Source organism: Micromonospora sp. SH-82 (genome assembly GCF_051132485.1).
Classification (GTDB): domain Bacteria; phylum Actinomycetota; class Actinomycetes; order Mycobacteriales; family Micromonosporaceae; genus Micromonospora.
Genome location: NZ_CP148049.1, coordinates 4,588,019 through 4,818,704, shown reverse-complemented (window position 1 = coordinate 4,818,704; position 230,686 = coordinate 4,588,019). Strand labels below are relative to the sequence as shown.

The following is a 230,686-nucleotide window of genomic DNA, read 5'->3' as shown; positions in this document are numbered from 1 at the left end:
ACAACCTCGATGTGGCGGTATTCATGAGGGGGGATGCGGTTCGGTGTGGACGCTGCCGGACGACGCACCCGGCCACCCCGGCGCTTGCGATGATCCGAGCCTCCGCCGGGGTGGCCACCCCGCTTCGCCGTCGCCCTGCGACGACCTCGACACGCCCGGACCCGACATGTTGGGTGTGACAATGCTGCGCTCCCTATATATGGTGTCGAGCGCAGCTGGTTCGGCCGCTCATCCCGAGCGGACGAGGCAAGAGGGAACCCGGTGGGAATCCGGGACTGCCCCGCAGCGGTGAGTGGGAACGACCGCCGTCATCAGCACTGGGCCGACACCGGCCTGGGAAGCGACGGCCAGTAGGAGACCGGTGATCCCGGTCAGGCCCGCGAGTCCGAAGACCTGCCAGCGCGCCGCGTACCCCGCAGTGGGTGGGCGGCGGTCCGAGGCCGCGTGGGACGGCCGACGCCCTCGCGAGCCCGCGTCGACACCGGCGTGCGTCCGCCGGTGTCCGTCCCGCGCTGCTGTCGGACCCTCCGGTCTCGAACTCGCGAGGAGTCAGTGGTGACAGTCACCGAGATGTTCCCGGCCGCCGCCGTCGGTGAGTCCGACCCGTCCGGGCCACGACGGGTCCGGGTCCGCACCCGTGACGGCGCCGTCGACCTGGTCGACGCCGACCAGATCGCCCACTCGGTACGCCGGTGGGCCGCCGACCTGACCGACGTCGACCCGATGCGGGTGGCCACCCGTACCGTCGAGGGCCTCTACGACGGCGCGAGCAGCGACGAGGTCGACCGCCTCGTGGTGCAGACCGCGGCCGAGCTGATCGGCGCCGAGCCGCAGTACTCCCGACTCGCCGCCCGGCTGCTGGCCGCCGAGGTCGGCACGGAGGTCCGGGGGCAGGGACTGGCCACCTTCAGCCAGGCCGTCGCCCACGGCCACACCCTCGGCCTGATCGGCGACGACACGGCGCGGTTCGTCGCCACCCACGCCGACGTCCTCGACGCGGCCGTCGACGACGCCGGGGACCTGCGCTTCGAGTACTTCGGACTGCGCACCGTGTACGACCGCTACCTGCTCCGCCACCCGACCGGCCGGCAGGTGCTGGAGACCCCGCAGTACTGGCTGCTGCGGGTGGCCTGCGGGCTGTCCCAGGAGCCCGGGGAGGCCGTCGAGTTCTACCGGCTCATGTCGAGCCTGGCCTACCTGCCCAGCTCGCCGACGCTGTTCAACTCCGGCACCGCGCACACCCAGATGTCCTCCTGCTACCTGGTCGACTCCCCGCGTGACGAACTCGACTCCATCTACCAGCGCTACGCCCAGGTCGCGAACCTGTCGAAGTTCGCCGGTGGCATCGGCATCGGATTCTCCCGGGTCCGCTCCCGGGGCGCGCTGATCCGGGGCACCAACGGCCGCTCCAACGGGATCGTGCCGTGGCTGCGCACCCTGGACGCCAGCGTCGCGGCGGTCAACCAGGGCGGCCGGCGCAAGGGCGCGGCCTGCGTCTACCTGGAGCCGTGGCACCCCGACATCGAGGAGTTCCTGCAGCTGCGGGACAACACCGGCGAGGACGCCCGCCGGACCCACAACCTGAACCTGGCCAACTGGATCCCGGACGAGTTCATGCGCCGGGTCGAGGACGACGGGATCTGGTCGCTGTTCGACCCGGACGAGGTCCCCGGTCTGTCCGACCTGTGGGGGGCGGAGTTCGAGGCCGCGTACCGGGCCGCCGAGGCCGAGGGTCGCTACGTGCGTCAGCTGCCCGCCCGGGAGCTGTACGGCAAGATGATGCGGACCCTGGCCCAGACCGGCAACGGCTGGATGACGTTCAAGGACGCCTCGAACCGGCTGTGCAACCAGACCGCCGAGCCCGGCAACGTCGTGCACCTGTCCAACCTGTGCACCGAGATCATCGAGGTGTCCAGCGACTCCGAGACCGCCGTCTGCAACCTCGGCTCGGTCAACCTCGCCGCCCACCTCGCCGACGGGGACCTGGACTGGGCGAAGCTGCGCGCCACGGTGCGGACCGCCGTCACCTTCCTCGACCGGGTCATCGACATCAACTACTACCCGACCCCCCAGGCGGCGGCGAGCAACCCCCGCTGGCGTCCGGTGGGGCTGGGCATGATGGGCCTGCAGGACGTCTTCTTCGCCCTGCGGCTGCCCTTCGACTCGCCGGAGGCCAAGGAACTGTCCACCCGGATCGGTGAGGAGCTGTACCTCACCGCCCTGGAGACCTCGGCCGGGCTGGCCGAGCGCTTCGGCCCGCACCCGGCCTTCGCCGAGACCCGGGCCGCCCGGGGACAGCTGCAACCGGACCTGTGGGGGGTCACCGGCGTGCAGACCGACAGGTGGTCGGCGCTGCGCGAGCGGGTCGCCGCGTCCGGGCTGCGCAACTCGCTGCTGGTGGCGATCGCCCCGACGGCCACCATCGCCGCCATCGCCGGGTGCTACGAGTGCATCGAGCCGCAGGTGTCCAACCTGTTCAAGCGGGAGACCCTGTCCGGTGAGTTCCTCCAGATCAACACCGCCCTGGTCCGGGAGCTGAAGGCACGGGGGTTGTGGACCGACCGGATCCGTACCGAGATCCGCCGGGCCGACGGGTCGGTCCAGGGGGTGTCGGAGCTGCCGGCGGACGTACGGGAGCTGTTCCGGACCGCCTGGGAGCTGCCGCAACGGGCGCTGATCGACCTGGCCGCCGCCCGGTCGCCCTTCATCGACCAGTCGCAGTCGCTGAACCTCTTCCTGGCCGCACCCACCATCGGCAAGCTCTCCTCGATGTACCGGTACGCCTGGAAGTCCGGCCTGAAGACCACCTACTACCTGCGGTCGCGTCCGGCCACCCGGATCCAGCAGGCCACCGTCGCCGCCGGTTCGACAGCCGTCGCGCCCGCCGCCCTGGCCGGTTCGGCCGCGGCTGCCGCCTCCGCGTCCCTGGTCGCGGTGCTGCCCAGCACCGCCGAGGCGGAGGCCCTGGCCTGCTCCCTGGAGAACCCGGAGTCCTGCGAGGCGTGCCAGTGACGGTCTCCGCGACACCCTCCGCCGTGCCACGCGACCCCGACGCCACGAGGACTACGCACATGCTGCTCGACCCCGGGATGAACCTCACCCTCCGGCCCATGCGCTACCCGCACTTCTTCGACAGGTACCGCGACGCGATCAAGAACACCTGGACGGTGGAGGAGGTGGACCTGCACGCAGACCTCACCGACCTCGACCGGCTCAGCCCGGCCGAACGGCACCTGGTCAGTCGGCTCGTCGCGTTCTTCGCCACCGGGGACACCATCGTCGCCAACAACCTGGTGCTCAACCTCTACCAGCACGTCAACTCGCCCGAGGGGCGGCTCTACCTGTCCCGTCAACTGTTCGAGGAGGCCGTCCACGTCCAGTTCTACCTGAACCTGCTCGACACGTACGTCCCCGACGAGCAGGAGCGGGCCGAAGCGTTCGCCGCGATCGAGAACATCCCGTCGATCCGCCGCAAGGCGGAGTTCTGCTTCCGGTGGATCGACTCCATCGACGAGCTGCGCGAGCTGCGTACCCGCGAGGACCGGCGGGCCTTCCTGCTCAACCTGATCTGCTTCGCCGCCTGCATCGAGGGGCTGTTCTTCTACGGCGCCTTCGCCTACGTCTACTTCCTGCGGTCCCGGGGCCTGCTGCACGGCCTCGCCTCCGGCACGAACTGGGTCTTCCGCGACGAGTCGATGCACATGGCGTTCGCCTTCGACGTGGTCGACACCGTACGCCGGGAGGAGCCGGACCTCTTCGACGACGACCTCGCCCGGCAGGTCGGTGACATGGTCGCCGAGGCGGTCGAGTGCGAGGTCCAGTTCGCCGAGGACCTGCTCGGCCAGGGGGTGCCCGGTCTGACCCTGACCGACATGCGGGAGTACCTCCAGTACGTCGCGGACCGTCGACTGGCGCAGCTCGGCATCGCCCCCCGGTACGGCTCGGCCAACCCGTTCGGGTTCATGGAGTTGCAGGACGTCCAGGAACTGTCCAACTTCTTCGAACGTCGGGTCTCCGCGTACCAGGTGGGCGTGACCGGAACCGTCGCCTTCGACGACGACTTCTGACCCGTACGCCGCCGCCGGAGTGGTTCGTCGGTGCGGGGATGACCTCCCCGCGCCGGTGAACCACTGACTGTCGGATCTCGTAGGGCAGGTCTCCACCGGTCTCGATTGAGGAGATTCCTGTGAGCGACAAACCCTATGTCATCGACCCGCTGGAGGCGCAGCTGTGGCAGGACGAGGATCTGGCGGTTCAGGAACTGCGAGCGCAGCTGCTGCCGCAGACCCTGTCCCAGTACAACGAGCTGTCGGCGAACCAGCGGGTTCTTGTCGCCCGTCACCCGGAGACGGAGCAGAGGATGGCCACTGTCCGGGAGCGCTCGGAGGCCATGAGCGCCGTGAGGGTGAGGTACCCGAACATCTACCTCCCCCATGCCCACCGGGCGACCGTCAATGCCCAGGAGAGGCTGGTGAATGCCGTGACCTACCTGAACATCGTGGTCGAACGCGAGATCGGTAAGCGGTCCACCTCAGTGGCGGATACTGCGGCAGCCGCCCGCCTCGGTGCCGTCGGGGACCTGTCGTCGTCGGCAACCCGCCCGGCCGTGGAGCACGGGCGGGGTGGGGCGACGAGGGGGCAGCTCCGCGACCGGACGTAGGTCACGCCACGTCGACCGACCGAGCGGGTCGGCCTTCCCCGGACTGGCCTTGGCCTGGGTGCTCCCAGGCCAAGGCGGTTCGTCACCGCGTCGCGGCGTCGTTACCCGGTGGTGTCCGACTCGGCGTCGGCCTTGTCGTCGGAGTCGGTCTCGGCGGTCGGCTCGGTGGTGGCCTCGGCCGGCTTCGCCTTGGTCCAGGAGAACTCGATCTCGACGGAGAGCTCGTCGCCGTCCTCCTCGATCTCCAGTTCGCACTCGACCTCGTCGGCGACGACGACCGCCCCGCCGGCACCGTAGAAGATCTTGCCGGTCTCCTCCAACTGGCTGGCCAGCTGGCGCAGCCACGCGGCCAGGTCCGCCCGCGACACGGTCCGCTCGTCCTCGTAGATATCCATGCCCGACATGATGTCATCCCACCCCGGCGGAGCTGATCATGGGGAGGGGGCGGCGGACCGGGTTCACCGGTGCAGCCTCCGATAGATCGGGGCGAGGCGTCTGTGCAGGTCACGGTAGATGTCGAAGGTCTCGTCGTAGACGGCCCGGTGCGCCGCTGTCGGCTCGAAGACCCGGTCGGTGCGGACCAGGTCGGGCAGGTCGGCGAAGGTGACCTGCCCGGTCCCGACCGCCCCGATCCACCCGGCTCCCCGGGCGTTGACGGCCAGCGGCCGGGCGTCGCGTCGGATCTCGACGTCGAGGACGTCGGCGAAGATCTGGCACCACGACTCCGAGGACGCGCCCCCACCGGTGATCGCCATCGAGGTGACCGGCGCGCCGAGGAACCGGTCGACGGCCCGCATCAACCACCGGGTGTTGAACGCGACCCCCTCGAAGACCGCGCGCAGCAGGTCCGACCGGTTGGTGTCCAGGGAGATGTTGACGAACCCGGCGCGCAGGTGCGGATCGTCGACCGGGGCGCGTTCGCCGTACAACCAGGGGGTGTAGAGGACGCCGTTGGCCCCGGCCGGGACGGTGGGCAGGATCGCGTCGAACGCGTCGAAGATCGACCCCTCGTCCCGGGTGACGTGGCCCGCCCCGACCAGGGGGTCGTCGAACTCCACCACCTTGTCCCGCAGCCAGGTCAGGTTCGCCCCGGCGGTGGCCTGCAGGGCGGTCATCAGGTAGCGGTCCGGCAGGGCGCACGGCACCGCCGCGATCCCGGCGGCCACGTCGGTCTTCTTGCGGGGTACGTGCGCCGCGACCCAGGACGAGGTGCCCAGGTAGAGGTGCGGGTCGTGGTCGCCGGTGGTGCCGGCCCCGACGGCGGCGGCCGTGTTGTCGACGGCCCCGGCGACCACCCGTACCGACTCCGGCAGGCCGAGGTGGGCGGCGGCGGCCGGGGTGAGGGTGCCGATCACCTCGGTGCAGGCCACGATCGGCGGCAGCTTGTCGGCGTCGATGCCGCAGTCGGCGACCAGGGCGGGGGAGTACCGGATGTCACCGGGGCGCCGGTTGTCGGTCACCCAGGAGGTGAGGATCGAGTCCACGGTGGCGACGGTCCGCCCGGTCAACTTCAGGTTGATCCAGTCGAGGACGTTGAGGAAGGCCGCGGTCCGGGCGTACACCTGCGGCATCTCGTCGCGGACCAGGAGCATGTGGGCGGCCGGGTCCTTCCCGGTCGCCGAGGGCATCCCACCGGTGAGCCGCAGCCACCGGGCGATCCGCCGCACCGACATCCCCTGGTACGCGGGGAACCCGCCGAACTGTCGGCGCAGGTTGGCCGCCCCGCGCATGTCCAACCAGCTGATGCAGGCGGTCAAGGGCTCCCCGGCGGCGTCCACCGCGATGGTCCCCTCGCCCTGGGTGGAGGCGCAGACCACCCCGACCGCCGCAAGGTGCTCGGGGTGGGACCGTCCCAGGTCGGCGGTGACCTCGCCGAGCGCCGACCACCAGGCGCGCGGGTCCTGCTCGGCGCCCCCACCGGGCAGGACGTGCAGCGGCACCGCCCGCTCCGCCCAGCCGGTGACGGTGCCGTCGGCGGCGACCAGGGCGGCCTTCATCCCCGAGGTGCCCAGGTCGATCGCGAGCACCTGCGGGGCCGGTGCCGCCATTCGCGTCAGACCCCTTCGACCAGGGCGAAGACCTGGTCGAACCGGGTCAGGGCGTCGTCGATCACCTCGTCGGTGTCGGCCATCGAGGTGTACATCCGGGACCCGGCGAGGGTGATGACACCGTGGGCGGCGTACGCGGCACCCATCTGTTCCATCAGCCGTTTGCGGGCCTTGTTCTCCTTGAGCAGCTTGACGGGGTTGCGCATGTCCAGCAGCATCACGCCGCTGCACTCCAGGTGCACGATCGACCCCTGGTTGTAGGCGACGTACGGCAGACCGTAGCGGTCGATGAGGCGTTGCAGTCCCCGGGTGAGCCGGTCACCGGCCCGCCCGGCGATCACCGGGGCGTTGGTCCGGGCCATCTCCTCGATGGCGAAGTAGCCGGCCGCGCAGGACAGCGGGTTGGCCGACAGGGTGCCCCCCACCTGGATGTGTGCGCCGCTCTTGCCGTCCAGCCCGGACCCGAACACCGCCATCACGTCGGCCCGTCCACCGACCCCACCGGCCATCGGGTACCCGCCGGAGACCGCCTTGCCCAGCACCGTCAGGTCGGGGGTGACCCCGAAGTAGCCGGCCGCCCCGCCCAGGCCGAGGCGGAACCCGGTGACGACCTCGTCGAAGATCAGCAGCGCGCCGAACTCGTCGCAGAGGCGTCGGACCCCGGCGTTGAAGTCGCGGGGGGCCGGGCGGGTGCCGGACTCCGGGCCGACCGGCTCGACGATCACCGCCGCCGTACCGCCCCGGACCCGGTTCTCCACCAGCTTGCGGCGCAGCTGCCCGAGGTCGTGCGGGAAGGACTCACGGGTCCGGCTGGTCGCCCCGAACGGGATCCCCTTGGCGTTCATCCGGTACGTCCCCGGCACCCGCAGCCCGTAGACGACGGTGTCGGACCAGCCGTGGTACGCCCCACCGACCTTGATCACCATCTTCTTGCCGGTGAAGGCGCGGGCACCGCGTACGGCCGCCATCACCGCCTCGGTGCCGGACCCCAGCGCCCGGTACATCTCGACGTGCGGCAGGTAGCGGTGGATGATCTCGGCGAGTTTGAGTTCGTATTCGTGGAACAGGCCGGTCACCGGCCCGGACTCGCGGACCACCTCGGCGACCTTCTCGTTGACCGGGGCGTAGTTGCTGCCCAGGATCGTCGGTCCACCGGCCTGGAGGAAGTCGATGTAGACGTTGCCGTCCCGGTCGACCAGGTGGGCGCCCTCGGCCTTCTCGACCGCCAACGGGAAGGGGTAGTTGAAGGCCAGGTTGTGCTGCACCCCGCCGGGGATCCGTCGCTTGGCCCGGTCGGTGATCTCCCGGCTGGCCCGGCACTTGGTGTCGAAGTAGCCGAGGACGTCCAGCAGGGCGTCGTGGCGCAGTCCCCGGACCGGTTGGGCGGTGAGCGCCTTGAGCCGCCGCATCACGTCGTCGACGTCGGGGTACTCACTGATCGCGTACCCCAGTCGGGCGGCCTCGTCGTCGGCGGCCAGGGCGTCGGACGCGGACCCGGCGGTGATCTCGGCGGCGTGGGCGTCGGCGCTGGGCAGCTCCTCGTCGGCGGGGACCCGACGCGGCTCGACGGCCTTGGTGATCTGCGCGGCGATCCGTTTCTCGTCGGCGCGCAGCTTGCCGAAGGCGATCTCCCGGATCGCCGTCGGGACGGTGTAGACCCGGCCCGACTCGGTGGTCAACGCCAGCAGGTACGCGATGGAGACCTTCTCCAGCAGGGCCATGTTGAACACCGCCCGGTCCGGGTCGGTGCCCAACGCGACGATCCCGTGGTTGGCGAGGATGAAGGCGTTGTCCCCGGAGGCCACCTTCTTCTGCACGTTGCGGGCGAGGAACCCGGTGCCCGACGGGGCGTAGTCGACGATCGCCACCTCCCGCCCCAGGAACCGGACCTGCTCGTCGGAGAGGGCCGGGATCGGCTTGCGGAGCACCGCCAGGGCCGAGGCGTACGGCTGGTGGGTGTGCACTATCGCGTTGACGTCGGGCCGTTCCCGGTAGATGTTGGCGTGCATCCCGCACTCGATGGAGGGGGCCAACCCGGCACCGGAGTCGTCGGGCACGTGCCTGCCGTCGAAGTCGACGATGCAGACGTCCTCGACCCGCATCCGGTCGTAGTCGTAGTTGCTCGGGGTGACCGCGTACAGCCGGTGACCGGGGATCCGGACCGACACGTTGCCCTCGGTCGCCTTGAGGTAGCCCCGTTCGAGCATCGTGGCGCACATGTCGACGACATGTCGGCGGGACAGGCGGTGCTCCACGGGATCCTCCTCGCTCGTCGTTCCCGACCATCCTCGCCCGGCGGGTCCGACGGATCACCGTCTCCCGGGCAGCGAGAAAACCGGCCCGATCTGTCACCGCGTGACAAAATCCGGTGGTGATCCCGTCGGTGACCCCGTGGCGGCACCTTCCGGTCGACCTGGCGACCGCGATGCGTCCGCAGCTCGGCACGACGGTCGGGGCGGTGGCGGGGGCGGTCACCGAGGCGACCCCGGCCTTCGCCGGCATCTCCGACGCCAAGTTCGACAGGGACGTCCACACCGCCGTCGAGGTGGCGTTGGAACGTTTCGTCGACCTGGTCGGCACCGACGAACCGGCGCTGCCACCCCGGTTCCGGGCGGTCTTCGTGGCGTTGGGGGCCGCCGAGGCCCGGGAGGACCGGGGGCCGGAGGTGCTGTTGGCGGCGCTGCGCACGGCGGCGCGGCTGCTGCTGCGGACGGCGTCGGAGTCCCTGGCCGGGCTGCGTCCCGTCGACACCCGGGAGCTGATCGACCTCGCCGACGCGGTCAGCGCGTACGTCGACGAACTGACGGCGGCCAGCACCGACGGGTACGCCCAGCAACTGCGCGAACAGGCCGGGGAGGGGGACCGCCGTCGCCGGCACCTGGCCGAGTTGCTGCTGCGCGGCGACGGCCTGGCCGAGGCGGTCGAGACGGCGGCGACCCGGGTCGGCTGGTCCGACCTCGGCGCTGTGGTGCCGGTGCTGCTGCCGCAGGACGAGGCCCGCGACGCCCGGTTCCGTTACGGGTCCGACGCCCTGGTCGCCGAACGTGGACGGGACGCGGTCCTCCTGCTGCGGGCGGGTGCCCGGACGACCCGTACCCGGCTGGTGGAGGTGTTGGCCGGGCGGTCGGCGGTGGTCGGCCCGGCCCTGGACTGGTCCCGGGTGCCGGCGGCGGTACGGCTTGCCGAACTCACCGCCGAGACGGCCGGTGCCGGTCCGGGGCCGGTCTTCGTCGACGACCGGCTGACCGCGCTGACCCTGCGCGGGGAGACCGGGGCGCTGGCGGTGCTCACCGACCGTCGTCTCGCCCCGCTGGCCCGGTTACGCCCGGGGCAGCGGGACAGTCTGATGTCGACCCTGTACGCCTGGCTGCGGCACTGGGGTTCGCGCACGGAGGTGGCCGCCGAGCTGTTCGTCCACCCGCAGACCGTCAGCTACCGGCTGGGCCGCCTCCGTGAGCTGTACGGCGACGCGTTGGACGACCCGGCCGCCCGGTTCGAGCTGCTCCTGGTGCTGGCCCGTCGACTGGACCACCCGGTGACCCCACCCCCTAGCCGGGACCCGACGTCGTGAGTGGGGTTCCCCGCCGTCGACAAGGGCTTCCCTGCGTCTCAGGCGGAGCCCGCCCCGGCGGCGAAGTCGCTGAGGGCGATCCGGTTCGGTAGGCCGGTCTTGGTGATCAGACTGGAGACGTGACGCTCCACCGTCCTGGGTGACAGGTGCAGCCGCTCGGCGATCTCCCGGTTGCTCAACCGGCCGGTCAGCAGGCGCAACACCTCGAACTCACGGACGGTGACTCCGGCCGACCGCAACGCCGACGGGATCTCGCCGGTACCCTGACGCCGCTGGCCGACCCGGGCGCCCGCCTGGCGCAGCAACGCCCGGCAGGCCCCCGCCACCGGGGCGATCTCGGCCCGGTGGAAGTAGTCCTCGGCGGTACGCAGCCACTCCACCGGGGTCCCCCACCCGTCGGCGAGCGCCGCCTCGGCGACCAGCCGCAGGGCCAGGTGGCGGCCCATGGCGTACCGGGCGCCGACCTGGAGCGCCTCGGCCACCGTCTCGGTCGCCGCCTCGTCGCGTCCGGCCCGGCCCAGCAGGACCGCCCGGGCGAAGAGCGCGAACTGCCTGTCCCACCGCAGTCGGCTGGCCGGGTCGGTGGTGAGCTTGTCGTACGTCGCCCAGTCGAGGTCGTCGACGACGGCCCTGAGCAGCATGTCCAGGCCGAGTCGTCCGCCCAGGTGGAACACGGTGGGGTTGGTCTCCTCGGCCCGTACGGCCACCGCCGACTCGGTCAGCGCGGTGGGTCGGTCCTCCTCCAGCAGGGCGCAGAAGGTGCCGGCGAGCCCGTGGACCCGTTGCGCGTGCAGGCTCTCGTCGCCCTCCCAGCGGCGGAACTCGGCGAGCGACGACTCCATCTCGGCCCGGCGGCCCTGGTGCGCGGCGAGGACCGCCCCGAGCAGCAGGACGTACTGGGTGGTCTCGATCAGCTTGAGCCGGGTGGTGGCGGTCAGCACCTGGTCTATCAGGTCCCGGGCGGTCGGATAGTCACCCCGCATGATCAGGTGCAGGGCGATGCTGGCCTCGGCGTGCTGGCGGGCGGTGACCGCGCCGGTGCGTCGGGCCCGTTCCCGGGCCTCCTCCAGCCGGTCGAGGGTGCCGTCGCGCAGGGCGTCGTCGTTGCCCAGTCGGATCAGGGCGTGGATCTCCCAGATCGGCAGGTCGTGGTCGGCCGCGATGGACCGGGCCCGTTCCAGGCACCGGGTCGCCTCGGCCGGGTCGCGGTGCCGGACGAGGGCGCCGAGCAGTTGCCAGGCCTGACAGGCCACCACCGGCAGGGGGACCGCCGCGCCGACGGTGGCCGCCCGTCGGGCCAGCGCCTCGGCGACCTCCATCCGGTCCTGGCCGGGGGTGTCCAGTGCCAGGTGGGCGGCGACGACGTCGATCGGTGCGGTGTCCTCGGCGGCGGCGTCCGGGCCGAGCAGCTCTCTGGCGATCTCGACCTGGGCCAGGGCGTCGGGCAGGTGACCGGCGACCACAGCGGTCCAGGCCAGCCTGGTGTGCAGGGTCGAACGGCGGCGCGGGTCGAGCCGGGCCACCTGGTCGGGGCTGTTGACCAGCTCCAGGGCCCGCTTGACCTGGCCGGTCTCGCCGAGGGCCTGCAACAGGCTCTCCAGGGTGTCCGCCCGGGTCTGCGGCGCGTCGTCGGCCTGCAGGGTCCACGCCTGGTCGAGCAGGGTGAGCGCGGAGGTGGGGGCGCCCTGGGCGAGGGCCCGCCGGCCCGCCTCGGCGAAGAGCCGGCCGGCCTCCCGGGTGTGTCCGGCGTCGAGGTGCAGGGTCGCGGCGATCTGACACCACTCCCCGGGCAGGTCGGGGTGGACCTTCATGACGGCCTCGGCGACCGTCCGGGCCAACTCCACCCGACTGTCCGGTTCGACGAGGGCGAGCAGCGACTCCCGGGTGATCCGGTGCCGGAAGGCGTACCAGTCGCTGAGCTGGTCGTCCGGGGCGACCAGCTGCGACACCAGGTCGTTGTGCAGGTGGTTGAGCAGGTCCCGTTCGGTCAACCCGGTCGCCGTCTGCACCACCGCCACCGCGAACCGTTGTCCGATCAGGGCACCGACGCTGAGCAGTTCCCGGGCCTGTGGGCTGAGCCGCTCGATCCGGTGGGCCATGCTCCGGGTGAAGGCCGCCGGCAGGGTGGCCGGTGGTCGGGGGGCCAGCCGCCACCCCGCCCCGTCGGGCAGGAGCAGCCCCTCCTCCACCATGGCCGCCACGATCTCCTCGATCAGGAACGGGTTGCCGCCGCTGCTGCCCCACACCAGGTCGGTGGCGGCGGTGGGCACCTCGTCGCCGGGCACGCCCAGGCACGCCCCGGTCATGGTGCGCAGTTCCTGCGGGCCGAGCCGGTCCAACTCGACGAGAGTGCACTGTCCGCGCCGCGCCGCCGCCTCGACCACCTGGAGGGCCGGGGTGTCGTCGGCCCGGATGGCACCGACGAGCAGGGTCGGCTGCCCGGCGAGGTTGTCGATCAGGTATTCGACCACCATCAGGGTCTCGGCGTCGGCGTCCTGGAGGTCGTCGAGGACCATCAGGCATCCCCGGCCCTGTCCGGCCAGGCTGGTCAGGCGCAGGACGGCCTCGGCGAGGATCACCACCGAGCCGCTCTCCTGACCCGCGAGGGGCGGACCCCAGTCGGGTACGAGTCGGCCGAGCACCGGACCGTACGGGCCGAGGGCGGCGACGTCCACAGTGGTGGATCGCAGGAGGGAGAGGACGGCCTCGGTCAGCGGTCGCAGCGGCACAGCGGTGCCGAGGGCGCTGCCCCGCCCGCGCAGGAGGGTCATCTCGGCGGTGTAGCCGAACTCGATCGCCGCCCCGGCCAGCCGGGACTTGCCGATGCCCGGTTCGCCGACGAGGAAGACGGCGCCGCCGTGCCCGGACCGGGCCGCGTCGATGCGCTCCCGTAGGGTGCCCAGCTCCACGTCTCGCCCCACGATGATCCGGGATCGGCTGTGCACGTGAGAAACGATAGCGATGCAATTCCCGCAAGACCAGGGTTCGCCGGTGACGGTCCCCATCGATGGGATTTGAGGACCGTCACCGGCCGCCGGCAGTGGTGGTCCCGACCGCTGCCGACGGATTCCCGACCTGCCCGGTGACGCCCGGACGGCCGGGAACGTCACATGGGGACGGTCGGGCAGCAGGTCGTCAGCGGGGAGGCGACGGCGTCCCCGGCGTCCCCGGCGACCAGTCGTCCGACCAGCAGACCGACCGGGACCACCAGACCGGCGAGCGCCGCCGTCCGCAGCCCGAAGGCCAGCAACGAGCTGGTCTGCGACTCGCCGACCGCCTCGACGTCGACGGACACCTCGTCGTGCGGAGTCGCCTCGTGGTGGGTCTCGTCGTGCGGGAGCCGAGCGTCCATGTGTGACATTCGCCTTCTCCTTCTAATCCATCGGGGTGGTGGTGCCGGGGGGCGGCGGCCGACCGGGTTCGATCGGCCGCGAAGTCGGTTCGAGCAGCAGGGCCGACGGCACCTGCTCGGCCAGGCCACTGCGGAGCAGGCCGTAGCCGATGCCGGCCAGGCCGGTGAGCAGCCCGGGGGTGGGCACCCCGCCGGGTGTGCCGCAGACCCGGCCAGGCCACCCGAGGGCGTCCAGGACGAGGGCGGCCCGGCGGCGACGGGCCCGACCCGCCGCCGCCCCTGCGGGGCCGGCGGTCAGGACGGTCAGCGCCTCCACGACCCCCGACTCGCCGTGGCACAGGCTGAGGTCGTCGGTGAAGGGCCGCTCGGCGAGCCGCCGGACGAGGCCGTCCAGGTCGGTGGGGTGCCCCCCGCCGGACACGTCCGGTGTCGTCGAGGCGGGGTCGAGGGTCGACGTGGCCACCGCGAGGGCGAGGCCGGCCGCTCCGCCGCACCACCCCGAGGAGGCGGGTGCGGTCCCGGCCGCCCGGGTCAGGGCGGCCCGGGCGGCTGCGGCGTGCCGGTCGGTCCCGGCCCCCGAGGCGACGTACCGGTGCAGCGCGAAGGCGACGCCCGCCGCGCCGTCGGCGAAACCCGTGGCGGCCGGTGCCCCGGTGTCGGTGACCGTCCGGTCGGCCAGCTGGTCGGCGCAGGCCCGGGCGACCGATCCGGCCCGGTCCAGCCCCAGCTCGGCGTCGACCGAGGTCATGGCGGCCAGGCAGCCGGCCCGACCGGTCGCCCAGTCCACCCCGTCGTCGACCGGGGTGACGACGGTGGCGGCCAGCTCGACAGCGGTCCCCGTCCACTCGCGCAGCTGCCCGTCGTCGAGCAGCGTCGACAGTCGGGCCAGGCCGTACGCCACCCCGCCGAGGCCGTGCAGGGCGCCGCAGCCGACCGCCCTGACCAGCTCCGGCCGCTGCGCCAGCAGGTCCAACAGCGGGCCGGTGGCACCGGCCGCCCGCCGGGCCACCTCCGCGTAGCGGGGGACCCCGCTGACCCGGGCGAGTTCACCGAGGAACAGGGCCACCCCGAGGTACCCGTTGGCCAGGCCCGCCCCCATGGGCAGCAGCAGCCACTGCCTGTCGTCGACGAGCTCCAGGCCGAGCCAGTTCACCCGGCCCCGACCGGGTACGCCCCGGGCGACGAGCTGGTCGGCGACGGCGCAGGCCGCAGCGAGGAGTCGTGACGGCGGAGCCGCCGTGCCGGGTGGCGGTCCCGAGGAGACGACGGCGTCGTGGTGCCCCCCGACCGGCCGACGGGTGGCCAGGCAGGCGGAGATCACCCACTCCTGGTCCTGCCGGTCCGACTCCCCGAACCCGGCGATCCGGTCCAGCGACTCGTCCACCCCCCGACGCCGCAGCCGCAGGCCGGTCCGCTCCCCGTCCTGGCCGGTCAACCACAGCCCGCCGACCGAGGCGGTGAAGTACGGGACGTCGCCCCGCCACAGCGCGGTGACCTCGTGCCGGGCGAACACCGGGTCACCGTGGCCGCCCGTACGGCCCCACAGCACCCCGTACGCCCGGTCGGTGTCCAGGCCGTCCCGGAGCAGGTCCGGGTGGGTGGCCTCGTCCAGCAGGGTCCGGTACGACCAGGTGGGCCTGACGACGAGCCGGACGGTCGCCGACGCCGACTCCTCGACGAGCCTGCCGAACGTGTCCCGGTCGGCCTCGACCGCGGCGTAGCCGAGCCGGAACCCGTGCAGGAAGTCCGCCTCGTGCTCCTCCGGACGGATCACCCGGTCGCCGACGCGGGGCTGGTTGAGCGCGCCGTCGAAGGTGCCCGCCCGACGGACCAGGCGCATCCGGTCGGTGCCGGGGTCGGCCCACTCCACCCGGCTGGTGGGACTCTGCCGCCCCCGGTCCCCGCCGACCCCGGACAGATCCATGATCCCCTGGTCGCCGACCACGATCATCGGCAGCAGGGCGGTCCGGTACACCGAGGCGGCCAGCAGGTCGGCGGCCGGGTCGCCGCTGTCGACCGGGTCCCCCCACCCGGGGTGGAACAGGGTCTCCGCGTCGACGAGCACCGGGTCCTCGCCACTGGCGATCAGGTTCTCGTAGTGCAGGTCGGTGGTGTTCAGGGCGTGGGCGAGCGCGAGCAGGAGGCCCTGACGTCGGTAGAACCGTCCGGCGGCGTCGGAGTCGGCGAGCGGGGCCGCCGACACGTACTCGGTCCAGCCGTAGCCGGTGCGGGGCAGGCAGTCGGCGGTCCGCAGGCCGACGGCGGGCACCGCCGCGTTCAACCAGTCGACGAAGACCCGCAACCGGACGTCGGGGGTCAGGTCGCGGGGCTTGTAGACCAATCGGCGGCCGTCGGCGAACCGGACGACGGAGGTGCTGCGCCCACCCCGGTGCGAGTCGCCCCGGCGGTCCTCGACGGCGACCAGCGGACCCGGGTCGACGCCGCCGAGCAGCGTCCCGACCAGGTCGGGACGATCGGCGGCGTACCGGGTCACCAGCTCCCGCAGGGCGTCGGCGGCCTGCATCGCCGCCTGCCCCCACCACCGGGCCAGCACCGGGTACCGGGTGACCAGGTCGGCCAGGCCGGTCGGGGTGCACGAGCGGCGGACGAAGTCGCCGAACCGGGCCCGGCCGTCGTCGCCGACGAGGAGCCCGGCGGCCCGCTGCCGGTGCAGTTCGGCGACGAGGATACGGGCGCTCACACCGGCCAGTCGGCGACCCAGCCGGTCGGCGAGGGTCTCGGTCAGCGTGGCCGTGTCGACGGCGTCACCGCCGGGGGCACCGGCCCGGAGCCTCGCTGTCGCCTGGTCGAGGAGGGGACGCAGCGGCAGGGCGAAGGCGGCCCGCCAGTCCGCCGGGACGTCGGCGTCGGGGTGCAGCGGTTCGGCGGCGCGGACCGCGGACTCCACCACGTCCACCCAGTCCGGTCGGCGGACCCGGGCGGCGAGGGTCGACCTCGGCTCGGCCAGGATCGCCACCAACCGGTCCTCGTCGAGACCCAACTCGCGCAGACGCGGGGCGAGCCGGGGACCGTGGTCGGTCCGCCACCTCCCCAGCCGCTGCCGGGCGACGGCGAGCCGGTCTGCGTCGACGTCCGGGGCACCCCACTGACCGGTCTGCGGGTCGACCCGCTCGTGCAACGCGAGGGCCCCCGCCCACCAGTCGGCCGCCGGCAGCTGCGGCCCGTACGGGGCGCGGCTGCGGGTGGTGTCGGCGGTGGTGGGGCTCACCGGAACGAGGGTGCCAACGACGGCCCTCGAACTCATGCGTAGGAACCACCCAAATTCTGTCCGTCGCCGCTGCTCGCCGGGGCTTCCGGGACCAACCGCAGGTCAGGGCAGGTGCGACAGACCGTGCCGGAACCCCGGCCGTACGCATCGGTCGTAATCGCTCATCATTGCCCCGGCCGCACCGGCCGCTACGCAGAAATTACGTACCCCGTACACATGCGTCGGCGGCTGATGTTGGTGAGTCTCCGACAGTCGGATGAACCGACCCGATCGGAGCGACAGTGGAGTTTCGCGTACTGGGGCCGGTGAGCGCCTGGCAGGACGACGGCGAGGTCCCGTTGGACGGCGCCAAGCAACGGACGGTGCTGGCGGCGCTGCTGTTGGCCCGGGGGCGGACGGTGCCCGACACCCGCCTGTGTGAGCTGCTGTGGGGCGAGAGACCGCCGGCGACGTTCGCCGCCCAGCTCTACAACTACGTCTCCCGCCTCCGCAAGTACCTCGGTGACGGGGTGGAGATCGTCAGACAGTGGTCCGGCTACCTGATCCGGATCGGGGCGGGCCGGTTGGACCTCGACGAGTTCGAACGGTTGGCGGGTCTCGGCCGTCGGGCGTTGCGCACCGGGGAGCACCGGGAGGCGGCCCGACTGCTGCACGCCGCCCTGGCGCTGTGGCGGGGGACCACCCTGGCCAACGTGACCGACCAGCTCGTCGAGGCCGAGGCGCACCGGATGACGGAGCTGCGGATGGCGGTGCTGGAGCACCGCATCGACGCCGACCTGCTGCTGGGTCGGCAGGTCGAGCTGGTGCTGGAGCTGACCGACCTGGTGACCACCTATCCGCTGCACGAGCGGGTACGCAGTCAGCTGATGACCGCGCTGGCCCGCTGCGACCGGCAGGCCGACGCGTTGGCCGTCTACCACGAGGGGCGGCGGGTCCTCGCCGAGGAACTGGGGGTGGACCCGGGGCCGGCGTTGGTCGAGGCGTACCAGGCGGTGCTGGCCGGGACCCCGGTGCCCGCCGTCGAGGCCCCGGAGGTCACCGACCGGGGTCGGCGTCCGGTGCATCCGGCGATGCTCCCGCCGGCCGCCGACGACTTCTGCGGCCGGGCCGAGGAGTTGCGGCGGCTGACCGGGCTGCTGGCGGGCCCGGCGTCGGCCGCGCCGCCGACGGCGTTGCTCACCGGGATGGCCGGGATCGGAAAGACCGCCCTGGCGCTGCGGGCCGCGCACCTGTGCCGCCCGGACTTCCCCGACGGACAGCTCTACGCCGACCTGGGCGGCACCCGGGGCAACGCCCCCGACCCCCACGACGTGCTCGGCTGGTTCCTGCGCAGCCTGGGCAACTCCGAGGCGCAGATCCCGACCCGACTCGACGAGCGGGAGCGCCTCTACCGCAGCCAGTTGGCCGGCCGCCGGGTCCTGGTGCTGCTCGACAACGCCGCCGACGACGCCCAGGTCCGTCCGCTGCTGCCGGGTGACCCGTCCTGTCGGGTGCTGCTGACCTGCCGGGGGCGCCTGTCGGAGCTGCCCGGGGTCACCCGGATGGAGGTGGGGATCCTCGGCCCGGTGCAGGCCCTGGCCCTGTTCGCGGCGATCGTCGGTCCGCAGCGGGTCTCCGCCGAGCCCGCCGCCGCCCGGCGGATCGTGCAGATGTGCGGGCGACTGTCGATCGGGATCCGGGTCGCCGCGGCCCGGCTCATCGCCCGTCCGCACTGGTCTCTGGGGTACCTCGCCCAGCGGCTCGCCCACGAGAGGTTCCGCCTCGACGAGCTGCGGCTGGGCACCCTGGACGTCCGGGCCCGGATCGAGGGCAGCTACCAGGCGCTCGGCGAGGACAGCCAGGTCGCGCTGCGTCGCCTGGCCCTGCTCCGGACGGCCGAGCACCCGATCGGGGCCACCGCCCGGGTGCTGGGGGTGTCCCGCCGGGTCGGCGAGGAGGTGGCCGAGACGCTCGTGGACGCCCGCCTGCTGGAGGTCGCCGGGTCCGACGGGGGACGGCGGCAGCGGCACCGGTTCCACAACCTGGTCCGGGTCTTCGCCCGGGAGAAGGCCGACCGGGCCGACCGGCGGATCATGGCCGGTGGGCGGGAGGGTGGCGCGCGGCCCGCCGTCGGGGTGCGGCATAGAGAAGATATAGCCGCCCTCGGGACGGTCGGGTGGTGACCACCGTCATCCCGCCCGAGTGCGCGACCACCGCGCGGATCGAACTGACCGCCGCCACCCCCGACGAGATCGTCGCCCGGGTACGCCCCGACCGTGACGACCCGGCGTTCGCCGGACACTACCCGGGTTTCCCGCTGCTGCCCGGGGTGTACCTCTTCGACTACGTGCACCGCACCGTGCTGGCCGCCGACCCGGAGCTGGTCCTGACCGAGCTGGTGTCGTGCCGGTTCCTGCGCACCGTCGACCTGGACGACGAGCTGACCGTCACCGTCCAGGGCACCGGGAGCCGCCGCAGCGGGACCGTCACCGTCGACGGCGTCCCGGTCGCCGAGGTGGTGCTGCACTACCAGGACGGCGAGGAGTGACAGTGGAGATCGACGAGATCCGCCGGATCATCCCGCACCGCCCACCCCTGCTGCTCGTCGACCGGGTCCACGAACTGGTGCCCCGCCGTCGGCTGGTGGGGAGCCTGACGGTGACCGGTGACCGCCTGCTGCCCGCCGCGCTGCTGTTGGAGTCGTGGGGGCAGGCCGCGCTGGTGCTGATCCGACACGACCGGCCGATGCCGGACGTCCTCACCGACGGGGTGCCGGTGGCCGGTGTCTTCGAGCAGATCCGGTTCGGCCGCCCGGTGCACCCCGGCGAGACCGTCGAACACCGGGTGGAGCTGATCCGGCTCATCGCCGACACGGCGTTCGTCCGGGGCGAGAGCGTCGTCGGGTCCGAGGTGGTCCTGCGGGTCGGTCGCCTGGTCGGCGCGATGCGCCCGGCCACCTCGCTGCGTCCCACCGCCCGGGTGCGGGCGACCGAACCGAAGGAGTCGACATGAGTGCAGTCCGGCGGCCGGTGGCCCTGGTCAGCGGCGGATCCCGGGGTATCGGGCGGGCGGTGGTCAGACAGCTCGCCGAGGACGGGTACGACGTCGCCTTCTGTTTCCAGAGCAGCGAGGAGGCGGCGGAGAAGAGCGCCGCGGCGGCGGGGGAGGCCGGTGCCCGGGTCCTGGCCCGCCGGGTGGACGTGGCCGACCCGGCCCGGGTACGCGACTTCGTCACCGAGGTCGAGCGGGACCTGGGGGAGGTGGACGCGGTGGTGACCGTCGCCGGGATCATCAGGGACCGGCCGGTGGCGATGATGGCCGACGAGGACTGGACCCGCGTGCTCGACGTCAACCTCGGCGGGGTCTACCACGTGTGCCGGGCGACGATCCGCCGGATGATGCGCCGCCGTCGGGGTGCGATCGTGACGGTCTCCTCGGTCGCCGGGATCACCGGAAGCCCGGGACAGACCAACTACTCGGCGTCCAAGGCCGGCATCATCGGCTTCACGAAGGCCCTCGCCAAGGAGGTCGGCCCGTACGGGATCCGGGTCAACTCGGTGGCACCGGGGTTCGTCGAGACCGACATGTTGTCCGGCCTGCCCGCCGGGCTGACCGAGGGCATCGGGCAGCGCGCCGCCCTCGGTCGGATCGGCCAGGTGGAGGAGATCTCCCCGGTGGTGACGTTCCTGCTGTCGGAGCGGGCCTCCTACCTGACCGGCCAGGTGGTCACTGTGGACGGGGGTCTGACCTTCTGACCCGCTGCGCGGCGAGCCGGGCCCGCATCGCGTCGGTACGGGCCCGGTCCGCCTCCCGTCGGGCCCGGCGGGCGGTCAGCCGGGGATAGGCCGACCCGAGCAGCCGCGACAGCAGGTCGACCCGGCGGGCGTCCGCCCCGACGAGGATCTTCGGCCGGTTGGCCAGGACACCGCGCAGGATGGTCCGGGCGGCCTGTTCGGGGCTGGTCCGCGCCTCCTCGGCGAACCGTTCCCGCAGTCCCTGGTAGCCGAGTCCCCGACCGACGCGGGCGTGCCGGAGGATGCCGGTGCGGACCTGGCCCGGGTACACGCAGCTGACCCCGACCGGCAGCCGACCGACCCGCATCTCCTGCAACACCGACTCGGTGAAGCCGCGTACCGCGAACTTCGCCGCGTTGTACGCGCTCTGCGCCGGGGCGGGCACCATCCCGTACATGCTGGAGACGTTGACCAGGTGACCCCCGGAGGCGACGAGCATCGGCAGGAACGCCCGGGTGCCGTGGACCACCCCCCAGAAGTCGACGTCCATCACCCACCGGATGTCCTCCCAGGTGGCCTCGGTGATGGAGGCGAGCAGGGTCACCCCGGCGTTGTTGACGACCAGGTCCGCGCCGCCGAAGTCCTGGCGGACCTGGCGGGCGTGCGCCAGCACCGCCGACCGGTCGGCGACGTCCAGGTGGTACGTCCGGACCTCGGCGCCCCGCTCGACGCAGGCCGCCGCGGTGCCGGTCAGGCCCTCGGTCGAGAAGTCGGAGAGCGCCAGCCGGGCACCCCGGGTGGCCAGTTCGACGGCGAGCGCCCGGCCGATGCCCGATCCCGCGCCGGTGACCACCGCGACCCTGCCTCGGAAATCCCTCATGCCTGCTCCCTCGTCGGTGCGCGGTGGACGTCGGGGGAGCACCCGACCCGGCACACCCCACCGGGCACGCTCACCGGACGGGCTATCTCTTTTCCATAGGGCGGCGATGTAGAGAAGTTATGAGAGCTGCTCCCGACACTGCCTCCGGGCGGTGCCAGCAGGCTGCCGACCCGCGGTGTGGGGAGGAGCGATGCCACAGATGACTGGCGCGGCGATAACCGGACTCGGTGCGTACCGCCCGAGTCGACTGATCACCAACGAGGACATAGCCGCCGAGACCGGGGTGACGCCGGAGTGGATCGAGGAGCGGACCGGGATCCGGTCCCGCTACCGGTCGGGGCCGGACGAGACGGTCACCATGATGGCCGCCGAGGCCGGCGCGAAGGCGCTCGCCATGGCCACCGTCGACCCCGCCGAGGTGGACCTGGTCATCCTCGCCTCGGCGACGAAGAAGGACCGGATCCCGGGCGGGGCGCCCGAGGTGGCGAGCCGGATCGGCATCCCCGCCACCGGGGCCTTCGACCTGAACGCCGCCTGCGCCGGGTTCGCGTACTCGATAGGCATCGCCGCCAACGAGATCCGGATGGGTGGTGCCCGTCACGTCCTGGTCGTCGGCGCGGAGGAGCTGAGCCGCTTCATCGACCCGAAGGACCCGGCGACGTACGTCATCTTCGGCGACGGCGCGGGCGCGGCGGTGGTCTCCCCGTCGGAGCAGGACGGCATCGGCCCGACGGTGTGGGGCAGCGACGGGACGCGAGCGGGCATCCTCGGCACCAAGTGGGACGCCGACGGACGTGAGTTCGCCAAGATGGACGGCCCGCTCGTCTACCGGTGGTCGACGAAGAACGTGCCGAGGGTGGCCCGGAAGGTGTGCGCCCTGTCCGACGTCGAGCTGTCCGACATCGACTGGTTCGTGCCGCACCAGGCGAACCTGCGCATCGTCGACCAACTGGCCGAACTGCTCGGCATCCCCGACGACAAGGTCGCCCGCGACATCGTCGACACCGGTAACACCTCTGCCGCCTCCGTACCGCTGGCCCTGAGCCGGCTGTACGAGAGCGGCCGGACCTCCCCGGGTGACCGGGTGCTGCTGCTCGGCTTCGGGGCGGGACTCGCCTACGCCGGCCAGCTCATCCGGATGCCCTGACCCCCACAGTGCCAGCCCAACCGGAAAGGACCACCAGCATGACCGTGACCATCGACCAGGTCGGCCCGGACGTCGCCGCCCTGACCCGCAAGCTGATGACCGACGACGTCGACCGGGACATCAACCCCGGCGACACCTTCGTCGAGCTGGGCCTGGACAGCCTCAAGCTGGTCGACCTGCTGGCCGCGGCGGAGTCGCACTTCGACATCGAGGTCCCCGACGAGGAGGTCGGGAACTTCACCACCGTCCAGGACCTCGTCGACTTCGTCGTGGCCAACCGGCCGACGGTGTGACCGCCGACGCCCGGGAGCTGTCGGTCGGGCAGCGGGCCCTGTGGCTGGTGTACCGGATCGCTCCGGAGAACCCCGGCAGCAACGTGGTGCACGGGCTGTACCTCACACCCGGCCTCGACCTCGACACGCTGCGCCGGGCGGTGCCGTTGGTCCGTCAGCGGCACGACGTGCTCCGGTCCCGCTTCGTCCAGACCGAGGCGGGACCGGTCCGGGTGGTCGACCCCGACCTGCCCTGCGAGGTGGCCGTCGAGGACGTCGACCACCTCGACGACGACGGCCTGCTCACCCGGTGCCGGGAGGTCGGTGACCAGCCGATGCGGCTGGCCGAGGAGGGGCCGCTGCGGGTGGTGCTGCTGCGCCGGCGGACCGACTGCGTCCTGGTGGTGGTCGTCCACCACATCGCCACCGACTTCCACTCCCAGCGGATCATCTGGCATGACCTGACCGAGGCGTACGGTGCCCTGCACGACGGGCGGCCGATCGACCTGCCCCCGCTCACCGGCAGCTACGACGACTTCGTGGCCCGGGAACGGTCGGCGTTGACCGGGCCGCGCGCCGAACGGTTGAGCGCCTACTGGGAGCAGGTGTGCGCCGGTGCCACGGCGGCGACCCTGCCCACCGACCGGCCCCGCCCGCCGGTGCGTTCCTTCCGGGGGGCGGCGTTCGGTCGGGACCTCGACGGTGACCTGGCCGGGCTGCTTCGGGACGCGGCAGCCGCCGCCGGGGTCACCCCGTACAGCGTGGTGCTGGCGGCGTTCACCGCGACGCTGTACCGCTACACCGGGCTGACCGAGTTCACTGTCGGCTGCCCGGCCTCGCTGCGGCGCGGCCAGGCCCTCCGGAAGGTGGTCGGTCTGCTGGTGAACACGATCGCGTTGCGCGCGTCGTGGGATCCGGAGACCACCTTCGCCGAGGCGGTCGCGGGGGCGAGTCGGCAACTGGCCGGTGGCCTGGCCCACGCCGCGTACCCGTTCGCACTGGTCCGGTCGGATCGGCGGGACCGGGACCCGGTGGTCCGGGCCACCGTCAGCCTGCTGGTGCACCAGCACGACGACGACTACACCGATGACCGGCACGGTTTCACCGGGCATCGGATCCGGTTGCTGGACATCGCCTACGACGAGGGACAGTTCGACCTCTCGGTCACCCTCACCCAGTACCAGGACGGGCGGGTCCAGGCCGAGTTCGGCTACGACACCGACCTGTTCGACGAGGAGACGGTGCAGCGGTTCGCCGGGCACTTCCTCCGGATGCTGCGGCTGGCGTGCGCCGCCCCCGACACCGTGGTGTCCCGCGCCGCGATGGTCGACGAGGCGGAACTCCGCGACCTGTTGACGCTCGGCACGTAGCGACGGCCGGCCCGGCGCACCCGGTGTCGTCGGGTCGGCCACCCGTCCATATCGGCCCCACCCGCCGGTATGGCGGCGATATAGCCCCGGCCGCCAGCCTCGACGGTGTCGGTCACATCGAAGGTGGAGGGAGGTACGCAGGTGCGCGAGGGCATCCTCTCGGCGGTCGGGAACACCCCACTGGTCCAACTGGTCCGACTGTTTCCGCAGTTCCCCTCCCAGGTCTTCGTCAAGCTCGAACGGTTCAACCCCGGCGGCAGCATCAAGGACCGGACCGCACTGACGATGCTCCGGGACCGGGTCCGCTCCGGTGAGCTGGTCCCCGGACGGTCGGTGGTGATCGAGTCCAGCTCCGGCAATCTCGCCATCGGCCTGGCCCAGGTCTGCGCCTACTACGGGATCCGGTTCGTCTGCGTGGTCGACCCCCGCACCACCCGGCAGAACCTGGCCATCCTCACCGCGTACCGGGCCGAGATCGAGGTGGTCGAGCACCCCGACCCGGCCACCGGCGAGTACCTTCCGGCCCGGCTGAGCCGGGTACGGGAGCTGTGCGAGCGCATCCCGTACGCCTACCGTCCCGACCAGTACGCCAACCCGCTCAACGCCGCCGCCCAGCGCGAGACGATGGCGGAGATCGTGTCCGCCCTGGACGGTCGGATCGACTACCTGTTCTGCTCCACCGGCACCTGTGGCACCCTGGTCGGCTGCGCCGGATACCTGCGCGACGCCGGACTGTCCACCCGGGTGGTGGCGGTCGACGCGGTCGGCAGCGCCATCTTCGGCGGTGTTCCGGCGCCCCGGCTGATCCCCGGTCACGGGGCGTCGGTCGTGCCGCCGCTGGCCGCCGGTGCGAGCCCCGACGAGGTCGTCCACGTCTCCGACCTCGACTGCGTGGTCGGCTGTCGGCTGCTGCTGACCCGGGAGGCGATCCTGGCCGGCGGTTCGTCCGGGGCCACCGTCGCCGCCCTGCGTCGGCTGATCGCCGACATCCCGGCGGGTGCCACGTCGGTGCTGATCCTGCCCGACAACGGGGACCGCTACCTCGACACCGTCTACTCCGACGACTGGGTCACCCGGCACTTCGGGGAGATCACCCACCTGTGGAAGGACGAGCGGAGCTGACCCGTTCGACTTCCTCCCCTGTCGGTGACGACAGGGGTGTCCACGAAAGGAATCCGATGACCGACGACCGCAGCTACCGGGTGGTGCTCAACGACGAGGAGCAGTACTCGGTCTGGTGGACCGACCGTGACCTGCCCGCCGGGTGGCGGGCCGAGGGGACCGAGGGCACCCGTGACGAGTGCCTGGCCCACATCGACGAGATCTGGACCGACATGCGTCCGCTGAGCCTGCGTCGGCGGATGGACACCCAGACCGCCGCCTGACCGGGTCCCGCGTCCCCGGCCGGGGTCCCCCCGGCTGCTGGTCCACCCGCCGTCGTCCGGCCGGGCCGTGTCCCGGTCCGGACCCGGCCCGCCCCTGCCCGTCCGCGTCCGCTCCAGGAGCCTCGATGAGCATCGTTTCCCCTGCGGCACCCGCCGCCGCAGCCTCCGCCCGGGCCACGGCGACCCTGTCCGAGCTCGTCGCCCGGCAGGCCGCACTGACGCCGACGGCGACCGCCGTGCAGGACGCGGTCGGGGGCACCCTCGACTACGCCGCCCTGGACGCCGCCGCGAACCGGTTCGGCGGGTACCTGGCGGGGTTCGGGGTGGGACCGGAGTCCCTTGTCGCCGTCGACCTGGACCGGGGGATCGACCTGGTCGTGGCGTTGTTGGGCGTCTGGCGGGCCGGGGCGGCGTACCTGCCGTTGGACCCCACCCATCCGGCGGATCGGCGGCGGTGGATCCTCACCGACAGCGGGGCGTCGGTGCTGGTCACCGGTGCCGGTCGGGCAGGCGGGGAGGCCCCCGACCGGTGCCGGGTCATCAGGCTGGACCCCGACGGGCGGGACCGGATCGCCGCCCTGCCCGCCGTCGCCCCGGTCCCGGCCCCCGACCCGGACGGCACCGCGTACGCCGTCTACACCTCCGGCTCCACCGGCCGCCCCAAGGGGGTGCTGGTCACCCATGCGGGCATCGCCAACCGGGTCACCTGGACGGTGCGGGAACACCGGATCGGCCCGGGGGACCGGGTCCTGCAGAAGACGTCGTTGAGCTTCGACGCGGCGGGGTGGGAGTTCTTCGCCCCGCTGGTCGGCGGCGCGACGGTGGTCCTGGCCCCGGACGGCGCGCACCGGGACCCGGCGGCCCTGGTCGCCGCCGTCGCCACCGGTGGGATCACCGTCCTCCAGGGGGTGCCCTCGGTGCTGGGGCTGCTGGTGGAGGAGCCGGGATGGGCCGACTGCGGGTCGCTGCGGCTGGTCTTCTCCGCCGGGGAACCGCTCCACGCCGAGCTCTGCCGACGACTGGCGACCACCCCGCAGGTCCGGATCTGGAACACCTACGGCCCGACCGAGTGCGCCATCGACGTCACCGCCCACCCCGTCGACCCGACGCAGACCACCGGGCCGATCCCGATCGGACGACCGCTGCCCGACGTCCGGGTCCAGGTCCTCGACGCCGACCGCCGGCCCGTCCCCGTCGGTGTGGTCGGCGAGCTGTACCTGGGCGGGGTCAACCTGGGTCGGGGCTACCTCGGTCGCCCGGACCTGACCGCCGACCGGTTCGTCCCCGACGAGTACGGCCCGCCGGGCAGTCGCCTCTACCGCACCGGTGACCAGGTCCGGTGGCGTGCCGACCGGACCCTGGAGTTCGTCGGCCGGGTCGACCACCAACTGAAGGTCAACGGCGTACGCGTCGAACCGGCCGAGGTGGAGGCAGCCCTCGCCACCCACCCGGACGTCCGGGCGGCGGTGGTGGTCGGGCGGACCGGCCCCGACGGGCGTACCCGGCTCGTCGGCTACCTGGCCACCCGTCGGCTGGTGACCGCCGCCGCGCTGCGGGCCCACCTCACCGGACGGCTCCCCGAGGCGCTGATCCCCGGCGTGTTCCAGCCTGTCGACGAGTTCCCCCGCACCGTCAGCGGGAAGATCGACCGCAACGCCCTGCCCGAGGTCGACGCGGCGGACCGGCCTGCGCTGCGCCCCCCGGTCACCGACAACGAACTGGTGGTGGCGGCGATCTGGCGGGACCTGCTCGACGTCGACGAGGTGGGGCTCGACGACGACTTCTACCGGCTCGGCGGTTCGTCGCTGGTGACCCTGCGGCTGGAGAGCCGGCTCGGCGCCGCCGTCGGCGGGCGGGTGGACCTGCGTGACCTGCTCACCGCGACCACCCTCGCCGCGCAGGCCCGGCTGCTGGACCGGGCGGCGGTGACCTCCGTCGGGGTGACCCCGGTGACCCCGGTGGGCCGGGACCGGCCGCTGCCGCTCTCCGCCGCCCAACACCGACTCTGGATGCTCGACCGGCTGCACCCCGCAGGCCGGGAGTGGGTCGTGCCGATCTACCTGACGGTCCCCGCCGTGACCCGCCCCGAGCACGTCCGGGCGGCGCTGCGCGACCTGGTGGCCCGACACGAACCGCTGCGCACCCGGTACCTGCTCGTCGACGGGGTCGCCCGGCAGACCGTCGCCCCGCCCGGGGAGGTCGCCCTGACGGTCCGGGACGTCACCGACGGTGGGCTGGCCGACCTGGTCGGCGAGCAGCTCGGGACGGGCTTCGACCTCGCCGTCGGACCGCTGTGCCGGGCCGCCCTGGCCACCGCCACCGGTCGGGACCACCTCCTGGTCGTCGCCGTGCACCACATCGCCTCCGACGCGGGCACCGCCCTCGTCCTCGAACGGGACCTGCGGGAACTGTGCCGGGCCCGGGCGGCCGATCAGGCCCCCGACCTGCCGGACCTGCCCGTCCAGTACGCCGACTACGCGCACTGGCAGCACCGGCAGCTCACCGACGAGGTCGTCGAACGGGAGCTGGGTTTCTGGCGGGCGGAGCTGGCCGACCTGCCCGAACTGGCCCTCCCCACCGACCGGCCCCGCCCCGCCGAACGGGACCCGAACGGGGCGATGCACGGGTTCGTCGTACCGGCCGAGGTGGCGGGGGTGCTGACGGAGCTGGGGCGCCGGTGCGGGGCGACTCCCTTCACCACCGTGCTCACCGGGTTCGCCACTCTCCTGGCCCGCTACACCGGACAGTGGGACGTCCCGGTCGGCACCCCCACCTCAGGGCACCGGCCCCCCGAGCTCGACCAGGCCGCCGGGATCTTCCTCAACCCGGTGGTGGTGCGCTGCACCCTCGACCCGGCCGCCACCGTCGCCGAAGCACTGCGGCGGGTACGCGACAGTACCGCCTCCGCCCTGGCCCACCAGGACCTGCCCTTCGACCGGGTGGTCGAGGAGCTGGTAGGGGTGCGTGACCTGTCCCGTACCCCGCTCTACCAGGCGATGCTCAACTACCAGGAGGGCGGGATCACCGGCCGGGTCGCCGACGACGCCGACGCCGTGGAGGCGCTGCGGCGGGCGTCCACGGTGGCCAAGACCGACCTGACGGTGCACCTGTGGCCCCAGCCGGACGGCTCCCTGGCCGGTGCCGTGGAGTACGCGACGGCCCTGTTCGACGAGGCCACGGCGGCCCGGTTCGCCGACCACCTCGTCCGGCTGCTGCGCGCCGCCGCCGCAGACCCCGACGCCCGCCTCGACGAACTCGACCTCCTCGGAACCGAGGAACGCCGCCGACTCCTCGACGCCGGGACCGGCCCGGAGGTCGCCCGCCCGACGACCACCGTGGTGGACCTGTTCGAGGCCCGCCGTCGGGAGACCCCGCACGCCCCCGCGCTGCGGCTCGCCCCGACGACGCCCGACCCGGCCCCGCATGCCCCGACGACGTCCGACCCGGCCCGTTCCGGGGCGGCCCCGGTGACGACGAGCTTCGCCGAACTCGACGACCGGGCCAACCGGTTCGCCCACCACCTGCGGCGTGCCGGCACCGCCCCCGGGGACACCGTCGCCGTCCTCCTGGACCGAGGGCCGGACCTGGTGGCGGCGATCCTGGGGTGCTGGAAGGCGAGCGCCGTCTGCCTGCCGCTGGACCCCTCCTACCCGGCCCAGCGGGTCGCCCACATGCTCGACACCGCCGGGGTCGGGCTGGCCGTAACCGTCGCCGGGTACGCCGACCGGTTCGCCGTACCCACGTTGCAGGTGGACACCCACCGGCTGATGCTCGGCGCCGAACCGGTCACCCCCTGCGACCGTCGGCTCGACCCGGCGGCCGGGGCGTACGTGCTGTTCACCTCCGGGTCGACGGGCCGCCCGAAGGGGGTGGTGCTCTCCCACGCCGCGGTGACGAACTTCCTGGCCTGCGCCGAGGAGACCGAGGCCCTCGGCGACCGGGGCGACCGTCCGGCAGGCGGCGGGGCGCCGCTGTTCTCCACCGTCGCCTTCGACCTGTCGATCGCCAACCTGTGGGGGCCGTTGACCGTCGGGCAGCCGGTGACGCTCCTGCCGCCCGAGTTCGACCTCGCCGACCTGGGGGCGCTGCTGCTGGCCGGCGGGCCGTACGACAGGTTCATCATGACCCCGCCCCACCTGGAACTCCTCGCCGACCAGGTCGACGCCGCGCAGGCCCACCGGCTGGCCGGTCAGCTCTGGGTGGCCGGTGGGGTGCTGCGGGGATCTGTCGCCACCCGGTGGCTGGAACTGCTCGGCCCCGGCGGGCTGATCAACTCGTACGGCCCCACCGAGACCACGGTGATCATGTCCGCGTACCCGGTGGTGGACCCGGAGACCGACGAGATCGTCTCGATCGGTCGGCCGATGGCCAACACCGTGGTCCGGATCCTCGACGAGGCGATGCGGTTGCTCCCGGTGGGGGCCGTCGGGGAGCTGTACATCGGCGGCGAATGCCTGGCCACCGGGTACGCCGGACGTCCCGACCTGACCGCCGACAGGTTCGTCCCCGACCCGTACGGGCCGCCCGGCGCCCGCCTCTACCGCAGCGGTGACCTGGGCCGGTGGCGACCCGACGGCACGATGGCCTTCGTCGGGCGCACCGACGACCAGGTGAAGGTACGCGGCTACCGGATCGAACCCGGGGAGGTCGCCGCCGTCGTCACCCAACACCCCGACGTCGGCGACTGCGTCGTCCTCGCCCACCAGGACCGGCTGGTGGCCTTCCACACCGGGGAGCCCACCGACCTGCTCGCCCACTGCGCCCGGCAGCTGCCCGGGTTCATGCTGCCCGGCCTGTTCGTGCCGGTGCCGCAGCTCCCCCTCAACGCCAACGGCAAGGTCGACCGGGCCGCGCTGCGCGCCCGGCTGGACACCGCCCTGGCCGACGGGACCGCCGACGACACCGAGTTCGTCGCCCCGGCCACCGTCGTGGAGAAGCGGATCGCCGCCGTCTGGGCCGACCTGCTGGACGCCCGGATCGCTGCCACCCACAACTTCTTCCTCCTCGGTGGGCACTCCGTGCTCGCCGCCCGGCTGATCGCCGAGCTGTCCGAGGAGTTCGACCTGGACCTACCGATCCGCCTGGTGTTCGAGCACCCCACCGTGCGCGCCCAGGCCGTCGCCGTGGAAGACCTCATCCGGGCCGAGGTCGACGCGCTCGACGCCGCCGACCTGACCCACGACCTGTCGCTGACCGAGGAGCACCGGGGATGACCAGCACCGCCAACGAGCCGAACCTGCGTGAAGAACTCGTCAAGCGTCGGCTGGCCGGACGCCGTACCGGCCGTCGGGACCGGATCACCGTCGTGGACCGGTCGGCCGAGCTGCCCCTGTCCTTCGGTCAGCAGCAGATGTGGTTCCACAACCGGATGGACCCGACCAGCGCCGAGTTCCTCGTCTCCACGGCGCTGCGGCTGCGGGGTCGGCTCGACGTCGCCGCCCTGCGCCGTGCCTGGTCGGCGCTGCTGGCCCGACACGAGATCCTGCGCACCCGGTACGCCCTGGTCGGCGCGGAACCGGTGCAGGTGATCGACCCGGCGGTCGCCGTCGACCTGCCGGTGACCGACCTGACCGACCGGCCCGCCGCCGACCGGGAGACCGCCGCCGCCGACCTGGTCGCCCGGGGCGCGTCGACCGGGTTCGACCTGGAACGGGAGCAGCCGGTCCGGGCGGGGCTGGTCCGGCTCGCCGACGACGACCACGTCCTCGCCCTGGTGCTGCACCACATCGCCTGCGACGCCCCCTCCGTCGCGGTGCTGACCGGGGAACTCGCCGAGCTGTACCGTGCCGCCTCCACCGGTACGGAGTCCCGCCTGCCGGACCCGACCGTCCAGTTCGCCGACTTCGCCGCCTGGCAGCGCACCCGCCTCGACGACGACAGGTCGGCCGCCTCGCTGGCCCACTGGCGGGACCGGCTGGCCGGGGTGACCCCGGTGGAGCTGCCCACCGACCGGACCCGACCGCTGTCGCGTGACTGGCGAGGCTCGTCGGTGCCGTTCGAGTGGAGCGCCGACCTCTCCGCCGCCCTGCACGACCTGGCCCGCCGCAGCGGCACCACCACCTTCGTGGCGGTCCTCGCCGCCTTCGGGGCGCTGCTGTCGCGCTACACCGGCCGCACCGACCTCACCATCGGCACCGTCTCCTCCCTGCGGACCCGGGCCGAGCTACGTGACCTGGTCGGGTACGGCATCGACAACCTGGTGGTCCGCGCCCGGTGGGAGGGCGACCCGTCGTTCGACACCCTCCTGGCCCGGACCCGCGCCACGGTGCTGGACGCCTTCGACCACGCCGAGGTGCCGTTCGCCCGCCTGGTCGACGAGCTGGAACCCGAGCGGGACCTCGCCCGGACCCCGCTCTACCAGGTCGCCTGCACCCTCCAGGACGAACCGCCGGTGATCGGCTGGGCCGGCGGGTTGACCGTCACCCCGATGGAACTGCCCCTGCGCACCGCCAAGACCGACCTCACCCTGCACCTGGTCCAGGACGCCGGTGGGCGGTTGCGCGGCCGGTTGGAGTACGCCACCGCCCTGTTCGACAGGGCCACCGTCGAGCGGACCGTCGGACACCTGACCCGGCTGGTCGGACACGTCACCGCCGACCCCTGCGCCCGGATCTCCGACCTGACGATCCTCGACGACGCCGAACTGGCCGAGGCCACCCGGGGTGCGGTGCGTCCCACCCCTGTCGACGGCACCCTGCACGGCCGGTTCGCCGCCACCGTCGCCGCCGCCCCGCACGCCCCGGCCCTCACCGGCGACGGCACCACCGTCGACTACGCCGGGCTGGACGCCGCCGCCAACCGACTCGCGCACCTGCTGGGACGCCACGGCGCCGCCGCGGAACGGCTCGTCGCCGTGCACCTCGACACCGGCCCCGACCTGGTCCCGACGCTGCTCGGGGTGCTCAAGTCCGGTGCCGCCTACCTTCCGCTGGACCCGACCTCGCCGCAGGACCGCCTCGACTTCATGCTCGCCGACGCGGGCGCCCGGATCGTGGTGACCAGCTCCGACAAGCGGGACCGGTTCGCCGACTTCGACGGCACCGTCGTCCTGCTCGACGACCCGGACCTGGTCGCGGAACTGGCCGCCCAGCCGGCCACCGACCCCGACGTCCCGGCCGACGTCGACAACCTCTGCTACGTCATCTACACCTCCGGCTCCACCGGCCGTCCCAAGGGCGTCGCCGTCGCCCACCGTCAGGTCCTGCGGCTGTTCGACGTCACCGCCGACGACTTCGGGTTCGGCCCGGACGACGTGTGGAGCTGCACCCACTCGTACGCCTTCGACATGTCGGTGTGGGAGATCTGGGGTGCCCTGCTGACCGGTGGTCGGCTGGTGGTGGTGCCCCGGTCGGTGGCCCGTACCCCGGAGGAACTCCTCGACCTGCTCGTCGCCGAGCGGGTGACGGTGCTCAACCAGACCCCGTCGGCGTTCCCCGGTCTGATCCGGTTCGCCGCCGACGGCGACCCCCGGGTGGACCGGCTCGCCCTGCGGGTGGTGACCTTCGGCGGGGAGAAGCTCGACTTCGTCGGGCTCGCCCCCTGGGTCGCCCGGCGCGACCTGGAGACCACCCGACTGGTCAACCTGTACGGGATCACCGAGACCACCGTGCACACCACGTACCACCCGGTCGCCGACGTGGAGGTGGGCGGTACGGCCAGCCCGGTCGGCGTACCGCTGGGTGACCTGACCGTGCACCTGCTCGACCCGTACGGCCGTCCGGTGCCGGTCGGGGTGCCCGGTGAGATCCACGTGGGCGGTCCCGGGGTCGCCCGGGGATACCTCGGCCGCCCGGGGCTGACCGCCCAGCGGTTCGTCCCCGACCCGTGGGGGCCGCCCGGGTCCCGGCTGTACCGCAGCGGTGACCTGGCCCGCCGTCGACCCGGCGGGGGAATGGAGTTCCTCGGCCGGATCGACCACCAGGTCAAGATCCGGGGCTACCGGGTGGAGTTGGGCGAGATCGAGGCGGCGCTGACCGCCCTGCCCGGGGTCCGGGACGCGGTGGTGGTGCTGCGTGAGGACACCCCGGGGGACCGGCGGCTGACCGCGTACCTGGTGGCCGGGGACGACCCGCTGCTGCTGCGGCCGTCCCGGGTACGCGCGGAGCTGACCCGGACCCTGCCCGACTACATGGTGCCGACGGCGTTCGTGCCGCTGACCCGGATCCCGCTCACCGTCAACGGCAAGCTCGACCGGGCCGCCCTGCCCACCCCGGACCGTTCCGTGGCGGCGGTCGAACGGCCCTACGTGGCCCCTCGGACCACAGTCGAGCAGCAGCTCGCCGACGTCTGGGCGGCCACCCTCGGCCTGGAACGGGTCGGTGTCCTGGACGGCTTCTTCGACCTGGGCGGCGACTCGATCCGGGCCGTCGCGCTGGCCGGGGCGCTGCGGGACGCGCACTTCGACGTCGAGGTCCGGGACCTGTTCGAGCGGCGGACCGTCGCCGAGCTGGCCGAGCTGATCACCGCCCGGCCCGCCGCCGAGCCGGAACCCGCCGTCGCCCCCTTCGCGCTCGTCGACGACGCCGACCGGGCGGCGCTGCCGGCCGGGGTGGTCGACGCGTACCCGTGCACCCAGGGGCAGCTCGGGATGCTCGTCGAACTCCTCGCCGACACCGAGCGCAACCACTACCACAACGTCACCAGCTACCGGGTGCGCGACGAGGGGGAGTTCTCCCTCGACGCCCTGCGGGCCGCCGCGGCGCTGCTGGTCGCGCGGCACGAGGTGCTGCGGACCTCGTTCGACCTGACCGGCTACGCGGTGCCGATGCAGCTGGTGCACGCCACCGCCGAGCTGGCCGTCACCGCCGACGCCGCCCGGGCCACCGAACGGGACGACCTGGAGCGGGAACTGCGTGACTTCATCGCGGTGGAGCGGTCCCGGCTGTTCGACCTGGACCGCCCCGGACTGCTGCGGTTGCACGCCCGGACCTGCCCCGACGGCAGCTGGTGGCTGACCCTGACCGAGTGCCACCCGATCCTCGACGGGTGGAGCTACCACTCGTTGATCATGGAGGTGGTCCGCGAGTACCGCCGCATCCGGGCCGGTCTCCCGGCTCCGTCCCACCCGACCCCCACCGTACGGTTCGCCGACGCTGTCGCCGCCGAGCGCCGGTCGGTGGCCGCCGGGACCGACGGGGAGTTCTGGCGTCGTACGCTGACCGGCCGGTCCCGCCACGACCTGCCCACCGGGTGGGGTGACCCGGACGCCCCCGAGGGGGTCAAGTACGAACGCTGGGTGCCGTTGCAGGATCTCGAACCCCAGCTGCGGAGCATGGCCCGCACCCTCGGGGTGCCGTTCAAGTCGGTGATGCTCGCCGCCCACCTGAAGGTGATGAGCCAGCTCACCGGGGCCGGTCGGTTCTACACCGGCCTGGTCTGCAACATCAGGCCCGAGGCGGCCGGGGCCGACCGGGTGTACGGCATGCACCTCAACACCGTGCCCGTCGGATACGACGGTGCCGCGGCGACCTGGGCGGAACTGGTCCGCCGGACCTTCACCGCCGAGCTGGAGCTGTGGCCGCACCGCCGGTACCCGCTGTCCACCCTGCAACGGGAGGTCGGCGAGGACACCCGCCTGCTCGACGTGCGGTTCAGCTACCACGACTTCCACCAGATCGACGCCACCGACATCGACTACGCCGAGTCCATCGACGACAGCCCGACCGAGTTCCCCCTCGGGGTGTTCAGCCGGCTCGGGTTCGTGACCCTCCAGGCCGACCGCCGGCACATCGGCGTCGACGCCCTGCGCCGCCTCGGTGGGATGTACCGGGCGGTGTTGGAGGCGATGGTGGCCGATCCGGGTGGGGATGCCCGGGTGGTGTGTCTGCCGGTGGGTGAGGTGTCGGTGGTGGCGGGTGACGACGCGTCGGTGGTGGAGCCGGTGTCGTCGTCGGTGTCGGGGTGGTTCTCCGAGCAGGTGGTGCGGGTGCCGTCGGCGGAGGCTGTCAACGGTGTGTCCTTCGCCGACCTGGACGCGCGGGCCGGTGTCCTCGCGGCGTGGCTGGTGTCGCGGGGTGTCGGCCGGGGCGACGTGGTCGGGGTTCTCGCCGACCGTGGCCCCGACCTGGTGGCGGCGATGCTGGGGGTGTGGAAGGCGGGTGCGGCGTACGTTCCGGTGGACCCGTCGTACCCGCAGGGCCGGATCGAGGCGATCCTCGCCGACGCGGGCGCGGTACGGGTCCTGACCTCGGGGCGGTACGCCGACAGGTTCCCCGTCGGGGTGGACGTCCTCGTCGTCGAGGAGGCCCCGGTCGGGTTGCCCCCGGTGCCGACGCCGGAGGTGGACCTCGACGACCTGGCGTATGTGATCTTCACGTCGGGGTCGACGGGTCGGCCGAAGGGTGTGCAGGTCACGCAGCGGGGTCTGGCGAACCATGTCCGGTGGGCGGCCGAGGTCCTGGCGGGTGCGGGTTCTGGTGGTTCGGCGGTGTTCTCGTCGGTGGCGTTCGACCTTCAGGTGCCGAATCTGTGGGCGCCGTTGGTGGTGGGTCAGCGGGTGTTCATGGTGGACCAGGACCTGGACCTGGCGGAGCTGGGTCGGACCCTGGTGGCGGCGGGGCCGTTCAGTTTCCTGAAGTTGACGCCGAGCCACCTGGAGATCCTGGGTGGACAGGTGTCCGACGCGGAGGCGTCCACGCTGGCGTCCGTGGTGGTGGCCGCCGGTGAGGCGTTGCCCGCCGCCCTGGCCGACCGGTGGCTGGGACTGCTCGGCCCGGGGAAGCTCATCAACGAGTACGGGCCGACCGAGGTCACCGTCGGCACCTGCATCCACCCCGTCGACGGGGACCAGACCCTGCCGGTGGTCCCGATCGGCCGGGCCCTGCCGGGCCTGCGGATGTTCGTCCTCACTTCCGAACTCGACCTGGCCCCGATCGGGGTGACCGGTGAGCTGTACGTCGGTGGTGTCGGGGTGGCCCGGGGGTACGCCGGTCAGCCCGGTTTGACGGCGGGTCGGTTCGTGCCGGATCCGTACGGTCCGGCGGGGTCCCGGTTGTACCGGACGGGGGACCTGACCCGTCGGTTGGCCGACGGGGTGGTGGAGTTCGTCGGTCGGGTGGACGACCAGGTGAAGATCCGTGGTTACCGGATCGAACTCGGCGAGATCGAGACCGTCATCGCCGGGGTGCCCGGGGTCCGGGACGCCGTCGCCCTGGTCCTCACCCCGGAGGCCGGGGAGCCCCGACTCGTCGGCTGCTACCTCCCGGAGGGTCCCGACGCGGAACTCGTCGAGCGGGTACGGCAGGAGTGCACCAGGCACCTGCCCGACTATCTGATCCCCGCCGACCTGGTCGCCGTGGACGCGATCCCGCTCAACGCCAACGGCAAGGTCGACCGGGTGGCCCTGGCCGCCTCGGTCGTCCCCGAGGCCAGGGAGCAGGTGGCACCCCGCACCGACCTGGAGCGGCAACTCGCCGATATCTGGGCCGAGGTGCTCTCCCTGGACACCGTCGGGGTCACCGACAGCTTCTTCGACCTCGGCGGCCACTCGATCAGCGCCATCGCCCTGGTCGGGGCGCTGCGGACGGCCGGGTTCCCGGCAGGCGTCCGGGACGTGTTCGTGCACCGGACCGTCGCCGCCCTCGCCGCCCACCTGAGCGCCGCCCAGGCCCCCGCCGCCCCGCAGTTCCAGCCGGTCGCCCCGTTCACCCAGCTCGACCCCGCCGACCGGGCCGCCCTCCCGGACGGGCTCGCCGACGCGTACCCGATCGGTCAGGTGCAGCTCGGGATGCTCGTCAAGATCCTCACCGACACCGACAGGCACACGTACCACAACGTGTCGGCCTTCCCGATCCACGACGGAGCGGCCCTCGCCCCCGACGCCCTGCGTCGGGCCGTCCGGACCGTCGTCGACAGGCACGAGATCCTGCGGACGTCGTTCCGCCTGGACGGGTACTCCACGCCCCTGCAACTCGTCCACGCCGACGTGCCCTTCGAGGTGCGCATTCTCGACCTGCGGGGCACCGACGTCGAGGCGGGGCTGCGCGGCTACCTGGCCGCCGAACGGGCCGCCCCGTTCGCGCCGGAGGAGGTCCCGCAGATCCGGGTGGCCGGGGTGATCGGGGAGGGGACCGACTGGTGGTTCGTCCTGACCATGTCGCACGGCATCCTCGAAGGCTGGAGCCACCACGGGCTCCTCATGGAGATCCTCGACGAGTACCGGCAGGTACGCGACACCGGTAGCCCCCTGGACTTCGCCCCCCTGCCGGTCCGGTACGCCGACTTCGTCGCCGCCGAACTCGCCGCCCTGCGCTCCGAGGACGACGAGGCGTACTGGCGGGGCGTGGTGGAGCAGCCCCGGTTCGCCCTGCCCAGCGGATGGGGTGCCCCCGACTCCGAACCCGAGTTCCAGTGCGGCACCAGGGTCGCGCTGCACGACCTGCTCGACGGGTTGAAGGAGGTCGCCAGCCGGACCGACACCTCCCTCAAGAGCGTGCTGCTCGCCGCCCACCTGAAGGTCCTCAGCCAGCTCACCGGTGACGCCGTCTTCACCAGCGGACTGGTCTGCCACGGCCGACCCGAGGTGACCGGTGCCGACCGGGTGTACGGCATGCACCTGAACACCCTGCCGTTCCTGCACCGGGGTTCGGGGCGTACCTGGGCGGACCTGATCCGGGAGACCTTCGAGTCCGAGTTGGAGCTGTGGCCGCACCGGCACTACCCGCTGCCCGCCCTGCAACGGTTCACCGGCGGTGAACGACCGCTGGCGACCCTGTTCAACTACCTCGACTTCGAGCAGGTCGACACCGACCGGGTCGGGTTCGACGACGCCATCTACGAGGCGTCCAGCGAGTTCGACCTGCACGTCTCCACCCTCGACGGGACGTTGAGCATCCTCAGCCGCCCCCACGTCGTCAGCTACCCCAACGTCCTGCGCCTCGGTGGGATGTACCGGGCGGTGTTGGAGGCGATGGTGGCCGATCCGGGTGGGGATGCCCGGGTGGTGTGTCTGCCGGTGGGTGAGGTGTCGGTGGTGGCGGGTGACGACGCGTCGGTGGTGGAGCCGGTGTCGTCGTCGGTGTCGGGGTGGTTCTCCGAGCAGGTGTCGCGGGTGCCGTCGGCGGAGGCTGTCAACGGTGTGTCCTTCGCCGACCTGGACGCCTCCGCGACCGGGATCGCCGGGTGGCTGGTGTCGCGGGGCGTCGGCCGGGGCGACGTGGTCGGGGTCCTCGCCGACCGTGGCCCCGACCTGGTGGCGGCGATGCTCGGGGTGTGGAAGGCGGGCGGCGCGTACGTGCCGGTGGACCCGTCGTACCCGGCCGGTCGGATCGAGGCGATCCTCGCCGACGCCGGAGCCACCCGGGTCCTCGCCGGGTCCCGGTACGCCGACAGGTTCCCCGCCGACGTCGACGTCCTTGTCGTCGAGGAGGCCCCGGCACCCGACCCGTCCATCAGTCTGCCCGGCGTGGTCGACCTCGACGACCTGGCGTATGTGATCTTCACGTCGGGTTCGACGGGTCGGCCGAAGGGTGTGCAGGTCACGCAGCGGGGTCTGGCGAACCATGTCCGGTGGGCGGCCGAGGTCCTGGCGGGTGCGGGTTCTGGTGGTTCGGCGGTGTTCTCGTCGGTGGCGTTCGACCTTCAGGTGCCGAATCTGTGGGCGCCGTTGGTGGTGGGTCAGCGGGTGTTCATGGTGGACCAGGACCTGGACCTGGCGGAGCTGGGTCGGACCCTGGTGGCGGCGGGGCCGTTCAGTTTCCTGAAGTTGACGCCGAGCCACCTGGAGATCCTGGGTGGACAGGTGTCCGACGCGGAGGCCTCCGGACTGGCGTCAGTGGTGGTGGCCGCCGGCGAAGGTCTGTCGGCGGCGGTGGCCAACCGGTGGCTGGGACTGCTCGGCCCCGGCCGGTTGATCAACGAGTACGGGCCGACCGAGGTCAGCATCGGCACCTGCACCTACCCGGTCCGGGTGGAGCAGACCCTTCCCGTCGTCCCCATCGGCCGGGCCCTACCCGGCCTGCGGATGTACGTCCTCGACGCGCACCTCAACCTCGCCCCGATCGGGGTGACCGGTGAGCTGTACGTCGGTGGTGTCGGGGTGGCCCGGGGGTACGCCGGTCAGCCCGGTTTGACGGCGGGTCGGTTCGTGCCGGATCCGTACGGTCCGGCGGGTTCCCGGTTGTACCGGACGGGGGATCTGACCCGCCGGTTGGCCGACGGGGTGGTGGAGTTCGTCGGTCGGGTGGACGACCAGGTGAAGATCCGTGGCTACCGGATCGAACTCGGCGAGATCGAGACCGTCATCGCCGCTGTCGACGGGGTCGCCGACGCGGTGGCCGCCGTCGGCACCGCCACCGGAGAACCCCGCCTGCTCGCCTTCTACCTGCCGGAACGCCCCGACGCGGGGCTCGTCGAGCGGGTACGGCAGGAGTGTGTCAGGCACCTGCCGGAGTACCTGGTCCCCGCCGACCTGGTCGCCGTGGACGCGATCCCGCTCAACGCCAACGGCAAGGTCGACCGGGTGGCCCTCGCCGCCTCCGTCGTTCCGGAGACCAGGGAGCAGGTGGCACCCCGCACCGACCTGGAGCGGCAGCTCGCCGACATCTGGACCGAGGTGCTCTCCCTGGACACCGTCGGGGTCACCGACAGCTTCTTCGACCTCGGCGGTGACTCTCTGCGGGCCGTCGCGCTGGTCGGGGCACTGCGCCTCGCCGGGCACCCGGTCGGGGTACGCGACGTCTTCGTGCACCGGACCGTCGCCGCCCTCGCCGCCCACCTGAGCGCCGCCCAGGCCCCCGCCGCCCCGCAGTTCCAGCCGGTCGCCCCGTTCACCCAGCTCACCCCCGCCGACCGGGCCGCCCTTCCGGACGGGCTCGCCGACGCGTACCCGATCACCCAGGCCCAGCTCGGGATGCTCGCGGAGATGCAGAAGGACCCGGACCGCTCCCTCTACCACATCGTCCGCTGCTTCCGGGTGCACAGCCGCCAGCCGTTCACCCGGGACGCCCTCACCACCGCCGTCGAGGAGGTGGTCGCCCGGCACGAGACCCTCCGTACCTCGTTCGACCTGGGCGGCCGTGCCACCCCACTGCAACTCGTCCACGCCGGGGCGTCGCCCGACGTCCGGGTGGTCCCGCTCGACGAGGAACGGGCCGAGGCCCAACTGCGGGAGTACGTCGACGCCGAGCGGTCCCGGCCGTTCGACCCCGAACAGCCCCCGCCCCTGCTGCGGGTCGGCGCCCACGTCGCCGCCGACGGCGGATGGTGGCTGACCGTGTCCGTCAGCCACCTGGTCACCGGCGGATGGGACCTCAACAGCCTCCTCGCCGAGCTGCTCTCCTGCTACGAGCGGCACTGCGTGGGGATGCCCCCCGAGTCGCCGGAACCGGTCGCCGTCCGGTACGCCGACTTCGTCGCCGCCGAACGCGCCGCCCTCGACTCCGAGGCCGACCAGGCGTACTGGCGGGAGATCACCTCCGGGTACGCCAAGCTCACCCCACCGGCCGGATGGGGTACGCCCACCGCCGAGCCCGGGGTGGCCCTGCGACACCGGATCAGCTACCAGGACCTCGACCAGCGGCTGCGCGACCTGGCCTCCGCCCTGGAGGTGTCGCCGAAGGCGGTGTTGCACGCGGCTCATCTGAAGGTGATGAGTCAGTTGACTGACGAGGTGGCGTTCTCGTCGGGGTTGGTGTGTGATGCGCGGCCCGAGGTGCGGGGTGCGGAGCGGGTGCACGGGATGTACATCAATGTGTTGCCGTTCGGGTTCGTGCGGGGTGTGGGGTCGTGGCGGGAGTTGGTGCGGTCGGTGTTCGACGGTGAGGTGGGGTTGTGGCCGCATCGTCGGTATCCGTTGGCGGCGTTGCGCCGGTTGACGGGTTCGGACGTGTCCCCCGTCGACGTCGTCTTCGACTACACCGAGTTCCGGCGGACCAACACCGACAGTGAGGAGTCCGTCGGGTTCGAGGCGGTGGCCGGCGAGGGCGGCACCGAGTTCGCCCTCCAGGTCACCGCCGCCAGTGGCTTCCTCGACCTGGTCAGCGACGCGCGGGCGTTCGACGCGGCGGGTCTGGTGCGGTTGGCGGGGATGTTCCGGGTGGTGTTGGAGTCGATGTTGGCCGATGTGGACGGGGATGCGTGGGTGGCGTGTCTGCCGTCGGGGGAGCGGGAGTGGTTGTCCCGGGCGGGTGCCGGTCCGGTGGTGCCGAGGTCGGGGGTGGCGCATTCGGCGTTCGAGGGTGTGGTGGTGGGTCGTCCGGGTGCGGTGGCGGTGTCGGTGGATGGGGTGTCGGTGTCGTATGGGGAGGTGAATGGTCGGGCGAACGGGTTGGCGTGGTGGTTGCGGTCGGTGGGTGTGGGGCCGGAGGTGTTGGTGGGGGTGTGTCTGGATCGGTCGGTGGATCTGGTGGTGGCGATGGTGGCGGTGCACAAGGCGGGTGGGGTGTATGTGCCGTTGGATCCGTCGTATCCGGCGGGGCGGTTGGGGTTGATGGTGGGGGATGCTGCGGTGTCGGTGGTGGTGACGTCGGAGGTGTTGCGGTCGGTGTTGCCGGAGGTGTCGGCGACGGTCCTGACCGTCGACGAGATCCCCGCCGACCTTCCCACCGAGAACCCACCGGTCCGGGTGGACCCGGACAACGCCGCCTACGTGATCTTCACGTCCGGCTCCACCGGTCGCCCGAAGGGCGCGATCCTCACCCATGCGGGCCTGGTCAACCGGACCAGCCACGTGGCCCCCACCGTCAACCGCCTCGACGGGTCCGGGGTGGTGCTCCAAAAGACGGAGATCGGGTTCGACGTGTCGCCGGCGGAGACGTACGCGGCGCTGTCGGCGGGGGCGCGGCTGGTGGTGGCCCGCCCGGGTGGGCACCGCGATCCGGCGTACCTGCGGGACCTGATCGTCGCCGAGGGCGTCACTGCCGTGGAACTGGTCCCCAGCCTCCTCGCCGCCCTCCTCGCCGAGGGGATCACCGGGTGCACCTCGCTGCGCTCGGTGGCCGTCGGCGGGGAGGAGCTTCCCGTCGACCTGGCCCGGGCGTTCCTGACCGCCCTCCCGGGGGTGGAGCTGCACAACACGTACGGCCCCGCCGAGACAACCGTGGACGTCACCAGCTGGGCCTGCACCGAGGAGCTGACCGGGCTCGCCCGGGTCCCGCTCGGACGGCCGTTCCCCAACCTCACCCTCCGGGTCCTCGACGACGCCTTCGAGCCGGTGCCGGTGGGTGCGCCGGGTGAGTTGTTCGTGGGTGGGGTGGCCGTGGGTCGGGGTTACCTGGGTGCCGGTGGCTTGACGGCGGGTCGGTTCGTGCCGGATCCGTTCGGTGCTGCGGGGTCGCGGTTGTATCGGACCGGGGATGCGGTGGCGTGGCGGGTGGACGGGACCCTGGAGTTCCTGGGTCGGATCGATGCGCAGGTGAAGGTGCACGGGGTCCGGATCGAGCTGGGTGAGGTGGAGTCGGCGTTGCGGGCCTGCCCGGGCGTCCGGGACGCTGTCGCCGCAGTCGTCGACGTCGACGGCCGACCGGTCCTCACCGGCTACCTGCTTCCCGAACCCCCCACCGCCCCCGACCCGCAGACGGTCCGGGACCACCTCCGCGACCTGCTGCCGGAGGCCCTGGTCCCCACGGCGTACCTGTCGATCGACGCGGTCCCGGTCGACCCGAACGGCAAGATCGACCGTCGACAGCTGCCCGCCCCGACCCCCGCCGACCAGCCGACCGGCACCTACGTGGCCCCCGCCAACCCGGTGGAGGCCGCCGTCGCGCAGGTCTGGGCGCAGGTCCTCGGTGTCGACGTGGTCGGGGTGACGGAGAGTTTCTTCGACCTCGGTGGTGACTCGATGCTGGCTGTGACCCTGGTCGGGGCGTTGCGTGCGGCGGGTCATCCGACGTCGGTGCGGGACGTGTTCGCCCACCGGACGGTCCGGGACCTGGTCGCCTCGTTCGACGGCGGGCAGGTCGAGGTGTTCACCCCGGTCGAGCCGTTCACCCTGCTCGACCCGACCGACCGGGCGGCACTGCCGGACGGGCTCGCCGACGCCTACCCGGCCACCCAGGCCCAGATCGGGATGGCGGTGGAGGCCGCCAAGGACCAGACCGGTACGCCGTACCACATCGTGCACACCATGCGGGTCCCCGACGACCTGCCGTTCGCCGTCGAGCCCCTGCGGGACACCCTGGCGGACCTGGTCGCCCGGCACGACACCCTGCGTACCTCCGTCGACCTGACCGGCTGGTCGGTGCCCCTGCAACTGGTGCACGCCACCGCCGACGTCCCGGTGACCGTGCACCCCGACGCCGCCGGACACCCCGGGTACGTCGCCGCCGAGCGGGACCGCCCCTTCGACCCGGCCCAACCCCCGCCGCTGCTGCGGGTGGCCGTGCACCAGGCCGACGACCAGGCGTGGTGGCTCACCGTGTCGGTCAGCCACCTGGTCACCGGCGGGTGGGACTTCAACCTCCTCCTCGCCGACCTGATCGACGGCTACCACCGTCGTCGGCGCGGCGCGGCACCCGCACCCGTCGACACGCCCCCACTGCGGTACGCCGACTTCGTCGCCGCCGAACGCGCCGCCCTCGACTCGGCCGACGACGTCGCCTACTGGCGTACGGTCCTGGCCGGTCGACCCCCGCTCACCCTCCCCGGAACCGGCGGACCCGGGCGGGACTCCCGGCAGGTGCACCGCCACACCGTGGACCTCACCGACCTGACCGACGCACTGCGGGCGACCGCCGCGACTGTCGGCGTACCGGTGAAGGCGGTGTTGCACGCGGCTCATCTGAAGGTGATGAGTCAGTTGACTGACGAGGTGGCGTTCTCGTCGGGGTTGGTGTGTGATGCGCGGCCCGAGGTGCGGGGTGCGGAGCGGGTGCACGGGATGTACATCAATGTGTTGCCGTTCGGGTTCGTGCGGGGTGTGGGGTCGTGGCGGGAGTTGGTGCGGTCGGTGTTCGACGGTGAGGTGGGGTTGTGGCCGCATCGTCGGTATCCGTTGGCGGCGTTGCGCCGGTTGACGGGTTCGGACGTGTCCCCCGTCGACGTCGTCTTCGGCTACACCGAACCCCGCCCCGGAGCCGCCCCCGAGGCGGACGTCCCGGTGCCCGCGGCGGGAGCCGCCACCGAGTTCGCCCTCTCCGTCGGCGCCGGAGCCACCGGCCTGCGGCTCGTCGCCGACGCGCGGGCGTTCGACGCGGCGGGTCTGGTGCGGTTGGCGGGGATGTTCCGGGTGGTGTTGGAGTCGATGCTCGCCGATGTGGACGGGGATGCGTGGGTGGCGTGTCTGCCGTCGGGGGAGCGGGAGTGGTTGTCCCGGGCGGGTGCCGGTCCGGTGGTGCCGAGGTCGGGGGTGGCGCATTCGGCGTTCGAGGGTGTGGTGGTGGGTCGTCCGGGTGCGGTGGCGGTGTCGGTGGATGGGGTGTCGGTGTCGTATGGGGAGGTGAATGGTCGGGCGAACGGGTTGGCGTGGTGGTTGCGGTCGGTGGGTGTGGGGCCGGAGGTGTTGGTGGGGGTGTGTCTGGATCGGTCGGTGGATCTGGTGGTGGCGATGGTGGCGGTGCACAAGGCGGGTGGGGTGTATGTGCCGTTGGATCCGTCGTATCCGGCGGGGCGGTTGGGGTTGATGGTGGGGGATGCTGCGGTGTCGGTGGTGGTGACGTCGGAGGTGTTGCGGTCGGTGTTGCCGGAGGTGTCGGCGACGGTCCTGACCGTCGACGAGATCCCCGCCGACCAGCCGACCCACGACCTCCCCACCACCGTCGGACCCGACAACGCCGCCTACGTCATCTACACCTCCGGCTCCACCGGCCGCCCCAAGGGGGCAGTGGTCACCCACGCCGGACTGGTCAACCGCACCCGGCACGTCCTGCCCGAGGTGTACCGCCTCGACGAGTCCGGGGTGGTGCTCCAGAAGACCGAGATCGGGTTCGACGTGTCCCCGGCGGAGACGTACGCGGCGCTGTCGGCGGGGGCGCGGCTGGTGGTGGCCCGCCCGGGTGGGCACCGCGATCCGGCGTACCTGCGTGACCTGATCGTCGCCGAAGGCGTCACCGCGGTGCACCTCGTACCGGCGATGCTCGGGGCGCTGCTCGCCGAGGGGATCACCGGGTGCACCTCGCTGCGCTCGGTCGGCGTCGGCGGGGAGGAGCTTCCCGTCGACCTGGCCCGGGCGTTCCTGGCCGCCCTCCCCGGGGTGGAGCTGCACAACACGTACGGCCCCGCCGAGACGGCCGTCGACGTCACCGGGTGGCGCTGCGACCCGGACACCCTCGCCGGGGCGACCCGGGTCCCGCTCGGCGGCCCCCACCCGAACCTACGGCTGTACGTCCTCGACGACGCCTTCGAGCCGGTGCCGGTGGGCGCGCCGGGTGAGTTGTTCGTCGGTGGGGTGGCCGTGGGTCGGGGTTACCTGGGTGCCGGTGGCTTGACGGCGGGTCGGTTCGTGCCGGATCCCTTCGGTCCTGCCGGGTCGCGGTTGTACCGGACCGGGGATGCGGTGGCGTGGCGTGTCGACGGGACCCTGGAGTTCCTGGGTCGGATCGATGCGCAGGTGAAGGTGCACGGGGTCCGGATCGAGCTGGGTGAGGTGGAGTCGGCGTTGCGGGCCTGCCCTGGCGTCCGGGACGCTGTCGCCGCAGTCGTCGACGTCGACGGGCGACGCACCCTGGTCGGCTACCTCGTCGCCCAGCCCGGCGTGACGCCCGAGCTGGGATACGTGCGGCAACGACTCCGCGACGACCTCCCGTCGGCGCTCGTCCCCTCCTCGTACGTCCTGGTCGACGCGGTGCCGCTGGACCCCAACGGCAAGGTCGACCGTCGCCGGCTGCCCGCCCCCGGGACCGCCGAACGCCCCACCGACGGCAGGGTCGGCCCCGCCGACGACCGGGAGGCCGCGGTGGCCCGGGTCTGGGCGCAGGTCCTCGGTGTCGACGTGGTCGGGGTGACGGAGAGTTTCTTCGACCTCGGTGGTGACTCGATGCTGGCTGTGACCCTGGTCGGGGCGTTGCGTGCGGCGGGTCATCCGACGTCGGTGCGGGACGTGTTCGCCCACCGGACGGTCCGGGACCTGGTCGCCTCGTTCGACGGCGGGCAGGTCGAGGTGTTCACCCCGGTCGAGCCGTTCACCCTGCTCGACCCGACCGACCGGGCGGCACTGCCGGACGGGCTCGCCGACGCCTACCCGGCCACCCGGACCCAGCTCGGAATGCTCGCCGAGCTGGACACCAGCGCAGACCGGGGCGCCTACCACAGCGTCATCTCCCACCACGTCCGCGACGGCCGGCCCCTCGACGCCGAGGCGTTGCGCGCGGCCGTCGCCCTGGTCGTCGACAGGCACGAGATCCTGCGTACGTCGTTCGCGGTGACCGGATACTCCGTACCCCTGCAACTGGTCCACGCGGCGGTCACCCCGCCGGTGCGGATCGTGGACGGCCGGGACGTGCCGGCCCGGCAGCAGGCCGGGCTCTTCGAGGAGTTCGTGGCCGCCGAACGGGCCGACCGGTTCGACCTGGCCACCGCCCCCCTGCTGCGGGTCGCCGCACACCGGGACACCGACGACAGCTGGTGGTTGACCTTCACCATCTGCCACGCGGTCACCGAGGGGTGGAGCACCGCACAGCTCCTCGCCGAACTCCTCGCCGCCTACGCCGACCTGGCCGACGGCCGGACCCCCGAGTCGACCGACAGGCCCGGCGTCCGGTACGCCGACTTCGTCGCCGCCGAACTGGCCTCCCTGCACGACGGACCGGACCGGGACTACTGGCGGACGGTGGTGGACGGGCACAACCGGTTCACCCTGCCGACCGGGTGGGGCGAGCCCGGCGACCCGGCACCCGTCTCGGCGACCGTCGACCTCACCGACCTGACCGGTCCCGTCGAACGGTTCGCCGCCGAGACCGGGGTGTCGGTGAAGGCGGTCCTGCACGCCGTGCACCTGAAGGTGCTCAGCCAGCTCACCACCGAGGACCGGTTCCATTCCGGACTGGTCTGCGACGCCCGCCCGGAGGTCCTCGGCGCGGACCGGGTGCACGGGATGTACCTCAACACCGTGCCGTTCGGCTACGACCGCACCGCCCGGACCTGGCGGGACCTGGTCACCGCGGTCTTCGACACCGAGGTCGAACTCTGGCCGCACCGGCGGTTCCCCCTCGCCGAGATCCAACGCGACACCGGACCCCGGCTCCTGCAGGTCCTCTTCAACTACCAGGACTTCACCCGCGCCGCGACCCAGGCCACCGGGACCACCCCGCAGCCGGTGGTGGTGGGCTCCGCCGGGGACGGCGCAACCGAGTTCGCACTGTCGGTCTTCGCCCACCGGGGCAGCTACCAGCTCTCCAGCCGGACGGCGATGCTCAGCCGGGCCAACCTGGACCGGCTCGCCGGAATGTACCGGGCGGTCCTCACCGCGATGCTCGCCGACCCGACCGGCGACGCGCAGGTCGTCTGCCTGCCCCACGGCGAGCGGGAACGGCTGCTCGGCGCGGTCGAGGGGGGCGCCGACGAGCCGGTCACCGGCACCGTCGCGCAGCGGTTCGAGGCCCTGGCCGCCGAGACGCCCGACGCCCTCGCCGTCGTCGCCGGGACCGACCGGGCGACGTACGGGCAGGTCAACGCCCGCGCCAACCAGATCGCCGGGCACCTGCGGACGGTCGGGGTGGGCCGGGGCGACGTGGTCGGGGTCTGCCTCGACCGGGGTCCGGACCTGGTCCCCGTCCTGCTCGGGGTCCTCAAGGCCGGTGCCGCGTACCTGCCGCTGGACCCGGCGCAGCCGGCCGACCGGATCGCCCACCTGCTCACCGACGCCCGCGCCCGGACCGTCGTCACCACCGCCGACCTGGCCCCCTCGGTGGCCGGGTCCACCGGGGAACTGGTGGTGCTCGACGACACCGACCTGACCGGGTACCCGACCGTCGACCCGACGCCGGTGACCGACGCCGACGACCCCGTCTACGTGATCTACACGTCCGGGTCGACGGGACGGCCGAAGGGGGTCTGCGTCAGCCACGCCAACGTGCTGCGGCTGCTCGACAGCGCCCAGGAGCACTACGCCACCGACGCCACCGACGCCGTCGCCCTGTTCCACTCGTACGCCTTCGACGTGTCGGTGTGGGAGCTGTGGGGTGCCCTGCTGCACGGGGCCCGGCTCGTGGTGGTCCCCCGGGAGACGGCCCGGGACCCGGGTGACCTGCTCGACCTGCTGGTCGACGAGGAGGTCACACTGCTCGCCCAGACCCCGACGGCGTTCCGGGCGCTGGTCCGGCTGGCCGCCGACGGTGACGCGAGACTGCGTCGGCTGGCCCTGCGGGCGGTGGTCCTCGCCGGGGAACGGCTGGACTTCGCCGAGCTGCGGCCCTGGGTCGACCGGCTCGGGCTGGCCCGGATCGCCCTGGTCAACATGTACGGCATCACCGAGACCTCGGTCTACTCCACCTACCACCGGCTGACCCGCGCCGACCTCGCCCCCGGAGTGGGTTCCCGGATCGGCAGGCCCCTGGCCGGGCTGCGGATGTACGTCCTCGACCAGCACGGCCACCCGGCGCCGTTGGGCGTACCCGGGGAGATCCACCTCGCCGGGCACGGGGTGGCCCACGGCTACCTGCACCAGCCGGCGCTGACCGCCGCCCGGTTCGGCCCCGACCCGTACGGCCCGCCCGGATCCCGGATGTACCAGACCGGTGACCTGGGTGTCCGGCTGCCCGACGGGAGTGTGGAGTTCCTCGGTCGCCTCGACGACCAGGTGAAGCTGCGCGGCTACCGGATCGAGCTGGCGGAGGTGTCGGCAGCCCTGTCGGCGCTGCCCGGGGTCGCCGAGGCGGTGGTGGTGCTCCGTGAGGACACCCCGGGCGACCCCCGGCTGGTCGGCTACCTCGTCACCGACGCCGACACCCTCGACGGGGTGCGGGCCGCGCTGTCCCGGACCCTCCCGGAGTACATGATCCCGTCGGCGTTCGTGGCCCTGGACCGGGTGCCCCGCAACAACAGCGGCAAACTGGACCGGCGGGCGTTGCCGGCCCCCCACGACGGCGGTGACCCCAGGCGGCCTGTCGTCGGTCCGAGGACCGACGTCGAGGCGCGGATCGCCGAGGTCTGGGCGACGGTCCTGGGTCTGTCGACAGTCGACGTCGACGAGGGCTTCTACGACCTCGGCGGACACTCGATCAAGGCGTTGGTGCTGGCCGGTGCGCTGCGGGAGGCCGGACTCGACGTCACCGTCGCCGACGTCGTGGACCGGCAGACGGTGGCCGGACTCGCGGAGGCCCTCGCCGAGCGGAACGCACCGGCCGTCGACGACCGGCTGGTGCAGCCGTACGACCTGGTGTCGGCGGCGGACCGGGCGGCGCTCCCGGACGGCCTGGTCGACGCGTACCCGCTGTCCCAGGTGCAGCTCGGGATGCTCGTGGAGATGCTCGCCGACACCGGCGGGCACCACTACCACAACGTCACCTCGTTCCTGGTCGGCGACGACGCACCGGTGGACCTGCCGACCCTGCGGGCGGCGGTGCACCGGGTGGTCAACCGGCACGAGGTGCTGCGGACCAGCGTCGACCTGACCGGCTACTCGGTGCCGATGCAGCTGGTCCACCCCGAGGTCCAGGTCCCCGTCGACCTGCGTGACCTGCGCGGACTCGCCCCGGAGGGCCGTGACGCCGCACTGCGTCGACTGGTCGCCACCGAGTACGACGCCCCGTTCGACGTCGAACGGGCGCCGCTGCTGCGGTTCACCGCCGTGGCCGAGACCGACCGGACCTGGCGGCTGATGCTGACCATCTGCCACGTGGTCGTCGAGGGGTGGAGCCTGCACGCCCTGGTCGTGGAGGTCCTCGACGCCTACCGGGCGCTGCACGGCGGCACCGAGCCCACGCCGACCCCGCTGCCCGACGTCCGGTTCGCCGACTTCGTCGCCGCGGAGCGGCGCGCCCTGGCCGACCCGGACCAGCGCAGGTACTGGCAGGACGTCGTCGACAGGCACCCCACGTTCACGATGCCCGCCGCCTGGCGGCCGACCCCGCTACCCACCCGGACCGGGCACACCGCCCGGGTGCCGTACCGGGACGTGGAGCCCCGCCTGCGGGCGGTGGCCTCACAGTCCCGGGTGTCGATGAAGGCGGTCCTGCACGCGGTGCACCTGAGTGTCCTGGGCAGGCTCACCGACGAACCCACCTTCTCCAGTGGACTGGTCTGCCACACCCGCCCCGACGTGACCGGCAGCGAACTGGTCCACGCCATGTCGCTGAACACCCTGCCGTTCCCGTACGACCGCACCGCCTCCACCTGGACCGACCTGGTCGGGCAGGTGCACGCCCGGGAGGTCGGGATGTGGTCCTACCGGCGGTACCCGGCCCCGGCGATCCGACCGACCGCCACCGGAACCCGACTGGTCGAGGTCTACTTCAGCTACCTCGACTTCGACGAGGTGGTCGCCGACCGGGTGGACACCGGCCCCCGGTACGCCGCCGCCAGCTCCGAGTTCGCCCTCGCCGTCTCGGCTGTCGGCGGGCACCTGGAGTTGAGCACCGACAGCGACCACCTGGACCGGGCCGACCTGGACCGGTTGGCCGCCCTGTACCGGTGTGCCCTGACCGACCTGGCCGCCGACCCCGAGGGCGACCCGCGCACCTTCGCACTGCCCGACGGGGAACGCCACGACGTCCTCCACACCTGGCCGGTGTCGCCCGACGAGGACCCGCCGGCCCTGGTCCCCGACCTGATCCGGGCGCGGGCCGCCGAGGCCGGCCACGCCCCGGCGGTGGGATCGCTGAGCTACGCCGACCTGGAGTCGGCGGCCAACCGGCTCGCCCGGCACCTCACCGAACGGGGAGTCGGCCCGGACGACGTGGTCGCCGTGCTCCTGGACCGGGGCGAGGACCTGGTCGTCACGCTCCTGGCGGTCTGGAAGGCCGGTGGGGCGTACCTGCCCGTCGACCCGGCCCACCCGGCCGCGCGGGTCACCGCGATGCTCGCCGACGCCCACGCCACGGTCCTGGTCACCACCACCGGGTACGCCGACAGGTGCCCCGACGTGCCCCGGGTGCTGGTGGACGCCGACGCCGACGCGATCGCCGCCCACCCGGACACCGCCCCCGACCGGCGCACCGACCCGGACCGGCTCGCGTACGTGGTGTTCACCTCCGGATCGACCGGGCGACCCAACGGGGTGCAGGTCAGCCACGGCAGCCTCGCCGGGTACCTGCGCTGGGCGGTCCGGGAGCTGATCGCCGACCGTCCCGGCGGCGCGGCCCTGTTCTCCTCCGTCGCCTTCGACATGGTGGTCACCACGATCTGGGCGCCGCTGGTCGCCGGGGAACGGCTGTGGCTGCTGCCCGCCGACGCCGGGCTGGACGAGCTCGGTCCCCGGCTGGCCGAGGCCGGACCGTTCAGCTTCGTCAAGCTCACCCCCAGCCACCTGGACCTGCTCGCCGGGCAACTCGACGCCTCGCAGGCGGCGGCGCTGACCCCGATGCTGGTCCTCGGCGGGGAGCCGCTGACCGCCCGGACCTGCCGCCGCTGGCAGGCCCTCGCCCCGGACACGGTCCTGCTCAACGAGTACGGCCCGACCGAGGCGACGGTGGCGGTCAGCAGGTTCCCGGTCACCGGGGACCTGCCCGGAGCGGTGGCCCCTGTCGGTCGACCCCTCGGCGGGATGCGGACGTACGTGCTCGACGCGTCGCTGAACCCGGTGCCCGTCGGTGTCGTCGGCGAGGTGTACCTCGGCGGACCCGGCCTGGCCCGGGGGTACGCCGACCGTCCCGCGCTGACCGCCGACCGGTTCGTCCCCGACCCGTACGGCCCGGACGGGTCCCGCCTCTACCGCACCGGCGACCGGGGACGGTGGCTGCCCTCGGGGCAGCTGGACCTGCTGGGCCGGGTCGACGACCAGGTGAAGATCCGGGGCCACCGGATCGAACCCGGCGAGATCCGGGCGGTCCTGCTCGAACACCCGCAGATCCGGGACGCGGCGGTGACGGTCCGGCCCGGCCCCGGCGGCGACCAACTCGTCGCCCACCACGTCGGCGACGCCGACGACCTGGCCGAACACTGTGCCCGGCGGCTGCCGTCAGCCCTGGTCCCGGCCGTGTTCGTGCCGGTCGACGCCATCCCGCTCAACGCCAACGGCAAGGTGGACCTGCGGGCCCTGCCGGCGGTCCGGTCCGACGCCGGTGACACCCACGAGCCACCGAGAGCCGGAACCGAGCGGACCCTCGCCGACATCTGGGCCGACGTCCTCGGCGTCGACCAGGTCGGTCGACACGACAGGTTCTTCGCCCTCGGCGGGCACTCGCTGCTGGTGGTGCCGGTGGTCACCGCCGCCCGCCAGGCGGGTCTGTCGGTGACGCTGCACCACGCGATGCTCGACCCCACCCTCGCCGACCTCGCCGCGACCGTCACCACCGGCGGGGCGACCACCGCCGCCCGGCCGCTGCCCGCCTCCCTGGCGCCGACGTTGACAGCCCACCGGGTGCCGGGCGCGACGCTGGTCCGGGTCGCCGACGGGGAGATCATCGAGGAGCGGGCGTACGGACGCCGTACCCCCGGTGGGGATGCGGTGACCCCGCAGACCGTGTTCCAGGTCGGCTCGATCAGCAAGCACGTCACCACCGTCGGGGTGCTGGCCCTCGTCGGCCGGGGTCGCCTCGACCTGGACACCGACGTCAACCGGTACCTGACGTCCTGGCAGGTGCCCGGCGACCGGCCGGTGACCCTGCGGCACCTGCTCGGGCACACCGCCGGACTGAGCCGTACCGGCAGCAGCGGTCACCCGCGCGGCGGGCCGCTGCCCACCGTCCTGGACCTGCTCACCGGCGGGACCGGGGCGACCTACCCGGCGGTCCGGCCGATCCGGGAACCGGGCGGGGTCGCCGAGGAACGCAACAGCCACTACGTGGTGGTGCAGCAGCTGCTCACCGACGTCACCGGCACCCCCTTCGCCGACCTGATGGCCGAACTGGTCCTCGGTCCGGTGGGGATGGACGACAGCGGCTTCGACCAGGACCACCCCCAGGCGGTCGGTCGGGCGGTGGCCCTCGGCCACGACCGCGACGGCCGACCCCTCGACGGCGGCTGGCAGGTCCGGGCCGACCCGGCGGCGGCGGGACTCTGGTCCACCGCTGCCGACCTGGCCCGCCTGCACGGGGAACTGCACCGCGCCCACCGGGGGGAGTCCGCCCTGCTCGGCAGGGACCTCGTCGGCGAGATGCTCACCCCCGGCGGGGGTGGCGTGTGGGGGCTGGGCTGCGCCGTCGACCGGGTCGACGCCGACGAGACGGAGTACACCCACCGGGGCACCACCGCCGGGTACCGGGCGATCACCGTCGGCCGGGTCGTCGCCGGGACCGGCGTGGTGCTGCTGACCAACGGCGACGCCGGTGACGAGGTGATCGCCCGACTCGCCGACGCCGAGCGAAGCGAGGGAGCGGCATGAGCGAGCGGGGCGAGCGAATCGTCGTCGTCGTTCCCCGCACCGACGCCGAGCGTAGCGAGGTGACGGTGTGGGTGCGTTGACCGTGCCGATCGACGTCGACCGGGTCGTTGCGGCCACCGGCCGCCGATGTCGGCACCTTGTGTCGATGAGCGACCTGACCGACGGGGACCTGTACTCCATCGTGGCCCGGGGGGCGACCTTCGCCGCCGGGGAGCACGGCCTCCCGCTGGCCGGTCGGACCGTCGGGGTCTACTTCCGCACCACCTCCACCCGGACCCGGACGGCCTTCACCACCGCGGCGCTGCGCCTGGGCGCGGGGGTCGTCCAGTACGCCCCCGGTGACCTGGGATCCGACACCGAAGAGAGCAGCGCCGACACCGGTCGGGTGCTGGCGGGCATGCTCGACGTCCTGGTGGCCCGGACCGCCGGAGACCCGGCCGAGCTGCGGGCCTGGACCGGCGGGGGCCGGATGTCGGTGGTCAACGCGATGAGCGCCGAGGAACATCCCACCCAGGCGTTGACCGACCTGACCACGCTGCTGCGGCAGTTCGGTCGGATCGAACGGCTCCGGCTGCTCTACGTCGGGGAGGGCAACAACACGGCCACCGCCCTGGTCCTGGCCGTCACCAGGTTCGCGGGGGTGGAGCTGGAACTGCGCACCCCACCCGGGTACGGACTGCCCGCCCGGGTGCTGGCCACCGCCGTCCGGCAGGCGCAGGTGTACGGGGCAACGATCGTCGAACGGCACCACATGGACCGGCTGCCGGGGGACTTCGACGCCATCTACACCACCCGGTGGCGGACCACCGGCACCGGCGGACCGGACCCGCACCGGCGGCGCGTCTTCGCCCCGTTCCGGGTCGGTCAGGAGCTGTGGCGGGCCAGCCCGCACGCGGTCTTCCTGCACGACCTGCCCGCCCGCCGGGGCGAGGAGGTGACCGCCGAAGTGCTCGACGGGCCCGCCAGCATCGCTTTCCAACAGGCGGAGAACAAGCTCTACAGCGCCATGGCGGTGCTCGACTGGTGCCGTTCGGCGCAGGACGGGGTCCTGTCGTGAGACCACTCGAACAGACGGTCGGTCCGGCCGCCGTACCGCCGCTGCGGGGCAACCGGAACTTCCTGCTGCTCTGGGTCGGGTCGGGCGTCGCCGCGCTCGGCTCCCGGGCCACCTCGATCGGCTACACCCTGCTGGTCTACTGGTCCACCGGCTCGGCCACCGCCGCCAGCCTGGTCACCTTCGCCGCCCTCCTGCCCAGCCTGGTCGTCCAGCTTCCGGCGGGTGCGTTCGTCGACAGGTGGAACCGGCGTACGACGATGCTGGTCTGCGCCGCCGGTCGGGTGGTCGGGGTGGGCAGCGTGGCGGTGGCGGTCCTGCTCGACCGGGTGTGGCTGCCGCACCTGATGACCGTGGCGTTCGTCGAGGCGACCCTCGGCATCTGCTACGCCCTCTCCGAGCGGGCGGCGGTCTGCCAGGTGGTGCCCGCCGGGCAGCTCGGCGCGGCGATGGCTGCCAACGAGTCACGGGCCAACGCGGCGAGCATCCTCGGCCAGCCCACCGGCACCGTCCTCTACGGCGTGGCCCGGTTCGCGCCGTTCGCCGTCGCCGCCGTGGCGCACGTGGTCTGTCTTGTCACCCTGCTGTTCGTCCGCCGGGACCTGCGGGCGCCCCGGGTCGACCCGGGGCGGACCACCAGCCTGGTCGCCCAGATCCGGGAGGGCTTCGACTTCGTCTGGGGGCGGGTCTACCTGCGCCGGGCGCTGAGTCTCTTCGCCGCCAGCAACCTCCTGTTCCAGATCCTCGGGCTCGGCCTGGTGGTCCTGGTCGCCGAACGGGGCGGCTCACCCGCGACGGTCGGGCTGCTGCTGGTGGTCAACAGCGTCTTCGGGATGGCCGGGGCGATGACCAGCAACCTCTACCTGCGACGGTGGGGCATCCGCCGCATGATGATCGGCATCAACGTGTCGTGGGCGGTGCTGATGCCGCTGCTGGCGGTCGCCCCCGGCCTGGTGGCGGTGAGCGTGATCCTCGCCCTGGTCAACTACGGTGCCGGGATCGGCAACGTGGCCGGGATGCTCTACCTGTTCAAGGCGGCCCCGGACGAGCTTCGGGGCCGGGCCGGTTCGATCGCCACCCTGCTCGCCTCCGGGGCCAACTCCGCAGGTGCCCTGCTCGCCGGGTTCCTGCTCGACGCGGTGAGCATGCGTACCGCCCTGACCGTCGTCGGGGTGACGATGGTGGTGATCGCGGTCTGCGCCGTCCTCGCCTTCGGCAGCCGGGCCGCCGCCGAGGCCGAGCGCGCCGAGGTAGCCGCCGAGCGCGCCGCCGAAGCGGCCCTGGCCGAGCGCACCGAGGTCGATCCGGTTGCCGAGGTCGAACGCGCCGAGGCCGATCCGGCTGCCGACCGATCTGCGGGCGGGCGCACCGAGGCCGATCCGGTGGCTACGTCCGCCCGGTGAGTCGGGGATATCGAGGAAATATGGCTGCCGCCGGGAGGCTGCCACGTGACGCACCGCCCTGCCGACGCGAGGAGAGACGCCGATGGACGAGCACGGCCGCTGGCAGCCGTACGTGATCACCCCGGAACGGGCCGGATGCCCCCCGACGGCAGACGGGCTCGCCGGTCACCTGCGTGAGGTGGACGTCGCGGCGCTGCTGACCGTACACGGGGCTCTGGTCTTCAGGGGTTTCGGTGTGGAACCCGGCACCCTCGACCCGGTGATGGACCTGCTGCTGCCCAACCGGCTCGCCTACGTGCACGGCAACACCCCCCGGACCAAGGTGGGGGACAACGTCTACACCTCGACCGAGTACCCGGCGAAGTACACCATCTCGATGCACAACGAGCTGTCGTACGCCGCCCACTGGCCGTCCCGGCTGTTGTTCTACTGCCAGATCGCCGCCGCGACCGGCGGGGCCACCCCGGTCCTGGACGCCCGGCTCTGGCTGGAGCTGCTCGACCCCGAGATCCGGGAGGCCTTCGCCGGAGGGGTCTGCTACCAGCAGAACCTGCACGACGGGATGGGGTTGGGCAAGAGCTGGCAGCAGACCTTCGAGACCGAGGACCGGGCCGAGGTCGAGGGGTTCCTCGCCGGCACCGGGGCGACGTGGAAGTGGACCTCCGACGGGCTGCGGATCAGTCAGGTCCGCCCCGCCACCACCCGACACCCGGTCACCGGCGTGGAGGTCTGGTTCAACCAGACCGACCAGTGGCACCCGGCGGGGCTGGAGGACGACGTGGCCCGGGTGATGATGCAGGTGATGACCCCGGACGAGCTGCCCCAGTCGGTCACCTTCGCCGACGGTGCCCCGATCCCCGAGGAGTACGTCCGCCAGATCCGCGACCGGGGGCTGGACGCCGCCGTCGACATCGACTGGCGGGTCGGCGACCTCATGGTGATCGACAACATCCTGGTCGCCCACGGCCGGCGCCCCTACACGGGGGACCGCCGGATCCTGGTCGCCATGTCCGACTGACCGGTGCTGCTGCGACTGGCCGGTGCCGCCGACGGACCGGTGCCGCTGCGACGGGCTGCGAGAGGGGACGACACCATGGACGAAGCGGTCGGGCGGGCGCGCTGGCTACGGATCTTCCGCCGTGCACAGCGGAGCGACCTGCGGCTGATCTGCTTCCCGCACGCCGGGGGCAACGCCAACGTGTTCCAGCCCTGGGGGCGGCTGCTCGCCGAGGGCACCGACCTGATGGCGATCTGCTACCCGGGGCGGCAGGACCGACTGTTGGAGCCCTGCGTCGAGCAGATGGACGCGCTCGCCGACCGGATCGTGGAGGTGCTCCTGCCGTACCTGGACCGGCCGGTGGCGTTGTTCGGGCACAGCATGGGCGCGTCGGTGGCGTACGAGGTGACCTGGCGGTTGGAGACCCGGTACGGTTTCGCCCCGACCGCCCTCCTGGTCTCCGGGCACGGTGCCCCCCACGTGTCCCGGGTCGAGTTGGACCCGGACACCGCCGACGACGAACACCTGCTCGGCCGGATCGGTGCCCTCGGCGAGGTGGACCCGCTGGTGCTGCGCTCGCCCAAACTCCGGGAGCTGATCATGCCGGCCCTCCGGGCCGACCTGCGGATGCTCTACCGCTATTTGCCCAGGGAGCCGGAGAAGCTGCGTACCCCCATCTCCGGCTACCTGGGCACCGAGGACCCCACCTGCACCGCCGAGTCCGTGCAGGCCTGGGCCGAGCTGACCACCGGCGGGTTCGATCTGACCACCTTCGACGGGGACCACTTCTATCTCACCCCGCAGCAGGAGCCCCTGCTCGCCGCCCTGAACACCCGCCTGACCTGACCGTTGCCGCCCGACCGGGTCCCGCCCGAGCGCCAGCCGGGCCCCGGTGGGGACCCGGCTGGCGCGGGTGGCCGTCAGTGCGGTGGCGGCCGGTGCGGTGGCCGCCGCCGAAGTCAGAGCGTGACGTAACCCAGGTGGATGCGGCCCTGCGGGCCTCGAACGAGGAGGGAACCGTCCTCGTTCGAAGCCGGGGCGGAGGTGGCCTGCGGCGCCCCGGACAGCGGACCCCACCCCGACCAGGTGTCGGACATCAGTTCGTACCGGATCGTCCGAAGCTGGTCGGAGGTGCTGCGTACCACCACCCACAGGTAGCCGTAGGCCACGGAGGTCGCCGGGGTGGACTTCCCGTCGGCCGACCCCGGCACGATGCTCCACCCCGACCAGGTTCCGTCGTAGTTGTCGTACCGGGCGGTCCGGAGTGCCCCGCTCGGATCGTGGTGGAACACCCAGAGCCATCCGCCGTACCTGGCGGTCCCGACCGGGCCGGTCACCGACGTGGAGCCGGGCACCGTGTTCCACCCGGACCAGGAATCGGTGGTCAGGGTGTACCTGATGGTGCCCAACCGGCCGTTCGGGACGGCGAAGAACAGGTTGATGTCGCCGCCGTACATCTGGGCGGTGGGTGCGGAGGTCCCGGTCGGGACACCCGGGACCGTCGACCACCCGGACCAGGAGTCGGTCGTCAGGGTGTACCGGACGAACCGGAGTGCACCGGTCGCGTCCCGGACGAACAGGCGGATGTCACCGCCGTAGACCAATGCGGCAGGTCCCGATATCGCGGCGGGGAACCCTCCCGGCACCACCGTCCAGCCACTCCATTGCTGCGAGTGGAAGTCCTGCCGGTTCATCATGACGGCACCCGCCGCGACGGTCGTGAAGACCCATGTGTAGCCGGCGTACCGGACGGATGCGGGGGCGGACCCGGGCACGACCGGCCCGGGCACCGGAGTCCAGTCGGTGGCCGCCGACGCCCCGACCTCCGCCTCGACCCCGACCTGAGCCGACGCCCCGACCTCAGCCGGAGTCTCGACCTGCGCCGACGTCCCGACCGGCGCCGGGGCGGCACCGGCCGGACCGGCTCCCGCCCCGACGACACCCATCAGAAGTACGGGCACCAGCAGTCGACTCACGACGCCGGCCGGACGATGGAGGCGCATCAGAAGCTCCCCTGTGGAGTACGAAACGGCACGAGCGTCGTCAGGCTCTCACGTTCCCCACCGTTGCGGGTGCCCGTTCCCGGTGCACCCTGCGCTCGGGTCGTCATAGCTCTCCTCTGGCCCGGAGCCAGTCGAAGATCAGTCTGTCCACCGGGGAGGACTGCTCCCGGCCGGAGTAGTCGAGCCACCGCACCTCTTCGATCTCGGCACCCGGCTTCATGTCACCCAGATACTCGGCGCGGTAGCAGGTCATCCGGACGGTGACGCCTTCGGCCTTACCGTGCGCCTGGGCTTCGAAGACCTCGGCCAACTCGATGGTGTCGTCGACCAGTTCGACGCAGAGCTCTTCCTGGATCTCCCGCTTCAATGCCTCGTGGTCGGATTCCTGGCCCTCCCGTTTGCCACCCGGTATGTAGTAGACGTCTTTCCCATAGGACCGGGTGCTGAGAATTCTTCCATTCTCTACTCTCAACCAGGCGAGCTTGTCGATGAACTTCATAGTCAACTCCCGGTGGTCCGACGATGAGCGCGGACGATGTGATCGCGGTGGGCGTAGCATCGGTCAAGAAGTTCGGACCGGTCAAGTCGGCTCGCCATGTCACCTTCCTGGTCAATCTTGACCCGCCGGTGCAGATCGATCAGCGCCGGGCGGACGGAGAAAGCCGCCACCAGCCGAGTCCAGTATTCGCGTAGCTCGCCCAGGTGTTCGCCGGGCGAGAAACCCCGCAGGCCGCCGTCATAGATCACGCATCGTTCCAACCCCGAGACGGGGTCGAGACGAGACGCCAGCGTGAACTCGGGAGTGATCAGTCCACCACGCCGGACAAAGTCCGTCTGGTCCAGATGAAGCGCAAGACCGTATGTCTGATCGTAGATCCCGAACAGACCCTCCAGCGCGATCACGGTGACCTCGGGGACCGACCGGTCAGCCTGCCCCAGCCGCCGGACGAAATGATCGATCCGCTCCACGGCCCGCATCGTCCCGATCGTGACCAGGACGATTCGTGGTGGTAGCGCCTCGGGCTCCAGGACGTCCGCGAGGACGGTGAGCGCGTTCGTGACCGTCCGGCCGGTGGCCGTGATGTCGCCGATGAACAGGACGGCCGAGCCGGCCAGGTCGATTCTTCGGTACTCGTCCGAGGTCACCACGGCGTCACCGGCGCGGATGGCCCGCCGGCTGCTCAGGAAGCTGACCCGGCAGGGGCGGCCGGTGACCTGCTCGACGACGCCGGGTAGGTCGAAGTTCAGACCACCACGCAGGATGGTGAGCACATCCGGTGTCGTCGCGGCCAGTGCGTCCGCCAGGCCCGGGTCGACCAGCGCCAGGTCGGTCACGGCCTGCCTGCAGGCCTGCCGTAGCTCGGCCCGGAAGGCGTCACCGACCGACGTCGAGTCGCAGAGCAGTCGGCGACCGGACGGGGAGGTGGAGACGAAGACCCGCGCCGGAGTTAGCGGCACCCGGTAGAGGCCGCCACGGCCGGTCGGCTCCAGCGTCGTCACTGCCGTGGCCGTCCCGGCTCAGATCTTCGTCGCAGCCGGTGGGATCCGAACGCCCCAACGGGCGGCGAGCATCCGGCGGAAGTCGTAGACCGCCTCCCGCCCGTTGGCCGACCAGGCCGGTGGCGGCATGGGTGTGTCGTCGTGCACCACGAGGCGCAGCACCCCGACGGAGGTCGCCGCAGCCAGCGCGGCGGCGACCTCATCGGTCCGGTCGGCAGTGCCGTACCCGAGTCCGAACGCTCCGGCCAGTGCGGCCCAGTCCAGTGGGAAGCGCCGGGACGCGACGTCGCCGCCGGACTCGTAGCGGCCGTTGTCGACGACCACGGCGGTGAAGGGTGCGACCCGCTCGCGCATGGTGGCCAAGGTGGCGAGCCCCGCCATGCCGAAGAGCAGCGAGCCGTCCCCTTCGATGGAGAGGGTCCGGGCTGCCGGTGGCAATGCGGCAGCGACCCCGAGCGCAACCGGAAGGACGTCGCCCAGGGCGTCGAGCGGGAGGGTACGACCGGGCCAGTGGCGCAGGGTGGCGTAGGTGGCCCGGCCGACCCCGGAGACGACGACCACGTCCTCTCCCAGCAGGGCACGCAGGGCACCGATCGCCTCAGTCGAGTTCACGGTGTAGTTCCCGGAGCAGACCTGCGGTGGCGACGACGAGGGCGGAGCGCATCCGGGTGCCGGTCAGGGCGATCCCGGCGCGCAGCGCCTCGGTCAGTTCGGCGGTGCTGCTCGCCGCCCGGGTGGGTATTCCGAAGAGGGTGGCCAGGCCGGACATGTGATGCGAGTGGTCCTGTGCCCACCAGTTCGGATCACCGAACTCCCCTCGGTGGGCCGTCAGGGCGAGGACGGGAATCTGGTGCAGCACCGTGAGCCGGGCGATGGTCTCGGCGGCGGCTCGCAGTCCGGAGTTCTCCATGCAGATCAGTGCCTGCTGTCCGGCCAGCCCCATCCCGGCGGCGACCGCGACCGCCTGCGACTCGTGCACCACCTGGACGTACTCCAATGTGGAGGTGGCGACGACCCGGGCGACGACCGGGCCGAGCAGGGAGTCCGGTACGGCGACGACGACCTGGATGCCGGCCGGCAGCAGTTCGGCCCAGCGGGTCGTCATCGCGGTCCTCCCGGTGGTCCGAGGGCCGACTCCGGTGGTAGGTGCCGCCAGGCGTTCAGGCTGCCCCGGGCATATGTGGTGGTGTTCCACGCACCCGGCTTGTTCGGGCCACGGCCGCAGACACAGAGGTGCTGGGCGGAGGTCTGCACGAAGGCACCCCTGGCCTGGGCGCCGTCCATGAGGTCGTCGCAGAGGTCGCGGGCGATGAACTCCTGGATCTGGAACCGACGGGTACGCATCTCGACCAGGCGCGGCATCTTGCCGATGCCGATGATGAGCCCGCCAGGCTCGTAGACCATCCGTACGTGGCCGAAGAAAGGGAGGAAGTGGTGTGCGCAGAGCGAGACGAACGGGATGTCGTGCGCGCCGACCAGGCCGGTGTACTCACGGGTGGGGTCCAGGTGGGCTGTCACCTTGATGAGGTCGTCGCGTTCGGTCCGATAGCCGGAGAGCAACTCCCGGTAGGCGTTCGAGATCCGATCCGGTGCCTCCTGTAGCGAGGCGCTGATCGCCTCGGCGGCCTCGGGAACGTCTGGATGGAGCGACGCTATCCACTCGACGAACGCCTGTTGTGGACGGCGGCTGCTCATCGCGAGCCCAGGAACTCGATGACCACGTTCTGGTAGGGACCGTCACCGAGGTTGACCAGCCGATGGGATTCGTCCGGCTGCCGGTAGGAGGTGTCACCGACCTGGTCGTTCTGCGGCTCCAACCGGCCGTCGCGGTACTCGGTGGCGACCGGGCCGGTTTTGGTGACCACGAAGCGGTACCCGCAGTGGTGCTCGTGCCATTCGGAGGCGCCGTGCGGCGGCAGATCGAGTATCCATACCCGTACGTGGTCGTCCTGGTAGATGACCGTCGTGCCGACCTGTTCCACGTGAGCGTCCACGGGCACACACCCCTACCTGTGATCGACTCGCACCGGGCGCGACCGATTTGACCTCGGGAGGGTCAGCTGTCGGACCCCTCGTCGGCCTCGGACACCTTTCCTACATCGATAGTCGGCAATCGGTCAAGGGCGCGGTGGATTCGTCGGACCTCGGTCGAGTCGAGATGGGGGGCGGCGACTCGGAGGTACCACACGAGAGCGTTCGCGGCATCGTCGGATCTGGTGACACCGGGCCGCTGATCGACGTTCGACACCATCCACAGGTAGAGGATCGTGAATGGGTACACGGTGTCGGGGATCGCGAACCTGAGGGGGATCAGCGCCTTCGTCGACTCCGGCAACGAGAACGTCTCGTCGGCGACCACACTGGCGTCGAAACGGCGAAACAATTCCGGAAGTGGCACCGGCTCGGTCGCCTGCACCTGCCACCTCAGGCTGCGTTCGATCGAAAGATCCGCACCCGCCTGGATGATGAGGCGGCAGGAGGTGGCACCGATTTCTGCGGGGAGGAGTCTCATCGGCCTACCTCCGGCTGTCGTAGGGCGCGTTCCAGGTGCATCAGCAGCAGGTACGGGCGTACCTCCTTGGCGATCTTCCGCCAGGTGAACGCCTTCACGCCGTACTTCAGCACGATGCTCGGCGGCAGGGTGGCCCCGAGCACGTCCCAGACGATCTCCCCGCCCACCTGGGGGCCGAGGCGCGGCAGGGCGTACTCGGTGGAGATCGCCCGGTATCGGGTCATCAGCTCCCGGGCCGTGTTCTCCGGGCTGATCACCGGGTCGAGCCCACGGGCGACCGCCACCACGGATTCGTCGAGCAGAGTACGGAAGTCGGCGCTGAATCGACGGCACGTCTCCACCTGTTCGGCGGTGAGGTTCACCAGGGAACCCAACTGGAGTTGGCCGATCACCTCGCGGACCACCGCCGCCTGGAACCCCTCACCCGGCCGCGCCCGGAAGGTCGAGGTCAGCGCGGTGCGTACCGCCGGGTTGGTCAGCATGCCGTCCTGGTTCAACTCGGCCGAGATGACCAGCGACGCGAGATGGTTACGGAGTCCGACGATCTCCGCTGTGCCCTGCCGCAGGGGTGACCTCTCACCAGGCTCCCGGCCGTATGCCGACTCCCGGATCGACCGCATCACCTCGTCCATCTCGCCGAGACTCACTCCGAGTGTCGACGCGGGGACCACGAGATCGGCCGGACGGCGGACGGCGTCCCCGTCGGTGGGATTGCCTGCCCGGCCGGCGTCGTCCACCTCGTACTCGTGGGCCCACAGCTTGACGAACCCCTGTTCGCGCAGTTCGTCGATCCGTCGTTCGATGAGTCTGGCGTCTGCCCGGTCGACGGCAGCCACCTCGTACGACGAACGGATCGCGATCGAGTCGGCGAAGAAGATCACTGCCTGGAGGAGCCGGTCGATGGTCCGGTGGCCGACCAGCCCGCTGTCGAGCATCGTGAGTGACCGTTGCATCATCGCCTCGTCAGATAGCTGAGCAGGTCGACTTCGTATATGTGGGCGCTCCAGCACTGATAGGAGACCGTCGAGCGCCGCATGCCCAACTCCTGCGACAGGTCGGAGGCGAGCTGCGCGAAGGCGAGCAGTTCCGGCACGAACCCCACCCACACGTCGACGCTGCGCGCGGTCACGAACAGGTGCAGCGTGTCGGCCACCACCCGGACCGCTCCGCCCACCGGTGAGACGGGGAAGGGCGCATTCAGGTCGGACGGGGGTGACCAGGTGGAGAACACGGCCGACCGGGAGGTCGGATCACGTCGCAGCAGGTCGACGATCCGCCCAATCTGATCGAACGCCTCGCCCTCGTCGCCGCCCCATCGGCGCATCCGCTGGAACAGCAGTGACCTGCCCCGCTGGTTGCCGAAGAGCCGGTCCCGATAGTCCTTGATCAGCTCGGGGTAGGGGTACCCCTCCGGTGCGCTCAGATCGCTCGGATTGGTGAGTCGAACGGTGAGGCCGGGAAGGTCGAACGAGATCCCGTGACGGGTGGCGATCCGGACCGCCTGCCCGCCCTGGAAGAGATCCAACGCCTGCTGCCAGCCGGTCCGTACCGTCTCGATCGTCAGCTCCAAACTGACACCTCTCCCGATGGGGCTGTGGAGGATCCGCCGAGGTGTCAGAGTACGGCCCGGGACCACACCGTGTGGTCCCGTGGCGCACCCAGCGTGGCGCGACTGTCGTCGGTCCGCCGGCAGGTGCGACGCTCACTTCGTGCCGTCGCCGGTGATCCGGAGTCGGGTGAGGATCTCGGCGATCTCCCGGGTCTCCTCGTGGCCCGGCCCGTACAGGAGTGCGAGATCCTGGTGCAGGGGCACGAGTTCGGCTGCCGCTTGGTCGAGGTCGCCTTCGGAGAGCAGCAGCCGGCAGATGTCGCGGCGAAGTTCCAGGGCGTCGGTGGAGAGGTCCCCGTCGGTGGCCTGCACGTGGGTCAGCACCTGTCGGAACTGGCGCAGTGCGAGGGTCGCCTCACCCAGCTCCGCCCGGCAGTGGGCGGCTTGGCGCAGGCAGGCCAGCGCGTCGTGGTCGGCTGGGCCACCGGTGCGGGCGAAAGCCGCGTGCAGTGCGTCGAACTCCGGGAGTGCCCTGCGGACGTCGCCGCCGATGACCAGGGTCGCAGCCCGTCGCTGGCGGAGGGCGAGGACCCGGGGGTGGTCGACGCCGAGGGCGGCTGCGGCGGGTTCGATGACCTGCCACAGTGCTTCCGCAGCCTGCGTGTAGCGGCCCTGGACGAGCAGGTCGCCGGAGTGCGCCACCGCGTCGTCGATGGCGGCGCGCAGGGCGGTGGCGGGGTCTCCGGAACCCGGGCGGTGGGCTACCGGGTACGCCCAGGGTGGGGTGGGCGTCCGCGATCGGGGTGCGTTGGGTCTGCGGTACATCAGTGTGGGGTCGGGCACCCCGGCCGGGAGGTGTCCCCGTTGCGGGGGTGCCGATCCGGGCGCCGGGAGCAGGGGGAGTAGCTGCTCGTAGACGTCGTACGCGTCGCGGGGCCGTTGTTCGGGCACCTTGGCGGTGAGCGCCAGGACCGCCCGCTCCAGTGCTTCGGGAACGTCCGGGCGGAGTCGGCGCAGCGGCGGTGGTGGTTCGTCGACGTGCTGGCGCATGAGCTGGAACTCGTTCGCCCCGTCGAAGAGGGTCCGGCCGGAGAGCAGTTCGTGCAGCACACACCCGAGGGCGTACAGGTCGCTCTGCGGGGTGATCGGGCCACCCTGGATCTGCTCCGGGGACATGTAGTGGTGGGTGCCGATCATGTGTCCGGTGCCGGTGAGCCGGGTGACGTCGGTGCCGAGGATCGCGGCGATGCCGAAGTCGAGCACCTTGACCGCGCCGGTGTCGGAGACCAGGACGTTGTCGGGTTTGAGGTCCCGGTGGACGACGGGGATGGCGTGGGCGTGGGACAGGACGGTGCAGATCTGTGCCGCGATGGCGGCGGCCCAGCCGACCGGCAGCGGCCGCGCCGGGTCGACGTAGGCCCGCAGGGGGGTGCCGCGGACGTACTCCATGACCAGGTAGACCCGGTCGTAGGTGGTGTCGAGGACGGCGTCGTACACCTGGGGGACGCCGTGGTGCCGGATCCGGGCGGTGATCCGGGCCTCGCGGCGGAACCGTCTGGCGAACTCCTCGGCCCGTGCGGCGGAGTAGACGACGTCGGGCCGGATCAGTTTGACGGCGACCTCGCGGTCCAGGACCGCGTCGTAGCCGCGCCAGACCTGGCCCATGCCACCGGAGCGGATCTCGTCGACCAGTTCGTACCGCCCGGCGATCGGGTCTGCCCGCACGTCATCCCCCAGCTGATACCCGTCGTCGTCGAGTGTGGACGGTATCCGGATCAGGCGGCGTCGTCGACGACCCCCTCCTGGTCGCGGATCATCCGCCAGGCGGCGCTGCGCGCGCTGCGGTTGAGCGAGCTGCGGAAGTCCTGCTGCTGGTCGAAGTACCTGCGGCCCATCTCGGCGGTGGTGTCGAAGTGGTCCATCATCTTGTCCTCGAAGACCGGGTCGAAGACGTGGCCGAAGTTCTCCACGTCGTTGGCGACGGCCGCCAGGCGGACCTTCGGGTCGGCGAGGGCCTCGTGGAACGGTTTGATGACGTCCTGGTCGGTGAACTCGGTGCCGTACCTGTCGTTGAACCGGGCGATGAGCTCCGAGAGCAGTGACTTCTCCGGGTCCTTGGCGTCGGCGGAGCCGTCGCCGAGCCCGTGGAGGTCGGTCGTCCCCTCCGGGACGAGGCTGACGTCGTGCTCTCCGGTCCGTTCGACCCGCAGGTGGCTGAGGTCGACCTCGCCGATGTCGACACCGCCGTCGTCGCGGCGGGGCAGCCGGTTGAGCAGGTGCCGTCCGTAGAGGTAGAGCCGCTCCAACTCAGGATCCTGGTAGGGGACGATCCGGGAGAGGAACCCGTACTTGCGGACGTAGTCGTTGAGGTCGCCCCGGAAGGTCTCGGCGGTGGCCTGGTCGTCGGGGTCCTCGCCGTTGAGCAGGGCGTCGAACCGGCCGACCGCCGGGTCCAGGTGCCGGTACAGCTCGGCGTGCAGCTTCGCCCACTTCGCGGTGTTCCCGGCGGCCTGGGTGTCGGCGGCGAACCAGGCGGCGGCGAAGGCCTGCATCTCGTCACCGACCAGGATCGGCGCGGACATCACCCGGCTCTGCCCGCTGTAGAGCAGGTTGGGGTCCGAGGGGAGGGTGGCCGCCTCCTCGAAGTACGGTCGGAACGCCTCCCGGATGTCCTCGGCCTCGTTGCAGAAGTCGAGGACCGCCAGGTCCGCCTGGTTCTTGCGGTCGGCGGTCCGGTTGAGCCGGGAGAGGGTCTGCACGGCGGCGATCCCGGTCAGCTTCTTCACCACGTACATCGTGGTGAGCAGGGGCTGGTCGAACCCGGTCTGGTACTTCTCCGCCACCACCAGGATCCGGTACTCGGGTTGCCCTGCGCCGCCGGTCCGGTCGTCGGCGCGGGCGTACCCGAACGCCTTGGGCAGGGCCTTCTCCGGCAGGCCGCCGTTCTCCTTCGCCTCGGTGATCTCCTCCCCGTCGTAGGTGAGGGTGCCGGAGAAGGCCACCAGGACGCCGGGATCGGGAAGGCCACGGTCGCCGAGGTGCTTACGGATCGACCGGGCCATCTGCACGGCACTCTGCCGGGAGGCGGTGACCACCATCGCCTTCGCCCGGCCACCGAGCCGCCCGGCGGTGTGGGCGAAGAAGTGCTCGACGATCACCTGTGCGTGCTGGGCGACCGTCGAGTCGTGGGTGAGGGCGTACCGGGCGAGCAGGGGGTTCGCCTTGGCCCGGTCGACCTTCCGCTCGTCAGGGTTGCCGTTGACCAGCTTCCAGTACGTGTCGTACGTGACGTAGCTGCGCAGCGGGTCGAGGATGAACCCCTCCTCGATGGCCTGCCGCATCGAGTACGTGTGGAACGGGTGGTACTTCCCGTCCTCGCCCCGGGTGCCGAACTCCTTGAGGGTCTTGTCCTTGGGAGTGGCGGTGAACGTGAAGTAGGAGAGGTTGGCGGCCCGCTGCCGGTTGCGTGCCCGGCGCTTGAGCCGCGCGTCGACGTCGGGTTCGGCGGGTGTGCTGGTGGCACCGGGGTCACCGGACTCGGCGTCCAGACCGAGGTCGCGCAGGACCTCCCGGACCGCTCCGGCGGCCTCACCGGCCTGGGAGGAGTGCGCCTCGTCGACGACGATCGCGAACCGTCGGCCATGGATCTCGGTGGGGTTGCGCTTGAGGTACTCCACCAGGGCGGGGAAGGTCTGCAGGGTCACCGTGACGATCTTCCCGGTGGCCTTGGAGAGCGCCTTGGCGAGCTGCTCGGACTTCGCCCCCTGGTCCTCGTCGATCTTCACGACGAGACCGGCTGTCTGCTCGAAGCTCCCGATCGTCTCGCGCAGTTGCGAGTCGAGGTTGCGTCGGTCGGTGATGATGACGACCTTGTCGAAGACGGGGATGCCGGGTTTCAACCCGGCTTCCACGGCCGTCGGGTCGAGGTCGGCCACGTCCACCGGTGTGTGCAGGGACGACAGCCGGTGGCTGAGCCAGGCGATGGTGTTCGACTTTCCCGACCCCGCCGAGGCCATCACCAGGTAGTGCTGCCCGGCCCCGTGCCGGGCCGCGTGGGTCGTCAACTGCTTCACCGCGTGCCACTGGTGATAGCGGGGGAAGATCAAAGACTTCCGGGTACGTCCGTCCGCGCCCTTCTCCCGGTGCAGGTGGACGAAGCGTTCCAGCAGGTCCAGCCAGTTGTCCCGCTGCCACACCTCCTCCCACAGGTAGGAGGTGGCGTACCGGCCGTACCCGGTGGCAGGCGGGTTGCCCTGGCCGCCCGGTCGTCCCGGCCCCGCCGACCCGGTGTTGAACGGCAGGAACCTGGTCGCCTTCCCGCGCAGCCCGGTGGTGACGAAGACCAGGTCGGGGTCGACGGCGAAGTTGGCGACCACCCGCCGGGCGAAGATCAGCTCGGTGGGGTCCCGGTCGGTGCGGTACTGCTCCTTGGCGTGCTCCACCCCCGACCCGGTGAGCGGGTTCTTCAACTCGGCGGTGGCCACCGGGATCCCGTTGAGGAACAGGGCCAGGTCCAGCCGGTTGCCCCGGTCGGCCTGCTTCGTCGCGTACGCCAACTCCCGGACCACTGTCAGCCGGTTGCGCCGGTAGTCGTCGAGGATCGCGTCGGACTCCACCAGCGACGGCTTGAAGTACGCCACCCGGATCCGGACGCTGTTGTCCCGCACGCCGTCGCGGAGCACGGCGAGGAGTCCGTCGTCGGCGATCGCCCGGTCGAGCCGCTTGACGAACCCCCGCTGGGCGGCCATCTGGTCACCGCCGTAGAAGGTGACCAGCTCCGCCCACTCATCGGCCTGCGTGGCGCCGACGAACGTGAAGAGCTGCCCGGTGTCGAACCCGAGGTCGGGCCGGTAGTCGGCAGCCTGGCCATCCTCCCACCCATTGGCGAGCAACGACGCCACGATCGCGTCCCCGAAGGCCTTCTCGTGATGAACAGCCATGCCGCCTCCCCAGGCCGGACCCGGCTGTCACGGCCGGCTTGACCATCGGAAGCTTACTGATCGTGCCGGTTGCGGCACAGTCGTCCCCTTGCCGCGCGCGTCGAAACCGTGTTCGCTTTTTTCGAATAGTGGTAGGGTCGGGGCATGGCTCAGGCGCTCCGTGAACGCACTCTCCTTCCGCCGAAGGACAGCTCCGACCTGGCACGATTCGCCCGGGGCCTCGCGGCTGCACAGCCGTCCGCGCGGGCGAGACTGGTCGGGCCGGACGGTTCTCACCTTGACATCCCGGACGAGCTGTACGGGGTCCTCCGCGATGTGGTGACCGCCCTGTCCGAGGGCATGGCGATCTCGATCGCCCCCCACAACACGATGCTCACCACCCAGGAAGCTGCCGATCTGCTCAACATCTCGCGACCGACGGTCGTGCGGTTGTTGACTGACGGGCAGATTCCACACACCATGCGAGGGCGGCACCGCCGGGTCATGCTTCGTGATGTCCTCGACTATCGGGAACGCACCCGTCGCGAACGCCGGCAGACTCTCGACCAGATGGCGGCCGACGCTGAGGAAGACGACCTCTACGACGTGACCGCCACGCCCAAGCGAACCCGGTGAGGTAAGACGCGTCGTGGCCTTTCCCGCGCTGCTGGACACGTGCGTGCTCTACCCTGCCTACCTCTGCGACACCCTGCTCCGGCTGGCCGAGGATGAGGCGTATCGACCCTTGTGGTCGGCCGACATTCTTGAGGAGTTGAGGCGTAACGTCGTCGAAGCAGGGGTCCCGGCTGACCGAGTCGACCGGCGCATCGCCCAGATGACCCGCTCGTTCCCGGACGCGGCGGTCACCGGCTACGAGACGCTCGTTGACGGCATGCTCAACGACCCGAAGGATCGGCACGTCCTTGCCGCGGCCGTTCGCGCGAACGCCGAAGTCATCGTCACCTTCAACACTCGGGATTTCCCCGAGCACACGCTGAAGCCGTACGACATCCTCGCTGTTCACCCGGATGAGTTCCTACTCGACCAACTCGACTTGTACCCGGGCCTGACGATCGGTGTGCTTGAGGATCAGGCTGCCTCCTACCGACGCCAACCCACCACCATCGCAGGTCTCCTTCCCATACTCGAACGCACTGGTCTGCCTCGCTTCACCGCCGAGGTGCGCCGACACGTTCGTTGAGACCGGAAGCTCGCGGATCGCGCCAGCCTCGGCAGAGAAGCGATCGGGCACCACACGGCCTCCGTGGCGTATAGCGGGTATGTTTCACATTCCACGCCCGCTGCTCTTCGACCCGTACGAGGTGTCGCATGTCTACTGTCGAGGAGGTCACCGGGGAGCTTCGTACTCTGCTCACCGGTGTGGAGCGGGCGCAGAGCCTGGCCTCCGCCGCCGACAACCAGGCCCAGGGAATCGCCACCCGGGCTGCCGGTGCCGGGTTCGTCGCCGTCGCCGCCGGTCTCGCCCGGGTACGCTCCGCCATCGCCAGCATCCAGGGCGGCCTCGCCACCCTCGCCACCACCGGCGGTGAGGCGGCCAGGGCGACGGCGGCGGTGTCCCGCGAGGCCACCCCGCAGGAGTCCATCGCCGCCCTCGGCCCGGTGCAACAGGGCGTCACCGCCGCCCGGGAGTCCTGCACCGCCACGATCGGGCACGTCGACACTGCCAGGCAGCTCGTCACCGCCGTCCTGCAGGGCGGAGAGCCCGGCCCTCTCCTGCAGGCTCTCGACAGCATCAAGCAGACCCTGGTGCTGGTGGTGCAACGCACCCACAGCGCCCAACAGGCGGTCGAGGCGACCGTGAACCACGCCCGCCGCCTCGGCGCCCAGGGAAACTGACCGGGGCTGGCGGCGACACTCCGCCGGCCAGCCCAATCCGCTCCGAGGACCCCGCGAAGTCCTCGGTCACCCACACGACGAACGACCCCGCGCCCCTGCCACCCTGGTCCAGGAAGCCGACGGGTGTCCGGGGCGGCCGTCCGACCGGTCCCCGCACGGTCATCAGACCGAAGGAGGACGACGACGTACGACGGTCTCTGCAACGGGAGAACGACTGTGCCGTCAGGGTCGCTGCCGAGGGCTACCAGGTCCAGCAGAACCCCACGAGGCCAGAGGTCACAGCTGCGCGCGAGGCAACCGGCGACACCGGGAATCTGAAGAAGACGCCGGACTATCTTGTCGAAGGGCATGTCTTCGACTGTTACGCTCCCAGCCCGTCGAAGTCGTTACGGGGAGTCTGGGACGAGGTAGGGCAGAAGGTCAAGAAGCGGCAGACCCAGCGGGTGGTGCTTCACCTGGGGGACTGGCGCGGCGACCCGCAGGCGTTGAAGAAGCAGTTCGACGACTGGCCGGTGCCAAACCTCAAGGAGTTGGTGGCCGTGAAACGCGACGGTGGGATCATTCAGATCGTCGACGGCACTGAGAAGGGCGGTTGAGGTGGGGATTGAGTTCCGACTGATCCTGGCTGGTGACATCTCGATCCGTCGAGTGGCTGAGCTTGTCGCACCCGACGCGGTCGAGGACCAGACCGCCTCGGGTGACCTCATGCTCAGCTCAGGAATCGACGACACGCTTGGGTACGGCATCGACATTCTCTCCGGGCAGCGGGGCTACTTCGACGCGGAGGACGATGACGGGTCGGTGTGGGTGTGGGAGCCTGACTCCTTCCTTCAGGTCGACTACGTGATGCGCAAGGACGTCATCGCCGAGCGAGGTGTCCCGGCTATGCTCCGCAGTGTGTCGGAGCTTCTCGACCGTCAGCCGGAGGACGCGGCTCTGGTGCTGAACGCGAACTATCTGTTGTTGACCAGGGTCGACGGCGTGCTGCGCAGACACCGCCCCTCGTGGTGGCAGCATCATCAACAGAACCAGTGACGTGTCTGTCGACTACCGACTGACCCTCGCCGGGGATCTCACTCTCGAAGAGGTAGCCGCCCTGGCCGCCCCTGGGGCGACGGAGGGTCGGTCCCCCGCCGGCAACAGGGTGCTGAGTGCCAGCCTAAACAAGGAGAGCGGGTACGTCGTCAGCATCGTCGCGACTGTCGACGGCTACTACGAGGCCGAGAGTGACGGCGGCGAGATGTGGCAGTGGGAGCCTGCCCGGAGTGTCGACATCACCTTCCACATGGACAAGGAGGTGCTCGCCGAGAAGGGACGCCCGCACATGCTTCGCACGGTCGATCAGGTCCTCCGAAGTCGGCCGGAGGATGCCGCGCTGATCCTCAACGGTGGCTGGCTGATGCTGACCCGGGTAAACGGGCAGGTGCTGCTACACAACGCCGCCGAATGGCACGACCCGAACTACGACATCGATGGCATGCGAACGGCAGAATGAGATGGGGATCAACTTTCGACTGATCCTGGCTGGCGACATCCCGCCGAGCCGCGTTGCCCGGGTGGTCGCTCCACACGCGGTCGATGCCCGAACCACCTCGGGCCGCCCGATGCTGCGGTCTGGTCTCGACGACACGCTCGGGTACGGCATCGACATCCTCTCCGGGCAGCGGGGCTACTTCGACGCGGAGGACGAGGACGGGTCGGTGTGGGTGTGGGAGCCTGACGCCTACCTCCAAGTCGACTACGTTATGCGCAAGGACGTCATCGCCGAGCGAGGTGTCCCGGCCATGCTCCGTAGCGTGTCGGAGCTTCTCGAACGTCAGCCGGAGGACGCGGCTCTGGTGCTGAACGCGAATTGGCTGCTACTGACCAGGGTCGACGGCGTGCTGCGCAGACACCGCCCCTCGTGGTGGCAGCATCACGGCGAGGGGGTCTGACGATGGGGGTCGAGTACCGGTTGACGCTCGCCGGTGGGTTGTCGCTGGACGAAGTAGCGGCGCTTGTCGCACCACACGCGAAGGAGACGACGACGTCGGGCGGTGACCGGCTGCTGAGCACGCCGACCGAGGACGAGCCGGGCTACGGCGTCAGCATCATCGAGGACCGTGAGGGTTGGCACGAGGCTGAGAGCGACGACGGTCAGTTGTGGCGGTGGGAGCCCGGCAGGTGTGTCGACGTCACCTTCTACATGGACAAGTTCGCCGACCGTGAGGGGGCTCGGGGCCACATGCTCCGTACCGTCGCCACCGTGCTCGCGCACCGGACCGAGGATGCGGCGCTGACCCTCAACGGGGACTGGCTGATGCTGACCCGGGTCAACGGGAAGGTGCTGCTGCACAACGCCGCCGACTGGTACGACCCCAGCCACAGCCCGTTCTGATCGCCTCAGCTGTCGACGGCAGTGGACGGAACCGACGAGCTACCCGCCAGTCTCCGCCCGACCCGCAGGTTGACGGCACGATCTCGTTCGACCCCGACCACGGGGATGTGGCAGGGTCGCCTGGTGTCTGCATCCCGCCTTGACCTGCTGCGTTGGCAGTTCGACCTGACCTGGTCGCTGTTCGAGTACCACCTGGAACGGCTGGAGCCGGCGGACTTCCTCTGGGAGCCCGCCCCGCACTGCTGGACGATGCGCCAGGGTGCCGACGGTGGGTGGGTGCCGGACTGGGCGGACGTCGAGCCCGATCCGATCCCCGTCCCGACGATCGGGTGGATCACCTGGCATATCGGCTGGTGGTGGACGGTGACAGTCGACCACGCCGAGGGGCGCACGCCACGGGAGCGTACCGAGGTCGGGTGGCCCGGGGACGGCGAGCAGACGGTGGCGTGGCTGCGTGATCTGCGTACCGCGTGGTTGTCGGTTCTCGATCAGCTCGGCGACGCGGACCTCGACGCTACCGCGCCCTTTCCCTGGCAGGACGACCCCGCGCACACCGTCGCGCACATGATCGCCTGGGTGAACGCCGAGCTGATGAAGAACGCCACCGAGATCGGCCAACTCCGGCTCCTGCGCCACGCGCGCGGCTAGCCCTACCGTCACCGGCACTCGATGATGCGGTCGGCCAGGGTGGCGGCCTCTGTCAGGATGGCGTTCAGCTCTTTCGACGAAACGGCCCCGTCGCCGAGGGCGTACAGGATGGTGAGGCCCTGGATCCGGCCGGTCGACGTGGGCTCGACGTCGGTGGGGAGGCTCGGGTCGAGGGCGCCGCTGACCAGCATTTCCGCGCTGCTGGCGTCGGTCTCGGGTCCGCCGGTCGTGGTGCTTCGCATGTCGGCGACGAATCGGATGATCTCGCCAGTGTCGGCCCCTCGTTGAAAGCGGCGGTTCACCGCGAGGTAGAAGACCGCCCCGAGGAGCACGTCGAACCCGTCCCAGCCGTCGCGGTCGAGCCGGGCCTCGATCTCGTCGTTCGCCGCGTGGTCGCCCTCCACCATGGTCAGGATGTAGGAAATCTGGTCCGGTGTGATCGGCATGATGCCGCTACCGGTGTTCTTCGGCGAGCTCTTCGGCCTCGGCCATGAACTCGTCCAGCTCGGTGGGGGTCAGGGGCGTGGTGAGCAGGAGGTGTCCGAGGATGAACAGTTCGGCACCGAGGGCGGTCTCGGCGGGGATGTTGTCGACGAGGTCGTACTCACCGAGGGCGGCTCGGATGAGCCCTTCCAGTTCGAGGCGCGGAAGGCTCTCGTGGTCGGGGTAGAGGTCCCGAGCTCCGGCGACGAAGGCGGAGACGTCGGTGGGGGTGGCGTCGGGGCCGAAGTGCCGGTGGACGGCGACGGCGAACGCGGCCCCGACGAGTCGGAGGCCGTCTGCCACCCCGAGCTGACCGACCTCCACCGCCAGCGCGTCGACGGTGTCCAGGTCGCGTCGGGCCAAGGCCCGGATCATGTCGCTGAGCGGGGTGCGGCTCATCGGGTCAGCCCGACTGCGGTGGCCAGTCGCGCCACGTCGGCACCGGCGGGTCCGCTGCGGGCGATCTCGGCGATGACGGTACGGGCGTACGGGCGGAACCGGACCTCGGTGGGGGCGAGGGTGTCGGCGGTGAGGACCTTCTGTGCGGCGGTGGTGTGGTCCCCGGTCTGGGCGTAGGCGTGGGCGGCGTCGAGGAGGTGGGCGGCCCGGAGTTCGGCGGGTAGGCGTGTCCAGTCGTCGTGGCGGACTGCTTTCTCGTGGAGGTAGACGGCTTCGGTGGTGTCGCCGAGGCGGAGTGCGGCGAGGACCCGGGCGAGTCTGACGGTGAGCGGGCCGAAGTGGGTGTGGTGAGGGTCGTGTCCGGGCGTACCCCGGTTGGTGAGGTCGTCGGCGTGGTCGATGAGGTCGTCGGTGTTGCGGCGGTCGCCGGTCCCGGCGGCGGCGAGCCCGGCCTGAAGGAGCAGGGTTCCCTGCACACCCTTGTCGGTGACGGTGTCGGCCGCAGTGAGGGCGGCGGTCATGGCCAGGCGGTCCCGGTCGAGGGCGCGGAGGGCCTGGGCGACGACGATGGTGGCGGTCCCGCGCAGCGTCGTGTGGTCGGCGGCGGCGGTGACGGCCCGGTCGGCGGCGAGCCAGGCGAGGTCGGGTTCACCGAGTTTGACCAGTACGGCGGCGGTGATCCGGTAGCTGGGCACGAGCAGCGCCGGGGTGGTGTGGGTGGCGTCGAGGAGGGCGGGCAGGCTCCGCAGGAGTTGGGCGTAGTGGGCGTGGTGGTAGGTCAGCCAGGCGTGGGCGACGTGTCGGTGCAGCTGGTCGACGGGGGGTGTGGCGGTGGGCCGGTGCTGGTAGCGGGCGAGGGCGGCGCGGACCGCCTCGACCCCGTCCAGGCCGACGGCCGCCGTCCGGGGCACCCGGTGTGAGCCGAGGAGGGTGCTCGGGTCGACGTGGAGGACTTCGGCGATCTCCTGGATGACCGAGTACCTGTCGAGGGCGCGTACCCCGCGTTCGACCTTGTCGACCCAGCTCTTGGACTTGCCGAGCCGGTCGGCGAGCATCTGCTGGGTCATCCGGCGGCGGACCCGCCACCGGGCCATCCGTCGACCGATCGGCAGCTCGTCGCCGCCGCGCAGCCCCGGCCCGCTCATCGGTGCTGTCCCGTCTGCGGGGGCATGGCGTCGGTGGACTCCCCGCACCGTGGACACCACCGCGACTTCACCCGGAACGCGAAAAGCCCGAGCAGAAACCCCGGCACCAATCCCCCGAACACGATCGACACGACAATGGACATCACGAACCCCCTCACCTCCTGTGTCGCAGGCCTCACCTAAAGTGAAAAGGTTCGTTGCGGCATCGGGTAGCCAGCCGGCCTGGCGGGCATGTGGAACGCGTTGAACGCATCTCTCGGGGAGGTCAGTGGATGGCGCGGACGCCGAGGCGGCGCAACGAGAAGCTACTAGAAATGATCAAAGAGTGCCGATGGTCGTACGAGGCGTGTGCCGCAGCGGTTCGGGCGGTCGCTCGCGAGAACCGCGACGCGCTGCCCTCCTGTGACCGTTCGCATGTAGGGCACTGGGTCAGTGGTGTCAAGCCCAGTGGCAGCACGTCTCGATACCTGGCCGAGGCGATCTCCCGAAGGCTCGGTCGGGTGATGAATCCGATCGATCTCGGAATCGTCGAAGGCAGTAACCTGGAGCCTGACCTTCGTGGCCTGGACTGGTGGGGACATGCCCCGGCCATCGATCTGCTGACCGTCGGGAGGGCCGACTTGGAGCGACGAGAGTTCGGGCTCAACGCCCTGTACTCGTTGGCAGCGCTCGTTGTTCCGCTCGACTCGTGGCAGGAAGTCGCGGACCGGGGACGACGTGCGCAGGGTGGGGACGCCGCAGTGGGCCGCAGCGAGATCGACGCCGTACGAGACATGCTGGATGTGTTCAGCAAGGCCGATGAACGGTTCGGAGGGGGACATGCGCGCTTGGCCGTCGTCCAGTACCTCACCTCGGACGTGGCTGGCTACCTCCAAGGGCGCTTCTCCTCCGACAGCGACCGCAGGGACATGTTCAGCGTCGCGGCCGAGATGACCTATCTCGCAGGCTGGAAGGCCTTCGATTCGTCCCTGCACGGGTTGGCTCAGCGCTACTACGTGCAAGCTCTGCGGCTAGCCAACGAAGCCGACGATCGCCCGCTTGCCGGCTTCACACTGCGAGCGATGGCACATCAGGCCGTCGATCTCGGCCACGGATCGGAAGCCCTGCAACTCGCCACATCGGCGCTGGAATGGTCAAAGGGACGTGCTACCCCGGCCGCGACCGCGCTTTTCACCGTTCTGACCGCTCGTGGCCATGCCGCGTCGAGCGACCCCCTCCGCACCTCGACAGCACTTCTCACGGCCGAGGCTCAACTCGCGAGTGCGTCCGTCGATGACGAGCCAACATGGATCCGGACCAGCGGATTCACCGAGGCTTCCCTTGCCAGCCAGGCGGGCCAGGCCCTTCGCGACCTCGGTGACCTTGCCGGGGCAGAAGCTCAACTACGTCGGTCGATAGCGACCCGGAACGCCGGGCCGTACCGACGCATCCACACGCTGACCCTGGCCAACCTCGCCGACGTCCAGTGCAGCCAAGGACGCCTTCGTGAAGCCGTCGGTAACTGGAACCACACCATGGACACGATGGAAGGTGTCAAGTCCGGCCGGGCCTCGGCCGCCGTAAGAAATATCCGAACCCGCCTCAGTAACTTTGGTCCCCGCCTCCCCGCCTTTGCGAAGCAGCTTGACCAACGGGCCACGGCCCACCTCCGTCAAGGCAACTCGCCCTCATCCAGATGACCAATTGAGGCAACATGACGTCCGAGGGGCACTCAGGCCGGGGTTGAAGACGGTGGATCGGTGCATCAGCCGAGGGGGTGTTCCATTGTGCAGGCGGCCACGTTGTTGGGTGAGGATGTGGGAGTGCTGTGGCCTGAGATCGTTCGACGTGCCGTGAAGGTCGGATCGGATCGTGAAGTGGTCGGCGTCTACCCGCGCCGTGCCGACCTTCCGCGTGCCGTGTTCCGTGGAGCGATTGAGCGTGCCGGATCTCGGCTGTGGTTCGGCGGGTACACGAGCTACTTCCTCTGGTTGGAAGTACCGGGTGTCGCTGCGGCCCTCGCTGCCAAGGCCAAGACCGGAGCTGACGCACGCTTTCTGCTCGGCGACCCGGACAGTCCGGTCACCGCCGAGCGTGAACGGCTTGAGGCCACTCCGTTGACTCTCGCGACGCGAATCGCGATGACACGCTCGGAGATCAGCAAGGTCGACGCCGAGATTCCGGTACGGCTCTCTGACCGCCACATCGCCATGTCCGTGTGGGTCTTCGACGATGAAGCCGTAGTGGCCACGCACATCGGTGTCGGGCTCGGACAGGACTCCGTGACGCTGCATCTTCGGCGCGCGCAGCACGGGGGAGTCTTCGACAGGTACGTCGAGCACTTCGAGTCGCTGTGGGCCGACGGTCGCCCTGCCGGCCAGTAGAACTGCCGCCCCCGTCTGCGCTGGCAGTACCTGCTCCGACGGGGTATCAACGCCACCTACCCGCACCACGCAGCCCAGCCAGGCACGGGACCGTCGGGGATGGGGACGAACAGTTCCTCTACCCCCGGCCGGATCGTTACACCCGTAGTGCCCCTTTAGCGGCGGCTGCCGCCCTGTATGGGAGGTCGCCATGCACTTGCGACGCCGCATCGCGCTGCTGGCGCTCGCGTTGCCGCTCCTCGCCCTACCCACCGTTGGCACCCACGCTACGGCGGGCGGGCGGCAACCACCCGCCGCTACGCAAGAGGACCTAGGCGCCGCCGCCTCCCTGGTTGACGCCACCGGGGCGGCACGCTGGTCGGACGCGTACGCCGGCGTTGCCCTGGACGTCCCCGCAGGCGTGCTGATCGTGCACCGCATCCCCACGTCCCGGCTCGACGCCGAGCTAAGCGCCCTCGTGCCCGTGCCCGTACGGTTCGTCGACGCCATGCACCCCGCCCGCACCCTCGACGCGTGGCAGGCGCAGGTGTTCGGTGACCGCGACCGCTGGGAGGCCCGGGGAGTACTCATCCACTCGATATGGGTTGATTTCGGTCAGTGTGTTATTCTTGAGATAGGCGATCCGCAGCGAGACGCGGCCCGGCTCACCGCCGCCTATCCCGACATGACGCTGTGCGTCCGGCAAGGTTGGCCACCCGAGCCGCCCCTAGCCATCAGCTAGCCCTCGGAGATCTGGGGCACGTCGAGGTCACCACGCGTTGGCGGCGCGAGCGCGTGGCATGGCTCGCAGCCCGGAGCGAGGAGCAATGCTCGATCCATCTGCCCCGATCGGCTGTGGCGGCAACGGTCTCAGCCGGACAGACGAGGATTGGTGCGGGAGGCCACCTACCCGGTCGCCACCATCACCCTGACCGCTCACGTCGACGTCGACAGCCTGTGGAAGCCGGATGGGAGCCTCGTTGTGGGGAAATGCTGGACTGGGCAGGCGGTCGGGCGTATGACGCCGGGCTGACCTACTTGCGTCTGGATGCCTGAACCACAAACGACCGTTTGCACGCTTACTACCGTCGACAGGGATTCCGGCACGTCCACACCGTAGAGTCCCGTGTCCCGGGAGCGAGCTTCCAGCGGCCGCCCCAGTCCTACCGGGACGGGCGACTCAAGACCGAGACGACCTGACACCGCACAGTCGGTCGATCCGGCGCTCGCACGAGTGGACTGAGAGGTGACTCGGTCTACATGTATTCGGCCGCGATTTCGTTCGCCTCTGCGACGAATTCCTCGATCTCTGAAGGGGTCAGCGGGTTCTCGATGAAGAGTTGACCAAGAATGAAGATCTCGACCGCGATCAGGGTCTCAACGGGGATGTTCTCGATCAGCTCGGGTTCGCCGAGGGCCGCGCGGATGAGACCTTCCATCTCCAAGGTCGGCAGAGCATCACCGCCCTGGTACTTGTCGCGGGCGGCGGCGACCCAGGCGGCGACCTCGTTGGGGGTGGCGTCGGGGTCGAAGTAGCGGTGGACCGCGAGCGTGTACGCCGCTCCGATCACTTGGACGCCGCCGACCCAACCGCCACGGCCGATCTCCACGACCAAGGCGTTGGCCTCGTCCCAGTCGGCTCGTGCCAGTGCCCAGATCAGTTCACTGAGCGGTTGCTCTGCCACGTGGCTCTCCGAGTTCAGGAGGCGAGCAGGCTGTCTGCAAGGGTGACGGACTCGCGGAGGATGCCGTCGAGTTCGGTATCGCTCACCCTTCCGCCGCCGAGGGTATGCAGGATCGTCAGGCCCTGGATCCGACCGGCCAGCCTCGGTTCGACGTCCGTGTCGAGGCTCGGGTCGAGGGCGGCGCTGACCAGCTTTTCGGCGCTGCTCGCGTCGGTCTCGGGTCCACCGATTGTGGTGCTACGCATTTCGCCGACGAACTGGATGATCTCATTTTGGGTGGCCCCGGTGGGGAAGTGGCGGTTAACCGCGAAGTAGAAGACCGCGCCGAGTAACGTGCTGAAGCCGTCCCAGCCATCGTTGTCGAGGCGGGCCTGAACCTCGTCGTTGGCAACATGCTCACCCTTCGCCATGGTCCGGATATAGGCAACCATGTCAGGACTGATCGCCATGACGCCTCCTCTTGTGATTCTTCTTGGCGAGGTTCCACAACCCCTTGACCCCGACCAGGACTGCTCCGGCGGTCATGATGACGGAGGTGACCGGATGATCCAACTGTGGTCGCTCAGTCGGCGTGGCGGGTGTGGGTTGTGCTGTCGATGTCGTCGTACTGCCGGGACCGCTCTTAGCCTGATCGATGAGATCGCGCAGCCCGGCGGTCACCGCCTTCTCGGCCTTCTGAAGGCTCTCCTCGGTGCTGTCCGCTTTCTTGACGTGTCGCCGCAGGAAGGCTTCGGCTTTGCTGCCCCGGCTCGCCGACTCCGACACCACGATCTCTCCCGAGGGCATCGCATGGTCACTCGGCGCACCAATCGATCCGGGCGCGATCTCGCGGGCGTACTCGCCAAGGTGGCCTGCGGCAGCGGCCACCAGCCGGCTTACCGTGCGGGTCTTGTCGACAGCGGCTCTGCTCTGGCCGATCGCCGCGCGGAGGGCTGGGTGCGAACTGCCGGAGCCGACGCCTGCACACCGGTCGTGGCCTTGGGCGATGTCCTCCGCCGCATGGTTAGCGCGCACCGCCAACCCGTCTAGTTGATCAACGGCGAATTTGAGCTGCGCCACGACTTGGGCGAGCAGACTGCTCATCCCAGTTCCCGGAGGTAGGCGGAGGTGTTCTCGGTAGCAGCGCTGATCATGCTCAATGCAAGATCGGCTTCACGGACGGCGTCAGCCAGGGCCAGGCGGGCGTTCCCCGCCTCGGCATGCTGAGTGTCGTGCAGGGTGGCCAGGGTGAGGCTGGTAACCTCGATAAGAGATACGTCGATCCCTTCGATCGTCGCCCTGCCCTGGTCGAGCAGGCGTTTCGATTCTCCGAGGGCTGCCTTGACTTCACCGATGCTCATCGTCAGCCGAGGATGCTGATGTACTGCCGAGCGGCCTCGGTGCTCCCCTGAAGGGTTGTGGCCGCTTCGACCAACTGCTGCTTGCTCTGCTCGGCGCGGCCTATGGCCTGCATGACGGCGGGGTGACCGGTTCCGGCCGCCACTGCCCGCAGGCGGGAGAGCATCTGCTCGGTGCCCTCGACGGCGGCCCGGATCTGGGCGGTCGTCGCATTGCCCTGCTCGGCTGCCTGGGCAAGCTCGGCCTTGACTTGCTCGATGCTGGCCATGCCATCCTTCCGGCTCAGTGCGCGGCGGGATCTGGGTGTGCACGTCGTAGTGACGCAGACACTACTCAACATGAATCCCTTTTCGCAGCCCCGTCTCGTGGGCAGGCTGCGGGCACGTACCTGGACGGCGGCCGAGGGTCAGTTCTCGATGCCCCGCCTACTTGCGGTGGAGGCATCGATCTGACCGGTCACGGCAGCGGTGATTAACGCTTGGCGGCGCTCTGCGAGGAGTGCGATCTGACGATCTAGCTTCTGTTTCATTCGTTTGATGGCGTCGAGCTTGGTATGAACACTACGTGTCAGTTCGCGTTGGTGTCGCACGGAGGGTAGCGGGATGGGGAAGCTGAGAATCTTGCTGCTGTTTGTCGAGGCGAGATTCGTTGTTTTGGAACCAGTGCTTTCGAAATAGCAACGTCCGTGAATCGTCTGAGTCATGAGGGCGAGATATTCGCCGTCGAGTCGGTCCCGATCAGGGCGAAGAGCAAAGACATGGTTTTGGTGGAGGCAATCAGCCAACTCTCCATTCCATACCGTGCCACGGCCGAGTTTGTCCAGGTCTCCTCCCTCGGTCATCAGGACGTCCCCGGTGCGTAACGTGCAGCGGTTGGCTACTTCACGCGGTACGGTGACCGCGGCTACGGTGCTCAGGTCTATATAGCCAGCCTGTACATTCGCGACGCGCAGATAGGGTCGGGTCACGGGTTCTCCACTGACATCGCGTTTGCTGTCGATGGTCAAGCCGTTCTGCAAGCGGCAGACGTAGCCGAGGCGCACCAATGGCCCCTTGCCAGGGTGATCGCGCAGCCAGGGCCATGATGACTTGGCTGTGGTCTGAGGGGAGGGGGCTGATAGCAGAACGTCAGAAATTTCGGCGTAAGCACGGTCCGCCAGGGCCGCGCGCTGCTTGAGTCGCTTCTGCATCAAGCTGGCAATATGGGTGGTGTTGACGTCGAGAAAATTAGCGATCAGGAATTGTTCGGCGCGTCGGGGGATGGAAACGTTGATACTTCCTATGTCGCCTGCATTAATTGCTGGATAGCTGACGCCCGTTGATCGCGCCACGACGTCATCAATGAAGGTGTTCGACTGGCAGAGGTAGCTCAGGAACCTGGCGTCAATATCTTTGGCTGCCTCAAGGACGGCGAAACCCGTTGAGAATACCAATGGCTTGTCGGTCTCGGGAACAGCAGCGACTGCGCGCAGGTAAGTTCGGACCGTCGAAACAATCACCGATCCTGGTGGTGCAAGGCGTCGAGCCCGTGACGGACTTGTGGCAAAAATCGTCCGCTCTTCCGGGATTGTAATCTGCCCATGGCCGCTGATTGAGCTAATGTCGATGTAGTAGAAAGCATGGTCAGGGTCGGTGCTTTCGGGCAGGACCCGCATGTTGATCCCTGCCACGTCCTTGATCCTGCATTGCCTCACGACGTGACCTCGCCGAGGAGTGCCTGGATCTCGGCTTCCAGCGCCTTGAGCTCGGCGTCGATCTCGGCGAGGGGCCTTGGGGGTTTGTAGACGTAGAAGTGGCGGGTGAAGGGGATCTCGTACCCGGTCTTGGTCTTGTCGTGGTCGATCCAGGCGTCGGGTACGTGGGGGAGGACCTCGCGGTGGAGGTACTCGTCGATGTTCTCGTGCAGGGGGACGTTCTCGTAGTCGCGCAGGTCGGGGTCGGGTTCGGGGGAGCCCTTGACGAGTTGGATCTCGCCGTCGGGGTCCCGGACGCCGATGACGTCCCGCATCGCCTTCTGGAAGGGTGCGCCGGTCGGCCAGGGTGCGCCGGCCTCGGCCATCGTGGCTCGCAGGGCGTCCCAGGCGGCCCGCTTCGTCGGCCACACCCGCCCGACCAGGGGCTTGAGCGCGGTGACGAGCGTTTCCGGGTCGGTTGCCCGCTGGATCGGCTTCGAGGCGGCCAGGGCGGTCAGGGTGTCGTCGGTGACCTCGAAGCGGAGCTTCAGGGGGCGTTCCACCGTGATCCGGCGGTACCCGAAGTCCTCGTTGGCGAAGACCTTCACCTTGGCGTGCTGGGGGTGGTCGGGGTCGGCGGCGACGTCCAGTGCCTCCGCGTACAGGTTCGTGATCGCGGTGATCTGGTCGGCGGTGACGTACTTGCGCTTGTCGCCGAGGGACTTGCGCATCTTGGTGAACTGGTCGCGGGCGTCCAGGAGGACGACCTTGCCCTCGTTGCCCCTGGCCTTGCGGTTGGTGAGGATCCAGAAGTAGGTCGAGATCCCGGTGTTGTAGAAGAGTTGGTCGGGGAGGGCGACGATGCCCTCCAGCCAGTCGTTGTCCAGGATCCACTGCCGGATTTTCGACTCGCCCGACTCGGCCGCCCCGGTGAACAGGGGAGAGCCGTTGAAGACGATGGCGATCCGGCTTCCGCCCTTCCCGTCGGCGGTGACCGGCTTCATCTTCGAGATCATGTGCTGGAGGAAGAGCAGCGACCCGTCGTTGATCCGGGGCAGCCCGGCACCGAACCGGCCGCTGTCGCCGAGGGTGTCGTACTCCCGCTCGACCTCGTCCTTGACCTTCTTCCACTCCACCCCGAACGGCGGGTTGGCGAGGAGGTAGTCGAAGTGCTGGCCACGGTGGCCGTCGTCGCTGAACGAGTTGCCGAACTTGATGTTGTCCGGCTTCTGGCCCTTGATCATCATGTCGGACCGGCAGATCGCCCAGGACTCCGGGTTGAGTTCCTGGCCGAAGACCGTGACCGTCGCCGACGGGTTGAGCTTCGTGATGTGCTCCTCGGCAGCCGAGAGCATCCCGCCGGTCCCGCAGGCCGGGTCGAACACCGTCCGGGAGGTCCCCGGCACGCTCAACGCGTCGTCGTCCGGGGCGACCAGCAGGTTCACCATCAGCTCGATGACCTCGCGGGGGGTGAAGTGCTCACCGGCGGTCTCGTTGGAGCTTTCCGCGAACCGGCGGATCAGCTCCTCGAAGACGTACCCCATCTGGTGGTTGGAGACCCGCGCAGGGTGCAGGTCGAGGTCGGCGAACCGGCCGACGACCTGGTAGAGGAGCTTGGCCGAGTCGAGCTTGCGGACCTGCTGGGCGAACTCGTAACGCTCCATCACCTCCTGGGCGTTGGGGGAGAACGCCCCGAGGTAGGTGAGCAGGTGCTTCGCGGCCTGGCCGGAGTCGTCGGCGATCGCCCGCAGGGTGTAGCCGCTGACGTTGTAGAAGCTGTGCCCGGCCGCCTTGCCCAGGAACCGGGACAGGTCCACGTTCTGGTCCTTGCGGCGGTCGTACTCCGCCCGGACCCGGTCCCGGGTCGGCTCCAGGACACACTCCAGCCGCCGCAGCACCGTGAACGGCAGGATCACCTTGCCGTAGTCGGCCTGCTTGTAGTCACCGCGCAGGAGATCGGCGACCGACCAGGCGTGGTTCGCCAACTCGGTGTGGGTGCTGCTGTTCAACGGGGTCCTTCCGGGGGGAGCAGTGCGCCGCCGGTGAGGCCGGCGGCCAGGACACGGGCGGTCTCGTCGGCGAGTCGGTCGGCCAGGTCCGCCGCCACCCGCAGGGCGTGGAGGTGACGGAACGCCTGACCGTACCGTTGCTGTTCGGGTAGGGGTAGTAGCGGGACCCGCAGTCGGCGCGGGTCGACCCGGACCACCGACGTGCCGGACGACGCGGCGTTCAGATTGTCCTCGGCGGCCAGGAACCCGGCCAGGAACCACGGATCCAGGCGGGTCGGGTCGGGTCGGAGCAGGTGCAGGTGCCGACCGAGGCGGTGACCGGCGTCCCGGGCGTCGACGACCCGGGCGACTCCCACCCCCTCGTGCAGCATCTCCGGTAGGACGACGTCGCCCACCTCGACTGTGACGCCGCCGTCGGAGGGCTCCTCCTCGGCCTCACCGGAAGCCGGTCGGCGGGTCACCACGTCCCGGGCGGTCAGGGTGGCGGGCAGGTCGCCGCCGGTGCGGGCCGGCCCCGAGGTGCGGACCGTCGTCGGAGCCCGCAGCAGGGTGAGGGCGTCGCCCCGCAGGAGGTCGGCGACGCTGGCGGTCCGCCACGACCGGGACTCGGCCCCGGCAGGGGGCCAGACCCCACCGCCGGTCAGGGTGACCAGCCCCGTCGCCGCCCGTCGCAGTCGACCCCGCACCTGGTACGCCGTCTCGGCCAGCTCGTCGGGCTCCGCCGCGACCGGGACGGCCCGGACGTGGCGGGCCGGACTGAGATCCACCGCCTCGTCCAGCAGGTCGATCACGGCAACGGCCTGCGCCACCCCCTGGACCGGATCGAAGGCCTCCGGGTGCCGGTCGAAGTCACGCCACGCCCCGACCACCAACTCCCGGACCGTCGACCACCCCGTCGACGAGTGTCGACCGTCGGTCTCGTCGCCGGTGCGGGACTCCGGCCCGGCGGCGTCCACCATCAGGACGGTCGACGGGAGGGCAGCCTGCGGGTGCTGTCGTTCGAGGATCCACAGGTGCAGACCGATGTGCAGGGGAACGGCCACCCCGGGAGGCAGCCCGACCACCGCGCGCAGCGCCCCCCGGCGGACCATCTCGGCCCGGATCCGCCGCCCCGACGGCCGCAGCGCCGCACCCGGTGGCATGAGCAGGACCGCCCGTCCCCCCTCGGTCAGGTGCCCGAGGCAGTGCTGCACCCACGCCAGCTCCGACTCGCCCTTCGGCGGCAGCCCGAACACCCACCGGGAGTCGTACGCCAGGTCCTCGTGCCCCCACTCGCGGTGGCCGTACGGCGGCGCGCAGAGCACCGCGTCCGCGACCGACGTCGCGAAGGCGTCGTCGCGCAGACTGTCTCCGACCCGGACCTGCACGACCGTCCCGGCGTCGGCATCTGTGCCTGCGTGCGCGGCGGAACCGGCGTCCGCGTGCGGGTCGGCGGGGCGGGCGGCGACGGCGAGGCGGGCGGCGGCGTGGGCGGCGAGCGTCTCCACCACGTCCTGACCGGACACCTCCCGCGAACCCTGGCCGAGCGCGGCCAGCAACAGGCCACCCATCCCACAGGCAGGATCGAAGACCCGACCCGGGTACGCCTCCCCGGCACCTCTGAGCAGCGCAGCCATCAGTTCGGCGACCGGCGGCGGTGTCCGGTACGCCCCACCGGCGCGGCTGTCCCCGCCGTCGCCCTCGGCCAGCACCTCCAGCGTCTGCGCGGCACCCTCCTCGACGAGGCACTGCAGCAGGACGCGAAGGAGCCCGGCATCGTCGGGGGAGTAGGTCACTTTCCAGGCCCCGGGCATGTCCATGAGGTACGAGCGGCTGGTTCGCCCTGCCCAGTCGGACAGCTGTTCGTCGCCGGAGTCGGCGGCTTTGACCACATCGGTGTCGGGAAGGCGACTGGCCTCGACCGCGAGCGGCAGCAGTCTGCTTCGGTGGGCGAGTTCCGGTGCGTCGCTGCGCAGGGCGTTGCGCAGGTCGTCGGCGGGGGAGCCGTCCGGCAGCTGTCCCCGCCCGGCGAGCCAGGCCCGGACGGCGCTCAGGTCGTAGGCGGGGCTGGTCTCCGTCCCGCCCGACGGGGCGGGGAAGTCGGGATGCCGCCGACGCCAGTTGCTCACGGTGGCGCGGGTGACCCCGGCCAGCCGGGAGATCTCGGCGGCGGTCACCTGGGCGGGCTGCGGCATCGGGGTCCTGTCGGGGGGTCTGTCGTTCGTCGGTGACCATACACCAGCCGAACCGTGATTGCTGTTTGACGTAGCTTTCAGTCGTGCTAGGTTTCCTCCGCCGGAGCGCATCTCTCCATGTGGGACAGTGCGCGATCCGTCAATGACGCGCACTTGGGACAACGGAGGGGTTCGTGAAGTTCTTCACCGCCAGCAAGAGTCGCGCGTGGGGCCGGGAGGTTTGGTCGGTCGTCTTCCGGCACCCCGCCAGGCTCATTCTCGGCACAGATCAGCTCGGCCGTACGGTCTGTCACGGGCTCGGCACCACCGACGAGGCCGAGGCGGACCTCCTGGTCAAACAACTCAACGAGATCCTCCGAACTCCGGCCCTCTGGGAGCCGAGTGCCCGGGCGAGCGCCGAAGCTCGCTTCGACTCTCAGATCGTGGAGATGTTCTACGGGAGCGAGCGGGTCGCGCACCACGACTTCGCAGGGGTGCGCGAGAAGCTACTTCCGCTGCCCACAGCAGCCGACGGCTACCGCACCGTGATGATGCTCGGCACGACCGGTGCCGGCAAGACGACGGTGGTCCGCCAACTACTCGGCACCGATCCCGCGACCGAGCGCTTCCCCTCCACTTCGACGGCGAAGACGACCGTCGCCGACACCGAGCTGATCATCAGTACGGACCAGACGTACCAGGCGGCGGTAACCTTCACACCTCGTGCCGAGGTGATCGACTACCTGGCCGACAACGTGTCGGCGGCTGCCCTGGCGGCCTTCGCCGGCAGAGGTGACACCGAGGTCGTCCGACAGCTCCTCGACCACGTCAACCAGCGCTTCCGGTTCAGCTACGTGCTGGGTCGGGCCGTCGCACCGAGCGTCGAAGACCTGGTCGATGACGACGACGATGCTGACGAGGACATTGACCCAGCCGAGTACGGCCGAGTCGACATGGAACTGACCCGGCAGGTGGTGTTCCGGGCGGTTCGCTCGGTCCGGGTGCTCGTCGCACGCCATGTTGGCGCGATCCGTGACGAGTTCGATCCCGGTGAGGAGGACGAACGGGCCGTCACCGAATACATCGAAGAGAACCTCGACACCGAGCTGCGGCAATCCGACGAGTTCGACGACATCGTCGACTCGCTGATCGACGAGATCGAGAAGCGTTTCTCGACGCTGGACGTCGGCACCCTTCGCCGAAACCATCAGGGTTGGCCGGTCAGCTGGTCTTGGAGCACCGACGACCGGGCGGCGTTCGTCAAGAACGTCACCAGGTTCTCCAGCAACTATGCGCCGCTGTTCGGCCGTCTGCTCACGCCGCTCGTCAACGGAATCCGGGTCAGTGGGCCCTTCGTGCCCGAGTGGGCCGAACAGCCGGCCCGGCTTGTCCTGGTCGACGGAGAGGGTCTTGGCCACACCCCGAAATCGGTTGCCACCCTCTCGACCCATGTCGCCACGCAGCTTGAGAAGGTCGATGCCGTCCTGCTGGTCGACAACGCCACCCAGCCGATGCAGGCGGCACCGGTGGCGGCGCTCAAAGGCATCGCCGTCTCGGGCAACGCCGCGAAGCTTCACTTCCTCTTTACCCACTTCGACCAGGTCAAGGGGGACAATCTGCCGACCTTCTCGGCCCGGGAGGAGCACGTCCTGGCCTCGGTCGAGAACGTCCTGAGCGCGATCGGCAGCGATTTAGGGCCAGCGGCGGAACGAGTCCTGCGTCAACGCCTCGACCGAGCGCGGTTCTTCGTCGGCGGCATTCACGAGCCGCTTAAGGCGAGCAAGAAGTTGGGCGGACGTTCCATCCAGGAGTTGCAACGTCTGGTCGACGTCCTTGCTGCTCCGGACAAGGCGACCGATGTCGGGGAGAGCCGGCCCGTCTACAGCCGGATAGCCCTCTCCCACGTGGTGGTCGATGCCGCCGCAAACTTTCACCTTCGCTGGGGTGGTCTGCTTGGGACGCAGCGGCACCCGGCCGCGCCCCTCAAGGAGCACTGGGCCCGCGTCAAAGCGTTGAGTCGCCGGCTGGCGGAGGGCTGGACGGACGAGTACGACAATCTACGGCCGGTAGCCGACCTCCGCTCCGCGTTGCAGGACCAGTTGTATCGCATGGCGCAGCAGCCGGTGCGGTGGACTCACGGCGAGCCCAGTGACGACGAGAAGCAGTTCGTCATTGACGAACTCTGCAACGCCGTCACCAAGAAGCTGTTCGATCTGACCCGGCGCAGGATCCAGGACGACCCACAGGCGGCCTGGCGGGCGGCGTTCAGGCTGAGCGGGAAGGGATCCACCTTCGAGCGGGCCCGAATCATCGCCACTGATGTGTACGGCAGGGGGGCTCCGACTCCGGCCGCCAGCGCGTGGGCCGACCGGGATCGCTTCCTACAGGATGTCGAGGACATCTTCTCGGAGGTGGCAGAGGAACTCGACATCAGGTTGGAGTGACCGCAATCGAGGGCGGCGCCGCCGGAGCGCTGCTGCCAGCCCCAGCAACCTGTTCGGCAACCTGAATCCGTATCGGCTTGCGCCATCCGTCCGCGACGTGAGGTCCGTACGTCGTCTAAAGATTGGTCGCTAGGTCGAGATCCGTCACTTCGTCAAGCGCGTACCGTCGTCCTCGGCATGATCGACGGGGACGGCGTGCGCATCGGCGCTGCTGGTTTCCAATGATCAGCCACTTGCTTTCGGAGCGTTCAGGTGCGACCGAAGTCCTTGAGGAGTCCGGGTATGGGAAGCCGCCTGCGAAACCTGGTGCGACGGAGTCTTCTCGTGGAGGATCCCGGCGGCGTGTGCGTCGAGGGCCAAGGATCCGCGAACCAGGCCACGCAGAGCATGGAAGCGCTTCTGCTGGACTACGAGATGGCCCGAGAGGACGAGCGCACCTATATCAATGTGCAAGCCAGTCTCTACGGTGTGGCCATTGCGCTGATCGCGTTGATTCTGGGGGCGCTGACGCAGGAGTGCGGGCTCGGCATGAAGCAGCCTCCCGAGTGTACTGATGCACCCGATGCCATCCTCGCGGCCGCACCGATCCTGCCCCTCGGGCTGATCGCATTCATCCAGAGCCTGGGTTCGGTCGCCAGCATCCGCAGTTACTACATGCGAGGGCTTGAGGTCGAACTGGGGCGCTACGCAAGTCAGCCGATGGCGGCATTGGGTGAGCTGCGGCCCGTCAGCTACATCGGACTGACGACAGAGCTGATCAGCCTACGTCGCGGGTTTCTGTCGTACCGGATCCTCTTCAACACCATCCTGCTGGGGATCCTCGTCGTCTTCGGTGGCATGACGGTCTACATCGGGTTGGCAGTGGCGCGTCCCTACCAGGTGGCCATGATCGTGCTGTACGGCACCGTGGTCGTGATTCTGCTGGCTCAGACCTTCGCCGCGACCGTCCAGGGCTCCCAGCTGTTCCGGTCGGTGGCGCGGCGGTTCGTCCAGGGTCCGCGCTACAGTCACCTGCCGCAGGTGCGGGCAGCCGGGAGCCCTGGGTCGACCACACCGACCGATGCGTCATCGCAGCGAAGCCTCGGGTCGTATCTGCTTCTGCCCCGCCCCGAAGACCTGGTGAAGTGGCTCATCGCGCCGCTGACGTACGTTGTCTTCGCCCTGGCCTTCGGTGGGTGGACGAACTGGCATCGCCTCCTCGTGCTGTGGTTGATCCTCGAGTACCTCGTGTACATGGCCCGGTACCAGTGGAACGACGTCCGAGAGGTCGCCGACGACTGGGAGCACAGCGAGAGCGCCGCCCGAGGTCGGCTGCCGATCGGACGTGACCTCGCCGAGTCCAGCTCGAACGTATCGATCAGCGTGTCCGTGGCGATGCTCCGACTGGCGTTGGCAGTGCTGGTCGCCTGGTCGGCCGGGCTCACAGTCCAAGCCGTTTCGATCATCGTCGCGGTTTTCGGCGTGGCGGTGCCGTACGAGCTGCTCCGTTCGCGGGCCATGGCCCGTCGCCGGGGCGTCGCGGTGGCAATCTGGCTGCTCGTCGGTTCCGGGTACGCCATTCGGGGTGCCCTGGGTATCGTCGCCGCAGGCATCCAGTTGTGGTCTCCTCCCGGGCTGGCCGGGGTCGGATTCCTCTTCTCTTTCGGCATCATGTTCGTTCTGCTCACCTGGGTGCTCGACGCCAGCTCGTACGGGCGGATCGCGCCGGATGGAGGTTGGTCGTTTCGGCCGGCCCTGCTGCGCAAGCCGCACCTGCTCGGACTGCTGCCTTACACCTCGGTCGGGCGTCCCGTGATGGCCGACCGGGACGACGAGGCAGAGTCGAACCGCGAGTACGGCGGGGATCGGCGTCTTTTGCTCCAGAGCCGGCCCCGCCCGTGGGCACCGTGGAACCTCGCGCAGGTGGCGGTCGCAGCGTCAGCTGCGGCGCTCGGGCTGGAACTGGCAGACCCGGCAAGTCGGCAACCGGCTGTCTATATGACGGCGCTGGCGTGCGGCGTGGTGATCGCCTTGTTGATCCAACAGATCCGGAACATGCGGGGAAACGTGCTGACGATCGGTGTCGGGGTGGGGCTGCTGGGCGTCGTCGCCCTCGCCGGGGACGCCGCATTCCCGCCGCTGGCTCCGCTGCCGTGGCTTGTGATGGCTGTCACCTATCTCAACTTTCGAGGATCCTCGTACCGAGACCTCAAGGACTTCGGTCCGAAGCTTGTCGACGGCCTGCGGAGAATCCCCACGCTGCTGCTACGAGGTGTCGTCGGCTCGGTCACCTGGGATCGTCTGGTGAAACCAGGGGGCCGGCCGGGTGGGGTCGGTTAACTCGCTTGACCCCGCCCCTACGTCATGGTTCTGACTGTGGGGCATGAGGCTCGTTCCCGTCGCCTACCTGGCGTCCTACCTGCTGTCCGTGCTCGGCAACTCGATCGCCGGGGTGGCGCTGCCGCTGATCGTCCTGCAGGTCACCGGCAGTGTCCTCGGCACGGGGATCGTCGCCGGGGCGACAGCGATCCCCGCCGTGTTCGCGGGTCTGTTGATGGGGGTGGTGATCGACCGGATCAACAGGCGTACGTCGTCGGTGGTGACCGATCTCGTGTCGGCGGGGGCGATCGCCGCGCTGCCGTTGATCGACATGGTCTCGGGGTTGAGCCTGGGCTGGTTCGTCCTGTTCGGGATCGTCGGGTCGCTCGGTGACGTGCCCGGGTTGACCGCCAGGGATGCCCTGCTTCCCGCCGTCGTGCCGCACTCGGGGGTCGCCTCGGAGCGGCTGATGGGTGTCCGGGAGGCCCTGGGCGCGGTCGGGCTGCTGCTCGGCCCGGCGGCTGCCGGGGCGCTGATGGTGTTGTTCGACGGGTCCACCGTCCTGTGGATCACTGCGGCGACGTCGCTGGCGGCGGCCCTGCTGACGCTGCTGATCCCGGGGCGGGTCGGGGCGGTGGTCACTGCGGGCGGGGTGGTGGCGGAGGTGACCGGGAGCGGCTGGGGGCAGCTTCGTGACGGCTGGCGGGTGCTGCTGCGGAGTCGGTTCCTGGTCGTCACGACGGTGCTCAGCTTCACGTCGGTGATCGTCCTGGCCGCCCTGCAGGGGCTGATCCTGCCCGTCTACTTCACCCTCGCCGAGCGGCCGGGCCTGCTCGGTTTCGTCCTCACCGCCCTCGCCGCCGGGATGCTGGTCGGCGGTTCGCTCTTCGCGGTCGCCGGCACCCGTGGGCGACGACGCACGTGGTTCCTCGTCGGGCTGGTCGGCAACGCGTTCGGGTTCGGCCTGGTCGCCTCGCTCTCCTCGGTGTGGCTGGTCTTCGGGGGCGCGTTCGTCGTCGGACTCTCCAGCGGGGTGTTCGGGAGCCTGATCGGGGTGCTGATGATCGAGCGCATCCCGGAACAGATGCGGGGACGGATCATGGGTACGCAGAACGCGTTCGTGACCGCCGCCCCGGCGATCGGGATCGTCGCCGCAGCGGTCCTCACCGAGTACGCGGGCGTCAACGTCGCCGCTGTCGCGCTCACCGGCGTGTGGCTCGTCGCGCTGGCCCTCGGTCTGTTCGCGCCGTCTCTGCGTACCCTCGAACCGGAGCCGGCGGAGGTCGGCGAGGCGGGGAGGGTGGTGGTGGGGCGTGCGTAGCGGGGAGCTGGCGCGACTCGCCGGGGTCACCGTCCGGGCGTTGCGCCACTACCACCAGGTGGGGGTCCTCTCCGAGCCCGACCGTGGCAGCAACGGTTACCGCAGCTACGACGTGCACGACCTGATCAGGGTCGTCCGGATCAAGCGCCTGGCGTCGGTGGGGATACCGCTGGAGCGGATGCCGGACCTGCTCGACGACGCGGCGGTGGACGGGGGAGGGCTCCTGGACGAGCTGGCCGACGAGCTGACGGAGCAGATCGACAGGCTCACCGCACAACGTGACCTGATCATGCGGCTCCGGGCTCACGACGCGGCACCGGACCTTCCCCCGGAGCTTGCACCGTTCCTCGCCGTCTTCGCGGCCACCGGGCTGTCGCCGCAGCTGACCAGGCTCGACCGGGACCAGTCGGTGCTGCTGGCGCACCTCGTCGGGGACGAGGGCATGCCGCACCTCGCGCGCGTCTACGAACGGATCAGCACCTCCGCCCTCGCGCCGGCGGTGGTCGAGCTCGCGACCCGGTTCGACAGGCTCGGACCGGCCACCACCGAGGAGGAGATCGAGGAACTGGTCGACGCCTTCGTGGCGGCCTTCGGGCCGGTCCTCGACGGTCTCTTCGAAGAATCGGCACCCCCCGGCCTCAGCAGGTCCGGGAGCCTGCTCACCGAGTACACGACGGACGTCCTCAACGAGCAGCAGCGGCACACCCTGACCCGGCTCGCGGCGGCACTCGACAAGGAGTGACGCGGGTGAGCCCGGACGTCACGCTCGCTCTCGGGGCACCCGGTGCAGGGTGACGGCGTCGAGCCGACCGTCGGTCAGGTCAGCGGTGAGGTACGTCGCGTGGGGCTGACGGCGACGGTCGGTCGGCGAACCCGGGTTGAGCAGTCGCAGGCCGCCGGGCGCCTCGCTGTCCCACGGGATGTGGGAGTGCCCGAAGACGAGCAGGTCGCAGTCGGGGAACCGGGCCGCGCACCGCCGCTCCCGGCCGGCGGCCGGGCCGGTCTCGTGCACCACGGCGAGGCGCAGTCCGGCCAGGTCCGCGCGGGCGATCTCCGGCAGTCGGGTACGCAGCTCCGGGCCGTCGTTGTTGCCGTGGACGCCGATCAGTCGGGCGCTGCGCCGCTCCAGGTCGTCGAGCAGCGCCGAGTCGACCCAGTCACCGGCGTGGACGACCACGTCGGCGGCGTCGACGGCGGCCCACAGCTCGGACGGCAGGTCGCGGGCGCGTTTCGGCAGGTGGGTGTCCGCCATGATGACCAACCGCACCCGGTCAGGGTAACCGCGCCGCCGCCGCGATCGGGTGCAGGAACGACATCCGGGGCCAGTCGCCACCGCGGAGATAGGCGAAGGTCACCGCGTGGCAGGCGGCGGACGGTCCGGCGAGCATCAGGGGCTCGACGTCGGTGAAGCTGAGGAGGCAGGCCGAGCCCTGGAGGTGGTATTCCATGACGGCGGCGTGGTCGAAGGCCAGCCACCGGCCGTCGACGCAACACCAGGTCGTGGATCGGGTGACGACCACCCGGACGGTGCGGTGCTCCCGCCACTGGGTACGCGACATGCCGGCGGCGCGGGCGCGGCCGATGCTGTTGCCGATCATGTCGCCGACGACTGCACCGGCCACGAAGGCCGGTGAGCCGAAGGCGAAGGTCCTGCCGGGCGCGAAGCTGACGTCCATGCCGTAGTAGCGCGAGTAGGTGAAGGGTGCATCCAGATAGACCGGCTCGGTGGTGAGGAATCCCGGTGCCAGCACGGAGGGAGGGGGATGCCCGGTGACGAGGCTGGTGTAGAGGCGTACGGCGGTTTCCCATCCGTGCCGGTACGTGAGGTCGACCGGGCGTTCGCGTCGGCGTGGCGTGGGCAGTAGTCGTCCGGCGAGGTAGCCGACCGCGTAGGCGAGCATTGTCGCCGGACCGGTGACGGTGACGATGAGCGCACTGACCCATCGACCGTGGGCGAATCGCACGCGGAGCCGTCCGTCACCGAGCCCGAGCAGAATCCCTACGAGGATGGAACTCGCCATCGCGACCAACACCAGGAGCGCGACTGTCCCGAGGGTGAGGTTGCGCCCGCAGGGCCCGGAGAATCCCTGCTCGTCAGCCCCGGGATGAGCGGCGGTGCAGGTCATCCACTGTTCGTTGCTGACAGCCATCAGCCACCAGGCGAGGGGGCCCAGTGGCATGACCGTCGCGGCGAACACCCAGTGTCGTCCCGGCTTACGCGGCTTTCTTCTGGTGTTCGCCTCCGGTGTCACGGACATCATTCTGTCGTAGGGTGGCCGATCGGTGGGGCCCGCGAACGTGGCCCCGGCCGGTGACGAACACCCGTCCGGATGTCCGGGACAGGTCGCCGGCTTTCGCTACCCTGCGCGTCTGAGGTCTCACCGGTCAGCCGCTGCGGTGGTCGGCTCGGTCTCGCGTACTGGTTCGTGACAGCCTCTACCGGTGGGAGGTCAGCGCTGATGAAGTGGTCGGGCAGCATGGCGCCGGACGGCGAGACACCGCCGGCGCAGGTACGGCGGGTCACGTCGGTGCCGGAGGCGGGTGAGCTGGCGCGTCGGTTGCAGGTGTCCGGGCGGCGGTGGCCGGTGGTGGTGGTGACCAGCCCGGCGGGGTACGACGATCCCTTCGGCGACCCCGACGAGATCAAGAACGCCGTCGGTGATCTCGCAGAGGTGGCGTTGATGCCCACCGGCGAGGTCTCCTGGGCGTTCTCACGGGAGATGCCCCCGGCGACCCAGGTGTACGGGGGCGCGGGGCGGGTCTACCCGGTCGACATGGGGTGGGTGAACTTCCCCGAGCGGAGTCGACTCCGGTTCGCCTACTCGCCGCAGGACCGTCGACGGATCACCGACCAGTTGATCAGCGACGCGTTGCAGGCGGCGTTGGCGGCCGGGCTCGTGGAGCAGCGCCCCACCCGTGCCGCAGTCGCCCAGCGGTCGGGCCGGGTGCAGGGGACGATCGGAGGTTCGCGGGCGTTCGTCACCCTCGACGACTCGTCGTTGGCGATGGTGTGGGAGGAGCTGACGGTTCCCGGGGTCGCCCTGGACCGGATCCTGGTCAAGGGACAGTCGGTCACGGGTGGGTTCGACCCGGCGTCGCGGCGGCTCGACCTCCGTGGCGGTCTGCGGTTCGTCGACCCCGCCGACGCGGTGGCCGGGGTGGGGGAGGCGTACCAGGTCGGTGACGTGGTCCTGGCCGAGGTGACGACCCTGCACGACGACCGGGTCACGGTCCGGCTCCTCCCGGGCCTGGCCGTCGACGTGCCCCGGGATGCGGTGACCAGCAACCCGAACGACCAGCTGCGCAACCTGTTCAGTGTCGGGGAGGTCGTGACCTGCCGTCTCGTCGAGGTGGAGCCGGTCCGGCTGCGTCTGGACGACGTCGACGACGAGGAGGTGCCGGCCGCCGCGCCGAGCCTGCTGCCGGGCGGTCCGCCCTGGCTGCGGCCACCGGACCCGGAGGCCGCGCTCGCCCCTCAGGTCCGTCCCCGACCTGGCGCGGCGGCCCCATCCACCCCGCCGACCCAAGGACCGGCTGCCACCCCGGGAGCCCCGGCCACCTCCGGTGGCGTCCCGAGGGGCGCGTCGCCGCGTCCCATGCCACCGCCGGGACGGCGGGCGGCGCCCGTCGCCCAGCCCGCACCGGTCGTGGCCCCCCGCCAGCCGACCCCTCTCGACGTCCGGATGTACACGGCGGCCCAGCAGGCCGCGACGATGCGCCCCGCCCCGACCGAGTCCGCCGACCCGGTGTCGGGGACCACCCGGGTCCCGGCCGCCGACCAGGCGAGGTTCGCCCAGCTGATCAGGCAGTTGGCAGCTGAGAAGGCGGCTCTCGGGCAGGTCAGGAAGGAGTTGGACGCCGAACGGTCGACCCGTCGGGCGCTCGGCGACGACCTGACGGGCCTGCGGACCCGGGCGGCGGAACTGGAGGAGGAGATGGCCTCGGCGCGTGTGACCATCGAGAGCCTGCAGACCCGCTACCGCAAAGCCGACCAGGCCCGGCAGAAGTTGACCAAGGAGCTGAAGAGTCTCCAGAGCCGCACCGAACAGGCGTCGGCGGACGGTCCGCTCTTCCTCGACCCGCAGGAGCAGTTCCGGCACGAGGTGCTGGTGGAGTGGGCGCAGCGGATCCCGGCGGCGGACAAGGCGGCCAGGCCGCTCGCCCCGTACGAGGTGGGCAGCCGGTTCCTGGACTCCATCGAGAAGGTGGGGGGTGTCAGCCGGGCGAAGGTGGTGGCGGTCGTGGTGGAGGTGCTGACCGGCCAGGCCCAGAACCTCGACGGGCGGGATCTGCACCGGCTGCGGACCGGCAGCGCGGGCAGCCCGTACGTTCGCCGGGACGACGACGCGATCTGCTGGCGGGTGGCGTTGCAGCGGGAGTCGGCCGCCGCCCGCCGGTTGCACTACTGGCAGATCGGCGACCGGTACGAACTGTCCCGGGTCGTGCTCCACGACGACTACCAGCCCTGACCGGGAGGTCGGAGGCGGGCGGGACGACGGGACGGGCGTGGCGCTACAGGCGCGCCAGGATCTCGGCCTTCTTGACGGCGAACTCCTGTTCGGTGAGGACGCCCGCCTCCCGGAGCTGACCGAGAAGGCGCAGTTGCTCCAGGGGGTCGGGTGCGGCCGCCGACGTCGGGGGCGCGGACGTGTCGGTTCCGGTGTGGAACGGGGACGTCGAGGGGGAGAGGTTCTCGTAGACCCGGGTCTGCGAGCGCTTCTGGGCGAGCAACCGGGCATCGTGTACGGCCCTGTTCAGGATGGACAGGGCCTGCTGCGGTTCGGGGACGTCCTCCAGGACCGCCCATTCGATGCCGTGCGGGCGCTGCACCTGCACGAGGATGTTCCCGACCCCACGGCTCTTCTGCACGATGGACTGCCGCAGGTCGATGTCGACCACGTCGGCGACCGGCACCTGCTGTCCCCGGGTGGACAGCATGCCCTTCTCCACGAACAGGAGGGTCGCCGTCAGGCTGTAGCGACCGCCGCCGAAGCCGGTGACCGGGTTCCCCTTCGCCGCCCAGAGGACGCCCGGGTCGGGCGTCGGGGCGGGCTGCGGTGCCGGACCGGGGTGGTTGTTCGGCGTCACCGCGACGACCGGGGGGTGCGGTGCCGTCACTGTGGTGGGTGGCCGTACCGCAGGCAGGTTCGCCGGGCCGGGAGCGGCCGCCGGTGCCGGGGCGTCGTCGACGAAGAGTCGCCATCCGGGTGGGGGCGGCGGCCAGGAGGGGTCGGGCTGCCACCCGGCCGGTGGTAGCCAGCCCTCCGGCGCGTCGGGCCAGCCCGGAGGGGTGTTGAAGCGTGTCGCCATGAGCCTGTCGTGCCTCCGCGTCGGTGATCGCCTCGCAGAGCTTAGTCACCGGGGTGCGGGGCGCGGTTCCGCCGAATGACCCATCCGATCCGGTGGGGCGGCTGGTCCGGGGCGTCAACGGTCGCCGAGGGTGGCGCGTAGGCGGCGTCTGACGCCGCTGGTGGCTCGGTGGCGCAGCTGGGAGAGGAGGTCGTCTCGGCCGTCGGTGCGTCGGCTGAGGGCGTCGGCGTGGCCGAGCATCCCGACGATGGTCTCGATGGCGGCCTGGAGGACCTGTCCCTCGTCGAGGTCGTCGGGGGAGCGGGTGTCGCGGACGGCTGTCGGCCGCAGGTCGTCGAGGTCGCCGACCACCTGGCAGGGGTAGTCCCGGAGTTCGGTGATCTGCGCTTCGGCGAGGTCCGTCACCCAGTCGGCCCGGTCCAGGCCGACGCCGAACCGGACGTCGTTGCGGCGGTGCTTGAGCACCGCGTTGACCAGGTGCCGCTGGACCACCCTCTGGTACGGCGTCCGGTGCGGGTACCTGTCGCCGAGGGCCTGGTTGACCCGGCGTAGGACCTCGATCTCGGCCGCCCCGAGGGAGGTGTTCGAGGTGGGGGCGTCGAGGGTGCAGATCCCGTCCGGGATGCCCAGGACGGCGGCGAACCTGTTCCACAGGACCTCGTGCGGGGTGCCCGAGGGGGGAACGGTGACCAGGTGGCGTCGGGTGGCGGGGACCAGGTCGCCCCAGCGCCGCAGCATCCGGGTGGGGGTGTGGTGTTCCCAGAAGCTGTCGAACCTGCCGTCCTGCACCGCCCGGAGGAAGGACTCGAACCGCCAGGTGCTGCGGGCGCGTACGCTCTGCTGCCACATCGACGGCAGGGTCCGCCACAGGTCCCGTCCGGCGACCACGACGTGCACCTGTGCGGGTTGGAGGCTGGCCACCGCGCGGGCGGCCTGCTCGGCGGTGGCCGCCCCCAACCCCTCGTTGCTGACGATCACGTCACCGGGCCACCGGGCGGCCCGGTCCACCAGCCGGTCCCAGGTCCAGCCGCCTGCGGGGTCCCGCCAGGTGACCTCCCGGAGGTCGGTCATGGCCTGGTCGTGGGCGGCGGCGGTGCCGGGCAGGAGGATCCCGGCGCGTTTGAGTGCGGCGCGGTTGCCCCAGAGCACGTCCTGCACGTAGGTGCTGCCGGTCTTGGGTGCTCCGACGTGCAGAAAGACGCGTCTGGCCATGGTGCCTCCCCGGGTCGGTCACGCCCATGGGCGTGACCGGGTGGCACACGGGCGTCGGCCGAGTGGCCGATCGCGGGTCACCGTATCGGGAGGTGGGTCCGCCGGTTGTGAACTGACGGACAACCCTGGATGACGATCTCCATACCCTCGGCGTGGTCGGACCGGCCCGTACCGGCGGCCGGACTCCCGGACCCGCTTCAGACGTCGATGAAGGTGTAGGTGAAGCCCCGTTCGGCGCGGTGGACGTATCCGGCGGCGGGGAACGGGAAGTGGGCGGGGACCAGCAGGTCGCCGGAGTCCGCGGCCCGTTCCAGGAGACGGCGGCGCTGGTCGGCGGAGTCACCGGGCACCACGCAGTAGCGGATGCTCCACTCGGGGCGTTCCAGCTGCACCCCGTGGTGCAGCATGTCCCCGGCGAACAGGGCGCGCCGTCCGGCGGACTCCACCACGAGGTAGACGTTGCCGGGTGTGTGGCCGAACGCGGGGACCAGGTGGATCTCGGGGGAGAGGACGTGGTCGGCGTCGACCAGGTCGAGGACGCCCGCGTCGCGCAGCGGCAGGATGCTGTCGGCGAGGTAGTCGCCGGTCCGCTGCATCGCCGCCGCCCCCTCGGGGCCGGCCCACCAGTCGAACTCCTCGCGGACGAGGACGTAGCGGGCGTTCGGGAAGGTCGGCACCCATCCGCCGGCGCCGTCGGCGGAGGTGGCGAAGCCGACGTGGTCGACGTGCAGGTGGGTGAAGACCACGGTGTCGACGTCGTCGAGGGAGACCCCGGCCCGGGCGAACTGCTCCAGGAACGGCCGGTCGGCCCGGTCGAACACCCCGCCGTTGCGGGGTTTGCCGTTGCCGCCCCCGGCGTCGACGAGGATCAGCCGGTCCTTCGTCCTGAGCAGGTGGGCCTCCTGGTTGAGGCGGATCCGCCCGTCGTGGGTGAACGGTTCCCGGGTGTAGAAGGCGTCCTCGGTCCAGGACTCCGTCCGGAGCTGGGGGAAGAAGTCCGTCGGCAGCGGGAAGTAGTCGACCTCCCGGATCGGGAAGACCTCGACGTCGCCCACCCGGAAGGACCAGAGGGGGCCTTCGCCGCCGCCGGTGTCGACCCAGTAGGGCGCTGTGGGGTCGGGGTGCTGGTCAGTGGCGCTCATAAACCTACTATGGCTGTAGGAATTATAGGAGATCAAGGTGGGAGGCCACGTGATCTGCGTCCCTGTCCCGGCCGGGAGCTGCCGACCGGGGCCTGTCGACGAGCCGCCGACCGAGCCCTGCCGACCTACCCCTGCCGGACGCTGCCGGTGCCGTCGACGGTCTGGTCCACCTGCGGTTCGCCCCGGTAGGTGACCGAGCCGCTGCCGTCGACGTCGGCCTTCAGCGCCCCGGTGGCCTGCACCTCGGCCTTGCCCGAGCCCCTCACCGTCACCGTGGCCTGCTCACTGGCCAGCTCGTACGCGGCGTACCTGCCGGACCCGCCGACGGTGACCGTCTGCCGGGCGGCCCGCCCGGCGGTGGTGACGGTGCCCGACCCGTCGATCTGCACCGTCAGCGTCTGGGCGTCGAGGTTGCGGGCGTCGATCCGCCCGGAGCCCTTGGAGGTCAGTGTCGGGCCGGCGGTGCCGGTGAGGTCGACCTCGGCGCTGCCGGAGCTGTCCACCGTCACCGAGGTCAACGCGGGGACGGTCAGCTCGTAGCGCATGTCTCCCCGGAGGTTGGCACCCCGGTTCTTGCCGAGGATGAGGACGCCGTCGGTGGACCTGGTGGTCATCTTGTCGATGGTGTTCTCCCCGGCGGTCACCGACAGGCGCGGCGTGTCACCGAGGGTGACGACGAGGGTTCCGGAGGTCGTCAGGACGACACTCGTCACCGCATCCACCTCCCGCTCCTGGGTGACCGGGTCACCGGCAGGTCCCGCTATTCCGCACCCGGTCAGGGCGACTCCTCCCACGGTGGCGACGACGATCGGGGCGGCGAGACGGCGGAGCAGCATCGGGAGGTTCATCCCCCCATGGTTGATCACGGTGTCCAGGCCGGTGTCCACCGATCGGTGGACAACCACTGTCGGTGCACCGGTCGTCCCGGGTCACGATCGTGGCGACGATCATGGGAGGCATGAGTGACTCGCTGGCTGTGCGCGTACGCGGTCTGACCAAACGGTACGGGAGCAACAACGCCGTCGACGGCGTCGACCTGGACATCCCGACCGGCCAGATCTTCGCCCTGCTCGGGCCCAACGGGGCCGGCAAGACGACGACGGTGGAGATCCTGGAAGGCTACCGGGACCGGACCTCCGGCGAGGTCTCCGTGCTGGGCCAGGACCCGCAGCGGGCCGACCGTCGGTGGCGCTACGGCCTCGGGATCGTCCTGCAGGAGGCGTCGGACCTCAGCGAACTCACCGTCTCCGAGACCGTACGGCACTTCGCCCGCTACTACCCGAACTCCCGTGACCCCGACGAGGTCATCTCGAAGGTGGGTCTGGCGGAGAAGGCCAAGTCCCGGGTCAGCACCCTCTCCGGCGGCCAGCGTCGGCGCATCGACGTCGCCGTCGGCATCGTCGGCAACCCCCGCCTGCTCTTCCTCGACGAGCCGACCACCGGCTTCGACCCACAGGCCCGCCGGCAGTTCTGGGACCTCATCCGTTCGCTGACCACGGAGATCGGTACTACGATCCTGCTCACCACGCACTACCTGGAGGAGGCCGAGAACCTCGCCGAGCGGGTCGCGGTGATCGCCAAGGGCCGGGTCGTCGCCGACGGTGACCCCAGCACCCTCGGCGGACGGGCCGAGGCGAAGGCGGTCGTCTCCTGGCTCGACGGCGACGAGCAGCGCACCCGCGAGTCGGACGACCCCGGCGCCGTGATCGCCGAGCTGACCACCCGCTTCGGCGGTACCGTGCCGGGACTGACGGTGAGCCGCCCCAGCCTGGAGGACATCTACCTCGACCTGATCGGGAGCGACAAGTCATGACCACCACCGACACCGACCGGCCCGCCACCACCGCCGGCAGGGACCCCTCCACGCTCGGCCTCGGACTGCACCGGGGCGTCATCGAGCTGAAGCAGTTCTTCCGCGAGTGGGACAACGTGGTCTTCACCTTCGCGTTGCCGATCGTCCTGCTCGCCCTGCTCGGCTCGCTGTTCAGCGGGGTCTACGAGGGCAGCGACGTCACCTCGGCGCAGTACTTCGTACCCAGCATGATCGCCGCCGGTGTCGCCTCGGCGACCTTCGTCAACCTCGGCATCAGCATCGCCGCGGACCGGGACGACGGCACGCTCAAGCGGCTGCGCGGGGTGCCGATGCCCAAGGCGGCGTACTTCCTCGGCAAGGTCGTCATGGTGCTGGTCATCTGCGTCGCCGAGGTGATCATCCTGATCGGCCTGGGCATGATCCTGTTCGACGTGACGCTGCCGACCGACCCGGGCAAGTGGCTCACCTTCACCTGGGTGTTCCTGCTCGGCGTGGTCGCCTGCTCCTTCCTCGGCATCGCGGCGAGCAGCCTGGCCCGCACCGAGCGCAGCGCAGGCGCGGTGATGAACCTGCCCTACATCGTGCTGGCCTTCGTCTCCGGCATCTTCTTCACCCCGATCAGCGCCCTGCCCGACGCGTTGGCCCAGTTCGGTGCGCTCTTCCCACTGAAGTGGATGGCCCAGGGGTTCCGCTCGGTCTTCCTGCCCGACACGATCCTGCCGCAGGAGATCGTCACCAGCACCTGGGAGCACGACCGGATCGCGTTGGTCCTCGGCGCCTGGTGCGTCGGCGGACTGATCCTGTGCCTGACCACCTTCCGCTGGCGGGGCCGGCGGGAACGGTAGTCGATGTCACGTCAGCCGAGCGGTCTGTTGCGCTCCCACCTCTGGGACGGGTACTTCGTCCTGGCCGGGGGCGCCACCCTCGCCTTCGTCGCCACCGCCGACCACGAGCCGGCGGTGGCGCGGGCGTGGGCGACGGCCAGCCTGTTCGGCCTCGCCCTCTGGTACGTCTGCTACGGGCGTGGGCTGATCCGCGAGGAGGTCGAGGACCGGCGTTCGTACGTCTACTTCGCCGGTGCCGCGCTGTTCTTCGTACCCGCGGTGGTGCTCGTCACCGCCGCCTCGTACGCGCTGCTGGTGCTCTGTCCGCAGGCGTTCATGCTGATGCGGACCGTCCCCGCCATCGGGGTGGTGGTGGCGTTCAACGTGACCGACGTGGTCGCCGCGCACCTGGACACCCGGGACTGGGCCGACACCGCCCGGGGGCCCCTCCCGGTGGCCCTGATGGTGATCGTCGGGTCGGCGGCGTTCGGCAGTTGGGCGCGGCAGGTCTCGGCGCAGAACGAGGAACGGGCCCGGCTGATCGCGCAGCTCGACGGGTCCCGCGCCGAGGTGGCCCGGCTCTCCCACACCGCCGGGGTGCTCGCCGAGCGTCAGCGCCTCGCCGGCGACGTGCACGACACGGTGGCCCAGGGGCTGACCAGCATGATCATGCTCATCCAGGCCGCCGCCGCCGAGATGGACCGCGACCCCGGGCAGGCCCGACGTCACCTGGACCTGGCCCTGACCTCGGGGCGGGACAACCTGGCCGAGGCCCGCGCCCTGGTCGGCGCACTCACGCCCACCGGCCTGGCCGGGTCATCGCTGCCGGAGGCGCTGCGTCGGCTGGCGGACCGGTTCGTCAAGGAGACCGGGGTCCCCGCGACCTTCCACGGCGCCGGACCGGTCGGCGAGGTCGCCACCGCCATCGAGGTGGTCCTCCTGCGGGCGGTCCAGGAGTCCCTGGCCAACGTGCGGCGGCACGCCGGGGCGACCCGGGTCGACGTGCGGTTGGAGCGGGTGGCCGACGGGCTGGTGGTCTCGGTGACCGACGACGGCTGCGGGTTCGCCCCCGACCAGGTCGGCGGCGGGTACGGGCTCGCCGGGATGCGGACCCGGGTGGAGCAGGTCTCCGGCACGGTGCAGGTCGACTCGGTGCCCGGTCGGGGCACCACGGTGAAGGTCGAGGTTCCCAACAGATGATCTCCGTGCTGCTCGTCGACGACCATCCGGTGGTCCGGGCGGGTGTCCGCGCCATGCTCGACGGCGAGGACGACATCCAGGTCACCGGGGAGGCGGCCTCCGGTGCCGAGGCGGTGGCGGCCGTCCTGTCGGACCCGCCCGACGTGGTCCTGATGGACCTGCGGATGCCGACGATGGACGGGGTGATCGCCACCCGGGCGGTCCTGGAGGTCGCGCCCACCACCCGGGTGGTGGTGCTGACCACGTACGAGACGGACGCGGACATCCTGCGCGCAATCGAGGTGGGTGCGGCCGGTTACCTGCTCAAGGACATGCCCCGGGCGGACCTGGTCAACGCCGTGCGGACCGCCGCCCGGGGGGACACCGTCCTGGCCCCGTCGGTGGCCACCAAGCTGTTCAACAGGGCCCGGCGGCCGGTCCAGGAGAGCCTGTCGCCCCGGGAGACGCAGGTGCTGCGGCTGGTGGCCCGGGGCCTGTCCAACGGCGAGGTGAGCCGGGAACTGCACGTCAGCGAGGCGACGGTGAAGACCCACCTGCTGCGGGCCTTCGCCAAGCTGGGGGTCTCCGACCGGACCGCCGCGGTCACCACGGCGATGTCCCGGGGGCTGCTCTGACGGCCCGACCGCCGTCGGACGGCCCGTACCCGGTGCTCCGCGAGAGGGGCCGGGCAGACGGCCGGGTCTCCGTCAGACGGTCGGGTCGGAGCCCAGCGACACCAGCTCGTTGCGGTCGTTGACGTGGACCACCCGGGGGGCGTGCGTGCGGGCCTCGTCGTCGGCCATCAGGCCGTACCCGATGATGATGATCAGGTCACCGGTGTGGACCAGCCGGGCGGCGGCACCGTTGATGCCGATCACCCCCGACCCGGGGGCGCCCTCGATGACGTACGTCTCCAGACGGGCACCGTTGTTGATGTCGACGATGTGGACGAGCTCTCCGGGTAGGAGGTCGGCCGCGCGCATGAGGTCGGCGTCGACGGTGATCGACCCGATGTAGTGCAGGTCCGCCTGGGTGACGGTGGCCCGGTGGATCTTCGACTTGAGCATGGTGCGCAACATCTGCTGCCCCTTAGGCGAGACTGACTGGTCCGATGGCAGGGCTGACTGGTCCGCCGTCGACCCCGGTGAGATCAGCGGGGGATCCGCAGGCCCAGATCGTGTTCCTCGGCGTACGCGGCGACCCGGGCGCCGAGGGCGACGTCCAGGATGGACATCCCGAACGGGTTGCTGAGCACGAGCCGCCCGGGTTCGGCCCGGCCGGGGTGCCGGTCGGCCAGGACGTCACCGAGGGTGGTGTGCACCTGGGCGGCCGTCGGGTCGGGCGTGGCGTCGGGTCGGTACCCGCCGTCGGGGGCGCGCAGCGTCCCGGCCCGCCACATCCGGCCCAGGAGGCGGCGGTCGTCGTGGCTGACCAGGCCCCAGTCGTCGACCACCACCAGACCGGCGGCGGCGACCACCTCCGGCAGGACGTCGTCGAGCGAGACGTGGGCGATCAGCGCCCCGGGGGCGAACCACTCCGGTGCCAGGTAACCCTCGGTGGTCACGGTCACGGTGACCACCAGGTCTGCGCCGTCGACGCAGGCCCGGGCGGAGTCCTCGACCCGTACCGTGAGGTCGGCGGTGTCCGGGTCGGCGCGCAACGCGTCGGCGAGCGCCTCGGCCCGGGACCGGTCCAGGTCGTAGAGGGTGATGGTCTGCAGCTTGTCCGACACGGCGGGCAGGAGCCGCAGGTGGGCGCGGGCGAGGGTGCCGCATCCGAGCACCGCCAGGTGACCCACCGGGTCGGTGCGCAGCCGTTGCGCGCTCACAGCGGTCACCGCGGCGGTGCGCAGGGCGCTGATGTACGCCGACTCCATCACGCAGACCGGGTAGGCGGTCTCCGGGTCGAACATCATCAACAGCCCCTGCGAGCGGGCCAGGCCCCGGTCCGGGTTGCCCAGACTGGCGTTGATCACCTTCAGGCCGAGGTCCAGGCCGGAGTCGGTACGGATCGCGCCGGGCATGCCCAGCGACCGCGCCGAGTGCCCGTCCGGGGTCTGCCAGGGCAGGTACGCCTCGTCGGGCAGGATCGTCGAGCCGAGGGCGTGCCGGCGCAACGCCTGCGCCGTCACCTCGACGCAGTCGACCTCGTCGAGGGCGGCGACCACCTGCTCGCGGGGCAGGTAGCGCAGGTCGGAGGCGGGGTAACCGGGAAGGTCAAGCATCTGTTCATCCGTTCTGGAACCGCAGGCCGTCGTTGCGCAGTCGGGTCTCGGCGAGGCGTACCTCGTCGGCGATTCCGACAGTGGTCAGCCAGGCGTCGTCGTAGACGGTCGCCTGGTACCGGTCGCCGCCGTCGGGGCAGAGGCACAGCGGGCTGCGGGGCGGCTGGTCACCGGCGAGTTCGGTGAGGCAGGCGCGCAGGACACAGCCCGACGAACCGCCGAGGGCGACCCCGGTGTCGTCGCGCAGGATCCGGCAGACCGCTATCGACTCGGCGTCACCGACACGGACGGCCCCATCGTAGGCGTACGGGGTGAGGAAGGCCGACGGGCGGCTGGCACCGATCCCGGCCAGGTGCCGTCGTCCGGGGGCGGTGCCGGTGACCATCGACCCCTCGGCGTCCACGGCGACCACCCGGATCTGCTGGTCGACCGAGCGTAGGTGCGCGGAGATGCCGGCGAGGGTGCCGCCGGTGGAGACCGCCACGTACACCGCGTCGAGGTCCGGTCCGCCCTGGGCGACGATCTCGGGGCCGGTGGTGAGCTGGTGGATCCACGGGTTGGCGAAGCTGGCGTACTGGTTGGGCCAGCGGTATCCCGGGTTGCCGGCGCACAACGCCCGTACCCGCTCCAACCGGGTCAGCTGGTAGCCGCCGAAACCGTCGGGTGTGTCCACATGGCAGACCTCCACACCGGCGGCGGCCAGGGAGTCCCGGGTGGCCGGTGGGGTCTTCGGGTCGATGACCGCGATGAGTCGACAGTCGATCTCGGCGAGTTGACGGGCCATGGCCAGCCCGAGGTTTCCGGAGGTCGACTCGACCACCACGGTGCCCGGGGTGAGCGGGACCTGGCGGTCCATCACCATCAGCAGACCGGCGGCGGTCCGGTCCTTGATGGAACCGGAGGGGTTGAACGACTCGTACTTGAGCCGGAGGTGGTGTTCCCGGCCCCGGTACTCGGTCACCAGGACCGCGGTGGGCGTGTCGGTGAACGCTGACTCCAGGTGCGCGACCCGTGACAGCACGGTGACTCCTCTGTACGGCGGCCGGTCGGACGGATGGCGCGGGACCTCTCCGCCGACCAGGCTGGTGGTGGCGGTGTGATCCGAAAGGAGGATCGAGCTTTGCCGGGGGGCGGCGACACCCTTTGGCGAGTAGTCGCCAGCCCCGGGGGCCCGTCGAGGGTCGCACAGGTGTGTTCGCAGATTAACACGCTGTAACATGAATGGTGTCCCCGGTGGGGAAATAATGGTCATTCCGGTGGTCTGCGGGCGTGCCGATAATTGGCTCGGCGGTCGGCAAAATGGGCGAACCGCGACAAGCCACCAGGTAAGCCGGGAAGTGTCTTTGACTCCGCCGGTGCCCGGATTATCGGGTTTGGTACGCCGTTCGCGGCGAATGTGTCCTCCGTCCAGCGGAGCTGGACGCGGTCGGGTATACACGGGCGGCATGGAGATCAAGTTCCAGTGCCTCGGCGATCTGGAAATCACCTGCGGCGAGCGGGTGATGCCGGCGGGCGGACCGCTTCAGCGGGGTCTGCTGGCGATGCTGCTCCTCAACGCGAACCTCTCGATCAGCGCCGACCGGCTCATCGACGCGCTCTGGGACGACCCGCCGGACACCGCGCTGGGCCAGTTGCAGACCCGGATCTGGCGACTGCGGCAACTGCTGCGGGCCCCCGCCCCCGGCACCTCGTGGTCGACCCCCGAGCTGATCACCCGGCCCGGCGGGTACGCCCTCATGGTCGACCCCGCCGCCGTCGACCTCCTGGTGTTCCAGCAGCGCATCCGCGACGCCGAGTCGATGCTCGCCGGCGACCGGCCCCGGGAGGCGGCCCTGGAACTGCGCAGCGCCCTGGCCCTGTTCCGGGGACCCGCCTTCGCCAACGTCACCGCCGTCGGGGTGGCCGGGGAGGTGGTGGCCATCGAGGAACGGCGTCGGGCCGCCCTGGAACAGATCTTCGACATCGAACTCAGCCTCGGGATGCACGCCCAACTCATCGCCGAACTGCGGGAGGCGGTAGCGGCCAACCCGTACCAGGAACGGCTGCGACTGCACCTGATGCGGGCGCTGTACCGGTCCGGTCGGCGGGCCGAGGCGGTGGCCGCTTACCGGGAGGGGCACCGGACGATGGTCGACGGTGCCGGACTGGAACCCAGCCGGGAACTCAAGGACCTGCACCGGCGGATACTGCTCTCCGACGTGCCCAGCGCCCCGGCGGTCGCGTCGGTGGCCCCGGTGGCCTCCACCGAGGCACCACCACCGGCGGCACCCGCCGGCAGCTGGGCACCCCGGTCACGCGACCTGCCCCGGGACGTCACCAACCTGGTCGGGCGGTGCCCGGAGATCACCCAGCTGACCGACTACCTCTCCGGCCCCGGCCAGCACCTGCCCCGGGTGGTGGCCCTCTCCGGGATGCCCGGGGTGGGCAAGACCGCCCTGGCCGTCCGGCTCGCCCACACCCTGGCCGGTGCCGCCCCCGACGGTCAGCTCTTCGCCTGGCTGGGCGGCAAGTCCGAGCCCACCGAGATCCTGCACCGGTTCCTGCGCACCCTCGGCGTCGCCGAATCCGAGGTGCCGGCCACCCTCGCCGAACGGTCGGCCCTGTTCCGCGCCTGCACCGCCGGTCGGCGGCTGGTCCTGGTGCTCGACGACGCCCACGGCGAGGCCCAGGTCCGCCCGCTGCTGCCCGCCGGGCCGGCCACCCTCACCCTGGTGACCAGCCTTCGCCCGCTGACCGCGCTCGACGGCGCGCAACTGCGGGACCTGGCACCCCTGGAGCCCTCCGAGGCGATCCGGCTCCTCACCGAACTGGTGGGCGAGGAACGGGTACGCGCCGAACCGGCGGTGCCCCAGCGGATCGCCGCCTGGTGCGAAGGGCTTCCGCTGGCGCTGCGCGCCGCCGGGGCGCGACTGCGGGCCCGGCCGCACTGGTCGCTCGCCCGGTACGCGGCCACCGTCGAGCAGCGCAGCCAGCGCCTCGACGCGCTCTCCTTCGGTGACCTCGACGTCCGGGCCGCCGTCGCCACCGGTTACGCCCGCCTCTCACCGCAGGCCGGGCGACTCTTCCGTGCCCTCGGCGCACTGCCCGGTGCCGAGTTCACCGTCGGTGACGCGGCCCGCCTGACCGGCGCGTCGTCGTACCTGGCCGCCGAGGTGACAGAGGAACTCGTCGAGGCCCGCCTGGTGCACCCGGTGGCCCGGTCGACCCCCACCCCGATCCTCGGCGGCGACGACACCCTGCGCTATCGCATCGGCGAACTGTGTCGGCTGGTGGCCCGGGAACGTGCCGCCCTGGAGACCGCCGGTGGGTGCCACGAGGACCGGTGACACCGATCCGGCACGCGGCCGGCCGAACATTCTTCATCTTGTCCCCACGTGGTCGTCCGGTCACTTTCCGGAATTGCGTGACCGGGCGGGGCGATTTTTTCGACATATCGACTCGTGCTGTCGCCCGACACAATGAGAGAGCGCTCCCAAAGGCGGCGAGACGAGGGGTAGAGCGAAAAAAGAGCGGGCGGCTAGGACGGGAAATGAGATTCCGGCTACTCTCGGTCCGGTCGGTGGCGCACAAATCACATGTCGCTGCTCGTGCCGGCACCGTACTGACATGCCAACGGGGGTAATTGGTGGCAGATACGTACCGCGTTAATGGCGCGTTCGCGCGTCGCGTTCCTAACGGTGCCAGGGCGGACCGGCCACAACCCGGTCCGTACCGGGTGAGCACCGATCCGTTGTCGGCCCGTGGCGGCGACCAGGCGGTCCTCGGACCCCGGTCGCCCCGGTCGGCACCGCATCCGTGGTCGGCCAGGCCGCAGGCCCGACCCGACCTGTCGACACGCCGGCCGTCACCCGTCGACGGCGGGTGGGACGAGCCGACCGGGGCGCAGGCCGCCCCGGCCGCAGCCCCCGGCCGTTCGGTGATGGACATCCCGGACCACCTGTTGCCGGTGTTGGCGCAACTGCTCACCGGGGCCACCGACGTCACCGCCAGCCAGCGTCTGGGGATGTCGCCCCGCACGTTCAGCCGACGCGTCTCCGAACTCCTCGAACACCTCGGCGTCATCAGCCGGTTCCAGGCGGGAGTGGCGGCGGCCAACCAGGGGTGGCTCTCACCCCGGCACCTTCCACACCACACCTCGAACACCGAGCAGTAGGGCGGGCATGCGGCATCTTCTCTCCATCTCCGACCTCGACGACGACGAACTGCGCCGCCTCGTCGAACGAGGTGTGGCCATCGCCGGTGACCGGCGGGCCGCCGAACACGCCCGCCCGCTGGCCGGTCGGGTGGTCGGGATCTACTTCCGGCGCACCTCCACCCGCACCCGGACCTCGTTCTCGGTGGCGGCACTGCGACTGGGCGCGTCGATCGTCGCGTACGGTCCCGACGACCTCCAGGAGAACACCGGGGAGAGCACCGCCGACACCGCCCGGGTCCTCTCCGGAATGCTCGACGCGTTCGTGGCCCGTACCGCCGGTCCGACCGAGGAGCTGCGCACCTACGCCGACCAGCAGCGGATGGCAGTGGTCAATGCCATGAGCGCCCTCGAACACCCGACCCAGGCGCTCGCCGACCTCACCACCATCGCCTCCCGATTCGGGCGGGTCGACGGGGTCCGGGTGCGCTACGTCGGCGAGGGGAACAACACCGCCGTCGCCCTGGCCCTCGCGTTGACCCGGTTCCCGGGCACCACCCTGCACCTGAACACCCCACCCGAGTACGGCCTCCCACCACAGGTGCTGGCCGAGGCCACCGCCCTCGCCGACGCCAGCGGGTCGACGATCGTCGAACACCACGACATGCGCCCGTGCCCCGGGGCCGACCTGGTCTACACCACCCGGTGGCAGACCACCGGCACCACCAAACCCCACCCGGACTGGCGGGACCGCTTCGCCCCTTTCCAGGTCGACGACGCGGTGCTGGCCGACCAGCCGGGAGCGCTGTTCATGCACGACCTGCCCGCCCACCGGGGCGAGGAGGTCACCGCCGAGGTCCTCGACGGCCCCCGCAGCATCGCCTTCGAGCAGGCCGACAACAAGCTGCACAGCGCGATGGCGGTGCTGGAACGGTGCCTGGCGGAGCACCGGTGACCGGGCGGCGCGAGCGGGCCGTCGTGGCGGGTCCCCGTACCGACCCGGAACGCAGCGGGGCCACGGCGTGAGCGCGGCCGGTCGGGTCGCCGTCGTCACCGGCGGCGGCAACGGCATCGGTGCCGCGGTCGCCGCCCGACTCGCCGCCGAGGGCGCCGGGGTCGTCGTGGTCGACCGCGACGGCGCGGCCGCCCGCCGCGTCGCCGGGCAGATCGGCGGTACGGCGATCCGCGCCGACCTCGCCACCCCGGAGGGGACCGCGACGGCCTTCGCCCGCGCCGAGGCGGCGTACGGTCGGATCGACCTGGTCCACCTCAACGCCGGGATGCTCTGCGGTGAACCGGACCTCGTCCGACTCGACCTCGACAAGTACCGGGCGACGATGGGGGTCAACGTCGACGCCGTGGTCTTCGGAGTCCGGGCCTGCGTGCCCGCCCTGGAACGGGCCGGAGGCGGTGCCGTCCTGGTCACCTCGTCGATCGCCGGTCTGACCCCGTTCGACCTGGACCCGGTGTACGCGATGACCAAACACGCAGTCGTCGGACTGGTCCGGGCGCTCGCCGACGGGCTGCACGAGCGGGGGATCCGGATCGCCGCACTCTGTCCGGACTTCGTGGACACCGGATTCGTGCAGCCGTACCGGGGGGCCCTCGCAGGGGCGGGGCAGATGCTCACCGTCGACGCCGTCGCCGCCGCCGCGGTGACCGAGCTGACCGCCGGACGCCCCGGCACCGTCCTGGTCCTCCGCCCGGATCGGGCGCCGTACCCGTACGCCTTCGCCCCCGTCGACTGACTGTGGATCGGCCCCGACCCGTCGCCCGGCGTCAGGTCGGGGCTGCCCTCCTCTCAGGCGAGGCGGTCGAAGAAGGTGACGAGGTGGGAGTTGACCTCGTCGGGGCTCTCCAGGAAGCCGAAGTGTCCACACTCGGCAATCTCGACGTACTCCCCGCCCGGGATCGCCTCGGCCACCTCGATGCAGAGCTGCGGCGGGGTGATCAGGTCCTCGGCGAAACCGACGACGAGGGTCGGGACGCTCACCGCCGTCAGGGCGTCGAGCCGGTTCGGGAAGATCGTCGCCGCGTAGTGGCCCGCCGGGCCGTCCCCCTGGATCGGGAACTGCGTCGCCAGGTCCAACCAGTTGCGGGCGAACTCGTCGTCGGCCAGGCTCCGCAACCCGAACAGCGTCGCCATCCCGGTGACCGCCGCGTACTCCGGCGGGACCGCGTCGGTCGACCTGATCACCGTCGCCGAGGCCGCCGAGAGCCGTTCCAGGAAATGGGTGAGCCGACCCCGGGTGCCCAGCAACGCCATGCCGACCAGCAGGTCCGGACGGGTGAGCGCCAACTCCTGGGCGACCATCGCACCGAGTGAGCTTCCCGCGATCCGGCACGGCCCGAGGCCCAGCGCGCGGATCAGCCCGGCAGTGTCGGCGACCAGCTCCGCCAGCCGGTACGGCCCCGGCGGGCAACTCGACGGGGCGGTGCCCCGGTGTTCGAAGGTGACCACCTCGTAGCCGGCCCGGACCAGCGCCGGAACCTGGTGCAGGTCCCACAGCGCCGAGCGGGTCGCCGCCGGGGCGAGCAGCAGCACCGGCGGACCGGCACCCTCCCGCCGGTAGGACAGTGTCACGCCGTTGACCTCGACCGTGCGGGTACGCCTCACCTGCACAACCAATCGCCAGCCACGGTGGCCGGTCAACGTGGCTGGCGACTAGTCGCCAGGTCCTTGTCAACGCTTCGGGCGGTCCCGAAATCTCTTATCCGGCGGTCCGCGGGCGTGCGGCATCGCGCCCACCCGCGCGTGACGCCGGTGGGTCGCGTCACGTCGGACGCCCGACGCCGACCTGCGGAAAGCTGGGGGAGACATGACAGCCGGTCACGACGCGGCGGGTACCTTGCACGAGCTGGTGGCCCGGCAGGCCGCCGATCGCCCGGACGGCACCGCACTGGTCTGCGGGGCGCACCGGTTGACCTACGCCGACCTGCACACCCGGGCCGTGGCGGTCGCCACCGCGCTGCGCGGGCGGGGGGTCGGCCCACAGGACGTGGTGGCCGTCCACACCGGCCGCCGACCGGAGCTCGTCGTCGCCCTGCTCGGGGTGCTCGGAGCCGGGGCCGCCGTCCTGCCCCTCGCCGACGACCTCCCGCCGGCCCGCCGCGCGGCCCTGCTCGCCGACGCCCGGGTACGCCTCGCCGTCACCTCCCGGACCACCGGCACCACAGTGACCGAGGTGCCGACGTACGACGTCGACGCCCCGGTCCCGCCCGCCGACGACTACCCGGTGTCCGTCGACGCCGACCAGGCCGCCTACGTCATCTACACCTCCGGCTCCACCGGCGTACCCAAGGGTGTGGTGGTGTCGCACGGGCCCGCGGTGGCGCACGTGCGGGCGATCGTCGGGCGGCTCGGCCTCGGCCCCGACGACGTGGTCCTCCAGATGGCCGGACAGAGCTTCGACGTGGCGATGGAGCAGCTCTTCGGCGGGCTCGCCGCCGGGGCCACCGTCCTGCTGCGCGACGACCGGGTGTGGGGACCGGTGGAGCTGGCACAGGCCGTCACCGACCACGGGGTCACCGTCGCCGACCTGCCGACCGCCCTCTTCGCCGAGCTGACCACCGCCCGGCACGCCGCCGCCTGCACGGCGGTGGCCGCGTCGACGCGGACCGTCCTGGTCGGCGGGGAGGCCCTGTCGTCGTCGGCCCTGGCCCGGTGGCACGCCGCCGTCGGCCCGGACGGCCCGGACGTGGTCAACGCCTACGGACCGACCGAGACGGTGATGACCGCGTCGCTGCACGTCGCCCGCGTCGAGGACGGCGTCGGTACGGCAGGCGTACCGATCGGGTCGGTGGTGGGCCCCCGCGCGCTCCACGTCGTGGACGGGGAACTCCCCACCGACGCGCCCACCGCCGACGAGGGGGAGTTGTACGTCGGTGGGACCGCCCTCGCCCAGGGGTACCTGGGTCGCCCCGACCTGACCGCCGACCGTTTCGTCCCCGACCCGTGGGGTCCCCCCGGAGCCCGGATGTACCGCACCGGTGACCGGGTGCGGCGCAGCGGTGACGTCCTCACCTTCCTCGGACGCGTCGACGAACAGCTCAAGGTGCGGGGTTTCCGGATCGAGCCGGGCGAGATCGAGTCCGCCCTGCTGCGGCACCCCGCAGTGGCACAGGCCTGCGTGACCGGCGGCGACGGGCGGCTCGTCGCCCACGTCGTCGGGGTCGAGGCCACCACCGTCCCGCCGACCGGGGAGCTGGCCGCCTGGCTCGGCGAACGGCTGCCGACCTGGATGGTGCCCACCGGGTGGCAGGTCCTCGACCGGCTTCCGCTGCGCCCCAGCGGCAAGGTCGACAGGGCGGCCCTGACCGCCGCCGTGCCGGTGCACCGGAGCGCCCCCGACGTGGACCCGACGGGGGGCGTGGACCCGCGCGACGGCGACGCGGATCCGGTGGCCGCCATCTGGCAGCGGATCCTCGACCTGCCGACCGTCGGGGCCGACGACAGGTTCCTCGCCCTGGGCGGCACCAGTCTGCTCGCCGCCCGGGTCCAGGCCGACCTGCTCGCCGACCTCGGGGTCGCGGTGCCCCTGTCGGACCTGCTGGCCAACCCCACCCTGGCCGAGTTGACCGACCGGGTGGCCCGGGCCGGTACCGAGCCGCAGCCGGAGACCGGCCTGCCGGTGCTGCGCCCCCGCACCGGTGACCGCGGGCACGGCCCGCTGTCGGTGATGCAGGAACAGATCTGGTTCTTCGAGCAGCTCTCCGAGGCCAACCTCGCCTACAACGCGCCCACCACGATCCGGCTCACCGGCCCCGTGGACGTCCGGCTCCTGGAGGCCGCCCTCACCGCTGTGGTCCGTCGACACGAGATCCTGCGGACCACTGTGACCTCCCGCGACGGCGAGCCGGTGCAGATCGTCCACCCGCCGTACCCGGTCCGGGTGGTCGGCCGGGACCTGCGGGCCGCGCCGGACCCCTGGGCCGCCGCCGAACACGTCGTGGCCGCCGAGATCCGCGAACCGTTCGACGTCGGTCGGCTGCCGCTGCTGCGGTGGACGCTGCTGCGCCTCGCCGACGAGGAGTACGAGCTGATCCTCGTCGAGCACCACATCATCCACGACGGATGGTCGTTCGCGATGCTGGTGGAGGAGGTCCTGACCAACTACGCCGCCGTCGCGGGCTGGTCCCCGGCCCCGGCCGACCCCACCCTCCAGTACCTCGACTTCGTGCACTGGCAGCGGGAGGCGCTGGCCGGGCCGGGGATGCGGGCCCAACTGGAGCACTGGCGGACCACCCTCGCCGGGGCACCCGCCCACCTCGACCTGCCCTACGACCACCCACGCGGTGACGGCGAGCAGGCCGCCGGGGCGGTCCACCGGGTGGAACTGCCCGCCGACCTGTGCGCGGCGGTCCGGGAGTTCAGCCGCGACCGGGGCGTCACCCTCTTCGTCACGATGACCGCCGCGTACGCCGCGATGCTGCACCGCTTCACCGGCCAGGACGAACTCTGCGTCGGGTCGGCGTACGGCAACCGGGCCGTCCCCGGCACCGAACGGATCCTCGGCATGTTCGTCAACCCGGCGGTCCTGCGCCTGGCCACCGGCGGCGACCTGCCCTTCGACGACCTCCTCGACCAGGTACGCCGGGTCAGCCAGCAGGCCCAGGCCCACCAGGCGTTGCCCTTCGTCCACCTGGTACGCGACCTGGCCCCGGCCCGCCGCCCCGGCCACAACCCGCTGTTCGCCGCGATGATGAACTTCGACGACGCCCCCCTGGTCCCGCTGCACGCCGGGCCGATCTCGGCCACCTACCTGGAACGGCACAACGGGACCGCCAAACTGGACCTGTCGGTCCTCGTGGTCCCGCGCGCCGAACGGCAGGTGGGGGTGCCCGCCGCCGACCGGGACCAGCGGATCACCATGATCTGGGAGTACCGCACCGACCTGTTCACCGCCGCGACCGTCGCCGGTTTCGCCGAGGCGTACCGGGACCTGCTGCGGGCCGTCGTGGACAGCCCCCGGTCCCGGCTCGCCGAGCTGCCCCTGCACGCGTACGCCCCGACGACGGCGGCCCCGACCTGCGACGTACCGACCGACGACACCGTCGGCGAGCTGTTCGGGCGGGTCGCCGCGACCCGGAGCGACACCGTCGCCGTGGTGCACCCCGGCCACGACCCGGTCACCTACGCCGACCTGGACCGGCGCGCCAACCGCTTCGCCCACCTGCTGCGCGCCCGGGGGATCGGCGCCGAGGACGTCGTCGGCGTCTGGCTGCCCCGGGGGGTCGACTGGGTCGCCGCGGTGCTCGGCGCACTCAAGGCGGGCGCCACCTACCTGCCGTTGGACCCGGACAGCCCACCGGAGCGGATCGCCGACCTGCTCGCCTCGGCCGACCCGGCCGCCCTGGTCACCGACCGGGACCTGCCCGGGGTCCGCGTCGTGCAGCGCATCCGGCCCGACGACCCGGCGTTGGCCGAGGCCCCCGACACCGACCCCGCCGTCGAGGTCCACCCCGACCAGCTCGCCTACCTGATCTACACCTCCGGCTCCACCGGCCGACCCAAGGCCGTCGGGATCAGCCACCGGTCCCTGTCGGCGAAGTACGCCGCCTGGCGGGCCGCCTACGATCTCGACCGGCACCCCGGCGTACACCTGCAACTGGCCGCCCTGGCCTTCGACGTCTGCACCGGCGACCTGGTCCGGGCACTGCTGTCCGGAGGGCGGCTGGTCCTCTGCCCACCCGGGGCGGCGGCGGACCCGGCGGCGCTGCTGGCGGTGATCCGGGACCACGACGTGGACACCGTCGAACTGCTCCCCTCGGTGGCCGGTCTGCTCGCCGCCCACCTGGCCGCCACCGGGGACCGGCTGACCGGGCTGCGGCTGGCCGCGATCGGCGGGGAGGCGTGGACCACCGCCGAATACCGGCGGCTGCGCGCCGCGTTCGGCCCGGACACCCGGATCCTCAACGTCTACGGGGTCACCGAGGTCACCATCGGCGACACGCTGCGGGAGCTCGGACCGGTGACCGTCGACGACAGGCCGCTGCCCATCGGTGAACCCCTGCCCGGTGTCCGGGTACGGATCCTCGACGCCGCCGGTGCCCCCGTCCCCGTCGGGGCGGTCGGCGAGATCGTCCTCGGCGGGGTCGGGGTGGCCCGGGGCTACCACGGGCGTCCCGACCTGACCGCCCAGCGGTTCCTGCCCGCCCCCGGCGGAGGACGGTACTACGCCACCGGGGACCGGGGCCGGTTCCGACCCGACGGCGGCATCGAGTTCCTCGGCCGCGCCGACAGCCAGGTCAAGATCCGGGGATTCCGGGTGGAGCCGGGGGAGGTGGAGCACGCCCTGCGCGCCCTGCCCGGCGTCGACGACGCGGTGGTGGTCGCCCACCCCGACCGGACCGGACTGCGGCTGGTCGCCTACGTCGGCGGGGCCGGACTCGCACCGACCGCCCTACGGGACGCCCTGCGGGGCACGCTGCCCTCGTACCTGGTGCCGACGGCGGTCACCGTCCTGCCGACGCTGCCCCGGACCGCCAGCGGCAAGGTCGACCGGCGGGCACTGCCGGCCCCGGACACCGTCGAACCCGCACCGGACACCCGGTCCCGTCCGCCCGAGCCGGGTGTCGAGGAACGGGTGGCCGCCGTCTGGCGGGAGGTGCTCGGCGTCGCCGCACTCGGTGCCGACGACGACTTCTTCGACCTGGGTGGACACTCGCTGCTCGCCGCCCGGGTCACCGCCCGGCTCCTGGCCGACCTCGGCGTCGACCTGTCCGTACGGGACCTGCTGGCCGCACCGACGGTGGCCGGGGTGGCCCGGCGGATCGGCGACGGAGTCCCGGCGCGCCCGCAGCCGGCCCTGGTGCCCCGGTCCCGGGGCGCCTACCGGGTGAAGGCCACCGCACTGGACCCGACCCCGTCGGCCCCCGACGGACCGCCCCCGGGTGCCGTGACGTCCGGCGGACCGGCCCTCGGCGCGGTGGCCGTCGGCGACCCGACGGAGGGGGACCGGTGACCACCGGCGAGGCACCCGAGGTCGGCGACGCACCCGACGGCGACGAGAGCGTCGTCGCCCTGCCCGCCGCTCCCGGGCAGGAACGACTCTGGTTCGCCGACCAGCTCGAACCCGGCAACCCGCTGTACAACGTGCACTTCGCGGTCCGGCTCCGGGGGCCGCTGCGGACCGGTCCGCTGGCCACGGCGGTGCAGACCGTCGTCGACAGGCACGAGGCGCTGCGGACCACCCTGCGGGCCGTCGACGGCCGACCCCACCAGGTGATCGCCGCCCACCTTCCGGTGCCGACGGCCGTCCACGACCTGACCGCCACCGCCCCGCAGGACCGCGACGCCACCGCCACCGAGCGGGCCGCCACCCACGCCCGTACGGTGTTCGACCTGGCCGTCGGGCCGCTGCTGCGCAGCGACCTGCTCCGGTTCGCCGCCGACGACCACGTGTGGCTGTTGACCCTGCACCACGCCGTCTTCGACGGGTGGTCGGCGCCGCTGTTCTTCGGCGAGGTGGCCGAGGCGTACGCGGCGGTGTCGCAGGACCGCCCGGCGCTCCTTCCCGACCTGCCCCTCCAGTACGCCGACTACGCCCTCTGGCAACGGGAGGTCCTCGCCACCGGCGGCCTGGCCGACCAGCTCGACCACTGGCGTGGGGTGCTCGACGGGGCCGCGCCGCTGCTGCCCCTGCCCACCGACCGGCCCCGCCCCGGGGTCCGACGCCACACCGGAGCCCTGGTCGAGACGGTGGTCCCCGCCGAGGTGGCCCGGTCGTTGCGGGAGCTGGCCCGTCGGGAACGGGTCACCCCGTTCATGACGTTGCTGGCCGCGTTCGCGGTGGTGCTGCACCGCCACACCGGCGTCGACGACCTGGTCGTCGGCACCGCCGTCGGCGGTCGGGAGCGGGTCGAGCTGGAACAGCTCATCGGGTTCTTCACCAACACCGTGGCGCTCCGGCTCGACCTGGGCGGCGACCCCACCTTCACCGACCTGCTGGCCCGGGTCCGCGACGTCGTCCTCGACGCCCACGCCCACGCCCGGCTGCCGTTCGAGCAGGTGGTCCAGGCGGTGCGCCCGGACCGGGAACCCAGCTACCACCCGGTCTTCCAGGTCATGTTCGACGTCCAGCCGGGGGGCCTGGACGCGTTGCGGCTGCCGGGGGTGACCGCCACCGACGTGCCCGTCACCGACCGCCGGACCTCCCTGTTCGACCTCAGCCTCTCGGTGGTCGACGGCGACCGGCCACGTCTGGTCGCCGAGTACGACACCGACCTGTTCGACCCCGGCACCACCGACCGGGTCCTCGCCGCCTACCAGGTGGTGCTGGCGGCGGTGGCCACCGATCCGTCGGTGCGGATCGGCTCGGTCGCGTTGATGGGCGACGCCGACCGGGGCGACGTGCTCGCCGCCGCCGACCGTCGACACCTGGCCGCCCCGCCGGGCACCCTCACCGACCTGTTCGCCGACACCGTACGCCGGACCCCCGACGCCCCGGCGGTCCACGACCCGGCGACCGGACGCACCCTGGACCACCGGAGCCTGGACGCCTGGTCCGGTGACGTGGCGGCCGGGCTGCACGACGCCGGGGTCCGTCGCGGCGACGTGGTGGGCCTGCTGACCCGCCGGTCGGCGGGGGCGGTCGCCGGGCTCCTCGGGGTGCTGCGCGCCGGTGCGGCGTACCTGCCGGTCGACCCCGACCTGCCGACCGCCCGGATCGCCGGTCTGTTCGCCGACGCGCAGGTCACGGCCGTCCTCGCCGACGCCGACGCGGCGGTGCCGCCCGGGACGGACGTCCCGGTCCTGGACCCCGGCACCGTCCCACCGGCGTCGGTCCGACCGGCCCCGTCCGTCGCCGTGGACCCCGACGACGCCGCCTACCTGATGTACACCTCCGGTTCCACCGGCACCCCGAAGGGGGTGCTCGTCACGCACCGGGGCGTGGTCAACTACGCGGCGGCGGACCGGGCCGCGCACGGGCTGACCGCCGCCGACCGGGTGTTGCAGTTCACCGCCCTCAGTTTCGACGTCAGCGCCGAGGAGATCTTCCCGGCCCTGGCCACCGGGGCGTGCCTGGTGCTGCGGACCGAGGACATGATCGACACCCCCCGGCAGTTCCTCGACGAGTGCGCCAGGTTCGGGGTGACGGTGGCGCACCTGCCCACCGCGTACTTCCACGAACTGGTGACCGAGGTGGAACAGGGCGACCCGCCCGCCCCGGGAGGGCTGCGCCTGCTGGTGATCGGGGGCGAGGCGACCACCCCGGCCCGGGTCACCGCCTGGCGGCGGGCGTGCCCGTGGGTGGCGCTCAGCAACGCGTACGGCCCCACCGAGACCAGCATCGCCGTCACCCTCGCCCCGCTGGCCGGACCCGACGTCGCGGACCTGGGCGGCCGGGTCCCGATCGGTGCGCCGGTCCCGGGTGCCGCCTGCTACGTCCTCGACCGGGAGTTGACGCCGGTGCCGCCCGGCGTGCTCGGGGAGGTGTACGTCGCCGGTGCCGGCCTGGCCCGGGGCTACCTGGGTCGCCCGGGGCTGACCGCCGAGCGCTTCGTGCCCAGCCCCTTCGGCGTCGGGGAGCGGCTCTACCGCACCGGCGACCTGGCCCGGGTGCTGTCCGACGGCCAGTTGGAGTTCGGCGGTCGGGTCGACGCCCAGCTCAAGATCCGTGGACACCGGGTGGAGCCCGGCGAGGTGGAGGCCGCCCTGTGCACCCTGCCCGGGGTCCGTCACGCGGCGGTGGTGGCCCGCCCGGGTCCCCGGGGCGACCTCGAACTGTTCGGCTACGTGGAGTCCGCCGACGCGCCCCGACTGGCCGCCGACGGCCACCGTCGACTCCGCGACGGGCTCGCCGCCCTGCTCCCCGGATACCTGGTGCCGACCGGCTGGTACGTCGTCGACGCCCTGCCCCGCACCGGCACCGACAAGATCGACAGGGGTCGGTTGCCGGAGCCGCCGACCGCCCCCCGGGCCGAGTCCGCCCCTGCGCGCAGCGGGGCGGAGCAGACCGTCGCCCGGGTCTGGGTGGAGGTGCTCGGCCTGGCCGAGGTGAGCCGGGACGACGACTTCTTCGCCCTGGGCGGACACTCCCTGCTGGCCACGCAGGTGGTGTCCCGGCTGCGTCGGCACTTCGGCCCGCAGGTCCGGCTCCGCCAGGTCTTCGAGCATCCGACGCTGGCGGCCTTCGCGGCGGCGGTCGCGCCCCCGTCCACCGGCCCGACGCCGGTCCGTCCGGCCGCCGCCGTACCCCGACTGCGCCGGGCGAGCAGCGAGGAACTGCTGGCCGGGATCCTCGGCAGCGTGGCCTCACCCACCACCGGGTCCCCCGCCCCGACGGGGTCCGCCGCCCCGACCGGTTCCGCCGCTCCGACCGGTTCCGCCGCCCGGACCGGTTCCGCCGCCCCGACCGGGTCCGCCGCCCCCACCGGGTCGTCCCCGGCCCTCCGCCGCCCGGCCCAGCCGGGCACCGCACCCGACACCGCCCCGCAGGAGCAGTGATGACCGCCGACCGTCAGCCCGCAACCACCGGCGCCGCCGACCAGGTCCAGGTCCTGGCCACCCTCCTCGCCGAGGGCGACGAACGCCTGGTCCCCGTCTCGTCGGGGCAGCGTCGGTTGTGGTTCGTGGATCGGTTGCGTCCGGGTTCGGTGGAGTACAACGTGGTGTGGCCGTTGCGGTTGGTGGGTGGGTTGGACGTGTCGGCGTTGGGTCGGGCGATCGACGAGGTGGTGGCGCGGCACGAGGTGTTGCGGTCCCGGTTCGTCGCCGTCGACGGCGAACCGCTGGCGGTCATCTCCGCGCCCCGGCCTGTCGACCTGCGCCGGGTCGACCTCAGCGGCGAGTCGGCCGAGACCCGCGAGGCGGAGTTGTCGCGGTACGTCGCCGAGGCGGGTGAACACCCCTTCGACCTGTCGGTGGGGCCGTTGACGCGGTGGGTGTTGGTGCGGGTGGGTGTGGGTGAGCATGTGTTGGTGGTGTCGGCTCATCATGTGGTTTTCGATGGGTGGTCGGGTTCGGTGTTGTTGCGGGAGTTGGGTGTGTTGTATGAGGGTTTCGTGTCGGGTGTGGGTTCGCCGTTGGTGGGGTTGGGTGTTCAGTTTTCGGATTTTGTGGTGTGGGAGCGGGAGTGGTTGTCGGGTGGGGTGTTGGAGCGGGGGTTGGGTTTTTGGCGGGGGTATTTGGGTGGTGCGCCGGTGGTGATGGATCTGCCGGGGGGTGGTGGTGGTCGGGGTTCGGGTTCGGGTGGTGGTCGGGTGCGGTTTGAGGTTCCGGTGGGGGTGTCGGAGGGGTTGGTGGGGTTGTGTCGGGGTGAGGGTGCGACGTTGTTCATGGGGTTGTTGGCGGGGTTGGAGGTGGTGTTGGGGAGGTATGTGGGTTCGGATGATGTGGTGGTGGGTTCGTTTGTGGCGAATCGGCCGTTGGCTGAGTTGGAGGAGTTGATCGGGTTTTTTGTGAATACGGTGGTTTTTCGGGGGGATGTGTCGGGGGGGCCGTCGTTTAGGGGTTTGTTGGGTCGGGTGAGGTCGGGTGCGTTGGATGTTTTTGCGCATCAGGATGTGCCGTTTGATCGGGTGGTGGAGGAGTTGCATCCGCGTCGGGGTTCGGGTGTTGTTCCTTTTGTTCAGGTGGCGTTGGTGGTGCAGAATTTGCCGGGGGAGGTGTCGGCTTTCGGGGATGTGGTGGTGGAGTCGTTGCCGTCGCAGTCTCGGTCGGCGGCTTTTGATTTGTCGGTGCATGTGTGGCAGTTGGAGTCGGGGGTGTTGGCGGGGTTCGTGGAGTTTTCGTCCGAGGTGTGGTCGCGGGGTGGGGTGGAGGGGTTGGTGGGTCATTGGGTGAGTGTGTTGGGGCAGGTGGTGGCTGATCCGGACGCGTCGATCGACACCCTCGCCCTACCCGCCGGGGCCGAGCGGGAGGCCCTCCTCGCCGCCGCCGTCACCGACCCGGTGGCCGTCGACAGCGGACACTGCCTGCACGACCTCGTCGCCGAACAGGCCCGCCTCCGCCCCGACGCCGTCGCGGTCTCCTGCGCCGGACGGCAGCTGACCTACCGGGAACTCGACGAGCGCGCCGAGGACCTGGCCCGGCTCCTGCGCGGCCACGGCGTCGGCACCGGGACCCTCGTCGGGGTCTGCGTCGAACGGTCCCCGGCCTCGGTGGTCGGGGTCCTGGGCATCCTCAGGTCCGGTGCCGCCTACCTGCCGCTGGACCCGGAGAACCCGCCCGAGCGGCTCGCGTACATGCTCGCCGACTCCGGGGCCCGCACCGTCGTGGCCGGCGCCACCACCCGGCACCTGTTGCCGGAGTCGACCACCGTCCTGCCGATCGACGGGGAGACCGGCGCCGTCGACGCCCCCGCCGGTCCGGTGCCCGACGCGACCCCGGTCACCCCGGACGACCTGGCGTACGTCATCTACACCTCCGGGTCCACCGGCCGCCCCAAGGGGGTCGCCGTCGACCACCGGTGCGCGGTCTCCCGGGTGCACCGCCCGACGTACGCGTCGATCGGCCCGGACGACGTCATGATGCACGCCCTGTCGCTGACCTTCGACGTCTCGGTCATGGAGATCTTCGGTGCCCTCACCAACGGGGCGGAGCTGGCGATCCTGCCCGGTAAGGCGTTGCCGGAGCGGGTCGGGGTGTTCATCCCGGCGGCCCAGGTGACTGTCTGCTGGTTGACCGCCGCCCTGTTCCACGCCGTCGTCGACGTCGCCGGTGACGCCCTCGGCGGTCTGCGTACCCTGATCGCCGGCGGCGACCAGCTCTCCACCAGCCACTCGGAGAAGGCGCTGCGCCACCTCGCCCCCGACGCGGTCCTGGTCAACGGGTACGGCCCGACCGAGGCGGCGATCTTCGCGGCCACCCACACGATGCACCCCGGTGGCGACCTGGACGGGCGGGTGCCGATCGGCGGTCCGATCCCGAACACCGAGCTGTACGTCGTCGACCCGCAGGGCAACCTGTGCCCCGTCGGGGTGCCCGGTGAGCTGTACCTCGGCGGCGACTGCCTGGCCCGGGGCTACCTGGGTCGACCCGACCTGACCGCCGAACGGTTCGTGCCCCACCCGTACGCCCCGGGGCGTCGCCTCTACCGCACCGGTGACCTGGTCCGTCGCCGCCCCGACCACGTCGTGGAGTTCCTCGGCCGGATCGACCACCAGGTGAAGGTGCGCGGATTCCGGGTCGAGCTGGGCGAGATCGAACAGCAGCTGCGCCGCCATCCGGCCGTGGCCGAGGCGGTGGCGGTGGCCCGCCCGGACGACGTCGACGACCACACCATCGTGGCGTACGTGGAGCGGGCCGTCGCCGCCCCGCCGCCCTCGGTCGGGGAACTCCTGGCCCACCTGCGGGGCTTCCTGCCCGGCTACATGGTGCCGAACACCATCGTGGTGCTCGACGCGTTGCCGCTGAACCCGAACGGCAAGATCGACAGAGGGGCGCTGCCCGACCCGGACGGGGCCCGTCCGGACGTCGGCACCGCCTTCGTCGCCCCCCGCAACCCGATCGAGGAGCAGGTGGCCGGGATCTGGACCGACCTGCTCGGGCTGGACCGGATCGGGGCACACGACGACTTCTTCGACCTCGGCGGCCACTCGCTGCTGGCCAGCAGGCTCGTCGCGCGGGCCCGCCGGGCCTTCGACAGGGACCTGCCGCTGTCGGCGTTCTTCGCCGCCCCCACCGTCGCCGGGATGGCCGCCGAGCTGGAGGCCCTGCTGCGCAGCGACGTGGCGACCCGGCCGCCGCTGCGCCGGGTGGTCCCCACCCCGGACCCGCTGCCGGTCTCGTCGGGGCAGCGTCGGTTGTGGTTCGTGGATCGGTTGCGTCCGGGTTCGGTGGAGTACAACGTGGTGTGGCCGTTGCGGTTGGTGGGTGGGTTGGACGTGTCGGCGTTGGGTCGGGCGATCGACGAGGTGGTGGCGCGGCACGAGGTGTTGCGGTCCCGGTTCGTCGCCGTCGACGGCGAACCCCACCTGGTGATCTCACCGCCGTCCGCTGTGGAGCTGTCGATGGTGGACCTGGCCGAGGTCCCGGTCGACAAGCGCGCCGACGCCGTCACCGCCCGGGTCCTCCAGGCCACCCTGGAACCGTTCGACCTGTCGGTGGGGCCGTTGACGCGGTGGGTGTTGGTGCGGGTGGGTGTGGGTGAGCATGTGTTGGTGGTGTCGGCTCATCATGTGGTTTTCGATGGGTGGTCGGGTTCGGTGTTGTTGCGGGAGTTGGGTGTGTTGTATGAGGGTTTCGTGTCGGGTGTGGGTTCGCCGTTGGTGGGGTTGGGTGTTCAGTTTTCGGATTTTGTGGTGTGGGAGCGGGAGTGGTTGTCGGGTGGGGTGTTGGAGCGGGGGTTGGGTTTTTGGCGGGGGTATTTGGGTGGTGCGCCGGTGGTGATGGATCTGCCGGGGGGTGGTGGTGGTCGGGGTTCGGGTTCGGGTGGTGGTCGGGTGCGGTTTGAGGTTCCGGTGGGGGTGTCGGAGGGGTTGGTGGGGTTGTGTCGGGGTGAGGGTGCGACGTTGTTCATGGGGTTGTTGGCGGGGTTGGAGGTGGTGTTGGGGAGGTATGTGGGTTCGGATGATGTGGTGGTGGGTTCGTTTGTGGCGAATCGGCCGTTGGCTGAGTTGGAGGAGTTGATCGGGTTTTTTGTGAATACGGTGGTTTTTCGGGGGGATGTGTCGGGGGGGCCGTCGTTTAGGGGTTTGTTGGGTCGGGTGAGGTCGGGTGCGTTGGATGTTTTTGCGCATCAGGATGTGCCGTTTGATCGGGTGGTGGAGGAGTTGCATCCGCGTCGGGGTTCGGGTGTTGTTCCTTTTGTTCAGGTGGCGTTGGTGGTGCAGAATTTGCCGGGGGAGGTGTCGGCTTTCGGGGATGTGGTGGTGGAGTCGTTGCCGTCGCAGTCTCGGTCGGCGGCTTTTGATTTGTCGGTGCATGTGTGGCAGTTGGAGTCGGGGGTGTTGGCGGGGTTCGTGGAGTTTTCGTCCGAGGTGTGGTCGCGGGGTGGGGTGGAGGGGTTGGTGGGTCATTGGGTGAGTGTGTTGGGGCAGGTGGTGGCTGATCCGGACGCGTCGATCGACACCCTCGCCCTGCCCGGTCACGCCGAGGCCCACCAGCTCACCCGGGACGTCGCCCGGGGTGCCCGCCGCGACTTCGGCCCGGCCACCCCCCTGGCCCGTTTCGCCCGCCAGGCCGCCCGGACCCCCGACGCCGTCGCGTACGTCCACGGGGAACGGACCCTGAGCTACGCCGACCTCGACCGGCGCTCCACCCGCCTGGCCCGGCGACTGCGTCGCCTCGGCGTCGGCCCGGAGACCCCTGTCGGGGTCTGCCTCGACCACGGACTCGACCTGCCCACCGCCGCCCTCGCCGTCTGGCGGGCCGACGGGGCGTACCTGCCCCTGGACCCGGGCAACCCGCCCGAGCGGTTGGCGTACCTGGTCGCCGACTCCGGGGCGGGCGTCGTCGTGACCACCGCCGCGCTGCGGCCGCGGCTCCCCGCCGACCTCACAGTCGTCCTGGTCGACGGCCCCGACCCCGCCGACCCAGCCTCCGCCGACCCCGCCGCCGCGGCCGACCCCGCCGCCGCGGCCGACCCCGCCGGCCGGGAGTCCGACGAGGAACCGTTGCCGGAGCCGTCGACCACCCTCGACGGACTGGCCGCCGTCATCTACACCTCCGGCTCCACCGGCCGACCCAAGGGCGTCGCCGTCACCGGCCGCGCCATCGTCAACCGGATCGACTGGTTCGCCGCCGAACATCCCTACCGGGCCGACGACGTCGGCTGCCTGAAGACCCCGATCGCCTTCGTCGACTCCCTGTGGGAACTGCTCGGCGGGCTGGTCCACGGGGTACCGACGGTGGTGGTCGACGCCGACACCGGACGCGACCCCCGGGCACTGACCGGCGCGTTGGCCGCCGCCGGGGTGACCCGACTGCTGCTGGTGCCGACCCTGCTGCGGATGCTCCTGCTCACCGTCGACGACCTCGCCGACAGGCTGCCGACGCTGCGCCTGTGGATCAGCTCCGGGGAACCCCTGCCCGCCGCCCTAGCCCGGGAGTTCGTCGACCGGATGCCCGGCCGGTCCCTGCACAACCTGTACGGCTCCGCCGAGGGCTGGGACTCGCTCTGTCCCCCCGCGTACGTCCCGGACACCGCCGACGGTGTCGTCCCGGTCGGCCGCCCCCTGGCCAACGTCACCGCGTACGTCCTCGACCGGGCCGGACAGCCCGCACCGGTGGGGGTCCCCGGTGAGCTGTACGTCGGCGGGGACTGCCTGGCCCGGGGCTACCTCGGGCGTCCCGACCTGACCGCCGAACGGTTCGTGCCCGACCCGTACCGTCCGGGTGCCCGGCTCTACCGCACCGGCGACCGGGCCCGGGTCCGCGCCGACGGGCAGGTCGAACTGCTCGGTCGGGTCGACCACCAGGTGAAGATCCGGGGTTTCCGGGTCGAGCCGGGTGAGGTCGAACGCGCCCTGGAAGCCCTACCGGCGGTCCGACAGGCGGTGGTGGTGGCCCGGCACCGTACCCCGGGGACGGAGCCGGAACTCGCCGCGTACCTGGTGGCCGACGGTGCGCCGACACCCGCGCAGCTGCGTACCCGGTTGGCCGAGAGCCTGCCGGCGCACCTGGTGCCGTCCACCTTCACCCTGCTGGCGTCGCTGCCGACGACGGTCACCGGGAAGGTCGACAGGCTCGCCCTGCCCGACCCGGACCAGCAGTCGGTCGCCACCCCCGCCGCCCCGGCCGACGAGGCCGAGGAGGACCTCGCCCGGCTGTGGGCCGACGTCCTCGGGGTGCCCCGGGTCGGGGTGCACGACGACTTCTTCGACATCGGCGGGCACAGCCTCCTGGCCGCTGCGCTCGTGGCCCGGGTGGGCCGGGAACGGGGACGTGAGCTGCCGATGCGGATCGTGTTCGACCATTCCACAGTGCACCGCATGAGCCAGGCTCTGCGGGCGCTCGACGCCGAAGGAGGCGAGGTCCGATGCTGACCTCACCGTGGATCGCGCGGCTGCGGCCGTCCGGCGACGCCCGGATGCGACTGATCTGCTTCCCCCACGCCGGTGGGGGTGGGGCCACCTTCCGGTCCTGGGGTCCGGACCTGCCCGACGGGATCGACCTGTGCGCGGTCCGGCTGCCCGGCCGGGAGAGCCGGCTGCGGGAGCCGCTGCTGACCCGGATGGAGGACGTCGTCGGTCAGCTCGGCGACGTGGTCGAGGGGCTGACCGACGTCCCGTACGCCCTGTTCGGCTACTGCTCCGGGGCGTTGACCGCGTTCGAGCTGGCCCGGCTCCTGGAACGGGCCGGACGGCCACCGGCGCACCTGTTCGTCTGCGCCTGCCCGTCCCCGGCGGCGGTGGACCGCGACGGCGGGGTGCACAAGATGTCCGGGCCGGAACTCGCCGACCACCTGCGGGCGTTGGGCATCATCCCCCCGGTGATCATCGACGATCCGGGGCTGTTCGCGATGTTCGAGCCGAGTGTCCGCGCCGACTACGAGGTCTTCGAGTCCGACACGTACCGGCCGGGGCCGCCGCTGCGGATGCCGATCACCGTCTTCGGGGCCGACGACGACCCGAGCACCACGGTGCCGACGATGCTGCGGTGGCGGGCCGAGACCAGCGGCGAGTTCGCCCTGCGGCTCTTCCCCGGGGACCACTCGTTCTTCGAACAGGACCGCCGGTCGATCCTGCGGACGGTGGCCACCGAGCTGGCGGCGGGCACGACCGGGTGAGACGACGAGGGCGGGTCGGGGAGCACCCCGCCCGCCCTCGGGACGCGTACCCGGGTCAGCCGGAGGCGGCCTCGCGGACGGCCCGGGCGGTACGCCGCCACCGGTCCCTGTCGTCGTGGGCGCTGGCCATCGGGGCGAGCACCACCTCGGTCGCGCCGGCCGCCGCGAACTCGGCGATCCGGCCGGTGACCTGGTCGGCCGAGCCGATCACGCCGACCGCCCGGAGCAGGTCGTCGCCGATCCCGCCGTCGGTGAGGGCGTGGGCGTACCCGCTGGCCTCGTACATGGCCCGGTAGTTGGGGACCCGGGCGTAGGTCGACAGGTACTGCCGCAGCGACTCGGTGTCGGTGGCCGGGTCGTCGGAGACCGCACCGGGGGTGAACACCACCACCGGGAAGTCGTCGAGGCTGCGGCCGGCGCGTTCGAGCCCCTTGCGCAGGTGCGGGATCGCCACGTCCCGGACGTAGTCGACGGTGCACATCCAGAGCAGCAGACCGTCGGCCACCTCACCTGCCAGCTCCGCCATCCTCGGCCCCAGCGCCCCCAGGTAGGTCGGGACGAGCGGCCGTCGGGGAGAGGCGTATCGGGCGTTGCCCTTGTAGTACGTGCCGTCGCGGTAGACCTCGCCGGTGTGCAGCAGCGAGGTCACGATCTGCAGGTACTCCCGCATCGCGGGTAGGGCCGGTCCCAGCGGTACCCCCAGGGACCACTCGGCGGTCAGCCGGTGTCCCATCCCCAGACCGAGCGCGAACCGCCCCTCGGAGACCTCGTCGATCGTCGCGGCGGTCTGGGCCATCACCACCGGCGGCCGGGTGTAGATCGGCAGGATGCCCGCGCCGAGCTGGATCCGGTCGGTGACGGCCGCCATCGCGGCGAGCACCGAGGCGCTGTCACGCATGTTGGGCAGCTGGATCAGCCAGACCGAGTCCAGGTCGAGTTCCTCGGCGACCCGGGCCCGGCCGATCAGCTCGGCCACCCCGAGCCCACTGCCCTCGATCGCGATGCCGGTACGCAGTGCGCCCACCGGTCAGACGCCCATGCGCTGCCGGAGGCTCTTGGGACGCATGTCGGTCCACACCCCCTTGATGTGCTCCAGGCACTCGGCCTTCTGGCCGGTCACCCCGACCTCGGTCCAGCCGTCCGGGACCGCCCGTCCGACCGGCCAGATCGAGTACTGCTCCTCGCCGTTGATCACGACCGTGTACTGCCGGTCGTCGTCGTCTGCGAACACGCGGGATCTCCTCTCGGCGGGCATGGGCCTGCGCAGTCAGATGCTCGCGGGGGCGACCGGGTGGGGCAAGGCGTCCGGGGCTGCTGGCGAGAAGTGGACACCGCGTTGACGGGGTGCCCGGCTCTGCCGTGCCCTGTAACGGTTCGAGCGGCGGGCGCCCGGCATCCCGCGCGACACGAGGAGGCGGCGTGACCGACACGGTGCCGGAACGTACCGGCTCCGCGAAGCCGGCGGGCACGGTGACCGCTCCCGCCTCGGCGATGGTCCCGGACCAGGCGACACCCCCGGACCAGGCCGTTGCGCCACCCGGTGCCGGTGCCACACCACCGGGCGGCGGCGGCCCTGCGGCGAGCCCGAGGGCCGGTCGACCCGCCCCGCTCGGCCGGGCCTTCTGGGCCCTGCTGGCGGCGATGTTCGTGGCGAACCTGGGTTCGGGGATCACCGTCGTCGCCTTCCCCTGGCTGACCTCGGAGTTGACCCGGGACCCCCTGGCGATCGCCGCGGTGGCGGTGGCGGCGGAGCTGCCCTGGCTGCTGTTCAGCCTTCCGTCCGGGGTGTGGGTCGACAGGTACGACCACCGTCGGCTGATCTCCACCACCCACATCGGTCGGGCCCTGGTCGTCGGCCTGCTCGCCGTCGCGGTCTTCACCGACGTGACAGCGCTGTGGATGGTCTACCTGGTGGCGTTCGCCATCGGCACCCTCACGGTGCTCAACGAGAACGCCAGCCAGACGATCCTGCCCCGGGTGGTCCGCCCGTCGCAGCTCAACCGCGCCAACAGCAACCTGCTGCTCGCCGACACCACCGGCGGGGTGTTCCTCGGTCCGGCGATCGGCGGTTGGCTGCTGCTGGTCTCGGTGACCCTCCCGTTCGCCCTGGACGCCGCCCTGTTCCTGCTCGCCGCCGGGCTCATCGTCCTGGTCAAGGTCCGGACCCGGCGTCCGGCAGTGGTGGCACCGGCCGCCGCCGACGCGGTCGGGGCGACCCCGCCGCCCCCGGCGGCGTCCCCGACCGACCCGGCGGTGGATGCGACGTCCGGGCCGGATGCGACGTCCGGGCCGGATACGGCGGCCGTGTCCCCGACCGGACCGCCGACGGTACGCGGGACGTTGCGGGCCGACATGGCAGTGGGGCTGCGCTACTTCTGGGGCCACCGGGTGCTCCGCCAACTCGGGATCTTCCTGGGGTTGCTCAACCTGGCCAGCTCCATCATCGTGGGCACCCAGGTCCTCTTCGCCCAGGAGGTGCTGGGTCTCAACCCCGGCCAGTACGGGTTGTTGTTCGCCGTCGGAGCGATCGGGGCGGCGGCCGGGGCCGGGCTCGCCCCGATGCTGGAGGAGCGGTTCGGGCCGCGCCGGGTGCTGTTGCTGACCCTGGCCGGCAACAGCGCCGTCGGGCTCAGCATCGGGTTCACCTCCAGCGCGATAGTCGTCGGGGTCGCCCTGTCGGTCGGGGCCGCTCTCGCCGTCATCTGGAACGTGGTGACCATCTCCTACCGGCAACGGATCGTCCCCGAACACATGCTCGGCCGGGTCAACAGCATCTACCGGCTGTTGTCCTGGGGACCGCTGGCGTTGGGGTCGCTGATCGGCGGCGTGGTGGTCAAGGCAGCCATCCCGCTGCTCGGCCGGGAGGGCGGACTGCGCGCCCCCCTGTTCCTGTCCGCCGCGCTGGCTGCGGTGCTGACCGGGTACGCGTTGCTGAAGCTGCGCGACGGGATCTGGTCGAACGACCGGGGCGAGGTCTACGCGGACGCGCCCGAGGACGAGGAGGACGACGTGACGGTCGACGAACGGTCCCGGGCCGCCACCGACGACCCCGTCGAGCCTGCCTTCGGCGGTTCCGGAGGTGCCACCAGACCGGTGCTGAAGTCCCTGGTCGGGGTGAACGTCCTGGTCGCCGTGGTGGCCCTGGTCTGGGTGGCGGTGACCGAGGGGCTGACCCCGGACGGCGCGATCTGGGACGGGATCAGCCCGCTGCACCTGGCGGGCGAGATGAACGGCGAGGCCGTCGACTCGGGTCAGGTGTGGCGGCTGGTGACCACCATGTTCCTGCACTACGGCCTGGCACACCTGCTGGCCAACATGGTGCAGCTCGTCCTCGCCGGGCGGCGCCTGGAGCCGATCCTCGGCGCGGCCCGGTTCCTGCAACTGTTCCTGCTGTCCGGGTTGGGCGCCTCGGTGGCGACGTACCTGTTCGCCCACGACGCGTTGACCGCCGGGGCGTCCGGGGCCGTCTTCGGGACCTTCTCCGGCCTGCTGGTGGTCTGTCTGCGGCTGCGTCGCCGACCGGTGCTGCCGATCGGGCTGATCGTGTTCGGGGTGGTCACCACGTTCGCCATCCCCGGGATGGCCGTCGCCGCACACGTCGCCGGGCTCCTGGTCGGCGCGGTGGTGGCGTCGGGCTTCGCGCTGCCCACCGGGGAGCGCCGGGAGCGGACGCAGCGGGCCGTACCGCTGGGGGTCCTGGTGGTGCTCGTCGTCGTCGCGACGGTCGCGGTGATCATGGGGTAGTCGTCCGCCGAGCCACGTCCACCGGTGCCCACGGCACCGGTGTCGGTGGCGTCCGACCTGCGCGGTCCTGTCCGTGCCGCCCGGCTGGCGACTACTCGCCAAGCGGGCCCGACCATCTTGTCGCTGCTCGTGTCCGGCAAACAGACTTCGTTCGTCCTGTCTGGCCGGCCCGAGTGGCAAGCCCACGACCGTATCGATCCTGGTGGATACACGCGGCATCGATCCTGGTGGAACTGAGAGGGAATACGGTGAGCGGTGTCGAAGACGCGCAGGTCGCCATCATCGGGTTGGCGGGCCGCTTCCCCGGTGCACGCGACGTCAACGAGTTCTGGCGCAACCTCGTCGGTGGGGTGGAGTCGATCACCTTCTTCAGCGACGACGAGCTGAGGGAGGCCGGGGTCCCCGACTCGCACATCGCCGACCCCAGCTACGTCAAGGCGGCCCCGATCACCGAGGGCGCCGACATGTTCGACGCCGGCTACTTCGGGATGAGCCCCCGCGAGGCCGAGATCCTCGACCCGCAGCACCGCATCTTCCTGGAGGAGTGCGAGACCGCCCTCCAGCACGGCGGGTACGACCCGGGCGCCTACCAGGGCCGGATCGGGGTGTACGGCGGCGTCGGGTTCAACAACTACCTCGAGGACAACGTCAACAAGCACCCCGAGGTCATCGGGGTGATGGGCAAGCTGTCCACGAACATCTCCAACACCGCCGACTACCTGGCCACCGGGGTGTCGTACCGGCTGGGCCTGCGCGGCCCCTCCTTCACCTGCCTCAGCGCCTGCTCCACCTCGATGGTCGCCATCCACCTGGCCTGCCAGGCGCTGCGCGACGGGGACTGCGAGATGGCCCTCGCCGGTGGGGTGGAGGAGTTCATCCCCCGGGTCAGCGGCTACTTCTACAGCGAGGGCAGCCTCTACTCACCCGACGGGCACTGCCGCACCTTCGACGCCAAGGCCCGGGGCACCGTCTTCGGCAGCGGGGCGGGAGTGGTCCTGCTCAAGCGCCTCGACGCCGCGCTCGCCGACGGCGACAACGTGCTCGCCGTCATCCGGGGCACCGCCATCAACAACGACGGGTCCGCCAAGGGCGCCTTCACCGCGCCCAGCGTCGAGGGGCAGCTCGCCGCGGTCTCCGACGCGCTGACCCGCTCCGGCGTCGACCCGGCGACCATCAGCTACGTCGAGGCCCACGGCACCTCCACCTTCGTCGGCGACCCCATCGAGGTCACCGCGTTGACGAAGGCGTTCCGCCGGCACACCGAGCGCCGCCACTACTGCGGGATCGGCTCGGTGAAGACGAACGTCGGTCACCTCGGCGCGGCCGCCGGTGTGGCCGGTCTGATCAAGACGGTGCTGGCGATGAAGCACAAGGTGCTCCCGCCCCACCTCAACTACGACGAGCCGAACCCCCAGATCGACTTCGACAACTCGCCGTTCTACGTCAACACCGACATCACCCCGTGGAAGTCCGACTCCGGGCCGCTGCGGGCCAGCGTCAGCTCCTTCGGCGTCGGCGGCACCAACGGTCACCTCATCCTGGAGGAGGCACCGGCCGTCACGCCGTCGTCCGCCCCCAAGCGCGCCGAGCAGCTGCTGCTCTTCTCCGCCCGTACCCCCAGTGCGTTGGAGTCCACCGCCGCAGCGGTCGGCGCCCACCTGCGGGACCGGCCCGAGGAGCTGGCCGACGCCGCGTACACCCTGGCGGTGGGGCGTCCGGTCCGGCAGGTCCGCAGCTTCCTGGTCGCCGGTGACGGGGCCGAGGCCGGTGACCGGCTCGCCGCCGGGGTCCCGCAGCCCACCACCGGTGTCGTCCCGCCGCGCGGCGGCAGCCGCGCCGTCGCGTTCGCCTTCCCCGGCCAGGGCGCCCAGTACCCGCAGATGGGCCGGGACCTGTACGACAGCGAGCCGGTGTTCCGCACCGAGGTCGACGAGTGCGCCGAGGTGCTGCTCGCGCACACCGGATGGGACCTGCGCGAACTGCTGTACGGCACCGGCGACGAGGCCGCGCTCGCCCAGCGGCTCAACCAGACCGAGGTCACCCAACCGGCCCTGTTCGTCGTCGAGTACGCGATGGCCCGGCTGGTGCAGAGCTGGGGGCTGACCCCGGACGCCATGGTCGGGCACAGCGTCGGCGAGTACGTCGCCGCGACGCTGGCCGGGGTCTTCACCCGCGACGACGCGCTGCGCCTGGTCGCCGAGCGCGGTCGACTGATGCAGCAGCTGCCCAGCGGGTCGATGCTGGCGGTCCCGCTGCCCGAGGAGACCCTCGCGTCCCTGCTCCCCGCCGACCTCGACCTGGCCGCCGTCAACGGCCCCGGACTGTCGGTGGTCTCCGGCGCCCACGCCGCCGTCGAGCAGTTCGAGGCGGTCCTCGGGGTGCAGGGCATGCAGGGACGTCGACTGCACACCTCGCACGCCTTCCACTCCCGGATGATGGACCCCATCCTGGAGCAGTTCACCGAGCTGGTCGCAGCGGTGGCCCGGCGGGAGCCGACCGTCGCGTTCGTGTCCAACCTGACCGGTGACTGGATCACCGCCGAGCAGGCCACCGACCCCGGGTACTGGGCGGCCCACCTGCGCAACGCCGTCCGCTTCGACGACGCCGTCCGGCTGCTCACCGAGGGCGACAAGCGGGTCCTGGTGGAGCTCGGCCCGGGTCAGACCCTCACCGGGCTGGCCCGACGTCGGCTCGCCGCCGACAAGCAGGGCCTGGTGGTGCCGACGATGCGGCACCCGCAGCGCCGCCAGCCCGACACCACCGTCCTGCTCGGCGCGCTCGGCCAGGCCTGGCAGGCCGGTGCCGCCGTCGACTTCTCCGCGTTGTGGTCGGGGGAGACCCGCTACCGGGTGGTCCTGCCCCGGGTGCCCTACGAGAAGCAGCGCTCCTGGCTCGACGGGGTCGCCACCGTCACCGACACCCAGGACGTCGCGGTGAGCACCGAGACCGGGCCGTACTACGTACCGGTGTGGAAGCAGACCGCCCCGCCGGCCCCCGGCGAGGTGGACACCGACGCGGTGTGGCTGGTCTTCGAACCGGCGGGGGAGAACCCCGTCACCGCCCTCACCGGTCGGCTCCGCGCCGCCGGGGCCCGGGTGGTCACCGTCCGGGCCGGCGACGAACCCTCGGCCGACGGCGACGCGTACGTGGTGCGTGCGGGCGAGGCCGCCGACTACCCGGCGGTGGTCGCGGCGGCCCTCACCCGGCAGCCCGGACGGCTCAAGGTCGTGCACGGTTGGCTGGTCGGCGACCTGTCCGGGGCGACCGCCCGGGACCGGGCCCGAGCCGGTCTGGACCACGGTTTCTTCAGCATCCTGGCCACCGCGCAGGCGTTCTCCCGCAACCCGGTCAGCCCGCCGCTCGACGTCTACCTGCTCACCAGTGAGCTGCGCGACGTGGTCGGCGGCGAGCGGATCGAGCCGGTCAAGAGCGGCGTGGACGGGTTCGTCAGGCTGCTGCCCAAGGAGTTCAGCGACACCACCTGCCGTTCGGTCGACGTGGCGGGCGGCGCCCCGGACTCCGTCGCCGAGCAGGTGCTGCGGGAGATCACCTCGGTCGCCGGTGACCAGGTGGTCGCCTACCGGGGCCGCAAGCGGTGGACCTGGGCGCACGAGGAGGTGGCACTCGACGGGGTCGGCTCGGCGCAGCGACTGCTGCGCGACGGCGGGGTGTACCTGATCACCGGTGGCCTCGGCGGCATCGGCCTGGTCACCGCGAAGGACCTCGCCGAGCGGCACCAGGCCAAGCTGGTGCTCACCGGACGCTCCGGGCTGCCGCCCCGCGACCAGTGGGACGACCTGCTGGCCGGTGCCGAGAGCCCGACCACCGCCCGGATCACCGCGGTACGCGACATCGAGGCGGCCGGCGGTGAGGTCCTCGTGGTGGCCGCCGACGTCACCGACCCGGACCAGCTCCGCGAGGTGCGGGCGCAGGCCGAGGCGACGTTCGGGCCGGTGTCCGGGGTGCTGCACGCCGCCGGCATCACCGGTGGCGGGATGCTCGAAACGCGGCAGTTCGCCGACGCCGAGGCGGTCCTCGCCGCCAAGGTCTTCGGCACCCTGGCCATCGAGGAGGTCTTCGGCGACAGCCTCGACCTGATCGTGCTCTACTCCTCGTTCACCGTCTTCTCCGGCGACTTCGGGCTGTTCGACTACTGCTCGGCCAACGCGATCCTCGACGCGTACGCCCACTCCCGGCAGGAGGGCCGGACCCACGTGGTGTCGGTCAACTGGCCGATCTGGTCGAAGCTGGGGATGGCCTTCGAGATCGACGCCCCGGACCTGCTCACGTCCTTCGAGATGGGCGACCGGTTCGAGCAGGTGACCCACCCGCTGCTGGGCAGCCGGCTGGTCCGCGCCGGCAGCGACCAGGTCATCTTCGTCAAGAACCTGTCGACCGACGACTGGGTGACCGCCGAGCACCAGCTCGCCCACGTGCCGACCATGCCCGGCACCAGCCTGGTGGAGATGGTCCGGGCGGCCTACCAGGAGGTCACCGGGGAGGCGACGGCCGAGGTCCGGGACGTGGTCTTCATGCGGCCCCTGTCGTTCGACGAGAGCCGGACCGTCCACGTCATCCTCACCCCGGCGCAGGGCGGCAGCTACGACGTGCTGATCGCCGACGCGGACGCCGGTGGCGGCAACCCGGTGGAGTTCACCACCGCCCGGGTCGGCCCGGGGCCGCGCGACGACGCCCCCCGCCACGACCTGTCCGCCTGGCGGGCCACCTGCGCCGTGGAGGACGAGGCGGAGGCCGCCACCGAGGGGATCATCAGCCTCGGCCCGCGCTGGCAGCAGGCCATCAAGGGGCACTGGCACAGCGAGAGCACCGAGGCGGGGCTCTTCGACGAGCTGGTCCTGCTGGAGCTGGGTGAGGAGTTCCTCGCCGACCTGACCCAGTTCGGGCTGCACCCGGCGCTGCTGGACAAGGCCACCGCGCTCGGCCAGACGGTGGTCGCCAGCCAGACCAGCCACCTGCCCTTCGGCTACGACCGGATCACCGTACGCGGGACCCTGCCGCGCCGGTTCTACAGCTACATCAGGCACCTCGACGACACCAGGGGCGCGCTGATCCGTACCGACATCACCCTCGTCGACACCGACGGGGTGGAGTTGGTGGCGATCAAGGGCTTCACGATGTTCGAGTACGCCGACACCACCATGTCCACCGACGGGTCCCCGGACGCGACGGCGCAGGCCGACACCGACGACGACGAGAGCCAGTTCAGCGTCGCCCGGCAGTTGGAGCGGGCCCTGCTGCGCAGCAACGAGAAGGCCTTCGGCATCGAGCCCGAAGACGGCTACCCGATGCTGCGCCGGATGCTCGACTCCGGGGCGGCCCCGCAGGTCATCGTCTGCCCGGACAGCTTCGTCAAGCGGATGCGGATGGCCGCCGAGGTGACCCGGGACGCGTTGCGGGACCAGTTGATGGCCGCGCCGAAGGCGACCTCGTCGGTGGCCACGCGCAGCCTGCTGACCCCGTTCGTGGAGCCGGACGGCGACGTCGAACGGGTCCTCGCCGCGATGTGGGCCGACACCCTCGGCCTGGACGCGGTGGGCGCCGAGGACGACTTCTTCGACCTCAACGGCAACTCCCTGATCGCCGTGCAGCTCGTCGCCCGGATCCGCGACCAGTTCCAGGTGGACCTGACGGTGGCCGGACTCTTCGAGGCACGCACCGTCCGGGCGCTGGCCGGGCGGATCGAGGAGCTCGTCGTGGAGCTGCTCGCCGGGCTCTCCGACGAGGAGGCGGCGGCCCGACTGGCGAGCATCACCACCCGCAACTGAGCAACCAGGAACGGCGGTGGTGGCCGGTCGGTCGACCGGCCACCACCGACCCGACGGGAGGACTGGCGCGATGACCAAGGCCGGTGTCCGTACCGGTTCCGGCGAGCCGATGTCCGCGGTCAAACGCGAACTGCTCGCCCGACTGCTGGCCGGGGGCGGGAGGTCGCAGGGGACACAGCGGCGGATCCCGGCCGCTCCGGCCGACGTGCCGGCCCGGCTCTCCTTCTCCCAGGAGCGGGTCTGGCTGACAGGTCAACTCGCCGGTGACGTCCCGGTGTTCAACCTCGGCGGCGCGGTCCGGCTGCGGATGCCGATCGACCCGGCGGAGGTGGCCGACCGGCTCGCCGAGGTGGTGGCCCGGCACGACAGCCTGCGCACCGCCATCGAGGTCGTCGACGGGCAACCCCGCCCGGTGGTCGCCGACACGGTGCCGGTGACGGTGCCGTTGACCGACCTGACCGGGGTCCCGGAGGCCCTCGACGGCATCGAGGGGCGTATCCGGGACGTCGTGCTGCGCCGCTACGACCTCGCCCGGGCACCGCTGTGGCGGATGGAACTGATCCGGCTGGCCGCCGACGACCACGTCCTGGTCACCGCCGCCCACCACGTCGTCGCCGACGCCGCCTCGCTGATGATGCTGATGTACGAGACGGCGCTGCCGCACCACCGCCCCCCGGTGCCGGTCACGTACGCCGACTTCGCCGCCTGGCAACGCGAGGGCGTCGAGTCGGGCCGCCACGACGACCAGCTCGCTTTCTGGCGGGAGAAGCTCGCCGACCTGCCGCCCCCGCTGGAGCTGCCCGCCGACCGGCCCCGCCCGGCCGAGCCGGACTACGCCGGGGCGACGCTGCTCACCACCGTCGGGGCGAGGACCGCCGAGGCGCTGCGGGAACTGGCCCGCGCCGAGGACACCACCGCCTACACCGTCTGCCTGGCCGCGCTGAAGGTCCTGCTGGCCCGGGCCACCGGCCGTACCGACGTCGCCGTCGGGGTGCAGGTCACCGGGCGTACGCTGCCGGAGCTGCAGAACCTGGTCGGCATGTTCGTCAACGTGGTGCCGGTGCGGACCCGGGTCTCCTCGTCGGCCGACCGGGAGCCGTTCCGTGCCGTCGTGGGGCTCGTCCGGGCCGGGCTCGCCGAGGCCATGGCCCACCAGGACGTCCCCTTCGAGACGCTGGTCCGTCAGCTGCGCGGCGACACCGACCGCAGCGTCCCGCCCCTGGTGCAGGTGGCCTGCAACATGCCGGTGCAGAACACCGACCACCCGGTGGGGGAGGAGATCCCGCAGCCGATCGCGCCCGGCGGGTCCCTGCTCGACCTGACCGTGCACCTGATCCCCCGCCCGGACGGCACGCTGGAGGTCCAGTTCGAGTACGCCACCGCCCTGTTCGACGAGTCCACGGCGGCCCGGCTCCAGGCGGAGTACGTCCGGCTGCTCGACGCCGTCGGCGCCGACCCGGACACCGACTGGCGGCGGGTGGACCTGCTCGGCGAGGCGGGACGGCAGGCGGCCCTGGACGCCGCCACCGGCGACGAACCGGCAGGTGACCCGTCGCAGCTGCTGCCCGCCCTGGTGGCCCGACAGGTCGCCGAGACGCCGGACGCCCCCGCAGTGCAGGCCGGATCCGACGTGGTGACGTACGCGCAGCTCGACGCCGCCGCGTTCGACCTCGCCGGGCAGCTGCGCCGCCACGGGGTACGCCCCGGCGCGATCGTCGCCCTCTGCCTGGACCGCAGCCTCGACCTGGCGGTGGCCACCCTGGCCACCTGGCGGGTCGGAGCGGCGTTCCTGCCGGTGGACACCGACCTCCCGCCCGCCCGGTGGGGGCGGCTGTTGGAGCTCTCCGGCGCGGCGGCCGTCCTGGCCGGCCCGGACCGGCACGAGGCGCTGCGCGCCGCCGTACCGCAGGGGTGCGTCCTGGTGCCCACCGTCGCCGCCGACGGTGAACCCGACGTCGGCGCGGACCGGCGCTGCGCCGACCTCGACCCCGCCGACGCGGCGTACGTCATGTTCACCTCCGGCTCCACCGGGGTCCCCAAGGGGGTGGTGGTCACCCACGGGGCCATCGCCAACCGGGTCCGCTGGTCGGTGCGGGCGCAGGAACTCGGCAGGCACGACCGGATCCTGGCCAAGACCCGGGTCGGGTTCGACGCCGCGGTGCTGGAATGGTTCGCCCCGCTGGTCTGCGGCGCGACGGTGGTGATGGCCGAACCCGGCGTGGAACGGGACCCGGCGGGGCTGGTCCGGGCGGTCGCCGAGGCCGGGGCCACCGTCCTGCAACTGGTGCCGTCGGTGTTGCGGGCGATGCTCGACCAGTCCGGGTGGTCCGGCTGCAACGCCCTGCGGCAGGTCTGGTCGGCCGGTGAACCCCTCGACTTCGCCCTGGTGCGGCGGCTCACCGACCGTGCCCCGGTGACGGTGTGGAACACCTACGGCCCGACCGAGTGCGCCATCGACGTGACCGCCCAGCGGGTGCCGACCGAGCCGACCACCGGCCCGGTGCCGATCGGGCGTCCGGTCGACGGGGTCCGCGCCCTGGTGCTCGACGCGTACGGGCAGGTCACCGCACCCGGGGTCGCCGGGGAACTGCACGTCGGCGGGGTGGCTGTCGGCCGGGGCTACCTGGGCCGACCCGACCTGACGGCGGAGCGGTACGTGCCCGACCCGTACGGCCCGCCCGGTGCCCGCCTGTACCGCACCGGTGACCTGGTCCGTCGCCGCCCCGACGGTGTGTTGGAGTTCGTCGGGCGGGTCGACGAGCAGGTGAAGGTCAACGGGGTCCGGGTGGAGCCGGCCGAGGTGCGCGCCGCCCTCGCCGAACACCCCGGGGTCCGGCAGTGCGTCGTCGTCGGGCACACCGGCGTCGACGGGTCCCGCCGGTTGGTGGCGTACGTCGTCGCCGACGGCGTCGACCCGGCGCAACTGCGGACGTTCCTGCGCGCCCGACTGCCCGAGGCGATGGTGCCCGGGGTGGTGGTGCCGATGTCGGAGCTGCCGTCGACCCCCAACGGCAAGGTCGACAGGTCGGCCCTGCCCGCCCCGGAGTCGGCGCTCGACCCGGTCGCCTTCGTGGCCCCGGTGACCGCCGCCGAACAGGCGGTCGCGGCGGCCTGGGCGCAGGTCCTCGGCGTTGCCCGGGTCGGCTTGGACGACGACTTCTTCACCCTCGGCGGACACTCCCTGCAACTCGGGCAGCTCGCCGTGCGGCTACGCGAACGCAGCGGCGTGGACCTGCCGATCCGGGACCTGTTCGCCGCCCTGACCGTCCGGGGGCACGCCGCCCTGGTCGACGCCGGGCAGGCCGACGAGGACCCCGACGCGGCACCGGCCCGGCCGGTGCCCCCGGTCACCCCGGTCGCGGGGGAGGGGCCGCAGCCCTTGTCGTCCGGGCAGCGTCGACTGTGGTTCCTCGACCGGCTCAACCCGGGCAGCATCGAGTACCTCACCCCGGTCCTGGTGCCCCTGCCCGGCCCGGTGGACCTCCCCGCCCTGGAGCGGACCCTGCGGGACCTGGTCACCCGGCACCCGACCCTGCGCACCCGGTACGTCCTCGTCGACTCCGAACCCGTCCAGGTGGTCGACGCGCCTGCCGCCGTACCGCTGCGGGTGGTCGACGTGGCGGGCCGGGTCACCGGGGCGGCCTTCGCCGACGACCTGGGTCGGGGCTTCGACCTGGGACAGGGACCGGTCCTGCGGGCGGTGCTGGCCCGCCCGACCGACGGCGACCCGGTGCTGCTCCTGCTCACCCACCACATCGCCGCCGACGGCTGGTCCACCGACCTGATCGTCCGCGAGTGCACCGCCGGGTACGCCGGGCACCGCGGCGGCGACGGACCTCCGGCCCTGCCCGCCCTGCCGGTCCGGTACACCGACTTCGCCGTCTGGCAGCGCACCTTCCTCACCGGCGAGGTACGGGGGCGACAGCTGGACCACTGGCGCACCCAGCTCGCCGATCTGCCCCCACTGGAGCTGCCCACCGACCGGGTCCGCCCGGCGGCCCGGGACCCGCGCGGCGGGGCCGTCGCCTTCGAGGTGCCCGACGAGGTGGCCCGCGCGGTGCAGGCCGTCGGCCGGACCCGGGGCGCCAGCCCGTTCATGACCCTCCTCGCGGCGTACGCGGTGCTGCTGTCGCGCTACAGCGGGCAGGTGGACTTCGGGGTCGGGTCGCCGGTCGCCGGTCGACCCCGCCCGGAGCTGGACGGCCTGGTCGGGATGTTCATCAACACCCTGGTCCTGCGCTGCGACCTCTCCGGCGACCCCCGCTTCACCGACCTCCTCGACCGGGTGCGCGCCACGACCGTGGCCGCCTTCGCCCACCAGGACCTGCCCTTCGAGCAGGTCGTCGAGGAGCTCGGCACCGACCGGGACCTGTCCCGCAACCCCTTCTACGACGTGCTGTTCGACCTGCACACCGACGGACACGCCGGGGTCGTGCCCGGTGACGGGATCGACGAGGTGCCCTTGGCCGCCCGCCAGGACCTGGGGCTGATCGTGCGTCGGCACGCCGACGGATCCCTCAGCGGTCGACTGGAGTACGCCTCGGCCCTGTTCGACAGGACCACCGCCGAGCGTCTGGTCGGGCACTACCTGCGGCTGCTGGCGCAGGTCGCCGCCGACCCGGACGTGGTCGTGGCCGACCTGGACCTGCTCACCGACGCCGAGCGGGCCCGGATGGCCGGGCAGTGGAACGCCACCGACCATCCGGTGCCCCCACAGACCCTGGCCGGGCTGCTGCGGGAACAGGCGGCCCGGACCCCCGACGCCCCCGCTGTGGTCTTCGAGGGGGCCACCCTCAGCTACGCCGAGGTGGACGCCCGCAGCGACCGGCTGGCCGCCGCGCTCGTCGCCCGGGGTGCCGGACCGGAACGGCGGGTCGCCGTGGTCCTGCCCCGGTCGCCGGAGCTGGTGATCGCGCTGGTGGCGGTGGTCAAGGCCGCGGCGGCGTACGTCCCGGTCGACCCGGGGTACCCGCCGGAGCGCATCGCGTACCTGCTCGACGACGCCCGCCCCGAACTGGTGGTGACCCGCACCGCGGTGGTCGGTGCGCTGCCCGCGCAGCACCCGCCGCTGCTGCTGGTCGACGAACCGCTGCCGGCCGACGGCGGTACGGCCCCGACGCCGCCGCTGCCGGGACACCCGGCGTACGTCATCTACACCTCCGGTTCCACGGGCCGCCCGAAGGGGGTGGTGGTGCCGCACGAGGGGATCGTCAACAGGCTGCTGTGGATGCAGGACCGGTACGGCCTCACCGGCGCCGACCGGGTCCTCCAGAAGACCCCGTCCTCGTTCGACGTGTCGGTGTGGGAGTTCTTCTGGCCGCTGGTCACCGGGGCGGTGCTGGTCCTGGCCCGCCCGGAGGGGCACCGCGACGCCGGTTACCTCGCCGACCTCGTCACCCGGGAACGGATCACCACGCTGCACTTCGTCCCGTCGATGCTGGCGGCCTTCCTCGGTCACCGCGCCGCGTCCGGGTGCACCGGGCTGCGTCGGGTGATCGCCAGCGGGGAGGCGCTCACCCCGGCGCTGCGGGACCGGTTCGTGACGGTGCTCCCCGGCGTCGAACTGCACAACCTGTACGGCCCGACCGAGGCCTCCGTCGACGTCACCGCCGCCCGGTGCGACGACGGCCGCCCCGGCGACCCGGTGCCGATCGGCCGACCGGTGTGGAACACCCGCCTGTACGTCCTCGACACCGAGCTGCGGCCGGTGCCGACGGGGGTGCCCGGGGAACTGCACCTGGCCGGTGTCCAGCTGGCCCGGGGCTACCTGGCCCGGCCCGACCTGACCGCCGAGCGGTTCGTTCCGGACCCGGCGGGTGGGGGTGGCCGCCTCTACCGCACCGGCGACGTGGTCAGGTGGCGCGACGACGGGGCGGTGGAGTACCTCGGGCGCACCGACGACCAGGTCAAGATCCGGGGCCACCGGGTCGAGCCGGGCGAGGTGCAGGGGGTCCTGCTCACCCACCCCGGGGTGGCCGAGGCGGTCGTCACCGCCGTCGACCGGGGCGGCGACACCCGCCTGACGGCGTACTGGACGCCTGCCGGTGGGGCCGAACCCGACTCCGACGACCTGGCCGAACACTGCTGGGACCGGCTGCCCGAACCGATGGTCCCGCAGCTGTGGGTACGCCTCGACGCGCTCCCGCTGACGTCGAGCGGGAAGGTCGACAGACGGGCGCTGCCCGCCCCCGACACCGGCACCGATCCGTCGGGCACCGAGCCCGTGGCACCCCGGACCGTCGCCGAGGAGCGGTTGCTGGCCGTCTGGACCGAGCTGCTCGGCGTCGACGTCGGCGTGCAGCACAACTTCTTCGCCGCCGGTGGGCACTCGATCCTCGCCGTACGGCTGCTGTCGCGCATCGCCGAGGAGTTCGACGTGGACCTGCCGATGCGGCTGGTCTTCGAGCGGCCCACAGTGGCCGCCCTCGCCGAGGCGATCGAGGAGGAGATCCGAGCCGAGATCGCCGACCTGACCGACGACGAGGTGGCGGCGATCGAACCGTCCACCGACCCCGAACCCGACACCTGGCACCCGGGATGGACACGATGAGCACCGAGCCGCTGTACCTCAAGCCCAACGTCCGGATCGAGGGACTGGTCAACCAGTTCGTCGCCTGGACCCACGTCTACACGCCGGTCTCCGGCGCGATGAACCTCGCCAACCTTCTCCTGCCGATCATGGATTCGTACGTCCAACGGCCGGACGTGCACCTGGCGGCGGTGGCCAACCCGAAGATGAAGGGCGGCTTCTTCATCAACGCCGAGGCGTCCCGCGTCGACGAGGTACGGGACCTGCGCGACCGGATCGTCCGGGACGAGTCCGCCGCGATCGCCTTCGCCGCCGCCGTGAAGAACGCCGAGGACCTCCTGCGGGCCCAGGCCACCGGATACGACCTGTCCCCGCTGTACGCCCAGCTCCCCCCGGAGCTGCGCGGCTACGTCGAGCTGGTCTACGACCTCAACCACCAGCCGACCCTGCGGTTCCTGGAACCCCTGCTCTACCGCAGCGCGGTGCACCGCCGGGAACGGGAGGCGATCGAACTGTCCCTCGACGACGGCAGCGAACCCCCGTTCATCCTGAGCACCCCCCGGCTGGCCCGCGACGGTCACCTGCAACTGCCCCTCCCGCTGGACCACACCGGCATCGACGAGCTGTTCGCCCTGCGGAGCACCCCGCAGCCCCTGGAGCAGGTGGCGAAGGCGCTGGAGATCACAGGCGCCGAGCAGGAGGCGACGCTGCGCACCCTGCTCACCACAGAGTCGACCCTCGCCCCGGACCGGCACATCGACTCCGGCGGCCGGATCCGCTACTTCGGGCACGCCTGCCTGCTGCTCCAGTCACCCTCGACGTCGATCCTGGTCGACCCGTTCATCAGTTCCAATCCGGCCGCCGGTGACCGGTTCACCTACGTCGACCTGCCCGACCGGATCGACTACTGCCTGATCACCCACGCCCACCAGGACCACGTGGTGCTGGAGACGCTCCTGCAACTCCGGCACAAGATCGGCACCGTGGTCGTCCCCCGCAACGGCGGCGGCCAGCGCCAGGACCCGTCGATCCGGCACTACCTGGAGCGGGTCGGGATGACCGTCCGGGAGGTCGACGACCTCGACGAGCTGCCCTTCGACGGCGGCACCATCGTCTCCGCCCCGTTCTTCGGCGAGCACTGCGACCTCGACATCCGGGCCAAGAGCAGCTACTGGGTGAACATCGCCGGCCGGTCGGTCTTCGTCGGCGCCGACACCTCCGGGTTGGAGTCGCACCTCTACACCCGCATCCGCGAGGCGGTCGGCCCCACCGACCTGGCCTTCATCGGAATGGAGTGCGACGGCGCCCCGCTGACCTGGCTCTACAGCGCGCTGTTCACCCAGCCGGTGCCGCGCAAGATGGCGCTGACCCGCAAGCTGTCCGGCTCCAACGCCGCCCAGGCCACCGGGATCCTCAAGCAGCTCGGCGCCCGCGAGGCGTACGTGTACGCGATGGGCCAGGAGGACTGGCTACAACACGTCATGGCCACCAGCTACACCCCCGAGTCGTACCAGCTCCTCCAGGTCGCCGAGTTCCTCGACACCTGCCGGCGCGACGGCGTGCACGCCGAGCACCTGCTGGTGCGCAAGGAGATGCGGTGGTGAACGCGGTGACCTCGGCCGCCCCCGACGTGGGTCTGCACGTCGGGGTGCTGCTCGACACCGGGCCGACGGCCGAGGAGGTCGCGGCGATGACGGAACTGTTCCGGCAGCGGGGGATGACGGCCGTCGCCGAGGGCCACTCGTACGGCGGCCCTCCGCCGACGTCGGCCTTCCTGATCGTGCTCACCGCACCCCTGGCCCCGTTCCTGGACGGCTTCGCCGACGACGTCGACGGGTGGCGGTCACTGGGGGAACTGGTCGACGCCCTCCAGGCGATGCGGTCCGACCCGGGACGCTGGGGGCGGGCCCACGAGGTACGCCTGGAGGACGCCAGCAGCGGACACGCCGTGTCACTCGAACCCGACCTGCCCGAGGCGGCGTACCGGGCGCTGATGGAGGTCGACCTGTCCGGCCTGGACCAGTGGTCGATCCCCGTCCGGTTGGAGTGGCAGCAGGCGCGTCTGACCTGGACGGCCCGGATGACGACGGTCCCGCTGCGCTTCTCCCGCCGCCCGCCCCGCCGGGCGCGGGCCGCCGACAGCCCGGTCGCCCGGCAGGTCGACGAGGCCGACGTCACGCAGCTGTGGCGGCTGGCCGGTGGGACCGACACCCCCGCCGTCACCTGGCAGCGGGCCAAGATCGTGCTGCTCAGCGTCCAGGGCTCGAACATCGCCTCGATCTCCCAGCACGTGGTCACCGACGTCGCCCGGGTCCGCGCGGTGATCCGCAACTTCAACGCCGACGGGTTCGCCTCGTTCGACCCCGACTACACCGGCGGGGAACGCCCGAGGCCGACCGGCGACGAGGAACGGGACGCCCGTCAGGTCGTCGCCCGGGGACCGGCAGCCTACGGCCGACCCGGCGCGACCTGGGACACCCGGACCCTGGGTGACTTCCTCGTCGCCGAGGGCGTGGTCACCGACGTCGACCCCGACTGGCTCGGCGCGCTGCTGCGCGACGCGGGCCCGCACCCCCAGCAGAACCTGTGAGCGAGACGGGACCAGCGAGCATGAGCACGGACAGCACCGACCAGGTCATCGACGCGGCCGCCCGACGCGAGGCGCTGATCCGGCAACGGCTCGCCGGTACCCGTACCCGCCGCCGCGACGGCATCCCCCGGGTCGACCGGGGCGGTCGACTGCCGGTCTCCTACGGTCAGCAGCGGTTGTGGTTCCTGACCGTCCTGGACCCGCAGAGCCCCGAGTACGCGGTCCCGATCACCCTGCGCGTCGCCGGTCGACTCGACCTGTCGGGCCTCGGCGAGGCCTGGCACCGGCTGCTGGAGCGGCACGAGGTGCTGCGGACCCGCTACCAGCTCGCCGACGCCGAACCGGTGCAGGTCGTCGACCCGGCCCCGGCCACGTCGGTGCTGCGCTGCACCGACCTGACCCACCTGCCGGCCGACGAACGGGAACCGCAGGCCCTGCGCCTGGCCGCCGCCGACGCCGAGGTCCCCTTCGACGTGGGCCGGGAACACCCGGTACGGATCCGGGTGGTCCGACTCGCCGACGACGACCACCTGCTCGCCGTGGTGTTCCACCACATCGCCTTCGACGGCTGGTCGATGCGGGTGTTCATCAACGACCTGTTCACCCTCTACCTCCAGGTCGTCGACCCGGCGGTGGCCCCGACCCTCCCGCCGCTGCCGGTGCAGTACGCCGACGTCGCCGCCTGGCAGCGGGACCGGCTCACCGGGGCGACGCTGGACGCCCAACTCGGCTACTGGCGTGACACCCTGACCGGACTCGCCCCCCTGGAACTGCCCACCGACCGGCCCCGTCCGGCGCGACGCAGCTGGGCCGGGGACCGGGTGGTGTTCACCGTCGCGGCGGAGCTGACCGGCCGGTTGCGGGACCTGGCCCGAGCCCACGACACCACCCTGTTCACCGTCGGCGTCACCGCCTACCAGGAGCTGCTGGCCCGGTGGAGCGGACAACGGGACGTGGCGGTCGGCAGCGCCGTCGCCGGCCGGAGCCGCCCCGAGGTGGAGCATCTCATCGGGTTCCTGCTCAACACCGTCGTCCTGCGGGCCCGCTGGGACGGCGACCCCACCTTCGCCGACCTGCTGGGCCGTAACCGGAGCACGGTCCTCGACGCGTTCACCCACCAGGAGGCGCCGGTCCAGTTCCTCGTCGACGACGTGGAGCGGGGCCGGGACCAGTCGCGGACCCCGCTGTTCCAGGTGATGTACGACATGGCCGAGTCGTCCCCGTCCACCTTCACCATGCCCGGCCTGGACGTGACGGCGGTCGACCAGGCCGGCGCGGTGGCCAAACACGACCTGCGGCTGGAGTTGACGGAGCGGCCCGACGGAACGCTGCGCGGGGTCGTGGAGTACCCGACGGCGCTGTTCGACGCCGACACCGTGCACCGGTTCGCCGCCCAGTTCCGGGCCCTGCTCGACGCGGTGGCCCGGAACCCGTACGCCCCGCTGTCCACAGTCGACGTCCTGCACGCCGACGAACGGGCCAGGGTCCTCGCCTCGGGAGCGGACCGCCCCGACGCCGCCCCGGCACCTCCCCGGTCGGTGGAGGCGGCCGTCGCCGCGTACGCCGCCCGCACCCCCGACGCCGTCGCCGTCCACGCCGACGGGCACCGGATGACGTACGCCCAGCTGCACGCCCGCGCCAACCGGACCGCCCGGATGCTGCACGCCCGAGGCGTCACCCCCGGCTCCGTCGTCGGCGTCTGCCTCAACCGCGGCCCCGACCTCGTGCCCACCCTCCTCGGGGTGTGGCGGGCGGGGGCGGCGTACGTGCCCGTCGACCCGGACGACCCGGCCGAGCGGATGGCGCACATCCTCGACGACGCCGGGGCGGCCCTGGTGGTCACCGAGGCGGACCTGCGGGACCGGGTCGGCGCCGGGGACGTGTTCTGCGTCGACGTCGACCACGCCGAGGTGGACGCCCAGAGCCCCGACGACCTGCCCGACGCCGTCGACCCGCAGGGGGTGGCCTACCTGGTCTACACCTCCGGCAGCACCGGCCGACCGAAGGGGGTGCGGGTCGGGCACGCCGGGGTCGGCAACTACCTGGGGTGGGCGGCCGGGCGGTACCTCAGCGCCGACGGCAACGGCGCGGCGCTCTTCTCCTCCACCGCCTTCGACCTGGTCGTCACCACGCTCTACCTGCCGCTGACGGCGGGACAACCGGTGCACCTGCTCCCGGCCGGGTTGGACGGTCACCGACTGGCCGAGGCGCTGCTGCGGGCCGCCGGCGACCAGCCGTTCAGCTTCCTCAAGCTCACCCCCGGCCACCTCGACCTGCTGGTCCACCAGCTCCCCGCCGACCGGGCCGGTCGGCTCGCCCACCACCTGGTGGTCGGCGGCGAGGGTTTCCCGACCCGGCTCGCCGAGCGCTGGTGGGAGCTGGCCGGGGAGGACACCACCCTGGTCAACGAGTACGGGCCGACGGAGAACACCGTCGCCAACGTGATCCACACCGTCCGCCCCCCGGCCTCCGACGCCGCCCTGCTGCCGATCGGCCACGCCACCCCGGGCACCACCGCGTACTGCCTCGACGCCGAGCTGCGCCCGCAGCCGATCGGCGTCGCCGGTGACCTCTACCTGGGCGGGGTGCAGCTGGCCCACGGGTACCACGGGCTGCCGGCGGTCACCGCCGACCGGTTCGTACCCGACCCGTACGGTCGGGCCGGGTCCCGGCTGTACCGCACCGGGGACCGGGCGCGCGTCCTGCCCGGCGGCGAAATCGAGTTCCTCGGCCGGGCCGACGACCAGCTGAAGGTGCGCGGCTACCGGGTCGAGCCCGGCGAGGTGGTGGCCGCGATGCGGCGACACCCCGACGTCCGGGAGGCCGCCGTCACCCTGCGCGAGACCGCCGCCGGTGCCCGGGTGCTCGTCGGGTACGTCGTCGCGGCCGACGCGACCACCCCCGACGTCCACGACGTACGGGAGTTCCTGGCCACCGCGCTGCCCGACCACATGGTTCCGGCTCACCTGGTGACCCTCCCGGAGCTGCCGTTGACCAGCAACGGCAAGGTGGACCCGGCGGCGTTGCCCGACCCGGACCGGGCGGCCACCGCCGCCACCGCCGAACTGGTCGGCCCCCGGACCCCGGCCGAGGAACAGGTCGCCGGCGTCCTGCGCCGCACCCTGGACCTGGCCGACGTGGGGGTCGACGACGACTTCTTCGACCTGGGCGGGGACTCGCTCAGCGCCGTGGCCCTCGTCGGTGACCTGCGTGACCTCGGCCTGGACCTGGCCGTCGACGACGTCTTCGCCAACCCGACGGTGGCCGGACTCGCCGCGCTGGCCGCCGAACGTCCCGCCGTGACCGGCGCGGTGGCGGGCGTACCACCGTTCGGTCTGATCTCCGACGAGGACCGGGCCCGGCTGCCCGAGGACGTGGTGGACGCCTTCCCGGTCTCCATGCTCCAGGCCGGCATGGTCGTGGAGATGATGGCCGGCGGTTCGGTGAACTACTACCACAACGCCACCACCTACCAGCTGCGCGACGACAAGCCGTTCGACCTGGCCGCCTTCGAGGCCGCCGTCGGGCTCCTGGTGCAGCGGCAGGACGTGCTGCGGACCGGTTTCGACCTGGTCGGCTACTCCCAGCCGCTGCAACTGATCCACCGCACCGCCCACCTGCCGACCAGTGCCCAGGACGTCCGGCACCTCTCCCCGGCCGAGCAGGACGAGGTGGTCCGCAGCCGGATGGCGGCCGAGCGGCGCGAACTGTTCGACCTGGCGGTCCCCGCCCTGCTGCGCCTGCACGCGGTGGTCCGCACCGACTCGCACTGGTCCCTGGTGATCACCGAGTGCCACCCGATCATGGAGGGGTGGAGCTACCACCTGCTCCTGATGGAGCTGCTGACCTGCTACCGGCAGCTGCGTGACGGGCACCCGGCCCCGCCGCAGGACCGCCTCGGCGTCAGGTACGCCGACTTCATCGCCGCCGAGCAGGCAGCGCTCGCCTCCACCGAGGACCGCGACTACTGGCGGGGCGTCGTCGAGGGGCACAGCCGGTTCGCCCTGCCCCCCGGGTGGCAGGACGGCGCCGGCCCCGGCGCCCCGATCCGGGTCGAGGTGATGTTCCACGACCTGGAGGAGGGGCTGCGGGAACTGGCCCGTACGGCGGAGGTGCCGATCAAGGCGGTCCTGCACGCCGCCCACCTGAAGGTGCTCAGCATGCTCACCGACGAGCGGCGGTTCTTCGACGGACTGGTCTGCGACACCCGCCCGGAGGTGGCCGGAGCAGACCGCCTCCTGGGCCTGTTCCTCAACACCGTGCCGTTCCCCTTCGAGCTGACCGCCCCCACCTGGCGGCACCTGGTCAAGGACGTCTTCGCCCAGGAGATCGAGCTCTGGTCGCACCGGCGGTACCCGATGCCGGCCATGCAGCGGGAGTTCTCCGCCGGTCGACGGCTGGTCGACGTCATGTTCAACTACCTCGACTTCCGCACCGTCGACACCGAACTCGTCGACTTCGGGGCCAGCATCGACGACTCCCAGATCGAGTTCCGGCTCTCCGTCACCGCGTTCCGGCAGGGCCTGATCAACCTGCGGATGCACCCCGAGGCGATCAGCCGGGCCAACGGGGAGCGGCTGGCCGCCATGTACCGGCTGGTCCTGGCGGCGATGGCCGCCGACCCCGACGGTGACGCGACGGCGACGTACCTGCCGGCCGACGAGCGGCGTCGACTGCTGTCGGAGTGGAACGAGACCGAGGTGTCGGTGCCCGCCACCGACCTGCCCACCCTCTTCGAACGGCAGGCCGCCGCCACCCCCGACGCGGTCGCCGCGGTGCTCGCCGACGGCCGCACCCTCAGCTACCGCCAACTCGACGGCCGGGCCAACCGACTCGCCCACCACCTGTGCACCCACGGGGTCGGTCCGGACCACTTCGTCGGCGTGTACGCCGAACCCGGCCTGGAGCTGCTGGTCGGTATCCTCGGCGCGGTCAAGGCGGGGGCGGCGTACCTGCCGTTGGACCCCTCGCACCCGCCGGAGCGGCTGGCCTACGCGCTGCGCGACGCCGGTGCGTCGGTGCTGCTCACCCAGGACCACCTCGACGGGCGGCTGCCCCCGCTGCCGATCCCGGTGAGCTACCTCGACGGTGACTGGCCGGCGATCGCCGGTCACCCCGACGGCCCGGTCCCGCGCCGCCTGCACCCCGACAACCTGGTGTACGGCATCTACACCTCCGGGTCCACCGGCGCCCCGAAGGGGGTCATGGTCACCCACCGGGGTCTGGTCAACTACCTGACCTGGGCGGTCGGCCGGTACACCCACCCGGGCGGCGGCGGTGCCCCGATGCTGGGCTCCGTGGCCTTCGACCTCACCGTGACGAACCTGCTGGTCCCGCTGACCAGCGGCCGTACGGTGACCCTCCTGCCGCCCGGTGAGGAGGTCGAGGCGGTGGCCCGGATGCTCGCCGACGGCACCCCACTGGACCTGGTCAAGCTCACCCCCGGCCACCTCGACCTGCTGCGCGGCCTGCTGCCCTCGCGCACCGTCGTCGACCGGGTCGGCGTGTTCGTGGTCGGTGGGGAGCAGTTGCCGCGCGAGAGCGTCCTCGCCTGGCGGCAGATCGCCCCGCAGGTCACCGTCGTCAACGAGTACGGCCCCACCGAGACCGTCGTCGGCTGCATCGTCCACGAGGTCGACGCCGACGACGACCAGGCGGTGCCGGTGGCCATCGGCCGTCCGATCGCCAACACCCGGGTGTACGTCCTCGACGACCGCCTCCACCCGGTGCCGGTGGGGGTCCCCGGTGAGCTGTACCTCGGCGGCGCGGGGGTGGCCCGGGGCTACCACGACCGGCCCGGCCTGACCGCCGAGCGGTTCGTCCCCGACCCGTACGGACCCCCCGGTGACCGGCTCTACCGCACCGGCGACGTGGCCCGCTACCGGGACGACGGGGACCTGGAGTTCCTCGGTCGGGCCGACGACCAGATCAAGGTCCGGGGCTACCGGATCGAACCGGGCGAGGTGGAGTCGGCGCTGCTGGCCCACCCCTCGGTCGCCGAGGCGGTCGTCGTGGCGCACACCGACGAGGCGGGGGACCGGCGACTCGTCGGGTACGTCGGATGCCCGTCGACGCCCCGTCCGTCAGTGGACGAACTGCGCGACCTGCTGCGCCGCAGCCTGCCGGAGTACATGGTGCCCGGACTCCTGGTGGTCCTGGACACGTTGCCCCGCAGCGCGGCCGGCAAGATCGACCGTCGGAGCCTGCCGTCGCCGGACGGCGTGAGCGCGCAGACCGGCACCCCGTACGTGGCGTCACGCAACGCCACCGAACGGCGGCTGGCCGAGATCTGGGAACGGGTGCTCGGAGTCGACCGGATCGGCATGGACGACGACCTGCTCGACCTGGGCGCCGACTCGCTGTCCGGGCTCCGAGTGGCGGCAGAGGCCGCCGAACTCGGGCTGACCATGTCCCCGATGGACGCGGTGGCCTATCCGACCATCACCGAGCTGTCCCGGCACCTGCTCGGTGGGGACACCGCCGAGCTGACCCGGCGGATGGTCGCCGACTCGCAGCTCGACCCGACGATCCGACCGGCGGGACCCGCCGCCGCCCCGGACGGCCCCCTGCTGCTCACCGGTGCCACCGGCTTCGTCGGCGCGTTCCTGCTGCGGGAACTGCTCGACCGGACCGACAACCCGATCGTGTGTCTGGTGCGTGGCACCGACGACGCCCGGGCGCGCGACCGGCTCCTGGCGACGCTGCGCACGTGGGCTGTCGACCATCCGGCGTTCGCCGACCGGGTCCGGGTCGTCGCCGGTGACCTCGGCGAGCCACGGCTGGGCCTCGACCCCGGGACGTGGGCCGAGCTGGCCGGGTCGGTGGCCGCGATCTACCACTGCGGTGCCAGCGTCAGCGCCGTGCACCCGTACGCGGCGATGCGGGCGGTCAACATCGAGGGCACCCGGGAGGTCATCCGGCTGGCCTGCACCGGGCCGGTCACCCCGCTGCACCACGTGTCGACGATGTCGGTGTTCACCGCCGACACCTTCGACGCCGGCCCGGTGGACGAGCGCAGCGTCCAGGTCGACCCGCCGTCGGCCAACTCCAACGGGTACGGCCAGACCAAGTGGGTGGCGGAGAACCTGGTCCGGGAGGCGGCCCGGCGGGGCCTGCCGACCACCATGTACCGGATGGCCAAGGTGTCCTGGGACACCGCCACCGGGGTCGCCAACCCGGTCGACCAGTTCTCCCGGATCCTGTCGGCCTGCCTGTACCTGGGGTGCGCCCCGGAGGCCGACTACTCGATGACACTGACGCCGGTGGACCGGATCGCGGCCGGGATCGTGGCCGTCGCCTCCCACCCGGAGGCGGTCGGTGGCTGCTACCACCTGATCAGTGAGACCCGGGTGCGGTGGATGGAGATGTTCGGCTGGCTCACCGACGCCGGGCACCCGGTCAAGCTCGTCGACTACGACACCTGGCGGGACGCCGTCGCGGCGGCGGCCAACCGGCCCGGCGGCGACCACCTCAAGCCCCTGGTGATGCTGATGCCCCGGTCGAGCGAGAACTTCGACGTCGACCTGCTGGAGGACGACTACGTCCCGCCGACGCCGACCTGGTGGGCGCAGCGGGGCGGGGTGGTCGACCCGATCCGGCGGTCCGACTTCGAACGGTTCCTGGCCCGGTCGGGCGACACCGTCGACTGACCGGCGGACACCTCGCCGCGCCGCCGGGGCTCAGCGGGACCCGGCGGCGCGGCGCTTGTTGTACACGTCGAAGGCGACGGCGGCGAGCAGGACCAGACCCTTCACCACCGACTGCACCGACAGGTCCACGCTCATCAACTGCATGCCGTTGCTCATCACCGCCATGATCAGGCCCCCGACCACGGCACCCACCACGGTGCCGACGCCGCCGGTGACCGCCGCACCACCGATGAAGGCCGCCGCGATGGCGTCCAGCTCGAACATGTTCCCCGCCGCCGGCTGCGCCCCGTTGGACCGGGAGGAGTAGATGACCCCGGCCACGGCGGAGAGGAGACCCATGTTGACGAAGATCCAGAAGTTGACGGTCCTGACCTTCACCCCGGAGAGCATCGCCGCCGGGAGGTTGCCGCCGATGGCGTACACCTGTCGGCCGAAGACCGTACGCCGGGTCACCATGCCGTACGCCAGGACCAGGACGGCGAGGATGATCAGGACGATCGGCAGTCCCCGGTGGTTCGCCAGCTGCCAGGCGAAGTACATGATCACCGTGCCGACCAGCAGGACCCGGGTGACGAAGAGGGGGAACGACTCGACCGGCTGCCCGTACCTGATCCGGGCCACCCGGGTCCGGAACCCGCCGACGGCGTACCCGGCCACCCCGAACGCCCCGATGAGCAGTGTGAACGCGTCGTACCCGGCACCGCCGAGCAGTCCGTTGAGGAATCCGGCGGCGATCTGCTGGTACTCGCCCGGGAACGGCGACAGCGAGACGTTGTCCAGCACCCGCAGGGTGAGACCACGGAACAGCAGCATGCCCGCCAGGGTCACGATGAACGCGGGAATGCCGGCGTAGGCGACCCAGAAGCCGTGCCAGGCACCGACGGCCGCCCCCACCGCCAGTGCGGCCAGGACCCCGACCCACCAGTCGTGGCCCTCCCTGATCACCAGGACCGCGCTGACCGCCCCGGTGAGCGCCACCACCGACCCGACCGACAGGTCGATGTGCCCACCGATGATCACGATGACCATGCCGATCGCGAGCACCAGGATGTACGAGTACTGCAGGACGACGTTGGTGATGTTGCCGGGGCTCAACAACGTACCGCCGGTCAGGATCGTGAAGAGCACGACGATGACGACCAGGGCGATGTAGATCCCGCTCTGTCGTAGGTTCCGCATGATCAGCTGACGGGGGTCGCTGGTGCCGGCGTGCAGGGCGGCGGCCGGCGCACTGCCGGTCGGCTCGCCGTCCACGGTCGGCGCGGTCTCGGTGTTCTTCATCCCACCCGGTCCTTGTCCTTGGCCATGAGCTGCATGAGGCCCTCCTGGGTCGCCGAACCCACCGGCACCTCACCGGTGATCCGTCCCGCCGCCAGCGTGTAGATGCGGTCGCACATGCCGAGCAGTTCCGGCAGCTCGGAGGAGATGAGCACGACGGCCTTCCCGGCGGCCACCAGGCGGTTGACGATGGTGTAGATCTCGTACTTCGCCCCCACGTCGATGCCGCGCGTCGGCTCGTCGAGGATCAGCACGTCAGGGTCGGTGAACAGCCACTTCGACAGCACGACCTTCTGCTGGTTGCCGCCGGAGAGCTCGCCGACCACGGCCATCACGCTCGACGACTTGATGTTCAGGTCACGCCGACTCTCCTCGGCGACCCGGATCTCCTCGTTGTCGTCGACCCACCCGAGGCGGGCCAACCTGTCGAGCGCGGCGGCCGAGACGTTGCGCCTGACGTCCTCGATCAGGTTGAGGCCGTACCGTTTGCGGTCCTCGGTGGCGTACGCGATGCCGTTGCGGATCGCCTCGGCGACGGTCCGGGCCTGGACCTGACGACCGTGGACGAACAGGCGACCGGTGACGTCGCGACCGTAGGAGCGGCCGAAGACGCTCATCGCCAGTTCGGTCCGGCCGGCACCCATCAGACCGGCGATGCCCACCACCTCACCGGCCCGCACGCTCAGACCGACCCCGTCGACCACCAGGCGGTCCTGGGTGGGGTGGCGTACCGACCAGTCCTCGACGCGCAGCACCTCCGCCCCCGGTGTGCTCACCCGGTCCGGATAGAAGCTGGTGAGGTCCCGTCCCACCATGGCCCGGATGATCCGTACCTGAGTGACCCCGCCGGCGGCGACGTCGAGACGGTCGACGGTCCGGCCGTCCCGGATCACCGTGATGGTGTCGGCGATCGCGGTGATCTCGTTGAGCTTGTGCGAGATCATGATGCAGGTGATCCCGCGTTCCCGCAGGCGTCGCAGCAGGTCGAGCAGGTGGGCCGAGTCGACGTCGTTGAGTGCGGCGGTCGGCTCGTCGAGGATGAGCAGTCGGACCTTCTTGGACAGCGCCTTGGCGATCTCCACCAACTGCTGCTTGCCGACCCCGAGCTGCACGACCGGGGTGACCGGGTTCTCCCGCAGGCCCACCGAGGCCAGCAGCGTCGCGGCGTCGGCGTTGGCCCGGTGCCAGTCGATCAGGCCGCCGCGTCCCCGGACCTCGTTGCCGAGGAAGATGTTCTCCGCGATCGACAGGTGCGGCACCAGGGCGAGTTCCTGGTGGATGATGACGACACCGAGCCGCTCGCTGTCGCGGATGCTCCTGATGTGCACAGGAACCCCGTCGACGACGATCTCGCCGTCGTACGCGCCCGCCGGGTGGACCCCGGAGAGCACCTTCATCAGCGTCGACTTGCCGGCGCCGTTCTCGCCGCAGACGGCGTGGATCTCACCGCGCCGTACCGTCAGGGAGACGTCCTGCAGCGCCGCCACCCCGGCGAAGGTCTTCGTGATGTGACGCATCTCGAGGATGTTGTCGTCCACGTCAGCCTCCTGGTCGGTGGAACGTGAGTGGTCTGCCGGATGGGGGGCGGGCCGGCGGTCCACCGCCGTCGGGGCGGCGGACCGTCGACGGCGGCCCGTGGTGGGCTCAGCCCTTGGCCTGCCCGGCGGCGACCTCCTCGGCCGTCCAGTAGCCGGAGTCGACGAGCGCGGACTTGATGTCCTCCTTGTAGACGGTCTGGATCGGCAGGAGGTACGCGGGGACCACCTTGACCTTGTTGTCGTAGGTGGTGGTGTCGTTGGCCTCGGGCGTCTTGTCCTGGAGGAACGACTCCGCGGCGATGACCGCCCGCTCCGCGAGCTGCCGGGTGTCCTTGAAGACAGTGGAACCCTGGACCCCCATGTCGATCAGCTTGACCGAGGCGATCTCGGCGTCCTGCCCGGTGACCACCGGAACCGGCTTGGCCGAGGTCCCGTACCCGTCGTTCTGCAGCGCGGTGATGATGCCCCGGGAGATGCCGTCGTACGGCGACAGGACCCCGTGTACCTGCGTACCGTCCCGGTAGGCCGAGGTGAGCAGGTCCTCCATCCGCTTCTGCGCGGGCTCCTGCTGCCACCGCAGGATCGCCGCCTGTTCGATGCGGGTCTGCCCGGACTTCACCACGAGCGACTTGTCGTCGACGAACGGCTTGAGGGTCTCCATCGCCCCGTTGAAGAAGTACTGGGTGTTGTTGTCGTCGAGCGACCCGGCGAAGATCTCCACGTTGAACGGCCCGGTGGCGTTGCCCTTCGAGCCGTCCTTGTTCAGCAGGCCCAGCCCGGTGAGCAGGGCGGTGCCCTGGGCGACGCCGACCTTGTAGTTGTCGAAACTGACGTAGAAGTCGACGTGCGGGCTGTTGAGGATCAGCCGGTCGTAGGAGACCACCGGGATGCCCGCCTCCGAGGCGGCCTGGAGCTGCCCGCTCAGGGCGGTGCCGTCGATCGCCGCGACGACGAGGACGTCCGCCCCGCGAGTGATCATCTGGTCGACCTGCTGCGACTGGGTCGGGATGTCGTCCCCGGCGTACTGGAGGTCGACCTTGTATCCCTTGGCCTCCAGCTTCTCCCTGACCGCGTTGCCGTCGGCGATCCACCGTTCCGAGGTCTGGGTCGGCATCGAGACCCCGATGGTCAGCTCCGAGGGCTTCTTGTCGCTGGTGTCACCGCCACCACCGGCGCCGTCCCCGCTACAGGCCACCATGCTCAGGGCGAGCGCGACACCACCGAGTGCGGCAAAGAGTTTCCTGCTCACAGCCTTGTTCCTTCCCCAGGACCGGATGCTGTCGACCAGCCGGACGTCGTCCCCCGGCCTAGTGTTAGCGCTCACATCGGTGATGGTCAACACGAGTCATGCCATCGACGGGTAACGTTCTCGTAACGCCCGTTTCCGGCGGGCGGCCATCGGGCGTCGATGGACGCCGGCCGCTGCCGGGGCGTACGCGCGACACCCCGCCGGCTGCCCTGCCGAAGGTGGTCTGCGGTTGGTGGCGCCAGAGTCAGTCGGCCGGCCACCCGCAGTGGGGTGGCCGGCCGGATTCTGCCTGACGTGAATCGCACGGTAGTGAGGCCTGCCGTGCTGGGGTCGGTGCAACGTGGGGCTGGGCTCTGTTGCCCGACTGTGTCCGCGCCGTGACTGACTGCGAATGGACTACTTCGAAGTCGATTCCATTCTGCTCGTCACTCGCTGGCTCTGGAATCGTTACTACCCGTGAACAATTGTGCGATGCTGCAGGTCACACCCACTTCATCCAGAGTTCGAGGATGGAAGAGGTGATGTCGTGTGCCACGAACCAGTGATCAAGATTCACTGCGGGAGAATACACAATTCAAGGACGAAGCCGAAATCGGCTCTCATCCAAGCTTTACTGCGGCTTTTTGGCGCTTTCACTACGTATGACGTATTCACAGTGAATGTACTTTTTAGCCCCTTCTGGATCGTCGGTTCGCCCGCATGGCGTGAACTGGCGTTCATGTACTCATTGTCGGCGCCCCGGGCGCGGACAATTCTCGGCAACTGCCCAGGGTTTCGCTCAATCTCGGCGGAAGGTACGATCTGTGAGGTGCTGGATCGGCATCTGTCTACACAGAACGTTGACCGCTGAAACATCGTGGTTGGGGGCGTTGCAATGGATCCTCTCTCCCTTGCCGTAGCTACTGCATTTGCAACGAAGGGTGCCGAGCTGGTGGCTTCCGGAGGTCGGGACGCCCTTTCGACACTGTTTCGTCTGGTGCGAAACAGATTCGCCTCCGAGTCGGAGGGCGCGGCGGCGTTGGAGGCGGTGACAGATAATCCACAGCAGCGATGGCGGACTATGGAACTTGCTGCAGCACTGGAGTCCGTCATGACGCGGGACCCCGACTTTGCGCAGGTCGTCGAGGAGGGTTGGCGTCGCGTGCCGGGTACCGAGATCTCCGCTGTTCAGGGTGATGTCTCGAACAGCTTCAGCGGTTCCGCTGAAAAAGTCGTGCAGGCACGCGACGTGCAGGGTGATATTCGATTCTGAAGGAATAGGCACCGCACTGTCCCCCGGGGGGTTTTAGAAATGGGCGATGAGGGCCTCATGAAGGGTCGGATTCCGGGCGGTGGAGTTTCCAGTGACCTTTCCGGAACGGTCTACGGTCCCAGTGTGCAGGCTGGGGCGGTGAATGGGGGGATCCATTTCCATGCACCATCGGATACGGACAGATCGACTCCCCGGCAGTTGCCGGCCATGTCGAGCAAGTTCGTCGACCGGGAAATCGATCTCGCCGCGATCGATGATGTGGTCGCCCAGGGCGAGAGTGCCATCGTGGTGCTGTGTGGACCGGGCGGCGTCGGCAAGTCGGCACTGGCCCGACGGTGGGCTCACGGTGCCAAGGGCAGGTTCGACGGCGGTCAGCTCTACGCCGACCTCCAAGGTTTCAGTGACGACGAGCCCCTCGACCCCGGGCAGGCGTTGACAGCGTTCCTCCGGGCGCTGGGCGTGTCCGCGCAGCGGATCCCGCCGTCCCTGGCGGAGCAGGCGGCCCTCTACCGGACGGTCACGGCCGAGCGCCCCCTGTTGGTGGTGCTCGACGACGCCGGTAGCGCCGCCCAGGTCCGCCCCCTCGTTCCGGCTTCGGCCTCGACGGTGCTGGTGACCAGTCGACGTCGTCTGACCGGACTGCTGCCGGACGGCGCCACCCTGCTCGACGTCGGCCCGCTGCCGTCCGCCACGTCGGTTGCGCTGCTGACCCGAACGGTGGGCAGACATCGGATCGCCGAGGAGAGCGACGCCGCCGAGCAGCTGGTGCGGATCTGCGGCGGCCTGCCGATCGCACTCACTCTCGTGGCGGGTCGACTGGCGGCACGACCACGCCTGTCCGTGGGCCGACTGGCCACCGAGCTCCTCGACGAGACGCAGCGGCTGACCCGTCTGTCGGCGGCGGACGCCTCCGTCAGATCGGTGTTCGACTCCTCCTACCGGTCCCTGTCGACCGGTGCCGCCGCGCTGTATCGGACCCTGGCTCTGCATCCCGGCACCGACTTCAGCCTCGCTCTCCTGCGTGGACTGAGCACACCGGCGCGGTTCGACGGTGTCGATGCCGAGGAGCTGTTGGGGGAGTTGCTGGAGGCCAGCCTCCTGGAGGAGGTCGCCGAGGACCGGTTCCGTTTCCACGACCTCCTGCGCCTGCACGCCCGGGCGCTCGCCGAGACCACCGACGAGGTGGAGTACCGGCAAGCAGCCGTGTACGCGATGCTGGAGTTCTACCTCGCCGCCGCCCACCGGGCCGACCTGGTCGTCACCCCGTACCGGCGACGACTGCCATACGTCGACCGGCAGTCGCTGGGCGACGTACCCACCCCGGCCACCCGCGCGCAGGCGCTCACCTGGCTGGAGAGTGAGCGGGTGAACCTGCTGGCCGCAGGGCGGACCGCCTTCGCATTCGGTGCTCACGAACTCGCCTGGCACCTCAGTGACGTGATGTGGCCGTTGTTGCTCCACGCCAAGCTGTACCGCGATCGGTTGGAGATCGACGAACGGGGGGTGAAGGCGGCCCGCGCCTGGGGAAACGTGTGGGCCGAGGCGGACATGCTCAAGCGGCTCAGCAGAGTCTGTGACCGGCTGGGCGATCGGGAGGCCGCGCAGCGGCACGGTCGAGCTGCTGCCGACCGCTACCGCGACGCGGGTGACGTTCAGGGCGAGCTGGACGCCGAGGAGGGGCTCGCCACGCTCCACCTGGAAGACGGTCGCCACCAGCAGGCGACCGAGACGTACCGCAGGGTGCTTGCCGGTCGACGGGAGCTGTCCGACCAGCGGAGTACCGCCCTGACCTTACTGAACCTGGGTTCCGCCTTGATCAAGGCGGGTCGGCCGGGGGAGGCACTCGAGGTCCTCGCCGAGGCCCGACGACATCTCGCCACCCTCGACCGGGTCGACCCGTACAACGGTGCGCGGGTGCTCATCGCCCTGGCCGACGCGTACCTCGGCCTCGGTGATCTCGACCTGGCCGAGCAGAACGCAGCCGCAGCGGTCGAGCGGATGACCGACCTGGGTTCGCTGCACGAGCGGGCGGAGGCACTCGACCTGCTCGGCCGTATCGCCCTGGTCAGGGGGGACGTCGTGGTCGCACGGAAGAACCTGTCGGCGGCGGCGGCCGTCTTCGAGTCCCTGGGGTCGCCGAGACTGGGTTCGGTGACCCGTCGGATCGACGAACTCGGCGAGGTCTCCGGGCAGTAGCGGTGGCGGGTGGGGCGTCGTTCGTAAGGTCGTCCCCGCCACCCACTGTGGGTAGAGCAGGTCCGCCAGCCGGCGGAGCAGGCGAGGGTCGGGTCGGGACGGAGGACGCAGCCGGCCGAGTTCGAACGGTGCTCCGCCCCGGCCGGCCACGCTGATCCAACCCTGCGAGGTGGCGACCACCGCCACCGCCAGGCCGGGGAACGACTCCAGGAGTTCGCTGCACAGATCGGCGGCGGGACGACCGTCGACGACGGTGATCAGGACGTCCGCGATCCGGGCTGCCGGTGAGGACGCATCCGGGGGAAGAAGCGTCACGATGAGGGGTCCGGTGGTCATCCTTCGACCCCCCATCGACGGGGGACCGGCGGTGGCAGGGGTTCGATCTGGCGGTGCCGTCCTGGCTCAGGGAGTCGGAGCAGGCGGTACATGGTTCGCCGCAGCAGCACCGAGGCTCGGCCGGCACGAGTGGTGATGGCGCCCGCCACGGCCTGCCGGTCGATCGCCGGCACCGACTCCAACTGCGGACCCAGGGCCCGGTGCAGGTCCAGGCGGCCCGCGGCGGTGCGGATCAGATCCTGGGCCGTGCCCTCTGCGATCGGGATCCGGTCGTCCGGCGGTAGCAGCACCGGGCGTCCCACTGCCCCGGCGTACGCGGTGACCGACCCGTGGTCCCCGATGATCCGGTCGGCGGCCACGACGAGACTGCGCCAGTCGACGGTCGGGTCGGGCAGGAGCAGCCCTGCCTCCCGACAGTCCTGCAGCCAGGAACGGACCTGGCGGTGCCCGTGGGCATCCCAGACGGCGGGGTGCAGCAACGCGGCGACGCGATGGCGACTGCCGGACAGTTCGGTCATCAGCAGCGGGAGAAGATCAGGCCAACGCCCGAACAAGCCATCTGGTCCCCAGGTGGAGGTGACGACGACGAGGCTCTCCCCGTCGGCGATACCCAGGTGGCGCCGGTACCGACGGCGCGAGGGCAGGCTCGCGACGAGTCGGTCGAGACAGGGGTCGCCGACGACCACGGCGACGTCGAGCGCCTCCGGGCACTGCCGTCGCAGCACGTCGAGTTCGTGGTCGTGCGCGAGGGCGAGAGCGGTGGGCAGCACCCGGCCTCCGTGGACCAGGCGTTGGGCGTCCAAGCCGTACACCGGCGGCTCGCTGATCTTCGGTCCTCCGTGGCGGCCGGGTCGCACCCGTTTGCCGTGGCCGGCGCCGTGCGCCATGACCAACAGCGGGGCGTGTAGCTGGTGCAGCCCTCCGTACGATGCCGCGACCGCGAGGTCGAACCGTTCGCGGACGGCCTGGAGCCAGGGGACCACCAGGGCGCCGATGCTGTTGAGGTACCGCTCGACGTGCTTGTTGAAGGCGTCCGGCCCGACGGTGAACACCACCTGGATCCGCTGATCCGACTCGATCTGTCCGATGACGTCGAGCAGCCGGTGGCAGCTGACGATCGAATGTGCCACGACCAGGACGGTGCGACATCCAGACCGTGACACCCAGCGCCCCGCATCGATGCCTATCGGGGCATTCGTCCATTCGCTGACACTCATTCCGGGCCTCCTCGTGTGCTGTCTCGGGACAGCCTCGGCGAGGTCGGTGTGGATCACGATGCGAGACCCTTGCGAATTCCTTGCAACCCTCTTGGCAGTGGAATGTCTGATTTTCGACTCTGGGTAGGGGGGTTGGAGCTTTGCATCCCATCAAACAGAATCGAACGATCGGTTCGTCGACTGCCAACGGGGGGCGCGCATGGAGTTCACCATCCTCGGACCCACCGGGCACACGGTCGGCGGGCAGGCGGTCCCCTTGGGTACGACGAAGCAGCGGGGGTTGCTCGCGGTTCTCCTCTATCACGTCGGTGAGTCGGTGCGGGTGGAGAGCCTCGTGGAATTTCTATGGAACGACCGGCCGGTACGGTCCTGTCGCCCTCTTCTGCACACCCTTGCCAGTCGCCTTCGATCGGCGCTACGCGCCTCACAGCTCTCCACTGCGTTGGTACGCGTACCCGCCACGGGGGCGTACCGACTCGACATCGATCCGGAAACGGTCGACTATCACCGTTTCCAGCGTCTGGCCGCAGCCGCCCGTAGCGCAGCCGAACAGGGGCGGCGCGAGGACTGCGTGGCGCTGCTGACGGATGCGGTGCAGCTCTGGCGCGACGAGCCCCTCGCCGACCTGCACGGCGCTCGTGGTGAGCTCCTGCGACAGGAGATGCAGGCGAAGCTTCTCGACGCACAGAAGTTCCTTGCCGAGAACGAGTTGGCCATCGGCCGTCACCATCACGTCCTGACGCGGCTCGACCGACTGGTCCTCGACAATCAACTCGACGAGCAGTTGGCCTGGCTCTGGGCCTCCGCGCTTCGGGCTGCTGACCGTGGTCAGGACGCCAGGGTCTTCGCTGCAGCCTTCTGCCGACGTTACCGCCACGCGATCCGCGCCGATCCAGTGATCGACTTTTCGCCGTTCCTGTCGACCTCCGTCGCAGACGCCACCAAGAATGGGGCAGCGGGCGGCCAGGTCGCTTCGTTGGTGGCACCTCCACGGCAGTTGCCGAATGATATATCCGACTTCAGTGGGCATGCCGATCTGATGTCGGAACTCGATTCGATCGCGCAGCAGAAAGGAGCTTCCAAGGTCATTGTCCTGACCGGGATGCCAGGGGTCGGAAAGAGTACTCTCGCTGCGCATTGGGGGCATCAGCGACGCGATTGGTTTCCGGACGGGCAGCTGTATCTCAACGCCATGGGCAACGGCCGCTTCCCACCGGTGGACATCGGTGAGGCGCTGGGCCGACTCCTCATCGCGCTCGGGGTTCCCGCCGAGCGACTGCCGGTGGACACGGACCAGCGGCGGGAGGAGTACCACCGACGCCTGGCGGGCAGGCGCGCCCTGGTGGTGCTGGACAACGTGGTCGACTCGGATCAGGCGCGTCGACTCATTCCGCGATCCGACACCGTTCTGACAGTCATCACGAGTCGAGACCGGTTGAGGGGACTGACCATCCGTGACGGCATCCGCAGTCGTACGCTGGCCCCGCTGCCCGACTCGGAGTGTCGGGCTCTCCTGAGCCAGATCATCGGCGCGAATCGTGTCGACGGGCAGCCCCAGGCGCTCCGGGAACTCGGGCGACTCGCCGCAGGCTTGCCACTCGCGCTGCGGGTGATCGGGGAACATGTGGTCTCCCGGCCCCGGGCACCGCTTGCCGACCTCGCCGACGAACTGGCCACCCGGCTGCTCGACGGGGAGAACGACGACGCCGACGAGGCGAGTCTTCGATCCGTCTTCGCCTGGTCGCTCAACGGCCTCGCCCCGTTGCCCCGGCGAGTGTTCCGCCTCCTGGGACTCTTCCCGGGGGTGACCGTCAGCGTGGACGCAGCGGCGGCCCTGGTCGACACCGAGGTCGACCAGGTGGGTGGAGCGCTGGACCGGCTGGCCCAGGCCCACCTGCTCAACCACGACACGGTCCGTCGGTACCGAGTGCACGACCTGCTGCGCAAGTTCGCCGTCGACCTGGCTCACGTCGAGGACACCGCCGAACTGCGGCGGGCGGCGCTGCACCGATTGCTCGACTGGTATCTGCTGACCGCGGTGGCGGCCGTTCGGCTGGTGGAGCCGGGGCGTCCACCGGTTCCCGATCTGCCGGTGACGGGCACGGCGAGAACCACGAGCTTCACGACCGGTACCGAGGCGATGCGCTGGTGTGCCACGGAACGAGCCAATCTGCTCGCCGTCGTCCGTGCCGCGATGGCCGAGGGCCTGCATCGCCATGCCTGGCAGCTCGTCGGGATCCTGCACGAGGTGCTCGACCGGCACGGACGTCAGGGGGACGTGCTGGACATGTTGCGACTCGCCGTCGAGGCGGCCACGGCGGACGGTCACGAGGAGGGCCGCATCGGCAGCCACATCAACCTCGGGGCGACCTACTTCGCGATCCGCGACAACCGCAGGGCCGGGCGGCTGTTCCATGCCGCGTTGCAACTCGCCAGACAGGCCGGTCGGGCCGACGCGGAGTTGATCTGTCTGCACAATCTGGCGGCGATCAACCTCCGAGACGGGGCGACGGCCTCGGCGGTGCACATCTTCGAGCGGGTGCTCGAAGCCTGTCGACAGACGGGCAACCCGTCCGGCGAGGCCTCCTCCCTACAGCACCTCGGGGATGCGTACCAGCAGATCGGACAGTGGGAGCGAGCCGTCGAGTACCACCGACAGGCACTCACGGTGTCGGAACGCGCCGGGTCGCTGCGCGGACGCAGCCTCGGACACGTTCGGCTCGCCGCGCTCAGCCTGCGGGCGGACCGTCCGCTGGACGCGCTCGCAGAGGCGCGGGTGTCGCTGGACCTGCACGACCGGGTGGCGGACGAAGCGCTGCGCTGCGAGGCCCTGGCCGTGACCGCCCAGGCTCACTCGTTGCTGGGGCAGCCGCATCGGGCAATGGGAGACGCGATCCTCGCTGTGGCGTTCGGGGAGGAGAGCGCCGACCCGTTGCAGTGGTCCCGGGCGCTCGCGGTGCTTGCCGAGATCCTGGTGCAGACCGGTGATCCGGCAGGAGCGCTGGCTCGCTGCCGAGAGGGCAACGACGTACTCGGCCGGGCTCGACACCCCGAGGAGCAGGCCGTACGGGAAAGGTTCGCGGCGGTGGAGCAGTCGGTCGCAGACCGGGTGGGCCGGAGCCGCCGTCGGTCGGCATGAGCGACGTCCCCGTCGGTGGGCCGGCCGGGTCGAGGTGCCGCCAGAATCTGAGCCATTGACATGTCTCGTTGTCTGCGGCGAGGATGTGAACGCTCACACGTGTCCTGTTCCGAGCGTCGTCACCGAGCCGTAGGAGTCCGTGATGGTGAGAGGTCCGGCCCGTCTGGGCGTGGTGCTCGTGCTGGCCTGCCTGGTCTTCGCCTCGTCGGCGGCGATCTCCCGAACGTCGGCGACCGCTGCCGTGGGCCCCTTCACCGGTTACCTGATGGCCCACTTCACCGGGGAGTCGGCCACCGGAGAGCAGATCTACCTCGCCCACAGCCAGGACGGACTGAACTGGCGGGACCTCAACGGCGGAGCACCGGTCCTGCTCTCCACCGTCGGCACCCGGGGGGTCCGGGACCCCGCGCTGGTCCGCTCCCCGGCCGGGGACCGCTACTGGATCGTCGCGACCGATCTGCGCATCGCCAGCGGGACCTCCTGGAACGATGCGGCGAACCGGGGTAGCACGTCGCTCGTGGTGTGGGAGTCGACCGACCTGGTGACCTGGTCCGCGCCCCGGCTGGTGAACGTCGCCGGGTCTATCCCCGGGGCGGGCAACGCGTGGGCGCCGGAGGCGATCTGGAACCCGGCCACCGGTGACTGGGTCGTCTACTGGGCCACCAACGCCGCCCGTAACGGTGTGACGAAGCACCGGATCTACTCCGCCCGCACCAGCGACTTCCGTACCTTCACCGCGGCGCAGCTCTACATCGAGCGCCCGGGAACCCAGGGGATCATCGACACGCAGATCGTCGAGGTGCCCGAGAGCGTGGGCGGCTACCGGTACTACCGGGCGTCGGCCGACGGCCACATCACCGTCGAGGCCGCCAATTCGGTGCTGGGCACCTGGACGACCCTGGGCAACCTGTCCCACCTGGGCATCTCGAACGGGGCGACCGGCGGGAACGTCGTCGAGGGTCCGATGTGGGCCCGGTTCAACGGCCGTGACGAGTGGACGCTCTGGCTCGACCAGTACGCCACCGGGCGCGGCTACCTGCCGGTGACCTCGACGAATCTGGGTAGCACCGGCAACTTCCGGACCCGGGGGGACTACGGGATGGGGGGCACCCGCAAGCGGCACGGCTCGATTCTCAACCTGACCGCCGCCGAGGAGAGCCGGGTGTTGGCCCGGTGGGGCACCACCGCCCCGACGAACCGCATCCAGTCGTACAACTACCCGGACCGGTACGTGCGTCACGCGAACTTCGACGTACGGATCGACGCCAACGTCAGCCCCGCCCAGGACGCCCAGTTCCGGCTCAGGCCGGGGCTGGCCGGCGGCTCGGCGTACGTCTCCTTCGAGTCGGTCAACTATCCCGGGTACTACCTGCGACAGGAGGGCTTCGACCTCGTCCTCGCCCCGACCGACGGCAGCACGACCTTCGCCGCAGACGCCACCTTCCAACGGGTCGCCGGGCTCGCCGACGGAGCCTGGACGTCGTTCCGGTCGTACCGCTATCCGGACCGGTACCTGCGGCACTACGGCTACCTGCTGCGGTTGGACCCGATCGGCGACGCGCAGGCCCGCGCCGACGCCACCTTCCGGGTCACGAGCTGACACCCACCGTCCCCGGCCCACGGGTCCGGTCAGCCGGTGGCCTCGTCCCCGGGGTCCGGGCCCAACCGGCTGATCTCGTACCCGTCGGGGTAGGTGCGGGTGCGGATCCCGTCGGTGAACAGTGCGACGGTCCGGGGGCGGCCGAACCAGCGCTGCCACCGGGCCCGGACCCGCAGGGCGGCGTGCAGGCCGCCCCGGACCGCCAGTGGCGGGTCGTCGACCCGGGTGGCGCGACGCAGCGGCCCGTCGTAGACGGCACCGACCAGCGCGTCACCCAGGGGGGACAGGGCGGTGGGGACCCGGGTGAGCATCAGCGTCCTGGTGGCCCGCTCGATGGCGGCGGCATCGTCGTTGGGATGCAGGTGGGTGGCGTCGTACGCGTCGAACCACGACTCGAACTCGGCGTACGTGTCGGGGACGGCGTCGACGCCCATCCGTCGGCCGAGTTCCCGGTAGAACGCGTGGGTGGCCTGCCGCTCGTGGCAGCAGGGGCGACGCCACCCGTACCGGTCCAGCCACCGGGTGGGGACGACGACCAGACAGGCCAGGACGTACCGGTAGTGGTCGGCGAGGATGGCGTGCCGGCGGTGGATCTGGTTGATCCGGCGCAGCGCCTCCCGCCCCCGGGGATCGTCGAAGCCGTTGAGCACCAGTTCGTACATCAACAGTCCGGTGTCGTCGAGGCGCTTCTGGGTGCGCTCGGTCAGCTCACCGGTGCCCACGTGCACGGCGGCGACGGCCGGCACCGCGAAGGACCTGGTGAAGGCCAGGTTGAGGCCGAGTTTGAGGTCCCAGGGGAACTCCAGACGCAGCATGGTCTGGTAGATGGCCAGATGGTCCCGTTCCGGGTCGAGGGCGCGGATCCGGGTCAGGTTCGCGTAGCGCTGCCTCATCCCTGGGAGTCTCCCACCGTCGCCACGGGCGCGGACAGCGTCGCCGTCACCACGGGGCTGTGCGCGTACGCGTCGGTGACCCGGGACAGCCAGGCGACCTCCCCGGCGTAGCCACCTGTCGGGCGGTGCAGGTCGTCGGCGGGTTGGGGGTCGTCGGCGGGGGTGCCGGCCCGGCGGGCCCGCAGCGCGCAGGCGAGCTGCGCGGCCTCCACTGTGGCCCGCCGGTCGTCGCCGGTCAGGCCGGCGGCGTCGGCGAGACGACCGGCGGTCGCGGTGACGGCGGTGTCCAGGTACGGGCGCAGGGCCAGCTGCCCGTCGCGGATCTCGGCCACCCGCCGGGTCAGGGCGTACTCGCTGTCCCGCAGGGCGGTCAACGGTCGGCGCAGGCTGTCGTCGAGTTCCAGTTCGGGGAGAGCGGCGACGACGTCCCGCCAGAGTGGAGCGAGTCGCCGCCAGGCGCGCAGGTCGTCGAGGCGGCGGGTGACGGCGATCAGCGGACCCCACGCCGGCATCGTCAGTCCGGTGAGCATCAGCAGTGCACTGATCGTCACCAGTACCGCGGCGATCTGCTCCTCCCCGGCGGGCTGCGACCCGGCCCGGTGGACCAGCAGGTAGCCGATCTTGTTGGCGCTGTAGAGCAGGGCGAAGCCCGCGCCGACGGCGGTGACCCGCAGTCCCCGGCGCAGCCACGGTCGGCCGCAGATACGGGCGAAACGCCAGCAGAGTCGGGTGATGTCCACGCAGTACGCGAGGAACCCGGTCACCATGAAGATCAGCAGGTACGCGGTGACCACCGGGTCGGTGGCGTACTCGACAGTCAACCGGACCGGTTCGGGGTAGCCGAGGGTGTGGGCGAACAGGGCGACCATGACGGCGAAGGCGGCTCCGGTGAACCAGATCCACCGCCGACTGCGGGCGGACGCCCGATCGGCCGGCAGGGAGAGGTGCAGCAGCATGTTCTGGGCGCTCGCCGCGATGGTCAGGGCGCATCCGTGTGAGACGACCTTGGCCAGGTTGGGCAGGCCGGTGGCCTGGTCGACGAGGTCCGCCACCGGTGCCACGGCCAGGGTGACCCCGGCGGCGAAGGCGCCGAAGGCCACGCAGATGGCTCGCCGGGGTGGGCTGGGGCGGCGTCGTTGCAGCTGCATCATGTATCCGAAGGCGAACCAACCTGCGACGGCGCAGAGGGTGTAGAGGGCGGCGGCCATCACCGGTCCGGGTGTTCCAGTGAACGGCGCAGTCTGCCGTACAGCTCGGCCTGGTCGGCGTGCAGCGGCGGATCGGGGATGTCGCCGTGGGAGTCGCGGGTCCGCCGCAGCAGCAACGAGCCGATCATCTCGGCCTCGCGTTCGGCGTCGGCGTCGTAGTTGCTGCGTCCGAGGAACCGACGGACCAGTTGGGGGTCGAGGTCGGGCAGGAGCAGCCGGGACGCGTCGGCGTCGAGGACGGCGGTGGCCCGGTGCCCGGCGAGCAGGTGTCCGACCTCGTGTCCGATGATCAGCATCTGGTGCAGCGCGGAGGTGTCCTGCTCGTAGAAGATCGCGTCGAAGTCCCCGGTGGGCACCCACATCCCGCAGACGGTGTGCATCGGCAGGCTGATCGGCATCAGCCGCAGGGGCCGTCCCCGTCGTTCGCCGAGGACGCGACACAGTTCGTGCAGGTCGAACGGCTCGGGTAGGCCGAGGTCGGTGAGGATACGTTCACAGCGTTTGCGAAGTCGATGCAGTTTCACGTCTGCGTACTCCCGCTCGTCTGCGCTGTGCCATCGGAGGATCAGCATCGCCGTCCGGGTCCGCCCCCGGTCGGTCGGGCCGGGTCCGTGGCGGCCTGGTCGGCGACGGCCCGCAGGCGGGCCACCATCTGTTCGACGAGATGGGTGTCGGTCGGGGAGAGCCCGGCGTCGGTGAGGACCTGCCGCAGGGCCACTTGTCTGACGTCCATTCGTCGTAGCTCACTGAGCAGGGCGATCTGTTCGGTGATCCGGCGGGCGGCCGCGTCGTCGACGAAGTATCCCGAGTGGACGCCGAACGCGCGGGCCAGGGCACGGATGTGGGACATCCGGGGGTCCTGGGCCACGCCCCGGCGTAGTTCGCCGACGTAGGCGGCGCTGATGGTCACGCCGGTCTCCGCCGCTACGGCGTTGATCTTGTCGGCGATCTCCCGGTTGGTGTAGGTGCGGCCCGCCGCCTCCGCCTCGCCGATCTCCTCGGAGGTGGGTCGGATGCTCTCGAACAGGTACTCGAGCCGGGCCGCGAGTGTGTCGAGTGGGGGCAGTCGCCCCGAGTCCCGTCCTTCGACCATGACCTCATCCCTCCGCGGCGTGAACGACAGTGTGGCAGTTACCCGGGGCGAAGAAACAGGTGTTGACACCTCTACCGAATGTGAGCGTATGCTCGCAGTGTTCGTGCAACATGCGTTGAGCGTTTCCGGTTCTTGCTCAACGCCTGTTGTGTGAGTGGCCGAGCCTGTCCGACCCCGTCCACGACGGGGTCGGTGACGGGAAGGGGTCGGCCCCGACCACGGGGCGCAACGGGGGGACGCCGTCCCGGGCCACGGTCCGTACGCGGGGAACGCCGGCCCGGCTCGCCGGGCAGGACGGGGAACTCCCGTGCCCGCTCGGCTGGTGTGCCCAGCTGCGTGGACCACGGGACCGTCCACCAGAACCGGGCGTCGGCCGGGCCGTGACGCGATCGGGTGTGCTGTGTGGCTGCGTCACGGTCCGGCCGGTGCCCACCCGGGCGGGTCGGTCCGACTCCCGTCCGGTGGCGCGGTCGGTCAGGCCGGCGCGACGCTGGGCTGGGGTGCCTCGACCGGAGCGGGGCGCAGGACGAAGACCCCCGGTGCCACCCGCTCGATCGCGCCGTCACGCCCGGTCACCAGGCCGGAGGAGAAGTCGACGAACGACCGGGCGGCCTCGGGGGTGAGGGCGGTGAGGTCCAGGACCACGGCGAACCCCTCGCAGAAGTAGTGTCCGATGTCGATCGCCTCGTCGTAGCCCCTGGGGCGCAACGTCTTGATCATCCGGACCGTCTCCCTCCGCGACGCCGTGACGGCCGGTGCGGCCACGTCTCCAGCTTCCCACGGCGGACCCCGATCGGCGCGGTAGTCCCGGCCGGATCGGTCGCCCCGACTTGACGAGCCGGTCGAAGGTTAGGCTAGCCTAACCCCATGTCCAACGGTGAAGAGCCGACCGATTCTGCGGTGGGCCTGCGCGGGGTCGATCTCCGCCTCGGGTACCAGGGCGCCGTCGTGGTCCACGACGCCGCCATCACGCTGCGCCCCGGTGCGGTCACCGCCGTGGTCGGCCCCAACGGCAGTGGAAAGTCGACACTGCTACGGGCGTTGGCCCGACTCCACCCGGTGGACGGCGGCGAGGTGCTCCTCGGCGACGGCAGCTCCGCCGCCGGCCTGCCCGCCCGGGAGTTCGCCCGACGGGTCACCCTCCTCGCCCAGAGCCGCCCGGTGCCCAACGGGGTGACGGTCCGGGACGTCGTCGGCTACGGCCGGCACCCGTACCGGGGCCGGTGGCGCGCCGCCGATCCCGACGGGCCGGCCATGATCGCGAAGGCCATGACCGTCACCGGTGTGACAGCGATGGCCGACCGCCCGATCGACGAGCTCTCCGGCGGCGAACTCCAACGCGTGTGGCTGGCCACCTGCCTGGCCCAGGACACCCCGGTCCTGCTGCTCGACGAGCCCACCACCTTCCTGGACCTGCGCTACCAGGTGGAACTGCTCGACCTCGTACGTGAACTCGCCGACGACCACGGGGTCGCCGTCGGGGTGGTCCTGCACGACCTCAACCAGGCCGCCGAGGTGGCCGACGAGGTGGTCCTGCTGCACGGCGGGCGGGTCCGGGCCACCGGCAGCCCCCACGAGGTCTTCGTCGAGTCGGCGCTGACCGAGGCGTACGGCATCCGGATCGAGGTGACCACCGATCCCTCCACCGGACTGGTCTCCACCCGACCCGTGGGGCGGCGTCACCGCCCCACGATCACCGCCTGACCCCATCCCACTCCCGATGACAGAGAGACGACCATGATCCGTACCCGTGTCACCGTCCTGGTGGCAGCCGCGACCGCGCTGCTGCTGGGTGCCTGCGGCACCACCGAGAACACCGCCTCGAACGAGCCGACGGCCGGCTCCTCCGGTGGCCCGGTCACCGTCACCGACAGTCGGGGCAAGGAGATCAAGCTCGACGCCCCGGCCACCAAGGTCGTCGCGCTGGAGTGGGCCGAGGCCGAGATCCTCGTCGGCCTCGGTGTCATGCCGGTGGGTGTCGCCGACTCCAAGGGGTACGCCACCTGGGTGACCGCCGCCAAGCTCGACGGGAGCGTCAAGGACGTCGGCACCCGCGCCGAGCCCAGCGTCGACTCGATCGTCGCCCTGGAGCCCGACCTCGTGGTGATGGAGGGCGGCCGGGGCAACGCCCTGGTCGACCAGCTCGAGAAGCACGTCCCGGTGCTGGTCGCCAAGGGCAGCGACGCCACCGACAACCTCGGCCGGATGCGGTCGGACGTGACGATGGTGGCCACCGCCGTCGGGAAGACCGCCGAGGGGGAGAAGCTCCTGGCCGACTTCGACACCGCGATCGCCGAGGGCAAGAAGAAGATCGCCGACGCGGGGGCCGCCGGCAAGTCCTTCGCCATCGCCGACGGCTGGAAGGAGGGCAGCTCCGTCACCATCCGGATGTTCGGCGAGGGGGCGCTCGTCTCCCAGGTCGGCATCCAGCTCGGGCTCAAGAACGCGTGGACCGGCGAGAGCGACGAGGTGTGGGGGCTCGGCCAGACCGACGTCGAAGGGCTGAACGCCCTCAAGGACCAGGACCTGGAGTTCTTCTACAACGCCTCCGACGGTGACGACGTGTTCGCCGAGGGTCTCGCCGACAACGCCATCTGGAAGTCCTTCAACTTCGTCAAGGAGGGCAACCTGCACCGGATGCCCGACGGCACCTGGACCTTCGGTGGCCCGCTGTCGGCCAAGCAGTACCTGGACGAGCTGGTCAAGGTCTACACGGTGTGAACCAGCTCCTCGCTCCCGCCCAACCGGAGCCGGCCGCCCGGCCGGCTCCGGTCGGGCGGGTCTCCGCCCCCCGGGTCGTCGGCGTCTTCGTCCTCGCCGTCGTCACCCTGCTGGTGGTGGCCGCGGTGCACCTGACCCAGGGCACCTCGTCGGTGGGGGCGCTGGACCTGCTCCGGCTGATCACGGGCTCCGACGACGAGGCGGCCCGGATCCTGGTCGCCTCCCGGCTGCCCCGGCTGCTGGCCGGTCTCGCCGTCGGTCTCGCCCTCGGGTGCGCCGGGGCCGCCCTGCAGTCCGTCGCCCGCAACCCACTGGCCTCTCCGGACACCCTGGCGGTCAACGCCGGTGCCCACCTGGCGATCGTCAGCGTCGCCGCGTTCGGCGTCACCCTGCCCGCCCTGCCGGCCGGGGGACTGGCACTGCTCGGCGGGCTCGCCGCCGCCGCCCTGGTGATGGCGCTGTCGGCCGGCGGCCAGGCCGGAACCACCCGGCTGATCCTGGCCGGCTCGGCCACCGCCATGGCCCTGAGCTCGCTGACCATGCTCCTGCTGCTCCTGTTCGAGCAGGCCACCCTCGGTCTCTTCGCCTGGGGCAGCGGATCCCTGGTGCAGAGCGACATGCGGGCATTGGCCCAGCTCGCCCCGGTGATCGCGGTCGCCGCCGTAGCGCTGGTCCTGCTCGGTCACCGGCTCGACATCCTCGCCCTCGGCGACGACACCGCCACGGTGCTCGGGATCGACGTCAGGCGGACCCGGCTGCTTGCCGTCGTCCTGGCCGTCGTGCTCTCCGCCGCCGCGGTGACCCTCACCGGCCCGATCGGGTTCGTCGGCCTCTGCGCCCCGGTGATCGTCCGCCTGCTCGCCCCACTCGCCCCCGGCGTGTACCGGCACCGTGCCCTGATCCCGCTCGCCGGCATCGCCGGAGTGATCATCGTCCTCGGCTCGGACGTCCTGCTGCGGGCCGTCATGGGCGCTCAGGCCGGGGTGGACATCCCGACCGGGGTGGTCACCACCCTCTTCGGTGCCGGGATCCTGATCTGGCTGGCCCGTCGGCACCGCGACGCCGGCCCCACCCGACGTCCGCCCGGCGGACACGCGGCCGTACGGTCGGCAGTCTTCCACCGCCTCGTGGTCGGGACCATCGCGGTCCTCCTCGTCGTCGCGGTGGTCGCCGGCATGCTCTTCGGTGACACCTGGATGCTGGTCGGGGACATCGTCAACTGGGTGCAGAGCCGGACCGGACCCGGCTACACCTTCGTGCTGGACCAGCGGTGGCCCCGGGTGGTCGCGGCGGTGCTGGCCGGTGCGGCGCTGGCCCTCGCGGGCGCCACGGTGCAGGCGGTCTGCCGCAATCCGCTCGCCGAGCCCGGCATCCTCGGCATCACCGCCGGTGCCGGCCTCGGCGCGGTGGCGCTGCTGACCTTCGTCCCGGCCGCCGGGGTGCTCGCCATCTCCGGCGTCGCCGGACTCGGCGCGATCCTGGCCTTCGCCCTGGTGTACGGGGCCGCCTGGCGCGGCGGGCTCAGCTCCGACCGGCTGGTCCTGATCGGCTTCGGGGCCTGGCAGGGTGGCATGGCGGTGATCACCTTCCTGATCGTCGCCTACGACCCGTGGAACACCGCCAAGGCGTTGACCTGGCTCTCCGGCTCGACCTACGGCCGGACGGCCTGGCAGGTCCTGCCGGTGGCGATCGCCCTGCTGGTGTTGACCCCGGCGGTGGTCGCCGCCCGGCGGGAACTGGACCTGCTCTCGCTCGACGACGACACCCCCCGGGTGCTCGGCGTACGGCTGGAGCGGACCCGGTTGGTCGCCCTGGGGGCCGCCGCGCTGCTGACCTCCACCGCGGTCTCCGCCGTCGGGGTGATCGGCTTCGTCGGACTGGTCGCCCCGCACGCCGCCCGGGCGCTCGTCGGTGGTCGGCACACCCGGGTCATTCCGGTGGCCGCCCTGCTCGGCGCCCTCCTGGTCAGTCTCGCCGACACCCTCGGCCGGACCGTCATCGCCCCGGCCCAGATCCCCGCCGGCCTCGTCGTGGCCCTGGTCGGCACTCCCTATTTCGTCTGGTTGCTGTGGCGTTCCCGCGCCTCCGCGACCGCTACCCGGTAGGCGACACCCCGCCCACCCCCGCACAGGAAGATCAGCACCGATGACCCAGACCCTGCCCATCTCGCCCTGGCGGATGTTCGCCGTCGAGGTCCGAGCGATGCGTCGGCTCAGCCCCTCCTTCGTCCGGGTGACCTTCACCGGCCCGGATCTGGACCGGTTCGCCGACAACGGGTACGACCAGCGGATCAAGCTGGCGTTCCCGTTGCCGGGGCAGCGTGGGGTCGCCCTGCCGACCGGTCCGGACTGGTACACCCACTGGCGGGAGCTGCCGGAGCACCGGCGCAACCCGCTGCGGACGTACACGGTCCGGGCGGCCCGTCCGCTGCTGGGTGAGATCGACGTCGACCTGGTCCTGCACGGCGACGGTGGACCGGCGACCCGGTGGGTCCGACGGGCCCGGCTCGGTGACGAACTCACCATCTGCGGACCCGACGCCGGTTACGAGGGCAACCACGGCGGCATCGAGTTCCGGGCACCGTCGACCGGGCAGATCCTGCTGGCCGGGGACGAGACAGCGGTGCCGGCGGTCAGCTCCATCCTGGAACGGCTTCCGCTGGACACCCGGGGCCGGGTGGTGCTGGAGGTCCCGGACGCCGGTGACGCGCTGTCCCTGCTGACCCCGCCCGGGGTCGAGGTGACCTGGTTGGCCCGGGGTGCCGACCCGCACGGTTCCCGGCTGGTCCCGGCGGTACGGGAGGTGGCCGGGCAGTTGCTGTCGGCACCGGCGCGTACCGTCGACGCCCCGCAGATCGTCGACGTGGACGTGGACACCGAGATCCTGTGGGAGGTGCCCGCGTCGGCGGCCCCGGTGCCGCTCTACGCCTGGCTCGCCGGGGAGGCCGGGGTGATCCGTACCCTGCGTCGGCACCTGGTCTCCGACTGCGGCATGGACCGTCACGCGGTGGCCTTCATGGGCTACTGGCGGTTGGGCCGTACCGCCTGACCCTGCCGACCGCCTCGGGCGCGTCGACCACACCCCCCGGTGGTCGGCGCGCCCGACGTCGTACCGCCCGATCACGTGGTCCGACCGGCCGCTGTTAAGATCAAATATCTGATATCAGATCCTCGTCGCCGGAGGTCGGACCCACCCCGGCTCCGGTCGGCGAGTGGCCGGGGCGGCCCGGCGACCGGACAGGAGAACGGCCGGCATGCAACGAGGTCTGCGCCTGGCGCCCCACCGTGGGACGCGGCAGCGAACGATGGCGGAGACGGCCGCCGCCGAACTCCATCAAATGATCATGACTGGGCTCCTGCCGCCCGGGTCCCACCTGCGACTGGCCGACCTGACCGAAGCCCTCGACATGAGCGCCATGCCGGTCCGGGAGGGCCTGCGCCGACTGGAGGCGCTCGGGCTGGTGGAGATCGTCCCGCACAAGGGAGCCTGGGTCCGGGGGGTCTCCCTGGACGACCTGCTCGACACCCACCGCACCCGGCTCGCCCTGGAGGCCCTCGCCGTCCGGACGGCCGCCGAGCGGTTCACCGCCCACGACGCCGAGACGGCCCGGCACGCCCTCGACGAGCACGCCCGCCTCGCGGTGACCGACGACCCCCTCGCCGCCCGGCAGGCCCACACCACCTTCCACTTCACCCTCTACCGGGCCAGCGGCTCCCGGTGGCTGCCCCGGGCCATCGAACCGGTCTGGGAGAACAGCGAACGCTACCGGTTCGCCACCCGCCCCACCCCGGAGAGCCTCGACCGCACCCGCGCCGAGCACCAGGCGATCCTCGACGCCTGCGTGGCCCACGACCCGGACGCGGCGGTGGCAGCGCTCACCCGGCACCTCGACAACGCCCTGCGGCGCATCCGCGAGTCCATGTCGACCCGGCTGACCACACCGGTGGGACACCGGTGAACCCCGGGGAACCGCCGCCGGGTGTCGACCCGGCCCGCCTCACCACACTGGTCACCGAGATCTTCCGGGCGGCAGGTCTGCCGGACGCCGCCGCCGGGACCGTCGCAGAGTCCCTCGTCGACGCCGACCGTCGGGGGGTGCCCTCGCACGGGGTCATGCTGGTCCCGATGTACGTCGACAGGCTGCGTCGGGGCTCGGTCAGCACCGCCACCCGGGCCGAACCGGTGATCGACCTCGGGGCGATCGCCGTCCTCGACGCCGGTCACGCCCTCGGCATCCTCACCGCCGACCAGGCGATGGAGTCGGCGGTGGGCAAGGCCCGGGAGTTCGGGATCGGGGCGGTCAGCGTACGGCGGGCCTTCCACTTCGGCGCGGCCGGCCGGTACGCCCGCAGCGCGGCCCGGGCCGGCCTGGTCGGGGTGGCCATGGCCAACACCCGGCCCCTGATGCCGGCGCCCGGCGGTGGTCACCCGGTCGTCGGGAACAACCCGGTGGCGGTGGGCCTGCCCGCCGACGCCGACGACGATCCGGTCGTGCTGGACATGGCCCTGTCCGAGGTGGCGTTGGGCAGGATCCGGTTGGCCGAGGCCACCGGTCAGCCGATCCCCACCGGGTGGGCCACCGATGCGGTGGGTCGGGACACCACCGACCCGGCGCTGGCCGTGGCCGGGATGCTGCTGCCCTCAGGTGGGCACAAGGGATTCGGTCTGGCGCTGGTGGTGGACGCGTTGACCGGGGTGCTCTCCGGTGGCGGGTACGGCCGACGGGTGCGGGGCCTCTACGCCGACACCGGCGTACCCAACGACTGCGCGCACTTCTTCCTGGCCCTGGACCCGGCCGCCTTCGGTGACCCGGCGGAGTTCACCGCCCGCCTGGCCGACCTCGGGCGGGAGGTCGTCTCGGGGCCGTACGCGCCGGGCGTGGAACGGGTGAGCCTGCCCGGCCGACGCTCCGCCGACCGCCGACGCGACTCGACGCAGCGGGGCGTCCCGGTGGACCCGTCCCTGCTGGCGACCCTGACCCGTCTCGCCGGGGGGTCCGACGGTGCCGCCCCGGCGGTGACGCCCACCCCGACGCATCCCGAAGGAGCGCACTGATGGCCGGTGAACCTCCCCTGGTCGACAACCTCTCCGCCCCGGCGGCGTACTCCGGTGAACTGCCCGACCGGTCCGCCGCGCCGGCCGTCGCCGAGGGGGCGATGCGCCGGTTCCGGGAGATCATGGTCGACGTCGCCGACCTGGAGTGGGTGGACAAGACCCTGGCGGGGCTGTCCCACAAGATGCTCTGGCGCGACGACGAGACCGGGGCCTCCATCGCCCTGGTCCGGTTCCAGGTCGGTTCCGGGATCCCCTCGGCGCACGCCCACGCCTCCAACCAGTTCATGTTCTGCCTGGCGGGCCGCTACACCTACCGGCCGACCGGGATCACCCTCGTGCCCGGCTCGTTCTACTGGAACCCCAAGGGCAGCGTGCACGGCCCCACCGTCGCCGAGGAGGAGTCGGTGCTGCTGGAGGTCTACGACGGACCGCACTACCCGACGCACCCTGACTGGTACACCAGCGCCGAGGACGCCCGCTGAGCGCGGGAAAGGACAAGCCATGCCCAAGGAACTGATCGTCTCACCCGAACTGGCCCCGCCGAACGGGCACTTCGCCCAGGCCACCGTCGCCCCACCCGGGCGGATGCTGTTCGTCTCCGGGATGACCGCCCGGACCGCCGACGGGGGTGTCGCCGGGGTCGGCGACGTCACCGAGCAGACCCACCAGGTGTGCCGGAACCTCGACGCCGCCGTGCGCGCCGCCGGAGGCACCCTCGACGACGTCGTCCGGGTCGACGTGTACGTCAGGGACATCGACGACTTCGACGCCGTCCACGCGGTCCGGCGGCAGTACTTCACCGGTCCGCCACCGGCCTCCACCATGGTCGAGGTGTCCCGGTTCGTCCGACCGGAGTACCTGATCGAGATCAACGCCATCGCGGTCCTCGACGCGGGGGAGCCGTCGTGAGGCTGGGACGGATGCGGGTCGACGGCGGTTGGCGTACGGTCTCGGTCCGGCCGCAGGAGCAGGAGGTCCTGGTCCTGCCGACCGAGGTGGGCACCGTCGACGACCTCGTCCGGGGCGGTCCCGACGCCCTCGCGGCGGCTCGGGACGCCGAGGCGGGGGCACCGGTGCGCCGGTTGGAACCGGAGCTTCTCGGCGCTCCGTTGACCCGGTTCAACCGGGACGTCCTGTGCACCGGGTGGAACTACTGGACCCACTACGAGGAGTCGCAGGGCCGCCGTGAGGGGCAGGACCCGGTCGAGCGGCCCCGCCACCCCACCTTCTTCACGAAGGGGCCGGACACCGTCGTCGGCCCGTACGACGACATCCGCTACGACGGCGGACTCTCCACCCGGTGGGACTACGAGGCGGAGGTCGCCCTGGTCTTCGGGGTGCAGGGGCGGTCGATCCCGGCCGAGGAGGCGATGGGTCACGTCTTCGGCTACCTGGTGGCCAACGACGTCTCCCAGCGTGACCTCCAGCGGGCGCACGGCGGTCAGTGGCTCAAGGGCAAGAGCATCGACGACACGATGCCCCTCGGTCCGTGGGTGACCACCGCCGACGAGATCCCCGACCCGGGTTCGATGCGGATCCGGTGCCTGGTCAACGGGGAACTGCGCCAGGACGCCGGGACCGCCCAGATGGCGTTCCCGATCCCGCAGTTGATCGCCGAGCTGAGTCGGGGGATGACGGTGCGCCCCGGGGACCTGCTGCTGACCGGCACCCCGGCGGGGATCGGCAACGCCCGGGACCCGCAGGTCTTCCTCGCCCCCGGTGACGTGGTCACCACCGAGGTCGACGCCCTGGGCACCCTCCGCAACCGGGTGGTAGCCAGGTGAGGCCCGCGACCGGGTTCCCCGGCCGCGCCCCGGGGGCGGACCGGTGAGCGGGGTCGACGTGCACACCCACCTCGCCCCGGTGTTCACCGGCACGGGTGTGGACGACCTGGTCGACACCGCCGGGGACGGGCGGCACGTGGTGGACGGCCACCCGATCGGGCCGGCGAAGCTGCACCGCCCGGAGGCCCTGCTGGCGTACCTGGACTCGGTCGGGTTGGACGCCGCGGTGGTGACCGTCCCGCCGCCGTACCACGGTCAGCACCTGGTGGGCGCCGACTGCGCCCGGTGGGCGGCGGCGGTCAACGACGGGCTCCTCGCCCGGGTCGCCGGACACTCCCGGCTGCGGCCCCTGGCGTTCCTGCCGATGCACGAGCCGATGGTGGCACTGGCCGAGTACCGACGGATCCGTACCGACCCGAGGTGGTGGGGGGTGACCGCCGGGGCCGGTGGCCGGACCCCGTCGCTGGCCGGTCCCGCCTTCGCCCCGCTGTTCCAGGCCCTGCACACCGACCGGCGGGCCCTGCTCCTGCACCCCTGCGCGACCCCGGACACCCGGCTGGACGAGTTCTACCTGGGCAACCTCCTGGGCAACCCGGTGGAGACCGGGGTGGCCGTCGCCCAGCTGGTCTTCGGCGACGTCGTCGCCCGGTACCCGGGACTGCGGCTGATCCTGGTGCACGGCGGCGGGGTCGCGCCGGCCGTGGTGGGCCGCTGGGAACAGGGGGTGGCCACCGACCGTCCGGGGCTGGTGCCGTTGTCGCTCCCACCGGCGCAGGCGATGCGCCGGATGTGGACCGACTGCCTGACCCACCATCCGGCGATGACCGCCGTCCTGACGGAGGTGTTCGGGCCGTCCCGGCTGCTGCTGGGCAGTGACTGGCCGTTCCCGATGGGCTGCGCCGACCCGATGGCGGCGCTGGGTGGCCCCGCCGACCCGGTGGCCCGACGGGCGGCCACCGCCAACGCCGAGGCGGCCTTCGGCGCCCGACCCGGCCTGCCGGGCGGCTGACCGGGCGGTCACTCCGTACCGTCGGAGGGCTCCTCGTCGCGCTGCGGGGGCGGGAGGAAGGCCAGCGCCACCGTCAGGTCGAGCACCAGGTCCGGGTCGTCGAGGCGGTCGCCGTACAGCTCCCGGAGCTGACCCATCCGGTACCGCACGGTCTGCGGGTGGACGAACAGGTCCGCCGCCACCTGGTCGCGGCGGCCCTGCCGCAGCAGCCAGCACCGCAGGGTCTCGGCGAGCCGGTACGCGGTGGCCGGCGGGAGCGCGGCCAGCGGGGCCAGGACCTCGGCCCGCAGGTCCGCCAGCCCCTCGGGGTCGTGGCCGAGCAGCAACTCGGTGAGGTGCCGTTCGGTGTCGACCGGTTCGGCCGGGTCCGGGCGGGTCCCGTCCAGCGACAGCGCCCGCACGGCCCGCTGGTACGAGGCGGCGGCCCGGTGCCAGGGGCGGGCCGGGCCGACGACCGCCCGCTGCCCGCGCAGCAGCCGCAGCAGCTGCACCCGGCGGGCGGCGTGCGCGTCCGGCACGAGCAGCACCGCCAGTTCGGCGGCCGGGTCGACCCCCGGCAGGTCCTCGGTGCCGTCGAGGGTGGACGGGTCGAGTCGGGTCAGGGCCGGCCGGACGCCGCTGCGGGGGAGCAGGACCGCGGTGAGGGTGTGCGGGACCGGCCAGTCGGCCCGTTCCGCCCGTCGGCGTAGCGCCTCCTCGGCCTCCCCGGCCAGCAGCAGCTGGGTGAGCCGTTCCAGGTTGCGCCGTCGGGCCCGGCCCACGCTGGCGAGTTCGTCGGCGTGTCCGGCGACGCTGGCGGCGGAGAGTTCGTCGATGTAGGCGAACATCAGCCCGGCGAACTCGGCGACGGTGGCGGCGGGCAGCCCCCCGTCGACGGTGGTGGTGGACATCTCCCGCCAGGCCACCCGGGCACCGACCCGGTACGCGGCCAGCAGGGCGTCCATGCTCCGCCCCGACCGGGCCTCGCCGCTGCCGAGGGCGTACGCCGCCTCCAGGGCCGGGGTGAGGGGGATGCTCGGGTCGGTGCTCTCGGGGCGTTCCATGACGTTGAGGAACGTGCCGAGGGCGATCTGCACGGCGTTCTCGATCTTCTCCCGCATCTGTCCGGTGAGGGTGCCCGAGTAGCTGGGCACCTCGGCGGTGATCGCGGTCACCGTGCGTTGGGCCAGCGGTGGCAGCTGGGCGCGCAGGGCCCGTGCCGACGGTCCGCCGAGGCTGAGCCGCATCGGTGGACCGTCGGAGGGAAACCGGGCGGACATGCGGGAACCTCCCACTGTTGTTCACTGCGAACAAAATGATGCGAGTCGTTCACACCTTCTGGTCAAGATTTTATCCGCAGGAGTAGCCACCCTGGGAATATGACCTCGATGGCGACCCGCCCTCCGACCGGCCCACCGCGCCGGGGCGCCCTGCGCGACCGGCTGCTGCGCATCGCCGGTGCGGTGACCACTCCGCTGCTGCCGGAGGACTACCTCGACCTCGTCGACCCGCTGCGCTCCGGTGCGGCCCTGCGCGGCCGGATCCTCGCCGTGCAGCCGCAGACCCGGGACGCGGCCACCCTGACCATCCGCCCGGGGCGGGGATGGCTCGGCCACCTTCCCGGCCAGTACGTCCGCCTCGGCGTCGACGTCGACGGGGTACGGCAGTGGCGGGCGTACTCGGTGACCTCGGCACCCCGGGAGAGGGTCTCGACCATCGAGGTGACGGTCAAGGCCATCCCGGACGGCGTGGTCAGCAACCACCTGGTCCGCCGGATCCGCCCCGGCACGATCGTCCAGCTCGACCAGGCACAGGGCGACTTCGTCCTGCCCCCCGTCGCACCTGCGGCGATCCTCTTCCTCACCGCCGGCAGCGGGATCACCCCGGTGATGGGGATGCTGCGCTCCGGTGCGTACCGGGACCGCGACGTCGTCCTGGTCCACTGCGCGCCCACCGCCGACGACGTGATCTTCGGCGCGGAGCTGCGGGACCTCGCCGGGCGGGGCGCGATCCGGCTGGTCGAGCGGCACACCGACGCCGCCGGGCAGCTCACCGTCGACGACCTCGCCGTCCTGGTCCCCGACCACCTCGACCGGGAGACCTGGGCCTGCGGCCCGGTCGGTCTCCTGGACGCCGTCGAAGGTCACTGGGCGGCGCACCAGCGCACCGACCGGCTGCACACCGAGCGGTTCCGCCCGACCATCGTCGCCACCGGTGAGGGCGGCGAGGTGACCTTCACCGGGGCGGGGGTGAGCGTCACCTCCGACGGTGCCACCCCGATCCTCGACGCCGCCGAGGCCGCCGGAGTCCTGATGCCCTCGGGCTGCCGGATGGGCATCTGCTACGGCTGCGTGCTGCCCCTGCGCGAGGGAGCGGTCCGGGATTTGCGCGACGGGGCGCTCACCACCGCCGTCCCCGGCGACGGCGTCCTCATCCAGACCTGTGTGTCGGCTGCGGCCGGCGCCTGCGACATCGACCACTGAGGAGTTGGCGGACGTGACCGCGATCCAGAACCAGCCACAGAGCCCGATCGCCCACCTGACCCCTGCCGACGTCGAGCAACTGGGTCGGGAACTCGACGCCATCCGGGAGCAGGTCATCGCGGACCGGGGCGAGCGCGACGCCGCGTACATCCGCAAGGTGGTCGTCACCCAGCGCCGGTTGGAGCTGGGCAGCCGGGCGGTGCTGCTCTTCTCGCTCTTCCCGCCCGCCTGGGTGGTGGGCACCGCGGGCCTGGCCGTGGCCAAGATCCTGGAGAACATGGAGATCGGTCACAACGTCATGCACGGCCAGTGGGACTGGATGCGGGACCCGAAGCTGCACTCCACCACCTGGGAGTGGGACAACGTCTCCCCGGCCGCCCAGTGGAAGCACTCGCACAACGAGCTGCACCACACGTACACCAACGTGATCGGCAAGGACAACGACCTCGGGTACGGCATCATGCGCGTCGACGAGGACCAGCGGTGGCACCCCATGCACCTCGGACAGCCGCTGTGGAACTTCCTCAACGCCTGCTTCTTCGAGTACGGCATCGCCGCGTACGACCTGGAGTTGGGCCGCAACCTCCGCAAGGGCCGCCACCGTGACCCGAAGTTCCGGGCCCGGGTCCGGGCGGTCGGTCGGAAGATCCGTCGACAGGTCCTCAAGGACTACGTGCTGCACCCGCTGCTGTCCGGGCCGTCGTTCCTGTCCACCATGGCCGCCACCTTCACCGCGAACCTGATCCGCAACCTGTGGACCCACTCGGTGATCATGTGCGGGCACTTCCCGTCGGGGGTGCAGACCTTCACCCGACGGTCGATCACCGGGGAGACCCGTGGCGAGTGGTACCTGCGGCAGATGCTCGGGTCGGCCAACATCAGCGGCAGCCGGGCGATGCACATCATGACCGGGAACCTGTCGTTCCAGATCGAGCACCACCTCTTCCCCGACCTGCCCAGCAACAGGTACCAGGAGATCGCCCCGCAGGTACGGGCACTGTTCGACAGGTACGGCCTGACCTACACCACCGGGAACCTGCCCAAGCAGGTCGGCTCCGCCTGGTGGAAGATCATCCGGCTCTCCCTGCCCAACCGGTCCACCCCGGCCGTCGAGCAGACCCCGGTCCCGACCCCGGCGGTCGAGCAGACCCCGGCTCCGACAGCGACCGCGGTCCTCACCCCCGGCTGAGCAGCCACCCGTCCGGTCCGTCGCGCGGTGGTCCGGCAGCCCCGCCGGTACGCCTCAGCGGCGGGCCGTCGACTGTCGGCCCCGCACGAAGGCCAGGACGATCAGCACGACGAACGCGACAGCCCCGATGATGATCAACCAGCGGGCTGCTTCGAGGAGCAGCCCGAGGAGCACCAGCGCCACCGCGACGACGCCGATGACAAGCAGCATTGCCCGCATGTTCCCCTCCTGGCATCCAGCGCCGTCACGTCACCCGTGACCGCCCCACCCCCATTCCCCACTTCCCCACCCCTATGCCCACCGTCAGGTCCGGGCGAGGTAGACGGTGTTCGCCGACTCGCCGCCGGTGAGCGGGTTGGGGAACCGGACGACGTGGGCCTGCCAGGTCGCGAAGACCTCGGCCAGGGCCTCGCCGAACCGGGCGTCGGGCGGGTCGTCGGACCACATCGCGAACACCCCGTCGGGGTGCAGGTGCCGGGCCAGCCTCCGCAGCCCGGCCGGGGTGTAGCAGGAGGCGTGTTCGGGGGAGAGCACGTGGCGGGGGGAGTGGTCGATGTCCAGCAGGACGGCGTGGAAGAGCCGACCCGGTGCCGTCGGGTCGAAGCCGGTCTCGCTCGCGGCGGCGGCGAAGAAGTCCGTCTCGACGAACCGGGTACGGGGGTCGTCGGCCATCCCGGCGCAGAAGGGGAACAGTCCCTGCCGGTGCCATTCGACGACGTCCTCGATCGCCTCCACCACCAGCATCGCGCGTACCCGGGGGTCGGCCAGCACCGTCGAGGCGGTGAAGCCCAGGCCGAGGCCGCCGACGACCACGTCGAGGTCCGCTCCGGCCAGCGCTCCCAGCCCCAACCGGGCCAACTCGATCTCGGCGACCGGGAAGAGGCTGGACATCAGGAACTCGTCGTCGAGCTTGACCTCGTAGACCTCGGTGTCGAGCGCCGGGTCCCACCGGCGTCTCAGGCTGATCTCCCCGAGCGGGGTCTTCCGCCAGGCCAACTCCTGGAACCGTCCACCCACGTCGTCTCCGCCCCTCTGCGCTGTGACCGGTGCGGGCGGGACCCTACCGGCAGTCGGGTCGGCGCAGGCCCTGACGCGCCGCCCGGGAGCACCGCCCGCCGGGCGGTGGTGGGGGTGTGGACACGGAGGGTCCCCGCGCCGTCGACGCAGCGCTTATCCTGTGCGCCGACCGACACGCCGGAAGGGATCCGATGCCGTCGCGGCAGGACCAGCTCCACTCCTACCAGTTCACCGTCCAGCGGGCGGTCGCCGCCCTGGTCATGCGCGACACCGACCCCGCGCAGTCCCCCTTCCGGCGACTCGCGGGGGCCGCGCTGGCCGGGGTCCTGGTCGCCGCGATCGGGTTGGGCGGGTTCGCCCTGTACGGCCTGTTCGCCGGGGGCGGTACGAAGTGGCGGGACCCGGCCGTGGTGATCGTGGAGAAGGAGTCCGGTGCCCGGTTCGTCTACCGGGACGGCAGGCTGCACCCGGTGTCGAACTACCCCTCCGCCCTGCTGATCATCGACACGGAGCAGCCTCGGACCGTACTGGTGTCCCGGCGCTCCATCGAGGGGGTGCCCCGGGGGGTGCCGTTGGGCATCGCCGACGCCCCCGACTCGCTGCCCGCCCCCGGTCGGCTCGCCACCACCGCCTGGACGGTCTGCTCGGTCGCCGGTGACGACGAGGCGGCCACCCCGAGGTCGGCGGTGCTGATCGGGACGGACCCCGGCGGCGGCCGGGCGGCCGGCGACGACGCCGTGCTCCTGGGCCACCCCGACGGCAGCCTCCACCTGCTCTGGCGGGACCGGCGGCACCTGCTCCGGGACACCGACATGGTCCTGGCCGCACTGGCCACCACCCGGGCACGGGCCGTACCCGTCGCTCCGGCGCTGCTCAACACCATCCCGGCCGGGGCGGACCTGGCGCCGCTCACCCTGCCCGGGCTCGGTGAGCCGTCCGAGCGGGTCGCCGACGCCCTGATCGGGGACGTCTACCTGGTCCGCAACTCCGGAGGCGGCGTCCAGTACGCGGTGGTCGACCGGGACGGGCTGGCCGGGATAACCGAGCTGCAGGCCGGTCTGCTGCTGGCCCGGACCGGGCAGGGTGAACCGGAGGCGGTCACCCTGGGCCGGTTCGCGCTGTTGCCGAAGCTGCCCGACCTGACCCCCACCGGCCCGTCCGCCCCGCCGCCCGCCCCGCCCCGCCTGGCCACCCTCGACCACGGCGGGCTGTGTCTGCGCATCGGCGACGACACCGGGATACGCGACGTCCGCCTCGACGCCACCCTCCCGCAGCTCGACGCCGTGCCGAACCCCACCGGCCACCGGGTCCAGGCCGACCACGTCCTGGTCGCCCCGGGACGGGGTGCCGTGGTGGAGGCGGTGGCGGCCCCCGGTGCCGTCGGCGGGACGCTCTGCGTCGTCACCGACCTGGGACGTCGGTACGCGGTGGCCGGCCCCGAGGTGCTCGGGATGCTCGGCTACCGCGACGTGCGGCCGGTCCGGCTCCCCGCCGCGTTGGTGAGTCTGGTGCCGCCGGGCAGCCCTCTCGATCCGACGGCGGCCCGCGCGGTCAGTCGGCCGGGCGAGGCGGGACGGTGAAGGACCGCGCTGTCACCCGGCCGGGCGACGCAGGGCGGTGACGGCGAAGTCGGCGTCCGCCCGCCAGGGGCGCAGGTCCCACGTGGCGAAGCGGTGGTCCCGGCGCAGCCCGGCAGCGTCGGTGTCGGCGTCGAAGTCGTCCAGAAGGTAGCCCCGGCCGGTACCGAACCCGACCACCAGTAGACCGTCGGGGCGCAGGTGCCTGGCGATCCGTTCCAGCACCGCCCGTTCGGTTCCGGGGGCGACGAAGGTCATCACGTTCCCGGCGACCACTGCGGCGTCGAAGGGCTCCGGCTCACCGGCTGCGGGCAGGTCGAGTTCGGCCAGGTCGGCGACGAGCCACCGAGGGCCGGGGTGGTCGGCGCGGGCGGCCTCGACGAGTACCGGGTCGGCGTCCACCCCGACCACCGTGTGCCCCCGGGCGGCCAGGTCGGCCCCCACCCGGCCGGTGCCGCATCCGGCGTCCAGGATCCGGGCGCCCGGTGCGACCATGGCGTCCACCAGCCGGGCCTCCCCGGTCAGGTCCGCGCCCTCGGCGGCCAGCTGACGGAACCGGTCGACGTACCACTGCGAGTGCTCCGGACCGGTGTCGGTGGCCCAGCGAGTCGGGTTGCCCATGCCGTCACGGTAGCCGTCCGGGACCCCGTCCGGCCCGGGCACCCGACCGCACAGCTGGTCCGGCACCTGATTCTCCGGTCAGATGCCGGTCTTGCCGTTGATCCAGAGGCGGTAGGCGCCGGTGTTGGTGAAGACCGAGGGGTAGTTCCCGCTGCAGTTGGAGACGCCCCAGCTCACGATGCCGATGACCCGGCCGTTGCGGGCCAGCGGGCCACCACTGTCCCCCTGGCAGGCGGAGAGTTTCGCGGTCCGGTCGAAGGTGCACAGGTGGTTGGTCAGGTTGACGTTCTGGCCCGGCCAGCGGAGCTGGCACTCGGCGATGAGAAGCACGCTGACGGTGGCGTGCTGGAGGTTGTTCGGGTTGACACCGCCGCCGACGCTTCCCCAGCCGCTCAGGGCCGCGCTGCCCGGGAGGAGTTCCGGCAGGTCGGGCAGGGCGATCGGCTGCACCAGGGGGGTGTAGACGATCGGGGTGCTCACCCTGACCAGCCCGATGTCGTTGGGCAGGCCGGCGGCGTTGCCGTTGTAGTTCTCGTGGCTGATCAGTTGCTGCACCGGATAGGTGGTGCCCACCGGGCTCAGGGTGTTCGATCCGGCCACCACCCGCAGTTGGTGGGCCGAGTTGCCCGTCAGACAGTGTGCTGCGGTCAGTACCCACTGTTGACTGATGATCGACCCGCCGCAGATATGGAACCACCCCTGGGAGGTCTGCTTCTGCAACGAGACCTGGTACGGGTAGGCACCCGCAGGGGCGTCCGTCCCGCCCACCACCTGGGTGACCGGCGGCGGTGCCGGCTGCGCCGAGGCCCCATCCGCCACCGGCTCCGCCGAGGCCGGACCTGCGCCCGCGACCAGCCCGGCCGTCGCCAGCATCCCCGCCATCGCCGCAGCCGCAGCTGTCCGTCCCCACCGGCTCATACCCACTCCTCGGTACGCCACAGCGCCCCCTGGACGGGGCACGACGTCCACGAGTCTGTCGATGTGCACGCTGCGTATCAAGACGTTGACAGTATGTGGTTTCCGTGCGAGCTCGGGGTTGCCCCGTTGGGTCCGGGATGGACCGGTCGTCTGCGTCGACGTCGGGGCCGGGCGGTGGGGTACTAGGCTCCCCGTCGTGGCAGGTCTGTTGAGGAACGTGGCGGCGAGGATCAGTCGGGTGGCCCGGGAGGCGACCCTGCCCCGGCAGCGGGGTGGACCCACCCCGGCCCAGGTGGCCCGCGGCCGCCAGGTGACGGCGCTGCAAGGGCGGGAGCTGACCTACGCCCCGGAGCCGGACGGCCAGGCCGACCCGGGTGAGGTGGTGTGGACCTGGGTGCCGTACGAGGACGACCCCAAGCAGGGCAAGGACCGCCCCGTCCTGGTGGTGGGGCGACACAGCCGTACCCTCTTCGGCCTGATGCTCTCCAGTCAGGGCGACCGGGACGGGCAGCGGCACTGGCTGGCCCTGGGGCCGGGGGAGTGGGACCGGGACAACCGGCCCAGCTGGGTCCGCCTGGACCGGGTCCTGACGATGCGGGAGGACGGCATCCGGCGGGAGGGGGCGGTGCTGGACCGGGCCCGTTTCGACAGGGTGGCAGCCGCCCTGCGGGCCGGGTACGGCTGGCGCTGACCCCTGTCCACCGGGCGGCGCACCCTCGGCCCGGTCACCACGTCCTCGGCCCGGTCACCACGTCCTCGGTCCGTGACCGGCGGGGCCGGTCGGGTCGTCGGGACCCGGCGGCCCTGGGAACTGAGTAGTTCGGGGTCTCAGTAGTCGGCGACGAGCTGCCGGGCGGATCGGGTGCTGGTCAGGCCCTTGGCCCGGTACATCTCCGCGTCGGCCTGGCAGAGCGCCTCGGCGAGCTGTTTGGGGCAGGTGACCGGTGCCAGTCCGACCGAGGCGGTGACCCGGAGGGTGAGGGTGCCGAGCTGGATCGGCGCGGCCATCATCTCGCTGAGCCGCCGCGCCGAGTGGTCGATCCACCGGCGGTCCAGGGTGGGGCTGGCGAGCAGCCCGGCGAACTCGTCGCCGCCGAGTCGGGCGACGAGGTTCTCGCCGGCGAAGGCGGCGAGCCGTTGGGCGACGCTGATCAGCACGTGGTCGCCGACGGCGTGCCCGTAGCTGTCGTTGATCTGTTTGAAGTCGTCGAGGTCGAGGACGACGGCGACCAGGGGTTTGCCCTCGGCGTCGGTGAGCAGGGTGGCGGCCAGCCGGTAGAACGCCCGCCGGTTGGGTAGCCCGGTGAGCGGGTCGTGGCTGGCGGCGTGTCTCTCGGCGGTCAACTCGGCCTGCAAGTGCGCGATCTCCGCCTCGGCGCGTAGGGCCCGGCGGTGTAGTTGCCAGGCCGAGACGAGCGCCCCGACGGCGGAGATGCCGGACGCGACGGTCAATGGATCCGGCACGTGCCCCTCCCATCACCGCAGCTCGGTCCGGCCGCGGCAGGGCAGACGAGGCGCCTCCGCCGGGCCATTGTTTTCCCTGGTCAGAACTCGTGGTGCAGTAACTCAAAGTGAACGGATGTTCACACCCGCTCCTGCGATATCATGCTCGCTGTCCATTGCAGATGCAATAGCAGATGCACGTGCATTTTGAGTTCAGTCGCCACCGCACCGCTCGCCGACTCCGCTCCTCCCCGGTACCGGCGGCCGGTTGAGAGAAAGACGCCCCATGCAGCAACCACAGAACGGCGTTCCCACCAGCCAGCTCCCACCACTGAGGTGGCAGAAGAGCCGGCGCAGCAACCCGAGTGGTAACTGTGTCGAAATCGCGGAACTGCCGGGTGGAGCCGGCATCGCTGTGCGTAACTCCCGGCATCCGGAGGGGCCGGCCCTGATCTACACAGTGGACGAGATCACCGCATTCGTGCTCGGTGCCCGGGACGGCGACTTCGACCACCTGATCACCTGAGGTGGTCGACCGCTCACCCATGGTCCCGTAGGCGGGACTTGATTGATCGGCCCCGGGGAGTTCTCCTCACCGTCGGTCCATGGCATGCTTACTCGTCGGCCGGGCCGGGGTCCGGTCGACGAGTAGCAGGTGGAGGGGCGGCACGTGACGATGGTTCCAGCCGAGGGCGGTCCCGCGACCGGCCCGACCGTGCTGCGGATGCTGCTCGGGGCGCAGCTGCGTCGGCTGCGCGAAAGCTGCGGGGTGACTCGTGAAGGAGCCGGTTGGGAGATCCGTGCCTCCGAGTCCAAGATCAGCCGGATGGAGCTCGGACGGGTCGGATTCAAGGAACGCGACGTGGCAGATCTGCTCACCCTCTACGGCGTCACCGACGTCAAGGAACGTGACACTCTGCTGAAGCTGGCCCGGGACGCCAACAACCCGGGCTGGTGGCACCGGTTCGGCGACGTCCTGCCCACGTGGTTCCAGTCCTACCTGGGCCTGGAGGCGGCGGCCGCCCTGATCCGCAGCTACGAGGTCCAGTTCGTACCCGGGCTGCTCCAGACCCGTGACTACGCCCGGGCGGTGGTGCAGCTCGGCCACCGACGGGCCCGACCGGACGAGCTGGACCGCCGGGTCGACCTGCGGATACACCGCCAGGAACTGCTCCGCCGGCCCGGCCCGCCCCACCTGTGGGCGGTGGTCGACGAGGCGGCGCTCCGGCGCCCCATCGGTGGGGCCGAGGTGATGCGGGGCCAGCTCACCGCGCTGATCGAGGCCACCCGCACCCCACACATCCGGGTACAGGTCATTCCCTTCGACGCCGGAGGGCACGCCGCCGCCGGTGGGGCCTTCACCATCCTGCGCTTCGGCGACCAGGACCTGCCCGACATCGTCTACATCGAACAGCTGACCAGCGCCATCTACCTCGACAAGCGGGAGGACCTCGACTTCTACGCGGTGGCCATGGAACGGCTCTGCGTCGAGGCCGAGCCGCCGGAGCGTACCCCGGAGATCCTCACCCGGATCATCGACGAGCTGTACAGCTGAGCGTCCGCACCGCCTCGGCGTGCCCGGGTGGTTATGAGCAAGCTGTGACTGGTGGGTGCCGAACCCGACAGGCAGACTGGGTCCATCATGTCGCCGTTCACCCCCGCCCTGCGACTGCACGGCCGCTACATCCTCCGGGAACGTATCGGTCTCGGTGGGATGTCCGAGGTCTGGCGAGCCGAGGACGAGGTGCTGGGCCGACCCGTCGCGGTCAAGGCCCTCGTCGCCCGGTTCGCCGCCGACCCGCACCTGAGAGCCACCATCCAGCGGGAGGCCCGCGCCGCCGCCCGGCTCACCCACCCTTACGTGACCCACGTGTACGACTACGGCGAGGCGACCCTCACCGACGGGGTCGTGGTGCCGTACCTGGTCATGGAGCTGGTCGCCGGGGAGAACCTCGCCCACCGGCTCACCTCGGGGCCCCTGCCCTGGCCGGAGGCGGCCCGGACGGTCGGTGAGGTGGCCGCCGCCCTGGCCGCGGCACACCGGATCGGGGTGGTGCACCGCGACGTCAAACCCGGCAACGTCATGCTCACCGAGACCGGGGCGAAGGTGCTCGACTTCGGCATCGCCGCCCTCGCCGGACCACACCCGTCGACCGGGCGCGCCGGTGACACCCTCCTGATCGGCACCCCCGCCTACACCGCGCCGGAGCGCCTCGCACCCGGCCCGGCAGACCCGGCCAGCGACGTGTACGCCCTCGGCGCGCTGCTCTACCGCGCGGTGACCGGCCGTACGCCGCTGCGGGTGCGGACCTTCGCCGAGGCGGTCGAGGCGTACGAGCGGGGGGACCCGGTGCCCCCACCGGACGTGCCCGGTCTCCCCACCGACCTGGTGGCGCTCACCCTGGCCTGCCTGGCCACCGACCCGACCCGGCGGCCCACCGCCGCCCGGGTGGCCGAACGCCTCGGGGCCGGCCGACCGGCCGACCCGCAGGTCGGCGCCACCGTCGCGATACCGACCGCGCTGCTGCCGGCGGTGGCGGCACAGGCCCAGCCGCCGACGCTCGTCGACCGGGACACCCCACCGGTGGGCGCCCGGGCCGACCGGCGGCTGGTCGGCGCGCGACCGGCGGGACATCCCGGGGGGACCCGGCGGGGCCGACGGGGCAGGGGTGTGGTGGGCGGGCTGGTCCTCGGGGTCCTGGTGCTGCTCGCCGGGGTGATGGGAGTCCTCGCCTCCGGCGGCGACCCCCGGCAGCTCCCGGCGGAGGCGACTGCTCCGGTCGACGCCTCGGCCGCCGTCCCACCGGTGACCACCGCCCCGCCGCCGACGCCCACCCCGACCGGCTCCCGGTCCCCGACCCGGTCGCCCCCACCGGCCCCGGCCCCGACGACCACCGCACCCGACCTTCCGGCCACCGCCCGCGCGGTGGTCACCGAGTTCCTGGCCGTCCTGTTCCGGGCGCAGCTCGCCGGTGACATCGACGGGCGGGCCGCCGAGGAGTTGCGGGACCGTCTGACCAAACTGGTCGCCAGCAAGCCCAAGGACGTCGACGCACGCGTCGAGGACCTGACCGAGCGGATCGGACGGGAGATGGACCGGGACCGCCTCGCCGAGGAGACCGGCGAGCGCCTCAGCGACCTGGTGACCGCCTACGGAGAACTGCGTGGGGGAGGCGACGACGACGATGACGACGATGACGACGACTGATCGACAGCACCGGACCGGAGCCCGGTCGCCAGGCGACGACGTCGAGTGTGTGGACCCCACCCCGGATCCGGCCGGGCGAGGGTGCCCCCGCCATGCCGGCTCTCAGGAAACGTCAATACGGTAGGCGCATGATCAGTGGTTGGCAGTTGCTGGCGGCCGACGGCGGGAGTGGGCCGCCGTCCGGCGGTATCACCGGGTACGTCGTCGGCCTGATGGAGAAGCTCGGCGGCCCCGGGGCCGGCCTCGCGGTGGCGTTGGAGAACCTCTTCCCACCGATCCCGAGCGAGATCATCCTGCCGTTGGCCGGTTTCACCGCGAGCCAGGGCCGGATGAGCCTGTTCGGGGCGATCGCCTGGACGACCCTGGGAGCGGTCGTCGGTGCGCTCGCGCTGTACTACATCGGTGCCGCGCTCGGGCGGGACCGGATGCGGGCGATCGCCGAGAAGATGCCGTTGATCAAGCTCTCCGACGTGGACCGCACCGAGGCGTGGTTCATCAAGCACGGCAAGAAGGCCGTCTTCTTCGGCCGGATGATCCCCATCTTCCGGAGCCTGATCTCGATCCCGGCCGGCGTGGAGCGGATGCCGATCGGCACCTTCCTGCTCTACACCACCGCCGGCAGCCTGATCTGGAACACCATCTTCGTCCTCGCCGGCTACTTCCTCGGCGAGAACTGGCACCTGGTGGAGACGTACGCCGGGTTCTTCCAGAAGGCGGTCATCGTGGTCTGCGGGGCCGCTGCCGTCTGGTTCGTGGTGAGTCGGATCCGTCGGTCCCGGCGGGGCGACGACGACCCTGCGGTCGACGCCGGGGTGGAGTCCGCCGCCGACGGCGGCTTCTTCGGCGACCTCGCCCCCGGTTCCGGGTCGGTGCCGCACCCGGAGGGCGGATCCCCGGCGGGTACGCCTCCCACCGGGACCGTCTACCGCAGCAACTGGGCGGCCTCCGGGGACGATCCGCCGAACGCCTGGCCCGGCCGCTGACCCCGACGGCGCCGGTCGACCCCGACGGGGCCGACCGGCGCCGTCGTCGTCGGTGTGGGTGGCGGTGCGGGTGTGGGCTGATCGTCCGGTTCGATGCCGGTCGGGGCTGCCCTGATGAGTCGATTGTCCGGTTCTGCGGTGTGGTCGGGGGCACTCGGGGGGTGGAATGGCGGCGGGGGTGGAGTCGTTACACCCTCCGTACGACCGAGTGGCACCGGCCGGTGGTGAGCAGCCTGCGGGTCGGGCCGGTGGACCCGGGAATGACTGTGGGTCGGCGGTCGTTGGACATGGACCCGGCGAGGTGAGCGTGGCTCCCCGCCCGGGTTTCCTCTTTTGATCTTTTCCCCTTTTTTCGTTGGGCGCCTGACGGTGTCCGCATCTGCCCTGTGGGTGGGTGTCGTTCCCCCGGATGGAGCTGTCGATGATGAACTCGGTGCTGCGCAAGAGTGTTCTGGGTGTTGCTGGTCTGGCGTTCGCGGGTGGTCTGGCGGCGGGTCCGTTGAATCATCAGGAGCCGGTTGCGGTCGGTGGTGTGGATGCGGTGGCGGTGGCGCAGGCCCGGTCGGTGGATGAGGGTCGGTTGTTGCCGCATGGTGAGCCGTCGGGTCAGTCGCGGATCGATCTGGGCGGTGAGCAGGTGGAGAACACGCGGGCGATCATCGCGGCGACGAAGAAGGCCGGGATGGACGAGCGTGCGGCGGTGGTGGCGATCGCCACGGCGTTGCAGGAGTCGAAGTTGGAGAATCTGGGTCATCTGGGTGACCGTAACGATCATGATTCGCAGGGTCTGTTCCAGCAGCGTCCGTCGAGTGGTTGGGGGACGGTGGAGCAGATCACGGATCCGGAGTATTCGACGACGGCGTTCCTGAGGGGTCTGGCGCAGGTCGACGGTTGGGAGGAGATGTCGTTGACGCGGGCTGCGCAGACGGTGCAGGTGTCGGCGTTCCCGGATCATTACGCGCAGTGGGAGAAGCTGGCTGCTGATCTGGTGGCCGAGCACTGGAACGAGAGCTGACCCGGATCGTGTTCTGTCGCCGGCCGGTGTCCTTCGGGACACCGGCCGGCGACGTCTGCGGTGCAGAATCATCCGGTGACCCAGACGTGGACGGATCAGACGGGGATCGTCGTCCTCCCCGGTGGAGCGTCGGTACGCGGTCGGCGGGCGGGCGACCCGGCCAGCCTCGCCGACTTCGCCCTGCTCCTCGTGCCGGGGCCGGTGCCGGACTGGCCGCATCGGCGGATCCGGTGGCCCGACTTCTGGGTGCCCACCGACCGGGCCGACGCGCTCGACGCCCTCCGGGAAGGACTCCGACGTGCCGTCGCGGGGGAGCGGGTCGAGGTCTGTTGCCGGGGCGGCATCGGCCGGACCGGCACCGCCCTGGCCGCCCTCGCCGTCCTCGACGGGCTGCCCGACCGGCAGGCGGTCGACTGGGTCCGGACCCACTACCACCCGAAGGCGGTGGAGACTCCCTGGCAGCGGCGGTGGTTACGCCGGCTGACCTGAACCCGGGGCGTCCCGGAAACGGCGCGGCGGGCGGCCCCCGTCCGGGTGCCGCCCGCCGCCGTCCCCGCCCGGGACGTCAGTGGACCGGTCAGTTCAAGCCGCAGGGAGCAAGTTCCAGCGGCGGGGTGGGACGGTCCCCGGTCACCCGACCGATGTTCGTGGCGATGCGGTTGATGACGGCGATCCGCCGGTCCTCCAGGGGCCCGAGGATGGCGTTCTGGATGAAGGCGGGTCCGCCCTGGGGGTTGGCCGCGAGTTCGGCGAGGCGGTTGTCGGCCTCGTTGATCTGCTGCCGAAGGTTGGCGAACTCGGCGTCCACACCCGCCCGGGCGGCGGCGGGGACGTTCGGGAACCGGCCCTCGACGTCCGGGCAGTTCACCGTCCGCGCCCCGGTCTGACCGCCGTTGCCGTTGCCGTTCCCGGCACCGGCGTTCCCGTTGCCGCCGTTGCCGTTACCACCGGCGTTCCCGTTCCCGTTCCCGTTGCCGCCGTTGCCGTTCCCGCCGTTGCCGGCGTCGTCCCCGGGGGCGGCGGTGTCGTCGTCAGCGGGGGCGTCCGCGCCGACGCCGCACCGGGCGAGCCGGTCGAGGCCTTCCGGAGCGGCGGCGCCGACCCGGTCGAAACTGATCCGGATACGGTCCAGAGCGGCGATCCGCTTGCTCTCCAGGGGCCCGAGGATGGCGAGCTGGACGAAGTTCGGTCCGCCCTGGGGGTTGACAGCGAGTTCGGCGAGACGGGCGTCGGCCTCGTCGATCTGCTTGGCGAGGGCGGCCAGTTCCCGGTCGACGTCGGCCCGTGCGGCAGCGGGTACCGCCGGGAGTCGACCGGCGACGTCCGGGCAGTTCACGGTCTGCGCCCCGGCGGTGGTGCTCCGGCCGGCGTCGTCGTCGGCGGAGGCCAGCGACAGTCCCGCACCGATCAGCAACGCCGCACAGGCACCGACACCGGCGATCTTCAGGACCCCGTTCCGCTTCGTACGACTGGCCATGTACCTCTCCTTCGATCGAATCCTCGGGAAACGCCGGGTCCGACGGGCGGACGTCGACGAGAAATGCGTCGCAGTGTGTCTGGTGAAAGGAGTGGAGCCGCCATCGGATATGGCGGACACGAATACGGCAGATGTCGACACGGCCCCTGTCGACCTGCTGTTCCGAATGTCTTCGAGTACGCTTCGACGGGAATCGACACCCGGTTCTTCGTCCTTTCGCCGATCAATACGGGAACCGGCGTGGGAGCGGTTCAACGGTGCCCGAGAATTTTTTTCCGGACCGTCCGGCCGGGCGGCCGGAGAGCGGCGGCGAGGGGTGTACGGGGCACACTCCGGGTCCCCGGTGGACGTGCCGTGGCCGCTAGGGTCACCTCCCATGAAGGTCCGGCTTCCCCTCGCCATGCTGGCCGCCGTCCTGCTGCCCGCCGCCGGTCCCGTGCTCGCCGTACCTGCGGGTGCGGCGGTGGCAGACGACGCACCGTCGGCCGGCCCCGCCGCCGGTCCGGTGCTGCCCTGCCCCCGGGCGGTGGCGCCGAAGGTCACCCGGTCGCCCCGGCCGACCCCACCGCCGGTGGTGCCGCAGCACCGGACGGTGGGCGGAGCGGCGCTGGCCACCGCCGGTCTGGTGGCACCGCCCGGTGCGCCGTCGCCACCGGCGGTGACCGCGACGTCGTGGGTGGTGGCCGACCTGGACAGTGGGGCGGTCCTCGGCGGGTGCGGGCCCCACGAGTCCGCCACCCCGGCGAGCGTCCAGAAGCTCCTGTTGGCGGCCACCATGCTGCCGAGACTGGATCCCGACCAGGTAGTCACCGCCACCGAGGCCGACCTCGACATCGCCGCCGGGTCCTCGGCGGTGGGCCTGGTGGTGGGGGGTCGTTACCGGGTGGAGACGGTCTGGCTCGGCCTGCTGTTCAACTCCGGCAACGAGGCGGCGAACCTGCTGGCCCGCCTCGGTGGCGGGGCGGACGGGGCAGCCGGTGGGGTACGGGCGATGAACGAGGAGGCCCTCCGGCTGGGGGCGTTGCAGACGCATGCGGTGACCCCGTCGGGGCTGGACGGCCCCGGGCAGTTCACCAGCGCGTACGACCTGGCTCTGATCGCCCGGGCCTGCTTCGCCCAGCCCACCTTCGCCCGGTACGCGCGAGCCGAGCAGGCCCGGATTCCGGCCCAGCCCGCCCTGAAGGTCAGAGGATTCCAGATCCAGAACGACAACCAGCTCATCTACCGGTACCCGGGTGCGCTGGGCGGGAAGACCGGCTTCACCGACTACGCCCGGCACACCTACGTCGGGGCGGCCGAGCGTGGGGGTCGGCGGCTCGTGGTCAGCCTCCTCGGGGCCGAGCCCCGGCCGATGCGGGGTTGGGAACAGGGGGCCGCCCTGCTCGACTGGGGTTTCGCACTGCCCCGTACCGCCGCCGTCGGTCGGCTGGTCGAGCCGGGGGAGTTGACTGCCACCCCGCCCGTCGCCGTCGCCGACCCGAGTCCGTCACCGGTGGACACCGGTGCCGGGGCCGACGCGGTGGTCGGGCCGGCCATGGCCCGCCCGGCCCGGGACCAGACGCCGGCCGGTGTCGCCCCGGTGACCCTGGTGGTCCTGCTCGGCGGGGTCACGATCCTGACGGCGACCGGGGGCCTGCTGCTGGTACGACGTCGTCTCCACCGTCGCCGATCGGGTTGAGGTACGGCGGAGGGCGGGTCGGTTCCGCCACCGACCCGCCCTCCGCCGTGCGGGTCACAGGTCCGCCGACTGCTCCCCGCTCGGGTCCTCACCGGCGGCGCGCGCCCGGTCGGCTTCGACGTCCGCCCGGCCGACCGGTACGCCGTCGTCGACCGCCGGTGCCGTCAGGTCGGGATCGGCCATGTCTGCGGGAAGCTGTCCGGCGGCGGCCAGCCCCACCGGCACGTACCTGGGGTCGCTCATGGTCTCCTCCTCATCGACGTCTGCCGGTTTCCGATACCCGTCCGACCGGACCGCCACACCTGCCCGGCTGCGGCGGCATCCCACGACCGGCCGTCGGGACACCGGGAACCCGGCTAGCGTGAGCGGGTGAGCACCGTGGCCACCCGGGGCGTCCGTGCCGGTTCGTGGTCGGCCCTGTCAGTGCTGGCGGCGACAGTCGTCCTCCTCCCCGCCGCCTGCCACCGGCCGCCGTCCCCGGCCCCGTCGCCGCCCGCCCCGCAGGCCCCGGCCGACGTGGTCGTCCTCGGCGACGTCGACCCGACGATCCGCACCGACATCCGGTACGCGACCGAGCGCAACTTCGTCGGTCGCCCGTTGGAGGGTTACCGGGAACCGTTGTGCCTGCTCACCCGGGCGGCTGCCGACGCACTCCGTCGGGTGCAGGCCGCCGCGCTCACCCACGGTCACACAGTGAAGGTGTACGACTGTTACCGCCCCGGCAGCGCCGCCGACGACATCCTCCGGTGGGCTCGGGACCCGGGCGAAACACCGACCGGTCGGACGTACCACCCCCGGTTGTCGAAGTCGGACCTCTTCGCCCAGGGCTACCTGGCCGCCCCGACCGCCCACAGCCGAGGCAGCACGGTGGACCTGACCCTGGTCCGCCTCCCCACGTCCTCCCCGCCGCCTGTGTCCCCCGCCCCGGCAGCGCCGTCCGCGTCGGGCCGGGGGTCGGGTGCCGGCGCGGGGGCGTGTACCGCGCCCCGTGCTCAGCGGTCGGCCGACGACAGCGTCGACATGGGAACCGGCTTCGACTGTTTCGACCCGCTGTCGGCCACCGACGCGGCGGCGATCCCCGCGGTGGCGCGGGAGAACCGGGCACTGCTGCTGCGGCTGATGACCGAGGGCGGGTTCGTCAACTATCCCCGGGAGTGGTGGCACTACCGCCTCTCCGACGAGCCCTACCCGGACACCTACTTCGACTTCCCGGTCAGCCGGGCGGCGGTCCGCTGATAACACCGTTGCGGGGGTGTGCGGCCCCACCTACTGTTGATCAGCACCGTCCGTTCGAGCGCCTGGGGGAGGCCGCCGTGTCGCAGTGCATCCGCACCGACGAGCGGCCCGTCCTGTCCGGCGCCGGTCCACGGGACGCCCGTCGAGGGCGACAACCGGGCGGACCGACCTACCGACCGGGATCCCCCCGACGCACCGGGGAACCCGACCCGTACGCGGGGTGCCGGGGCGCATAGCGCCCACCCGTCACCGTCGACCGCCCCGATCCGCGAGGACCGGGTGGGCGGTCTCACCTCCCGGCACGACCGGGATCCGTTCGTCACCAGCCGCCGGTGTCCGAGGCGGCACCATCCGAGGAGGAGATCATGAGTTTCACCGAGCTGCCGGGGACCCGGGCTCCCGTACGGGTCTGGACCGACCCGTACGGCATCGAGCCGCAGGCCGCCCGGCAGCTGCGCAACATCGGCGCGCTGCCCTGGGTGCAGGGGGTCGCGGTGATGCCGGACGTGCACTTCGGCAAGGGGGCCACCGTCGGGTCGGTGATCGCGATGCGGCAGGCGGTGTCCCCGGCGGCCGTCGGCGTGGACATCGGCTGCGGCATGTCCGCCGTCCGGACCTCGCTGACCGCGGTCGACCTGCCCGACGACCTCGGCCCGCTGCGGCGTGCCATCGAGTCGGCGATCCCGGTCGGGTTCTCCATGCACGCCGACGCCGTCGACCCGCGCCGGGTCCGGGGCCTGGAGCAGGGCGGTTGGGGTGACTTCTGGCAGCGGTTCGGCACCCTCGACCGCCGGGTGGCGCAGCTGGAGACCCGGGCCCGTCGCCAGCTGGGCACGCTGGGTGGGGGGAACCACTTCATCGAGGTCTGCCTGGAGTCGGGGGGCGCCGACGACGGTCGGGTCTGGCTGATGCTGCACTCCGGGTCGCGCAACATCGGCAAGGAGCTGGCCGAGCGGCACATGGCGGTGGCCCGGGGGCTGCCGCACAACGCCGACCTGCCCGACCGGGACCTGGCGGTCTTCCTCACCGGCACCCCGGAGATGGACGCCTACCGGCGGGACCTGTGGTGGGCGCAGGAGTACGCCCGGCGCAACCGGGCGGTGATGCTGGCGCTGCTGGGCAACGTGGTGCGGGAACACTTCCCGCAGGTCGGGTTCGACGAGCCGATCTCCGCGCACCACAACTACGTCGCCGAGGAGACCTTCGGTGGCGAGGAGGTGCTGGTGACCCGCAAGGGCGCGATCCGGGCCGGACGGGGGGACCTGGGCGTCATCCCCGGTTCGATGGGCACCGGGTCGTACATCGTGCGGGGGAAGGGCAACCCGGACGCGTACTGTTCGGCGTCGCACGGCGCCGGGCGTCGGATGTCGCGGGGGCAGGCCAAGCGGACGTTCAGCACCGCCGACCTGGTGGCGCAGACCGCCGGGGTGGAGTGCCGCAAGGACGCCGGGGTGGTCGACGAGATCCCCGGGGCGTACAAGGACATCACCGAGGTGATGGCGCAGCAGGACGACCTGGTGGAGGTCGTGGCGCACCTCAGGCAGGTGGTGTGCGTCAAGGGTTGACCGTCCTCCCGGTGGCTCGCCCGGGGCGGTGCGTCGGCTCCGCCCGCGAGGTGCCGGACCCCGACCCGGGTGAGGTGTGGTCCGGGTCGCGGGGTCCGGCGTCCCTCGGGTGGTGACCGGCCTCGCCGGCCGCGCTATCGTGGGTCACCCCTGTTGAGGCTTTCCGGTCGTGGTGCAGGGGTTACGGGGTGTTACCTTCAAGAGCAGGTGAGTACATGCGGCCGATCGACCTGGCCCGGGAGCACGGGTTGTCGACCCAGGCGGTGCGCAACTACGAAGAGGTGGGCATCCTGCCGCCGGCGCAGCGCACCTCGTCCGGCTACCGCCGTTACACCCCTCGGCACGTCCAGGCGCTGCGGGCCTTCGTCGCCCTGATCCCGGCCCACGGGCACGCCGACGCCACGTCGATCATGCAGGCGGTCAACCAGGGTCGGGTCGACGCGGCGCTGGCGCTCGTCGACCGGGGACACGTCCGGCTGCACACCGACCGGTTGACGCTCGACGCGGTGACCGAGGCGCTGGCCGGGTTGGTCGACGCCACGGGGGCGACCGACGAGCCGGTGTCGGTCGGGGTTCTCGCCCACCAGCTCGGGCTCCGTCCGACGACGCTGCGGCGGTGGGAGCGGGCGGGGGTGCTGCGACCACCCCGCGAGGCGGGTACCGGGTACCGGACCTACGCCCCGGCCGACGTCCGCGACGCCCACCTGGCCCACCAGCTGCGGCGGGGTGGGTACCGGCTGGAACAGATCGCCGAGGTGGTGGAGCGGGTGCGGTCGGCCGGGGGTGTGGCGCCGCTGCAGGCCACCCTGGCGGACTGGCGGTCCCGTCTGGACGGGCGGGGTCGGGCCAAGCTCACCGCCGCGGCGGCCCTCCAGCGCTACCTGACCGAAGCCGGCCACTGACCGGACCCGGGTCGGTAGACCGGACCCGCGACAGCCGGCCGCCGACCGGACCTGCGCCGCGCCGGTCTGGCCAGGTATGACAGAAACAGTATTCGACAGTCGGATGCTGACACACATAGCATCAGCGCACATCGATGCGCAGGGGCACGTGCCGCTGCGGGACCGAGGGAGTGCGCGATGGTGCGACGACATCTGCTGCGGGTGGCGACAGCCGTGGCCGCGGCGGTGCTGGCGACGACCGGCCTGCAGGCCGTCACCGGCGCGACGGCTTCGGCCGCCGCCCGGACCGTCTACTACGACGCCAGCCGGGCCGGAGAGTTCCGGACCAACTTCGACGCGGCGGCCCGGATCTGGAACAGCTCGGTCACCAACGTCCAGCTGGTGGCCCGTACGCCGGGCAACGTCACGATCTACGTCGACAACGGCTGGCCGCGCGCCCAGGTCACCGGGCTCGGCTCCGGTCGGGTGTGGATGGGCTGGGAGGCGGTCAACCAGGGGTACGACCGGACCCGGATCGCCACCCACGAACTCGGACACATCCTCGGTCTGCCCGACCGGCGTACCGGACTGTGTACCGACCTGATGTCCGGCAGCAGCGCCCCGGTCTCCTGCCGTAACGCCAACCCCAGCGCCGCCGAGGCCGCTCAGGTCAACCGCCTCTTCGCCGGCAGCACCGCAGCCTCCTCGCAGGTCGCCCGGACCTACACCTGGACCGGCGCCGAGCCCGACGACGCGGTGACGCCGATGGTCGTCGGCGGCCGACCGGCCACCGAGAACTACCCCTTCATGGTGTACGTCTCCGGCTGCACCGGCTCGCTGATCAAGGCGAACTGGGCGGTCACCGCCAAGCACTGCGGCACCCCCGCCTCGGTCCGGGTGGGCAGCGTGAACCGGACCAGCGGCGGCACGGTGGTGAGCGTGGTCCGGGCGGTCAACCACCCGACCATCGACGTCAAGCTGCTGCAACTGGGCAGCTCCGTCAGCTACGCCCCGGCCCCGATCCCGACCGCGTCCGGGGCCGTCGGCACCGCCACCCGGATCATCGGATGGGGCCAGACCTGCGCCCCGCGTGGCTGCGGACCGGCCCCTGCCGTCGCGAACGAGCTGGACACCTCGATCGTCGCGGACACCCGGTGCCTGGGCATCAACGCCCCGTACGAGATCTGCACCAACAACACCAACGGCAACTCGGGAGCCTGCTACGGCGACTCCGGTGGACCGCAGGTGCGCCGGATCAACGGGGCGTGGAGCCTGATCGGTGTCACCAGCCGGGCCGGGAACAACAACTCGACCTGCGCCACCGGTCCCTCCATCTACGGTGACCTGTCGTCGATCCGCTCCTGGGTCAACACCCAGGTCGGTGGCCTGCCGGTCGCCTGACCGCCCGCCCCTTCCCCTCCGACGGGGGACGCCGACCCGGTGTCCCCCGTCGGCCCCTGCGCCCCTCAGGTGGCTGTCGTCGCGGCCCGGTCACCGGCCCCGGCCCGTCTCGACTGCCACGGCCAGCGTCCGGTCAGCTCCACCTCCAGCGAGAGGCTGAGGAACGTCCGGACCACGACGATCAGCGCCAGGACCCCCACCCCGCGAAACGTCGGGGCGACCGCCACGGTCCGGATGATGTCCCCGGCGACCAGGAGCTCCAACCCCAGCAGGATCGCCCGGCCCACCCCCTGCCGGTACGACCGGTAGGCGTCGGTCAGCTGCCGGGTGCGCGCGTACCGGGTCAGGAAGACCCCCGAGGCCACGAGTACGCCGACGGCGATGACGAGCACCCCGGCGAGGTCCAGCAGGCCCCCGACCCGCTCGACGACCTGCTGTGTCGACATCGCCACCCCCGTGCTCCGACCGGCCGGGACCGTGGGGGTCGGCCCCGCGGACCCCGTGCGCTCGGTCGGGGCCGGTCGTCCACCGGCGCACCCACCATCGCGCATCGGCCCGGTCGGTCCGCCCTGTTTCGCGAATTCCCCGCAGTCCGGGGTGCCGAACGTCGGCTACGGGTCACCACGGACACCCGGTGAACCCGCACAATGGAGGGCCACATCCGGGTGGACGGGTGGACAGGGGAGGGGTGCAGGTGGGGGAGACGGACGAACCCCGTCCCGACGGGTCGGCCGGGGCGTCGCGTACGACGCGGATGCGGCACGCCCGACTGGTGGGGCTGGTGGTCGTCCTGGCCGTCCTGGTGGCGGCGGTGATCCCCATCGTGCTCGCGATGGGTCCACCGACCCGCGACGACCTGTTGGAGGAGGCCGGACTCGTCAGCCGGCAACACCTGCTCATCGGGGTGAAGGACGATCAGCCCGGCATCGCCCAGCGGCTGCCGAACGGCACCTGGCAGGGCTTCGACATCGACATCGCGTACATGATCGCCGGGTATCTCGGTTTCGACAGGTCCCGGGTCCGCTTCCTGCCGATCGAGAGTGAGGACCGGGCCCGCCGTCAGGCCCGCGACGGCGACGAGTTCGTCACCGTCGACCTGGTGATCGCCTCGTACAGCATCACCAGGCTGCGGGAGGAGGAGGAAGGGGCGGTCTTCTCGGCCCCGTACCTCGCCACCGAGCAGTCGGTGGTGACCCGGCGCGACGTACGGGCCGGGGAGCAGGTGAGCAGCCTCGAGGATCTCGCCGGGGAGCGGGTCTGCACGTTGACCACCTCGACGTCCAGTCAGCGACTGCGCGCCGCCGGGGCCACCCCGATCGGGCGGAACAAGATCAGCGAGTGCATCCAGATGTTGTACGACGGAACCGCGTACGCGGTGACCACCGACGCGGCGATCCTCGCCGGGTTCGTCACCGCCGACCAGCCCGACGACGACGGTCGGCACTTCCCCACCCTCCTGAAGGGCGGCAAACCCCTGCGGCACTGGGACATCGGCTCCGCCGCACAGGAGAAGTACGGAGTGAACACCGGTCCCAACGAGGCGCTGCGTGACCTGGTCGACCTCGCCCTGTACGCCTCGGCCAAGGACGAGAAGGACTCGGCCTGGGAGGAGGCGTACGACGCCAACCTGCGCTGGCAGCAGCGGTACAACCCCCAGCAGTCGGTCGCGGAGCAGCAGCAGCCCGAACCGAGGAAGGTGCAGGTGCGGCAGTGGCCGTGGGAGAGGATCGCGCTACCGGCCCCGACCTACTCCGGGAGCCCGTCGTCCGGGGCGGTGTCGTCCGGCCGCGCCGGACGACGGGGGCGCGTCAGGCGCAACAGTGGCTGCTGACGTTCCTGCCCGCGTTCCCCGTCCTGCTGCTGGTGCTGCGACTCTGGCAGCTCAGCCGCCAGGACATGTCCACCATGCTGCTGCTGGTGCAGTACGTCAGCCCGCTGGGTCTGCTCAGTGCCCTGCTGATCGCCCTGGTCTGGGCGTTTCCGCTGGGGGTGCTCACCTTCGGGGTGCTCGGCCGCCTGCTGCGGATCAGCGCACCGGACCGTTTTGATCCACAACGGTCGCTACTGGCCTCGTGGACGGCGCGGACCCCGGGTTGGGTCCTCACCGCCGGGGTCGGGTTGGGGGTGCTCACCTGGCAGCTGCGGTTCCTGCCGACCCTGCTGATGCTGGGTCTGTGGCTGCTCGCGCTGCGGACCCGCTACCTGTACCCGGACCAGCCGACCCGGATCCTGCTGGTCGGGGTGGCGTTGCCGCTGGCGGCGGCGGTGCTGGTGTACTCGGCGCTGGGGCCGGCGGTCGTGGCCGCGCTGCGGGCGGGCGAGTTGACCACCGCCGCTCTCCTGGCGGTGCCGCCCGCCGCCACCGTGCTGCTCACCGGCCCGCTGCCGGGGTGGGTCGCACCGGCGTTGACCCACGGCCTGGCGTACACGGTGGCCGCAGTGCTTCCCCTGGTGATGGGGGCGGTCTTCCTGCGGGTCCCGCTGCTGCCCACGGCTGCGGTCGAGGTGACCGGCGCCGAGCCGACCGATTCCGCCCCGGCCGGCCCGCCGTCGACCGAGCGGGCCGACTCCGCCCCGGCCGGCGTGCCGTCGACCGGGGTGCTCGACCGGTCCGGTCCGGAGGTGGTGGTCGGTGCCCTCATCACCGTCACCGACACCTCGACGATCGTCCTGGATCCGGTCACCGGCGTGCGTTTCCTGCCCAACGGCGAGGTCCGGTCGCAGGTCCTCTGTCCGCAGGCGGCGGGGGTGCCGTACAGCGTGGTGGCGGTGCACGGGTGGCCGGTGGAGGAGACCGTGCTGGACTGGATGATGCCCCGGAGACCGATCGTCGCCGTGGACGCCCGGTGCGAGGGCCGGATCCCGGTCCGGTGAACCACACCCTCCCGGACGAAAACCTTTTCGGCAAGATGTCCGACTGATTAACGGCGGAACTTGCGAACACTGGGGTGGCTCCTTGTCGACCTTCCGCCCGGCTCCTTAGTTTACATCGACAACAATCACTACGCTCGGTGGTCGGTGGGGTGCTCGCCGGGCCGCGTACGAAGGAGTCGGTGCTGACATGACACTGTCCAGAACAGGCGTACGGGCCGTCGTGACGGTGGTGGCCACAGTGGCCACCACCGTCGGGGCCGCCCTCGCGGTGAGCGGGGCGCAGGCCGCCGCCCCGGGTTGTCGGGTGGACTACCGGGTCACCAACCAGTGGCAGGGTGGCTTCGGAGCCGAGGTGGCGGTGACCAACCTCGGTGACCCGCTCACCGGCTGGCGGGTGACCTGGAGCTACGGCGCGGGGCAGCGGGTCACCCAGGCGTGGAACGCCACGGTCACCCAGAGCGGCGCGCAGGTGACGGCGGTCAACGTCGCGCACAACGGCGCGGTGGGCACCGGCGCCGGTGTCTCGTTCGGCTTCAACGGATCCTGGACCGGATCCAACCCGGTCCCCACCTCGTTCGCGGTCAACGGCACCACCTGCACCGGTGGGGTGGCACCCACGACGGCACCCCCCACCAGCCCGCCGACCACGCCCCCGCCGACCACCCCGCCCCCCTCGACAGGTGGGTGGAACCCGCCGGCCAACCTGGTCACCCCGCTCGGCCAGGTGTGGCAGCACCAGGAGCAGACCTACAACAACGGCAACCTGTACGGGTTCCGCAACTACGGCTGGGACCAGCTCTTCACCAACCAGGGCTACCTGAACTTCTGTGTCCGCTGGGACTCCAGCGCCACCGTCACCGCCGCCCAACGCGACCAGATCCACGCCGCCCTCGCCCGGCAGTACAAGAAGTGGATCGACGTGATGGTCGGGCACAACGCCTTCCCGTACAACGAGGTGCCGATCCGGGTGGTCGGCTGGGCGGTACGCGACCGCAGTCAGCTCCAGTGGTCCGACACCTCGGTCGACATCTACGTCAACAACATCCGGGAGAACGCTCCGCAGTGCTCCGAACCCTGTGGTCGGTTCTTCAACCGCAACGGCCAGTACCCGAACTGTCCCGGCGGCGTGGCCCGACACTACGACCAGTCACTGTGGCTGACCGACGGGTTCGGCGGTGGTGCCGGTGGTGACTGGGGTCAGCGGATGGGCCGCGAGTACTTCATGAACAACCTCAACGCGGCGAACATGACGATCCTGCTGCACGAGATCGGGCACACGTTCGGCCTCGACGACTTCTACGACTGGACGCCGAGCGGGGTCGGCGGGTTCCTGATGAAGGCGGGCAGCGCCGGGGCGATCACCGAGTTCGACGCCTGGATGCTGCGGGACTGGTGGCGTCACCTGAAGTCCCGCTACGGCTACTGAACCCGGGTTCCGGCCGGGCCGGTGCGGCTCGGCCGGAACCGCCCTGGTCCGGGTCGGTGGGGGGTGGAACTCTCCGTCGAGGGGCTTGCCGAAAACGTTTTCGGGGCCCATCGTCGGAAGATGGCGATGAAGAACCACGGCGGATCGGCGGCAGGCGGGTCGGGGGCCGCCACAGCCGGCGGCGCGCCGTCGAGGCGGATCCCGGGCACCCGGCCGGGCCTTCGGCCCGGCGCGACGGTCATGCGTGACGTCGCGCGGCTGGCGGGGGTGTCGACGCAGACCGTGTCCCGGGTCGCCAACGCCCATCCGCACGTGGCCGAGGAGACCCGGCAACGGGTCCTGGCGGCGATGCGGGCACTCGACTACCGCCTCAACACCGCAGCCCGCACCCTGGTCACCCAGCGTTCCACCACCATCGGGATCATCGGGTACGACAGCCCGCTCAACGGCCCGGCGTCGATGCTGTACGCGATCGAGAGCGCGGCGCGGTCCATCGGCTACTTCGTCAGCGTCGCCAGCGTCTCGCGGCTGGATCGTCGAGCGGTCCTCGACGCGGCGGACTGGCTACGCCGACAGTCGGTCGAGGGGATCGTGGCGATCACGCCCCACCACGCGATGGTCGGGGCGTTGGCCGAGGCCGCGGCCCCGATCGGATGTGTGAGCGTGGGGGGTGGCCACGACGAGGCGGTCTCCGGCGCGCGGATCGACAACACCGCCGGTGCCCGCCTGGCCGTCCGGCACCTGCTCGACCTGGGACACCGGACGGTGCACCACGTGGCAGGCCCCACGACCTGGCCGGAGGCGGTCGAGCGGATCGACGGGTGGCGGGAGGCCCTCTACGCCGCCGGGGCGGTGGTGCCCCGGGCGCTGACCGGCTCCTGGAGCGCTCAGGCCGGGTACGAGCAGGGCCGCCGCCTGGCCCGGGACCCGTCGGTCACCGCGGTGTTCTGTGCCAACGACCAGCTTGCCCTGGGCGTGCTCAGGGCGCTGCACGAGGCTGGTCGCAGCGTGCCGGAGGAGGTCAGCGTCGTCGGGTTCGACGGTACGGTCGACTCCGGGCACTTCCTGCCGCCGCTGACCACCGTGCGGCAGGACTTCGCGGCCCTGGGACGGTCCAGTCTCGACCTGCTCCTGACCCAGCTCGCCCCGGGCGGCACCCGGACGTCGGTGCGGCACACGCTGCTGATTCCGGACCTTCTGGTCCGCTCCAGCACCGCACCGCCCCCTCCCGGCACCCGGTAGGCGGTCGGTCCCTCCCGACATCCCGGGTCGACGCCCGGCTTCCGAACGTGGGTCGAGGGCTGTGGGCCGGCCCCTAACGGGGTAGCGCCGGTCCGGTGGACTCGCGGACCACGAGACGGCCGGGCTGGCGGATGACCCCTGCGGTGCCGTTGCCGTCCAGGGCGGCGAAGAGGTGGTTGACCGCTGTGGCCCCGAGTCGTTCGAGGTTGAGGTCGACGGTGGTCAGGGGTGGCCGGCAGTCGGCGGCGAAGAACTCCCAGTTGTCGTAGCCGACGAGGGCCACGTCGTCGGGTATCCGTCGGCCGAGGTCGCGCAGGCTGTCGGCGGCACCGGCGGCCACCTGGTCGTTGCCGCAGAAGATCGCGTCCACGTCGGGTTGGGTGCTCAGGAGCAGTCGGGCCGCGTGGCGGCCCCACCGTTGTGACCACTCGCCGTAGAGCGGATCGCCGGCCGGGGTGAGGCCCGCCCCGACCAGGACGTCGTGCAGTCCCCGGCTCCGGTCGCGGGCCGCCCGGTAGGTGCTCGGCCCGGTGATGTGTCCGATCCGACGCCGACCGTGCAGCACCAGGTGTTCGGCGGCGAGTCGGGCACCGCCCTCGTCGTCGGCGACGATCGACAGGTCCGCCGGGTCGGTCGACTCGGCGTAGGCGTACACCACCGGGACCGGGATGTCGTGGGTCAGCGAGGGGCGCAGGTCGTTGCGGTCCCCGACCACGATGAACCCGTCCACCTGGCGGGCCAGCAGGGTCCGGATGTAGTGCTGGCGCCGGATCGCGTCCCCCCGGGCGTCGCAGAGCAGGACGGACATCTGTCCGTCGCCGAGGGCGTTCTCGGCCCCGAGCAGGATGGGGATCGCGAACCGCCCGCCGAGTTCGTCGGTGAGCAGTCCGACGGTCCGGGTGCGTCCGGAGATCAGTCCCCGGGCGAGCACGTTGGGCTGGAAGGACAGCTCGGCGGCGGCGCGCAGGACCCGTTCGCGGGTGGCGGCGGCGACCTCGGCGCGGCTGTTGAGGGCCTTGGACGCGGTCGCCACGGAGACCCCGGCGCGGCGTGCCACGTCGCTGAGCGTCACTGACTGGGACTGCCGTCGGCCCACCGAAAACCTTTCGATGCATTTCAGGGGTACGGATGGCGGTGTCCGGCCATCCGCTGCGGGTCAGCGTAGTGCGTGCGAGGGCGATGAGGAAGGTGGTGGTCGGCCCGGGAAGGAGGTGGAGGTTTACCGTTCCGACATCTTGTCGAAAACGTTTTCGTGGGGCAGGGTGACATCCAGGAAGTGATGACTGTCACTGCGTGGGAGGGCTCATGTCATCCACACCTCTCCTGGCCGACAGCACCGGTGGCCGACCGGTCGTGCCCTCCCGTGGCCGGCACCGACCCCTGGGCCTGCACGAGGTCCAGATCACCGGCGGGTTCTGGGCCGACCGTCAGGCGACCAACGGCACTGACACCCTGGAGCACGCGCGGACGTGGATGGACAAGCTGGGCTGGACCGGCAACTTCGCCACCGTCCACGACGGCCCCGCCACCACCCTCCGACGGGGGCGGGAGTTCTCCGACTCCGAGGTCTACAAGCTCATGGAGGCGATGTCCTGGGAGGTCGGTCGTCGTCCGGGGGCCGGGTGGGAGGCCGATCTGCGGGAGTTGTCCGGGGCTCTCAGGTCGGCCCAGGCCCCCGACGGATACCTGCACACCGCGTTCGGGCGGGCCGGGCAGCCGCCCCGCTACCACGACTTCACCTTCGGCCACGAGCTGTACTGCACCGGGCACCTGATCCAGGCGGCCGTCGCCCGGGCCCGTACCGCCGGCCCCGACGACCTGCTGGCGGTCGCCAGGCGAGCAGCCGACCACGTCTGCGACACCTTCGGCCCCGACGGGAGGCAGAGCGTCTGCGGGCACCCGGAGATCGAGTCCGCCCTGGTGGAGTTGGCCCGCCTCACCGGCGAAGGACGCTACCTCGACCAGGCGGCGCTCTTCGTGCAGCGGCGTGGGCACCGCACCCTGCCCCAGCACCACCTCGGGTGGTCGTACTTCAGCGACGACGTCCCGGTACGTGAGGCCCGGATCCTGCACGGGCACGCGGTCCGGGCGCTCTACCTGGCCGCCGGTGCGGTGGACGTGGCGGTGGAGACCGGCGACGAGGATCTGCTGGCGACGGTGGCCGCCCAGTTCGACAGCACCCTGTCCCGGCGGACCTACCTGACCGGGGGAATGGGGTCCCGGCACACCGACGAGGCCTTCGGCGCGGACTTCGTCCTGCCCGCCGACCGCTCGTACGCGGAGACCTGCGCCGGGGTCGCGGCGGTGATGCTCGCCTGGCGGCTCCTGCTGGCCACCGGCGAGCCCCGGTACGCCGCGTTCGTCGAACGGGCGCTCTACAACGTGGTGGCCACCGGGATCGGCGACGACGGTCGCTGCTTCTTCTACGCCAACACCCTGCACCAGCGCACCCCCACCGAGCTGGTCCCGGCCGACCGGGAGCAACTCGGGTTCGGCGGCGGCCCCCGGGCACCCTGGTTCGAGGTGTCCTGCTGCCTGCCGAACATCGCCCGGTTGCTGGCCAGTCTCTCCGGCTACCTGGTCACCGCCGTCGCCGACGGACTCCACCTCCACCACTTCGCCGACCTGCGGGTGGACACCCGGCTGGGCGACGGTCGCGCTGTCGGCCTGCTGATGCAGACCGGCTACCCCGACACCGGTGCCGTGGCGATCCGGATCACCGCCGCCGACGCACCCTGGTCGTTGGGAGTGCGGGTGCCGGAGTGGGCGACAGGTGCCGTCGCCGTCGACCGTGGCGTCCGACGTCCGGTCACCCCCGGGGCCGTGGCGGTGTTCCGGGATCTGACCCTCGGCGACGAGATCGGTCTCGACCTGCCGATGCGGCCCCGGTGGACGGCGGCGGACCCCCGGATCGACGCGGTGCGCGGCTGCGTGGCGGTGGAACGGGGACCGCTCGTGCTCTGCGCCGAGTCCGTCGACCAGCCCGGACGGGACCTCGACGCGCTCCGGGTCGACACCCGGACACCCCCGGAGCCCGACGACGCCGGCGCCGTCGTCGTCGGGGGCTTCGCCGACCTGCCGGAGGCCGGCTGGCCGTACCCGGCCGAGCCGCCGACCGTCGCGCCGGACCCGGTGCCGGTGCGCCTGGTCCCGTACCACAGGTGGGCCCGCCGGGGTCCGTCCACCATGCGGGTGTGGCTACCCACCACCTGACCGCCGCACCCACCACCCGCCCCTGCGGAGGGAGAGACCAGTGAGACCGATGACCGGCACCAGGCCGCTGGCGGTCCTGACCGCCGTACTGATCGCCGTGGGCCTGACGGCCTGCGGCGGCCGGGGCGACACCGCCACCACCACCGAGGTACGGTCCGACGACGGCACCACGTTGACCCTGTGGACCCGGGCCGCCACCGAGTCGGTGTCCCGGGCGTACGCCGAGGCGTACAACCGGACGCACCGCAACCAGGTGCAGGTCACCGCGTACCCGAACGAGGAGTACCCGGCGAAGCTCGCCTCGGCGGCCGGTGCCCGGGCGCTGCCCGACCTCTTCGCCGCCGACGTGGTGTTCGCCCCCCAGTACGCCGCCCAGGGCCTGTGGCAGGACCTGACCGACCGGTTCGGCGCGCTCGACGTCCGGGACCGGGTGGCCCCGGCGCACGTGCGGGCCGGTAGCCACGAGGGCCGCCAGTTCGCCGTCCCGCACACCATCGACATGTCGGTGATGCTCTACAACAAGGAGCTCTACCGTCGGGCCGGGCTGGACCCGGAGCGCCCCCCGAGGACGCTGCGGGAGTTCGCGGAGCACGCTCGGGCCGTCGACCGGCTCGGCGGGGACGTGCACGGCACCTACTTCGGTGGCAACTGCGGTGGCTGTGTGGAGTTCACCTTCTGGCCGTCGGTCTGGGCGGGCGGGACGGACGTGCTCGACGAGCAGGGGACCACTGCCACCGTGGACTCTCCCGCGATGGCCGAGGTCTTCGCCCTCTACCGCAGCCTCTACGAGGAGGGGGTCGCCGCCCCGGCGTCGCGTGACGAGGCGGGTCCGACCTGGCTGGGTGCCCTCAAGAGCGGCAAGGTCGGCATCGCACCCGGTCCGTCGGTGTGGTTGGGAACGATCGAGGAGACCGGGATCGAGATGGGCGTCGGTCCGATCCCCGGCCCGACCGGCGGGGAGTCCACGTTCGTCGGCGGCGACGCGATAGGCATCGGTGCCACCAGTGACAAGGCCGCCCAGGCGTGGGACTTCCTCGCGTGGACCACGTCGGACGAGGCGCAGGTCGAGGTCGTCGCCCGGAGCAAGGGCGTGCCGATCCGGACCGACCTGGCCGAGAACGCGTACTCCTCGGCCGACCCTCGTCTGGTGACAGTCAACAGGCTGATGGCCCGGGGCCGCACCCCGTACGCCCGCAACTTCAACGCCTCGTTCAACGACCCGCAGAGTCCGTGGCTGACCACTGTGCGCGGGGCGTTGTTCGGCGACGCCGCCACGGCCCTGCGCACCGGCAACGCCGCGATCACCAAGTCGCTCCAGCAGAGCTGACCGCACCGGCGGACCGTCCGCGCCCGCCGGCGGACCTCTCTCGCACCGGAGGTACCGATGCCCGCCACCACCCTCACCCCGCCCGGCACGGCGGACGTCGAGCCACCGGGCCAGGTCCGTCCCCGCCGTCGGAGCACGCCGCGCCACCGCCGACAGGCGCTCCTGGGAATGGCGTACGCGAGCCCGACCGCGCTGATGGTGGGGGGCTTCTTCCTGGCGCCGCTGGCCCTGGTCGGCTGGATGTCGCTGCACCGGTGGCCGGTGCTGGGCGTGCCGACCCTCAACGCCCCGGCGAACTTCACCGGTGCCGCCGACGACGACCTGGTCCGCAGCGCGGCGGTCTTCACCCTCCGGTACACGGTCGTGATCACCGTCCTGCTCTTCACCGTGGCGCTCGGACTGGCCCTGCTGGTGCAGCACCGGCGGCCCGGGGTGGGTGCGTTCCGGACGGCGTTCCTGCTGCCCATGTCGGTCGGGTTCGCCAGCGCCTCGCTGCTCTTCCTCGGGCTGCTCAGCGACGAGATCGGTCCGGTGAACCCGCTCCTGGAGCGGCTCGGGTTGGTCGACGGCTACCTCTCCTGGACCAGCGGCAGCGCGACCACCGCGCTGACCTCGGCGGTCGTGCTGGTGTCGTGGCGCTTCGCCGGGTTCAACATGTTGATCCTGCTGACCGGGTTGCAGGCGATCCCCACCGAGGTCTACGAGGCGGCCCGGATGGACGGTGCGGGTCGGTGGCAGACCCTGCGGCACATCACGGTGCCGCTGCTGCGTCCGACGATCGCCCTGGTGCTGACCCTGATGGTCACCGGATCCCTGCTGGCGTTCGACCAGTTCTGGATCCTGACCCGGGGCGGCCCGGACAACAGCACCACCTCCCTGGTGATGGTGATCTACCGGGAGGCCTTCGTCCGGCTCGACCTGGGCTCCGCCGCCGGGATCTCGGTGATGCTGCTGGCCGTGCTCGTGGTCTTCACCGTCGTCCAGTTCGGCGTCCTGCGCCGTCGTTGACAGGAGGGAGCGTCGTCATGTCCGGCACCGGCTCGCGGTGGGGGTACGCCGTCACCGGCACGGCGCTCGCCATCCTGTTCCTGTTCCCGCTGCTGTGGAGCGGCTGGGCGTCGGTCCGGACCGACGCCGGTTTCGGTCTGGAGAACTACGACCGGCTCTTCACCGCCGACGGTGGGCTCACGGTCCGGCACGTGCTCAACAGCGTGACGGTCAGCGCGTTGACGGTCGGCGGGACGGTCCTGGTCGCCACCCTCGGCGGGTACGCGTTCGGTCGGTTCCGCTTCCCGGGCCGGGACGTGTTGTTCCTGCTCACCCTGGCGATCCTGATGGTCCCGTACGCCACCGTCCTGATCGCGCTCTACGTCCTGCTCGGGTGGCTGCGGCTGGAGGACTCGCTGGTCGGCCTGAGCCTCGTGCTGATCATGTTCCAGCTCCCGTTCTCGGTGTTCATGATGCGGAACTCGTTCGCGGCGGTGCCCCGGGAGTTGGAGGAGTCGGCCCAGGTCGACGGGGCGACGAGTGTCGGTGTGCTGCTGCGCATCCTGCTGCCCGCCGTGCGGCCCGGCCTGGTCACCGTCGCCCTGTTCGCCTTTCTCACCTCGTGGAACGAGTTCTTCGCCCCGTTGATCCTGCTCAACTCGACGGAGAAGTTCACCACCACCCTCGCGGTGGTCAACATGCGTACGGCCGGACACGGCTCGATCGACTACGCGGCGCTGGAAGCCGGCGTGGTGGTCATGGCGGTGCCCTGTCTGCTGTTGTTCGCCTTCCTGCAACGCAGCTACGTGCGGGGTTTCACCTCGGGAGCGCTGAAGGGCTGACCTGATTCGGGGGGCCTCCGGGGGCCGCACTCCGCCCAACATATAGATAGACATCGATCAAATGGTCGAGGGGGAAACGCCTCGGCCGCGTCACCCGTCCCGTCCCCTCCCGACAGGAGACCCCCATGCGACGACGAACCGTCGTCCGGGCCCTGGCCGTCGGCTGCGTCGCGGTGCTCACCGCGACCCTGGCCCTCGCGCCACCCGCCTCGGCCGCCAACCCGATCATCACCACCGTCTACACCGCCGACCCGGCCCCCCTCGTGGTCGGCAACACCCTGTACGTCTACGCCGGCCGCGACGAGGCCCCGACCGGCACCAACAACTTCGTGATGCGCGAGTGGCACGTCCTGTCCACCACCGACGCGGCGAACTGGACCCACCACGGCCCCCGGGCGAACATCGGCACCTTCGGGTGGGCCGGAGCCGACGCCTGGGCCAGCGAGGTGGAGCACCGCAACGGCCGCTACTACTGGTACACCTCGGTCAACGGCAACGGCCCGGGGTGGATGAACATCGGCGTCGCCGTCGCCGACAGCCCGCTCGGGCCCTTCACCGACGCCAAGGGCGGGCCGCTGATCAGCGACAGCACCCCGAACTCCTCGCCGCTGAACATCGACCCCACCGTCTTCGTCGACGACGACGGCCAGGCGTACCTCTACTGGGGCGGCTACTGGGGCGCCCGGGCCGTACGGCTGGCCGCCAACATGATCGACACGGTCGGGTCGGTGGTCACCCCGCAGGGCCTGACGAACTTCTGGGAAGCGCCGTTCCTGTTCAAGCGCAACGGTCTCTACTACATGATCTACGCGGCGAACGACACCCAGGGCTGTGTCACCTCGTCGAGCTACGCCTGCCAGCGCTACGCCACCGCCACCAACCCGATGGGGCCGTGGACCCACCGGGGGGTCGTCCTCGGGCAGGTCTCCTCGACCACCAACCACGCCGGGGTGGCGCAGCTCAACGGCCAGTGGTACATGGTCTACCACAACGCCAACGCCCCCGGCGGGGGCAACTTCCGCCGCTCCGTCGCGATGGACCGGATGTACTTCAACGCCGACGGGACCATCCAACCGGTGGTCCAGACCACCACCGGCCCACCGCCCAACCCCGGGGGTGTCGCCCCACCGGCCGGCACCAACCTGGCCCCCGCCGCCACCGCATCCACGTCGTACGTGTCCCCCTGGGAGAACCTGGCCGCCATCAACAACGGAGCGGTCCCGACCGGGTCCGCCGACCGCAGCAACCAGGCGTACGGCAACTGGCCGCAACAGGGCACCCAGTGGATCGAGTACCAGTGGCCGACCGCGAGGAGCATCGACCGGACGGCGACCTACTGGTTCGACGACGACCAGGGCATCGACCTGCCCGCCTCCTGCCGGGTGCAGTACTGGAACGGCAGCGCGTACGTCGACGTGCCCGGACAGTCGGCCTGTGGCGTGGCCGGGAACACCTACAACGTCACCACCTTCGGCGCGGTCAGCACGACCCGGCTCCGGCTGACCATCACCGCCCGCACCGGCTACTCCACGGGAGTCCTGGAATGGATGGCGTTGCAGTCATGAGCGGAGTCCAACCCCTGCGCGCGACGATCGCCGCGCTGCTCACGGCGACGCTGGCGGCCACCACAGTGGTGGTGGTCGTCGACACCCCGGCGCGCGCCGCGCAGACGATCGGCTACCCCACCTTCACGGGTCCGGCAGTGCCGGCCCCACCTGTCGGCTACTCCACCGGCGACACCATGCGGGCGATCTACGACGCCGAGAGCGGCGGGACCGACTTCTGGATGGACCGCCTCCTGTCCCGATCCGGCAACGACCCGGCGGGTCCCTGGCTGATGACCCGTGGCCGGGGTCTGTTCATGTACACCCACAACCCGGCGGTGATCGGGTTCGGCGGCAACACCGCCTACTGGGACAACCTGAGCAGTCAGTCGGCGTACACGGTCACCGTCGGGTCGACCATCCTCACCGAACAGGTGGCGCAGCGTCGGCAGGCGCCGAGCCACTGGCGGGGCGTCTACACCGGTGGGGGACTGCGGGCCGACGTCACCAAGTTCATCACCCACCAGAACGTCGCGGTGACCAACCTGACGGTCACCAACACCGGGTCGACCAGCAGCACCGTCCAGCTCCGGGTCACCTCGCCGTACGCCACCTCCGGCACCGGGACGGAGCTGACCGGCAGCCGGCAGGTGAAGAACAACCTCACCACCGTCCGCCCCCGCCTGTCCGGTGACGGGTTCACCGTCAGCGGCGGCGGGCTGACCCGTTCGGTGACAGTGGGCGCGGGGCAGAGCGTCTCGACGAAGGTGCAGCTGGGGGTGGTCACCGACGAGATCCCGGAGTCGGCGACCGAGTACTCCGCCTACCGCGCCGCCACCCCGGCCACGGCGTTCGCCACCCACGTCCGGGAGTACAACAGGTGGTGGGCGGAGAACGTGCCCTACATCGACGTGCCGGACCCGGCCATCAAGAAGAACATCTACTACCGCTGGTGGCTGATGCGCTTCAACCACCTCGACGTCGACATCCCCGGCCAGGACTTCCAGTTCCCCACCTCGATCGAGGGGGTCACCGGGTACAACAACGCGATCGTGCTCACCCAGCCGATGCACGTCGACGACCTCAAGTACCTGCGCAACCCGGTCTACTCGTACGGGCCGTGGCTGTCGGTCGGTCAGTCCTCGGCGGGCGGCCGGTTCATGGACAACCCCGGCGACCCGGAGAACTGGTCGAACAGCTACACCCAGTACCTGTCCGAGGCCGCCTGGCGGGCGTACCAACTGCACGGCGGACAACCGGCGATGCTGCGCAACCTGGCCCGCTACGCCGAGGCCGACGTCAAGGGGCAACTCGCCACCTACGACACCAACAACAACGGCGTCATCGAGTACGACTGGGGGGCGATGACCGGCAACGACGCCGACGCGGTCTCGTTCCACTGGCGTTCCGGCAACCTCGACCGGGCCGAGGGGGCGTACGTCCACAGCAACGCCCTGGCCGCCGCACAGGCGTACACGGTGCTCGGTGACACGGCCAAGGCCGCCGAGATGCAGACCCTCGCCAACCGGGTGCGCGACGGCATCGTCGACACCTTGTGGAACCCGGACCGGCGGCTGCTGGAGCACAAGCACGTCGCCACCAACACCCACGTGCCCTGGAAGGAGATCAACAACTACTACCCGTACGCGGTCGGGTTGATGCCCAACACCGCCACGTACCGGGAGGCCCTGCGGCTGTTCGACGACCCGGCCGAGTACCCGATCTTCCCCTTCTTCACCGCCAACCAGCGGGACAAGGCCGCCGCGGCCGCGGCCGGCAACCCGGGCAGCAACAACTTCTCCACCATCAACTCGACGGTGCAGTTCCGGCTCTACTCCTCGGTGCTGCGCAACTACCCCAACCAGTGGATGACCGCCGAGCACTACAAGAAACTGCTCTACTGGAACGCCTGGGCGCAGTACGTCGGCGGCGACACCCGGTGGCCCGACGCCAACGAGTTCTGGTCCAACTGGAACGGATCGTCGATCACCTACCGGTCCTGGATCCACCACAACATCCTCGGCAGCAGCAACTGGACCGTCGTCGAGGACGTGGCCGGGGTGCGGCCACGCACCGACAACACCGTCGAGCTGCACCCGATCGACATCGGGTGGTCCCACTTCGCGGTGAACAACCTCCGCTACCGCAACGCCGACCTGAGCGTGGTCTGGGACGACCCCGCCGACGGGATCACCCGCTACCCGGGCGTCCCGCAGGGCTACTCCATCTACCTCGACGGCAACCGGGTGGCCACCGTCGACCGGCTGACCCGGGTCCTCTACGACTCGGCCACCGGTGCCGTCACCCTCCCGGCGGGCGGTACGACGACGTTCAGCACCGCCTTCCCGGGTCTCCGACTGCCCCAGGACGTCAGCCACACCGGGACCCGGATGGTCGACATGTTCGCCAAGGCCGGTGTGGACCTGACCTCGACCACCCCGAACCTGGCCCAGGGGGCGGCGACGTCGGCGTCGTACACCGCCTCGGGCACCTCCACCGGCGCGGCGGTCGACGGGTTTCCCACCAACGCCCCGATCTGGGGCAGCTCGGGTTCCCCGAACGCCACCGACTGGTACGAGGTCGCCTTCGCCTCGCCCCGGACGGTGGACGACGCGTGGCTGTACTTCCGGGACGACCGGGCCGGCAACCGCTACCGGGCGCCGACCGCCCACACCGTCCAGTACTGGAACGGCAGCGCCTGGGTCACCGCCGCCGGGCAGGTGAGGACTCCGGCGGCGGTCCGGGCCAACTACAACCGGGTCCGGTTCACCCCGGTGTCCACCCAGCGGATCCGGATCCAGCTCACCCACGCCCCCGGGTTCCGGACCGGCCTGACCGAGGTCAAGCTCTACGCCCGGGGTGGTGTCGCACCGCCTCCGGGCAACCTGGCCCGCACGGCCACGCCGTCGGCGTCGTACACCTCGCCCTGGGAGTCGGTCGCCGCACTTAACGACGGGATCGATCCGCCGGCGTCGAACGACACCGTCAACCCGCGCTGGGGGACCTGGCCGAACACCGGGCCGCAGTGGGCGGAGCTGACCTGGTCCTCGCCGCAGACGCTGCGCGCGGCGGAGGTGTACTTCTTCGACGACGCCGGTGGGGTCCGACTGCCGACGTCCTGGCGGTTGCAGTACTGGAACGGCTCCGCCTACGTCGACGTACCGGCGACCGGCGGGTACCCGGTCGTCGCCGACAGGTACAACCGGGTCACCTTCGGCGCCGTCGACACCACCCGACTGCGGGTGGCACTGGACGGGGGCGGCGTCTCGGTGGGGCTGTTGGAGGTGCGGGCGACGGGGTGAGACCCGGCACGGTCACCGGGCGCGGCGGGCGGGTTCGACACCCACCCGCCGCGCCGTTGTCGGTGCAGGCGAGCACCGGCCCGAAGTCATTGACCCTTTTCGATGCCAGGAGTAATCTGCTCGAAACTTTATAGATGAATTTCCCGAAAGTTTCGGAGAAGGGGCCTACGGGATGTCACAGCTTGTCCTGTTCGCGATCGACATCTGCGCGGTGACGCTGCTCGTCTTCGGGCTGTACTTCCCCCGACATCGCCGGCGCGACCTCGTCGTGGCGTTCCTCGGGGTCAACGTCGGCGTCCTGGCGGTGGCGAGCGCGCTGAGCGCCAGCAACGTCGGCGCCGGACTCGGCCTGGGCCTGGCACTGTTCGGGGTGCTCTCCATCATCCGCCTGCGCTCCACCGAACTCGACCAGCACGAGGTCGCCTACTACTTCTCCGCCCTGGCGCTGGGGATCCTCGGCGCGTTGAGCACCACGTCGGTCTGGCTCAGCGCGGGCCTGATGGGGCTGATCATCGTGGTGATCTACCTCGGTGACCATCCCCGGCTGCTCCGCCACTACCGACACCAGATCGTGGTGCTCGACTCGGCCTTCACCGACCAGGTCGCCCTCGTGGCCCACCTGGAGGGCCTGCTCGACGCCCGGGTGCACGTCGCCACCGCCCAACGGGTCGACCTGGTCAACGACACCACGGTGGTCGACGTCCGGTACTCCACCGCCGTGCGCCGGGTCACCACCGGCGTGCCCGGCACGCCCACCCCGGTCGGAGCACACCGATGATCCCGCTGTCGATCGCCGAGCCCCTCACCGGACTGGCCCCCGTCGGGCTGACCGAACTCGTCGAACGGGCCGCCCTCCAGACCCGGATCGACCGCAAGTACGTCGTCGCGGTCGCCGACCTGCCGTACCTGTTGGGTCGGCTCCCCGCAGACACCCGGGTCCTCGACATCGACGGCGAACGGTCCTTCCGCTACGAGTCCGTCTACTTCGACACCCCCTGGCTGGTCAGCTACCACCGTGCCGCGTACCGCCGTCGACGGCGGTTCAAGGTCCGTACCCGCACCTATCTCGACTCGGACCGGTGCTGGCTGGAGGTCAAGGTGAGCGGGGCGCGGGGCAACGTCACCAAACACCGCCTGCCGTACCGGCCGCAGGACCGGACCACCGTGCGACCCGGCCGTGACTTCGTCGACCACGCCCTCCTGCGGGAGGCCCTGCACCCCAGCGCCGGGAGCCCACTGGATCCGGTGCTGGTCACCGGCTACCGACGGGTGACCCTGCTGCTGCCGGCCCCGCTCAGTCGGATCACCATCGACACCGGACTGACCTGGCACGACTTCACCCACACCCTCCGGACACCCGACCTCGCCGTGGTGGAGACCAAGTCCACCGCCGCCGCGACCCCCGTCGACAGGTTGCTGTGGCAGCGGGGGAGTCGGCCGGTCCGGATCTCCAAGTACGCCACCGGCCTGGCCGCCCTGCGTCCGGACCTGCCGGACGCGCCGTGGCGGCGGACCCTGCGCCGGCACTTCTGCGCCGTCGAACCGGCAGTGGACCCGACCCCGCCCGCCACCCCACGACCCGAACCGGAGGCATCGTGCGCCTGACCGTCCGCACCGCAGCACCAGCGAGGGGGACCCGCCGCGCGGTGACGGCAGCCGTGGCCGCCGTCGTGCTGGTGGGCGGGCTCCTCGTGCCCCACCCGCCGCTGGCCGGAGCCGAGCCGTCCGCCGCCCCCGCCGCGAACACCCCCGCCACCGCGAGCGCTGCCGCCGCCGACCTCCTGGGTGACATCGTCTTCTCCACGCCCAGCGGCACCTTCCGCCAGGAGGTGACGGTGTCGTTGAGCACCACCGTCGCCGGTGCCCAGGTCCGCTACACCACCGACGGTCGGCTGCCCACCGCCCAGTCGCCGCTCTACTCCGGCGCACCACTGCGGTTCACCAGGACCACCCAACTGCGCGCCCAGGCCTTCGCGGGGCAGACCCCCACCGGGGCACCCGGCACCGCCATGTACGTCGCCGCCACCGCCACCACCACCCACGACCTGCCGGTGGTCGTGGTCGACTCGTACGGGGCCGGTCGGCCGGACCGGGAGTACATCGACGCCGCCACCATGATCTTCGAGCCCACCGGCGGAACCACCTCCCTGTCGGCGGCCCCCACCGTGGCGACCCGGGCCGGATTCCGCCTCCGTGGACAGTCCTCCTCGACGTTCGACAAGACGCCGTACCGCATCGAGTTCTGGGACAACGCCGACGACGACGCCGACCACCCGGTGCTGGGCATGCCGGCCGACTCCGACTGGGTGCTGCGCGGACCCTTCACCGACAAGGCGTTGATCCGCGAGGCCCTCGTCTACGACCTCGGACGGGAGATGGGCCTGCCCGCCCCGCGCTACCGGTTCGTGGAGTTCTACCGAAACACCGACGCCGGTCCGGTCGGGACCGACGACTACATGGGCGTCTACATGCTCGTCGAGACGATCAAGAATTCGAAGAACCGGCTCGACCTCAAGCAACTCCGGGAGGACGACCGGACCCTGCCGAAGATCACCGGCGGGTACATCTGGAAGTTCGAGTGGATGGCCGCCGAGGAGCCCACCCTGCCCTGCACCGGCCCGGCGGCCACCTGCTGGAACTACCTGGAGGTCGCCGACCCGTCCCCCCTGCAACCCGAGCAACGCACCTGGCTGCGCGACCACATCCAGCAGTTCCACGACGTCCTACGGGCACCGAACGCCACCGACCCGGCCACCGGGTACCGGTCCTACATCGACGTCGACTCCTTCGTCGACCAGATGATCCTCAACGAGCTGAGCCGGGAGATGGACTCGTACATCCGCAGCGCGTACTTCTACAAGGACCGGGGCACCAAGATCTTCGCCGGTCCGCTCTGGGACTACGACCTCACCTTCGGCGTCGGGGGCTTCTTCGGCAACGACCAGCCCGCCGGATGGCAGTACCAGCAGGTCCGCCAGCCGGTGGCGAACGACTGGTACACCCAGTTGATGCGGGACCCGGCCTTCGTCGACCAGGTTCGGGCGCGTTGGCAGACCCTGCGACGCGGACTGCTCTCCGACGCCTCGCTGCGGACCCGGGTCGACACGCTCGCCGCGCCGCTCGCCAACGGCGCCCAGCGCAACTTCCAGCGCTGGCCCAACCTGACCACCCCGATGATCGGCTACTTCTTCACCCCCACCGCCCCGACCTGGCAGGGGCAGGTCCAGTTCCTGCGGGACTGGATGCTGCGCCGGGCGACCTGGCTGGACTCCACCGCCGGGTGGGGCGGCCCCGTCACCCCCACCCCCGGGCCGACCACCACCCCGACCGGGCCGCCCCCGCCGACCACGCCCCCGCCCGGGACGGCCGGCTGCACGGCCACCTACACGGTGACCAGCCAGTGGTCCGGCGGGTTCCAGGGCGAGATACGGGTCACCGCAGGGACCGCACCGATCCGTGGGTGGACGGTGACCTGGACCTACGCCAACGGCGAGACGGTCTCCCAGGTATGGAACGCCACAGTCACCAACCAGGGCTCGACCGTCACCGCCCGGCACCTCTCCTACAACGGGAGCCTCGCCGCAGGGGCCTCCACCACCTTCGGACTGCTCGGGTCGGTCACCGGGACGACCCGCGCCCCGGTACCCACCTGCACCGCCACCTGATCCACGGCCGGGCCCCCGACGACACGCCCTGGGGTGTGTGGCCGAGGGCCCGGCCGCGTACGCCGTCCGCCCGCCGGACATCGACCGGTGGCGGGAGTTCCGGACGTGGGTAACCAATTCCGGACCGGTCCCGATCTGATTCGCCACGCCGGCGATTCACGTGAGCCGTGGGCGACGCATTCAAGGTGTTCGACCGGTCGTCCGTGCTGAATGTAAGGAGGCGAGGGTGGTCGTCGGCTGTCGGAGTCGAGCAGGGGCGCGTACGCCCTCAGCGTTGCCCGGAGATCAGGAACTGCATCTGGTGCTCGTGGCCGGGTGCGACACCGAACCGCTGGTCCAGTTCGTAGATCGACGTCAACGGGGTGACTGTCACGTCGGCGAGCCCCGCCTGCGCCAACACCTCGACGGTCTGGTCGATGGAGGTGGCGGCGGCCAGCGGGAGCCTGGCGCGTACCTCGGTGTCGTAGTGGTCGGTGAAGTTCTCCGAGGCGTTCTCCAGCCCCTCGGGGAACCAGGTGCTGTCGACCACCGCGACGGTGCCACCCGGACGCAGCAGCCGCACCCAGTTCGCCACGGCGACGGCCGGCTCCCGCAGGGTCCACATCAGGTAACGGCTGGTCACGGCGTCGAAGGTGCCGGCCGGGAAGTCCGGGTCCACTGCGTCACCGCGCAGGACGACCGGCCCGTTCGGGACGGTGGCGGCGTGCCGGCGGGCCCGCTCCAGCATCCCCTCGGCCAGGTCGGTGGCGGTGACCCGGTGACCGAGTCCGGCGAGCACCATGGCGACCTGCCCGGTGCCCGTGCCGACGTCGAGGACGTCCGCCGGTGCCGTCGGCAGGGCCCGCGCCCAGATCGCCGCCCACGCCTCCCGGTCGGCGGCGAGCCGCTCGGGGCGCTGCTGGTAGTCGTCGTAACCCGGGGCGCGGCCGGTCCAGTAGGTGTTGATGCGGTCCTGCACTGTCATGCGAAGGCCCTCTCCTCGGTGCGTGTGTCGATGGGCTGGAACAGCAGGTGGATGGCGCCGTCGAGGTCCAGGCGGCGGATCCCGATGCCGTACACGGGCTCCAGGACCGCCGGGTCCAGCACCGTGTCGGTGGGGCCTGCGGCGGCGACCCCGCCCCGGCCCAGCAGCACGAGGTCGTCGCAGTACCGGGCGGCGAGGTTCAGGTCGTGCAGGACGACGACCGAGCAGGTGCCCAGGGTGCGGACCAGGTGCAGGATCTCGTGCTGGTACCGGATGTCCAGGTGGTTCGTGGGCTCGTCGAGCAGCAGGTGGGTGGCCTCCTGGGCCAGGGCGCGGGCGATCAGCGTCCGCTGCCGTTCACCGCCGGAGAGCTGGCCGAAGGGTCGGTCGCCCAGGTGCGCGGCGCCGACCCGGGTCAGGCACCTCGCCGCGATCTCGTGGTCGGCCCGCCCGGTGCGTTGGAAGGTCGACAGGTGTGGCCCCCGCCCGAGCAGCACCAGCTCCGCCACGGTCAGGGCGGTCTCGCCGCCGGTCTCCTGGACGACCACCGCCAGCCGACGGGCGGCCTCCCGCGCCGACAGCGCGGACAGTTCGTCGCCGTCGACCTCGACCCGTCCGGTGCCGCTGCGCAGGGCACCGTAGAGCAGCCGCAGCAGGGTGGTCTTGCCGCTGCCGTTCGGGCCGATCAGCCCGAGGACCCTACCCGGTCGGGCGGTGACGTTGACCCCCTCGATCACCGGGTTCGCGCCGTACCGCCAGGAGACGTCGGTCGCCTCGATCATGACGTCGCCTCGAACCGGTCGACGATCCGCTCCAGCCCGTCGACCGACAGCGGCGAGGGCGGCTCGGTGAAGTTGAACAGCTGGGTCAGCACGGCCCGGTCGCGTACGGCCTTGAGGTTCTGCGCGCCGGGCAGCCCGGTCAGCGCCTGCTCGACGGCGCGGGGGTCACCGTCGCCGTACAGCAGGATCAGCACGTCGGGGTTGCGGCCGAGCAGCTCCTCGACGGTGACCTCGAAGACCCGCTCCTCGACGTCGCCGAAGACGTTGCGCAGGCCCGCCGCCTCCAGCTGCGGGTGGGCCATGCTCCCCGTCCCGTACGCGTACGTGGTGCCCCCGCCGACCGTCGGGTACAGCACCGCCGCCGTACGACCGGACCCGTTCCCGACCTTGGTCCGGATCGCGGTCATCCGTTCCTTGAGCGCCGTCACCGCAGTGGTGGCCTTCGCCTCGCGGCCGAACACCCGGCCGTAGGACTGCATCTGGGCGTAGACGTCGTCGAAGGTCGGCGTGGACGTGCTGTCGGGGCACATGGCGGGCTCCTCCAGCAGGGGGATGTCCACCGCCGAGAGGGTGTCCCGGGACAGGTTGTCCACCTCGCCGAGGACCAGGTCGGGCTGCTGGCTGATCACCACCTCCTGGGAGATCTGGAGGTGGCCGCTGGTGTCGGTCTTGTCGGTCAGCAGCGGGATCCGGTCCAGGGCGGTCTGGGTGGCCGCGTCGTAGTACTCCTTCGGGTACTGCCCGGCCCGGGCGGTGACCCGGTCCAGCACCCCGAGGGCCTGCAGGTACGGCACGGCGGCGCTCTTGAGCAGGACGACCCGCTGCGGGGCGGCGTCGAAGGTGACCTCGGTGCCGCAGTTGGTGACCGTCAGGGGGTAGCCGTCACCGCCCGCCGTCGGCTCACCGCCGCCACCACCCCCACCGCAGGCGGCGACGAGCAGCACGGTGGCCGAGGCGGCGGCGGTGGCGGCCAGGCGGAGACGGGACATGACTCTCCTCGACGGGGTCGGGCGCTCAGGCGCCGGTGGCGTGCAGACGACGGATCAGGATCACCAGGAACGGCGCGCCGAGCAGGGAGGTGATGATGCCGATCGGGATCTCCTGCGGGGCGAGCAGGACCCGGGCGACCACGTCGGCCCAGACCAGCAGGATGGCCCCGAGCAGGGCGGCCACCGGCACCACCCGCACGTGCGGGGCCCCGACGATGCGCCGGGCCAGGTGGGGGACGACGAGGCCGACGAACCCGATGCTCCCGGCGGCGGAGACCAGGATCCCGACGGTGAGGGAGACCACGACGAGCAGGCGCATCCGGAACCGGTCGGGGGACACGCCGAGGGTCTGCGCCGTCTCGTCGCCGATGGCCAGGACGTCGAGCCGTCGACCGG

The 230,686-nt window shown here is 71.5% G+C and carries 159 protein-coding genes, 3 pseudogenes and 1 riboswitch (1 of these 163 only partly in view); of the genes and pseudogenes, 97 read left to right on the top strand and 65 right to left on the bottom strand.

Annotation, left to right across the window (positions count from 1 at the left end; genetic code table 11):
- The first annotated feature begins 199 nt into the window (after positions 1–199).
- Positions 200–415: riboswitch (cobalamin riboswitch) on the top strand.
- Between the two features lie 155 nt (positions 416–570).
- From WHN02_RS21225 to WHN02_RS21215, 3 genes are all read left to right on the top strand, one after another.
- On the top strand, positions 571–3,012 hold the full coding sequence (locus tag WHN02_RS21225; RefSeq protein WP_434744022.1) for a ribonucleoside-diphosphate reductase subunit alpha: 2,442 nt from the start codon (positions 571–573) through the stop codon (positions 3,010–3,012).
- A 59-nt stretch (positions 3,013–3,071) separates the two neighbouring features.
- Positions 3,072–4,067: a ribonucleotide-diphosphate reductase subunit beta gene (locus tag WHN02_RS21220; RefSeq protein ID WP_434740451.1), complete on the top strand. Its 996-nt coding sequence runs from the start codon at positions 3,072–3,074 to the stop codon at positions 4,065–4,067.
- Between the two features lie 119 nt (positions 4,068–4,186).
- The gene (locus tag WHN02_RS21215; RefSeq protein ID WP_434740450.1) at positions 4,187–4,660 is read left to right on the top strand and encodes a hypothetical protein; all 474 of its coding nucleotides are present in this window, start codon (positions 4,187–4,189) and stop codon (positions 4,658–4,660) included.
- Positions 4,661–4,761: 101 nt separating this feature from the next.
- On the opposite strand, the gene WHN02_RS21210 is transcribed toward WHN02_RS21215, so the two are convergent.
- The 3 genes from WHN02_RS21210 to WHN02_RS21200 form a co-directional block, all read right to left on the bottom strand.
- Entirely contained in the window at positions 4,762–5,055 is a 294-nt protein-coding gene (locus tag WHN02_RS21210) for an amphi-Trp domain-containing protein (protein WP_434740449.1), read from the bottom strand.
- 63 nt (positions 5,056–5,118) lie between these two features.
- On the bottom strand, positions 5,119–6,708 hold the full coding sequence (locus WHN02_RS21205; RefSeq protein ID WP_434740448.1) for a xylulokinase: 1,590 nt from the start codon (positions 6,706–6,708) through the stop codon (positions 5,119–5,121).
- A 5-nt stretch (positions 6,709–6,713) separates the two neighbouring features.
- Positions 6,714–8,963 carry an aminotransferase class III-fold pyridoxal phosphate-dependent enzyme gene (locus WHN02_RS21200; protein WP_434740447.1) on the bottom strand — a complete coding sequence of 750 codons (2,250 nt, stop codon included), beginning with the start codon at positions 8,961–8,963 and terminating at the stop codon, positions 6,714–6,716.
- Positions 8,964–9,079: 116 nt separating this feature from the next.
- On the opposite strand from WHN02_RS21200, the gene WHN02_RS21195 reads away from it, so the two are divergent.
- Positions 9,080–10,279: a PucR family transcriptional regulator gene (locus tag WHN02_RS21195; protein ID WP_434740446.1), complete on the top strand. Its 1,200-nt coding sequence runs from the start codon at positions 9,080–9,082 to the stop codon at positions 10,277–10,279.
- 38 nt (positions 10,280–10,317) lie between these two features.
- On the opposite strand, the gene WHN02_RS21190 is transcribed toward WHN02_RS21195, so the two are convergent.
- The 3 genes from WHN02_RS21190 to WHN02_RS21180 form a co-directional block, all read right to left on the bottom strand.
- Positions 10,318–13,224 carry a helix-turn-helix transcriptional regulator gene (locus WHN02_RS21190; protein ID WP_434740445.1) on the bottom strand — a complete coding sequence of 969 codons (2,907 nt, stop codon included), beginning with the start codon at positions 13,222–13,224 and terminating at the stop codon, positions 10,318–10,320.
- 161 nt (positions 13,225–13,385) lie between these two features.
- Entirely contained in the window at positions 13,386–13,640 is a 255-nt protein-coding gene (locus tag WHN02_RS21185) for a hypothetical protein (protein ID WP_434740444.1), read from the bottom strand.
- 13 nt (positions 13,641–13,653) lie between these two features.
- A complete protein-coding gene (locus tag WHN02_RS21180) occupies positions 13,654–16,860 on the bottom strand; it encodes a type 2 lanthipeptide synthetase LanM family protein (RefSeq protein ID WP_434740443.1) in 3,207 nt (1,068 codons plus the stop codon).
- A 281-nt stretch (positions 16,861–17,141) separates the two neighbouring features.
- On the opposite strand from WHN02_RS21180, the gene WHN02_RS21175 reads away from it, so the two are divergent.
- The 4 genes from WHN02_RS21175 to fabG are packed head-to-tail and all read left to right on the top strand — an operon-like array spanning position 17,142 to position 20,594.
- Entirely contained in the window at positions 17,142–19,022 is a 1,881-nt protein-coding gene (locus WHN02_RS21175) for a BTAD domain-containing putative transcriptional regulator (protein ID WP_434740442.1), read from the top strand.
- The gene (locus tag WHN02_RS21170; protein ID WP_350896056.1) at positions 19,019–19,387 is read left to right on the top strand and encodes a hypothetical protein; all 369 of its coding nucleotides are present in this window, start codon (positions 19,019–19,021) and stop codon (positions 19,385–19,387) included. Before WHN02_RS21175 ends, WHN02_RS21170 begins: the two co-directional genes overlap by 4 nt.
- Before the next feature lie 2 nt (positions 19,388–19,389).
- Positions 19,390–19,851 (top strand): 3-hydroxyacyl-ACP dehydratase FabZ family protein, encoded by a 462-nt coding sequence (locus WHN02_RS21165; protein WP_434740441.1) that lies wholly within the window; start codon positions 19,390–19,392, stop codon positions 19,849–19,851.
- Entirely contained in the window at positions 19,848–20,594 is a 747-nt protein-coding gene (gene fabG / locus WHN02_RS21160; RefSeq protein ID WP_434740440.1) for a 3-oxoacyl-ACP reductase FabG, read from the top strand. Before WHN02_RS21165 ends, fabG begins: the two co-directional genes overlap by 4 nt.
- Here the strand turns inward: fabG and WHN02_RS21155 are convergent.
- The gene (locus WHN02_RS21155; RefSeq protein WP_434740439.1) at positions 20,566–21,453 is read right to left on the bottom strand and encodes an SDR family NAD(P)-dependent oxidoreductase; all 888 of its coding nucleotides are present in this window, start codon (positions 21,451–21,453) and stop codon (positions 20,566–20,568) included. The two genes, fabG and WHN02_RS21155, sit on opposite strands and share 29 nt — an antisense overlap.
- A 190-nt stretch (positions 21,454–21,643) precedes the next feature.
- Between WHN02_RS21155 and WHN02_RS21150 the strand changes: the two genes are divergently transcribed.
- The 11 genes from WHN02_RS21150 to WHN02_RS21100 all read left to right on the top strand — a co-directional run bounded on the left by WHN02_RS21150 (position 21,644) and on the right by WHN02_RS21100 (position 58,278).
- Complete coding sequence (locus WHN02_RS21150; protein WP_434740438.1) at positions 21,644–22,600, top strand: beta-ketoacyl-ACP synthase III; 957 nt, start codon at positions 21,644–21,646, stop codon at positions 22,598–22,600.
- Between the two features lie 38 nt (positions 22,601–22,638).
- Positions 22,639–22,893, top strand: coding sequence for an acyl carrier protein (locus tag WHN02_RS21145; protein WP_434740437.1), 255 nt, complete (start codon positions 22,639–22,641; stop codon positions 22,891–22,893).
- Positions 22,890–24,242 (top strand): condensation domain-containing protein, encoded by a 1,353-nt coding sequence (locus tag WHN02_RS21140; protein ID WP_434740436.1) that lies wholly within the window; start codon positions 22,890–22,892, stop codon positions 24,240–24,242. The genes WHN02_RS21145 and WHN02_RS21140 overlap by 4 nt, the downstream gene beginning before the upstream one ends.
- Before the next feature lie 153 nt (positions 24,243–24,395).
- Positions 24,396–25,364, top strand: coding sequence for a 2,3-diaminopropionate biosynthesis protein SbnA (gene sbnA / locus WHN02_RS21135; RefSeq protein WP_434744021.1), 969 nt, complete (start codon positions 24,396–24,398; stop codon positions 25,362–25,364).
- Positions 25,365–25,420: 56 nt separating this feature from the next.
- The gene (locus WHN02_RS21130) at positions 25,421–25,627 is read left to right on the top strand and encodes an MbtH family protein (RefSeq protein WP_350896065.1); all 207 of its coding nucleotides are present in this window, start codon (positions 25,421–25,423) and stop codon (positions 25,625–25,627) included.
- 125 nt (positions 25,628–25,752) lie between these two features.
- On the top strand, positions 25,753–30,840 hold the full coding sequence (locus WHN02_RS21125) for an amino acid adenylation domain-containing protein (RefSeq protein ID WP_434740435.1): 5,088 nt from the start codon (positions 25,753–25,755) through the stop codon (positions 30,838–30,840).
- Positions 30,837–53,978 carry a non-ribosomal peptide synthase/polyketide synthase gene (locus WHN02_RS21120; protein WP_434740434.1) on the top strand — a complete coding sequence of 7,714 codons (23,142 nt, stop codon included), beginning with the start codon at positions 30,837–30,839 and terminating at the stop codon, positions 53,976–53,978. Before WHN02_RS21125 ends, WHN02_RS21120 begins: the two co-directional genes overlap by 4 nt.
- A gap of 145 nt (positions 53,979–54,123) precedes the next feature.
- Entirely contained in the window at positions 54,124–55,035 is a 912-nt protein-coding gene (locus WHN02_RS21115) for an ornithine carbamoyltransferase (protein ID WP_434740433.1), read from the top strand.
- Complete coding sequence (locus WHN02_RS21110; RefSeq protein ID WP_434740432.1) at positions 55,032–56,435, top strand: MFS transporter; 1,404 nt, start codon at positions 55,032–55,034, stop codon at positions 56,433–56,435. Before WHN02_RS21115 ends, WHN02_RS21110 begins: the two co-directional genes overlap by 4 nt.
- Positions 56,436–56,517: 82 nt before the next feature.
- Complete coding sequence (locus WHN02_RS21105; RefSeq protein WP_434740431.1) at positions 56,518–57,453, top strand: TauD/TfdA family dioxygenase; 936 nt, start codon at positions 56,518–56,520, stop codon at positions 57,451–57,453.
- A gap of 75 nt (positions 57,454–57,528) precedes the next feature.
- Complete coding sequence (locus tag WHN02_RS21100; RefSeq protein ID WP_434740430.1) at positions 57,529–58,278, top strand: thioesterase II family protein; 750 nt, start codon at positions 57,529–57,531, stop codon at positions 58,276–58,278.
- A gap of 113 nt (positions 58,279–58,391) precedes the next feature.
- On the opposite strand, the gene WHN02_RS21095 is transcribed toward WHN02_RS21100, so the two are convergent.
- From WHN02_RS21095 to WHN02_RS21040, 12 genes are all read right to left on the bottom strand, one after another.
- Complete coding sequence (locus tag WHN02_RS21095; RefSeq protein WP_434740429.1) at positions 58,392–59,435, bottom strand: hypothetical protein; 1,044 nt, start codon at positions 59,433–59,435, stop codon at positions 58,392–58,394.
- Positions 59,436–59,538: 103 nt separating this feature from the next.
- Positions 59,539–59,934, bottom strand: a complete 396-nt coding sequence (locus WHN02_RS21090; RefSeq protein ID WP_350898132.1) for an NUDIX hydrolase — start codon at positions 59,932–59,934, stop codon at positions 59,539–59,541.
- 2 nt (positions 59,935–59,936) lie between these two features.
- Entirely contained in the window at positions 59,937–60,935 is a 999-nt protein-coding gene (locus WHN02_RS21085) for a hypothetical protein (protein ID WP_434740428.1), read from the bottom strand.
- Positions 60,936–60,953: 18 nt separating this feature from the next.
- Positions 60,954–61,547, bottom strand: a complete 594-nt coding sequence (locus WHN02_RS21080) for a thiamine pyrophosphate-dependent enzyme (protein WP_434740427.1) — start codon at positions 61,545–61,547, stop codon at positions 60,954–60,956.
- A complete protein-coding gene (locus WHN02_RS21075) occupies positions 61,534–62,040 on the bottom strand; it encodes a thiamine pyrophosphate-binding protein (protein WP_434740426.1) in 507 nt (168 codons plus the stop codon). The genes WHN02_RS21080 and WHN02_RS21075 overlap by 14 nt, the downstream gene beginning before the upstream one ends.
- A complete protein-coding gene (locus tag WHN02_RS21070) occupies positions 62,037–62,630 on the bottom strand; it encodes a GTP cyclohydrolase I (protein WP_434740425.1) in 594 nt (197 codons plus the stop codon). Before WHN02_RS21070 ends, WHN02_RS21075 begins: the two co-directional genes overlap by 4 nt.
- Positions 62,627–62,929 carry a hypothetical protein gene (locus WHN02_RS21065; protein ID WP_434740424.1) on the bottom strand — a complete coding sequence of 101 codons (303 nt, stop codon included), beginning with the start codon at positions 62,927–62,929 and terminating at the stop codon, positions 62,627–62,629. Before WHN02_RS21065 ends, WHN02_RS21070 begins: the two co-directional genes overlap by 4 nt.
- Positions 62,930–62,991: 62 nt before the next feature.
- Positions 62,992–63,447, bottom strand: a complete 456-nt coding sequence (locus tag WHN02_RS21060) for a hypothetical protein (RefSeq protein ID WP_434740423.1) — start codon at positions 63,445–63,447, stop codon at positions 62,992–62,994.
- Positions 63,444–64,400 (bottom strand): hypothetical protein, encoded by a 957-nt coding sequence (locus WHN02_RS21055; RefSeq protein WP_434740422.1) that lies wholly within the window; start codon positions 64,398–64,400, stop codon positions 63,444–63,446. The genes WHN02_RS21060 and WHN02_RS21055 overlap by 4 nt, the downstream gene beginning before the upstream one ends.
- Positions 64,400–65,017 (bottom strand): thymidylate synthase, encoded by a 618-nt coding sequence (locus WHN02_RS21050; protein ID WP_350898140.1) that lies wholly within the window; start codon positions 65,015–65,017, stop codon positions 64,400–64,402. Before WHN02_RS21050 ends, WHN02_RS21055 begins: the two co-directional genes overlap by 1 nt.
- Before the next feature lie 132 nt (positions 65,018–65,149).
- Positions 65,150–66,721 carry a protein kinase domain-containing protein gene (locus tag WHN02_RS21045; RefSeq protein ID WP_434740421.1) on the bottom strand — a complete coding sequence of 524 codons (1,572 nt, stop codon included), beginning with the start codon at positions 66,719–66,721 and terminating at the stop codon, positions 65,150–65,152.
- A gap of 50 nt (positions 66,722–66,771) precedes the next feature.
- A complete protein-coding gene (locus WHN02_RS21040) occupies positions 66,772–69,936 on the bottom strand; it encodes a type I restriction endonuclease subunit R (protein WP_434740420.1) in 3,165 nt (1,054 codons plus the stop codon).
- A 144-nt stretch (positions 69,937–70,080) separates the two neighbouring features.
- On the opposite strand from WHN02_RS21040, the gene WHN02_RS21035 reads away from it, so the two are divergent.
- From WHN02_RS21035 to WHN02_RS20995, 9 genes are all read left to right on the top strand, one after another.
- Positions 70,081–70,551: a helix-turn-helix domain-containing protein gene (locus WHN02_RS21035; RefSeq protein WP_434740419.1), complete on the top strand. Its 471-nt coding sequence runs from the start codon at positions 70,081–70,083 to the stop codon at positions 70,549–70,551.
- 13 nt (positions 70,552–70,564) lie between these two features.
- Complete coding sequence (locus WHN02_RS21030) at positions 70,565–71,116, top strand: PIN domain-containing protein (RefSeq protein ID WP_434740418.1); 552 nt, start codon at positions 70,565–70,567, stop codon at positions 71,114–71,116.
- Between the two features lie 128 nt (positions 71,117–71,244).
- The gene (locus tag WHN02_RS21025; RefSeq protein WP_434740417.1) at positions 71,245–71,772 is read left to right on the top strand and encodes a DUF6244 family protein; all 528 of its coding nucleotides are present in this window, start codon (positions 71,245–71,247) and stop codon (positions 71,770–71,772) included.
- Between the two features lie 161 nt (positions 71,773–71,933).
- Entirely contained in the window at positions 71,934–72,368 is a 435-nt protein-coding gene (locus WHN02_RS21020) for a hypothetical protein (protein ID WP_434744020.1), read from the top strand.
- Position 72,369: 1 nt separating this feature from the next.
- Positions 72,370–72,807 (top strand): SitI3 family protein, encoded by a 438-nt coding sequence (locus WHN02_RS21015; protein WP_434740416.1) that lies wholly within the window; start codon positions 72,370–72,372, stop codon positions 72,805–72,807.
- Position 72,808: 1 nt separating this feature from the next.
- The gene (locus tag WHN02_RS21010) at positions 72,809–73,267 is read left to right on the top strand and encodes a SitI3 family protein (protein ID WP_434740415.1); all 459 of its coding nucleotides are present in this window, start codon (positions 72,809–72,811) and stop codon (positions 73,265–73,267) included.
- Complete coding sequence (locus WHN02_RS21005) at positions 73,245–73,706, top strand: SitI3 family protein (RefSeq protein WP_434740414.1); 462 nt, start codon at positions 73,245–73,247, stop codon at positions 73,704–73,706. Before WHN02_RS21010 ends, WHN02_RS21005 begins: the two co-directional genes overlap by 23 nt.
- A 2-nt stretch (positions 73,707–73,708) precedes the next feature.
- Positions 73,709–74,149: a SitI3 family protein gene (locus WHN02_RS21000; RefSeq protein WP_434740413.1), complete on the top strand. Its 441-nt coding sequence runs from the start codon at positions 73,709–73,711 to the stop codon at positions 74,147–74,149.
- Between the two features lie 123 nt (positions 74,150–74,272).
- On the top strand, positions 74,273–74,797 hold the full coding sequence (locus tag WHN02_RS20995; RefSeq protein ID WP_434740412.1) for a DinB family protein: 525 nt from the start codon (positions 74,273–74,275) through the stop codon (positions 74,795–74,797).
- Positions 74,798–74,805: 8 nt separating this feature from the next.
- On the opposite strand, the gene WHN02_RS20990 is transcribed toward WHN02_RS20995, so the two are convergent.
- The 3 genes from WHN02_RS20990 to WHN02_RS20980 are packed head-to-tail and all read right to left on the bottom strand — an operon-like array spanning position 74,806 to position 76,824.
- Positions 74,806–75,243, bottom strand: coding sequence for a hypothetical protein (locus tag WHN02_RS20990; protein ID WP_434740411.1), 438 nt, complete (start codon positions 75,241–75,243; stop codon positions 74,806–74,808).
- Positions 75,244–75,250: 7 nt separating this feature from the next.
- Complete coding sequence (locus tag WHN02_RS20985; RefSeq protein ID WP_434740410.1) at positions 75,251–75,679, bottom strand: hypothetical protein; 429 nt, start codon at positions 75,677–75,679, stop codon at positions 75,251–75,253.
- Entirely contained in the window at positions 75,676–76,824 is a 1,149-nt protein-coding gene (locus WHN02_RS20980) for a helix-turn-helix domain-containing protein (RefSeq protein ID WP_434740409.1), read from the bottom strand. The genes WHN02_RS20985 and WHN02_RS20980 overlap by 4 nt, the downstream gene beginning before the upstream one ends.
- 272 nt (positions 76,825–77,096) lie before the next feature.
- Here WHN02_RS20980 and WHN02_RS20975 point away from each other — a divergent pair, with 272 nt between their 5' ends.
- From WHN02_RS20975 to WHN02_RS20965, 3 genes are all read left to right on the top strand, one after another.
- Positions 77,097–78,503 (top strand): Tat pathway signal protein, encoded by a 1,407-nt coding sequence (locus WHN02_RS20975; protein ID WP_434740408.1) that lies wholly within the window; start codon positions 77,097–77,099, stop codon positions 78,501–78,503.
- Positions 78,504–78,590: 87 nt separating this feature from the next.
- Complete coding sequence (locus WHN02_RS20970) at positions 78,591–79,187, top strand: XRE family transcriptional regulator (protein ID WP_434740407.1); 597 nt, start codon at positions 78,591–78,593, stop codon at positions 79,185–79,187.
- A 190-nt stretch (positions 79,188–79,377) separates the two neighbouring features.
- Positions 79,378–79,908 carry a hypothetical protein gene (locus WHN02_RS20965; protein WP_434740406.1) on the top strand — a complete coding sequence of 177 codons (531 nt, stop codon included), beginning with the start codon at positions 79,378–79,380 and terminating at the stop codon, positions 79,906–79,908.
- A gap of 514 nt (positions 79,909–80,422) precedes the next feature.
- On the opposite strand, the gene WHN02_RS20960 is transcribed toward WHN02_RS20965, so the two are convergent.
- The 8 genes from WHN02_RS20960 to WHN02_RS20925 form a co-directional block, all read right to left on the bottom strand.
- A complete protein-coding gene (locus tag WHN02_RS20960) occupies positions 80,423–80,851 on the bottom strand; it encodes a hypothetical protein (RefSeq protein WP_434740405.1) in 429 nt (142 codons plus the stop codon).
- A 14-nt stretch (positions 80,852–80,865) separates the two neighbouring features.
- Positions 80,866–81,282, bottom strand: a complete 417-nt coding sequence (locus WHN02_RS20955; RefSeq protein ID WP_434744019.1) for a hypothetical protein — start codon at positions 81,280–81,282, stop codon at positions 80,866–80,868.
- 1 nt (position 81,283) lies between these two features.
- A complete protein-coding gene (locus tag WHN02_RS20950) occupies positions 81,284–81,934 on the bottom strand; it encodes a hypothetical protein (protein WP_434740404.1) in 651 nt (216 codons plus the stop codon).
- Positions 81,931–82,191: a hypothetical protein gene (locus WHN02_RS20945; RefSeq protein ID WP_434740403.1), complete on the bottom strand. Its 261-nt coding sequence runs from the start codon at positions 82,189–82,191 to the stop codon at positions 81,931–81,933. Before WHN02_RS20945 ends, WHN02_RS20950 begins: the two co-directional genes overlap by 4 nt.
- A gap of 2 nt (positions 82,192–82,193) precedes the next feature.
- On the bottom strand, positions 82,194–82,457 hold the full coding sequence (locus WHN02_RS20940; RefSeq protein WP_434740402.1) for a hypothetical protein: 264 nt from the start codon (positions 82,455–82,457) through the stop codon (positions 82,194–82,196).
- Positions 82,458–82,595: 138 nt separating this feature from the next.
- Positions 82,596–83,858: a restriction endonuclease subunit S gene (locus tag WHN02_RS20935; protein WP_434740401.1), complete on the bottom strand. Its 1,263-nt coding sequence runs from the start codon at positions 83,856–83,858 to the stop codon at positions 82,596–82,598.
- Positions 83,859–83,878: 20 nt separating this feature from the next.
- Positions 83,879–85,870, bottom strand: a complete 1,992-nt coding sequence (locus tag WHN02_RS20930) for a type I restriction-modification system subunit M (protein ID WP_434740400.1) — start codon at positions 85,868–85,870, stop codon at positions 83,879–83,881.
- The gene (locus WHN02_RS20925) at positions 85,867–88,044 is read right to left on the bottom strand and encodes an N-6 DNA methylase (protein ID WP_434740399.1); all 2,178 of its coding nucleotides are present in this window, start codon (positions 88,042–88,044) and stop codon (positions 85,867–85,869) included. Before WHN02_RS20925 ends, WHN02_RS20930 begins: the two co-directional genes overlap by 4 nt.
- A 173-nt stretch (positions 88,045–88,217) precedes the next feature.
- On the opposite strand from WHN02_RS20925, the gene WHN02_RS20920 reads away from it, so the two are divergent.
- The 4 genes from WHN02_RS20920 (at position 88,218) to WHN02_RS20905 (ending at position 94,828) form a co-directional block, all read left to right on the top strand.
- The gene (locus tag WHN02_RS20920) at positions 88,218–90,467 is read left to right on the top strand and encodes a hypothetical protein (RefSeq protein ID WP_434740398.1); all 2,250 of its coding nucleotides are present in this window, start codon (positions 88,218–88,220) and stop codon (positions 90,465–90,467) included.
- Positions 90,468–90,791: 324 nt separating this feature from the next.
- Positions 90,792–92,786, top strand: coding sequence for a hypothetical protein (locus tag WHN02_RS20915; RefSeq protein ID WP_434740397.1), 1,995 nt, complete (start codon positions 90,792–90,794; stop codon positions 92,784–92,786).
- Positions 92,787–92,829: 43 nt separating this feature from the next.
- Positions 92,830–94,086: an MFS transporter gene (locus WHN02_RS20910; protein WP_434740396.1), complete on the top strand. Its 1,257-nt coding sequence runs from the start codon at positions 92,830–92,832 to the stop codon at positions 94,084–94,086.
- Positions 94,079–94,828: a MerR family transcriptional regulator gene (locus WHN02_RS20905; protein WP_434740395.1), complete on the top strand. Its 750-nt coding sequence runs from the start codon at positions 94,079–94,081 to the stop codon at positions 94,826–94,828. Before WHN02_RS20910 ends, WHN02_RS20905 begins: the two co-directional genes overlap by 8 nt.
- A gap of 18 nt (positions 94,829–94,846) precedes the next feature.
- On the opposite strand, the gene WHN02_RS20900 is transcribed toward WHN02_RS20905, so the two are convergent.
- Complete coding sequence (locus WHN02_RS20900; RefSeq protein ID WP_434740394.1) at positions 94,847–95,353, bottom strand: metallophosphoesterase family protein; 507 nt, start codon at positions 95,351–95,353, stop codon at positions 94,847–94,849.
- 4 nt (positions 95,354–95,357) lie between these two features.
- Positions 95,358–96,347 (bottom strand): hypothetical protein, encoded by a 990-nt coding sequence (locus WHN02_RS20895; protein WP_434740393.1) that lies wholly within the window; start codon positions 96,345–96,347, stop codon positions 95,358–95,360.
- Between the two features lie 198 nt (positions 96,348–96,545).
- Here WHN02_RS20895 and WHN02_RS20890 point away from each other — a divergent pair, with 198 nt between their 5' ends.
- The gene (locus WHN02_RS20890) at positions 96,546–98,555 is read left to right on the top strand and encodes a hypothetical protein (RefSeq protein ID WP_434740392.1); all 2,010 of its coding nucleotides are present in this window, start codon (positions 96,546–96,548) and stop codon (positions 98,553–98,555) included.
- A gap of 43 nt (positions 98,556–98,598) precedes the next feature.
- Here WHN02_RS20890 and WHN02_RS20885 read toward each other — a convergent pair whose 3' ends face one another.
- From WHN02_RS20885 to WHN02_RS20870, 4 genes are all read right to left on the bottom strand, one after another.
- On the bottom strand, positions 98,599–99,396 hold the full coding sequence (locus WHN02_RS20885) for a PH domain-containing protein (RefSeq protein ID WP_434740391.1): 798 nt from the start codon (positions 99,394–99,396) through the stop codon (positions 98,599–98,601).
- Between the two features lie 114 nt (positions 99,397–99,510).
- Entirely contained in the window at positions 99,511–100,608 is a 1,098-nt protein-coding gene (locus WHN02_RS20880) for a hypothetical protein (protein ID WP_434740390.1), read from the bottom strand.
- Between the two features lie 197 nt (positions 100,609–100,805).
- Positions 100,806–101,750: an MBL fold metallo-hydrolase gene (locus WHN02_RS20875; protein ID WP_434740389.1), complete on the bottom strand. Its 945-nt coding sequence runs from the start codon at positions 101,748–101,750 to the stop codon at positions 100,806–100,808.
- A 125-nt stretch (positions 101,751–101,875) separates the two neighbouring features.
- Entirely contained in the window at positions 101,876–102,598 is a 723-nt protein-coding gene (locus tag WHN02_RS20870) for a head GIN domain-containing protein (RefSeq protein WP_434740388.1), read from the bottom strand.
- Positions 102,599–102,708: 110 nt separating this feature from the next.
- On the opposite strand from WHN02_RS20870, the gene WHN02_RS20865 reads away from it, so the two are divergent.
- The 4 genes from WHN02_RS20865 to WHN02_RS20850 are packed head-to-tail and all read left to right on the top strand — an operon-like array spanning position 102,709 to position 106,201.
- The gene (locus WHN02_RS20865) at positions 102,709–103,563 is read left to right on the top strand and encodes an ABC transporter ATP-binding protein (protein ID WP_434740387.1); all 855 of its coding nucleotides are present in this window, start codon (positions 102,709–102,711) and stop codon (positions 103,561–103,563) included.
- The gene (locus tag WHN02_RS20860; protein ID WP_350898488.1) at positions 103,560–104,408 is read left to right on the top strand and encodes an ABC transporter permease; all 849 of its coding nucleotides are present in this window, start codon (positions 103,560–103,562) and stop codon (positions 104,406–104,408) included. Before WHN02_RS20865 ends, WHN02_RS20860 begins: the two co-directional genes overlap by 4 nt.
- A 3-nt stretch (positions 104,409–104,411) precedes the next feature.
- Positions 104,412–105,587, top strand: coding sequence for a sensor histidine kinase (locus WHN02_RS20855; RefSeq protein ID WP_434740386.1), 1,176 nt, complete (start codon positions 104,412–104,414; stop codon positions 105,585–105,587).
- Complete coding sequence (locus tag WHN02_RS20850) at positions 105,584–106,201, top strand: response regulator transcription factor (RefSeq protein ID WP_350898484.1); 618 nt, start codon at positions 105,584–105,586, stop codon at positions 106,199–106,201. The genes WHN02_RS20855 and WHN02_RS20850 overlap by 4 nt, the downstream gene beginning before the upstream one ends.
- 72 nt (positions 106,202–106,273) lie before the next feature.
- Here WHN02_RS20850 and panD read toward each other — a convergent pair whose 3' ends face one another.
- The 3 genes from panD to WHN02_RS20835 all read right to left on the bottom strand — a co-directional run bounded on the left by panD (position 106,274) and on the right by WHN02_RS20835 (position 108,811).
- A complete protein-coding gene (panD, locus tag WHN02_RS20845) occupies positions 106,274–106,645 on the bottom strand; it encodes an aspartate 1-decarboxylase (RefSeq protein WP_434740385.1) in 372 nt (123 codons plus the stop codon).
- 71 nt (positions 106,646–106,716) lie between these two features.
- Entirely contained in the window at positions 106,717–107,790 is a 1,074-nt protein-coding gene (locus tag WHN02_RS20840; protein ID WP_434740384.1) for a hypothetical protein, read from the bottom strand.
- 4 nt (positions 107,791–107,794) lie between these two features.
- The gene (locus WHN02_RS20835) at positions 107,795–108,811 is read right to left on the bottom strand and encodes a pyridoxal-phosphate dependent enzyme (protein ID WP_434740383.1); all 1,017 of its coding nucleotides are present in this window, start codon (positions 108,809–108,811) and stop codon (positions 107,795–107,797) included.
- Between the two features lie 424 nt (positions 108,812–109,235).
- Here WHN02_RS20835 and WHN02_RS20830 point away from each other — a divergent pair, with 424 nt between their 5' ends.
- From WHN02_RS20830 to WHN02_RS20815, 4 genes are all read left to right on the top strand, one after another.
- A complete protein-coding gene (locus tag WHN02_RS20830) occupies positions 109,236–111,116 on the top strand; it encodes a BTAD domain-containing putative transcriptional regulator (RefSeq protein ID WP_434740382.1) in 1,881 nt (626 codons plus the stop codon).
- Positions 111,117–111,505: 389 nt separating this feature from the next.
- A complete protein-coding gene (locus WHN02_RS20825) occupies positions 111,506–111,943 on the top strand; it encodes a hypothetical protein (protein WP_434740381.1) in 438 nt (145 codons plus the stop codon).
- A gap of 7 nt (positions 111,944–111,950) precedes the next feature.
- Positions 111,951–112,877 (top strand): ornithine carbamoyltransferase, encoded by a 927-nt coding sequence (locus tag WHN02_RS20820; protein ID WP_434740380.1) that lies wholly within the window; start codon positions 111,951–111,953, stop codon positions 112,875–112,877.
- A gap of 67 nt (positions 112,878–112,944) precedes the next feature.
- A complete protein-coding gene (locus WHN02_RS20815; RefSeq protein ID WP_434740379.1) occupies positions 112,945–113,670 on the top strand; it encodes an SDR family oxidoreductase in 726 nt (241 codons plus the stop codon).
- 53 nt (positions 113,671–113,723) lie between these two features.
- Here WHN02_RS20815 and WHN02_RS20810 read toward each other — a convergent pair whose 3' ends face one another.
- Positions 113,724–114,506, bottom strand: a complete 783-nt coding sequence (locus WHN02_RS20810; RefSeq protein WP_434740378.1) for an alpha/beta fold hydrolase — start codon at positions 114,504–114,506, stop codon at positions 113,724–113,726.
- 235 nt (positions 114,507–114,741) lie between these two features.
- Here WHN02_RS20810 and WHN02_RS20805 point away from each other — a divergent pair, with 235 nt between their 5' ends.
- Genes WHN02_RS20805 through WHN02_RS20790 form a run of 4 tightly spaced genes read left to right on the top strand, consistent with a single transcriptional unit; the run spans position 114,742 to position 130,596 of the window.
- Positions 114,742–119,886: an amino acid adenylation domain-containing protein gene (locus tag WHN02_RS20805; RefSeq protein ID WP_434740377.1), complete on the top strand. Its 5,145-nt coding sequence runs from the start codon at positions 114,742–114,744 to the stop codon at positions 119,884–119,886.
- The gene (locus WHN02_RS20800) at positions 119,883–123,371 is read left to right on the top strand and encodes an amino acid adenylation domain-containing protein (RefSeq protein WP_434740376.1); all 3,489 of its coding nucleotides are present in this window, start codon (positions 119,883–119,885) and stop codon (positions 123,369–123,371) included. The genes WHN02_RS20805 and WHN02_RS20800 overlap by 4 nt, the downstream gene beginning before the upstream one ends.
- The gene (locus WHN02_RS20795) at positions 123,371–129,853 is read left to right on the top strand and encodes an amino acid adenylation domain-containing protein (protein ID WP_434740375.1); all 6,483 of its coding nucleotides are present in this window, start codon (positions 123,371–123,373) and stop codon (positions 129,851–129,853) included. The genes WHN02_RS20800 and WHN02_RS20795 overlap by 1 nt, the downstream gene beginning before the upstream one ends.
- Positions 129,847–130,596 (top strand): thioesterase II family protein, encoded by a 750-nt coding sequence (locus tag WHN02_RS20790; protein WP_434740374.1) that lies wholly within the window; start codon positions 129,847–129,849, stop codon positions 130,594–130,596. The genes WHN02_RS20795 and WHN02_RS20790 overlap by 7 nt, the downstream gene beginning before the upstream one ends.
- A 55-nt stretch (positions 130,597–130,651) precedes the next feature.
- On the opposite strand, the gene WHN02_RS20785 is transcribed toward WHN02_RS20790, so the two are convergent.
- On the bottom strand, positions 130,652–131,620 hold the full coding sequence (locus WHN02_RS20785; protein ID WP_434740373.1) for an LLM class flavin-dependent oxidoreductase: 969 nt from the start codon (positions 131,618–131,620) through the stop codon (positions 130,652–130,654).
- A gap of 3 nt (positions 131,621–131,623) precedes the next feature.
- Positions 131,624–131,827 carry an MbtH family protein gene (locus tag WHN02_RS20780; protein WP_350899539.1) on the bottom strand — a complete coding sequence of 68 codons (204 nt, stop codon included), beginning with the start codon at positions 131,825–131,827 and terminating at the stop codon, positions 131,624–131,626.
- Positions 131,828–132,015: 188 nt separating this feature from the next.
- Between WHN02_RS20780 and WHN02_RS20775 the strand changes: the two genes are divergently transcribed.
- From WHN02_RS20775 to WHN02_RS20750, 6 genes are all read left to right on the top strand, one after another.
- Positions 132,016–134,340, top strand: coding sequence for an MFS transporter (locus tag WHN02_RS20775; RefSeq protein ID WP_434740372.1), 2,325 nt, complete (start codon positions 132,016–132,018; stop codon positions 134,338–134,340).
- A gap of 248 nt (positions 134,341–134,588) precedes the next feature.
- The gene (locus tag WHN02_RS20770) at positions 134,589–140,126 is read left to right on the top strand and encodes an SDR family NAD(P)-dependent oxidoreductase (RefSeq protein WP_434740371.1); all 5,538 of its coding nucleotides are present in this window, start codon (positions 134,589–134,591) and stop codon (positions 140,124–140,126) included.
- 70 nt (positions 140,127–140,196) lie between these two features.
- Positions 140,197–146,676, top strand: coding sequence for an amino acid adenylation domain-containing protein (locus tag WHN02_RS20765; protein WP_434740370.1), 6,480 nt, complete (start codon positions 140,197–140,199; stop codon positions 146,674–146,676).
- A complete protein-coding gene (locus WHN02_RS20760; RefSeq protein ID WP_434740369.1) occupies positions 146,673–148,259 on the top strand; it encodes an MBL fold metallo-hydrolase in 1,587 nt (528 codons plus the stop codon). Before WHN02_RS20765 ends, WHN02_RS20760 begins: the two co-directional genes overlap by 4 nt.
- A complete protein-coding gene (locus tag WHN02_RS20755; protein WP_434740368.1) occupies positions 148,253–149,245 on the top strand; it encodes a hypothetical protein in 993 nt (330 codons plus the stop codon). The genes WHN02_RS20760 and WHN02_RS20755 overlap by 7 nt, the downstream gene beginning before the upstream one ends.
- Positions 149,246–149,265: 20 nt before the next feature.
- Positions 149,266–156,894 carry an amino acid adenylation domain-containing protein gene (locus WHN02_RS20750; RefSeq protein ID WP_434740367.1) on the top strand — a complete coding sequence of 2,543 codons (7,629 nt, stop codon included), beginning with the start codon at positions 149,266–149,268 and terminating at the stop codon, positions 156,892–156,894.
- Between the two features lie 30 nt (positions 156,895–156,924).
- Here WHN02_RS20750 and mmsB read toward each other — a convergent pair whose 3' ends face one another.
- From mmsB to chvE, 3 genes and pseudogenes are all read right to left on the bottom strand, one after another.
- Complete coding sequence (gene mmsB / locus WHN02_RS20745; RefSeq protein ID WP_434740366.1) at positions 156,925–158,175, bottom strand: multiple monosaccharide ABC transporter permease; 1,251 nt, start codon at positions 158,173–158,175, stop codon at positions 156,925–156,927.
- Positions 158,172–159,638 (bottom strand): annotated as a pseudogene (locus WHN02_RS20740) (ATP-binding cassette domain-containing protein); the annotation flags it as partial. The pseudogene WHN02_RS20740 and the gene mmsB, both read right to left, overlap by 4 nt.
- Positions 159,639–159,816: 178 nt before the next feature.
- Entirely contained in the window at positions 159,817–160,959 is a 1,143-nt protein-coding gene (gene chvE, locus WHN02_RS20735) for a multiple monosaccharide ABC transporter substrate-binding protein (protein WP_434740365.1), read from the bottom strand.
- An 874-nt stretch (positions 160,960–161,833) separates the two neighbouring features.
- On the opposite strand from chvE, the gene WHN02_RS20730 reads away from it, so the two are divergent.
- Entirely contained in the window at positions 161,834–162,211 is a 378-nt protein-coding gene (locus WHN02_RS20730) for a hypothetical protein (protein ID WP_434740364.1), read from the top strand.
- Positions 162,212–162,418: 207 nt separating this feature from the next.
- Positions 162,419–164,407, top strand: a complete 1,989-nt coding sequence (locus WHN02_RS20725; protein WP_434740363.1) for a tetratricopeptide repeat protein — start codon at positions 162,419–162,421, stop codon at positions 164,405–164,407.
- Between the two features lie 332 nt (positions 164,408–164,739).
- Here WHN02_RS20725 and WHN02_RS20720 read toward each other — a convergent pair whose 3' ends face one another.
- Positions 164,740–165,873 (bottom strand): hypothetical protein, encoded by a 1,134-nt coding sequence (locus WHN02_RS20720; protein WP_434740362.1) that lies wholly within the window; start codon positions 165,871–165,873, stop codon positions 164,740–164,742.
- Positions 165,874–166,159: 286 nt separating this feature from the next.
- Between WHN02_RS20720 and WHN02_RS20715 the strand changes: the two genes are divergently transcribed.
- Together WHN02_RS20715 and WHN02_RS20710 are read left to right on the top strand one after the other, a co-directional pair.
- The gene (locus WHN02_RS20715; protein ID WP_434740361.1) at positions 166,160–169,099 is read left to right on the top strand and encodes an AfsR/SARP family transcriptional regulator; all 2,940 of its coding nucleotides are present in this window, start codon (positions 166,160–166,162) and stop codon (positions 169,097–169,099) included.
- 142 nt (positions 169,100–169,241) lie between these two features.
- Complete coding sequence (locus WHN02_RS20710) at positions 169,242–170,699, top strand: glycoside hydrolase family 43 protein (RefSeq protein WP_434740360.1); 1,458 nt, start codon at positions 169,242–169,244, stop codon at positions 170,697–170,699.
- Between the two features lie 29 nt (positions 170,700–170,728).
- Here WHN02_RS20710 and WHN02_RS20705 read toward each other — a convergent pair whose 3' ends face one another.
- The 5 genes from WHN02_RS20705 to sepF form a co-directional block, all read right to left on the bottom strand.
- On the bottom strand, positions 170,729–171,592 hold the full coding sequence (locus tag WHN02_RS20705; protein WP_434740359.1) for an oxygenase MpaB family protein: 864 nt from the start codon (positions 171,590–171,592) through the stop codon (positions 170,729–170,731).
- Complete coding sequence (locus WHN02_RS20700; protein WP_434740358.1) at positions 171,589–172,800, bottom strand: MAB_1171c family putative transporter; 1,212 nt, start codon at positions 172,798–172,800, stop codon at positions 171,589–171,591. Before WHN02_RS20700 ends, WHN02_RS20705 begins: the two co-directional genes overlap by 4 nt.
- The gene (locus tag WHN02_RS20695) at positions 172,800–173,324 is read right to left on the bottom strand and encodes a hypothetical protein (RefSeq protein WP_434740357.1); all 525 of its coding nucleotides are present in this window, start codon (positions 173,322–173,324) and stop codon (positions 172,800–172,802) included. The genes WHN02_RS20700 and WHN02_RS20695 overlap by 1 nt, the downstream gene beginning before the upstream one ends.
- 41 nt (positions 173,325–173,365) lie before the next feature.
- Entirely contained in the window at positions 173,366–173,893 is a 528-nt protein-coding gene (locus WHN02_RS20690; RefSeq protein WP_434740356.1) for a hypothetical protein, read from the bottom strand.
- 474 nt (positions 173,894–174,367) lie between these two features.
- Positions 174,368–174,613 carry a cell division protein SepF gene (gene sepF, locus WHN02_RS20685; RefSeq protein WP_434740355.1) on the bottom strand — a complete coding sequence of 82 codons (246 nt, stop codon included), beginning with the start codon at positions 174,611–174,613 and terminating at the stop codon, positions 174,368–174,370.
- A 147-nt stretch (positions 174,614–174,760) separates the two neighbouring features.
- Between sepF and WHN02_RS20680 the strand changes: the two genes are divergently transcribed.
- The 10 genes from WHN02_RS20680 to WHN02_RS20635 all read left to right on the top strand — a co-directional run bounded on the left by WHN02_RS20680 (position 174,761) and on the right by WHN02_RS20635 (position 184,462).
- Positions 174,761–175,597, top strand: coding sequence for an ABC transporter ATP-binding protein (locus WHN02_RS20680; RefSeq protein ID WP_434740354.1), 837 nt, complete (start codon positions 174,761–174,763; stop codon positions 175,595–175,597).
- Between the two features lie 33 nt (positions 175,598–175,630).
- Complete coding sequence (locus WHN02_RS20675) at positions 175,631–176,614, top strand: ABC transporter substrate-binding protein (RefSeq protein ID WP_434740353.1); 984 nt, start codon at positions 175,631–175,633, stop codon at positions 176,612–176,614.
- Positions 176,611–178,719 (top strand): iron ABC transporter permease, encoded by a 2,109-nt coding sequence (locus WHN02_RS20670; protein WP_434740352.1) that lies wholly within the window; start codon positions 176,611–176,613, stop codon positions 178,717–178,719. Before WHN02_RS20675 ends, WHN02_RS20670 begins: the two co-directional genes overlap by 4 nt.
- A 40-nt stretch (positions 178,720–178,759) precedes the next feature.
- On the top strand, positions 178,760–179,662 hold the full coding sequence (locus WHN02_RS20665; protein WP_434740351.1) for a siderophore-interacting protein: 903 nt from the start codon (positions 178,760–178,762) through the stop codon (positions 179,660–179,662).
- A gap of 295 nt (positions 179,663–179,957) precedes the next feature.
- The gene (locus WHN02_RS20660) at positions 179,958–180,572 is read left to right on the top strand and encodes a GntR family transcriptional regulator (protein ID WP_434740350.1); all 615 of its coding nucleotides are present in this window, start codon (positions 179,958–179,960) and stop codon (positions 180,570–180,572) included.
- Positions 180,569–181,669 (top strand): Ldh family oxidoreductase, encoded by a 1,101-nt coding sequence (locus WHN02_RS20655; protein WP_434740349.1) that lies wholly within the window; start codon positions 180,569–180,571, stop codon positions 181,667–181,669. Before WHN02_RS20660 ends, WHN02_RS20655 begins: the two co-directional genes overlap by 4 nt.
- Positions 181,669–182,151, top strand: a complete 483-nt coding sequence (locus WHN02_RS20650; protein WP_434740348.1) for a cupin domain-containing protein — start codon at positions 181,669–181,671, stop codon at positions 182,149–182,151. Before WHN02_RS20655 ends, WHN02_RS20650 begins: the two co-directional genes overlap by 1 nt.
- 19 nt (positions 182,152–182,170) lie before the next feature.
- Positions 182,171–182,578 (top strand): RidA family protein, encoded by a 408-nt coding sequence (locus tag WHN02_RS20645; protein ID WP_434740347.1) that lies wholly within the window; start codon positions 182,171–182,173, stop codon positions 182,576–182,578.
- A complete protein-coding gene (locus tag WHN02_RS20640) occupies positions 182,575–183,453 on the top strand; it encodes a fumarylacetoacetate hydrolase family protein (protein ID WP_434740346.1) in 879 nt (292 codons plus the stop codon). The genes WHN02_RS20645 and WHN02_RS20640 overlap by 4 nt, the downstream gene beginning before the upstream one ends.
- 43 nt (positions 183,454–183,496) lie before the next feature.
- Entirely contained in the window at positions 183,497–184,462 is a 966-nt protein-coding gene (locus WHN02_RS20635; RefSeq protein ID WP_434740345.1) for an amidohydrolase family protein, read from the top strand.
- A gap of 8 nt (positions 184,463–184,470) precedes the next feature.
- On the opposite strand, the gene WHN02_RS20630 is transcribed toward WHN02_RS20635, so the two are convergent.
- Positions 184,471–185,721, bottom strand: a complete 1,251-nt coding sequence (locus WHN02_RS20630) for a PucR family transcriptional regulator (protein ID WP_434740344.1) — start codon at positions 185,719–185,721, stop codon at positions 184,471–184,473.
- A 99-nt stretch (positions 185,722–185,820) separates the two neighbouring features.
- On the opposite strand from WHN02_RS20630, the gene WHN02_RS20625 reads away from it, so the two are divergent.
- On the top strand, positions 185,821–186,924 hold the full coding sequence (locus WHN02_RS20625) for a ferredoxin reductase (protein ID WP_434740343.1): 1,104 nt from the start codon (positions 185,821–185,823) through the stop codon (positions 186,922–186,924).
- A 13-nt stretch (positions 186,925–186,937) separates the two neighbouring features.
- Positions 186,938–188,113 carry a fatty acid desaturase family protein gene (locus WHN02_RS20620; protein ID WP_434740342.1) on the top strand — a complete coding sequence of 392 codons (1,176 nt, stop codon included), beginning with the start codon at positions 186,938–186,940 and terminating at the stop codon, positions 188,111–188,113.
- Between the two features lie 54 nt (positions 188,114–188,167).
- On the opposite strand, the gene WHN02_RS20615 is transcribed toward WHN02_RS20620, so the two are convergent.
- Positions 188,168–188,332 carry a hypothetical protein gene (locus WHN02_RS20615; RefSeq protein ID WP_434740341.1) on the bottom strand — a complete coding sequence of 55 codons (165 nt, stop codon included), beginning with the start codon at positions 188,330–188,332 and terminating at the stop codon, positions 188,168–188,170.
- An 84-nt stretch (positions 188,333–188,416) separates the two neighbouring features.
- Positions 188,417–189,130: a spermidine synthase gene (locus WHN02_RS20610; protein WP_434740340.1), complete on the bottom strand. Its 714-nt coding sequence runs from the start codon at positions 189,128–189,130 to the stop codon at positions 188,417–188,419.
- Positions 189,131–189,321: 191 nt separating this feature from the next.
- Here WHN02_RS20610 and eccB point away from each other — a divergent pair, with 191 nt between their 5' ends.
- Positions 189,322–190,710 (top strand): type VII secretion protein EccB, encoded by a 1,389-nt coding sequence (eccB, locus tag WHN02_RS20605; protein WP_434740339.1) that lies wholly within the window; start codon positions 189,322–189,324, stop codon positions 190,708–190,710.
- Between the two features lie 12 nt (positions 190,711–190,722).
- On the opposite strand, the gene WHN02_RS20600 is transcribed toward eccB, so the two are convergent.
- On the bottom strand, positions 190,723–191,328 hold the full coding sequence (locus WHN02_RS20600) for a class I SAM-dependent methyltransferase (protein ID WP_434740338.1): 606 nt from the start codon (positions 191,326–191,328) through the stop codon (positions 190,723–190,725).
- A gap of 78 nt (positions 191,329–191,406) precedes the next feature.
- The gene (locus WHN02_RS20595) at positions 191,407–192,246 is read right to left on the bottom strand and encodes a S1 family serine peptidase (protein WP_434740337.1); all 840 of its coding nucleotides are present in this window, start codon (positions 192,244–192,246) and stop codon (positions 191,407–191,409) included.
- Between the two features lie 196 nt (positions 192,247–192,442).
- Between WHN02_RS20595 and WHN02_RS20590 the strand changes: the two genes are divergently transcribed.
- Positions 192,443–192,937 (top strand): type II toxin-antitoxin system PemK/MazF family toxin, encoded by a 495-nt coding sequence (locus tag WHN02_RS20590; protein WP_434740336.1) that lies wholly within the window; start codon positions 192,443–192,445, stop codon positions 192,935–192,937.
- A 137-nt stretch (positions 192,938–193,074) separates the two neighbouring features.
- Here the strand turns inward: WHN02_RS20590 and WHN02_RS20585 are convergent, their stop codons facing one another.
- Positions 193,075–193,710 carry a GGDEF domain-containing protein gene (locus WHN02_RS20585; protein ID WP_434740335.1) on the bottom strand — a complete coding sequence of 212 codons (636 nt, stop codon included), beginning with the start codon at positions 193,708–193,710 and terminating at the stop codon, positions 193,075–193,077.
- Between the two features lie 265 nt (positions 193,711–193,975).
- Between WHN02_RS20585 and WHN02_RS20580 the strand changes: the two genes are divergently transcribed.
- The 6 genes from WHN02_RS20580 (at position 193,976) to WHN02_RS20555 (ending at position 199,384) form a co-directional block, all read left to right on the top strand.
- Positions 193,976–194,215: a DUF397 domain-containing protein gene (locus tag WHN02_RS20580; protein WP_350900331.1), complete on the top strand. Its 240-nt coding sequence runs from the start codon at positions 193,976–193,978 to the stop codon at positions 194,213–194,215.
- A 144-nt stretch (positions 194,216–194,359) separates the two neighbouring features.
- Entirely contained in the window at positions 194,360–195,244 is an 885-nt protein-coding gene (locus WHN02_RS20575; RefSeq protein ID WP_434740334.1) for a helix-turn-helix domain-containing protein, read from the top strand.
- 87 nt (positions 195,245–195,331) lie between these two features.
- Entirely contained in the window at positions 195,332–196,897 is a 1,566-nt protein-coding gene (locus WHN02_RS20570; protein WP_434740333.1) for a serine/threonine-protein kinase, read from the top strand.
- Between the two features lie 128 nt (positions 196,898–197,025).
- Positions 197,026–197,880, top strand: coding sequence for a DedA family protein (locus WHN02_RS20565; RefSeq protein WP_434740332.1), 855 nt, complete (start codon positions 197,026–197,028; stop codon positions 197,878–197,880).
- Positions 197,881–198,304: 424 nt separating this feature from the next.
- Entirely contained in the window at positions 198,305–198,895 is a 591-nt protein-coding gene (locus WHN02_RS20560; protein WP_434744018.1) for a hypothetical protein, read from the top strand.
- 75 nt (positions 198,896–198,970) lie between these two features.
- On the top strand, positions 198,971–199,384 hold the full coding sequence (locus WHN02_RS20555; RefSeq protein ID WP_434740331.1) for a protein-tyrosine phosphatase family protein: 414 nt from the start codon (positions 198,971–198,973) through the stop codon (positions 199,382–199,384).
- Between the two features lie 88 nt (positions 199,385–199,472).
- Here the strand turns inward: WHN02_RS20555 and WHN02_RS20550 are convergent, their stop codons facing one another.
- Positions 199,473–200,372: a hypothetical protein gene (locus WHN02_RS20550; protein ID WP_434740330.1), complete on the bottom strand. Its 900-nt coding sequence runs from the start codon at positions 200,370–200,372 to the stop codon at positions 199,473–199,475.
- Positions 200,373–200,748: 376 nt separating this feature from the next.
- On the opposite strand from WHN02_RS20550, the gene WHN02_RS20545 reads away from it, so the two are divergent.
- On the top strand, positions 200,749–202,050 hold the full coding sequence (locus WHN02_RS20545; RefSeq protein ID WP_434740329.1) for a D-alanyl-D-alanine carboxypeptidase family protein: 1,302 nt from the start codon (positions 200,749–200,751) through the stop codon (positions 202,048–202,050).
- Between the two features lie 54 nt (positions 202,051–202,104).
- Here WHN02_RS20545 and WHN02_RS20540 read toward each other — a convergent pair whose 3' ends face one another.
- Positions 202,105–202,293 (bottom strand): hypothetical protein, encoded by a 189-nt coding sequence (locus tag WHN02_RS20540; RefSeq protein WP_434740328.1) that lies wholly within the window; start codon positions 202,291–202,293, stop codon positions 202,105–202,107.
- A gap of 126 nt (positions 202,294–202,419) precedes the next feature.
- On the opposite strand from WHN02_RS20540, the gene WHN02_RS20535 reads away from it, so the two are divergent.
- From WHN02_RS20535 to WHN02_RS20515, 5 genes and pseudogenes are all read left to right on the top strand, one after another.
- Positions 202,420–203,286, top strand: a complete 867-nt coding sequence (locus WHN02_RS20535; protein WP_434740327.1) for a M15 family metallopeptidase — start codon at positions 202,420–202,422, stop codon at positions 203,284–203,286.
- Positions 203,287–203,651: 365 nt separating this feature from the next.
- The gene (locus WHN02_RS20530; protein WP_434740326.1) at positions 203,652–204,851 is read left to right on the top strand and encodes an RtcB family protein; all 1,200 of its coding nucleotides are present in this window, start codon (positions 203,652–203,654) and stop codon (positions 204,849–204,851) included.
- A 215-nt stretch (positions 204,852–205,066) separates the two neighbouring features.
- Positions 205,067–205,753, top strand: coding sequence for a MerR family transcriptional regulator (locus WHN02_RS20525; protein ID WP_434740325.1), 687 nt, complete (start codon positions 205,067–205,069; stop codon positions 205,751–205,753).
- Between the two features lie 243 nt (positions 205,754–205,996).
- Positions 205,997–206,359: pseudogene (locus WHN02_RS20520) on the top strand (snapalysin family zinc-dependent metalloprotease); the annotation flags it as partial.
- Positions 206,336–207,133: a S1 family peptidase gene (locus WHN02_RS20515; RefSeq protein WP_434744017.1), complete on the top strand. Its 798-nt coding sequence runs from the start codon at positions 206,336–206,338 to the stop codon at positions 207,131–207,133. The pseudogene WHN02_RS20520 and the gene WHN02_RS20515, both read left to right, overlap by 24 nt.
- A gap of 65 nt (positions 207,134–207,198) precedes the next feature.
- On the opposite strand, the gene WHN02_RS20510 is transcribed toward WHN02_RS20515, so the two are convergent.
- A complete protein-coding gene (locus WHN02_RS20510; protein ID WP_434740324.1) occupies positions 207,199–207,579 on the bottom strand; it encodes a DUF1622 domain-containing protein in 381 nt (126 codons plus the stop codon).
- Positions 207,580–207,827: 248 nt separating this feature from the next.
- On the opposite strand from WHN02_RS20510, the gene WHN02_RS20505 reads away from it, so the two are divergent.
- The 4 genes from WHN02_RS20505 (at position 207,828) to WHN02_RS20490 (ending at position 212,675) form a co-directional block, all read left to right on the top strand.
- Positions 207,828–208,964 (top strand): transporter substrate-binding domain-containing protein, encoded by a 1,137-nt coding sequence (locus tag WHN02_RS20505; RefSeq protein WP_434740323.1) that lies wholly within the window; start codon positions 207,828–207,830, stop codon positions 208,962–208,964.
- Positions 208,850–210,007, top strand: coding sequence for a hypothetical protein (locus tag WHN02_RS20500; protein WP_434740322.1), 1,158 nt, complete (start codon positions 208,850–208,852; stop codon positions 210,005–210,007). The genes WHN02_RS20505 and WHN02_RS20500 overlap by 115 nt, the downstream gene beginning before the upstream one ends.
- A 187-nt stretch (positions 210,008–210,194) precedes the next feature.
- Positions 210,195–211,433: a cellulose binding domain-containing protein gene (locus WHN02_RS20495; RefSeq protein ID WP_434740321.1), complete on the top strand. Its 1,239-nt coding sequence runs from the start codon at positions 210,195–210,197 to the stop codon at positions 211,431–211,433.
- A 240-nt stretch (positions 211,434–211,673) separates the two neighbouring features.
- Positions 211,674–212,675 carry a LacI family DNA-binding transcriptional regulator gene (locus WHN02_RS20490; RefSeq protein WP_434744016.1) on the top strand — a complete coding sequence of 334 codons (1,002 nt, stop codon included), beginning with the start codon at positions 211,674–211,676 and terminating at the stop codon, positions 212,673–212,675.
- Between the two features lie 73 nt (positions 212,676–212,748).
- Here WHN02_RS20490 and WHN02_RS20485 read toward each other — a convergent pair whose 3' ends face one another.
- Complete coding sequence (locus tag WHN02_RS20485; protein WP_434740320.1) at positions 212,749–213,771, bottom strand: LacI family DNA-binding transcriptional regulator; 1,023 nt, start codon at positions 213,769–213,771, stop codon at positions 212,749–212,751.
- 209 nt (positions 213,772–213,980) lie between these two features.
- Between WHN02_RS20485 and WHN02_RS20480 the strand changes: the two genes are divergently transcribed.
- The 9 genes and pseudogenes from WHN02_RS20480 to WHN02_RS20440 all read left to right on the top strand — a co-directional run bounded on the left by WHN02_RS20480 (position 213,981) and on the right by WHN02_RS20440 (position 227,555).
- Complete coding sequence (locus WHN02_RS20480; protein ID WP_434740319.1) at positions 213,981–215,888, top strand: glycoside hydrolase family 127 protein; 1,908 nt, start codon at positions 213,981–213,983, stop codon at positions 215,886–215,888.
- Positions 215,889–215,937: 49 nt separating this feature from the next.
- Positions 215,938–216,972: pseudogene (locus WHN02_RS20475) on the top strand (ABC transporter substrate-binding protein); the annotation flags it as partial.
- A gap of 300 nt (positions 216,973–217,272) precedes the next feature.
- Positions 217,273–218,223, top strand: coding sequence for a carbohydrate ABC transporter permease (locus tag WHN02_RS20470; protein WP_434740318.1), 951 nt, complete (start codon positions 217,273–217,275; stop codon positions 218,221–218,223).
- A gap of 17 nt (positions 218,224–218,240) precedes the next feature.
- Positions 218,241–219,044, top strand: a complete 804-nt coding sequence (locus WHN02_RS20465; RefSeq protein WP_434740317.1) for a carbohydrate ABC transporter permease — start codon at positions 218,241–218,243, stop codon at positions 219,042–219,044.
- A gap of 125 nt (positions 219,045–219,169) precedes the next feature.
- Entirely contained in the window at positions 219,170–220,609 is a 1,440-nt protein-coding gene (locus WHN02_RS20460) for a family 43 glycosylhydrolase (protein ID WP_434740316.1), read from the top strand.
- On the top strand, positions 220,606–223,890 hold the full coding sequence (locus WHN02_RS20455; RefSeq protein WP_434740315.1) for a galactose-binding domain-containing protein: 3,285 nt from the start codon (positions 220,606–220,608) through the stop codon (positions 223,888–223,890). Before WHN02_RS20460 ends, WHN02_RS20455 begins: the two co-directional genes overlap by 4 nt.
- 172 nt (positions 223,891–224,062) lie before the next feature.
- Positions 224,063–224,668 carry a DUF4956 domain-containing protein gene (locus WHN02_RS20450; protein WP_434740314.1) on the top strand — a complete coding sequence of 202 codons (606 nt, stop codon included), beginning with the start codon at positions 224,063–224,065 and terminating at the stop codon, positions 224,666–224,668.
- On the top strand, positions 224,665–225,495 hold the full coding sequence (locus WHN02_RS20445; RefSeq protein ID WP_434740313.1) for a polyphosphate polymerase domain-containing protein: 831 nt from the start codon (positions 224,665–224,667) through the stop codon (positions 225,493–225,495). The genes WHN02_RS20450 and WHN02_RS20445 overlap by 4 nt, the downstream gene beginning before the upstream one ends.
- Before the next feature lie 41 nt (positions 225,496–225,536).
- The gene (locus WHN02_RS20440) at positions 225,537–227,555 is read left to right on the top strand and encodes a CotH kinase family protein (RefSeq protein ID WP_434740312.1); all 2,019 of its coding nucleotides are present in this window, start codon (positions 225,537–225,539) and stop codon (positions 227,553–227,555) included.
- Between the two features lie 268 nt (positions 227,556–227,823).
- On the opposite strand, the gene WHN02_RS20435 is transcribed toward WHN02_RS20440, so the two are convergent.
- The 4 genes in view from WHN02_RS20435 to WHN02_RS20420 are tightly spaced (at most 25 nt apart) and all read right to left on the bottom strand, a layout consistent with a single transcriptional unit that may run on beyond the window.
- Positions 227,824–228,519: a class I SAM-dependent methyltransferase gene (locus WHN02_RS20435; protein ID WP_434740311.1), complete on the bottom strand. Its 696-nt coding sequence runs from the start codon at positions 228,517–228,519 to the stop codon at positions 227,824–227,826.
- The gene (locus WHN02_RS20430; RefSeq protein ID WP_434740310.1) at positions 228,516–229,301 is read right to left on the bottom strand and encodes an ABC transporter ATP-binding protein; all 786 of its coding nucleotides are present in this window, start codon (positions 229,299–229,301) and stop codon (positions 228,516–228,518) included. The genes WHN02_RS20435 and WHN02_RS20430 overlap by 4 nt, the downstream gene beginning before the upstream one ends.
- Positions 229,298–230,290, bottom strand: a complete 993-nt coding sequence (locus WHN02_RS20425; protein WP_434740309.1) for an ABC transporter substrate-binding protein — start codon at positions 230,288–230,290, stop codon at positions 229,298–229,300. Before WHN02_RS20425 ends, WHN02_RS20430 begins: the two co-directional genes overlap by 4 nt.
- A 25-nt stretch (positions 230,291–230,315) precedes the next feature.
- Positions 230,316–230,686, bottom strand: the final stretch of a protein-coding gene (locus tag WHN02_RS20420; protein WP_434740308.1) for a FecCD family ABC transporter permease. 712 nt of this gene lie beyond the right edge of the window; the window shows 371 of its 1,083 coding nt (coding positions 713–1,083); the start codon falls outside the window, past its right edge; its stop codon occupies positions 230,316–230,318.

Coding starts and splice junctions, on each gene's coding strand:
- WHN02_RS21225 (WP_434744022.1), top strand. CDS start 571: ATGTTCCCGGCCGCCGCCGTCGGTGAGTCCGACCCGTCCGGGCCACGA.
- WHN02_RS21220 (WP_434740451.1), top strand. CDS start 3,072: ATGCTGCTCGACCCCGGGATGAACCTCACCCTCCGGCCCATGCGCTAC.
- WHN02_RS21210 (WP_434740449.1), bottom strand. CDS start 5,055: ATGGATATCTACGAGGACGAGCGGACCGTGTCGCGGGCGGACCTGGCC.
- WHN02_RS21205 (WP_434740448.1), bottom strand. CDS start 6,708: ATGGCGGCACCGGCCCCGCAGGTGCTCGCGATCGACCTGGGCACCTCG.
- WHN02_RS21185 (WP_434740444.1), bottom strand. CDS start 13,640: ATGTCACACATGGACGCTCGGCTCCCGCACGACGAGACCCACCACGAG.
- fabG (WP_434740440.1), top strand. CDS start 19,848: ATGAGTGCAGTCCGGCGGCCGGTGGCCCTGGTCAGCGGCGGATCCCGG.
- WHN02_RS21155 (WP_434740439.1), bottom strand. CDS start 21,453: ATGAGGGATTTCCGAGGCAGGGTCGCGGTGGTCACCGGCGCGGGATCG.
- WHN02_RS21150 (WP_434740438.1), top strand. CDS start 21,644: ATGCCACAGATGACTGGCGCGGCGATAACCGGACTCGGTGCGTACCGC.
- WHN02_RS21145 (WP_434740437.1), top strand. CDS start 22,639: ATGACCGTGACCATCGACCAGGTCGGCCCGGACGTCGCCGCCCTGACC.
- WHN02_RS21130 (WP_350896065.1), top strand. CDS start 25,421: ATGACCGACGACCGCAGCTACCGGGTGGTGCTCAACGACGAGGAGCAG.
- WHN02_RS21125 (WP_434740435.1), top strand. CDS start 25,753: ATGAGCATCGTTTCCCCTGCGGCACCCGCCGCCGCAGCCTCCGCCCGG.
- WHN02_RS21120 (WP_434740434.1), top strand. CDS start 30,837: ATGACCAGCACCGCCAACGAGCCGAACCTGCGTGAAGAACTCGTCAAG.
- WHN02_RS21115 (WP_434740433.1), top strand. CDS start 54,124: ATGAGCGACCTGACCGACGGGGACCTGTACTCCATCGTGGCCCGGGGG.
- WHN02_RS21105 (WP_434740431.1), top strand. CDS start 56,518: ATGGACGAGCACGGCCGCTGGCAGCCGTACGTGATCACCCCGGAACGG.
- WHN02_RS21100 (WP_434740430.1), top strand. CDS start 57,529: ATGGACGAAGCGGTCGGGCGGGCGCGCTGGCTACGGATCTTCCGCCGT.
- WHN02_RS21095 (WP_434740429.1), bottom strand. CDS start 59,435: ATGCGCCTCCATCGTCCGGCCGGCGTCGTGAGTCGACTGCTGGTGCCC.
- WHN02_RS21090 (WP_350898132.1), bottom strand. CDS start 59,934: ATGAAGTTCATCGACAAGCTCGCCTGGTTGAGAGTAGAGAATGGAAGA.
- WHN02_RS21075 (WP_434740426.1), bottom strand. CDS start 62,040: ATGACGACCCGCTGGGCCGAACTGCTGCCGGCCGGCATCCAGGTCGTC.
- WHN02_RS21070 (WP_434740425.1), bottom strand. CDS start 62,630: ATGAGCAGCCGCCGTCCACAACAGGCGTTCGTCGAGTGGATAGCGTCG.
- WHN02_RS21060 (WP_434740423.1), bottom strand. CDS start 63,447: ATGAGACTCCTCCCCGCAGAAATCGGTGCCACCTCCTGCCGCCTCATC.
- WHN02_RS21055 (WP_434740422.1), bottom strand. CDS start 64,400: ATGCAACGGTCACTCACGATGCTCGACAGCGGGCTGGTCGGCCACCGG.
- WHN02_RS21040 (WP_434740420.1), bottom strand. CDS start 69,936: ATGGCTGTTCATCACGAGAAGGCCTTCGGGGACGCGATCGTGGCGTCG.
- WHN02_RS21035 (WP_434740419.1), top strand. CDS start 70,081: ATGGCTCAGGCGCTCCGTGAACGCACTCTCCTTCCGCCGAAGGACAGC.
- WHN02_RS21025 (WP_434740417.1), top strand. CDS start 71,245: ATGTCTACTGTCGAGGAGGTCACCGGGGAGCTTCGTACTCTGCTCACC.
- WHN02_RS21005 (WP_434740414.1), top strand. CDS start 73,245: ATGGCATGCGAACGGCAGAATGAGATGGGGATCAACTTTCGACTGATC.
- WHN02_RS21000 (WP_434740413.1), top strand. CDS start 73,709: ATGGGGGTCGAGTACCGGTTGACGCTCGCCGGTGGGTTGTCGCTGGAC.
- WHN02_RS20990 (WP_434740411.1), bottom strand. CDS start 75,243: ATGCCGATCACACCGGACCAGATTTCCTACATCCTGACCATGGTGGAG.
- WHN02_RS20985 (WP_434740410.1), bottom strand. CDS start 75,679: ATGAGCCGCACCCCGCTCAGCGACATGATCCGGGCCTTGGCCCGACGC.
- WHN02_RS20980 (WP_434740409.1), bottom strand. CDS start 76,824: ATGAGCGGGCCGGGGCTGCGCGGCGGCGACGAGCTGCCGATCGGTCGA.
- WHN02_RS20975 (WP_434740408.1), top strand. CDS start 77,097: ATGGCGCGGACGCCGAGGCGGCGCAACGAGAAGCTACTAGAAATGATC.
- WHN02_RS20965 (WP_434740406.1), top strand. CDS start 79,378: ATGCACTTGCGACGCCGCATCGCGCTGCTGGCGCTCGCGTTGCCGCTC.
- WHN02_RS20955 (WP_434744019.1), bottom strand. CDS start 81,282: ATGGTTGCCTATATCCGGACCATGGCGAAGGGTGAGCATGTTGCCAAC.
- WHN02_RS20950 (WP_434740404.1), bottom strand. CDS start 81,934: ATGAGCAGTCTGCTCGCCCAAGTCGTGGCGCAGCTCAAATTCGCCGTT.
- WHN02_RS20945 (WP_434740403.1), bottom strand. CDS start 82,191: ATGAGCATCGGTGAAGTCAAGGCAGCCCTCGGAGAATCGAAACGCCTG.
- WHN02_RS20940 (WP_434740402.1), bottom strand. CDS start 82,457: ATGGCCAGCATCGAGCAAGTCAAGGCCGAGCTTGCCCAGGCAGCCGAG.
- WHN02_RS20925 (WP_434740399.1), bottom strand. CDS start 88,044: ATGCCGCAGCCCGCCCAGGTGACCGCCGCCGAGATCTCCCGGCTGGCC.
- WHN02_RS20910 (WP_434740396.1), top strand. CDS start 92,830: ATGAGGCTCGTTCCCGTCGCCTACCTGGCGTCCTACCTGCTGTCCGTG.
- WHN02_RS20895 (WP_434740393.1), bottom strand. CDS start 96,347: ATGATGTCCGTGACACCGGAGGCGAACACCAGAAGAAAGCCGCGTAAG.
- WHN02_RS20890 (WP_434740392.1), top strand. CDS start 96,546: ATGAAGTGGTCGGGCAGCATGGCGCCGGACGGCGAGACACCGCCGGCG.
- WHN02_RS20885 (WP_434740391.1), bottom strand. CDS start 99,396: ATGGCGACACGCTTCAACACCCCTCCGGGCTGGCCCGACGCGCCGGAG.
- WHN02_RS20880 (WP_434740390.1), bottom strand. CDS start 100,608: ATGGCCAGACGCGTCTTTCTGCACGTCGGAGCACCCAAGACCGGCAGC.
- WHN02_RS20875 (WP_434740389.1), bottom strand. CDS start 101,750: ATGAGCGCCACTGACCAGCACCCCGACCCCACAGCGCCCTACTGGGTC.
- WHN02_RS20870 (WP_434740388.1), bottom strand. CDS start 102,598: ATGAACCTCCCGATGCTGCTCCGCCGTCTCGCCGCCCCGATCGTCGTC.
- WHN02_RS20865 (WP_434740387.1), top strand. CDS start 102,709: ATGAGTGACTCGCTGGCTGTGCGCGTACGCGGTCTGACCAAACGGTAC.
- WHN02_RS20860 (WP_350898488.1), top strand. CDS start 103,560: ATGACCACCACCGACACCGACCGGCCCGCCACCACCGCCGGCAGGGAC.
- WHN02_RS20855 (WP_434740386.1), top strand. CDS start 104,412: ATGTCACGTCAGCCGAGCGGTCTGTTGCGCTCCCACCTCTGGGACGGG.
- WHN02_RS20850 (WP_350898484.1), top strand. CDS start 105,584: ATGATCTCCGTGCTGCTCGTCGACGACCATCCGGTGGTCCGGGCGGGT.
- panD (WP_434740385.1), bottom strand. CDS start 106,645: ATGTTGCGCACCATGCTCAAGTCGAAGATCCACCGGGCCACCGTCACC.
- WHN02_RS20840 (WP_434740384.1), bottom strand. CDS start 107,790: ATGCTTGACCTTCCCGGTTACCCCGCCTCCGACCTGCGCTACCTGCCC.
- WHN02_RS20830 (WP_434740382.1), top strand. CDS start 109,236: ATGGAGATCAAGTTCCAGTGCCTCGGCGATCTGGAAATCACCTGCGGC.
- WHN02_RS20820 (WP_434740380.1), top strand. CDS start 111,951: ATGCGGCATCTTCTCTCCATCTCCGACCTCGACGACGACGAACTGCGC.
- WHN02_RS20805 (WP_434740377.1), top strand. CDS start 114,742: ATGACAGCCGGTCACGACGCGGCGGGTACCTTGCACGAGCTGGTGGCC.
- WHN02_RS20795 (WP_434740375.1), top strand. CDS start 123,371: ATGACCGCCGACCGTCAGCCCGCAACCACCGGCGCCGCCGACCAGGTC.
- WHN02_RS20790 (WP_434740374.1), top strand. CDS start 129,847: ATGCTGACCTCACCGTGGATCGCGCGGCTGCGGCCGTCCGGCGACGCC.
- WHN02_RS20765 (WP_434740370.1), top strand. CDS start 140,197: ATGACCAAGGCCGGTGTCCGTACCGGTTCCGGCGAGCCGATGTCCGCG.
- WHN02_RS20760 (WP_434740369.1), top strand. CDS start 146,673: ATGAGCACCGAGCCGCTGTACCTCAAGCCCAACGTCCGGATCGAGGGA.
- WHN02_RS20750 (WP_434740367.1), top strand. CDS start 149,266: ATGAGCACGGACAGCACCGACCAGGTCATCGACGCGGCCGCCCGACGC.
- mmsB (WP_434740366.1), bottom strand. CDS start 158,175: ATGAAGAACACCGAGACCGCGCCGACCGTGGACGGCGAGCCGACCGGC.
- WHN02_RS20730 (WP_434740364.1), top strand. CDS start 161,834: ATGGATCCTCTCTCCCTTGCCGTAGCTACTGCATTTGCAACGAAGGGT.
- WHN02_RS20725 (WP_434740363.1), top strand. CDS start 162,419: ATGTCGAGCAAGTTCGTCGACCGGGAAATCGATCTCGCCGCGATCGAT.
- WHN02_RS20715 (WP_434740361.1), top strand. CDS start 166,160: ATGGAGTTCACCATCCTCGGACCCACCGGGCACACGGTCGGCGGGCAG.
- WHN02_RS20710 (WP_434740360.1), top strand. CDS start 169,242: ATGGTGAGAGGTCCGGCCCGTCTGGGCGTGGTGCTCGTGCTGGCCTGC.
- WHN02_RS20705 (WP_434740359.1), bottom strand. CDS start 171,592: ATGAGGCAGCGCTACGCGAACCTGACCCGGATCCGCGCCCTCGACCCG.
- WHN02_RS20700 (WP_434740358.1), bottom strand. CDS start 172,800: ATGGCCGCCGCCCTCTACACCCTCTGCGCCGTCGCAGGTTGGTTCGCC.
- WHN02_RS20690 (WP_434740356.1), bottom strand. CDS start 173,893: ATGGTCGAAGGACGGGACTCGGGGCGACTGCCCCCACTCGACACACTC.
- sepF (WP_434740355.1), bottom strand. CDS start 174,613: ATGATCAAGACGTTGCGCCCCAGGGGCTACGACGAGGCGATCGACATC.
- WHN02_RS20680 (WP_434740354.1), top strand. CDS start 174,761: ATGTCCAACGGTGAAGAGCCGACCGATTCTGCGGTGGGCCTGCGCGGG.
- WHN02_RS20675 (WP_434740353.1), top strand. CDS start 175,631: ATGATCCGTACCCGTGTCACCGTCCTGGTGGCAGCCGCGACCGCGCTG.
- WHN02_RS20665 (WP_434740351.1), top strand. CDS start 178,760: ATGACCCAGACCCTGCCCATCTCGCCCTGGCGGATGTTCGCCGTCGAG.
- WHN02_RS20660 (WP_434740350.1), top strand. CDS start 179,958: ATGACTGGGCTCCTGCCGCCCGGGTCCCACCTGCGACTGGCCGACCTG.
- WHN02_RS20650 (WP_434740348.1), top strand. CDS start 181,669: ATGGCCGGTGAACCTCCCCTGGTCGACAACCTCTCCGCCCCGGCGGCG.
- WHN02_RS20645 (WP_434740347.1), top strand. CDS start 182,171: ATGCCCAAGGAACTGATCGTCTCACCCGAACTGGCCCCGCCGAACGGG.
- WHN02_RS20630 (WP_434740344.1), bottom strand. CDS start 185,721: ATGTCCGCCCGGTTTCCCTCCGACGGTCCACCGATGCGGCTCAGCCTC.
- WHN02_RS20625 (WP_434740343.1), top strand. CDS start 185,821: ATGACCTCGATGGCGACCCGCCCTCCGACCGGCCCACCGCGCCGGGGC.
- WHN02_RS20615 (WP_434740341.1), bottom strand. CDS start 188,332: ATGCGGGCAATGCTGCTTGTCATCGGCGTCGTCGCGGTGGCGCTGGTG.
- eccB (WP_434740339.1), top strand. CDS start 189,322: ATGCCGTCGCGGCAGGACCAGCTCCACTCCTACCAGTTCACCGTCCAG.
- WHN02_RS20600 (WP_434740338.1), bottom strand. CDS start 191,328: ATGGGCAACCCGACTCGCTGGGCCACCGACACCGGTCCGGAGCACTCG.
- WHN02_RS20595 (WP_434740337.1), bottom strand. CDS start 192,246: ATGAGCCGGTGGGGACGGACAGCTGCGGCTGCGGCGATGGCGGGGATG.
- WHN02_RS20580 (WP_350900331.1), top strand. CDS start 193,976: ATGCAGCAACCACAGAACGGCGTTCCCACCAGCCAGCTCCCACCACTG.
- WHN02_RS20570 (WP_434740333.1), top strand. CDS start 195,332: ATGTCGCCGTTCACCCCCGCCCTGCGACTGCACGGCCGCTACATCCTC.
- WHN02_RS20565 (WP_434740332.1), top strand. CDS start 197,026: ATGATCAGTGGTTGGCAGTTGCTGGCGGCCGACGGCGGGAGTGGGCCG.
- WHN02_RS20560 (WP_434744018.1), top strand. CDS start 198,305: ATGAACTCGGTGCTGCGCAAGAGTGTTCTGGGTGTTGCTGGTCTGGCG.
- WHN02_RS20550 (WP_434740330.1), bottom strand. CDS start 200,372: ATGGCCAGTCGTACGAAGCGGAACGGGGTCCTGAAGATCGCCGGTGTC.
- WHN02_RS20545 (WP_434740329.1), top strand. CDS start 200,749: ATGAAGGTCCGGCTTCCCCTCGCCATGCTGGCCGCCGTCCTGCTGCCC.
- WHN02_RS20540 (WP_434740328.1), bottom strand. CDS start 202,293: ATGAGCGACCCCAGGTACGTGCCGGTGGGGCTGGCCGCCGCCGGACAG.
- WHN02_RS20530 (WP_434740326.1), top strand. CDS start 203,652: ATGAGTTTCACCGAGCTGCCGGGGACCCGGGCTCCCGTACGGGTCTGG.
- WHN02_RS20525 (WP_434740325.1), top strand. CDS start 205,067: ATGCGGCCGATCGACCTGGCCCGGGAGCACGGGTTGTCGACCCAGGCG.
- WHN02_RS20515 (WP_434744017.1), top strand. CDS start 206,336: ATGTCCGGCAGCAGCGCCCCGGTCTCCTGCCGTAACGCCAACCCCAGC.
- WHN02_RS20510 (WP_434740324.1), bottom strand. CDS start 207,579: ATGTCGACACAGCAGGTCGTCGAGCGGGTCGGGGGCCTGCTGGACCTC.
- WHN02_RS20495 (WP_434740321.1), top strand. CDS start 210,195: ATGACACTGTCCAGAACAGGCGTACGGGCCGTCGTGACGGTGGTGGCC.
- WHN02_RS20490 (WP_434744016.1), top strand. CDS start 211,674: ATGCGTGACGTCGCGCGGCTGGCGGGGGTGTCGACGCAGACCGTGTCC.
- WHN02_RS20480 (WP_434740319.1), top strand. CDS start 213,981: ATGTCATCCACACCTCTCCTGGCCGACAGCACCGGTGGCCGACCGGTC.
- WHN02_RS20470 (WP_434740318.1), top strand. CDS start 217,273: ATGCCCGCCACCACCCTCACCCCGCCCGGCACGGCGGACGTCGAGCCA.
- WHN02_RS20465 (WP_434740317.1), top strand. CDS start 218,241: ATGTCCGGCACCGGCTCGCGGTGGGGGTACGCCGTCACCGGCACGGCG.
- WHN02_RS20460 (WP_434740316.1), top strand. CDS start 219,170: ATGCGACGACGAACCGTCGTCCGGGCCCTGGCCGTCGGCTGCGTCGCG.
- WHN02_RS20455 (WP_434740315.1), top strand. CDS start 220,606: ATGAGCGGAGTCCAACCCCTGCGCGCGACGATCGCCGCGCTGCTCACG.
- WHN02_RS20450 (WP_434740314.1), top strand. CDS start 224,063: ATGTCACAGCTTGTCCTGTTCGCGATCGACATCTGCGCGGTGACGCTG.
- WHN02_RS20445 (WP_434740313.1), top strand. CDS start 224,665: ATGATCCCGCTGTCGATCGCCGAGCCCCTCACCGGACTGGCCCCCGTC.
- WHN02_RS20435 (WP_434740311.1), bottom strand. CDS start 228,519: ATGACAGTGCAGGACCGCATCAACACCTACTGGACCGGCCGCGCCCCG.
- WHN02_RS20430 (WP_434740310.1), bottom strand. CDS start 229,301: ATGATCGAGGCGACCGACGTCTCCTGGCGGTACGGCGCGAACCCGGTG.
- WHN02_RS20425 (WP_434740309.1), bottom strand. CDS start 230,290: ATGTCCCGTCTCCGCCTGGCCGCCACCGCCGCCGCCTCGGCCACCGTG.